180 protein-coding genes and 8 pseudogenes are annotated in these 212,326 nt (G+C 70.5%); 106 read left to right on the top strand and 82 right to left on the bottom strand.

Annotated elements, in window-relative coordinates:
• The first annotated feature begins 318 nt into the window (after nucleotides 1-318).
• From ACWCQS_RS32660 to ACWCQS_RS32635, 6 genes are all read left to right on the top strand, one after another.
• Nucleotides 319-1,980 carry an ATP-binding SpoIIE family protein phosphatase gene (locus ACWCQS_RS32660; protein ID WP_451007797.1) on the top strand — a complete coding sequence of 554 codons (1,662 nt, stop codon included), beginning with the start codon at nucleotides 319-321 and terminating at the stop codon, nucleotides 1,978-1,980.
• Nucleotides 1,981-2,085: 105 nt separating this feature from the next.
• Nucleotides 2,086-3,186: a PP2C family protein-serine/threonine phosphatase gene (locus ACWCQS_RS32655; RefSeq protein WP_451007796.1), complete on the top strand. Its 1,101-nt coding sequence runs from the start codon at nucleotides 2,086-2,088 to the stop codon at nucleotides 3,184-3,186.
• Nucleotides 3,187-3,316: 130 nt separating this feature from the next.
• Nucleotides 3,317-4,789 carry a catalase gene (locus tag ACWCQS_RS32650; protein ID WP_451007795.1) on the top strand — a complete coding sequence of 491 codons (1,473 nt, stop codon included), beginning with the start codon at nucleotides 3,317-3,319 and terminating at the stop codon, nucleotides 4,787-4,789.
• A gap of 59 nt (nucleotides 4,790-4,848) precedes the next feature.
• Entirely contained in the window at nucleotides 4,849-5,043 is a 195-nt protein-coding gene (locus ACWCQS_RS32645) for a DUF2180 family protein (protein ID WP_451007794.1), read from the top strand.
• 160 nt (nucleotides 5,044-5,203) lie between these two features.
• Nucleotides 5,204-6,505 carry an MFS transporter gene (locus ACWCQS_RS32640; protein WP_451007793.1) on the top strand — a complete coding sequence of 434 codons (1,302 nt, stop codon included), beginning with the start codon at nucleotides 5,204-5,206 and terminating at the stop codon, nucleotides 6,503-6,505.
• A 146-nt stretch (nucleotides 6,506-6,651) separates the two neighbouring features.
• Nucleotides 6,652-7,626 carry an aldo/keto reductase gene (locus tag ACWCQS_RS32635; RefSeq protein ID WP_451007792.1) on the top strand — a complete coding sequence of 325 codons (975 nt, stop codon included), beginning with the start codon at nucleotides 6,652-6,654 and terminating at the stop codon, nucleotides 7,624-7,626.
• 283 nt (nucleotides 7,627-7,909) lie between these two features.
• Here ACWCQS_RS32635 and ACWCQS_RS32630 read toward each other — a convergent pair whose 3' ends face one another.
• Nucleotides 7,910-9,232, bottom strand: coding sequence for a hypothetical protein (locus ACWCQS_RS32630; protein WP_451007791.1), 1,323 nt, complete (start codon nucleotides 9,230-9,232; stop codon nucleotides 7,910-7,912).
• A 735-nt stretch (nucleotides 9,233-9,967) separates the two neighbouring features.
• Here ACWCQS_RS32630 and ACWCQS_RS32625 point away from each other — a divergent pair.
• Nucleotides 9,968-10,318: a transposase gene (locus ACWCQS_RS32625; RefSeq protein WP_451007790.1), complete on the top strand. Its 351-nt coding sequence runs from the start codon at nucleotides 9,968-9,970 to the stop codon at nucleotides 10,316-10,318.
• Nucleotides 10,319-10,526: 208 nt separating this feature from the next.
• Here ACWCQS_RS32625 and ACWCQS_RS32620 read toward each other — a convergent pair whose 3' ends face one another.
• Nucleotides 10,527-10,874: a YidH family protein gene (locus ACWCQS_RS32620; protein ID WP_451007789.1), complete on the bottom strand. Its 348-nt coding sequence runs from the start codon at nucleotides 10,872-10,874 to the stop codon at nucleotides 10,527-10,529.
• Nucleotides 10,875-10,981: 107 nt separating this feature from the next.
• Here ACWCQS_RS32620 and ACWCQS_RS32615 point away from each other — a divergent pair, with 107 nt between their 5' ends.
• Nucleotides 10,982-12,067, top strand: a complete 1,086-nt coding sequence (locus tag ACWCQS_RS32615) for a sulfite oxidase (RefSeq protein WP_451007788.1) — start codon at nucleotides 10,982-10,984, stop codon at nucleotides 12,065-12,067.
• A 314-nt stretch (nucleotides 12,068-12,381) separates the two neighbouring features.
• On the opposite strand, the gene ACWCQS_RS32610 is transcribed toward ACWCQS_RS32615, so the two are convergent.
• The 7 genes from ACWCQS_RS32610 to ACWCQS_RS32580 all read right to left on the bottom strand — a co-directional run bounded on the left by ACWCQS_RS32610 (nucleotide 12,382) and on the right by ACWCQS_RS32580 (nucleotide 19,287).
• Nucleotides 12,382-13,320 (bottom strand): YVTN family beta-propeller repeat protein, encoded by a 939-nt coding sequence (locus tag ACWCQS_RS32610; protein WP_451007787.1) that lies wholly within the window; start codon nucleotides 13,318-13,320, stop codon nucleotides 12,382-12,384.
• Between the two features lie 153 nt (nucleotides 13,321-13,473).
• Nucleotides 13,474-14,778, bottom strand: a complete 1,305-nt coding sequence (locus tag ACWCQS_RS32605; protein WP_451007786.1) for a Dyp-type peroxidase — start codon at nucleotides 14,776-14,778, stop codon at nucleotides 13,474-13,476.
• Nucleotides 14,779-14,949: 171 nt separating this feature from the next.
• Nucleotides 14,950-16,443, bottom strand: coding sequence for an MFS transporter (locus ACWCQS_RS32600; protein WP_451007785.1), 1,494 nt, complete (start codon nucleotides 16,441-16,443; stop codon nucleotides 14,950-14,952).
• 31 nt (nucleotides 16,444-16,474) lie between these two features.
• A complete protein-coding gene (locus ACWCQS_RS32595) occupies nucleotides 16,475-17,380 on the bottom strand; it encodes an NAD(P)-dependent oxidoreductase (protein ID WP_451007784.1) in 906 nt (301 codons plus the stop codon).
• On the bottom strand, nucleotides 17,377-17,634 hold the full coding sequence (locus tag ACWCQS_RS32590; protein ID WP_451007783.1) for a hypothetical protein: 258 nt from the start codon (nucleotides 17,632-17,634) through the stop codon (nucleotides 17,377-17,379). Before ACWCQS_RS32590 ends, ACWCQS_RS32595 begins: the two co-directional genes overlap by 4 nt.
• Nucleotides 17,635-17,838, bottom strand: coding sequence for a hypothetical protein (locus ACWCQS_RS32585; RefSeq protein WP_451007782.1), 204 nt, complete (start codon nucleotides 17,836-17,838; stop codon nucleotides 17,635-17,637).
• Between the two features lie 438 nt (nucleotides 17,839-18,276).
• A complete protein-coding gene (locus ACWCQS_RS32580; RefSeq protein WP_451007781.1) occupies nucleotides 18,277-19,287 on the bottom strand; it encodes a LysR family transcriptional regulator in 1,011 nt (336 codons plus the stop codon).
• 190 nt (nucleotides 19,288-19,477) lie between these two features.
• Here ACWCQS_RS32580 and ACWCQS_RS32575 point away from each other — a divergent pair, with 190 nt between their 5' ends.
• Nucleotides 19,478-19,987 (top strand): hypothetical protein, encoded by a 510-nt coding sequence (locus tag ACWCQS_RS32575; RefSeq protein WP_451007780.1) that lies wholly within the window; start codon nucleotides 19,478-19,480, stop codon nucleotides 19,985-19,987.
• A gap of 21 nt (nucleotides 19,988-20,008) precedes the next feature.
• Here the strand turns inward: ACWCQS_RS32575 and ACWCQS_RS32570 are convergent, their stop codons facing one another.
• From ACWCQS_RS32570 to ACWCQS_RS32545, 6 genes and pseudogenes are all read right to left on the bottom strand, one after another.
• On the bottom strand, nucleotides 20,009-21,451 hold the full coding sequence (locus ACWCQS_RS32570; protein WP_451007779.1) for a multicopper oxidase family protein: 1,443 nt from the start codon (nucleotides 21,449-21,451) through the stop codon (nucleotides 20,009-20,011).
• Nucleotides 21,409-21,903 (bottom strand): transposase, encoded by a 495-nt coding sequence (locus tag ACWCQS_RS32565; protein WP_451007778.1) that lies wholly within the window; start codon nucleotides 21,901-21,903, stop codon nucleotides 21,409-21,411. Before ACWCQS_RS32565 ends, ACWCQS_RS32570 begins: the two co-directional genes overlap by 43 nt.
• A 105-nt stretch (nucleotides 21,904-22,008) precedes the next feature.
• Nucleotides 22,009-22,185, bottom strand: a pseudogene (locus tag ACWCQS_RS32560) (IS110 family transposase); the annotation flags it as partial.
• A gap of 46 nt (nucleotides 22,186-22,231) precedes the next feature.
• Complete coding sequence (locus ACWCQS_RS32555; RefSeq protein WP_451007777.1) at nucleotides 22,232-22,687, bottom strand: hypothetical protein; 456 nt, start codon at nucleotides 22,685-22,687, stop codon at nucleotides 22,232-22,234.
• The gene (locus ACWCQS_RS32550; protein WP_451007776.1) at nucleotides 22,684-23,562 is read right to left on the bottom strand and encodes a metallophosphoesterase family protein; all 879 of its coding nucleotides are present in this window, start codon (nucleotides 23,560-23,562) and stop codon (nucleotides 22,684-22,686) included. The genes ACWCQS_RS32555 and ACWCQS_RS32550 overlap by 4 nt, the downstream gene beginning before the upstream one ends.
• Before the next feature lie 119 nt (nucleotides 23,563-23,681).
• Nucleotides 23,682-23,978 (bottom strand): plastocyanin/azurin family copper-binding protein, encoded by a 297-nt coding sequence (locus tag ACWCQS_RS32545; RefSeq protein ID WP_451007775.1) that lies wholly within the window; start codon nucleotides 23,976-23,978, stop codon nucleotides 23,682-23,684.
• A 1,009-nt stretch (nucleotides 23,979-24,987) separates the two neighbouring features.
• Here ACWCQS_RS32545 and ACWCQS_RS32540 point away from each other — a divergent pair.
• The 5 genes and pseudogenes from ACWCQS_RS32540 to ACWCQS_RS32520 all read left to right on the top strand — a co-directional run.
• Nucleotides 24,988-25,590, top strand: coding sequence for a sigma-70 family RNA polymerase sigma factor (locus ACWCQS_RS32540; RefSeq protein ID WP_451007774.1), 603 nt, complete (start codon nucleotides 24,988-24,990; stop codon nucleotides 25,588-25,590).
• A 25-nt stretch (nucleotides 25,591-25,615) separates the two neighbouring features.
• Complete coding sequence (locus tag ACWCQS_RS32535) at nucleotides 25,616-26,407, top strand: anti-sigma factor family protein (protein WP_451007773.1); 792 nt, start codon at nucleotides 25,616-25,618, stop codon at nucleotides 26,405-26,407.
• Between the two features lie 1,402 nt (nucleotides 26,408-27,809).
• Nucleotides 27,810-28,232 (top strand): ATP-binding protein, encoded by a 423-nt coding sequence (locus ACWCQS_RS32530; RefSeq protein WP_451007772.1) that lies wholly within the window; start codon nucleotides 27,810-27,812, stop codon nucleotides 28,230-28,232.
• A 286-nt stretch (nucleotides 28,233-28,518) separates the two neighbouring features.
• On the top strand, nucleotides 28,519-30,153 hold the full coding sequence (locus ACWCQS_RS32525; RefSeq protein WP_451007771.1) for a vanadium-dependent haloperoxidase: 1,635 nt from the start codon (nucleotides 28,519-28,521) through the stop codon (nucleotides 30,151-30,153).
• 302 nt (nucleotides 30,154-30,455) lie between these two features.
• Nucleotides 30,456-30,866 (top strand): annotated as a pseudogene (locus ACWCQS_RS32520) (transposase); the annotation flags it as partial.
• Here the strand turns inward: ACWCQS_RS32520 and ACWCQS_RS32515 are convergent.
• Nucleotides 30,859-31,344 (bottom strand): hypothetical protein, encoded by a 486-nt coding sequence (locus tag ACWCQS_RS32515; protein ID WP_451007770.1) that lies wholly within the window; start codon nucleotides 31,342-31,344, stop codon nucleotides 30,859-30,861. The pseudogene ACWCQS_RS32520 and the gene ACWCQS_RS32515 overlap by 8 nt on opposite strands.
• Nucleotides 31,345-31,634: 290 nt before the next feature.
• Here ACWCQS_RS32515 and ACWCQS_RS32510 point away from each other — a divergent pair, with 290 nt between their 5' ends.
• The 7 genes from ACWCQS_RS32510 to ACWCQS_RS32480 all read left to right on the top strand — a co-directional run bounded on the left by ACWCQS_RS32510 (nucleotide 31,635) and on the right by ACWCQS_RS32480 (nucleotide 38,750).
• Nucleotides 31,635-32,375, top strand: coding sequence for an SDR family NAD(P)-dependent oxidoreductase (locus ACWCQS_RS32510; RefSeq protein WP_451007769.1), 741 nt, complete (start codon nucleotides 31,635-31,637; stop codon nucleotides 32,373-32,375).
• A gap of 600 nt (nucleotides 32,376-32,975) precedes the next feature.
• Nucleotides 32,976-34,202 (top strand): acyl-CoA dehydrogenase family protein, encoded by a 1,227-nt coding sequence (locus ACWCQS_RS32505; RefSeq protein ID WP_451007768.1) that lies wholly within the window; start codon nucleotides 32,976-32,978, stop codon nucleotides 34,200-34,202.
• Between the two features lie 5 nt (nucleotides 34,203-34,207).
• A complete protein-coding gene (locus ACWCQS_RS32500; RefSeq protein WP_451007767.1) occupies nucleotides 34,208-35,440 on the top strand; it encodes a CaiB/BaiF CoA transferase family protein in 1,233 nt (410 codons plus the stop codon).
• Nucleotides 35,437-36,219 carry a crotonase/enoyl-CoA hydratase family protein gene (locus tag ACWCQS_RS32495; protein ID WP_451007766.1) on the top strand — a complete coding sequence of 261 codons (783 nt, stop codon included), beginning with the start codon at nucleotides 35,437-35,439 and terminating at the stop codon, nucleotides 36,217-36,219. The genes ACWCQS_RS32500 and ACWCQS_RS32495 overlap by 4 nt, the downstream gene beginning before the upstream one ends.
• A gap of 59 nt (nucleotides 36,220-36,278) precedes the next feature.
• On the top strand, nucleotides 36,279-37,265 hold the full coding sequence (locus ACWCQS_RS32490; RefSeq protein ID WP_451007765.1) for a 3-hydroxyacyl-CoA dehydrogenase NAD-binding domain-containing protein: 987 nt from the start codon (nucleotides 36,279-36,281) through the stop codon (nucleotides 37,263-37,265).
• Complete coding sequence (locus ACWCQS_RS32485) at nucleotides 37,262-38,167, top strand: 3-hydroxyacyl-CoA dehydrogenase (RefSeq protein WP_451007764.1); 906 nt, start codon at nucleotides 37,262-37,264, stop codon at nucleotides 38,165-38,167. Before ACWCQS_RS32490 ends, ACWCQS_RS32485 begins: the two co-directional genes overlap by 4 nt.
• Before the next feature lie 79 nt (nucleotides 38,168-38,246).
• Nucleotides 38,247-38,750, top strand: a complete 504-nt coding sequence (locus ACWCQS_RS32480; protein WP_451007763.1) for a MarR family winged helix-turn-helix transcriptional regulator — start codon at nucleotides 38,247-38,249, stop codon at nucleotides 38,748-38,750.
• Nucleotides 38,751-38,849: 99 nt separating this feature from the next.
• On the opposite strand, the gene ACWCQS_RS32475 is transcribed toward ACWCQS_RS32480, so the two are convergent.
• From ACWCQS_RS32475 to ACWCQS_RS32455, 5 genes are all read right to left on the bottom strand, one after another.
• Nucleotides 38,850-39,269, bottom strand: a complete 420-nt coding sequence (locus ACWCQS_RS32475; protein WP_451007762.1) for a MarR family winged helix-turn-helix transcriptional regulator — start codon at nucleotides 39,267-39,269, stop codon at nucleotides 38,850-38,852.
• Nucleotides 39,270-39,421: 152 nt separating this feature from the next.
• Nucleotides 39,422-39,916, bottom strand: a complete 495-nt coding sequence (locus ACWCQS_RS32470; protein ID WP_451007761.1) for a DoxX family protein — start codon at nucleotides 39,914-39,916, stop codon at nucleotides 39,422-39,424.
• A gap of 59 nt (nucleotides 39,917-39,975) precedes the next feature.
• The gene (locus tag ACWCQS_RS32465) at nucleotides 39,976-41,865 is read right to left on the bottom strand and encodes an amidohydrolase (protein WP_451007760.1); all 1,890 of its coding nucleotides are present in this window, start codon (nucleotides 41,863-41,865) and stop codon (nucleotides 39,976-39,978) included.
• Between the two features lie 98 nt (nucleotides 41,866-41,963).
• Nucleotides 41,964-42,581, bottom strand: a complete 618-nt coding sequence (locus ACWCQS_RS32460) for a YoaK family protein (RefSeq protein ID WP_451007803.1) — start codon at nucleotides 42,579-42,581, stop codon at nucleotides 41,964-41,966.
• Between the two features lie 288 nt (nucleotides 42,582-42,869).
• Nucleotides 42,870-43,532: a hydrolase gene (locus ACWCQS_RS32455; RefSeq protein ID WP_228626459.1), complete on the bottom strand. Its 663-nt coding sequence runs from the start codon at nucleotides 43,530-43,532 to the stop codon at nucleotides 42,870-42,872.
• Between the two features lie 424 nt (nucleotides 43,533-43,956).
• On the opposite strand from ACWCQS_RS32455, the gene ACWCQS_RS32450 reads away from it, so the two are divergent.
• A complete protein-coding gene (locus ACWCQS_RS32450) occupies nucleotides 43,957-44,997 on the top strand; it encodes a PAS domain-containing protein (RefSeq protein WP_451007802.1) in 1,041 nt (346 codons plus the stop codon).
• A 38-nt stretch (nucleotides 44,998-45,035) separates the two neighbouring features.
• On the opposite strand, the gene ACWCQS_RS32445 is transcribed toward ACWCQS_RS32450, so the two are convergent.
• The 3 genes from ACWCQS_RS32445 to ACWCQS_RS32435 all read right to left on the bottom strand — a co-directional run bounded on the left by ACWCQS_RS32445 (nucleotide 45,036) and on the right by ACWCQS_RS32435 (nucleotide 49,307).
• A complete protein-coding gene (locus tag ACWCQS_RS32445) occupies nucleotides 45,036-46,511 on the bottom strand; it encodes an NAD-dependent succinate-semialdehyde dehydrogenase (RefSeq protein ID WP_451007759.1) in 1,476 nt (491 codons plus the stop codon).
• Between the two features lie 454 nt (nucleotides 46,512-46,965).
• Entirely contained in the window at nucleotides 46,966-48,210 is a 1,245-nt protein-coding gene (locus ACWCQS_RS32440) for a M24 family metallopeptidase (protein WP_399179887.1), read from the bottom strand.
• Between the two features lie 149 nt (nucleotides 48,211-48,359).
• Entirely contained in the window at nucleotides 48,360-49,307 is a 948-nt protein-coding gene (locus tag ACWCQS_RS32435; protein WP_451007758.1) for an NAD(P)-dependent oxidoreductase, read from the bottom strand.
• A gap of 352 nt (nucleotides 49,308-49,659) precedes the next feature.
• Between ACWCQS_RS32435 and ACWCQS_RS32430 the strand changes: the two genes are divergently transcribed.
• Complete coding sequence (locus ACWCQS_RS32430; protein WP_451007757.1) at nucleotides 49,660-50,718, top strand: LacI family DNA-binding transcriptional regulator; 1,059 nt, start codon at nucleotides 49,660-49,662, stop codon at nucleotides 50,716-50,718.
• A 140-nt stretch (nucleotides 50,719-50,858) separates the two neighbouring features.
• Here the strand turns inward: ACWCQS_RS32430 and ACWCQS_RS32425 are convergent, their stop codons facing one another.
• Together ACWCQS_RS32425 and ACWCQS_RS32420 are read right to left on the bottom strand one after the other, a co-directional pair.
• Nucleotides 50,859-51,536, bottom strand: a complete 678-nt coding sequence (locus ACWCQS_RS32425; protein ID WP_451007756.1) for a GntR family transcriptional regulator — start codon at nucleotides 51,534-51,536, stop codon at nucleotides 50,859-50,861.
• Entirely contained in the window at nucleotides 51,523-52,074 is a 552-nt protein-coding gene (locus tag ACWCQS_RS32420) for a VOC family protein (RefSeq protein WP_399179879.1), read from the bottom strand. Before ACWCQS_RS32420 ends, ACWCQS_RS32425 begins: the two co-directional genes overlap by 14 nt.
• Nucleotides 52,075-52,238: 164 nt before the next feature.
• Between ACWCQS_RS32420 and ACWCQS_RS32415 the strand changes: the two genes are divergently transcribed.
• From ACWCQS_RS32415 to ACWCQS_RS32385, 7 genes are all read left to right on the top strand, one after another.
• Nucleotides 52,239-54,425 (top strand): alpha-ketoacid dehydrogenase subunit alpha/beta, encoded by a 2,187-nt coding sequence (locus tag ACWCQS_RS32415; protein WP_451007755.1) that lies wholly within the window; start codon nucleotides 52,239-52,241, stop codon nucleotides 54,423-54,425.
• 42 nt (nucleotides 54,426-54,467) lie between these two features.
• Complete coding sequence (locus tag ACWCQS_RS32410) at nucleotides 54,468-55,814, top strand: dihydrolipoamide acetyltransferase family protein (RefSeq protein WP_451007754.1); 1,347 nt, start codon at nucleotides 54,468-54,470, stop codon at nucleotides 55,812-55,814.
• Nucleotides 55,815-56,607: 793 nt separating this feature from the next.
• A complete protein-coding gene (locus ACWCQS_RS32405) occupies nucleotides 56,608-57,843 on the top strand; it encodes an amino acid ABC transporter substrate-binding protein (RefSeq protein WP_399179873.1) in 1,236 nt (411 codons plus the stop codon).
• A gap of 8 nt (nucleotides 57,844-57,851) precedes the next feature.
• A complete protein-coding gene (locus ACWCQS_RS32400; RefSeq protein WP_399179871.1) occupies nucleotides 57,852-58,730 on the top strand; it encodes a branched-chain amino acid ABC transporter permease in 879 nt (292 codons plus the stop codon).
• Nucleotides 58,727-59,761: a branched-chain amino acid ABC transporter permease gene (locus ACWCQS_RS32395; RefSeq protein WP_451007753.1), complete on the top strand. Its 1,035-nt coding sequence runs from the start codon at nucleotides 58,727-58,729 to the stop codon at nucleotides 59,759-59,761. The genes ACWCQS_RS32400 and ACWCQS_RS32395 overlap by 4 nt, the downstream gene beginning before the upstream one ends.
• A complete protein-coding gene (locus ACWCQS_RS32390) occupies nucleotides 59,758-60,489 on the top strand; it encodes an ABC transporter ATP-binding protein (protein ID WP_351208767.1) in 732 nt (243 codons plus the stop codon). Before ACWCQS_RS32395 ends, ACWCQS_RS32390 begins: the two co-directional genes overlap by 4 nt.
• A gap of 2 nt (nucleotides 60,490-60,491) precedes the next feature.
• On the top strand, nucleotides 60,492-61,214 hold the full coding sequence (locus ACWCQS_RS32385) for an ABC transporter ATP-binding protein (protein ID WP_451007752.1): 723 nt from the start codon (nucleotides 60,492-60,494) through the stop codon (nucleotides 61,212-61,214).
• Between the two features lie 400 nt (nucleotides 61,215-61,614).
• Here ACWCQS_RS32385 and ACWCQS_RS32380 read toward each other — a convergent pair whose 3' ends face one another.
• Complete coding sequence (locus ACWCQS_RS32380; protein WP_451007751.1) at nucleotides 61,615-62,592, bottom strand: AsnC family transcriptional regulator; 978 nt, start codon at nucleotides 62,590-62,592, stop codon at nucleotides 61,615-61,617.
• A 114-nt stretch (nucleotides 62,593-62,706) separates the two neighbouring features.
• Here ACWCQS_RS32380 and ACWCQS_RS32375 point away from each other — a divergent pair, with 114 nt between their 5' ends.
• Together ACWCQS_RS32375 and ACWCQS_RS32370 are read left to right on the top strand one after the other, a co-directional pair.
• The gene (locus ACWCQS_RS32375) at nucleotides 62,707-64,161 is read left to right on the top strand and encodes a carboxylesterase/lipase family protein (RefSeq protein WP_451007750.1); all 1,455 of its coding nucleotides are present in this window, start codon (nucleotides 62,707-62,709) and stop codon (nucleotides 64,159-64,161) included.
• 14 nt (nucleotides 64,162-64,175) lie between these two features.
• Nucleotides 64,176-64,430, top strand: coding sequence for a hypothetical protein (locus ACWCQS_RS32370; RefSeq protein ID WP_451007749.1), 255 nt, complete (start codon nucleotides 64,176-64,178; stop codon nucleotides 64,428-64,430).
• Nucleotides 64,431-64,981: 551 nt separating this feature from the next.
• On the opposite strand, the gene ACWCQS_RS32365 is transcribed toward ACWCQS_RS32370, so the two are convergent.
• Nucleotides 64,982-67,309 carry a SpoIIE family protein phosphatase gene (locus ACWCQS_RS32365; protein WP_451007748.1) on the bottom strand — a complete coding sequence of 776 codons (2,328 nt, stop codon included), beginning with the start codon at nucleotides 67,307-67,309 and terminating at the stop codon, nucleotides 64,982-64,984.
• A gap of 219 nt (nucleotides 67,310-67,528) precedes the next feature.
• Complete coding sequence (locus ACWCQS_RS32360; protein ID WP_451007747.1) at nucleotides 67,529-69,997, bottom strand: SpoIIE family protein phosphatase; 2,469 nt, start codon at nucleotides 69,995-69,997, stop codon at nucleotides 67,529-67,531.
• A 209-nt stretch (nucleotides 69,998-70,206) separates the two neighbouring features.
• Between ACWCQS_RS32360 and ACWCQS_RS32355 the strand changes: the two genes are divergently transcribed.
• The 3 genes from ACWCQS_RS32355 (at nucleotide 70,207) to ACWCQS_RS32345 (ending at nucleotide 72,569) form a co-directional block, all read left to right on the top strand.
• On the top strand, nucleotides 70,207-70,842 hold the full coding sequence (locus ACWCQS_RS32355; RefSeq protein WP_451007801.1) for a TetR family transcriptional regulator: 636 nt from the start codon (nucleotides 70,207-70,209) through the stop codon (nucleotides 70,840-70,842).
• Between the two features lie 217 nt (nucleotides 70,843-71,059).
• Entirely contained in the window at nucleotides 71,060-72,298 is a 1,239-nt protein-coding gene (locus ACWCQS_RS32350) for a hypothetical protein (protein WP_451007746.1), read from the top strand.
• 133 nt (nucleotides 72,299-72,431) lie between these two features.
• Entirely contained in the window at nucleotides 72,432-72,569 is a 138-nt protein-coding gene (locus ACWCQS_RS32345) for a hypothetical protein (protein WP_451007745.1), read from the top strand.
• Between the two features lie 120 nt (nucleotides 72,570-72,689).
• Here ACWCQS_RS32345 and ACWCQS_RS32340 read toward each other — a convergent pair whose 3' ends face one another.
• Nucleotides 72,690-73,664 (bottom strand): helix-turn-helix domain-containing protein, encoded by a 975-nt coding sequence (locus ACWCQS_RS32340; protein WP_388633531.1) that lies wholly within the window; start codon nucleotides 73,662-73,664, stop codon nucleotides 72,690-72,692.
• 201 nt (nucleotides 73,665-73,865) lie between these two features.
• Between ACWCQS_RS32340 and ACWCQS_RS32335 the strand changes: the two genes are divergently transcribed.
• The 3 genes from ACWCQS_RS32335 (at nucleotide 73,866) to ACWCQS_RS32325 (ending at nucleotide 78,750) form a co-directional block, all read left to right on the top strand.
• Nucleotides 73,866-77,744, top strand: coding sequence for a hypothetical protein (locus ACWCQS_RS32335; RefSeq protein ID WP_451007744.1), 3,879 nt, complete (start codon nucleotides 73,866-73,868; stop codon nucleotides 77,742-77,744).
• Between the two features lie 6 nt (nucleotides 77,745-77,750).
• Entirely contained in the window at nucleotides 77,751-78,035 is a 285-nt protein-coding gene (locus ACWCQS_RS32330; RefSeq protein ID WP_451007743.1) for a hypothetical protein, read from the top strand.
• Between the two features lie 496 nt (nucleotides 78,036-78,531).
• A complete protein-coding gene (locus ACWCQS_RS32325) occupies nucleotides 78,532-78,750 on the top strand; it encodes an amidohydrolase family protein (protein WP_451007742.1) in 219 nt (72 codons plus the stop codon).
• A gap of 140 nt (nucleotides 78,751-78,890) precedes the next feature.
• On the opposite strand, the gene ACWCQS_RS32320 is transcribed toward ACWCQS_RS32325, so the two are convergent.
• Entirely contained in the window at nucleotides 78,891-79,526 is a 636-nt protein-coding gene (locus tag ACWCQS_RS32320) for a TetR/AcrR family transcriptional regulator (protein WP_451007741.1), read from the bottom strand.
• Nucleotides 79,527-79,663: 137 nt separating this feature from the next.
• Here ACWCQS_RS32320 and ACWCQS_RS32315 point away from each other — a divergent pair, with 137 nt between their 5' ends.
• The 11 genes from ACWCQS_RS32315 to ACWCQS_RS32265 all read left to right on the top strand — a co-directional run bounded on the left by ACWCQS_RS32315 (nucleotide 79,664) and on the right by ACWCQS_RS32265 (nucleotide 94,823).
• On the top strand, nucleotides 79,664-80,809 hold the full coding sequence (locus ACWCQS_RS32315; RefSeq protein ID WP_451007740.1) for a VOC family protein: 1,146 nt from the start codon (nucleotides 79,664-79,666) through the stop codon (nucleotides 80,807-80,809).
• On the top strand, nucleotides 80,806-81,744 hold the full coding sequence (locus ACWCQS_RS32310) for a fumarylacetoacetate hydrolase family protein (protein ID WP_451007739.1): 939 nt from the start codon (nucleotides 80,806-80,808) through the stop codon (nucleotides 81,742-81,744). The genes ACWCQS_RS32315 and ACWCQS_RS32310 overlap by 4 nt, the downstream gene beginning before the upstream one ends.
• A complete protein-coding gene (gene mhpA, locus ACWCQS_RS32305) occupies nucleotides 81,741-83,363 on the top strand; it encodes a bifunctional 3-(3-hydroxy-phenyl)propionate/3-hydroxycinnamic acid hydroxylase MhpA (RefSeq protein WP_451007738.1) in 1,623 nt (540 codons plus the stop codon). Before ACWCQS_RS32310 ends, mhpA begins: the two co-directional genes overlap by 4 nt.
• A complete protein-coding gene (locus tag ACWCQS_RS32300) occupies nucleotides 83,360-85,378 on the top strand; it encodes an acetoacetate--CoA ligase (RefSeq protein WP_451007737.1) in 2,019 nt (672 codons plus the stop codon). The genes mhpA and ACWCQS_RS32300 overlap by 4 nt, the downstream gene beginning before the upstream one ends.
• 82 nt (nucleotides 85,379-85,460) lie before the next feature.
• Nucleotides 85,461-85,673 (top strand): hypothetical protein, encoded by a 213-nt coding sequence (locus ACWCQS_RS32295; protein WP_451007736.1) that lies wholly within the window; start codon nucleotides 85,461-85,463, stop codon nucleotides 85,671-85,673.
• 473 nt (nucleotides 85,674-86,146) lie between these two features.
• Nucleotides 86,147-86,380: a hypothetical protein gene (locus ACWCQS_RS32290; protein WP_451007735.1), complete on the top strand. Its 234-nt coding sequence runs from the start codon at nucleotides 86,147-86,149 to the stop codon at nucleotides 86,378-86,380.
• A gap of 152 nt (nucleotides 86,381-86,532) precedes the next feature.
• Nucleotides 86,533-87,375, top strand: a complete 843-nt coding sequence (locus ACWCQS_RS32285; RefSeq protein ID WP_451007800.1) for an oxygenase MpaB family protein — start codon at nucleotides 86,533-86,535, stop codon at nucleotides 87,373-87,375.
• 116 nt (nucleotides 87,376-87,491) lie between these two features.
• Nucleotides 87,492-89,723 (top strand): tetratricopeptide repeat protein, encoded by a 2,232-nt coding sequence (locus ACWCQS_RS32280; RefSeq protein ID WP_451007734.1) that lies wholly within the window; start codon nucleotides 87,492-87,494, stop codon nucleotides 89,721-89,723.
• Nucleotides 89,724-90,515: 792 nt separating this feature from the next.
• Entirely contained in the window at nucleotides 90,516-92,084 is a 1,569-nt protein-coding gene (locus ACWCQS_RS32275) for a phytoene desaturase family protein (protein ID WP_451007733.1), read from the top strand.
• Nucleotides 92,085-92,163: 79 nt separating this feature from the next.
• Nucleotides 92,164-93,273, top strand: a complete 1,110-nt coding sequence (locus ACWCQS_RS32270) for an NAD(P)H-dependent flavin oxidoreductase (protein ID WP_451007732.1) — start codon at nucleotides 92,164-92,166, stop codon at nucleotides 93,271-93,273.
• Entirely contained in the window at nucleotides 93,270-94,823 is a 1,554-nt protein-coding gene (locus ACWCQS_RS32265) for an acyl-CoA synthetase (RefSeq protein ID WP_451007731.1), read from the top strand. Before ACWCQS_RS32270 ends, ACWCQS_RS32265 begins: the two co-directional genes overlap by 4 nt.
• 21 nt (nucleotides 94,824-94,844) lie before the next feature.
• On the opposite strand, the pseudogene ACWCQS_RS32260 reads toward ACWCQS_RS32265, so the two are convergent.
• The 3 genes and pseudogenes from ACWCQS_RS32260 to ACWCQS_RS32250 form a co-directional block, all read right to left on the bottom strand.
• Nucleotides 94,845-97,741: pseudogene (locus ACWCQS_RS32260) on the bottom strand (ATP-binding protein).
• Between the two features lie 143 nt (nucleotides 97,742-97,884).
• Nucleotides 97,885-98,901, bottom strand: a complete 1,017-nt coding sequence (locus ACWCQS_RS32255; RefSeq protein ID WP_451007730.1) for a (-)-alpha-amorphene synthase — start codon at nucleotides 98,899-98,901, stop codon at nucleotides 97,885-97,887.
• Nucleotides 98,876-100,303 carry a cytochrome P450 gene (locus ACWCQS_RS32250; protein WP_451007729.1) on the bottom strand — a complete coding sequence of 476 codons (1,428 nt, stop codon included), beginning with the start codon at nucleotides 100,301-100,303 and terminating at the stop codon, nucleotides 98,876-98,878. The genes ACWCQS_RS32255 and ACWCQS_RS32250 overlap by 26 nt, the downstream gene beginning before the upstream one ends.
• 210 nt (nucleotides 100,304-100,513) lie before the next feature.
• Between ACWCQS_RS32250 and ACWCQS_RS32245 the strand changes: the two genes are divergently transcribed.
• On the top strand, nucleotides 100,514-102,010 hold the full coding sequence (locus ACWCQS_RS32245) for an acyl-CoA synthetase (RefSeq protein WP_451007728.1): 1,497 nt from the start codon (nucleotides 100,514-100,516) through the stop codon (nucleotides 102,008-102,010).
• On the opposite strand, the gene ACWCQS_RS32240 is transcribed toward ACWCQS_RS32245, so the two are convergent.
• The 3 genes from ACWCQS_RS32240 to paaK form a co-directional block, all read right to left on the bottom strand.
• Entirely contained in the window at nucleotides 102,007-102,909 is a 903-nt protein-coding gene (locus ACWCQS_RS32240; RefSeq protein ID WP_451007727.1) for a TIGR03620 family F420-dependent LLM class oxidoreductase, read from the bottom strand. The genes ACWCQS_RS32245 and ACWCQS_RS32240 overlap by 4 nt on opposite strands.
• Nucleotides 102,910-103,094: 185 nt before the next feature.
• Nucleotides 103,095-103,427, bottom strand: a complete 333-nt coding sequence (locus ACWCQS_RS32235; RefSeq protein WP_451007726.1) for an ArsR/SmtB family transcription factor — start codon at nucleotides 103,425-103,427, stop codon at nucleotides 103,095-103,097.
• A gap of 81 nt (nucleotides 103,428-103,508) precedes the next feature.
• Nucleotides 103,509-104,828: a phenylacetate--CoA ligase PaaK gene (gene paaK, locus ACWCQS_RS32230; protein ID WP_451007725.1), complete on the bottom strand. Its 1,320-nt coding sequence runs from the start codon at nucleotides 104,826-104,828 to the stop codon at nucleotides 103,509-103,511.
• A gap of 214 nt (nucleotides 104,829-105,042) precedes the next feature.
• On the opposite strand from paaK, the gene ACWCQS_RS32225 reads away from it, so the two are divergent.
• Nucleotides 105,043-105,936, top strand: coding sequence for an alpha/beta fold hydrolase (locus ACWCQS_RS32225; RefSeq protein WP_451007724.1), 894 nt, complete (start codon nucleotides 105,043-105,045; stop codon nucleotides 105,934-105,936).
• A gap of 260 nt (nucleotides 105,937-106,196) precedes the next feature.
• Here ACWCQS_RS32225 and ACWCQS_RS32220 read toward each other — a convergent pair whose 3' ends face one another.
• Both ACWCQS_RS32220 and ACWCQS_RS32215 read right to left on the bottom strand, forming a co-directional pair.
• A complete protein-coding gene (locus tag ACWCQS_RS32220; protein ID WP_451007723.1) occupies nucleotides 106,197-108,053 on the bottom strand; it encodes a sulfatase in 1,857 nt (618 codons plus the stop codon).
• 157 nt (nucleotides 108,054-108,210) lie between these two features.
• Nucleotides 108,211-109,827 (bottom strand): acyl-CoA synthetase, encoded by a 1,617-nt coding sequence (locus ACWCQS_RS32215; protein WP_451007722.1) that lies wholly within the window; start codon nucleotides 109,825-109,827, stop codon nucleotides 108,211-108,213.
• Nucleotides 109,828-110,027: 200 nt separating this feature from the next.
• On the opposite strand from ACWCQS_RS32215, the gene ACWCQS_RS32210 reads away from it, so the two are divergent.
• Genes ACWCQS_RS32210 through ACWCQS_RS32200 form a run of 3 tightly spaced genes read left to right on the top strand, consistent with a single transcriptional unit; the run spans nucleotide 110,028 to nucleotide 112,836 of the window.
• The gene (locus tag ACWCQS_RS32210; RefSeq protein ID WP_450984137.1) at nucleotides 110,028-110,828 is read left to right on the top strand and encodes a crotonase/enoyl-CoA hydratase family protein; all 801 of its coding nucleotides are present in this window, start codon (nucleotides 110,028-110,030) and stop codon (nucleotides 110,826-110,828) included.
• A gap of 20 nt (nucleotides 110,829-110,848) precedes the next feature.
• The gene (locus ACWCQS_RS32205; protein WP_451007721.1) at nucleotides 110,849-111,790 is read left to right on the top strand and encodes a Zn-ribbon domain-containing OB-fold protein; all 942 of its coding nucleotides are present in this window, start codon (nucleotides 110,849-110,851) and stop codon (nucleotides 111,788-111,790) included.
• The gene (locus ACWCQS_RS32200) at nucleotides 111,787-112,836 is read left to right on the top strand and encodes a thiolase domain-containing protein (protein WP_451007720.1); all 1,050 of its coding nucleotides are present in this window, start codon (nucleotides 111,787-111,789) and stop codon (nucleotides 112,834-112,836) included. The genes ACWCQS_RS32205 and ACWCQS_RS32200 overlap by 4 nt, the downstream gene beginning before the upstream one ends.
• A gap of 32 nt (nucleotides 112,837-112,868) precedes the next feature.
• Here ACWCQS_RS32200 and ACWCQS_RS32195 read toward each other — a convergent pair whose 3' ends face one another.
• Nucleotides 112,869-114,065, bottom strand: a complete 1,197-nt coding sequence (locus ACWCQS_RS32195; RefSeq protein WP_451007719.1) for an RNA-guided endonuclease InsQ/TnpB family protein — start codon at nucleotides 114,063-114,065, stop codon at nucleotides 112,869-112,871.
• Nucleotides 114,066-114,221: 156 nt separating this feature from the next.
• On the opposite strand from ACWCQS_RS32195, the gene ACWCQS_RS32190 reads away from it, so the two are divergent.
• The 6 genes from ACWCQS_RS32190 (at nucleotide 114,222) to ACWCQS_RS32165 (ending at nucleotide 120,479) form a co-directional block, all read left to right on the top strand.
• Entirely contained in the window at nucleotides 114,222-115,388 is a 1,167-nt protein-coding gene (locus ACWCQS_RS32190) for a thiolase domain-containing protein (protein WP_451007718.1), read from the top strand.
• Nucleotides 115,389-115,470: 82 nt separating this feature from the next.
• On the top strand, nucleotides 115,471-115,713 hold the full coding sequence (locus ACWCQS_RS32185; RefSeq protein ID WP_451007717.1) for a DUF397 domain-containing protein: 243 nt from the start codon (nucleotides 115,471-115,473) through the stop codon (nucleotides 115,711-115,713).
• Between the two features lie 188 nt (nucleotides 115,714-115,901).
• A complete protein-coding gene (locus tag ACWCQS_RS32180; RefSeq protein ID WP_451007716.1) occupies nucleotides 115,902-116,831 on the top strand; it encodes a universal stress protein in 930 nt (309 codons plus the stop codon).
• A 174-nt stretch (nucleotides 116,832-117,005) separates the two neighbouring features.
• The gene (locus ACWCQS_RS32175; protein WP_451007715.1) at nucleotides 117,006-118,262 is read left to right on the top strand and encodes an extracellular catalytic domain type 1 short-chain-length polyhydroxyalkanoate depolymerase; all 1,257 of its coding nucleotides are present in this window, start codon (nucleotides 117,006-117,008) and stop codon (nucleotides 118,260-118,262) included.
• Between the two features lie 143 nt (nucleotides 118,263-118,405).
• Nucleotides 118,406-119,821 carry a 3-hydroxybutyrate oligomer hydrolase family protein gene (locus ACWCQS_RS32170; protein WP_451007714.1) on the top strand — a complete coding sequence of 472 codons (1,416 nt, stop codon included), beginning with the start codon at nucleotides 118,406-118,408 and terminating at the stop codon, nucleotides 119,819-119,821.
• A 160-nt stretch (nucleotides 119,822-119,981) separates the two neighbouring features.
• The gene (locus tag ACWCQS_RS32165) at nucleotides 119,982-120,479 is read left to right on the top strand and encodes a hypothetical protein (RefSeq protein ID WP_451007713.1); all 498 of its coding nucleotides are present in this window, start codon (nucleotides 119,982-119,984) and stop codon (nucleotides 120,477-120,479) included.
• A gap of 16 nt (nucleotides 120,480-120,495) precedes the next feature.
• Here the strand turns inward: ACWCQS_RS32165 and ACWCQS_RS32160 are convergent, their stop codons facing one another.
• Both ACWCQS_RS32160 and ACWCQS_RS32155 read right to left on the bottom strand, forming a co-directional pair.
• Nucleotides 120,496-122,466: an N-acetylmuramoyl-L-alanine amidase gene (locus tag ACWCQS_RS32160; RefSeq protein WP_451007712.1), complete on the bottom strand. Its 1,971-nt coding sequence runs from the start codon at nucleotides 122,464-122,466 to the stop codon at nucleotides 120,496-120,498.
• Between the two features lie 258 nt (nucleotides 122,467-122,724).
• Nucleotides 122,725-123,870: an aminoglycoside phosphotransferase family protein gene (locus tag ACWCQS_RS32155; protein WP_451007711.1), complete on the bottom strand. Its 1,146-nt coding sequence runs from the start codon at nucleotides 123,868-123,870 to the stop codon at nucleotides 122,725-122,727.
• A 331-nt stretch (nucleotides 123,871-124,201) separates the two neighbouring features.
• Between ACWCQS_RS32155 and ACWCQS_RS32150 the strand changes: the two genes are divergently transcribed.
• Nucleotides 124,202-125,695 carry a DNA-binding protein NsdB gene (locus tag ACWCQS_RS32150; RefSeq protein ID WP_451007710.1) on the top strand — a complete coding sequence of 498 codons (1,494 nt, stop codon included), beginning with the start codon at nucleotides 124,202-124,204 and terminating at the stop codon, nucleotides 125,693-125,695.
• 65 nt (nucleotides 125,696-125,760) lie between these two features.
• On the opposite strand, the gene ACWCQS_RS32145 is transcribed toward ACWCQS_RS32150, so the two are convergent.
• Nucleotides 125,761-127,191, bottom strand: coding sequence for a PP2C family protein-serine/threonine phosphatase (locus tag ACWCQS_RS32145; protein ID WP_451007709.1), 1,431 nt, complete (start codon nucleotides 127,189-127,191; stop codon nucleotides 125,761-125,763).
• A gap of 347 nt (nucleotides 127,192-127,538) precedes the next feature.
• Here ACWCQS_RS32145 and ACWCQS_RS32140 point away from each other — a divergent pair, with 347 nt between their 5' ends.
• Nucleotides 127,539-127,955, top strand: coding sequence for an SsgA family sporulation/cell division regulator (locus tag ACWCQS_RS32140; RefSeq protein ID WP_451007708.1), 417 nt, complete (start codon nucleotides 127,539-127,541; stop codon nucleotides 127,953-127,955).
• Nucleotides 127,956-128,087: 132 nt separating this feature from the next.
• The gene (locus ACWCQS_RS32135; RefSeq protein WP_451007707.1) at nucleotides 128,088-130,112 is read left to right on the top strand and encodes a phosphocholine-specific phospholipase C; all 2,025 of its coding nucleotides are present in this window, start codon (nucleotides 128,088-128,090) and stop codon (nucleotides 130,110-130,112) included.
• Here ACWCQS_RS32135 and ACWCQS_RS32130 read toward each other — a convergent pair.
• Both ACWCQS_RS32130 and ACWCQS_RS32125 read right to left on the bottom strand, forming a co-directional pair.
• On the bottom strand, nucleotides 130,102-131,136 hold the full coding sequence (locus ACWCQS_RS32130) for a Gfo/Idh/MocA family protein (RefSeq protein ID WP_451007706.1): 1,035 nt from the start codon (nucleotides 131,134-131,136) through the stop codon (nucleotides 130,102-130,104). The genes ACWCQS_RS32135 and ACWCQS_RS32130 overlap by 11 nt on opposite strands.
• 101 nt (nucleotides 131,137-131,237) lie before the next feature.
• On the bottom strand, nucleotides 131,238-132,332 hold the full coding sequence (locus ACWCQS_RS32125; protein ID WP_451007705.1) for a baeRF3 domain-containing protein: 1,095 nt from the start codon (nucleotides 132,330-132,332) through the stop codon (nucleotides 131,238-131,240).
• A gap of 157 nt (nucleotides 132,333-132,489) precedes the next feature.
• Here ACWCQS_RS32125 and ACWCQS_RS32120 point away from each other — a divergent pair, with 157 nt between their 5' ends.
• Both ACWCQS_RS32120 and asnB read left to right on the top strand, forming a co-directional pair.
• Complete coding sequence (locus ACWCQS_RS32120) at nucleotides 132,490-133,269, top strand: alpha/beta fold hydrolase (protein WP_451007704.1); 780 nt, start codon at nucleotides 132,490-132,492, stop codon at nucleotides 133,267-133,269.
• A 236-nt stretch (nucleotides 133,270-133,505) separates the two neighbouring features.
• Nucleotides 133,506-135,347 carry an asparagine synthase (glutamine-hydrolyzing) gene (asnB, locus tag ACWCQS_RS32115; RefSeq protein ID WP_451007703.1) on the top strand — a complete coding sequence of 614 codons (1,842 nt, stop codon included), beginning with the start codon at nucleotides 133,506-133,508 and terminating at the stop codon, nucleotides 135,345-135,347.
• Here the strand turns inward: asnB and ACWCQS_RS32110 are convergent.
• The gene (locus ACWCQS_RS32110; protein ID WP_451007702.1) at nucleotides 135,337-135,867 is read right to left on the bottom strand and encodes a DUF4232 domain-containing protein; all 531 of its coding nucleotides are present in this window, start codon (nucleotides 135,865-135,867) and stop codon (nucleotides 135,337-135,339) included. The genes asnB and ACWCQS_RS32110 overlap by 11 nt on opposite strands.
• 130 nt (nucleotides 135,868-135,997) lie before the next feature.
• Complete coding sequence (locus ACWCQS_RS32105) at nucleotides 135,998-137,596, bottom strand: alpha/beta hydrolase (RefSeq protein WP_451007701.1); 1,599 nt, start codon at nucleotides 137,594-137,596, stop codon at nucleotides 135,998-136,000.
• Nucleotides 137,597-137,877: 281 nt separating this feature from the next.
• Between ACWCQS_RS32105 and ACWCQS_RS32100 the strand changes: the two genes are divergently transcribed.
• From ACWCQS_RS32100 to ACWCQS_RS32085, 4 genes are all read left to right on the top strand, one after another.
• On the top strand, nucleotides 137,878-138,537 hold the full coding sequence (locus ACWCQS_RS32100; protein ID WP_451007700.1) for a chaplin: 660 nt from the start codon (nucleotides 137,878-137,880) through the stop codon (nucleotides 138,535-138,537).
• 94 nt (nucleotides 138,538-138,631) lie between these two features.
• A complete protein-coding gene (locus ACWCQS_RS32095) occupies nucleotides 138,632-139,069 on the top strand; it encodes a hypothetical protein (RefSeq protein ID WP_451007699.1) in 438 nt (145 codons plus the stop codon).
• 78 nt (nucleotides 139,070-139,147) lie between these two features.
• The gene (locus tag ACWCQS_RS32090) at nucleotides 139,148-140,002 is read left to right on the top strand and encodes a GNAT family N-acetyltransferase (protein WP_451007698.1); all 855 of its coding nucleotides are present in this window, start codon (nucleotides 139,148-139,150) and stop codon (nucleotides 140,000-140,002) included.
• Nucleotides 140,003-140,339: 337 nt separating this feature from the next.
• A complete protein-coding gene (locus tag ACWCQS_RS32085) occupies nucleotides 140,340-141,116 on the top strand; it encodes a GNAT family N-acetyltransferase (protein ID WP_451007799.1) in 777 nt (258 codons plus the stop codon).
• A 7-nt stretch (nucleotides 141,117-141,123) separates the two neighbouring features.
• Here the strand turns inward: ACWCQS_RS32085 and ACWCQS_RS32080 are convergent, their stop codons facing one another.
• Nucleotides 141,124-141,387, bottom strand: coding sequence for a GlsB/YeaQ/YmgE family stress response membrane protein (locus tag ACWCQS_RS32080; protein WP_451007697.1), 264 nt, complete (start codon nucleotides 141,385-141,387; stop codon nucleotides 141,124-141,126).
• A 211-nt stretch (nucleotides 141,388-141,598) separates the two neighbouring features.
• Here ACWCQS_RS32080 and ACWCQS_RS32075 point away from each other — a divergent pair, with 211 nt between their 5' ends.
• Entirely contained in the window at nucleotides 141,599-143,056 is a 1,458-nt protein-coding gene (locus tag ACWCQS_RS32075) for a hydrolase (protein WP_451007696.1), read from the top strand.
• Nucleotides 143,057-143,096: 40 nt separating this feature from the next.
• On the opposite strand, the gene ACWCQS_RS32070 is transcribed toward ACWCQS_RS32075, so the two are convergent.
• Together ACWCQS_RS32070 and ACWCQS_RS32065 are read right to left on the bottom strand one after the other, a co-directional pair.
• Nucleotides 143,097-145,817, bottom strand: a complete 2,721-nt coding sequence (locus tag ACWCQS_RS32070) for a glycoside hydrolase family 2 protein (protein ID WP_451007695.1) — start codon at nucleotides 145,815-145,817, stop codon at nucleotides 143,097-143,099.
• A 107-nt stretch (nucleotides 145,818-145,924) separates the two neighbouring features.
• Nucleotides 145,925-147,109 carry an ROK family protein gene (locus ACWCQS_RS32065; RefSeq protein ID WP_451007694.1) on the bottom strand — a complete coding sequence of 395 codons (1,185 nt, stop codon included), beginning with the start codon at nucleotides 147,107-147,109 and terminating at the stop codon, nucleotides 145,925-145,927.
• A gap of 118 nt (nucleotides 147,110-147,227) precedes the next feature.
• On the opposite strand from ACWCQS_RS32065, the gene ACWCQS_RS32060 reads away from it, so the two are divergent.
• From ACWCQS_RS32060 to ACWCQS_RS32050, 3 genes and pseudogenes are all read left to right on the top strand, one after another.
• Nucleotides 147,228-148,679, top strand: a complete 1,452-nt coding sequence (locus tag ACWCQS_RS32060) for an APC family permease (RefSeq protein WP_451007693.1) — start codon at nucleotides 147,228-147,230, stop codon at nucleotides 148,677-148,679.
• Nucleotides 148,680-148,766: 87 nt separating this feature from the next.
• Nucleotides 148,767-149,310 (top strand): annotated as a pseudogene (locus ACWCQS_RS32055) (GNAT family N-acetyltransferase).
• 55 nt (nucleotides 149,311-149,365) lie between these two features.
• Nucleotides 149,366-150,133 carry an ArsR/SmtB family transcription factor gene (locus ACWCQS_RS32050; RefSeq protein WP_451007692.1) on the top strand — a complete coding sequence of 256 codons (768 nt, stop codon included), beginning with the start codon at nucleotides 149,366-149,368 and terminating at the stop codon, nucleotides 150,131-150,133.
• 86 nt (nucleotides 150,134-150,219) lie between these two features.
• On the opposite strand, the gene ACWCQS_RS32045 is transcribed toward ACWCQS_RS32050, so the two are convergent.
• Nucleotides 150,220-150,654 (bottom strand): SPW repeat protein, encoded by a 435-nt coding sequence (locus ACWCQS_RS32045; RefSeq protein WP_451007691.1) that lies wholly within the window; start codon nucleotides 150,652-150,654, stop codon nucleotides 150,220-150,222.
• 198 nt (nucleotides 150,655-150,852) lie between these two features.
• Between ACWCQS_RS32045 and ACWCQS_RS32040 the strand changes: the two genes are divergently transcribed.
• Nucleotides 150,853-151,389: an HXXEE domain-containing protein gene (locus ACWCQS_RS32040; RefSeq protein ID WP_451007690.1), complete on the top strand. Its 537-nt coding sequence runs from the start codon at nucleotides 150,853-150,855 to the stop codon at nucleotides 151,387-151,389.
• A gap of 40 nt (nucleotides 151,390-151,429) precedes the next feature.
• Here ACWCQS_RS32040 and ACWCQS_RS32035 read toward each other — a convergent pair whose 3' ends face one another.
• On the bottom strand, nucleotides 151,430-152,467 hold the full coding sequence (locus ACWCQS_RS32035; protein ID WP_451007689.1) for an acyl-CoA dehydrogenase family protein: 1,038 nt from the start codon (nucleotides 152,465-152,467) through the stop codon (nucleotides 151,430-151,432).
• Between the two features lie 112 nt (nucleotides 152,468-152,579).
• On the opposite strand from ACWCQS_RS32035, the gene ACWCQS_RS32030 reads away from it, so the two are divergent.
• On the top strand, nucleotides 152,580-152,930 hold the full coding sequence (locus ACWCQS_RS32030) for a YciI family protein (protein ID WP_451007688.1): 351 nt from the start codon (nucleotides 152,580-152,582) through the stop codon (nucleotides 152,928-152,930).
• A 30-nt stretch (nucleotides 152,931-152,960) separates the two neighbouring features.
• Here the strand turns inward: ACWCQS_RS32030 and ACWCQS_RS32025 are convergent, their stop codons facing one another.
• Together ACWCQS_RS32025 and ACWCQS_RS32020 are read right to left on the bottom strand one after the other, a co-directional pair.
• Nucleotides 152,961-153,950: a metallophosphoesterase family protein gene (locus tag ACWCQS_RS32025; protein WP_451007687.1), complete on the bottom strand. Its 990-nt coding sequence runs from the start codon at nucleotides 153,948-153,950 to the stop codon at nucleotides 152,961-152,963.
• Nucleotides 153,947-154,429, bottom strand: a complete 483-nt coding sequence (locus ACWCQS_RS32020; protein WP_451007686.1) for a cupredoxin domain-containing protein — start codon at nucleotides 154,427-154,429, stop codon at nucleotides 153,947-153,949. The genes ACWCQS_RS32025 and ACWCQS_RS32020 overlap by 4 nt, the downstream gene beginning before the upstream one ends.
• A gap of 156 nt (nucleotides 154,430-154,585) precedes the next feature.
• Here ACWCQS_RS32020 and ACWCQS_RS32015 point away from each other — a divergent pair, with 156 nt between their 5' ends.
• From ACWCQS_RS32015 to ACWCQS_RS31970, 10 genes are all read left to right on the top strand, one after another.
• On the top strand, nucleotides 154,586-155,203 hold the full coding sequence (locus tag ACWCQS_RS32015) for a sigma-70 family RNA polymerase sigma factor (protein ID WP_451007685.1): 618 nt from the start codon (nucleotides 154,586-154,588) through the stop codon (nucleotides 155,201-155,203).
• A 25-nt stretch (nucleotides 155,204-155,228) separates the two neighbouring features.
• On the top strand, nucleotides 155,229-156,020 hold the full coding sequence (locus tag ACWCQS_RS32010) for an anti-sigma factor (RefSeq protein ID WP_451007684.1): 792 nt from the start codon (nucleotides 155,229-155,231) through the stop codon (nucleotides 156,018-156,020).
• 127 nt (nucleotides 156,021-156,147) lie between these two features.
• Nucleotides 156,148-156,576, top strand: a complete 429-nt coding sequence (locus ACWCQS_RS32005) for an ATP-binding protein (protein WP_451007683.1) — start codon at nucleotides 156,148-156,150, stop codon at nucleotides 156,574-156,576.
• Nucleotides 156,577-156,621: 45 nt separating this feature from the next.
• Nucleotides 156,622-157,824, top strand: coding sequence for an RNA polymerase sigma factor (locus ACWCQS_RS32000; RefSeq protein WP_451007682.1), 1,203 nt, complete (start codon nucleotides 156,622-156,624; stop codon nucleotides 157,822-157,824).
• 119 nt (nucleotides 157,825-157,943) lie between these two features.
• Nucleotides 157,944-159,266, top strand: coding sequence for an aldehyde dehydrogenase family protein (locus ACWCQS_RS31995; protein ID WP_451007681.1), 1,323 nt, complete (start codon nucleotides 157,944-157,946; stop codon nucleotides 159,264-159,266).
• A 41-nt stretch (nucleotides 159,267-159,307) separates the two neighbouring features.
• Nucleotides 159,308-160,213, top strand: coding sequence for an aldo/keto reductase (locus ACWCQS_RS31990; protein WP_451007680.1), 906 nt, complete (start codon nucleotides 159,308-159,310; stop codon nucleotides 160,211-160,213).
• 200 nt (nucleotides 160,214-160,413) lie between these two features.
• Nucleotides 160,414-160,794 (top strand): BlaI/MecI/CopY family transcriptional regulator, encoded by a 381-nt coding sequence (locus ACWCQS_RS31985; RefSeq protein WP_451007679.1) that lies wholly within the window; start codon nucleotides 160,414-160,416, stop codon nucleotides 160,792-160,794.
• Nucleotides 160,791-161,726 (top strand): M48 family metalloprotease, encoded by a 936-nt coding sequence (locus tag ACWCQS_RS31980; protein WP_451007678.1) that lies wholly within the window; start codon nucleotides 160,791-160,793, stop codon nucleotides 161,724-161,726. Before ACWCQS_RS31985 ends, ACWCQS_RS31980 begins: the two co-directional genes overlap by 4 nt.
• Nucleotides 161,727-161,855: 129 nt before the next feature.
• Entirely contained in the window at nucleotides 161,856-162,245 is a 390-nt protein-coding gene (locus ACWCQS_RS31975; RefSeq protein ID WP_451007677.1) for a VOC family protein, read from the top strand.
• Between the two features lie 36 nt (nucleotides 162,246-162,281).
• Nucleotides 162,282-163,361 (top strand): adenosine deaminase, encoded by a 1,080-nt coding sequence (locus ACWCQS_RS31970; protein ID WP_451007676.1) that lies wholly within the window; start codon nucleotides 162,282-162,284, stop codon nucleotides 163,359-163,361.
• On the opposite strand, the gene ACWCQS_RS31965 is transcribed toward ACWCQS_RS31970, so the two are convergent.
• The 4 genes from ACWCQS_RS31965 to ACWCQS_RS31950 all read right to left on the bottom strand — a co-directional run bounded on the left by ACWCQS_RS31965 (nucleotide 163,343) and on the right by ACWCQS_RS31950 (nucleotide 165,693).
• Nucleotides 163,343-163,858: a mycothiol transferase gene (locus ACWCQS_RS31965; protein WP_451007675.1), complete on the bottom strand. Its 516-nt coding sequence runs from the start codon at nucleotides 163,856-163,858 to the stop codon at nucleotides 163,343-163,345. The genes ACWCQS_RS31970 and ACWCQS_RS31965 overlap by 19 nt on opposite strands.
• 28 nt (nucleotides 163,859-163,886) lie before the next feature.
• Complete coding sequence (locus ACWCQS_RS31960; RefSeq protein WP_451007674.1) at nucleotides 163,887-164,264, bottom strand: carotenoid oxygenase family protein; 378 nt, start codon at nucleotides 164,262-164,264, stop codon at nucleotides 163,887-163,889.
• A complete protein-coding gene (locus ACWCQS_RS31955) occupies nucleotides 164,219-164,491 on the bottom strand; it encodes a hypothetical protein (protein ID WP_451007673.1) in 273 nt (90 codons plus the stop codon). The genes ACWCQS_RS31960 and ACWCQS_RS31955 overlap by 46 nt, the downstream gene beginning before the upstream one ends.
• A gap of 275 nt (nucleotides 164,492-164,766) precedes the next feature.
• Nucleotides 164,767-165,693: a LysR substrate-binding domain-containing protein gene (locus ACWCQS_RS31950; RefSeq protein ID WP_451007672.1), complete on the bottom strand. Its 927-nt coding sequence runs from the start codon at nucleotides 165,691-165,693 to the stop codon at nucleotides 164,767-164,769.
• Between the two features lie 111 nt (nucleotides 165,694-165,804).
• Here ACWCQS_RS31950 and mgrA point away from each other — a divergent pair, with 111 nt between their 5' ends.
• On the top strand, nucleotides 165,805-166,797 hold the full coding sequence (gene mgrA, locus ACWCQS_RS31945; RefSeq protein WP_451007671.1) for an L-glyceraldehyde 3-phosphate reductase: 993 nt from the start codon (nucleotides 165,805-165,807) through the stop codon (nucleotides 166,795-166,797).
• Nucleotides 166,798-166,867: 70 nt separating this feature from the next.
• Nucleotides 166,868-167,029, top strand: a complete 162-nt coding sequence (locus ACWCQS_RS31940; RefSeq protein WP_451007670.1) for a hypothetical protein — start codon at nucleotides 166,868-166,870, stop codon at nucleotides 167,027-167,029.
• Nucleotides 167,030-167,150: 121 nt separating this feature from the next.
• Here ACWCQS_RS31940 and ACWCQS_RS31935 read toward each other — a convergent pair whose 3' ends face one another.
• A complete protein-coding gene (locus ACWCQS_RS31935; protein WP_451007669.1) occupies nucleotides 167,151-167,534 on the bottom strand; it encodes a nuclear transport factor 2 family protein in 384 nt (127 codons plus the stop codon).
• A 326-nt stretch (nucleotides 167,535-167,860) separates the two neighbouring features.
• Here ACWCQS_RS31935 and ACWCQS_RS31930 point away from each other — a divergent pair, with 326 nt between their 5' ends.
• From ACWCQS_RS31930 to ACWCQS_RS31915, 4 genes are all read left to right on the top strand, one after another.
• A complete protein-coding gene (locus ACWCQS_RS31930) occupies nucleotides 167,861-168,271 on the top strand; it encodes a hypothetical protein (RefSeq protein WP_388634290.1) in 411 nt (136 codons plus the stop codon).
• A gap of 70 nt (nucleotides 168,272-168,341) precedes the next feature.
• A complete protein-coding gene (locus ACWCQS_RS31925) occupies nucleotides 168,342-170,681 on the top strand; it encodes an FHA domain-containing protein (protein WP_451007668.1) in 2,340 nt (779 codons plus the stop codon).
• A 38-nt stretch (nucleotides 170,682-170,719) separates the two neighbouring features.
• Nucleotides 170,720-171,271 (top strand): hypothetical protein, encoded by a 552-nt coding sequence (locus ACWCQS_RS31920; protein WP_451007667.1) that lies wholly within the window; start codon nucleotides 170,720-170,722, stop codon nucleotides 171,269-171,271.
• The gene (locus ACWCQS_RS31915; protein ID WP_451007666.1) at nucleotides 171,271-172,284 is read left to right on the top strand and encodes a serine/threonine-protein kinase; all 1,014 of its coding nucleotides are present in this window, start codon (nucleotides 171,271-171,273) and stop codon (nucleotides 172,282-172,284) included. Before ACWCQS_RS31920 ends, ACWCQS_RS31915 begins: the two co-directional genes overlap by 1 nt.
• 11 nt (nucleotides 172,285-172,295) lie before the next feature.
• Here the strand turns inward: ACWCQS_RS31915 and ACWCQS_RS31910 are convergent, their stop codons facing one another.
• Entirely contained in the window at nucleotides 172,296-173,564 is a 1,269-nt protein-coding gene (locus tag ACWCQS_RS31910; RefSeq protein WP_451007665.1) for a streptophobe family protein, read from the bottom strand.
• Nucleotides 173,565-173,765: 201 nt separating this feature from the next.
• Here ACWCQS_RS31910 and ACWCQS_RS31905 point away from each other — a divergent pair.
• Both ACWCQS_RS31905 and ACWCQS_RS31900 read left to right on the top strand, forming a co-directional pair.
• Nucleotides 173,766-174,974, top strand: a pseudogene (locus ACWCQS_RS31905) (DUF6777 domain-containing protein); the annotation flags it as partial.
• A 371-nt stretch (nucleotides 174,975-175,345) separates the two neighbouring features.
• Nucleotides 175,346-175,798, top strand: coding sequence for an ATP-binding protein (locus tag ACWCQS_RS31900; protein WP_451007664.1), 453 nt, complete (start codon nucleotides 175,346-175,348; stop codon nucleotides 175,796-175,798).
• Nucleotides 175,799-175,817: 19 nt separating this feature from the next.
• Here ACWCQS_RS31900 and ACWCQS_RS31895 read toward each other — a convergent pair whose 3' ends face one another.
• On the bottom strand, nucleotides 175,818-176,711 hold the full coding sequence (locus tag ACWCQS_RS31895) for an RNA polymerase sigma factor SigF (RefSeq protein WP_451007663.1): 894 nt from the start codon (nucleotides 176,709-176,711) through the stop codon (nucleotides 175,818-175,820).
• Nucleotides 176,712-177,285: 574 nt separating this feature from the next.
• Between ACWCQS_RS31895 and ACWCQS_RS31890 the strand changes: the two genes are divergently transcribed.
• Nucleotides 177,286-177,768, top strand: a complete 483-nt coding sequence (locus ACWCQS_RS31890; protein WP_451007662.1) for a VOC family protein — start codon at nucleotides 177,286-177,288, stop codon at nucleotides 177,766-177,768.
• A 23-nt stretch (nucleotides 177,769-177,791) separates the two neighbouring features.
• On the opposite strand, the gene ACWCQS_RS31885 is transcribed toward ACWCQS_RS31890, so the two are convergent.
• From ACWCQS_RS31885 to ACWCQS_RS31865, 5 genes are all read right to left on the bottom strand, one after another.
• Nucleotides 177,792-178,667, bottom strand: a complete 876-nt coding sequence (locus tag ACWCQS_RS31885) for an aminoglycoside phosphotransferase family protein (protein ID WP_451007661.1) — start codon at nucleotides 178,665-178,667, stop codon at nucleotides 177,792-177,794.
• Between the two features lie 88 nt (nucleotides 178,668-178,755).
• Nucleotides 178,756-179,634, bottom strand: a complete 879-nt coding sequence (locus ACWCQS_RS31880; RefSeq protein ID WP_451007660.1) for a geranyl diphosphate 2-C-methyltransferase — start codon at nucleotides 179,632-179,634, stop codon at nucleotides 178,756-178,758.
• Nucleotides 179,635-179,698: 64 nt separating this feature from the next.
• Nucleotides 179,699-180,769, bottom strand: coding sequence for a family 2 encapsulin nanocompartment cargo protein terpene cyclase (locus tag ACWCQS_RS31875; RefSeq protein WP_451007659.1), 1,071 nt, complete (start codon nucleotides 180,767-180,769; stop codon nucleotides 179,699-179,701).
• Nucleotides 180,766-182,208, bottom strand: coding sequence for a family 2B encapsulin nanocompartment shell protein (locus tag ACWCQS_RS31870; protein WP_451007658.1), 1,443 nt, complete (start codon nucleotides 182,206-182,208; stop codon nucleotides 180,766-180,768). Before ACWCQS_RS31870 ends, ACWCQS_RS31875 begins: the two co-directional genes overlap by 4 nt.
• 287 nt (nucleotides 182,209-182,495) lie before the next feature.
• Nucleotides 182,496-183,503: a zinc-binding alcohol dehydrogenase family protein gene (locus tag ACWCQS_RS31865; RefSeq protein ID WP_451007798.1), complete on the bottom strand. Its 1,008-nt coding sequence runs from the start codon at nucleotides 183,501-183,503 to the stop codon at nucleotides 182,496-182,498.
• A 164-nt stretch (nucleotides 183,504-183,667) separates the two neighbouring features.
• On the opposite strand from ACWCQS_RS31865, the gene ACWCQS_RS31860 reads away from it, so the two are divergent.
• Together ACWCQS_RS31860 and ACWCQS_RS31855 are read left to right on the top strand one after the other, a co-directional pair.
• On the top strand, nucleotides 183,668-184,462 hold the full coding sequence (locus ACWCQS_RS31860; protein WP_451007657.1) for a VOC family protein: 795 nt from the start codon (nucleotides 183,668-183,670) through the stop codon (nucleotides 184,460-184,462).
• Nucleotides 184,463-184,495: 33 nt separating this feature from the next.
• Complete coding sequence (locus ACWCQS_RS31855) at nucleotides 184,496-185,191, top strand: ribonuclease H family protein (protein WP_451007656.1); 696 nt, start codon at nucleotides 184,496-184,498, stop codon at nucleotides 185,189-185,191.
• Nucleotides 185,192-185,206: 15 nt separating this feature from the next.
• On the opposite strand, the gene melC2 is transcribed toward ACWCQS_RS31855, so the two are convergent.
• Nucleotides 185,207-186,028, bottom strand: a complete 822-nt coding sequence (gene melC2 / locus ACWCQS_RS31850; protein WP_451007655.1) for a tyrosinase MelC2 — start codon at nucleotides 186,026-186,028, stop codon at nucleotides 185,207-185,209.
• A gap of 36 nt (nucleotides 186,029-186,064) precedes the next feature.
• A complete protein-coding gene (gene melC1 / locus ACWCQS_RS31845; protein ID WP_451007654.1) occupies nucleotides 186,065-186,451 on the bottom strand; it encodes an apotyrosinase chaperone MelC1 in 387 nt (128 codons plus the stop codon).
• A 339-nt stretch (nucleotides 186,452-186,790) separates the two neighbouring features.
• Between melC1 and ACWCQS_RS31840 the strand changes: the two are divergent.
• Both ACWCQS_RS31840 and ACWCQS_RS31835 read left to right on the top strand, forming a co-directional pair.
• Nucleotides 186,791-187,466 (top strand): annotated as a pseudogene (locus tag ACWCQS_RS31840) (NAD(P)-binding protein); the annotation flags it as partial.
• A 122-nt stretch (nucleotides 187,467-187,588) separates the two neighbouring features.
• Nucleotides 187,589-188,410 carry a lipase family protein gene (locus ACWCQS_RS31835; protein ID WP_451007653.1) on the top strand — a complete coding sequence of 274 codons (822 nt, stop codon included), beginning with the start codon at nucleotides 187,589-187,591 and terminating at the stop codon, nucleotides 188,408-188,410.
• On the opposite strand, the gene ACWCQS_RS31830 is transcribed toward ACWCQS_RS31835, so the two are convergent.
• Nucleotides 188,367-189,296 (bottom strand): LysR substrate-binding domain-containing protein, encoded by a 930-nt coding sequence (locus ACWCQS_RS31830; protein WP_451007652.1) that lies wholly within the window; start codon nucleotides 189,294-189,296, stop codon nucleotides 188,367-188,369. The two genes, ACWCQS_RS31835 and ACWCQS_RS31830, sit on opposite strands and share 44 nt — an antisense overlap.
• Before the next feature lie 139 nt (nucleotides 189,297-189,435).
• On the opposite strand from ACWCQS_RS31830, the gene ACWCQS_RS31825 reads away from it, so the two are divergent.
• Nucleotides 189,436-190,323 (top strand): SDR family oxidoreductase, encoded by an 888-nt coding sequence (locus ACWCQS_RS31825; RefSeq protein ID WP_451007651.1) that lies wholly within the window; start codon nucleotides 189,436-189,438, stop codon nucleotides 190,321-190,323.
• Between the two features lie 99 nt (nucleotides 190,324-190,422).
• Here ACWCQS_RS31825 and ACWCQS_RS31820 read toward each other — a convergent pair.
• Nucleotides 190,423-190,658, bottom strand: a pseudogene (locus ACWCQS_RS31820) (cholesterol oxidase substrate-binding domain-containing protein); the annotation flags it as partial.
• A 597-nt stretch (nucleotides 190,659-191,255) separates the two neighbouring features.
• On the opposite strand from ACWCQS_RS31820, the gene ACWCQS_RS31815 reads away from it, so the two are divergent.
• Both ACWCQS_RS31815 and ACWCQS_RS31810 read left to right on the top strand, forming a co-directional pair.
• The gene (locus ACWCQS_RS31815) at nucleotides 191,256-192,239 is read left to right on the top strand and encodes an aldo/keto reductase (RefSeq protein WP_451007650.1); all 984 of its coding nucleotides are present in this window, start codon (nucleotides 191,256-191,258) and stop codon (nucleotides 192,237-192,239) included.
• Between the two features lie 53 nt (nucleotides 192,240-192,292).
• Entirely contained in the window at nucleotides 192,293-192,847 is a 555-nt protein-coding gene (locus ACWCQS_RS31810) for a DUF6328 family protein (protein WP_451007649.1), read from the top strand.
• 36 nt (nucleotides 192,848-192,883) lie between these two features.
• On the opposite strand, the pseudogene ACWCQS_RS31805 reads toward ACWCQS_RS31810, so the two are convergent.
• From ACWCQS_RS31805 to ACWCQS_RS31775, 7 genes and pseudogenes are all read right to left on the bottom strand, one after another.
• A pseudogene (locus ACWCQS_RS31805) lies at nucleotides 192,884-193,087 on the bottom strand (hypothetical protein); the annotation flags it as partial.
• A gap of 49 nt (nucleotides 193,088-193,136) precedes the next feature.
• A complete protein-coding gene (locus tag ACWCQS_RS31800) occupies nucleotides 193,137-194,108 on the bottom strand; it encodes an LLM class F420-dependent oxidoreductase (RefSeq protein WP_451007648.1) in 972 nt (323 codons plus the stop codon).
• Between the two features lie 50 nt (nucleotides 194,109-194,158).
• On the bottom strand, nucleotides 194,159-195,715 hold the full coding sequence (locus tag ACWCQS_RS31795; RefSeq protein WP_451007647.1) for a protein kinase domain-containing protein: 1,557 nt from the start codon (nucleotides 195,713-195,715) through the stop codon (nucleotides 194,159-194,161).
• Nucleotides 195,716-195,912: 197 nt separating this feature from the next.
• Nucleotides 195,913-196,875: a threonine/serine dehydratase gene (locus tag ACWCQS_RS31790; RefSeq protein WP_451007646.1), complete on the bottom strand. Its 963-nt coding sequence runs from the start codon at nucleotides 196,873-196,875 to the stop codon at nucleotides 195,913-195,915.
• A 215-nt stretch (nucleotides 196,876-197,090) separates the two neighbouring features.
• Nucleotides 197,091-198,110: a polyprenyl synthetase family protein gene (locus ACWCQS_RS31785; protein ID WP_451007645.1), complete on the bottom strand. Its 1,020-nt coding sequence runs from the start codon at nucleotides 198,108-198,110 to the stop codon at nucleotides 197,091-197,093.
• A complete protein-coding gene (locus tag ACWCQS_RS31780; RefSeq protein WP_451007644.1) occupies nucleotides 198,107-199,147 on the bottom strand; it encodes a tetratricopeptide repeat protein in 1,041 nt (346 codons plus the stop codon). Before ACWCQS_RS31780 ends, ACWCQS_RS31785 begins: the two co-directional genes overlap by 4 nt.
• Nucleotides 199,148-199,303: 156 nt before the next feature.
• Nucleotides 199,304-199,981, bottom strand: coding sequence for an AIM24 family protein (locus ACWCQS_RS31775; RefSeq protein ID WP_451007643.1), 678 nt, complete (start codon nucleotides 199,979-199,981; stop codon nucleotides 199,304-199,306).
• Between the two features lie 206 nt (nucleotides 199,982-200,187).
• On the opposite strand from ACWCQS_RS31775, the gene ACWCQS_RS31770 reads away from it, so the two are divergent.
• Both ACWCQS_RS31770 and ACWCQS_RS31765 read left to right on the top strand, forming a co-directional pair.
• Complete coding sequence (locus tag ACWCQS_RS31770; protein WP_451007642.1) at nucleotides 200,188-200,814, top strand: isochorismatase family cysteine hydrolase; 627 nt, start codon at nucleotides 200,188-200,190, stop codon at nucleotides 200,812-200,814.
• A gap of 19 nt (nucleotides 200,815-200,833) precedes the next feature.
• Nucleotides 200,834-201,520 carry an SDR family oxidoreductase gene (locus ACWCQS_RS31765; RefSeq protein ID WP_451007641.1) on the top strand — a complete coding sequence of 229 codons (687 nt, stop codon included), beginning with the start codon at nucleotides 200,834-200,836 and terminating at the stop codon, nucleotides 201,518-201,520.
• Between the two features lie 69 nt (nucleotides 201,521-201,589).
• On the opposite strand, the gene ACWCQS_RS31760 is transcribed toward ACWCQS_RS31765, so the two are convergent.
• Nucleotides 201,590-202,765, bottom strand: coding sequence for a serine hydrolase domain-containing protein (locus tag ACWCQS_RS31760; RefSeq protein ID WP_451007640.1), 1,176 nt, complete (start codon nucleotides 202,763-202,765; stop codon nucleotides 201,590-201,592).
• 318 nt (nucleotides 202,766-203,083) lie between these two features.
• On the opposite strand from ACWCQS_RS31760, the gene ACWCQS_RS31755 reads away from it, so the two are divergent.
• Nucleotides 203,084-204,871 carry a M4 family metallopeptidase gene (locus tag ACWCQS_RS31755; RefSeq protein ID WP_451007639.1) on the top strand — a complete coding sequence of 596 codons (1,788 nt, stop codon included), beginning with the start codon at nucleotides 203,084-203,086 and terminating at the stop codon, nucleotides 204,869-204,871.
• A gap of 210 nt (nucleotides 204,872-205,081) precedes the next feature.
• Complete coding sequence (locus ACWCQS_RS31750) at nucleotides 205,082-206,437, top strand: SGNH/GDSL hydrolase family protein (protein WP_451007638.1); 1,356 nt, start codon at nucleotides 205,082-205,084, stop codon at nucleotides 206,435-206,437.
• On the opposite strand, the gene ACWCQS_RS31745 is transcribed toward ACWCQS_RS31750, so the two are convergent.
• From ACWCQS_RS31745 to ACWCQS_RS31735, 3 genes are read right to left on the bottom strand one after another with little or no spacing between them, the layout of a single operon-like run.
• Nucleotides 206,358-206,711, bottom strand: coding sequence for a UBP-type zinc finger domain-containing protein (locus ACWCQS_RS31745; RefSeq protein ID WP_451007637.1), 354 nt, complete (start codon nucleotides 206,709-206,711; stop codon nucleotides 206,358-206,360). The two genes, ACWCQS_RS31750 and ACWCQS_RS31745, sit on opposite strands and share 80 nt — an antisense overlap.
• Nucleotides 206,708-208,168, bottom strand: coding sequence for an ATP-binding protein (locus ACWCQS_RS31740; RefSeq protein WP_451007636.1), 1,461 nt, complete (start codon nucleotides 208,166-208,168; stop codon nucleotides 206,708-206,710). The genes ACWCQS_RS31745 and ACWCQS_RS31740 overlap by 4 nt, the downstream gene beginning before the upstream one ends.
• A 16-nt stretch (nucleotides 208,169-208,184) precedes the next feature.
• Entirely contained in the window at nucleotides 208,185-209,861 is a 1,677-nt protein-coding gene (locus ACWCQS_RS31735) for an FAD-dependent oxidoreductase (RefSeq protein WP_451007635.1), read from the bottom strand.
• Between the two features lie 237 nt (nucleotides 209,862-210,098).
• Here ACWCQS_RS31735 and ACWCQS_RS31730 point away from each other — a divergent pair, with 237 nt between their 5' ends.
• Complete coding sequence (locus ACWCQS_RS31730; RefSeq protein ID WP_451007634.1) at nucleotides 210,099-210,965, top strand: universal stress protein; 867 nt, start codon at nucleotides 210,099-210,101, stop codon at nucleotides 210,963-210,965.
• Nucleotide 210,966: 1 nt separating this feature from the next.
• Here ACWCQS_RS31730 and ACWCQS_RS31725 read toward each other — a convergent pair whose 3' ends face one another.
• Nucleotides 210,967-212,202: a DUF4032 domain-containing protein gene (locus ACWCQS_RS31725; RefSeq protein ID WP_451007633.1), complete on the bottom strand. Its 1,236-nt coding sequence runs from the start codon at nucleotides 212,200-212,202 to the stop codon at nucleotides 210,967-210,969.
• Nucleotides 212,203-212,326: the final 124 nt, after the last annotated feature.

Here is a 212,326-nt window from a genome sequence, read left to right as displayed (position 1 = left end):
CTTCACCACCAAGCCAACCGAACCCGAACCACAGATCACCCCACAACCGGAACCGAAACAGCTGCCGTGACTACACCACCCCGCGGGACATGACCTTCTTACCTCTTTCCATTGTCTGGAGTCACTCCACAAAGTAGAGTGGAGCTCAAGAAGATCCGGGACCCCAGCACCGCAGAGTTCAGCGGTAGAGGAGGAACGGACCCCAGCAGCACCACTGCGCGGTCACACATCCACCAGCGGCGCATCGACGGCGTCCATGAGGTGGGTTCGCGCTCGGCGCCTCGCGAACCGGTGTCCATCCAACACAGGACGATCATCGTGGTTACCTGCATTTGCCGAGGGCCGGAGAGTCCCGCCCTCGGCACCAGCACAGACGTCTTCCACACCGCAAGCAAGCTCGCTCAGGCCGCGGTGGCCGAACTGGCCGACTTCGTCGCCATCGAGGTGTCGGAGCCGATACTGCACGGCGACGTGTCCATACCCCGCCCTCTGCGCAGCGGCACACCGTTTCGACGTGCTGCCTTCCAGTCCAAGCCGGGAACCGACGTCAGGCCCGCGTACGCGGTAGGTGACGTGTCCCGGATCCCGCGTGCGACCCCCTACCGGCAGGCCCTTGTCGATCTGCGCCCTCGCCTCATCGCCCACCTGGTCCGCGACGGGCGGTGGCCGGTGCATGATCCTGCCCGCGCACACTGCATCCGGGAGGCGCAGGCCCACTCCGCCATGGTGATCCCCCTGATCGTCAGGGACGCCGTTCTCGGCCTGGTGGCCCTGTATCGGCGGGCGGAGTCCGCTCCCTTCGACGTGGACGACCTCCAGGCGGCCGTCAGGTTCGCGGACCGGGCCGCGCAGTGTCTGGACGCGGTCCGTGACCGGATCCAGGGAGGTGTCCATGCCCGGCTCCTGCAGCGAAAGCTGCTTCCTGAGGCGCTTCCGTCCCTCGGAGCGATCGAGGCTGCCGAAGGGGAGCTTCCGGTGGAGGGCTCAGGAGGCGAGTGGTTCGACATCATCCCGCTGTCCGGTGCACGCGCGGCCCTGGTGGTGGGAGCCGCACGAGGTGGGGGCGTCGATGCCGCGGTCGGCATGAGCCAGTTGAGAGCGATGATCATCACGCTGGCCATGGAGGACCGGGCGCCGGACGAGATACTCGCGCGCCTGGACGACATGGCGACCCGCCTGGGGGAGCACCTGATGTCGGGCCTCCTGTCCGACGTGAAGTATGCGGGCGCCAGTTGCCTCTTGGTGGTGTACGACCCTGTCACCGGGCGCTGCACCTCGTCCCGGGCCGGCGGTTCGCAGTTGGTGATCATCCACCCCGACGGTGTTGTCGGCGCGCCGGGCTTGCCCTCCCATCCGGCTCTGGGTACCGATGGGCATCCTTACGAGAGCGCCGAGGTCGACGTACCCCCAGGTACCGTCCTGCTCCTCAAGAGCGGTGGCATCGACGATGCCCACCCCGACGGCGACGCGGCCACGGAACACCTCCATGAGGTGGTGAACCGGTCCGGCCTCGACGTGCGGAAGATCATCGAGAGCGTCCGTCGCGATGTGGCCCCGGGCCATGAGCCGGCCCTGCTCGTGGCTCGTGCACAGGCCTTGGACGCGAAGAACGTCGCAAGTCTCGCCGTACCGTCCGACCCCGCGGCCGTCGCCGCTGCCCGTGCCTGGACCCGCCGGCAGTTGGCGACATGGATGCTCGACGAACTCGCTTCCACCACCGCCTTGATCGTCAGTGAACTCGTGACCAATGCCCTCCGCTACGCGACCGGGCCGACAGAACTGCGCCTGATCAACGACGGTCACACACTCATCTGCGAAGTCTCCGACACCAACGGTGCCGTTCCCCGTCTGCACAAGGCCCGCCCGAGCGACGAGGGCGGCCGCGGCCTGTCCATCGTCTCCGAGCTCACACAGCACCAAGGGACGCGCCTCACCGCTCGCGGCAAGACCGTGTGGACCCAACAGTCGCACTCGACGTGAGGAGCTGAAGACATGGGTGTACAGACCGAAAGGCCCATCCCGTCCCGTTGGAACAAACTCCCATCGCTCGCACGGGTGATCATCCCGAAACGACTTCCTGAACGAATGCGGGAGAAGAGCGGCGCCTGCGAGTCCATGCTCGTCGCCCCTCTGCTGGTGATCGCGCTGGCCACGACGGCGGATCTGCTCACACCCAACCTGCAGTTCAACCGGTTGCTCGGCGTGGCGCCGGCGCTGGCCGCCGCCATGTGGCCCGTGGCCGGCACGCTGGTCATCGGACTGCTGGCCCTGATAGCCGGCATCGCCCTCGCCGCCACCCACCACGCTCTCGGTCAGACACCCAGTGTGTTCACCGTCGTGGCCATCACGGCCATCACGCTGGCCGCTGCATACGCCAGTCGGGTACGGCAGCACCGGGAGCGCACCCTCGCTGCGGTCCGCAGCGTGGCGGAAACCGCACAGCACGCACTGCGGCCCCCGATCCCACGCCACCTCGGGCACGTCGACATCGAGACCATCTACCAGGCCGCTGCCGCGCATGCCCGCATCGGCGGCGACTTCTACGAGGCGCGCCGGACCCCGCACGGCGTACGGCTGATCATCGGCGATGTGCGCGGCAAGGGACTTCCCGCCGTCGAAGCCGCGTCAACGATGCTCAGCTCCTTCCGGGCGCACGTGCGGGACGCGCCCGATCTTCCCTCCCTGGCACACATGTTGGAAACAAGCATGCACGAACACGTCGAAGAAGTCCTGCCCGAGGACGCGCTCGAGCGCTTCGTCACCGTCGTGCTCGCCGAGATCCCCGCGGACGAGCCCGTCGCCCGCCTGGTCAACTGCGGACATCCTCCGCCGCTGCTGCTCCACAACGGCGAGGCGTGCGAGGTGGAGCCCAGCGCACCCTCGCCGCCCATCAACATGGCTGCCCTTCTGGGCGACCACTACCAGCTCGACACCATCCCCTTCGGCCTGGGCGACCGCCTGCTGCTCTACACCGACGGCATCAGCGAAAGCCGCGACCTGACCGGCACCTTCTACCCCCTCGCCCAACGCATCCGCCGTTGGGCCTCGGCCCCACCCCGCCAACTCCTGCACCACCTCCACCACGACATCAACGCCTACGTTCCCGGCACCCGCGACGACGACGTCGCCGCGCTCGTCGCTCACCGCGTCACACCGGGCGAACGGCGACATCTTCGCCACGTCTGACCCGTTCGCACGGGCCCCCGGCGGCCGCGAAACCAGGCAGACACACCGACACCGCAAACGAAGCGGAAGGCAGAGGGCAGTCATGTCCGTTGCCGGTTTCCTCAACGATCCATGCCAGCGGAGGCACAAGGTGACCACACAAGACGGAGGGCGTCCCCTTCTCACCACCGAGACCGGTGCGCCCGTCGCGGACAATCAGAACTCCGAGACGGCCGGCCGCGGCGGGCCGCTGCTCCTGCAGGATCAGCAACTGTTCGAGAAGTTGGCGCGCTTCAACCGTGAGCGCATCCCGGAGCGGATCGTGCACGCGCGCGGCGCCGGTGCGTACGGCACATTCACCGTCACCTCCGACGTGACGACGTACACCCGGGCTGCGTTCCTCTCGGAGATCGGCAAGCGGACCGAGGTGTTCGTCCGCTTCTCGACGGTGGCGGGCAGCCTCGGCTCGGCGGACGCGGTCCGGGACCCGCGCGGCTTCGCGATCAAGTTCTACACCGAGGAGGGCAATTACGACCTCATCGGCAACAACACCCCGATCTTCTTCATCAAGGATCCGAGCAAGTTCCCGGACTTCATCCACACCCAGAAGCGCGACCCCCACACCGGCTCACAAGAGCCGGACAACGTATGGGACTTCTGGGGCCTGAGCCCGGAGTCCACCCACCAGGTCACCTGGCTCTTCGGCGACCGTGGCATCCCCGCCTCGTACCGCCACATGAACGGCTACAGCTCGCACACCTACCAGTGGAACAACCAGGCTGGCCAGGCGTTCTGGGTCAAGTACCACTTCAAGACCGACCAGGGCATCAAGAACCTCGACTCCGCCGAGGCCGAGATCCTCGCGGGGAAGGACCCCGACAGTCACCAGCGCGACCTGCGCGAGGCGATCGAGCGCGGCGAGTACCCGAGCTGGACGGTCCAGGTCCAGATCATGCCTGCGGCAGACGCGGCCGCCTACCGCTTCAACCCCTTCGACCTCACCAAGGTCTGGCCGCACGAGGACTACCCGCCCATCGAGATCGGCAGACTGGAGCTCAACCGCAATCCGCGGAACATCTTCGCCGAAGTCGAACAATCGGCCTTCTCACCCGCGCACTTCGTGCCGGGCATCGGTCCCTCCCCGGACAAGATGCTCCAGGGCCGCCTCTTCGCCTACGGCGACGCCCACCGCTACCGCGTCGGCATCAACGCCGACCAACTGCCGGTGAACCGCCCGCACGCCACCGAGGCTCGAACCTACGGCCGCGATGGGGTCTTGTACGACGGCCGGCACAGCGGCTCGAAGAACTACGAGCCGAACAGCTTCGACGGCCCGGTCCAGACCGACCTGCCGCTGTGGGCCGCCACCGGGGTCTCCGGGCTCACCGGCAACCACGCCGCACCGGCACACGCCCAGGACGACGACTTCGTCCAGGCGGGCAACCTCTACCGACTGATGCCGCAGGAGGAGAAGGAGCGCCTGATCAACAACCTGGCCATCGCCTTGGCCCGCGTCTCCGCCGACCGTGACGACATCGTCGAGCGGGCGATCGACAACTTCCGCCGTGCCGACTCCGACTTCGGCAGCCGCTTGGAAGCGGGTGTGAAGGAACGACGCCGATGAGCCGGCGTTCCCGAGCCCACTGCCACCGGAATCAGCTGAATCCCTCATAGGAGGCAGAAATGACGTGCTACGAGTGCACCCAAGCGGGGCGGGATGACAGCGCCGCCATCGGCATATGTTCCCTTTGCGGTCTGGCCGTGTGCGCCGACCATGTGACGATCACCCCGGCTCCAAGCAAGCGCGTGATCGGCCTCGTCGTCGTGACGCGCCGCCTTGCCTGCACGACATGTTGCGGGACGCAGTCGGTCGCCTGAGAGCCGGCTATCTCCTACGTCGATAACCGTCATCTCAGACTATCTCACTCCAATAGGAAACAACGGCTGCGTCCGCGCGTTGGCACGAACGGCGGTGAACGAGCGGTCGCCCCTGCTTCCCCCGCCGACGGAATCCACCGTCAAAGATCGGAGTGCTCTGATGTCAGTGACATCGGCCATGGGTCCGCACGCGAACCGTGTCTCCGCCCGACAGGCCCGCGCGCACGAGGAGACACACGCCGCTCGCAGGTACGGCGCAGGGTTCTGGACGGTCGCCGCGGTGTTCGTGACGGCGATGGCTTTCTCCACGGTTCCCACCCCGCTGTATCCCCTCTACCAGGCCCAAGACGGGTTCTCGACCTTCACGGTCACCGTCGTGTTCGCGGTCTACGCCATCGGGGTCCTGACCAGCCTGTTGCTCGCCGGGCACATCTCGGACTGGCTGGGCCGCAAGAAGGTCATGGCGTCTGCGCTGGCACTGGAACTGCTCGCCGCCGCGCTGTTCCTGGCCACGACGTCTCTGCCGGTGCTGATCGTCGCCCGGCTGGTCACCGGTCTCGGCGTCGGCATGCTGACGGCGACCGCCACCGCGTATCTGCAGGAGTTGCACAGCGCCCACCGGCCCGGCGCCTCGACGCGGCGGTTCGAGATCGTGTCGACCGTCGCCAACATCGGTGGCCTCGGGCTGGGACCCATCACCGCGGGAGTGCTGGCCCAGTACCTCGTCGAGCCGCTCCGACTGCCGTACGCGGTCTTCGTCGTACTGCTGCTGACCGGAGTGGCTGCCATCGCCCTGACCCCCGAGACCGTCCGCAGGCCCGCGGCCAGGCCGGCCTACCGGCCCCAACGGGTCCGGGCCGCCCACGGCGACCGTGGACATCTCGCCGCCGCCGCGGCCGGATTCACGTCCATGGCCGTGTTCGGGCTCTTCACGTCCGTGGTCCCAGGCTTCCTCGGCGGGGTCCTGCACCAGCCGTCCCGTGCGTTGGCCGGACTGGTGGTATTCGCGGTTTTCGGAGCCGCCGCGGCGGCCCAGACGGGTACCGGCCGGCTCGGCACCCGGACGCGCTGGTACCTCGGGCTGCTCGCCCAGGCGGTGGGCATGACCGTTCTCGCAGTCGGTATGCGCCTTGGGAGCCTGCCCGTGTTCCTGCTCGCGGGGACCATCGCCGGAGCCGGTGCCGGTGTGCTGTTCAAGTCCGCCGTCGGACACGTGGCCGCCATGGCCGCCCCGGCTCAGCGCGGCGAAGCCCTCGCCGGCCTGTTCCTCGCCTCGTACCTCGGCCTGGCCCTGCTGCCCGTCGGCCTGGGCGTCGCCAGCCGGTCCATGAGCCTGACCGATGCGACGACGTGGTTCACCGTCGTCGTGCTGACACTCCTCGCCGCCGTCGCCGTACGGACGAGCCGCCACGGTCCCGGCACGGCTGCCGAGACGCCGGGCACGTTGCGACGGCGATCATGAGGGATTACCCGGTGGGTGTCGGCGCCGTGGCCGCTGTCTTCGGTATCGGGCATGTGATCGCCACCAGAACCGGCTGACCGATGAACGGGCCTCCTGCCCCGAAGCATCAGAAACACCGAACGACCAATGACGCACGGAGGACAACCATGCGGAGCACCACACTGGGATCGACCGGCCTGCAGGTCTCCCGTATCGCCCTCGGCACCTGGCAGCTGGGGGGCGACTGGGGCGCCTTCGCCGAGGACGATGCCAAGGCCGCCATCCACCGGGCCCGCGAGCTCGGGGTGAACTTCTTCGACACCGCCCAGGCGTACGGATTCGGTGCCTCGGAAAGGCTGCTCGGTGCCGCGCTGCGGGGCGAACTGCGGCGTCGGCGCGACGAGTTGGTGATCGCCACCAAGGGTGGTCTGCGCAGGACCGCTACCGGCATCGCCCGGGATGCGAGTCCCGGGGCGCTGCGCGAGGGTGTCGACGCCAGTCTGACCGCGCTCGGCGTCGACCACATCGACCTCTACCAGGTCCACTGGCCGGACCCGAAGGTGCCGTTCGCCGAAACCGCAGGTGCACTGAAGGAACTGGTCGAGGCGGGCAAGATCCGGCATGTCGGCGTGTCCAACTACTCCGCCGAGCAGATGGCCGAGTTCTCCCGCACCCTTCCGGTGGAGACGCTGCAGCCGCCGTACCACCTCTTCCGCCGCGAGATCGAGGACACCGAGCTGCCCTATACCCGGCAGCACGGCATCGGTGTCCTGGTCTACGGGCCCCTTGCGCACGGCTTGCTATCGGGCATCCTCTCCAAGGAGACCGTCTTCCCTGCCGACGACTGGCGCGCGAAGAGCAGCGTCTTCCGAGGCGAGACCTATGGGCGCAACCTCGCTGTCGTACGCGAGCTCCAGGAGTTCGCCGCCTTCCGCGACATGACGGTGAGTCAACTGGCCGTCGCGTGGACCCTGGCTCAGCCGGGAGTGGACGTGGCGATCGTCGGTACGCGGCGCGCCCACCACGTCGAGGACAGCCTCGCGGCTGCAGACCTGTCGTTGGACGAGGACGACTCGAAGGAAATCGACTCGATCATGGCCGCGGCCGTCCCTGTCGCCGGCCCGTCCCCGGAGGGTGTGTGACGGCTGGGCGGGAGGGGAATGGGCAGACGACGGTCGCTGTCGTGGACACCACTGTCATGCGTGCCCCATCGCGCAGAATCTGACGCACGCCGGGTTCGATGTGTGGGCGCGGAACCGGACCCGGCAGAGGTCCGAGGCGCTGGCCGATGGCGGCGCGTACGTCGCCTCTCCCCCCGGCCGGGGCGGCTCAGGACACCGAGTGCCCGATCACCATGCTGACCGGTGGCCCCGTCACTGACACGCGCTGACCACACCGACTACGCTGCCATGCCCTCTTGGTCCGTCATGCCTGGGGCATTGCCGTGCTTGGCTCCCGCTCGCCGGACGGAGTTCCAGGCTTGAGGACGACGGAGGTGTAGTGGTTGGCGAAGAAGTACGAATAGGAGAGGGCTTCGTCGATGTTGCCGAACTGGTTGCTCATCATGGACATCAGTGCGGTCGTGCGGGTGCCGTCGCCGGCGTAGGCGGTGAACTGCCGGTTGGGTGGCAACCCGGTGGCCCCGATGGTGACTTCGTTGATGCCTGGGAGTTCCCGGATCAGGGCCGTGCCCTGGCCGGAGCTACCCGAGACGCGCAAGGCGAGGATCTGCGTGCGCATGCCCAGCCCTTGCCGACCCAGGTTGTGTGTGCTGGTGGCCGGAGTGCTGCGCGCCACGTACACCAGCGCCATGGGCGACTGGCCGATGTGAAGGATCTTGATCACCGAGTTCGTGTGTGTGTCGATGACATCGACCGCGTCGGAGTTCTGCAGGGCGACGTAGATCCTGGTGTTGTCGGGGCTCGGCCATATGCCGTGGGGACCGTGGCCATTGTTGTGGATGGTCTTCACCAGCGTGGGCGGCGCCCCGTTGCGCGATCGGCGGTAGACCAAGGTCTCGTTCAGTCCGCCCACGGTCTGGTAGGCGTAGTCGACACCGTCAACGGTGACGAAGTTGGGGTGGTTGGTGCGCGGCCCGGTGTGCAGCACCGCCTCCACGCGGTAGGTGGCCGCGTTGAGCACGGCAGTGGTCCGGCCGTTGGTGGGCATGCCGAGCCAGATGTCCCGGCCGTCGGGTGAGATGGCCTCGTCGGAAGACCCGCCCGCCTCCGCGGGGATCGGCACGCGCCGGATGATCCGGCGGGAGGCCACATCGATCACGTCCAGCACCAAGGCGCGCAGGTGGTTGACGTAGGCAAATTTGCCGTCGGGGCTGAAAACCACCTTCGACGGTCCGTCCTCGGTGGGAATCCGCTCGACCTCCTTGCCGGCCCGCCAGTCGATCACCGAGATGTAGTTCTGGCCGCGCACCGCCACCCACAGCCGGGTGCCGTCCGGAGAGAAGAACCCCTCGTGCGGCGACCGGCCGACGTACACGGTGCGCACCACCTCGTTGGTCCCGGTGTCGATGACGTGGACGGCGTTGGTGGTCACGTCGATCACGTTGAGCCACTTTCCGTCCCGGGAGAAGCCCAGGCCGTGCACGTCGATCTGCCCGTCGTACATGGCACCCAGCACGTCCGCGCTGGGGCTCAATCGCGGCTTGCCCAGGGCGATCGTGCCCAGCACCGTATTCGTCGCCGGGTTGATGACACTCACCGTGTTGGAGGCCTGGTCGGCGGTGTACACCCGGTCGTTCCCCGAAATCTGCTGCGCCCCGGGCAGCGCCGGAGACTGTATCGGCGTGCCATGCGCGGAGGGGCTGGCGTTTGACCCAACTATGAGGCCCTGCACCGGATCCAGGGGGGAGGACGCGGATTCCAGCGTCCCGGGCGTCACGCAGGCGGTGATTGACGCGTATACGACCATCACTATGAACGTGTGGGTGAAGGTTGTTCTTATACCCATGTTCACTCCTTGTGGTCACGTCGCCGGCGGATGACCCGCATGGCAAGCTGCCGTGGCGTTTGAGCCGTGAGGACGGCGCCGCGTGGCGTGAGAGGTTTCGCGGCAGGTCTGGTCGCCGTGTTCGGCAATGGCTGCCGGCGAGGGCAGTGCTTGTCATCGGGGCGCCGAGGTCACCTTGATGACGCCTGACGCTGGTCACCCGGACCGCCTCGAGCCATAAAGGAATCTAACGGACAATTTATACATACTCACCTTGGCCGGAGGCCTTCACTCGGATGGGTCATCTGTCGGCGAATGGCGAACGACTGCACGACCAATCAGGCTTTCGCGCGGTGTACGCCGAACGGGTTCACGATGGTTCGCGACGGGTCGACCGCGGCTGTGATCGCAGGTCAGACGGGGCAGTAGCCCGCGCCGGCCGGCTGAGCGGGTTTGGCCGGTGGCCTGTCCGGTCTGTCCTGGAAGTAGCAAATTCGCTACGCCGCCACGATATATCAGCCACCTACTGGGGCCGTCGTGTGCACCGCTCTCCCGGACGCCCTCGTGGTCGTCGACCACTTCCACGTCGTCCAGCTCGCCAGCAAGATGCTCTGCCTGGTGCGGCGCCGCACCACTGCCCAGGTCCGCGGGTGGCGCGGACGGGCCACCGATCCGGAGTGGAAGGCCAGACGATGCCTGCTACGCAACCGTAACGACCGCACCAACGAGCAGTTCGCATGGATGTGGAACCCCTTGTTCGACGAGGGGAAGATCGGGCAGATGCTCCTGAGCGCATGGATCGCCACGGAGAACCTGCGCACCCTCCTCGCCCTGGCCCGTACCGGCGCCGACAGCCACAAGTCGGCCGCACCTGCAGGAAGTTCCTGACCTGGCTCGTCGGACTCCGACAACCCCGAAGTCCGCACCCTCGCCGCCACCGTCGACCGCTGGTGGCCCGAGAGTGCCGCGTTCATTGACGCGGGTCACAGCAACGCCTAGAGCGAGGGCATCAATCGTGTGATCAAGCTCGTCGCTCGCAACGCGTTCGGATTCCGCAACGCCGACAGCCAGCGTCAACGGCCTGGCCGCGCTGACGTCACCAGAGCAGCAACAGGGCGGCAGCGAGTGCGACGGTCAGTACGGCGCCTGCAGTCAGTGGTCCTCCGGTTCGGCTGGCGGCGAGAAGTCGTTCGTGCCTGATATCGGCTGCGGCGTTCCGGTAGCGCACTGCGGAGTAAGCCAGCCCAGCCGCCCCGACAGCCATCAGTAGAGCGCCTGCGGCCAGTGAACGGGTACGGCTGTCCTCGACGAACTTGGCCACGGCCAGCCCTAGCGCCATCACGTTTGCGGATGTGCGCAGCCATGCGAGGTAGGTGCGCTCGTTCGCCAGATGATCTCGGGCGTGGGATGGATCTGTGTCGTCCCCGGGGCGTTCCTTACCCATGACTCGCTCTCCTACTGGAGGCCGCGGCGATGCGCATTCTGTCGCGGTCGCCGAAACCGAGCGGGATCGAAGGTGCCGCTTGGAAGAACTTCGAGCATAGTGGCGGTATGGGTATATGGGGCAAACGGGATGACATGATCGTGCACCAGACCGAGCCCTTCAATGCTGAACCACCTTGTGGTGCGCTCGTGGACCCGGTCACCCCTCTGGACACTTTCTATGGCCGCAACCATGCCCCGATCCCCCGCGTGGACGGGGCGAGCTGGCGGCTAGGGGTGGACGGCACGGTCGACCGCCCGCTGGAATTGTCGCTGGACGACCTGCGCCGTCGCTTCCCCGAACGGAAAGTGCTGGCCACTTTGCAGTGCGCGGGCAACCGCCGCGCCGACCTCATGGACTTCCGCGACATACCCGGTCAGGTCCCCTGGGGCCCCGGAGCCATCTCCACGGCATGGTGGACCGGTGTGAGCCTGGCGGATGTACTGGCAGAGGCAGGGCTGCACGCAGAAGCGGCCCACATCGCCTTCACCGGTGCTGACGTGTCACAGGACGCCGACCCACCACAGCCTTTTGGCGCCTCCATACCGGCGGTGAAGGCCACCTCCAGCGAGGTGCTCCTTGCCTGGGCGATGAATGATCAGGCTCTTCCCGTCGCGCACGGTGCCCCGCTGCGCGCCGTCGTCCCGGGCTACATCGGCGCCCGCAGCGTCAAATGGCTCCAGCGCATCACCGCACAGACCGAGCCGTCCGACAACTACTTCCAGTGGGAATACAGCCTGCTGCCTCCCGAGGCAGACCCCCACAAGGCAGGACCAGGCGACGGCATCACGCTCGGGCCGGTCGTCATTCACATCGCCATCCTGCGGCCCGGCAAGGGCGCCCAGCTGCCGTCCGGAGCTACCGAGGTCGCCGGCGTGGCCTTCGCCGGCGACGACCGCACGGTGACACGCGTGGACGTGTCCGCCGACGGCGGCACCACGTGGGTCCACGCCGATCTGAACGCACCGGACAACCCGTGGACGTGGCAGCACTGGCGCGCCACGCTCATGCTCCCGGCGGGGGAGACGGAAGTCCTCGCCCGCGCCTGGGACTCCGCCGCAGCCGTACAGCCCGAGTCACCAGCGACGGTCTGGAACCCAAAGGGCTACGCCAACAACGCCTGGGCCCGCCTCCACGTCACCTGCGACCGCTGAAAGCCGGGCGGCCAGGCCGCAGATCCCGTCGGCACGACGGTGAACCCGCGGACACCTCCGCACCGCTCACCTTTGAAGACCCGGCTTGACGGAGCGTGGCGCGCGAAGTCAGGTGCTCCAGCAGGGCAAGGCGACCTAGGTATGCAGCGGAGAGAGCCGCGAGGCACCGTTCGCCCTGGAGGAGTCAGCGGAGACGGTGCGTGATCCGCCCTCCAGCGGAGCGCGGACCGGGATCTGGCGCGACTTCCGCACGCGACTCCCCGTGAGCGGCGTGATACTCCCTGGGGCGAACCCGTTCGTCGTGATCGGCTGCCTCAGCGCACCGCCACCCCGTACGGCTGGGCGCCCACGGTGACCGTAGCCACGACCTTGTGGGACGCGGAATCGACGACGGCGAGGGTGCCCGCTCCCTGGTTGGTGACGTAGATGGCGGCGTCGGTGACCGCCAGGTTGAACGGGTCGGTGCCGGGCGGGCCGAGGGCGATGGTCGCCTTGACGTGTGTGCTGCCGGTGTCGATCACGGAGAGGTTGCCGGGGCCGAGGTTCGCGGAGTAGGCGTAGCGGCCGTCCGGGCCGATGGCCACGTCGAAGGGGCCCGTGCCGACGTTCACGGTGGTCGCCTTGCCGCTGTCGGTGGCGATGGCGAGGACGTGCGTCCCGACCTCGTCGGCGACGTAGGCCGCCTTGCCGTCCTTGGTGACGGCGACGGCCACCGGGGACCGTCCCGCGGAGAGCTGCCGGGTGACCTGGTGGCTGCGGGTGTCGATGACCGACAGGGTGCCCGATCCGGCGTTCGCGACGTACGCCTGGGCACCGTCGCGGCTGAGGGCCACGTTCACCGGGGACCTGCCGACGGGGATGGTGGCTGAGGCCCGCTGGGTATGGGTGTCGATCACGGAGACGGTGTTCGAGGTGCCGTTGGTGACGTAGAGGGAGCCGCCGTCCGGGCTCAGGGCGACTCCGGTGGGGCTCTTGCCGACAGGCACCGTGGCGACGGTCTTGTAGGTGTGGGTGTCGAGGACCGAGACTCGGGCCGAGCCGCTGTCGGCGACGTACAGGCGCCTGCCGTCCTTGGCGACGGCCACACCCTCGGGCGCCCTGCCGGCCGGTACGGTCGCGACCACCTTGTGGGTGTGGGCGTCGATCACCGAGACGGTGTTGTCCTGCTGGTTGGTGACGTAGACGAGGCTGTCCGTGCGGGCAGCCGCGGACGGCAGGTCCGCGGCCACCGTGTGCACGGAGGCGGTGGGCACACAGAGGACCACCAGCGCGGCAACGCCCGCCGCGAGGACCGGCCGTGGTGTCCCGCCGCGGCTTCGGCGGCTCGCTGCTGGGGTCCGCGCGGCAGACAACATCTCGCCTCCTGTGCGCAGTGCCGTGGTCCGGTCCGGTGGTTCGGCCCGGTATCAGGTCAGCAGCCCGCGGGCGTAGTAGTCACTTTTGTCCCGGACGCCCGGGAGCGCGAAGAAGTAGCCTCCCCCCCGAGGGCTGATGAAAGGCACGAGTGCTTCGTTCTGCAGCCGGGTCTGCATGGCGATGTAGGTGTTGAGTTCCTGCTGGAAGCAGTTGAACGCGTGTCCCATGTCGAGCTCGGGCAGGTTGGGGCTGCGGTCGTAGTCGAAGCTCCGGCGCAGGATGGTGCTGGTCGCCGCGGTCTCCGGGGTCTGGGGGTTGGCAAGCCGGATATGGCAGTTGAGCGGGGTGATGAGTCCCTGGGGGTCGTTCGTGTAGATGGGGTCGAACTTGTCGTTGTCGTTCTCGCCCAGCGCGTACAAGGGGGCGCCGCTCGCCTTGCGACGGCCGAAGATGCGCTCCTGCTGGGCGACGGGCACCTTCTGCCACGCCTCGATGAAGAAATGCACGATACGCACCACGTGATAGGTGCCACCCGCGGTCCAGGCCGGTTCGGCGCTCTTCGGCTGGACCCAGACCGCCTGGTCCATTTGGGAGGCGCTGGTGGTGTCAGGGTTGGAGATGCCGTCCTTGAAACCGAACCAGTCGCGCCGGACACCGACGGGGCGGTGCGGATTGCGCTGTCCGTCGATGCGCCAGCGCAGTTTCGCCGCCGACTTGGTGTGCATCAGGATGTCGAGCAGGGCGTTCACCGTCGTGTCCCGGTTGTCGGCGCATATCTGGAGTAGCAGATCCCCCTGGCTCAGCGCCGGATCCAGGTCGTCATGCTCGAATGCCTTCATCGTGACGAGCTGGACCGGCTTCCGGGCGCGCAGACCGTATCGGTCGTCGAAGAGAGAGGCGCCCACGCCTACGGTCACCGTGAGACCGTCTGCCACGACCGTGGGTCCCAGGATGCCCGAGCTTGACGGTGGCGCGGTGGGAGACGTTTCGGGCGGTCTTCCACCGGCCGTGAGGAAGCGGGCGCGCGCAGTCAGCGTGCGGAACAGCTCGGTGAGTTCCTTGCGGCCGGACGCGGTGACGTCGAGCGCGACAAAAATGGCGACCCGTTGTGGGTGAGGAGGAAGGGCGATGCCGGCCTGGTGGTAGCCGTGGAAGGGGATGGTCCGGGACGTGGGTTCTGTGTCGGCCTCGGGCGCCGTTGCGGCGGCCGCTGTACCGCCTCTGAGGGCGGCTCCAGCCGCCGTTCCGACAACGAGGCCGGCACCGGTGCCCTGCAGAAACGTCCGCCGCGCGAACGCCCCCATCGGGCATTCTGTCCCGCTCCAATCTCCGTCCGGAGCCGTGTTGTCGGTCATGATGTCCTCCATCGACCGAACATCCACCGAACCTCTGCTTCATACGCTATTTCGGACGCGTCAGTCCCACCACTGGGGAGCACGACGGCATGGCGAGGTCACGCCATGGAGATTCGGGCGAGCAGGCGTGCACGCGAAAGTGTCTCCGCCGCCAAGCTTCATTGACATGAGTCAGGCGACACCGTGCCGCGGTGCCCCGTGCCAGGTCTTCAGCGCCACGAGCGTGGCGAGTACGGCCGTCAATAGCCCGGCGAGCATGGCTGCGCGATCGCCGACTGCCATGGAGGTGTGCCTCGTTCGGTCGACCGCGTCGGCGATCGCGGGAAGCAGCGCCGCCCCCGTTGCGGCACCCAGTTGCCGACTGGTGTTGATCACTCCGCCGACCAGGCCCTGGTCACGGTCGGCGATTCCGGCGCTCGCGGTCACCATGCTGCCGAATGCCATGCCGGCGGTGCCGAATCCGACGAGCATCACCGCCGCGAGCGGCAGGTGGGAACCGCCGGCCATGGGGAGCTGGGTCAGGGCGGCGAAGCCGGCGGTGGCGGCTGTTCCGGCCACCACCAGCACGCGTTGAATGCCGAGGTGCCGGGTCAGCCGTGCGCCCAGTAGGCCGGTGGCCAGTCCGACCATCCCCTGCGGAGCGATGCTCAGCCCGGCAACGAGCGGCGACATGTGCAGAATTTGCTGGAGGTATCCGGAGAGCACGAGCATTTCACCGCCGTTCCACATGCCGAGCAGCAGCATGAGAGTGCTGGCGTTGCGCAAGCCGTAGGTGTGCAGCAGCGCCGGACGCACGAGCGGATCGGCGTGCCGGTGTTCGTTCGCCGCGAAGGCCGTGCCCGCCAGGATGGAGAGTGCGAGCGGGGCCAGCACGGGGACGGAGCCGATACCGGTGGTGGCGATCTGGGAGACAGCGAAAACCAGGGCGGCCACGGCCAGGGTGATCAGGACCGCACCCAAGGTGTCCAGCTTCCGACCGGCACGCGCCAGTCTCGACTCCCGCAGGACATGGGGGGCCAGCAGCAGGGCGGCCAGCCCCACCGGAACGTTCACCAGGAACACCGAACGCCAGCTGAGGAACTCCACCAGTACGCCGCCGAGCACCTGGCCGGCGACGAAACCGATGGACGCCGTCGCCCCGTACAGGCCCAGTGCTCTGGTCCGGCGCGGGCCTTCGGCGAAACCTGTGGTGATGAGTGACAGCGCGGCGGGCGCGACCATCGCGGCCCCGGTGCCTTGCACCACGCGTGCGACGATCAGCAGTACCGGGTCGCGGGCGAGCCCGCCGGCCAGGGATGCGGCCGTGAACACGCCGATCCCCGAGAGGAACAGACGCCGGCGCCCGTAGAGGTCGCCGGCTCGGCCGCCGAGGATGAGCAGGCCGCCGAAGGCGATGGCATAGGCCGTGACCACCCACTGGACCGAGGCTGCGAAGACGTGGAGTTCCCGCTGGATCGACGACAGGGCGACGTTCACGATGCTGAAGTCCAGGACCACCATGAAGGCGGCCACCAGGATGAGGGCCAGCCCCAGCCGTCCGTGCTCGCCCGGTCCGGTGGCCATGCCGGGGTGGTCGTGGTGGTCCGCCGTGCTCGTGCAGTCGTGGGACCGCGTCGTGGCGGCGTACGGCGAGGAGGGGCCGATGGGCCCGGCGTGTGTCCTCATGGCCGTGCAACCCTTCGTCGGGCCGGTTCGATCACGCGGTGATGTAGACCGCGGACAGGTCGTCGTCGGCGTGCTCGAGGGCGGTGTGCCGCCAGCGGGGCAGCAGCGCTTCGGTGAGCGGCAGGTGGGTGCCGAGGCCGTACGCGGCCTGTACGGCCAGTTCGGCGTCCTTGACCGCGTGCTTGAGCGCGAAGGCGGGGGTGAAGTCACCGGCGAGCATGGTGGTGGCCTTCTGTACCGCATACGGCGAACCGAGCGGGGTGGACTGCAGCAGTTCCACGATCGAGGCGGGGTCCAGGCCGAGCCGGCCGGCGAAGGACAGAGCCTCCGCGGTGGCTTCGACGAGGTCTACGAGCCAGCTGTTCAGCACCAGCTTCGCCCTGGTGCCGTCGCCGGCCGGTCCCAGCCAGACGGTGGCTCGGCCCAGTGCGCCGAACACCGGGTTGAGGACGTCACGCACCCGATCGGGACCGCTGGCCAGAATGATCAGCTGTCCGTCCTCGGCCGGTCCCTGGCTCCCGGAGACCGGGGCGTCCACGAAGGTCACCCCCTGCCGAGCGGCGGCCACGGCGAGCCGGGCCGACCAGCGGGCTCCGATGGTGGCCATCTGCACCCAGATCAGTCCGGGGCGTCGGGCCAGGAACCCGTCCGGGCCGTTCGCGGCCCGCTCGGTGGCCGGCCCGTCGGCGAGCATGGTGATGAGGATTCCGGCGTCCTGGACCGCTTCCGCAGGGGTGTGTGCGACGAACGCTCCGTGACCGGCCAGGGCGGCGGCACGACTGCTGGTTCGGTTCCACACCCGAAGCTGGAAGCCGCCCCGGGCCAGGTTCACGGCCATGGGACCGCCCATCCGCCCGGTGCCCAGGAAGGCGATGATGGGTGTCTTCGGCGCGCGGCCGCCGAGGGAGGCCGGCGATGTGGGCTGGGTGGTGGTCATGACATTGCCTCCAGGGTGGGATCGCCGAACGGGATCGTGGCGGTCATGGTGTGGTCGGTCTCGGCCAGGTCGGACCGGCTGAGGTGGCGGTGGCGTGCGCCGAGGCTCTGCGCCAGGTGGGCCGGGGTGCGGCCACCGACGATGGCGACCTGAACGGCGGGGCGGCCCGGCAGGTCTGATTCGGTGTCGCGGCGGATGAGGCGGTGGGGCGGCTGGACGATTTCCACCGGCACTGCGGTGGCGAAGTCGGCCATCTACGCCAGGGTGCGGTCGTGGACCGCCACGTGATGGATCAGGCCGTGCGCCACCAGTTCAGCGAGCGCAGCAGCTCCGGCCTCGACGCCCCTGCGCAGCCATGCCGGCCTGGCGTCGTGGACCATCTGGTCCCTGTCCCTGCGCAGGCCGCCCTTGACGGCGATCACGACCGACTCGCGGGCCGGGCCGAGTTCGTCTGCCACCGGCCACTTCGAGCGGCCGCTCGGAGCCGCCGAACCCGAACGCCTGGGCGGTGCCGAAGAAGTTGGTGCCCAGCGGCCTCGTGCATGCGATCCTCTGGAGCGCGGCGCGCTCGGCCATGGGTCCCGAGTCCCCGCCGTACTGCCATGTGCCGTACGCGACAGGCGTCCCCGCCAGACCGGATGCGCCCGGTGTCACCCTCTGCATGTCGACCCCCTTGGTGGGTGGAATCTCCTGCCTCGACGCTCACACCCACCGGAAGCCGCCGGTAGTGGCCCTGTGCTTGCCGGGATACAAACCGTTCCTGTAGCGGACAGGCGTCACAGTCTCCGAGGGCTGCCCAACGCTGCCCGATGGGGCGGTCGGCCGATGCCGGAGGCCGGGGACAGGCCGGCGACCGCAGACGCACGCAGAGAATGCGTGGTGCGGGTTCGGCGAGGTCAGGAGGCAGAACGGCGGGAGATGCCGGCGTCGGTGGCCGGCTCCGGGCCGAATGCGGGCCTGCGTGTCCGCCAAGGTTGATCGCGGCGGGTGATGTGAGCGATCAGGTCCCGTGCCACACCGCTCGGCGGGGTGGAGGCGCCGTCCCAGATGACGCGCAGAGTCCTGCGCAGGTCGAGCTCCGGTGTCCGCACCGTCACGAGCCGGCCTGTGGCCAGATCGTCCTCGACGGCCAGTTCGCTGATGACGGCTGGTGCGGTGCCGGCCAGTGCGGCCGCGCGCACGGCCGCCGTGGTGGGCAGCGCCAGCGCCGGGACGACCTGGGGGGCGCCAGGACCGAGCACCGCGGCCAGAGCAGCGGTGAGGGTGTCGAGGGTGCCGGAACCGACCTCGCGGCTGACCAGCGGTGTGGCGGCCAGCTCGGCGGCGCCGACCGGTCGGCGGCGGTGGGCCCAGGGGTGGCCCGGAGTGACGACCACGGCGAGCGTGTCGTGGCCTACGACCCTGCCATGGAGCCCGGCCGGCCGCTGAGGGCCCTCGGTGAAGCCGATGTCCGCCGTGCCCTCGGTGACGTGGGCGATCACCGTGGTGGTGTTGATCGCGGTCAGCAGGATCTCGGGCGCTGTGCTTCCCGGCCGCTGTGCCGCACGGAAGGACGACAGCCAGCCCGGCAGGAGCTGCTCCGCGATGGTCAGGCTGGCGCTGACCCTTAGCCGGTCACGGCGGTCGGCGCGCAGGGCGGCGATCCCGGCGTCCATCTCCGCAGCGACACCCAGCAGGCGGGCGGCCCACTCAGCGATCACGACACCTTCGGCGGTCAGTCTGGAGCCGCGCGGGCTCCGGTGCACCAGCGTGACGCCGGTCTGGGCCTCCATGGCCCTGATCCGCGCCGAGACCGCCTGCTGGCTCACCCCCACCGCCCGGGCGACGCTGTTCAGGCTGCCCTCCTGGGCCACACCCAGCAACAATTCCAGCGCGGCCAGGTCGGGAACATGCGTACTGAGAGCCATGAGCCGCCCTCCCAGCTGCAAGCCGGGGTTGTATGCCCTCAAGCCTACGGCCGCTACCGCAGCGGACGGGCCTCTGCGAGCTTCGAAGACACGGCCCGCTCTCCCCGCCCCGGGGAACAACGGCACTCGCTTGCTCCCCGCCCTCTCCCTCGAGTCCCTGACGGGGCAATGATCAGCCAGGAGACACACCATGACCGCCCCCACGGCAGTGAGCCAGTCCGAACACCAAGTCGAGCGATCGTTCCTCCTGCAGCGGGCGCAACCCGCCATGAACGGCCTGATCGACGGCTCGCTGTCCACGCTGGCCCCGATCTTCGCCGTAGCGTTTGCCACTCAGCAGCCGCGTTACGCGTTCTTCGCCGGACTGGCCACCGCCATCGGCGCCGGCGTCAGCATGGCCTTCTCCGAAGGCCTGTCCGACACAGGAGACCTGACCGGCCGCGGCAGCCCCTACCTACGCGGAGCCATCACCGGGGCGGGCACCTTCCTCGGCGGAGTGCTGCACACCCTGCCCTTCCTCATCCCTCAATACCGCCCCGCGCTGGCCGTGGCACTGATCACGATCACCCTCGAACTGGTGACCCTGGCTTGGATCCGCTGGCGCTTCTTCAAGACGGGCTTCCTTCGCTCGTTCGTCTCCATCGCGCTCGGCGGAGCGGTCATCGCCGGCGTCAGCGCCGCGCTCGGCGCCGCCGGCTGACCCCGCTCGCAGCGCTGTGGGTCACTTCTCGATGTCCAGCACCGCCATCATGCCCCGGTCCTCGTGGTTGAGGATGTGGCAGTGCAGGACGGTCTTGCCGGTGTAGTCCTTGAAACGGATCCGGATGACGAGCCGCCCGTGGGCGGAGACGTTCGCGACGTCCTGCAGGCCGTGGCTCTGGTGCGCATGGCCGTTGATGCTCATCAGCTGGAAGTGATTGGTGTGCACGTGGAAGGAGTGTTCCTCGTTGCTTTCGTTGACCACGGTCCACTCCTCGACCGTGTTCAGCTTGGCCCGCAGGTCCACCCGGTTGGGGTCGAACTGCTTGCCATTGATGTAGAACTTGGTGCCGGCCGCGTTCTCGGAGAACACGACGGTGCGCCGCACGGCGATCTTCTCGTGGGCCAGATCCACGGTCGGCGCGAAGGACGAGGTGGGCAGCGTCGCCGGTCGCGCGGAGGGCCCTGCGGAGACCAGGGTGGCCAAGGTCGCCTGCGGGAAGGAATTGCCGCCCGGTCCGGTCTGGTACGGGAGCGTCTCCAGCTCGGTGCGGCCGGCCGGACCGCCCTGTACCAGTACGTCGAAGCGGGCCCCGGCCGCAAGGAGCAGCGAGTCGGCCGTCCAGATGCGGTCGACGGGTGTCCCGTCGTGCGCGATCACATGGAACTTCTGGCCCCGCAGGCGGACCTTGTAGTAGATGTTGGCGCTGATGTTGGCCAGCCGCCACAACTGGGTCTCACCCGGGCGGATGCGGATGACCGGATTCAGCTGGCCGTTGACGGTGCGATGTGTGGGCGCACCGATGTGCAGACCCTGGGTCTTGATGGCATCGCCCTGGAGCTGGAAGTCCTTCAGCGCGATGACGTGCTCGGTGATGTGGTGCAGGTTCGCCGGAAGGTACTGCTGCAGGCCGTCGACGATGAGGATGCCCGACGTGCCACCGGCGACCTGCGGCGCGGAGGTGTGGTGGGGGTGCGGGTGGTACCAGTAGGTGCCGGCGCGCAGCGTCTTGGGGAACTGGTAGGAGTAGTGGAAGGTTTCGCCCGGATGGATGTGGAGGAAGATGTTGTCGGCGTCGCCGCTCGGTGACACATGGAGACCGTGCACATGCAGGTTGGTCTCCTCGCCGAGCGTGTTCTTGAAGGCCAACTCCATCTTGTCCCCCGGCCGGATCCGCAGGGTGGGCGGCATGTAGCTGCCGTTGTAGGTGAGCGCCCACAACGCGTGGCCGCCGAGGTTCACGCGCCGTCTCTCCACGACGAGATTCGCCCGCAGCAGCCCGTTGTGGCTGACCAGTTGCGCCGGTTCCCGCAGCGGAGCACCCTCGGCGAACGAGGGCGAGGGCGACGGCGACGACATCATTGACGACGACTGGGACGGGGCGCTGGTGCAGCCGCTCATCAGGGCGCCGACGGCAAGGATCAGCGCCATGGTGATGCGAGGCAGCGTGGATCGGGATCGCATGACGTCTCCAGTGATGGACATCCAGGGCTCGCGTAGCTCAACACCACGAAACCCCCGGGACCGGCCACCCGCGCCCTGGCTGGACCGTTCGAGCGATGCTCTGCACCCGATGCCACGAGGGATGCGATGAGACAGACCTCCGCAACAACGACGACCACGTTCGCCCCTTGTTTGCTCGCACCCGGCCCGGTCTCCTTCGGAGTCGCCCAAGACCGAGCCGGGGCACTCGGATCGCCCCCGATCCCCACGCAGGCGCCGTCGCGCTGCCGGCGGCGGAACAGTGCGTGGACCCGGTCCCAGGGTCCGTACCGCTCCGGAACATGGCGCCAGGAAACACTGGTCCGGGTCCGCCACCGCATGCCGTCTATCAGTAGCCGCCGTGTCCACAGCGGCGGACGGCCCGGCGTGATGCCCTGCGGCAACAACTGCTCCGTGGCCGGCGGTGAACTCATGGATGTTCGCGCTGTCTGGTGCCGCTCCCCGACAGTACTCGTCGTCAGGGCTGAGCAGGCGGGGACGGCCTCCTGCCCACCGAGACATCTCACGACACCAACGTGTCAAGCGGCAGCGGCCAGTTCAGAGGGGAACGTGAGGTGCTCGTCGAACGGTCCGCCGGTCTGGAGGCAGTGGTAGAGCTGCCCGATCAGGCGGTTGAACAGGCGTGGCTGGGCGTCTGCATGCCAGTCCCCTTGTTCGCGTCGACGACGGTAGTGGGCGTCGGCTCCTGGCGAGGATCACAGGGCTGAGAACGCCGCGGACGTGACCCGTCGTGGTGGTGGTTCAGGTGGGTGGTGTACGGGTGATGGATCGGTTCCGGATGGCTGTACTGACGGGCGGTCGGGCAGCGCGGCGTTGTCTGGTCGCGCTCACTTGCCAGATGGCGAGGAGCAGCAGCGTGCCGGTTTCGGCGAGGAGGCTGAGGACGGCTTGTGGTGCCGGTTGCAGACCGCGTTCGGTGAATCCGAACACGCCAACGGTGCGCGAGGCGGTGAAGCCGCCGAGGGCGCCGAGCGCGACGCCTGCCTCGGAGATCCTCAGCAGCGGGGGTGGTGTCCCGATCAGCAGCAGGGCAGCGAAGGCGAAGGATGCGCTGGCCTGGAGCAGGAACAGGGGGCCAATGATGTGGATGAAGCGGTACCCGTCGATGTACAGCTGGGCGTGGATGTATCCGCCCGCGGCGAGGGTTGCGGCGGTCGCCGCCCGCAGGGTGGGGACGAGAAATCTTTGGGTGTTCATGCCAGCCTCTGGTCCTTGATGGCCAGTTCGCGGTCGCCTTGGCGGTAGCCGACGCTGCGGATGCCGAGTGCATCCTTGAGCTGCCGGGCAGGGACGACCTGGGGCGTGGGGGCGGGGGCGCGGCCCGGTTTGGGCAGCGGATAGGCGGTGGTGGTGGCGGAGTGGAAGGTGATGTTGCCCTCTGTCTTGGTGAACAGTTGGTGGACATGCCCGTTGAGACAGGTGACGGAGGAGAAGCGGCGCAGGAGTGCGATGACCTTGAGGGCGTCGTCGGTGCTCCAGCCCCACTTCGGGTACATGGCGAACAGCGGGATGTGGCTGAAGACCACGACGGGGGTGTCGGATGGCAGTCCCGCCAGGTCCTTGCGTACGAAGTCGATCTGCGCGTTGCCGATGTGCCCGAGTTTCTCCAGGCTCAGAGTGTTGACCAGGGCGATGAAGTGCACGCCGTGGGTGTCGAAGCTGTACCAGCCGTCGCCGAGCGTGCCCATGCCGAAGGTCCGCCGGTAGGCGCGGCCTGCATCACCGATGGAGTCGTGTTCGCCCGGTACGGTGAAGACGCGGTCTGTCTTCATTCCGGTCATCATCTGCTTGACCTGGTCGAACTGCCCGGCCGTGGACAGGTGGGTCAGGTCGCCGCTGTGCATGACGAAGTCCGGTCTGAATCCGAGTGAGTTGACCTGGTTGATCGCTTCGTTGAATGAGCCGGCCACGTCCATGTTCGCCGGGCCCCGGAACCCGATATGGCTGTCGGAGACCTGCACGAACCGCAGCGCGCCGCTTCCCGCTGAGACGGCCCCGGCGGCAGCCCCGGCGTTGGTGTCCCGGGAGTCCGCGATGTGACTGATCACCTCTCCGCTGGCCACAGTCAGCACCACCGCTCCGCCGAACCACCCTGCGTGACGCATGAGTTGACGCCGAGTCATACCGTGTTCGGTTTCAGGCCGGCCGGCGTCGTCGGCCGGTGCTCCGTCGTGACGGTCGTAGTAGTCGGTCATCGGGTCACCTCCACGGTGGCGGTCATGAACGGATGGATGGTGCAGATGTAGGCGTAGGTGCCGGGCTTGGTGAACGTGTAGCTGTAGGCGGCGTGGGTGGCCAGGGCGGCCGAGTGCAGGGGGCCGCCCGTTCCGGCGCTGGTGACGGTGTGGGCGTCGGTATCCTGGTTCGTCCACGTCACCGTCGTGCCCGCTTTGACCTGCAGCGTGGCCGGAGAGAATGCGAAGTTCTTGATCGCGACGGCATTCCCGGTCACCGGCGCGGCCGCCGCGCCCGTGCTCGAGGTACTCATGGGCATGCTCATGCCGGGCATCGGGGAGGCGCCGGGAGCGGAGCCCGCCGTTTTCCCCGACCCCGTGGCCCCGGGCATTCCGGCCGCCTGGTGCTGACCCGGACCGGGCGTGATGGCGCCGACCCCGGCGGACGAGGAATGCGACGACGGGCCGCATGAGCTGAGGAGCCCCAGCGCACCGGCAGTGGCGATGGTGGCGACGGCCAGCCCGGCCGCAGCACGGGATCGCCGAGTGGGTGGGCGAAGGTTCACGTACATGGTGTGCGTTCCTCACTGATCAGGCGGAGACGGGAACTGCGCCGGCTCGGGCGCACGCAACCGCAGGGATGTGGTGGATGGCGCGTTCATGGGCACGCGTCCCTCACGGACCCAGCGAGCGAGCCTGGGTGCCGCCCCGTGCCGGCTGCCCGCCTCGAGGTGCTCCGCGCTGCGCATCCGCCCTGCCACGCCACGAAGATGAAGGCGGCACGCGGCAGTTCGCCCGAGCAGGCAGCCGCGAGCGACTCGGGGCAGGTCGGCGTCGCCCATACGGGTGATGCGCACACTGGCCGGATGGAGCTCTGCCCCGGTCGCCGCACAGCCGCCGATCACTGTGCGTAGCGCCATCGACGTGGTGTGTGCTGGACATCGGTCGGGGCTGCAGAGTGGCACCGGCTTCGATGCACGGGGGCAGGGGAGCGGGGCCGGGTGGCGAGAGCGCGTGCGTCGCCTGGTGCATTTCGGTCACCCCTGTTCCACCCCTTGCCGCAGGGGAAGCGATGAGGAGTTGCGCGTAAGCCGGTTCTTGTTCGCCTCCACGGACGGCATGGCTCCTGCGGTTCGATGGATACGCACCTTTTGTGGGACTTCGTGGGATCGCTGCAGGTCAGTCGGCCCCGGACTCGCGCATGCTTGATCATGGCGAGGTCGTAACACCGCAAGGGCGTACCACCTGCAGCACCCACAGCGCGTGACCGGCATCGAGCTGCTCGTACAGGACAAAGCGGCGCATATGCCTGATGATCGTGTTATGCCCTGGAGTTCCCGAAAACGTGGTCCAAGGACCGATCCGGATCGCTCCGCGCACCGTGTCTCTGGTAAAGGGACCCTTTCGACCGCGGATGAGGAACTGCTGCGCACGCTGTACGCGGAGCACTCAGGAGCCCTGTTCCACTACGTGCTGCGACTGACCTCAGGAGACTGGCAATGGGCAGAGGACGTGGTACAGGAGACACTGCTGCGAGCGTGGCAGCATCCCGCCGCGTTCGACCCCGCACGCGGCCCGGCCCGGGCATGGCTGTGTACGGTCGCTCGACACCTGGTCATCGACGCCCACCGGGCCCGGCAGTCCAGGCCGGCCGAGGCCGGTGGCGATGTGCTGGAGCGAGCCGCCGAGCAGAAGCCGGGCAAGGACGAGATCGAGCAGGCACTGCAGAGCTGGGCGGTTGCCGAAGCCGTCCGGTCACTGTCCCCGGACCACCGCGCCGTCCTGCTGGAGACCTACTACCGGGGCCGGACCATGGCGGAGGCCGCACAGGTGCTGGGCATCCCGCTGGGCACAGTGAAGTCGCGGACGTACTACGCCCTGCACGCCCTGCGGCTGGCGCTGCAGGAACGGGGGATCGAGCCATGACCGTGGCGGGCAGGAGGCGGCGACCATGAGTGCGGAGCATGACGCCCTCCGGCTGACGCTGGGAGGTTACGTCTTGGGCACGCTGCCCTCGGTGGAAATGGAACAGGTGCGCATCCACCTCGCGGCATGCACCGAATGCCGGGCCGAACACGCCCAGCTGGCGGGATTGCCTGCGCTGTTGGCGACGGTGACCGAAGCCGAAGCCTCGGGCCAGACGGTGCCGGCGGCCGAAACGGACCTGACTGACCGACTGATGGTACGGGCAGCCGAAAGCGCGGAGGGCTCCCCGCTGCCCGAACGGCCCGCCGCGCCCGCGGTGTCGAAGACCCCAGAGGGGGGTGTGCTGGAGAGGCTGCTCCAGCAGGCTGCGGCCAGGCGCCGCAGGTCTTGGCGTCTGCAACTGGCCGGCGCTGCAGTCTCGCTGACGTTCATCGCGGCAGCGGCCGGTGGCACATGGCTGGCGGCCATCGGATCCGTGGGCAGTCAGGCGAGGCCGCCCGGGCCGACCGCGCCGACCGTCTGGCGCACCTTCTCCGGGAGCGATCCCACCACCGGCGTCTCCGCCTCGGTGAAGGTCTCGCCCTCTGCCTGGGGCAGTGTTCTGCAGATCTCCGCAGGAGGGGCACCCGCCGGAATCACCTGTCGGCTGCAGGCGGTCGGGCCCGGCGGGGCCAGGACGGACGGCGCTACCTGGCGGGCAGGGGAGTACTCTCCCGGCACCACGATCCCAGGAGCGGTCGCCATGGCTCCGGGAGCCATCGAGCACTTCGAGATCCTCGCGGGCAACGGTCAGAAGCTGGTCACCATCCGAGCGTGAGGCCAGACCATGGCGGTCATGTCACTGGGCGGCCGGTCGACCAGTGGCATGACGGCAGCAGCAGGGCGTGAGGATTGGTGGCACAAGAGGCCAAGACGACGTCGCCTTCGAAAGGCCGGGCGCTCCGGGGAGCCGACTTGGGCGAGTGCGGCGAGGGACCCTGGACATTCGACAAGCACCGGGCCGCCCTCAAGACCGGTGGACCGAGCTGGAGGGGCGCGCACAGGACGTCCAGCTGATGGCCATGGAAGAGGTTTCTACCCGTGACACCGGCTGTACGGGCACGCTCGTGATCACCGTAGCCCCTCGATCCCGCCGCACCGCGTGGCTCCGGGATCGGCGGGACCGTCCGACAAGGGCTCGCGGCCGATGAGTGTGGCGGCCTCGGAGGCCGACACCGGCACCTGTATGGCCGAGGGGCTGAGCGGGAGCCAGCGCGCCGAGGCGGCTGATGGTCGGTCGGCCGCCGCCAGCCGGGAATGATCACCCCCGCCAGGTTGATCAAGGTGAAGGCCATCCGGGTACGCGACCAGCAGGTCGAGGGTCGAGGGGTGGGGTGAAGCAGCCATCCGATCGATCTGCCCGCGGTGGTGCCACGCATCGCTGGGCCGGTCAGCTGCGGCGGCTGCTTCCCCTGCACGACCTGTCTCGGGCGGCTGTGTCGGTACCGGGGCAGTTCTGGAGCTCGGTCGTGGGGCTCTGACCTGCTTCCGTCACGCGACCTCCCCAGGGGCCGGTCGGCCATCCCGCGCCGGGCCCCGCGGGTGCCGGCCGCGTACACGGGCGGGCACGGCTGTGCGAAAGGGGTGCGGCGGCATACATCTCCGCTTCCGCCGGAGGAGGCTAAAACCGACACCCTGGCCCCTCTCGCGACGCGCCGACGGTTTCCGGGCCCTGGTCACTCTCGCCCCGCTGCGTCGAACCGGCCCAGTCCGCAGCTGACTTCATGCATGAGCGGGCCGACGGGGCGCGCACGACTCTTCTTTTCCCGAAGTCCGTACAACCCGGAGAAGAGGATCCATCACGTCTGCATGCGGAGGACCGCGATCCAGCCGAAATGTAGGCACGGACGTCCGTCCCAGGTCTACGGCGCGACACTTCCACGGGGTCGTCCGGAAGGCCACCGGCGAGGGGATCGAACTGCCGGTGCCCAGTCCGGCCGCGCAACAGCCAGCTCTGGACAGAGGCAGCTGAGCCCCGACAGGCGCCGACATTGACATGACTCGCAGGAATCGGAACAAAAAGGGCAAATAGCTCGAACCATCCGGCATGTGTCGTCCGTGGAACTGATTGAGCGCGCCCACGCAGGATCAGGATCCGGCCTACCGACCACCCCCGAATTGCTTGCGGTCATCCCATTCCGGTCTCCGCACATCGACAGAAGAGCCAGAAGACCATGTTCGTGACCGATTCCCCCAGCCCGACTTCACTGCTCGGCCGGCCCTGCCGTCGCCATGCACTGCTCACCCTGCCGGCGCAGGAGGCGCACGTCTCCGCGGCTCGTCACTTCGCAGCCGATTTGCTGGAGACCTGGAGTGTGCCCGCGGGTGAGCGGGACTCCGCCATTCTCATCATCGACGAACTCGCCGCCAACGCTGCCCAGTACGGCCATGAGCGCATGACCCTGCTGCTCGCCCTCGACCACGAAACTCTGTACATCGTGGTCACCGACTCCGGCGCGGCCGTGGAGCGTCATCGCCCCGGCATCGCCTCCGACGAACACGGCCGTGGCACCGGCATCGTCCAGTTCCTTGCCCAGTCGACCGAGATTCGCCAGACACGCAGCGGCCGCGAAGTCCGCGCCTGCCTGAGGTGCTCGCCATGACCGGGCCGGACGCTCCGCACGAGCTGCGACCCACTGCCGGGGCCGGCACTGCAGCACAGCCACGGGCTACCGGGGGCGGCCGCGGCGAAAGGCCACCCGACACACCCGCCGAGTGGTCCTTCGCGACCCACAAGCCGTGTCCCATCGACGGCTGCCCGGGCCCGGCCCAGGTGCCCATGCGGTCCGCGGCCCACCCATCGGCGCTCGATCGCGGCGGCCCCCACCACGACACGGTGCTGTGTCAACGCTGCGGCGCCGGCCCCTGCGTACCGGCGGAGGTTTGAGCGTGGACGTCACCCCGAACAGCGGCGAGGGCATCGACGCCCCGCCCCCGCACGAGGCATATACGCATGCGCCAGATCTGCGCCGCGAGATGCACCAAGTGCTGGCCCCCGGAGCCGAACGTGCCTGGCTGCTACGCCGGAAGGCCCTCATGGACCGGAGGGCCCTGGACTACCTCGGCCCCGTCGCAGCTGCCGCGGAACCCGCCGAGCAACTCGTCCTCCACGACCGCCGCCATCTCGGCCTGGCTGTCGGCCCGCACCACCCCGACACCATCACGCTCGCGTGGCCGACACAGATGAGCCACGCGCATGACCGCCAGTTGTCACAGCCCGCCACCAGCGACAAGGAGCTACAGAACATGGGTGGAAAGCAGAAGACACTCGCCATACTCGCCGGAGCCGCGCTGGCAGCCGGACTCGCCGGCCCGGCCTTCGGGTCCACCACCGCTCACTCGCCGGCCCTGCGCACCGCCGCGACGGGGTCGGGGATGTCGGTCGTGGAGTGGAACCGCGAGCTCGTCACCATCCTCAGCAATCCGAAGGCGCAGCCGTCCACCGTCCAACCCACGCGCAGCTTCGCGCTTCTGCAGGCTGCCGAGTACGACGCGGTGGTATCGATCACCCGGGCCGGCCCCGCCTACGTGTTCTCGGTGACGGCGCCAAGAGGCGCTCGTGCGGACGCCGCAGCGGACCAGGCGGCCCACGATGTGCTGGTCGCCCTTTACCCGGCCAGGCGCGCAGGCTTGAACCAGCGGCTGAGCAGCCAATTGTCCGCGATATCCGGCGGCCCGGGCAAGCAGGCGGGTATTGGTGTGGGAGCGGAGGTCGCCCGCAGGCTGATCACCCTGCGGTCCAATGACGGATCCTCAGCCAAGCCACCGCGGTTCCGCCCCGGCGACAAGGCCGGGGACTACCGGCCCACCCCTCCCAATTTCCCGACACCGGTCTTCACCGACTGGGGCTCGGTCAAGCCGTTCGTACTGGCCGACGGACGGCAGTTCCGCCCGGCACCGCCGCCGGCCGTGAGCAGCGCCGCGTACGCCACCGCCTTGAACGAGGTCAAGAGCCTGGGGAGCAAGACCAGCACCACCCGCACTCCCGATCAGGCAGCAGCCGCGAAGTTCTGGGCGGCGGCACCCGTATGGAACGTCTGGAACCAGATCACGCAGAACCTCGTCACCTCCCAGAACGCGAACCTGGAGAAGGCGGTGAAGGTCTTCGCCCGGCTCGACCTGTCCCTCGCCGACACCGCGATCGCGATGTACGACGCCAAATATGTCTACCACGTCTGGCGGCCCGTGACGGCCATCCGACTCGGCGGTACGCACTACAACCCGAGCATCGTCGGGGATCCCAGCTGGACCCCTCTGCTGCCGACCGCACCGGATCCGTCCTATCCGGGCGCTCACGGCGCTCTCAGCCAGGCTGCGGCAACGACGCTCGCCGGACTCTACGGGGCGCGGCATCATTTTGCGGTGACCTCGAAGGGCGTCACTCGAACCTTCACCGGCTTCCAGGACGCCGCCACCGAAGCGTGGCTCAGCCGGATCTGGTCCGGCCAGCACACCTCCCTTGACAACCACGCAGGCCAGCAACTCGGCACCCAGGTGGCCGACTTCGTGGCAGGTCGGCTCTGACCGCACCGGCACGCTACAACCATGCACATGGTAGGGCCGAGAAGCCAGTGGTCCCGTCGCATCGGGTACCACTGGCTCGGGCCACGCTCAGAGGGCGGCCATCCTCCGTGCCGAGGGCCCGCAGCTGCTGGCCGGCAGGCAGGATGTCTGCCCGCAGGAAGTCCTGGCTTCCGGTCACCGCGACGCATTGACTCAATGACTGTCGTGGTCGGACCCACCCGGTCCAGGTCGCTGAGCGCGGGCCCGCCCATGTCACTGTCGGCGGACCCGCAGTCGGTGGCCTCGCTCGAGTCCCCGTAGGACTGCTGGAGAGTCACCCCTATTCAAAGGTCCTGACGTCCATGCCGGGGATCGGCGTCAGGACCGGAGCCAGGATCCTCATCGACGTCGGCGACGCCAGCAGCTTTCCCACTGCAGCTCACCTGGCCGCCTACGCAGGTCTCGCCCCAGCGACGAGGAGCTCAGGCTCCTCGATCCGCGGTGAGCAACCGTCCCGGCGGGGAAACAAGCAGCTCAAACGAGCCTTCTTCCTCTCCGCGTTCGCGTCGCTGGCCGACCCGGCCTCTAGGACCTACTACGACAAGAAGATCAGCCAGAGCAAACGCCACACCCAAGCCCTGCTCTGCCTCGCCGGACGACGAGCCGATGTGCTCTTCGGCATGCTCCGCGACGAAACCTTCTACGAACCGCAGACCACAACTGCCCTCACATAACCGGCGGTTCAGCCGGGCGCAAGACACGATCGGCTTCAGCATCGAACCCGAGTACCGGATGACCGTAATCGCCCTCCAAATCCATCAGTACCGGCTTTCCCAGCCGTCGACCGATGTCCCGCAGGAAACGGCCGAAGAGATCGAGTCGCTCCTGCCCCTGGAGCTCCCGCAGATCTACATCGAAGTCGATCTCCTCCACCGCATGGAAACGGAAGATCGCCAGCACCTCGGTTGACAGCCAGACCTCCAGCTCAGGGCACTCGGCGTCGGCCGGGCGGGAGAGCACTGCATCCGCGCTGGGCACCGGCAGCACCGTCTCGCCCTTGGAGTACTGGCACTTCCAGCCCCGCTCACCGACGAGATCAAGGAGCGCCTGCCAGTCCTCCACCGAGGCATCCGGGACACGCACGTCCGGCAGCGAACCCAGCAGATCAGGATCGAAAAAGTACGCAACGTCGTCCCACGGCAGATCAGACACCCCGCCATGCTGCCCGGCAGCCCATCACGACGCAGCCCGATTTCCTTGACGAACCACATAGGGGCACCACCCCGGCGGCAGTACGGCGCGTTCCAGTCGCCCGCCGACGTGATCAGCGAAGGCGAGCTCGCCGGCCTCCCAAGGCGGCGTGGCCACGGCCCCGGGCTGGACCATGATCAACGATCGGTCCGGCGTGGGTCCGTCGTCGCCATGGCATGAACCGTCAGGATCATCAGTACACGAGGAACAACCGACAGCATGTCGTTCCTCTCGGCTTGGAGGAACTTTCCATGGCTGCAGAACTGGACGGATCCACCGCTCTTGTCACCGGCGCCACCGCCGGCATCGGCCGGGCCGTGGCCCTTCGCCTGGCAGCGTCGGGGGCCTCGGTCATCGTTCACGGGCGGGACGAGCAGCGGGGTGCGGAGACCGTCAAAGAGATCGCTGCCGCAGGCGGGAAGGCTCGGTTCGTTGCTGCGGATCTGAGTAGCTCTGAAGATGTCCTGCGCCTTGCCGCTGAAGCGGGCGAGGTGGACGTTCTGATCAACAACGCCGGTATCTACCGGTTCGCCAGTACGCCGGACACCACCGCCGAGATGTTCGACACTCAGATGGCCGTCAACTCACGCGCGCCGATGCTCCTGGTCGGTGCCCTCGCTCCGGGAATGGCTGCGCGGGGGCGTGGCGTCATCGTGAATGTGAGTACAGCAGCGGCTACCACGCCGGTGCGGGAATCGGGCGCTTACGGGGCCTCCAAAGCTGCACTCGAACTTCTCACACGAGTATGGGCTGACGAGTTCGGCGCCCAGGGCGTCCGCGTGAACGCCGTGGCTCCGGGCCCTGTCCATACCCCCGGGACGGAGGAGATGGGAGGTGAAACCCTCCAGGCGATCGGGCGAACCACCGTACTGGGGCGGGTCGCAGACCCTGAAGAAATCGCGGAAGCGGTTCTGTTCCTTGTTTCGTCCCGCGCCAGCTACATCACCGGCGCGGTTCTCGAGGCACGCGGCGGACAGCTCGCGATCGGCTGACCCTGGGCAGACGAGAGAGCAGGTGACCGCGACGTGGCGGGTCAGGGTCGCGCAAGAAGCCGTTGCATCGCCATCAAGGCGGTGATCAGATCACATGACGGTGCCGCAGGGCGGACAGCCACAGCGGGCGAGCCGCAACCGCCCGAGTGGCTCGCCGGCGCCTTGCACTGGAACTTCTGCCGGGACGGGGCGCATCCCGACCACTGCCTCGAGACGCTTCTGCAGGCTTCCTGGGAGGAGCACCTGCTCCGGCACGGCGGCCGACTCACCGGCTCCCACCAGGCAGCCGAGGAAGAGACGCGGGCCGGGTCTGGCGCAGGCATTTCGCGAGGCCATGCCAGAAGCCGCCGCGGTGGGGCCTGGGCGGATCTTGTACAGACCCGATGGGCTGATGCTGCGCGCCCCGCGCCTCTGTCTCACCGGGCTGCGGCGGGCCACTGGGGTGATACGCGGTGGCAAAGGCACCCCGCAGCGGCGAGGGGCCGGGGAACCGGCCCCGGCTCCTCGTTCAATCGAGGCAGAGAACCGATTTGCCGCGCAGAAGTCGGCTCCAGGGCGCGGACCTGCGAGCCATGCCCACTGCGTTTGAGGGAGATTGCCATGAGCGGTACGACGACCTTGCCGACACCGTCCGGTCCCTACCTGGACGCAGGGCTGCTGCCCGCCGACTTCTACGCCTATGAGGAACTGCTGTCGGAGAAGGATCGGGGGAAGATCGCATCCCTGCGCGAATTCCTGCGCACGCAGGCCGCCCCGCTCGTCGACGACTACTGGGCCCGCGCCGAGTTCCCCTTCCAGCTGGTGGAGGGCTTCGGGAAGCTGGGCTTGATGGCATGGGCCGACCCCGACTCCCCGGAATCAAGGCCGAGCAACCTCTTCTCTGGCTTCACCGCGCTGGAGCTCGCACACTTCGACGCGTCCTTGGCGACGTTCTTCGGCGTGCACACAGGTCTGGCCATGGGCACCATCCTCGCCTGCGGCTCCGACGAGCAGAAGCGGCGCTGGCTGCCGGCGATGAGCCGCTTCGAGAAGATCGGCGCCTTCGGGCTGACCGAGCCGCACGGCGGATCCGACGTGGCGGGTGGCCTGCGGACGACCGCGCGACGTGACGGCGACGGATGGATCCTCGACGGAGCCAAGCGATGGATCGGCAACGCGACGTTCGCCGACCTGGTCGTCATCTGGGCCCGCGATGTCGAGACGCAGCACGTGCTGGGATTCGTCGTGGAGAAGGACACCCCCGGGTTCACCGCGACGAAGATCGAGAACAAGATGGCGCTGCGGATCGTGCAGAACGCCGACATCGTGCTCGACGGCTGCCGTGTCCCGGAGGCCAACCGGCTCCAGAACGCGAACTCCTTCAAGGACACCGCCAAGATCCTGCGCCAGACGCGCAGCGGCGTGGCGTGGCAGGCGGTGGGAGTGATGTTCGGCGCCTACGAGATCGCCCTGAGTTACGCGAAGGAGCGCGAGCAGTTCGGTCGCCCCATCGGAGGCTTCCAGCTCGTGCAGGACCTGCTGGTGAAGATGCTCGGCAACGCCACGGCATCCTGCGGGATGGTGACGCGACTGGCCCAGTTGCAGGACGCCGGGGTGTACCGGGACGAGCAGTCCGCGCTGGCGAAGGCCCAGTGCACCGTGCGGATGCGCGAGAACGTCGGGTGGGCGCGGGAGCTGATGGCCGGCAATGGGATCGTCCTCGACTACAAGATCGGCCGCTTCGTCGCCGACGCGGAGGCCATCTACTCGTACGAGGGCACACGGGAGATCCAGACCCTCATCGTCGGACGTGCCGTGACCGGCGGCCTGAGCGCCTTCGTGAGGTGACGACCATGACCACCGAATCCGTCTTCACCGGCTTGAAGGTCCTCGACGCGTCGAGCTTCATCGCGGGACCGGCCGCGGCCACCGTGCTCTCCGACTTCGGAGCGGACGTCATCAAGATCGAGCCACCGGGCAAGGGGGACCCCCAGCGGCGGCTGAGCTCCGTGCCGCCCAGCCCCCGGGCCGAGGCCAACTACAGCTGGCACCTCGCCAACCGCAACAAGCGGGGCATGGTGCTCGACCTGAAGTCCCCAGCGGCCACCGAGGTCCTCAAGCGGCTCGTCCAGTGGGCCGACGTGGTGATCACCAATTTCCCGCACGGCACGCGCGAGAAGCTGCACCTCGGCTACGAAGAGGTCTCGGGCTGGAACCCGAGAGTCGTCTACGCCGACATCACGGGCTTCGGGGATGCCGGTCCCGACGCCGGACTGCCGGGCTTCGACCTGACCGCTGCCTGGTCGCGCAGCGGGCTGCTGGCCTCCACCCGGGACGCGGGAGCGCCGCCGACGGTGCCGGTCTGGGGCAGCGGCGACTACATGTCGGCGATCGCGATCTACGCCGCGATCGTGACCGCCCTCTACCGCCGCGAGCGGACAGGACAAGGGGCCAGCGTCGGGACGTCGCTGCTCGCCGCAGGCGTATGGGCGACGGGAACACTCGTGGCCGGCGCGCTCGCCGGCGGCACGCCGTTCCAGCTGCACGACCGCAAGGCACCGGCGAACCCCCTGATCAATCCCTACCGAACCGCGGACGACGAGTGGTTCATGCTGGTCGCCTCACCCCCGCACTGGCCGGGACTCACACGGGCCATCGGGCATCCCGAGCTCCTCGAGGACCCCCGTTTCACCGGCATCGAGGGCTTCGTCAAGAACTCCGCCGCACTGACGGAACTGCTCGACGCCGAGTTCCGCTCACGCCCGTTCGCCCACTGGAAGGACGCCCTGACCCGGGAACGCGTCACCTACAGCCTCATCCAGACACCGGAAGAGGCAGCACAGGACCCGCAGCTGCGCGCGAACGACATCGTCGTGCCGCTGGCAGGGGTCAGCGGGCTGGAGTACACCATCAACAGCCCGGTCACTGTGCGAGGCGTCGAGAAAGTCCCGGCGAAGCGGGCCCCGGACCTTGGTGAGCACAACGACGGAATCCTCGCCGAGCTGGGATTCGGCCCTGCCGACATCGCCGAACTGCGCGCCCAGGGAGCGATTCCCGGCCCGACGCAAGCACAGGCGCCGCAATGAGCACGGCGCCCGAAGCGCCCGCCATGGTGCTGCACGAGCGCCGCGGCGGCGTGCTCACCCTCACCATCAACCGCCCGGCGCAGAAGAACGCCGTCGACCACGAGGTCGCGGTACAACTCGCGGCGGCCGTAGATCTGCTCGACGCGGACCCGGAACTCTCGGTCGGCGTCCTCACGGGCGCCGGCGGGGTGTTCAGCGCCGGCATGGACCTGAAAGCCTTCACCAGAGGGGAGCTACCGGTGCTCCCCGGCCGGGGATTCGGCGGGCTCACCCGCGCGGCGGTGCGCAAGCCGCTGATCGCCGCGGTCGAGGGCTGGGCGCTCGGCGGCGGCTTCGAGATGGTACTCGCCTGCGATCTGATCGTCGCCGCGGAGGACGCCCGGTTCGGGCTTCCCGAGACCACCCGCGGTCTCGTGGCGGCAGAGGGCGGACTGGTCCGGCTGCCGCGCCGCCTTCCGTACCACGTCGCCGCGCGCGTACTGCTCACCGGCGAGCCGCTGACCGCCGCAGAAGCCAAGCAGTACGGGCTCGTCAACGAACTGACCCCGCCTGGCACCGCGTTGACTGTGGCCCGGGAACTGGCGGAGCGCGTCGCGCGGAACGCACCGCTGGCGCTCGCAGCCGTCAAGGAGGTCCTGCGCGAAACCCAGGGCCTGAACGAGAGCGACGCGTTCACACGCCAGGACGAGATCACCAGCGGGCTGGCCACCAGCGAGGACGCCAGGGAAGGCGCGCGGGCGTTCGCCGAGAAGCGCGCACCCGTCTGGCACGGCCGCTGATGCCGGTCACATCAGCCCTAACCGCCCGCACCCGATTCTCTCAGGAGCAGTGACCAGTCATGAATGCGCACAGGCCTGTCCAGCGCGTGGCGATCGTCGGGACCGGCACGATCGGTGCGAGCTGGGCGACGCACTATCTCGTCCGCGGCTTCGACGTCACGGCGACCGATCCCGCCCCCACCGCGGAGACGGCTCTGCGGTCGTACGTGGAGGCGGCCTGGGACGCGGCTGCCTCGATCGGGCTCGCGCCCGGGGCTTCGCCCGACCGGCTGAGCTTTACCGCCGACCTGCGTCAGGCCGTCGCGGACGCCGACTTCGTCCAGGAGAACGCACCGGAGCGGCCGGAGCTCAAGGTGAAGCTGTTCGCCGACATCGACGAGGCCACGCCGCCGGACGCGATTCTCGCGTCGAGTTCATCGGGCATCACGATGAGCGTCATCCAGGCCGAGTGCCGGGGCCCGGAGCGGACCGTCATCGGGCATCCCTTCAACCCGCCGCACATCATCCCTCTGGTCGAGGTCGTCGGCGGCACGAGGACCGATCCGGACACGGTCCGGGACGTCATGGCGTTCTACGCCGCGATCGGCAAGAAGCCGGTCCACCTCAAGAAGGAACTTCCCGGGCACGTCGCCAACCGCATCCAGGCCGCCCTGTACCGCGAGGTGGTGTACCTGGTCCAGGAGGGCGTGCTCGATGTGGCCGACTCCGATGACGCGGTGTTCTGGGGCCCGGGGCTCAGATGGGGTGTCATGGGACCCCATCTGCTGTGGCATCTGGGCGGAGGCGAGGGCAGCATCCAGCACTTCATGGAGACGCTCATGCCGCGGATGGTGGCGTCCTGGCAGGACCTGGGCACCCCCGAGTTCACACCCGAGCTCCAGCAGACGATCGTGGACGGTGTCCTCGATGAGGCGAGCGGTCACTCGGTCGACGAGCTGGCCGACCGGCGCGACGCGATGCTCTCGGCCCTGCTGGCCGTGCGCGCCTGGTATGACTCCTCCGCCCCGGGGTCCACAGCCGACCCGGTGACAGAGGAGGGGGCATGACGCAGCGGCAGGAAAGGCTGTTCGTGCTCGAAGCCAGCGGTGGCGGCCGGCTGTTCTGCGTGCATCCCGACGGCTCGGGCAAGACGGTCCTCGTCACCGGGTGCAGGGTTCCTGACGGGGTGGCGGTCGATGTGGCGGCCGGGCACATCTACTGGACGAACATGGGTGTGCCGGAGGAGAACGACGGCTCGATCGAGCGTGTGGACCTGGACGGAGGCAACCGGACGACGATCGTGCCGAGCGGCGTCACGCACACCCCGAAGCAGCTCCACTTCGAGGCCGTGGGCCGGAAGCTGTACTGGGGTGATCGTGAGGGCATGCGCGTGATGCGCTGCGAACTCGACGGCTCGAACGTCGAGACACTCGTGCAGACGGGACAGGGAGCCGACGACCGCCAGGACGAGAGAAGGTGGTGCGTGGGAGTCGCCGTCGACCCGGCCCGCGGACATCTCTACTGGTCCCAGAAGGGCCCGAGCGACGCGGGGGAGGGGAAGATCCTGCGGGCCGGAATCGACCTGCCCGACGGACAGAGCGCGGCCGAACGCAGCGACATCGAAGTGCTCTTCGAAGGGCTGCCGGAGCCGATCGACCTCGAACTCGACCACGCGCAGTGCCTGTTGTACTGGACGGACCGCGGCGACCCGCCCCGGGGCAACACCGTGAACCGCGCACCCATGCACCCGCCGAACGCAGTACGTTCGCCCGAGATCCTCCTCACCCACCTGATGGAAGGCATCGGCATCACCCTCGACCCGGACGGCGGCCGTATGTACGTGACCGACCTGGGCGGCAGCATCTACACCGCCGGCCTCGACGGATCGGACCGCAAGGAGATCCTCGTCGCACAGGGCAACCTCACCGGAATCGCCCATGCCGTGCTGGTGACCGGAAAAGGCGTCTGACCAAGTGCGTACGTCACACTTCCCATTTGGTTCAACATTAAATTACACTGAGGGGTGTCGCAAAATTCAAGGAGTCCTTGTGGAGAGCATTGAATCGGCCGGCGTTGACGCGCAGCACTCTGTGCGCGTCTTCAGTAGTGCGGCACGGTGGCTGACTGAGCAGGTCGGGCAGGAAATTCGACGTGAGACCGGCATGTGGCAGATCCACTATGAGATGCTCTCTTGGCTGGCGGAAGCTCCTGAGGGGCAATTGGGCCTGACCAAGTTGGCCCGGCGGATGGGCATATCGACCAGCAGACTCTCTCATCTGGTGGACCGCACACGGGAGCACGGCTGGGTGGTGCGGGTACCGGATCCCGTCAGCCGCCGCATCGTCCTGGCGCGGTTGACCGGTGCGGGAAGAGATGCCTTGCGGGCCGCAGCCCCCCTTGAGCTCGCCTGCGTGCGCTCTCATTTCCTCGACCGTTTGACGCCTGCCCAGGTTGAGCAATTGCGTGAGATCAGTGAGGCACTTATCGGGCCGGTGGACCACCACGACGAAGGCGTCGGTGCGGATTCGGAATACTCGGAACGGTCAGCCTGACGTCGCCTTCCTCCACCGCAACTCGGTAATTGTGCTTCACGCATGAGGAAGTGCATTCGCAGACGACGTTTCTGTCCTCGGACGTCCCGCGTGCCGACGTCACTTCGCGGGATCGTCATTGGCGTCGCGCACCGCGCGCATGGCATCGGCGAGCTTGCCCACCCCGTCGCGGCCGAGAGGGGCGAGGACTCGATCGCGCAGAATCCCCGTAACCGCCTCGGAGATGGCCCGGGCCGTGTCCTTGCCCAGGTCCGTCAGTTCGAGGTAGATGAGGCGCCGGTCTTCCTCACAGGTCATACGCCGAGTCAGACCGGCCGCACAGAGCCGGTCGGCAAGCTTGGTGAACCCGCCACTGGACATGCGTGTCTCGTGTGCCAGGCGTGTCATCGGCATCCGGTTCTTGGGCGCGGTGAGCAAGCGCACCAGAACCTCGGCGGCGCCTTGGCGGAGGTTGAAGCGCTCGGCCAGTTCGCTCGCGAGAGAGTCCTGCGTGGCCTGGAAGCCCTGCATCACCAGCATCCACCCGTCGAGCAGCTCACGGTCAATGCTCTCGCCGCCACTACGGACGTCGCCACTGGCGGAGGGCGGCGTGGGCTCCGCCCTCCGCCGCCCTCTCGTCTCTCTCTTCATGACAGTGTCAACGCGCCGGCGGCGCAGATGTTCCTGATGACTCAGACGGGCAGGCCCGGCCGTGCCAGGACGGCGCGGGTCGTCAGCCCGCTGAGAATGCCGAGGCCGACGGCCGAGGCCGCCCACCAGGGGGCCCAGGGAAGGAGGCCGATGGCCTGGTCGACCGACCAGCGGCCGGGCCCGGTGAGCGTCAGCACGGTCGGCAGGACGGTCAGGACGAGTGGGTACTCGTAGCCGTCGTGCTGCACCCAGAGCCCGTTGCGGCACTTCACCGTGGCCGCGACCGTCATGACTCCCGCCGAGATGGTGGCCGCCAAAGGGGTGAGCGCTCCCGCGCTGAGCAGCAGACCTGCGGTGATCTGTCCGAGGCCCGCGGCGGCGGCGGTGAGCCGGCCGCCACGGAACCCGTCCGCTCGGAACTCCGCAGCTCCACCCTCGATCCCGTGTCCTCCCAGGCGGTGGCTGACCTTCTGGATCCCATGTCCGGCGAACAGCAGGCCGACGACCAGCCTCAGGATGAGCAGTCCGGTGTTCATCACACTCTCCTCGTGCGTGGGTGGTCAGCGCGGTGGCAGTAGGGGGCAGTTCCGTGCGGTCACAGCACGAAGCAGGTGTCGAAGATCTCGGTCGGAGCCTCCGGCGCGAAGCCGCGCTGGGCGCGCCAGTGCCGGTGCTGCTCGGACTCGGCGACGGCCTGGCCGAGCAGCTCCGCCTGTCGCGCGCCCGAGATACTGGGCTTGACGGTGGCCTGGTAGCCCCCGTAGTGGGCGACCGGACTCCAAGCCGGGCTGATCGCCGGTATCGCCTCGTCCAGGCCCTCGTACTCGGCGGCGGCGTACACAATGCGTCCGCCGGTGACGGTCAGGAGGGACTCGATGTGCGGGATGTCCTGCTCCGGGACGGTGAAGAAGTCGTCGGAGAGGACGGCGAGGTCGCCGTAGAAGCCAGGCTTGAGGATGCCCTTGACGTCCTGCTCACCGGTGAGCTTGGCGCCGGCCTGGGTGTACATGGTCAGTGCCGTCTCCCGGCTGACGCGGTTCTCCGGCGGGTAGATCGTCAGGTCGCCGATGGTCCGGCCGGAGACCAGCCAGTGCAGCGCGACCCACGGGTTGTAGGAGGACACCCGGGTGGCGTCCGTGCCGGCGCCGACGGTCAGGCCGCGCTCCAGCATGGCGCGCACCGGGGGTGCGTCCGCTGCGGCAGCGGCGCCGTAGCGGCGTACGAACGCCTCGCCCTGGAAGGACATGCGGTTCTGGACCGACATGGCGCCGCCCAGTGCCGCGACGCGGTCCAGGCTCTCGCCCGAGACGGTCTCCGCGTGGTCGAACAGCCAGCGGTTGCCGGCGGGGAAGAGGCCCTCGGCGGCGAGCTTCTCGAAGACCGCGAGGTCGCGGCGGATCGTCTCGTCGTAGGTGGCGTGCAGCCGGAAGCCCCAGCCGTTCTCCATCAGCAGCCGTACGGCCTTCTCGAAGTCGCCCTCGTAGCCCGCGGCCAGCTCAGGCCTGGGCTCGGTGAAGTTCTCGAAGTCGGCCGCCGACCAAGTCAGGTTCTCTCCGGCGCCGTTGAGCCGGAGCCATTCGTCGCCGTCTCCGGGCTTGACCATGTCGATCCAGCGCTTGAGGTCGTCGATCTCCTGGCCCGGGGTCTGCGGGAAGAGGTGGTAGGCGATGCGCAGCGAAAGCTGGCCGGCCTGGGCGAGGTCGATGACGGTGCCGTAGTTGTCGGGGAAGTTCTGGAAGCCGCCGGCCGCGTCGATGGCCGAGGTGAGACCGAATCGGTTCAGCTCGCGCAGGAAGTGGCGGGTGGAGGTCTTCAGGTCCTCGCCCTGCAGGGTCGGTGCCGCGGCGAGGGTGGAGTACAGGATCAGCGCGCTGGGGGCGGCCAGGAGCATGCCGGTCGGCTCCCCGTCACGGCCGCGCACGAGCTGGCCGCCCTTGGGGTCGGGCGTGGCCTTGGTGTATCCCGCCGCCTTCAGCGCCGCGCGGTTCATCAGGGCGGACTGGTACAGGTGCAGCACGAACACCGGTGTGTCCGGAGCGGCCGCGTTCAGCTCGGCCAGGGTCGGCAGGCGCTTCTCGGCGAACTGGTCCGCCGACCATCCGCCGACCACCCTGACCCACTGCCCCTTGGGGGTGCGGGCGGCCTGTTCGCGCAGCATCGCCAGGGCCTGGCGCAGCGTCGGTACGCCGTCCCAGCGCAGTTCCAGGACGTAGTTCAGGCCGCCGCGGATCACGTGCAGGTGGGAGTCGTTGAGGCCGGGCACGACCCGGCGGCCCAGCGCGTCGACCACTCGGGTCCGGCCGCTGATCAGTCGGGCGACGTCGTTGTCGTCACCGACCACGGTGACCTTGCCGTCCTTGATGGCGACGGCGCTGGCCTGGGGGTTTGTCGGGTCGCCGGTGTAGAGCTTGGCGTTGCGGATCACGAGGTCGGCGACGTGGTCGTCGCTGACAGGGGGGAGGCCAGCCACGGGCATAGTGGCCATGGAAATCATCTCCAATGAGCAAGCCCAAAAATGGGGGGTGTGGGGGGGTGAAGCGGTTGCTGGGGCCGCAGTGAGGGGGACTGACAGGCGGGCTTGAGTCAGCCCGCGGACGGGCCGCGTGGTACGGCCAGGACGGCGGCAGCGGTACCGAACGTGCTGGCCAGCAGAGGCCAGCCGAGCCCCGTGTGCTGCACGAGCAGGGCTCCGCCGAACGCGCCTGCCAGCATCGCCAGCACCGAGGCCAGCCGACGGCCGGCACGCGGATTGGTACCGCCTGCCAGGGTCGAGTCGGACGCGAGTCCGGTCAGCGTCAGGGTCAGCACCGTCGTGGTCACATCCGGAACGGCGAGTTTGCGGACCGTCCCGTTGCGCAGGCCCATGGCCAGCGCGATCAGGGCGATGAGCGCATGGACCGCATGGGTGGCGACAAAAGCGACCGTGGTGGCCGTGGCCAGCAGCACCGTTTCCAGCAGCAGGATGCAGCGCAGCCGGCTCGGCGACGTGCGGCCCAGCACGGTTCCCAGACGGCCGGCCGCTCCCGCTCCGACCAGGAAGGCGGCCAGCGACACCAGCGAGCCGAGCACCGAGAAGCCGGGGACGCCGGCGGCGGCGAAGCCGATGATGACCACGTTGCCGGTCATGTTCGCGGTGAAGACATGGCCCAGCCCCAGATAGCTGACCGCGTCGATGAGCCCGCTCACCGCCGTCACGGTCATCAGGGCCGGCAGCAGCGGCTCACGACCGCCCGGCGCGCCGGGCGCCGAGGAATGATTGAGGTTCACTGTCGTTTCCTTGGGTCACGGCCCATGCTGGGTTCGGATTGCTCGCGCACGAGAACATGGGCCGTCCATGGGCCGGCCGCTCGGTGGCAGGCCCGCTGCTTCTGGGACGCGGGATGACCTCTGCGCCGCTGCATCCCCGGGACGGCGGGTACTTCGAGGTCTTGGGCTGCGGGCCGGTGCCGGCCCAGGGGCGGGGTGCCCTCGGGCCGGCGACCCGGTGGATCAGCCCGCGGCGTGGGCGCCGATGACGGACTGGGCGTAGACGACGCCGAGACCGTAGGCGCCGCCGTGCTCCTTGACGATCTCCATGACAGGGAGGTAGGTCTCGGCACGGGCCCAGTCGCGCTGCAGCTCGAGCAGGACCTGGATCCAAGTCACCGGCACGGCACCGGCATTGACCATCCGCTCGATGGCGTGCTCATGAGCCTGCGGGGTGACACCGCCGGAGGCGTCGGCCACCACGTACACCTCGTAGCCCTGTCCGAGCGCGGACAGCACGGGGAGAACGATGCACACCTCGGTCCACAGGCCCGAGATGACGATCTTCCGGCGGCCGGTGGCCTTGATCGCCTCGACGACCGCGTTGTCCTCCCAGGCGTTCATCGTGGTGCGGTCGATGATCTCCTGACCGGGGAAGACCTCGGCCAGCTGGGGCAGGAGCGGGCCGGAGAAGGACTCGGCGGCCACGGTGGTCAGCACCGTCGGCACACCGAACGCCTTGGCCGCCTTCGCCAGGCCCACGGTGGCATTGACGATCGCGGTGCGGTCGCCGCTGGCGGTCCCGAAGAACATCTGCGGCTGGTGGTCGACGAACAGCATCACCGAGTTCTCAGGGGTCAGCAGATCCGGGCTGGGGGCGGCCTTGACATTGGCGATGTTGAACATGATGGGTTCCTCTTGTTCTGAAAGGAGCAGGGACACGCGTCCTGCGTGCCTGCCGGAGGGCCGGCCGAAGAAGCGGCCGATCCGCGCGAGCAGTCCCTGCGGTCGGTTCTCGGATGCCGGCATTGCGGCCTCCTCGGGTGTCTCGTGAGGACGGGATCCGTCCTCGGGTGGGACGCCCATATCAATCAATCTTCCAAGCCAGATATTTCTGCGCAAGAGGTTGAATGATGAACTAGTGAGGTGAGGTGTCTCACGTCGCCCACGTGCGCTCCTGAGCGTCACGCGTGTCTGACACGCGTGCAGACCGCGGCCGCGTGGGCGCTCGAGGTGCTCGGGATCTGTATGTGTGGATCCCCGGGCCCCCTGGCGTCGCGACGCTGTCGGTCGCGGCAATCGGCCCAGCCGTGTCGCTGTGTCGGCACGCATGCCCTCCCCTTTGACCGGTGCCGCATCACCCGATGGCGTTCCCGCTGCGTGTGCCCGACCGCTTCGCCACCGATCGGACGACCGCATCGAGCCCGCCGATCACGCCGACGAGTGCCGGGCTGGGTGTGGCGGCGATGGTGGTCGGTCTTCTCTGGCTCGCGAGCCTGGCTGTCGTTCTGGGCCGGCCGTGCGGCGGTCCATGCCGCCGGCGCGACAGGCTCGACGGTGGTCCCACCGGCCCTGGTGGCCGGGGTCCGGATCCTTGCCGCGTTCACCGAGGGCATCGAGGACCGTCCAGACGCCACCTTCGGGAACATCAAGGTGGATGTGCCGACTCTCTACGCTCCCGGCCTCCGGCCCACCGATTCCTCCCTCGGGCAGCATTCCGCGGGTCCGCTGCTTCCCGCCGCGCCAGCGAGGCCGCACCCTGGCGGACTGTGCGCTAAGCACAATGATCAGAATAAGTATGACTTTTTGGCCGATGTCTGCCTGGCCGCCCGTTCCTAGCGTGGTCGATGTGGGTTCGGCGTACTGCCCTACACGCCAGCTCTTCCGAACACCGACGCACCTGATGGGAACCACCGTGATGACTGACCTCGATCAGCCGGCACTCGCTCAGCCGCTGGACCTGCGCAAGGTATCCGACGCTGCGATAGCGATGATTGATGAGCATGGGACGGTGGTGGGATGGACGCAGGCCGCCCAGCGACTGGTCGACTACTCGGCCGGGGAGGTAGTTGGGCAATCTGCCGCCGCGCTGCTGGCGTCTCCCCAAGACGCAATGCAGGCATCAAGTTTCGCCGAGCAGCGCCGTGGGCCGCGCCACACCCACCTACCGTTAGTGCCGCAGCCGTGCCCAGCACACCGGGTCGACCGCGCAGCGGCTAAGGCAGGTCTTCACGGACGTGGCCGCCAGGGACCGGTGCGGGGCGGCCGGTCGTGGCGTACGAGCGGTGCGCCATGTAAGGGCTCGGTGCCCGGGCGATCCAGGCCGCCGCCGACCGGGATCGCCCGTGCACGGGCGTTGCCGTCAGCCTGACGTCGAAGCGTGTGATGTGTCCGGGTTACGGTATGCGGTCACCATGACAGGGCGATGTACTTGGACTCCGTGTAGTCGAGCAGCCCCTCATGACCACCCTCGCGTCCGATGCCGCTCTGCTTGGTACCGCCGAACGGCGCTGCCGGATCCGACACGACACCGCGGTTGAGCCCCACCATGCCGGAGTCCAGACGCTCACTCACCCGCAGGCCGCGGGCCAGGTCGGAGGTGTAGACGTAGGAGACCAGACCGTACTCCGTAGCGTTGGCCAGCTCGATCGCCTCGTCCTCGGTGGTGAAGCTGACGACAGGAGCGACCGGGCCGAAGATCTCCTCCTCCAGCACCGGCGCGCCCGGGGGCACGTCCTTGAGCACCGTCGGCGGGTAGTAGTGACCGGCGCCCTCGAGCGGCCGGCCGCCGGTCACCAGCGAGGCGCCGGCCTGCACGGTGCCCGTGACGAGTTCGGCCACCTTGTCCAGGGCTTCCGCGTTGACGAGCGGGCCGAGCTGCACTCCGTCGTCGAGGCCGGGGCCGACCTTCAGGGCGCCCATCGCCTCGGCCAGCCGACGGGTGAACTCGTCCGCGACCGATGCCTCGACGTAGAAGCGGTTCGCGGCCGTGCACGCCTCACCGCCGTTGCGCATCTTCGCCACCAGGGCGCCGGCCACCGCTTCGTCCAGGTCGGCGTCGGCGAAGACCAGGAACGGCGCATTGCCACCGAGCTCCATCGAGCAGTTGACCACGGTCTTGGACGCGGCAGCCAGCAGGACCCGGCCGACCTCGGTGGAACCCGTGAACGACAGCTTGCGTACCCGTGGGTCGTCCAGCATCGCGCCGACGACCGCCCCAGAGCGGCGAGAGGGCAGCACGTTCACCACACCGGCGGGCAAGCCCACCTCCTCGAAGAGGGCGGCGACGGCCAGCGCGGTCAGCGGTGTGTCACTGGCGGGCTTCAGGACCACGGTGCAGCCGGCCGCCAGTGCCGGACCGATCTTCCGGGTGGCCATCGCGGCGGGGAAGTTCCACGGTGTGACGAGGACCGAGACGCCGACCGGCTGGCGCAGCACGAGGATCTTGTTCGAGCCGGACGGCGCGGTCTGGACGCTGCCCAGGGTCCGCACGGCCTCCTCGGCGTACCAGCGGAAGAATTCTGCGGCGTAGGCCACCTCGCCGCGGGCGTCGGCGAGGGTCTTGCCGTTCTCCAGGACGATCAGCTCGGCGAATTCCTCCGCCCGTCGGGTCATCAGGTCAAAGGCGCGGCGGAGAAGCTCGGCTCGCTGCCGGGGTGGGGTGGCGGCCCAGCCGGGAAGGGCGGCATCGGCCGCGGTCACAGCAGCGAGGGCATCCTCGGTGGTCGCGCTGGCGACATCGGCAAGCTTTTCGCCGGTGGCCGGGTCCACGACATCGATACGGGAGCCGTCGCTCGACGGCTGCCAGTGGCCGCCGATGAACAGGTCGGTGGGGATCTTGTCGATACGGAGCCGGGCGGGGGAGCCCGAGTGGTGTGCACTCACTGATTCATCGCCTTCTGCACGTTCCGATGATGAGGTCCGCTGCGTGAGCGCCAGGTTGTCCGGCGTGGCAGCGGTGGGTGGTGCCATGAGCGTTGATGCGGACCGGTGCCGAGGGGGCGAGGCAGGGCTCCTCGGCGATCCTGGCCACCGGCTTGGTACTCCGGCGGCACGGCCGGAGGGTCCTCCGCGATCGTTCGACCGTTGCCACGACGGCTCCCGGGATATTCTCCGGTTGTCCGGGCGGCCGTCTCTCCCGTCACCGCCACGGGGCTGGGCGGGCCGCGCACCCGGCCGTCGCCACGGTTCGCTGCGAAAGGTGCTGCTGAGCGGTTTCATACGGCGGCCGGCCTCCAGGAGGCGAGGACGGCTCCGCTCACGGGGACATGAGCACCGCGTGTGCCGTGGCACGAGGCACGGGCCCGCCGCACGGGCCCGGGCCGTCGGGTGGGTCCCGTCAGTACGCGTTGGCGACGAAGAGCTCCTGCGCCGGGAACTTCGTGAGGATCTGTGGTCCGTCGGCGGTGACCACGACCTCCTCTTCTATGCGTGCCGCGGAGAAGCCGTCCGAGGCCGGGCAGTAGGTTTCCAGGGCGAAGACCATGCCCTCCTCGATCTCCACGGGGTTGTCCAGGCTGTTCAGCCGACTGATGATGGGCCGCTCGTGCAGACCGAGGCCCAGCCCATGGCCGAACTGCAGACCGAAGGCGGCCATCTCGTTGGCGAAACCGAACTCGGTCGCGGCCGGCCACACCCGAGCCACCTGGTCGGTGCCGACCCCTGGCTTCACCACGGCGATGGCGGCGTCCATCCACTCGCGGGCCCTGGTGTAGGCGTCACGCTGCGAGCTGGTGGCGCTGCCGACCGCGAAAGTGCGGTAGTAACAGGTGCGGTAGCCGTTATAGGACTGGATGATGTCGAAGAACGCCTGGTCCCCGGGGCGTATGAGTCGGTCGGAGAAGTTGTGCGGGTGCGGGTTGCAGCGCTCGCCGGAGACCGCGTTGATGGCCTCCACCTGGTCGGAGCCCATCTCGTACAGGCGCTTGTTGGCCAAGGCGACGATCTCGTTCTCCCGGATGCCGGGCCTGAGCACGTCGACGATGTCCTGATAGACCCCGTCCACCATGGCCGCGGCCATGGACAGCAGGGTGATTTCGTCCTGCGACTTGATGGTCCGGGCGTCGAGCATCATCTGCTGGGCGTCGACGACCTTCAGCCCCTGCCGCTGCATCTCGAACAGGAACGGCGGCTCGACGATGTCCACACCGACCGGCAGGTCCGCCACCCCCGCGTCCTCCAGCATGCCCTTGATCTCGCGCACCGCCGAGGCCATCAGGCCGGCGTCCGGAGCGATGGCGCCGCGCATGCCCAGCATGCCGGCACGGGAGTTCTCGGGCTTCAGCCATGGAGCGAACAACTGGTGATGTCTGGCGGCGGAACCGAAGTCCCACAGCACCGGGTCTCCTCCGCGGGTCAGCAGGGCGTAGCGGGTCATCTTGTCCCCGAGGGCACCGCCGATCCAGGTTTGCGTGGTGTAGCGGATGTTGTAGAAGTCGAACAGCAGGAAAGCGCCGCACTCGCTGGCGTCCAGCACGCCACGGGCGCGCTCCAGCCGGTAGGACCGCAGCCGGTCGTAGTCCACGCGTGTCTCGTAGTCGACTGCGCTGTGGCCGTGGGCCGGGATGGGGCGTGAGGCGCTCACGCTCGTCACTGTCATCGTGTGGTTCGTCCTTTGTCACGTTGCCCGGGAAACCGGCGAGGGGCCGTGCGGGCGGTCGGAGGAGGGGCGTTGTCGTCTCGTGGTGGGCTTGCCGAAGCCGTGCGGGCTCCTGGTGCCAGCTGGCCGAACGCTCAGGACCGGGGGGTGAGGCCGTCGTCCACCGTCACGTTCTCCGGTTCCAGCGTGATGCCGCAGCGGCGTGCCTGTTCGAGGATCAGAGTGGCGAAGTCCTCTTCGGTGTGCCCGGCGCCGATCGCCGCCTGGACGAACTGCGCGGTGGTCGAGGCCACGGGCATCGGAACTTCCAGTTCGCGGGCAGCGGCCAGTGCGAGGTCGAAGTCCTTGCGCAGCAGGATGTTGGTGAAGGTCGGCTTGAAATCAAGGTTGACCAACGCCGGCGACTTGTACTTGGTGAAAACAGAGCCCATCACCGAGTCGTTGAGGAACTCGAGGAACGCGGAGCGCTTGACGCCGCCCTTCTCCGCGAGCAGCGTGATCTCGGCCAGCGACTGGGTGACGACACCCAGAAAGACGTTGTGCGCGATCTTGACCAGGCGGGCCACCTCGTCCTCCCCGACGTAGGTCACACCGCGGCCCAGCAGGTTCAGCAGGGGCTCGACGGCATCGAACACCTCGCGTGGACCGGAGACCGCTACGGTCAGCTTGCCGGCCGTGATCACCTTCGGGTTGCCACTGACCGGCGCGGCCAGGAAGTCGGTGCCGCGCTTGGCGGCCGCTTCCCGTACGAGGGCGGAGACCTGGGTGGACACCGTGGAGCTGTCGATCAGTACGCCCGGTGCGACGTTCTTCGCGGTCAGCACGCCCCCGGGGCCGGTGGTGACCGTCTCCAGGTCCGCGGAGGCGGAGACCATCACGAACACGGCGTCCCGGTCGGCGAGTTCCTCGGGCCGGTCGACGATCGTCGCGCCCTTCTCGGACAGCGGCTCGGCCTTGGCCCGGGTCCGGTTGTAGACGGCGACATCGTGGCCGGCGTCGAGCAGACGGCCTGCCAGCTGGTACCCCATACGGCCGGTACCGATCCAGCCGATGCGGGGGCGGTCGGTGGCGACATACGTCATGGTCTTTCCTCACTCCTGGAAGACGGCGCAGCAGGGCCGGCATGCCGGCAGGCGGTAACCCCCGCCGTGGCGGAGAAGCCGACACGGGCTCGGTGACATGCGCTCGGTTGCTCTGAGAAAGCACCGGCCATGCCCAGCACGCGATGAGAAAGGGAGCACTTGATCTGTGGTGATGACACAACGTGTCCGCAGCGAGCGGGTCGGGCGCCGCTCGCCGTATGCGCTCTGCAATCGATTGCCACATTATGCTTGCGCCGCGCCTGTGGGCCTGTCAAGTGGGATGAAGCGGTGGTCGTTGCACCCCCGAGGCAATCGGTTGTGGTGACGCGGCGGACATCCCTAGACTGCGCCCGTGAGCACGCGCCCCACCCTGTCCGACGTCGCACGACTTGCCGGGGTTCACCAAGCCACGGCGTCCCGTGCCCTCAATCCCCGCACGAGCGGTCGAGTGAGCCCGGTGACGGCCAGGCGGGTCAGGGCCGCCGCGGAGGAGTTGGGGTTCACCCCCAACACCGCCGCCCGCAGCCTGCGGACGAACCGTTCGTTCACGGTCGGGGTCCTCATGCCGGACCTCACCAATCCGCTGTTCCCGCCCATGGCACGGGGCATCGAGGCGGCCCTTGCGCCTCGGGGCTACACCGCACTGCTGGCCAATACGGACAGCGATGAGGACAAGGAGCGCCACCAGTTCGACGTCCTGCTGGGGCGTCAGGTCGACGGGTTCATCGTCGCCACCGCGCGGCGCACACACCCGCTGCTGGACGAGGCGCGCAAGTCCGGAGTGCCCATCGTGCTCCTCAACCGTTGCACCGACCGGAAGCTCTTCCCGTTCGTCGCGGGCGATGACAGCGCCGGTGTGTCGCTCGCGGCCGAGCACCTGCTGGAGCGAGGGCACCGCTACGTCGCCCATGTGTCCGGCCCACAGGACATGTCCACCGGGATCACCCGAGCCCGGGCCTTTCGGCAAGCGATGGAGAGCGCAGGGATCGGCCCGGACCAGGCGCCGGTCATACCGGCCCGGGCGTACACGGTGGCGGCGGGAGAGCAGGCCACGGGCGAACTTCTCGACCGCCACCCGGCCACCACGGCGATCGTCGCCGGCAACGACCTGATCGCGCTCGGAGCGCTGCATGTGCTGCGCGCCAGGGGACTGCGCTGCCCGCAGGACGTCTCCCTGGTCGGGTTCAACGACATGCAGTTCGCGGATGAGTTCCAGCCGCCGCTGACCACCGTTCATGTGCCGCATCACGAACTCGGCGCGGAAGCCGCACACCTGCTGCTGGAGCTGCTGGACCGCTCGGAGCTGTCGCACGACACCGTGTCGGCGGCCAAGACAGTGCTGCTGCCCGTGCATCTGGTCATCCGGGAATCGACCGCGGACGCCGTGGACCGCAAGCCGACGCGCGACTGAGACACATCCCGCAAGACATGTACGAGGTCAGCTGCGGCCTGACCGCCGAAGACGCTCGCCGGCAGGCTGTGTGGGCACGATGCGCAGGCTCTGGCCAGGCGGGCTGTCCGGCCAGGACCCATGCCTGTGTGGCCGTGTCATCAGTGCTGCTCGCTGGAGAACACCTCGGGATGACGCAGAAGCTCGAGGCGGGTGCGCTTGATGTGGCCGATGAGCACGTGTTCGGCCGTTTCGACGTCTCGTCGCTGGATGGCCTCGATGAGCAGCCGATGCTCGGCGTTGATGACCCATGTGCGGTCAGGGCCGGCCAGCCGGGTGAAGGCGCGACGATAGTGCTGTGTCATGTCCCAGTATCGGTTGACCATGCTGTTGAGCTCGGTGACGGTGCATCCGCTGTAGGTGAGTGTGTGCAGCTCGCGGTCCAGGCGCAGAAAGTCCTCGACATCGTCGGAGGCCTCGATCTGTGCCTGGATCTCCTCGAGGCGGTCGATGGCGGCGTCGCTCAGCGCTGCGAGTGATTCGACCAGAGCCAGGGGCTCGACCCGTTCGCGGATCTTGTAGGCGATCTCGCAGTCGCGCTGCTCCATCGTGGCGACCCAGGCTCCGGTGCTGGAGCGCAGCGTCACCAGGCCAGAGGATTCCAGGATGCGCAGAGCCTCTCGAACGGGCAGGCGGCTCGCGCCGAACTGCTCGGCGATCTCGTCCTGGACGATGCGTTCACCAGGTGACAGCTGGCCGGCGAGGATCTGCTCGCGCAGGTGCTCCGCGATGCGCCTGCTGGCCACGCCCGCCCTGAGCGCTGCCTTAGTGCCCGCCACGTGCCCTCCGGTACTTTTGCATGGTTTGCGCTGGTGAGGGGAGCCTATCGAAGGCCTTACCGTCCGGGTACGAGACCAGTTCGAACTGCATGCCCCACGGTGCGAGGAAGTACACCCACCGCTGGCCTGCGCTGGGTCCCTTGCTCGTGGTCGGTTCGCCGAGCACCCGGACTCCGCGTTCGTGCAGGTATGCCACGGCCGCGTCGAGATCCTCGACGTACAGGGCGACGTGGTGACCGCCGACGTCGCTGTTCTGCGGCTGTTCGCGGCGCCGGTCCGTGGCCTCGTAGTCGAACACTTCGAAGATCGCCGCTCCGCCGCAGCGGAAGAAGTGCAGGCGGCGCATCACCGTGTCGGCCGCCACGTTGAGGTGATCGGCCATCCAGGTTCCGTCGTCCTGGTAAGGGCCGAGTGTGTACATGTACTCGCACCCCAGGACATCGACGAGGAAATGCCGTGCCTCGTCGAGGTCGGGGACCGTAAATCCGAAGTGATCGACCCCGGCCAGGCCGGGCAGTCCGGATGCTGACTCCCTCACGAATTCCTCCCATTGGATCCGATCGCTGTGTGCTTCAGCCTAGTGGGCCCTCGGTTTCAGGCATAGGCCTCGCCAGTTGCTCCACATCTTCAGTTCTCAGCCTTGTCGTTGGATCCAATGTGTGTCAGGGTCCGGCGTGTATCAAGCCACGTCGAGGAGGCTTCATGGCCACGCACCACCGGCTGCGCGCGGCGTCGAACTGGGTGGAACTGCGGGCCACCGACAGGGACTGGGACAACGTCGACGGCGATGACCTGCGCCGGATGCTCAGTCACCTGTTGTGGATCCGCTCCTTCGAGGAGTACGTACTGGAGCTCGCCGGCCAGGGGCTGATCCACGGCCCTGCGCATTCGAGCATCGGGCAGGAGGGAGGAGCCGTCGGCTCGGTGCTGCCTCTGCGCAGCAGTGACGTCATCAACGGCACCCACCGCGGCCACCACCAGTTCCTGGCCAAGGCGTTCGCGTATGTCGCCGATGCACCGTCCGGATCACTGGCGAAAATCACGCCGGGCGTGCGGACAGTTCTGGAGCGCACGCTGGCCGAGATCTGCGGTCTCGAACGGGGGTTCTGCCGGGGCCGCGGCGGATCCATGCACCTGCAGTGGCGCGAGGCCGGCGCGATGGGCACGAACGCCATCGTCGGCGGCGGTGTCCCGCAGGCCGCGGGCTTCGCCTGGGCCCACCAACGGGCCGGTACCGATGCCGTGTCGGTGACCTACTTCGGTGACGGCGCCGTGAACATCGGCTCGGTTCTGGAGACGTTCAACCTCGCGGCAGCATGGAAGCTGCCCGTCTGCTTCTTCATCGAGAACAACCAGTACGCGGTATCCACCCATGTGAGCGAGGCGACCGCCGAGCCGCGGCTGTCCGCCCGTGGCCTGGGCTTCAACATCCCCAGCTGGCGTGTGGACGGCATGGACCCCGTGGCTGTCCAACTGGCGATGCAAGAAGCCCTCGACGTCATGCGTTCCGGAGGCGGCCCGACGATCGTCGAGGCCGAGGTCTACCGGTTCTTCCACCAGAACGGCCCCTACCCCGGCAGTGCCTTCGGGTACCGGGACAGGGCCGAGGAGAAGAGCTGGCGCGAGCGCGACCCGCTCGAGATGCTCAAGCGGCAGCTGCTGCGCCGTGCGCTGGCAACCCGGGAAGAGATCGACCAGGCGGCCGTCGACATAGCCACCACCATGTCCGACATCGGCGACGAGCTGCTGGAACCGGTACCCGACGGCAAGCCCGGCCAGCGGCGGATCAAGGCTTCGGAGTGGCCCGAGTCGACCTTCGTCGACGTCGGCGTTCGCGGTGACCTCAGCGAGTTCGACGAGGGCGTGCGGTTCGAGGAAGCAGAGAGCTTCACCGGCGCCACAGACACCGTCAAGTTCATCGACGTGGTCAGCAAGGTCATGCAGCGGCGCATGGCGCAGGACGACTCCATCGTCGTCATGGGCGAGGACGTCCACAAGCTGAAGGGCGGCACGAACGGTGCCACCAAGAACCTCGCCGAGAACTTCCCCGGGCGGATTCTGGGTACGCCCATCAGCGAGAACGCATTCGTCGGCCTCAGCGGCGGCATCGCCCTCGACGGACGCTACCAGCCGGTCGCGGAACTGATGTACGCCGATTTCATGTGGGTGGCAGCCGACCAATTGTTCAACCAGGTCGCCAAGGCCCGGCACATGTTCGGCGGCGACAGCGACATGCCCTTCGTGCTGCGCAGCAAGATCGCCGCCGGCACGGGCTACGGCTCGCAGCACACCATGGACCCCGCCGGAGTGCTGGCCACCGCCCCAGGCCTGCGCATCGCGGCGCCGAGCACCCCCTTCGACTACGTGGGGATGATGAACGCAGCCCTGCGCTGCAAGGACCCCGTCGTCGTCCTGGAGCACGTCGACCTGTACAACTCGTCGGGCATCGGACCGGTCGACGACTTCGACTACTGCATCCCGGTCGGCAAGGCCGCGTTCAGGCGGCGCGGCCAGGACCTGACCGTCATTTCCTACCTGTCGATGGTGGACCGCTGCCTCGAGGCTCTGGACGCGGTCGAGACGGTCGACGCCGATGTCATCGACCTGCGGTGGCTCGACCGGGCCGGCGTCGACTGGGAGGCGATCGAGGAGAGCGTGAAGAAGACCAACAACGTTCTCATCGTCGAGCAGGGCGCCGTCGGCACGTCCTACGGTGGTTGGCTCGCCGACGAGATCCAGCGCCGCCTCTTCGACTGGCTGGACCAGCCGGTGCAGCGCGTGACAGGGGCTGAGTCGTCGCCGAGCATCAGCAAGGTCCTCGAACGCGCCGCCATCGCCGGCACCGAGGAGATCATCGCCCGGCTCCGTCAGATCCGCGACGCCGGCTGAGCTCGCCGCATTCCCGCAGCCGAGAGGACACAAGGAGAGGTCATGGCCAAGCTGCTGCACATGCCCGAGGTGGCGGCAGGATCGACCGAGGCGTTGCTGTCGCAGTGGCTCGTCAAGGAGCACGGCAGCTTCGGTGCCGGGGATCCCATCGCCGTCATCGAAACCGACAAGGCGATGGTCGAGCTGGAGGCGGAGCATGACGCGACGCTGGCCGGCATTCTCGCCGAGGCCGGCAGCACCGTGGAGGTCGGCTCACCCATCGCGGTACTAGTGGATCCAGGCGAGGACTTCACCGACCTGAACGCCGTGCTCGGCCGCCTGGGAATCGCCCGAGGTCCCTCCACGGACACCACCGCGCGGGCCGGCAGTACCCCCGCCCCGCTGCCGGAAGGACCGGACGCCGCACCGACTGCGACCGAGGAACATGAACGGATCTTCGCCAGCCCCCTTGCGAGGCGATTGCTGAAACAGGCCGGACTGTCGCTGGCCGACGTCCACGGCACCGGACCGCACGGGCGGATCGTCCGCAAGGACGTCGAACGGGCGATCGCGGCCCGAGTGGACGGTGGCGCGGCTGCGGCCAACGGCTCCGCCGCCCAGACCTCAGCGGCGGAACCGACCCATGTCAGCCGGACCCCGCCCGAGGCAGCCAGGCCACAGGCGCCGGCTTCGGAGGCCGGGAGGCAGGCCGCGGCGGCCCCGCCCGGCCTGGCTGAGATCATCCCGCACACGCGCCTGCGGCGTGCCGTTGCCGCCCGCCTGACCCGGAGCAAGCAGCAGGCCCCGCACTTCTATCTCAAAGGCAGTGCCCGCATCGACACGCTGTTGGCTCTGCGCAGTGAGGTCAACCAGGTCTCCGCCATCCGCGTCTCGGTCAACGACTTCGTCATCAAGGCGGCGGCGTACGCGCACCAGCAGGTACCGCAGATGAATGTCGTATGGCAGGACGAGACAATGCTCCGCTACGCCTCCGTCGACATCGGCGTTGCCATCGCCTCCCCCCGGGGCCTCGTCACCCCCGTCGTCAGGTCCGTGGACGCGCGACCTCTGGGCAGCGTGGCCCGCGAGGTCAAGGACTACGTCGAGCAGGCCGGCGCCGGACGGCTCGCCCAGAGCGACCTTGAGGGCGGAACCTTGACCATCACCAACCTCGGCATGTTCGGGGTGGAGGAATTCGCCGCCATCATCAACCCGCCCCAGGCGGCCATCCTCGCCGTCGGTGCAGGCCGCCGAGAGCCGGCGGTCAGCGACGACGGAACACTTACCACGGCGACCGTCATGCGCGTGGTGCTCTCCGTCGACCACCGGGCCGTCGACGGCGCCGACGCGGCGCGCTGGATGAGCGAGTTCACCAAAGCGGTCGAGCAGCCGATGCTCCTGCTCCTTTAGCCTCGCGCTTCCGCGTGCACAGCAGACTTGGAGGCCTTGATGACCTAGCTGTTCTTCGGCCGGAAGCCGGCTGTTGCCTGCCGATGGAAGTCCGGTCCGGGCAACTGCCCGGAGCCCCGGTGACAGATTGGCGGCGTCGGGGGGAAACGCCCGGCGTCGAGCCATCATCGAAAACCCTGCAGGGGGAGCGAAGCGGTCTGCCCTGCCTCCGCGGCGGGTGGACGGTGCACGGCTTGTGGGTCGCGTGCCACGGATGACCGCACGGCGGCTCCGCGGCAGGACCAGAAAGTCCGGGTCCGGGGAGCGGGCGTCGATCGAGATCGTCGCCCCTCGCCCGGCTGCACAGCCGGCACTCCAAGGAGATGCCCCCACCCGTTGCAATCGTTCGCATTGCGGATGGTCCGATGCGACGGCAAGACCATCCGACCCCTTGACACCATGTGGCGCACTCCACAATATGTGGGCAGCGTGCAATCGATTGCCAATCGTCTGGTCACAACTGCGGCCGCTGTGACGACCAGGCGACCCTTGTCCAGCCACTTGCCCTTCTCTCGATCGGTCGCAGCGCCTGGATCGGGCGGTGCCGCATCCGATTGCAAGGACCGGCCGGTGGGTGTGCCGTTCAAGTCGAAGCGGTGACGCTGCGCAACCCGGCCGAAGGGACGGCGCCGCGCAGCCCACATCCTCGCCACTGCTCCACCAGGTCCGCCCAACTCGGCGGCGGACCGGCCGACTCGGCCACCGGCCTGGTCGGTGCGACGACCTCACCACACGCCACTCACGAGGACCACCCATGAAACGCAACGCACGTCGCCGGAATGCCTTGACCGCGGTTGCCGCTGCCTGCGCGCTGGCCGCGACCGGCTGCGCCACCTCTGGCTCCGATGACGCCGGATCAGCCCACGGCCCGCTCGTCATCGGTGCCTCGGTGTCGCTCACCGGGGACTTCGCCGATTCCGGTCAGGCTGTCCAGCGCGGTTACCAGCTGTGGGCCGACTCCGTCAACGCCAAGGGCGGCCTGCTCGGCCGCAAGGTGCAGATCAAGATCGTCGACGACCTGTCCAGCCCCACCCAGGTCATCACCAACTACCAGAATCTCATCAACCAGGACCATGTCGACCTGGTGTTCGGCCCGTTCTCCAGCCTGCTGACCATACCGGCGGCACAGGTCGCCAAGCGGTACGGATACGCCTTCCTCGAGCCGGCCGGCGGTGGTCCGAAGGTCTTCGAACAGCACCTGAACAACCTCTTCTTCGTCCAGCCGGCGCCCTCCACTCGCTCCGGTGATGTGTTCGCCAACTGGATACTGTCGCTCCCGGCCGACAAGCGGCCGAAGACCGCCGCCTACGCGGAGCTGGACGACCCGTTCGCCGCCCCGGTCGCCGAAAGCGTCCGGGCCAGGTTCGAGGCCGCGGGCATCAAGACCGTGTACAAGCAGGTGTATCCGGCCGAGACCCAGGACCTCTCTCCGGTGATGTCCGGTGTTGCCGCAGCTCACCCGGACGTCCTGGTCGGTGGCACCCAGACCCAGGACGCCTACCAGCAGGTCAAGGCACTGGTACAGCTGCACTTCAACCCGAAGTTCATGTTCCAGTCGAACGGCGCGAACTCCCCGCAACAGTTCCCCGACAAGGTGGGTGCCGGCAACACCACGGGCGTCATGTCCTCCGGTGACTGGTATCCGGGGTCCACCGCACCGGGTAGCGCCGGATTCACCGCCGAGTACCTGAAGAAGTACGGCGGCACCCCGCAGAAGATCGACAACACGTCCGCCGAGGCCTACGCCTGCGGGCAGTTGCTGGAAGAGGTCGCCAAGAAGACCGGCAAGCTCGACAACGCCACGATCACCCAGTCCCTGCACTCGGGGAGCTGGCCCACTCTGCTCGGGAACATGGCTTGGAGGGCCGATGGCTCTCCGACCGGCGAGTTCTCCCTCGTCCAGTGGCAGGGCGGCAAGCTCGTGCCCGTCTACCCCGCGGGTGTCGCCCGGGTCGCCCCGGTCCACCCCAAGCCGAACTGGGGCGGGTGACACACGCCATGCACAGCCTCATCCAGGCGCTCATCCTCGGCCTCCTCACCGCCGGCGTCTATGCGCTCATGGCCTCCGGGCAGACCCTGATCTTCGGCATCATGAAGGTAGTCAACCTGGCGCAGGGAGCGATGGTCATCCTGGGCGCCTACCTGGCCTATCAACTGTTCACCTCCTTCGGCCTCGACCCGTTCCTGGCCATCCCGATCACCACGGTCGTTATGTTCGCGCTCGGGGTGGCGGTCGAGGTGTGCTTCCTGCGGCCGCTGAAGAGGGAGGACCGCTCCGAACTCAGCCTGCTCGTCACCTTCGCCGTCGCCCTGCTCGTCGAGGGCGTCATGAGCGTGGTGTGGAAGACCAACTACCGAAGCGTCAGCACCTCCTACAGCAACGCCAGCTGGTCCGTATTCGGCTACCAGATCACCCTGGTGCGGCTGTGGGGCTTCTTGCTCTCGCTCGTCGCCCTCGGCCTTCTGTATCTGCTGCTGAACCGGACGCGTTTCGGCCGGGCCGTGCGCGCCACCGTGCAGAACCCGGACGCCGCCCGCCTGCTCGGCGTCGAGGCCCAGCGCGTGTCCGCCCTCGGCTTCGGGCTCGGGTCGGCAACCGCGGCAGCAGCCGGCTCCGTCTACGGGCTGCTGTATCCGTTCAACTCCGGCAGTCACTACGACCTGATCTCGTTGCTGCTGTCCATCGTCCTGCTCGGTGGTCTGGGCAGCGTGGTCGGGGCCGTGATCGGTGCGGTGATCGTGTCGGTCTCCTCCGCCGTGGTCGCCTCGACACTCTCACCGTCCTGGTCCGGGATGACGTACTTCGTCATCATCCTCCTCATCCTTCTCCTGAGGCCGCGAGGCCTGTTCGGCACCGCGACCCGGGGGGCCATATGAAAGCGTTCCGTGGCGCAGCAATCGCCATCGTCTTCTTCGGGCTGCTGGCGGCCCTGCCGTCGTTCAATCTGGCGCACTGGGCGATCAACATGCTGATCTTCACCCTGATGTTCGCGGTGATGTCCAGTGCCTGGAACATCGTCGGCGGGTTCGCCGGCTATCCCTCCCTCGGCCACGCCGCCTTCTTCGGTATCGGCGCCTACGCGGAAGGGCTGTGGTTCGCCCACCACTCCGTCACCAGCGGCTACGAGCCGTTCTGGGCGCTACCGGCGATCGGCCTGCTCGGTGCCGTCCTGGGCCTGCCCATCGCCGCAGTGGCGATGCGCACTCGGGCCGATGTCTTCGCCATCGTCACCATCACGCTTCTGTTCGTCACCCAGACCCTTGCGTTCAACCTGCACGGCATCACTGGAGGCGCCCAGGGGCTGGCCCTGCCACAGCCGCCCTTCTCGGGAGCCGGATTCGACCGGCCCTTCTACTACGTCCTGCTGGTGCTGCTCGCGATGGTGATGGCAGTCACGTACGCGATCATGCGCACCAAGGTCGGACTGAGCCTGGTCGTGATACGCGCGGACGAGGACAAGGCTCGCGGCATCGGCGTTCGCACCACCGGAGTCAAACTACTGGCCTTCGCCCTCAGCGTCGGCTTCACGGCCATGGTGGGCGCGGTGTGGGGCTACTACGAGGGCTTCATCTACCCGCAGTTCGCCATCGACCCGCTGATCACGATCGCGATCGTCCTGATGACCTTCCTCGGAGGTCGTGCCACCTTGTGGGGCCCGGTCATCGGCGCCTTCATCCTGGAATCCGCCCAGCAGTACCTCGCCTACCAGCTCGGCGGCAGCCAGGTCTACCTCATCGCCTACGCCCTGGTGTTCCTGCTGATCATGCTGCTACTGCCGCGGGGCATCCTGCCCACCGTCCAGGACCGGATCCGGCGGCGGAGCCGGGCCAGAGTCGTCGCCGGCCTGTCCGCCCCGCGAACGGCCCCCGGCGCCCCCGTGCCGACGACAGAAGGAGGGCACTTGTGACCGCACTGCTCGAGGTGACCGACGCCACCAAGTCCTTCGGCGGAACGCGGGCGGTCGACTCCTGCTCGTTCGCCGTCCAGCGCGACACCGTCACCGCCCTCATCGGCCCCAACGGGTCGGGCAAGACCACCCTGTTCAATCTGATCACCGGATACCTGCGGCCCGACAGCGGCCAGGTACGGTTCAACGGGCGTGAGGTCACAGGCCTGGACGCCGGTACTCTCTACCGGCGCGGCCTGTCCCGCACCTTCCAGCAGGCCCGGGTCTTCCCGCAGCTGAGCGTCGAGGAGAACCTGGTGGTCGCCGGCGGCTACAGCTGGCGGCAGCTGCTGACCCGGCGGGTGAGCCGAGCCGACCGGCAGCGGGCGGGCCGACTGCTGGAGGAGTTCCGGCTGGCACCCGTCGCCGACCTGCTGGCCTCGGAGCTCTCCTACGGCCAGCGCAAGTTGCTGGAGTTCGCCGCAGTGCTGATGAGCGACCCGGAGCTGGTGCTCCTGGACGAGCCCACCGCGGGCGTCAACCCGGTCATGATCGAGACTATGGAACGCCACATCCGGCAACGGCACGCGGCTGGAGTCACGTTCCTCATCGTCGAGCACGACATGACCTTCGTCATGCGACTGTGTGACCCGGTCATCGTGCTCGACCAGGGAAAGCGGATCTTCACCGGCACACCGGACGAGGTCCAAACCAATTCTCTCGTCCTCGACGCCTACCTGGGGAGCTGACCATGGCCCCGATCCTCACCCTGGACGCCGTTGTGGCCGGATACGGTGCCGGCGACATTCTGAAGGGCGTGCACCTGACCGTCGAACCCGGCACGGTCACGTGCCTGATCGGCCCCAATGGTGCAGGGAAGTCAACCGTTTTGAAGACCATCAGCGGGCTGCTGCGGCCGAAAGGGGGCACCGTCGCCTTCCGCGGCAAACCCCTGGGCAGGCTCTCGCCCAGGGAACGGCTGGGGCTCGGAATCGTCCACGTTCCCCAAGACCGCAGCTTGTTCCCGGCGATGAGCGTGTGGGACAACCTCCTCATGGGCGGCTACACCCTCAAGGACCACAAGGTGGTGCAGACCCGCATCGAACGCGCCGTCGAGGCCTTTCCCATCTGCGCCAAACGGGCGCGGGAGCACGCCGGTTCCCTCTCCGGCGGCGAGCAGAAGCAGGTCGAACTCGCTCGGACTCTGATCCTCGACCCCGCACTCATCCTTCTCGACGAGCCGTCCATCGGCCTGGACCCCAAATCCCGGCAGCAGGTCTTCACCAGCATCCGGCAACTCGCCACCGACGGCCGCACCGTGCTCCTTGTCGAGCAGAACGCACGCTCCGGTCTGGCCGCCTCCGACGTCGGGGCCGTCCTCGAAGCAGGCCGGGTCCGCCTCGTCGCCAGTGGTGCCGAACTGCTGGACGATCCTGAGGTGGCACGCCTCTACCTGGGAGCCGCGCCGCGATAGGTGGCACGCCAACGGTTCCTTACCCGCAAGCCCTGCCCACGGACACCGACCGCGGGCAGGGCAGCGGCCGTGCCCGGGCAGCCACCCGTCCGGTGGCGGCCCGGCAGCTGCGCTCCCCTTGCTCTATTTGGCTTCCTCGCTCTTTTGGCGTTGCTGTCCTCGCCTGCCTTCACCAGTCCCCGACGTCCCCTCGCCGGGAAGCGCTTGGTGCTGGCAGGCGCGAGCAGCCCACCTGTTTCCTGTCGCTTTCCCCGTTTGCCAGGGCCCTGTTGTGCAGGAGTGCACAACAGCCGCCAGCCGGTTGTCCGCCAGTATGCGGCGGGCGTCAAATGGCCAGGGGTCGGAAACGCAGCCGCCGCTCGGGAGCGGCTTCCGCTGAGTCCCGGAACCTGTGATCGGGTCAGAGACTGCCTGGGCGGACCAGGCCGGTCCTCTTCACCCCGGTCAGGATGGGGGTGACCTCAAGGGTGGTGATGTGTTCGAGGGCGCCGATGGTCTCGCTCAGGAAGTGGTAGAGCGCGTCGAGGTCGGTTGCCGCGACGGCCACAAGGAGGTTGGCCGAGCCGGTGGTGGCGGAAGCGAAGCGTACCTGGGGGTGGCGGCTGAGCTGTTGTCCGGTCTCCTCCAGTCCGCCAGGTGCGACGGTGATCCACAGGAGTGCCTCGGTCCGGACGCCCAGCCGGGCGAGATCGACTTCGGTCGCGAGTCTGAGTACCTGGCCGCCCACCAGTGCCTCTACCCGGCGGCGAGCGGTCAGGGCGGTGGTGTTGGCGCGGCGCGCGAGGTCGGTGTAGGGGGCTCGGCCGTCCTCGATCAGTGCGGTGATCAGCTGGTGGTCGAGGGGCTGGAGGACGGGGCGGGTAGGTGCCGCGGACAGGTCGGGCCGCAGGCTGGTCAGTTCGGTCTGTGTCAGCAGGCCGCCGCTCCAGTCGAAGGCGGCGGGGAAGACCCGCAGGAGGACGTGCGAGGTCCACGACTGGACCGCGGGGGTGGCGGGCAGGTCGCGCAGCAGCAGGTTGTTGCGGGCGTCCGGTCCGTCCAGGAAGAGGATGGTGCAGATCTCGTCGCCGCCGCCGAGGACGTCGACCCAGATGGTGTCGGGGCGGCGGGCGAGGGTGGCGGCGATGGCGCTGATCCGGTTGGGCCGGCAGCGGATGCGCAGGGCAAGCGGAATCAGCTCGGGGAAATGCACGGGGTTGCGTACGGCCGTGGCCCGCAGCGTCCCGTCGCCGAACAGCGGTGCCGCCCGGCGTACGACAGTGCGCTCCGAGATGCCCAGGACACGGCCGACCGTGCGCCAGGAGGCACGCGGGGCGGCCAGCATCGCGGCGGCGATCCGACTGTCCGTTTCATTCAACAGATGGCGCACTCTCTCCATATATCGAGATCCTATGTCCTTTTTCTTCGATCTAGATGGTCATTTCTGGCTCAGATTCTCACATCGGCCTAGAAACGTCTCAGAGCAACCGAGACGAGAGAGCAGGTGAGCACGATGACCGGTATCGAGCACACGGTGGTGGACACCGACCGGGGCAAGGTCAGGGGAATCGCGGAGGGCGAGGCGGTCTCCTTCCGGGGAATCCCGTACGCGGCGTCACCGGTCGGCGAGCTGCGGTTCGCGCCGCCGCAGCCGCACCCGGGCTGGACGGACGTGCGGGACGCGGCCAAGGCCGGCCCCTCCGTTCCGCAGGCGGCCTCCCGGCTGGAGAAGGTGCAGGGGCAGCGCGTGCCGGACTGGAACGAGGACGGCAGCCTGACCGTCAACGTCTTCACTCCACGCCGGGCGCTGGCGGACGGTGCGGCCCGACCCGTCCTGCTCTGGTGGCACGGCGGCGGCTTCACCAGCGGCTCCGGCGGCTGGGACTGGTACGACGGCGGCCGCCTCGCCGCGCTGGGCGACATCGTGGTCGTTACCGCCAACTACCGGGTGGGACCGCTGGGTTACCTCTACCTGCCGCAGATCGGCGCAGCCAACCTCGGCCCCCAGGACCAGGCCGCCGTGCTGCGCTGGCTGCAGAACAACATCGCCTCCTTCGGCGGCGACCCGCGCGCGGTCACCGTCGGCGGGCAGTCCGCCGGAGCGTACTCGGCCCTGTCGCTTGCGCTCGACCCCGAGACGAGCGGGTCCATCACCCGGGTGCTGCTGCAGAGCGGCCCCTTCGGCCTGAACCCACAGGATCCGCACCAGGCCGCCGAGAACGCCGACGCCTACCTGCGCCTGCTGGACATCCCAGTCGGCACTGATGCCGCGAAGGCCCTGCGTGCCCTGCCGGCCGAGCAGCTGCTGGACGCCTACGGCCGCCTCTCCGTCCAGCTCGCGGCTCCGGGTAACGCGGCTCCGCCGATGTACCCGGTCCTCGGTGCCCCCGGCATGCCCCGCACCCGGCAACAGGCGCTCACTGACGGCGCTTTGGAGGGCAAGACCCTGCTGATCGGCACCACCCGCGACGAGGCGACGGCCTTCTTCGCCTTCGACCCCCGCATCCAGAACCTCACCACCGACACCGCCCTGGACGTGCTCACCGCCCAGGTCGGCCGACAGGCCGCCCTGGACGTCTACCAGCAGCACGCCGCCCGCCTCCCGCAGGCGGCACCGGCGCAGATCTTCACCTCGGTGCAGACCGACGGCCTCTTCCGCGACGGCTCGCTGGAGATCGCCGACCATCACGCGGCCGGCGGCAACACCACCTACGTCTACCAGTTCGACTACGCCCCCGCCGAGGACCCGTACGCCCTGGGGGCCACCCACTGCGCCGAACTGCCCTTCCTCTTCGACACCTTCGACGCCTACCCCGGCAGCCCCGTCCTCGCCGGCGCCGGTGACGCCGAGCGCACCCTGAGCCTCGAATTCGCAACCGCCGTCGCCGAATTCGTCACCACTGGAACGACCAGCAACTGGCTGCCCTACGCGCCCGCGACCGCAGCCCGCATCCGCCACTTCGGCTGAGAGAGGAGACCGTCATGATGCACATCTTCCGCACGCCGACCATGCCTCACTGGGCCGAGTTCCTCACCTTGCTGGTCACCATCTACTTCTCGGGCCGGCTGTACTCGCTTACCATCGCCGACCGGTTCGCGAACTGGAACCAGTGGGTGCGCCCGCTCCCCTTCACCCTGGCCTCCATCGCGCTCCTCGTCTTCTTCGTGATGCCGGGCGCCGGCAGGCTCTGGAAGACCCTGTACGCGAAGGCCCTGCACACGGCCGCCGCCCACTGAACCCCGCCGATGGCCGGCGTCCCGCACCCGTGGGACGCCGGCCATCGCGTCTTCACGGCGGTGAGAACCCAGGCGTCTATGTGTGACGGGCGTCACATGTCGGGATTCGAACTTTCCTGCCCGCCCCGCATCCAGTCTGCGTCGGCCACGTTCGTTTCGGCTCACCAAGGAAGGCACAAGGGGTTATCTGCGCGGATTCATCCCCTGGATCGTCGCCGGCTTCGTGTCGGGCTTCGTCGACTGGCGACGCACCCCAACGGCGGTTGCGGAGTGTGGCCTGCCACAGGAGCAGCGATGCCGATCTTGAGCTGCCTCTGGGTGGCTCGGCGTCGACTTGCTCAGCGCAGGAAGCCGGCTCCGTCGCCCTGACGGTAGGCCCTGGAGCAGCGGGAAGCGTTGGTGAGCCGCCTGGAGACTCGCAGGTCAGCGTCTTGCTGGCGCAGGCCGAGCGCGGCTACGTGATCACTCACCCGGTGCTCAGAGCCACACGCGTAGATGGCTCACAGCGTCGTCCCCTGCCGTAAGAACTCACAGTTACGAACTGGCTTCCGTTAGCACGAGCGCTCGATGGACTGCTCGGACCAGATCGTTTTGCGGTTCCGGCCATGGCGGCAGCCCCAGCGTCCGGCGAGTTGGGCGACGAGGAACAGGCCCCGGCCTCCCTCGTCCGTGGTCTGGGCGCGGCGCATGCGAGGCTGGGTGCTGCTGGAGTCGGTGACCTCGCAGACCAGAACGTTGTGGCGGATCAGCCGCAGCTCCGCCGGTGCACGGCCGTAGCGAATCGCGTTGGTGACCAGTTCGCTCACGATGACTTCGGTGGTGAAGAGCAGGTCGTCCAGCCCCCACGTGGTGAGTTGGCGGGCCGTCCATTCCCGCGCCTTGGACACGGCGGCAGGATCGGCCGGGATCTCCCAGTGAGCGATGTCCTCCACAGGCACGGCGCGCGTGCGTGCCAGCAGCAGGGTCGCGTCGTCACGCCGCACCCGATCTGTCAGGCCGGCAAGGACGGCCGTACCGGTCTCAGTCAGAGCGCGGTCCGGACGGCAGGATGCGGCGAGGGTGTCCGTCAGGTGCCGCAGGCCTTGGTCGATGTCGTGGTCGCCGCCTTCGACCAGACCGTCGGTGTAGAGAGCGAGGACGCTGCCCGGGTCGAGGTCGATCGTGGTGGTCTCGTACGGCATACCGCTGAGGGTCAGGGGCGGTCCCGGGGAGACGTCGACGGTTTCCGTTGTTCCGTCGGGCCGGGCGAGGACAGGTGGCGGGTGCCCGGCGCTGGCCATGGCGCAACGCTGGGTGACCGGGTCGTAGACCGCGTACAGGCAGGTGGCGCCGACGATGTCGCCGTCGCCGGGAGTGGTCTCGGCCGCAAGGCGCTGGACCAGGTCAGCGATCCGGGTGAGCAACTCGTCCGGCTCCAGTTCGAGGTCCGCGAGCGTCTGGATGACGGCACGCAGGCGGCCCATGGTGGCGCTCGCGGGCATGCCGTGACCGATCACGTCTCCGGCGACAAGGGCCACCCGGAGAGAGGGCAGGGCAATGGCGTCGTACCAGTCGCCGCTGATCTCCGCCCCATCGCATGCGGGCAGGTAGACGCCGGCGGTCTCGGCTGCCGGAGTGTCGGTCGTGGCAGGAGGAAGGAGGCGCTGCTGCAGCGCCACGGCCGCCCGGTGCTCGCGTGTGTAACGGCGGGCATTGTCGATGGCGAGCGCCCCCCGCGAGGCGATCTGCCTCATGAGACCCACCTCGTCCTCTGTGAATGCGCCGGATCGGCCGCAGCGCCATACCGATATGGCGCCGAGAGTGAGACCGCGGGCGTGCAACGGTGCCACCATCACGGCATGGGCGTCCATCGGGACGAGATACTCGACCAGCTGCGGGTCGGCGACCACGGCAATGAAGTCGTCAAGGTCGAGGGCAACTGTCTTGCCCTCTCGGAAGCTGTGCAGGAAGGGGTGATCGGGGAGGGACGGGATGGGGTCGCCCCGGTTGATGCCCGCCGGCCATGCTGCGGCGACCGGCGCCAGGGCCGCGTTGCGCATGTCTCCAACACTCAGGTGCTTCGCGGGTTCCTCTCCGTCGAACACCGAGTGCGCAAGGTCGACCGCGGCGAGATCCCCCAGGCCCGGTACGAGGACGTCCGCGAGGTCCTGCGTGGTGCGCATGACGTCCAGCGAGCCTCCCACCTGCTCGGCCACCTTGCGGGCGAGATCCAGATGACGGCGAGCATGCAGCCCGTCGGTGCTGTCGATGTACAGGGCCGCGACCCCAGTGGGGCGTCCTCGGGCATCCTCCAGACGGAAGGCGGACAGGGACAGCGCGTGACGCCGCGCTGGATCGTGCCGCCAGGTCACGTGCTGTTCCCTGCGTACCACCGGTGCCCCGGTCTCGAGCACCTGGAGGAGCACTGCCTCGAGCTCCTCGGCGTCCTCGGCGCACAGAACGTCGTACAGCCGAGTGCCGGGCTGTACGTGACCGCCGTCGGGAGTGTCCGGTATCGCGTTCGTCTGCAACGTGGTCAGTTCCGTGTCATGCAGAGCGATCGTGATCCGGTGCTGCAAGGACAGCGCGCGCAGTAGCGCCGCGCCGTGCTCGTGGGCGGCCACGTCGTCTGCAGGGGCTGCCAGGACGAGGAACTCCGTAGCGGCTTCCACTGCCGAGATCCGGAAGGTGCCGTCGACGGTGTCGCCGGACCGGCGCCGCAGCCGTACCTGGCCGGAGGTCGGCCACTCCGCGACGCTGCGCAGCTCGCCCGGGAGGCCGGCCACCAGCTCCTGCACCGCGCGGCCGCAGACCTCTTCGGCGGCGAACCCGGTCAGGTCCCTGGCCGTTCCGGTCCACCGCAGCACCGCGCCCCGATCATCGAGCACGGCGGCTGCCACGCCGTCGAACACGTGCGGTGTGCCGACGGGGCCCGTAGGGAAAAGGCGTGCTGTCCTTCGCTGGTTGCCTTCTGAGGCATCGAAAGCTTCGTGGCTCATCTCTCATTCGCACTTTCATTGTCGGGGCTGCGGTGACCGGGGAGGCGCCATGCGCGTGTAGCTCTGCTCAGTGGCTCAGTGATCACGGCTTGGTGGTCTCGGAAGGCCGAGCCCCGCTCCTCACCGGGCAACGGCCTTGGGGAGCAGATCCTGTTCGGCCCAGACGACCTTGCCGTCCGTCGCGGAGCGGGAGCCCCACCTGCGGGACAGCTGCGCGACCAGATAGAGGCCGCGGCCGTTCTCGTCGAGGGTGCGGGGATGACGGGGACGTGGGTGGCCGGTGTTGGTATCGAAGACTTCGCAGGTCAGGACCTGGTGCTGGATGAGCCGCAGGCGGCTCGGGCCGTCGCCGTGGTGGATGGCGTTGGTGACCAGTTCACTGACGATCTGCTCCGCCGGCATCACGAGATGCTCCAGTCCCCATTCCCTGAGCTGACGGGTGGCCAGGTGCCGGGCAGTGCATACGGCGGCCGGTTCGTTCGGCAGTTCCCAGGAGGCGATCTGGGCCGGTTCGAGTGCACGAGTGCGCGCCACGAGCAAGGTGACATCGTCGGGCTGTGCCTGCGTCGGCAAGGTCTCGATCACCTGTGAGCAGAGCTCTTCGAGCGATGAACCGGGGTGTGCCAGGGCAGCGCCCAGGCGGTTCATGCCGACGTCGAGGTCGTGGTCGCGGGACTCGACCAGGCCGTCGGAGTAGAGCGCGAGCAGACTTCCCTCGGGCAGTTGGACTTCCACGGCTTCGAAGGGCACGAGACCGAGGCCGAGGCCGAGTGGGGCTCCGGCGGGCAGGTCGGGCATGGTGACCCGGCCCGTCGGGTCGACGATCAGGGGCGGTGGGTGTCCTGCCCGGGCCATGGTGCACCGCCGGGTTACGGGGTCGTAGACGGCGTACAGACAGGTGGCGCCCACCACCTCGGGGACCTCGTCAAAGACGTCATCGTCTTCGTCGTTCAGCCGCCGGACCGTGTCGTCGAGGTGCGCCAGCAGTTCGTCGGGGGGCAGGTCCAGGTCCGCGAGCGTGCGCACGGCGGTGCGGAGCCTGCCCATGGTCGCCGCGGCTTTGATGCCGTGTCCGACCACGTCACCGACGACGAGGGCGACCCGCGCGCCGGACAGCTCGATCACGTCGAACCAGTCTCCTCCCACGCCATGATCCATGTCGGCCGGGACGTAGCGCGAGGCGACCTCGACGGCGACCCCGCCTCGCACCCGGTGGGGGAGGAGGTCGCGTTGCAGCGTGAGGGCGGCGGAGCGCTCGCGCGCGTACTGCAGCGCGTTGTCCAGACTGAGCGCGGCCCGGGTGACGAGTTCCTCGGCCAGGAGAAGGTCGTCCTCCTGGAAGGGCGCCTGTTCCCCGGAGCGGCCGAACAGCGCCAGTCCCAGCACGCAGCGTCGCGCGCGGATGGGTACGACCATCAAGGAATGGACGCCGCTGTCACGCACCTTCTGCGCCCGCGCCGGGTCGTGGTGGACCCACGGGCCGAGATGGGCCTCCATGTCCAGTACCGGTACCAGGTGGGACCTTCCCGTGCGCAGCACGTCGGCGAAGGGCGAGGCCGGGTGGACGTGGATCAACTCCTCGCGCACCCAGGGAAGTTCCAGGACACCCAGCTCGACAGAGGCCAGACCGGCACGGCGCAGCGCAGGAAGGCGGCCGTTCCCCGTGCCGATCCGTGCCGAGGGCTCCAGGGCGAACGGAACCGACTCCACCAGGTCGACGAGGGCGTGGTCGGCCAGCAGGGGCACGGTGAGGTCGGCCAGTTCCTGCCCGGTCTGCATGACGTCGAGGGTGCTGCCGATGCGCGTGCTGGCTTCGCTCAGGATGGCAAGGCGCTCGCGTGCCCGTCGGTTGCCGGTGACGTCCACGCTGATGGAGCACACCCCCAGTGGCTCGCCGTCTGCGCCCTGGAGGCAGAAGTACGAGGCCGAGAACACGTGCTCCCGGCGCTGAGCGGTCGGCGGCCACGCCCGGTACTCGTGGACCATGGTGGTGCCGCTCTCCAGCACCTGCTGCATCACCGCCTCGAGCGCTGCGGCCTCGAAACCGGGCAGCGAATCCCTCAGGCGGGAACCGAACCGTCGGTCAGGGGGAACCCCGTCGCAGAGCTCCATGGCGTCGTTCACCCAGGTGCAGCGCAGCTGCGGGTCACGGACGACGATGCCGATCGGCGTGTGGGCAAGGAGCGATTCCCGCAACGGCCCATGGGTCATCTCCGAGGACAGGGTGCCGATGTCGGTCACGGACACCAGCCACCGAGTGCCGGCGTCCTGTCCCCGCAGCAGCGAGACACGCAGAGTCATCTTGAGCACGTGACCGTCGCGGTGGCGGACGGCCACGGGCCCGGACCAGCCGCCCCGGGCCCGGCACTGCTCGCCGTGCACCTGAGCGCACACGCCGTCCTCGGCCGACGCCAGCACCTGTGCGGCGGACCGGCCCACCACCTCGCGGGCCGAGTACCCCACGAGCTGCTCGGCGGCCTGCGTCCATCCGACCACCGTTCCGATGGCATCGATCATCGCTATGGCAGCGTCGTGTGTCTCCCGGGACCTCACCTGCTCGGCGAGCGGCGTGTGGTCAATGTTCGTCATGTGGTTCCTCCCGTCGGGGACCCGTTGCCGGCGGAGCGGGCCGTCGACGCGACATGTCTGGTTCGGACTATGTGCCCATTTCTGATGAAATAATCAGACATAAGGGGCTGCTCGTCAAGGCTTGGTCAGTAGTGATGAATCGATCAGTTGCGTTCAGCCGAGGGCGTGGAATGATGGATTCATCAGAACTGTCGGAGTTATCGTGGTGCATCCAGATGTCAGCCTCACTCACGAACCGATTCGAACGCCGTCGGGCTGAGACCCGGCAGGCACTCGTCCGCGCCGCGCGGGAGATCCTGGCCGAATCCGGTGACACCGGCGCCAGCATTCGGGCCATCGCCGAGCGCGCGGACGTCGGCTTCGGCTCCTTCTCCAACCACTTCACGTGCAAGCCGGACCTGTTCGCCGCGGCCGTGGCCGATGCGCTGGAGGAGTACGGCCAGGCCATCGACGCAAGCCTGCACGGCGTCGCCGATCCCGCCGAGCGCCTCGCCGGCGGCTTGCGGCTCAGTGCACGCCTGGCCGACTCGCACTCGGAAATCATGCGGATCCTGTGTCACAGCGAGCTCGGCCGCATAGGCACCGGCCATGGGCTGGCCCCGCGCGCGAGGCGCGACATGGAGCAGGGTATGACGTCGGGCCGCTTCGCCGTGGTCGATCCGGTCATCGCCCTGACGGTGCTCAACGGCAGCCTGATGGCGCTCCTGGAGCTCTGGTTCAACCGGCCCGAGGCCGATATCCACCAGGCCGCGGACACGATGGCGCAGATGCTCCTGCACATGCTCGGTCTGCCACCGGACGAGGCCTGCGAGGTCGCCCGACGTCCTCTGCCCGCTGCGGCCTGAATCCCGGACTCTGCGCCGACATCGTCGTGCGACAGGCCGGGCGGGGATGCCGCTGCCGGCACACCCGCACGTAAAGTTTCTGCACGCGTCACAGAAAGCCGACCCGACGCCTCACGCCGCCGCTGCGGACACCACAGGCCGATCCGCTGAGTACGCCGCCGACACCTCCGACGACGGCGCGCCGCGCTACCGGATACAGCTGCTCACCGAGGCGGACGTGCGCCCCGCAATCGTCTCCGAGCAGGCCTACCCGCTGACCGTCGTCGCCAACGAGGAACTGGTCAGTGACCCGACCGGTCTGTGGGACTTCAGCATCGAGCCGCCGCGGCCGGCCGCGAAGTCCATCACCGTCGAGCTGCCGGAGGGTGTCAGCTACGACACCGGCAACCACCTGGCGGTCTTCGCCAAGAACGACCCCGCCCTGGTCTACCGGGCGCTGGCACGGCTCGGCGTCGACTACGACCAGGTACTCCGGTTCGACCAGCCCGGCGGCGGCCGGACACACCTGCCGGTCGGCGTCCCTGTCACCGCCGGCCTGCTGCTCACCGAGTTCCTGGAACTCCAGGATGTGGCCACCCGCGCCCAGCTGCGGATCCTGGCCGAGCACACCCCGTGCCCGTGGACCAGGCCGCAGCTGGAGGCGTACACGGCCGACACCGAGGAGGCCGAGGAGCGGTACCAGAAGGAGATACTCGGCAAGCGGGTCTCGGTGCTGAATCTGCTGGAGCGCTTCCCGGCAGTCGAACTGCCGCTGGCGGTCTTCCTGGAGATGATGGGACCGATCCGTCCTCGCTTCTACTCCATCTCCTCCGCCCCGCCGGCCAACCCGCGTCATGTACGCCTGACCGTCGGGCTCCTCGAAGGCCCCGCCCTTTCCGGCAGCGGCCAGTACCGCGGCCTGTGCTCGTCGTACATCGCGGGCCTGAAGCCGGGAGACGTCTTCTACGGCTACGTGCGCGTTCCTTCCCCCACGTTCGCTCCGCCGGCCGACCCCGCCACGCCGCTGATCCTCATCGGCCCCGGCACCGGCATCGCGCCGCTGCGCGGCTTCTTGGAGGAGCGCGCATGGCAGCAGGAGAGCGGCACGAAGGTGGGCCTGTCCCAGGTCTTCGTCGGCTGCCGGCACCCGGAGCACGACTACTTCTACCGGCAGGAGATGCAGGACTGGGAGCAGGCTGGGATCGCCCAGGTGCACACCGCCTACTCCGCGGTGACCGGCCACCCGGCCCGATTCGTGCAGGACGCCATCGCGGGTGCCGCCGACACCGTGTGGCAGGCCATCCAGGACGGGGCGTACATCTACGTCTGCGCCGACGGCCGCCGCATGGCACCCGCCGTGCGCGAGGCACTCGCCGTCATTTACCGGAAGCACACCGGCAGCGACGACGAGGCCGCCCAGCAGTGGCTCGCCCAGCTCGAAGCGGACGGGCGCTACCAGCAGGACGTCTTCGCCTGACCCCAGACGCCGCGAGGCGCGCGGTGTACCTGTCCCTCCGCGCGCCTCCCGGCCCCCGCCGCAACGGTTCCTTTACCTGCAGAAGCCGGCTCACGGGCACTCCTGCGCCACGCCGGAGGGCGTCGTCGAACTGGTGCAGCTTGCCTCCAGCGGCCGACTCGACCTGGACCCCTTCATCACCGACCACACCCCGCTCACGGACGCCCCTGAGGCGGCCATCCGTCTGGAGATTGAGATCCGGGATCCGATCCGTCTCATCCTTGCCCCCTGATACCTCGACACCAATTCAACAGACCACCTCTGGGCAGGGGTGAGTGGGCGCCGGTGCCCGAGGGCGCACCGGCGCCCACGGTCGTTCGGCCCCCGCTATGGGGCAAAGCGCCCGGGGGGATCAGATCCAGCCGCGGCGAACGGCCTGTGCACCCGCCTGGAACCGGCTCGTCGCCCCGAGGCGGGCGGTGAGGTCGGCGATGCGCCGACGCAACGTGCGTTCGCTCAGGCCCACTTGGCGCGCTATGGTCTCGTCCTTCAGCCCGGCATGGAGCAGATGGATCAGATTGCGGTCGCTTTCGCTGAGCTCAGGATGGGCTTCCGTCTGCCGGGCCTCGCTGCCGAAAACCGGGGTGGCCTGCTGCCAGCTCGCCTCGAAGAGGTCGACGAGGGCGTCGCACAGCGGTGACCGGTGGACCAGGGCGGCCGTGGTGCGCAGGCCGTCGGCGCCTGCGGTGAGCGGAACCAGGGCATCGCGGCGGTCGAAGACCAGCAGCTTCAACGGCACATGGGGCAAGACCCGGGCCTGCTCTCCGAGCGACACGAGGTGCTGGAGCAGTTCCGCGCGCTCGGGGACGGCCAGCACCTGGCTCGAATAGACAGCCCGCGCCCGCACGCCTCGGGCCAGCAGGTCCTCCTCGAACTGCAACGCACTTGCGTCAGCGGACAGATAGGGCGGGGTGTCGAAGCACAGCACCTCGTGCTCGGCGCCCGCCATCAGCTCGGTCAGCCAGTCGTTGATCGCTGTCGGCCCCTCGATGATCTCCACCAGTCGACTCGGGTCGGAGCTCAGTTTGCGCTCGTTGAACTCGGCGCCGTAGGCGTCCAGCGCGGCCTCCGCGCGCTCCAGTTCCAGACGGCGCGCACGGATCAGGGCGGCCAGACCGATCCGCGGATCCAGCGGGGCGTAGCGGGTGGGCCGGCTCGCCGAGGGCACCGCGAGGCCCGCTGCGACCAGGTCGTCCAGCATGCGACGGGCCTGTGCGGTGCTGCAGGACTGGTGCCTGGCCAGCTCCGTCGCGGTCACCGGCGGAGAAGCCAACAAGTGGCGATAGGTGCGCTCAGTCGGATCGTCCAGACCCAGGGACTCCAGCACCGGCTCGCCTCCCTCCTGTGTTCGGCCGAGGCGGGGCGTGGCCGCTTTCGGCTGCTGACCGGTAGCGGCCAGTCGTACGTCGCCCGCGGGGACGTGTGCGCTGGAACAGTACTGCCATCCCCTGCAGGGCGGTTCACCAGCGCATCCGTCGACGCAAGCCGCTCTTCCTCCAGACGAGACATCCGAAAGGTGCGTGATCAGTTGAGCATGCATATGAAGGGCATACGCGTCGGCATGGTCGCCACCGTGCTGGGGCTGGCCGCCGGCCTGCTGGCGGCACCGCCGGTTGCGGCAGACCCTCCGCACGGCGCGAAAGGCATCCGGCTGACTGCCGGCGCCCTGGAAAAGCTCAGCAAGCGTTACCAACCTCGGATCGACGGCACCCCCGGGCAGGTCGCCGCCCAGGAGGGCCCCGCCGCTGCCACCCCGCCGCTGCCCGGCACGAAGCCGAGCCTGACGTCGGCCTCGGGCGAGCACATGCGCGCCTCGTCCGCCGTCCCGGGCTTCAAGCGGACCGGCCAGTGGGAGACCGCTCGAGGCTTCGCCGAACCCGTGGTGCTCGGCGGCACCAAGGACTGGGTGGGCGTCTTCAGCGGCGGCACCGTCGCTCGATACGACGCCGAGGGCAAGCAGGTGTGGAGCCGCGGAGCGACCTCGCTGTACAACGACTGGCAGGTGACTGCCAAGAACTGGTTCCAGCCCTACCCGTACCTGCCGAATCTCTACGCCGGGTACAACCCGTACCAGATGTCGGCCACCGGTAGGCATCCGTACGTGACGGGCGACTTCAACGGGGACGGTGTGCGGGACGTCGCCGTCGCCTACGCGGTGGGCGACTGGCCGTTCCGGCCGTTCTCCTCGCCCGATTCGAAGGTGGACTACGGCACCTTCGTCACCATTCTGGACGGCCGTACCGGGAACACCGCGTGGAGCAAGCTGATTCCCGGCTATGTCGGCAACATGCTGGTCCAGGACGGCAAGCTGATCGTCGCCGACACCGTCGGTCCGGACTGGTCCGGCGACCCGGTGGCCGAACAGGGCGACAGCCGCAGCAACCTGACCGCCTACAGCTTCAGCCGCGCCGCTCGCGGCGGGCTCACCGGGACCGCCGACTGGACCTACTCGACGCACGCGCCGTGGGCGTACTGGGGCGATCTGACGTCGATGGGCGCCGACCGGATCGCCGCGTCCTGGTCCGACACCCCCATGGACCTGGGCAGCCCGAGGCCCGCCGACGGCAACGTGCTGGTGATCGACACCTCCGACGGCGGTGTCGCGGCACGTACCAAGACCCCCGGCTACCCGCGCATGCTGGTCAAGGACCCGGACGCGGACCGCGTCCTGGTGGTCGAGCAGACCGACCCCTTCGACACAGTGCGCTGGGACCTGACCGCGATGGACGCGCACAGTGGCGAGCGAACGGTCATCACCTCGCGCGAGGGCACCGTGCCGGAGGCCTTCCACGTCCTGCCGGACGCGCACGCCGGGCAGCCCCGGTTCGCGGTCGCGGAGCAAGGCATCAACGCCGACATGTCGGGCGGCCAGAGCACCATCTCCGGCTGGAACGCCCAGGGCCGCACTCTGTGGTCCGCCACCACTGCCTCCACGGTCGGCGGGCAGAACGCCCTGACCATGGAGCTGTCCTCGGATGCGAAGGGCAGGGAGGTGTTCGCCTCGCTCTCCGACCCGACCACGGGCACCGCCGCCACCCCCGCGGGTCCCGAGCACACCCAGTTCATCGGGCTGAACGCCGCGACCGGTCACCGCGACTGGCGGCAGGAGGGCGCCATCTCCGGCGACACTCTCACCCAGTACCAGGGCGGACTCCTCACCGTCGGCTATGACGACACCGCCTACACGGTCAATCCCCGCAGCGGCACGCTGCAGGCCATGCCCCTGGCCGGCGACCCCTACGCGGCCGTCGCCACGGACGTGAACGGCGACGGGGTCAAGGACCTGATCACCGGCGGTCAGAGCCGCGGGATCTTCGCGCTGGACGGCAGGACCCTGAGGAAGGGGACGCCGACCGTTCTGTGGCGGGCCACGGTCGACAGTTCGGTGCACACCTTGGGTCTGCTGCCGAAGCCTGGCAAGGACGCGGCCGGCGACTGCGTGGTGGCCGCGACCGACCACGGCTTCGCCGTGCTGGACACGCACACCGGGAAGGTACGCGCGAACGTGCACACCGGCGGCTACGTCGCCTCGCTCACGGTCGTGGGCGACGGCCACGGCGGCTCCGAGATCGTCGTCCCGGGTAGCAGCCTGACCGCCTACACAGCGCAGGGCAAGACGCTGTGGACGTACCAGCCGAAGGGCACGGCGGGCAAGAGCCTGGTGTTCTCCAGCGTCACCACGGACGGTGCCGGACACCTGTTCTTCGAGTACGGCGGGACACACCAGGGTGGCCTGCCCACGCAGGCCACCGACCCGGCGCCGACGGCGGTCAGCCTGGACGCCGCCACCGGCGCCCCGAACTGGACCGAGACCCCCTCCGATTCCGGTGCCGTCGCGATCGTGCCGACCAACCCTGCCCTGGCCGATCCGACCATTCCGAGCGCGGACGGGCATGGTGTCGCCTTCGCGTACACCGGCGATTTCCACACCTACCAGCACCTGGTACAGATCCTCGACTCCCGCACCGGCGCGGTGCTCAAGAACTATGAAGGCCCTGGGATGTCGCAGGGCTTCGTCGCGTCCAAGAAGACCGGCATGGTCGAGATGCGCGAGTTCAACGACTATGTGTACCCGGCGGACGGTGGGGCGCCCTACGACGTGCCCACGTTCTTCGGCTTCCACTCCGGGGTGTTCGCCAAGTCCGCCGGCGGTACCGAAGCGTTCGTCGGCGCCTACCAGGCCCTGTGGTCCTACGACACCCCCTTTGCGGCCAACGACGGGTTCCTGCGCGAGAGCGCCACGGACTCCGCCCTGGGGGCGAGCCAGGTCCAGACCGTGCAACTGGGCGACGGGCCGGGTGACGACATGATCGGTCTCGCGCTCGACTGGCGGGCCCTCAACATCTCGGCCCAGGCGATCGGCGACGGCGTCAACGACATCGACTACTTCCCGCACGGCCTGACCACGTACAAGCTCTCCGAGGACGAGCCCACCCGGGTCCCGAGCCCTCCGAGCGGCGGCACATCGGCCGCGGCCCCCAAGGCCGCCGCCAAGGCCACTCAGTTCCACGGCGACCAGATCCGCAGCGCGAGCCCGCTGAAGGACCTCGGCATGCCGCTCGGCACCGCCTCGGACCCGATCAAGATTCAGACGAGGACTCCGGCAGCCAAGAAGCTGAGCATGGGCGCGGACAACGCGAAGGAGGTCGTCCCCGGCTACACCCCGCAGCAGATCCAGGCACGCCTGGGGCTGAAGGGTGACGGCACCGGCCAGACCATCGCGATCGTCGACGCCTACCACTACCCGACGGCGAAGGACGACCTGAACCACTTCTCCGCACACTTCAACCTGCCGAAGACGTGCGACACGGTGAGCGCGGGGGCGGACTGCTTCGACTTCCAGCAGGTCTCTGCGGACGGCACCCAGCCCGAGGCGGACACCGGCTGGAACGAGGAGGAGGCACTGGACATCGAGTGGGCGCACTCGGTCGCCCCGCACGCCAAGATTGTCCTGGTCGAGGCCGAGGACCCGACCATGGCCGCGCTGTCCCGGGCCGATGACGCCGCCGCGGCACTGCACCCGTCCGCCGTCAGCAACAGCTGGGGTGCAGGCGAGTTCTCCGAGGAGGGCTTCTACGACGGCCACTGCAAGTTGGCCGACTCGGTCTGCGTCCAGTCCACCGGGGACGCCGGCCACCCCGCCGGCTACTCCGCCACCAACCCCTACGTGCTGGCCATCGGAGGCACCAACCTCCAACTGGACGCAAACGGCAACACCGTGAGCGAGACGGCGTGGAACTCCACCGGCGGCGGCTTGAGCTACTTCGAGCCGCGCCCGGCCTACCAGGACGGCGTGCAGTCCTCGCCGTTGCGGGCCACACCGGACGTCAGTTTCGTGGCCGACCCCGTCACCGGCGTGCCGGTGTACCTGACGATGACCTACGGCGGCACCACCCATTCGGTGTGACTGAAGGTGGGCGGCACGAGCCTGTCCGCCCCGATCTGGGGTGCGATCATCGCATCGGCGGACCAGCTCCGGGCCACCGCCGGCAAGCCCCACCTGGCCTCGAACGGCCGGGACGGGGACACGGCACACACCGACGTATATGCCCTCGGAAGCACCTACCTGCGGGACGTCACCTCCGGCTCCAACGGCGGCTGCGGAACGGAATGCACAGCCGGCCCCGGCTATGACACCGTCACCGGCCTCGGATCGCCCGCTGCGGGTGTCGACGCGGCCCTGGCGGCCATGAAGTAGCAACGTCCAGGCGCGGCACGTCGCCCCACCGCTGTGCGGGGGGCGACGTGCTGTCAGTGGCGTCAACAGGGGCCTCTCGACACTCGACGTTCACGGGCACTTCGTGACGCCCGCCTATTGGCAGGCGGCTGAGGGAGCCGAGATCCTGTAACCCGACGGCATGCGGGGCTTTCCGACGCACGTACGTTGACCCGCAAGGTCAACGAGTTCGCGGCCTACGTGATGCGCACTCATCTGGACCGCTTCGGACACTTCGCCCCTCTTCCCCCCGCTGTGGAGGAGGCTCGACAGCGGGGAGAGCGTGGACTTCGTCCACTCGACCTCTCCGCCCTGCCACGAGGCGGTGTCATGGGCCGGCCGCGGCCGATGCTGAGTTCCTCCTCGACTCCACCAGAGCGGGTCGCGACATGGTGTTCACCGGAATTCTTCCGCCTTCGACAGCGGTGCCCGCAACGGCCCCACGGTCCAGGAACAGCTGCGGCGTCTGTGGTTCGACATGGCCGGAACCCCGTTTCCGCACCAGGTCCCCGCCCTCGTCCGGGCGTTCGGCAGCGACCGGCTGCTGTACGGGAGCGACTACTGCTGGACCCCGGCCGCCGGCGCCGCCGCGCAGATCGCCTCCGTGGATGCCGCGGAGCAGCCAGCCGACACCACCTGGCGGCGAATCACCGATAAGAACGCCGCCAAGCTGCTTCCGGGACTTCGTGGCGTGTAACCGGCCAGGCGCACCCTGGCCCTGGCGTTCGTCTGCGCTGACGCCCCCGGATGGCACCCACCGCCCCAGTGCATTGAAGGCGCGCAGCCGCTTCCACGACTACGACAAGGGTTCCCGAAGACGTAGTGTCTGCTCAGCCGTCAGTCGAGGTCCGGCAGCGGGCGCCGGGTGACCTCACGGGCGTCGTCCGCGGGGACGCCGAGCATGCGCAAGACCATTTCGGCCAGGTCTGAGGCGGCCTCGTCGCCGTCGAGGTCGGGGCGGGCCAGCCGGAGCGCCACGAGGGACATGAGGGTGCCGCCCACGGCGGACAGGGCGGTGGTCGCGTTGGCGCAGTCGAAGCGACCCGAGGCGATGCCGATCTCCAGGTCGCGCAGCGCTCGCGGGGCCAGGCCGCGGTCGGAGTGGATGTAGGCCAGACCGCGATCACGCAGGATCCGCGTGAGCTCGGGGTGGGAGTCCGCCATCCTCGCGGTGAGCCGGAAGCCGGCGGCGACCAGCTCGGCCGGGTCGTGGATCCCTTCTACCCGCTCGTCAATGAGCTGACCGAACTCCTCCAGGGCGTCGGTCACCGCGGCGTCGAACAGCTCCGTCTTGGACTCGAAGTGGTTGTAGAAGGAGCCGAAACCCACATCCGCGCGCTCGGCGATGGCTTGGATGCTGGCGCTGGTGTCCCCGGTCTCAGCGAGGATCTGTCGGGCCGCACGGACGAGCGCCTGACGGGTTTCGGCACGGCGCCGCTCGAAGCGGTTCTTGGGCGGGGCTGACGTCGGCATACGGCGAGTGTAACCACCGTCGCGATGAGTGTGCCATTACTGATGAGATCCTCAATTATTTGACCGCGCCCTATTGACGATGAGAGTTGGCAAAGTTGATGATTTCCTCATTACAGCAGTGTTGCTTGGAGGACACCATGTCCCACATCTCCGTTAACAGGGCTGATCCGCCGACGCCCCATCAAGACCTCCACAGCGAGCAGGGGGCTCTACGCGGCGAACATCCCGGCCGGTCCCAGAACCCCGTGATCAAGGTGGCGGACCTGGCCTGGTTGGAGTTCGAGAAGCCGGACCTGGACCGGGCCGAGGTGTTCGCGCGCGACTTCGGGTTCGCGATCGCCGCACGCACCGAGGAGGCACTCTGGCTGCGCGGTACCTTCGCGGGCCCACCCTGCATGGTCATCCGGCGTGGGCATGCGTCCCGCTTCGTCGGGCCGGCGTTCCGGGCGGCCGAGCGCGCCGACCTGGATCGGCTGGCCGCAGCCACCGGCAACACCGTCCGGGACATCAACGTACCGGGGGGAGGAAAGTCGATCTCCCTGCTCGACCCCTCCGGCCTACCGGTCCGCGTCGTGTACTGCGGCGAGCAGTTGCCCGCGCTGCCCGAGCAGGAGCCGCTGATCCTGAACTTCGGCGCGGACCACCGTCGTACGAACGCCACCCAGCGGCCCCCGCGCGAGCCGTCGCGCATTCAACGCCTCGGTCATGTGGTGCTGGAGACCAGGTCGTTCATTCGCACCCTGGACTGGTACTTGGACACCCTCGGCATGATCGTGTCCGACTTCCTGTTCCTCGACGGGCAGCGCGGTCGCGGGCCGACCATGGCATTCATCCGCTGTGACCAGGGCAGCTTGGCGGTCGACCACCACACACTGGCCCTGCACCTGGGGCCCGGCACCGGATACGTCCACTCCGCCTACCAGGTCACCGACCTCGACTCGATCGCCGCTGGCGGCGAGTACCTCGCCGAGCGCGGATACAAGCGCAGCTGGGGGATCGGCCGGCACATCCAGGGCAGCCAGCTCTTCGACTACTGGCGCGACCCCGACCACTTCATGCTGGAGCACTTCGCCGACGGCGACCTGTTCTCCTGCGACCTCGAACCAGGGTGGGCGCCGATGTCGGCGAGCGGACTGGCCCAGTGGGGCCCGCCGGTCACGCGTGACTTCCTGGGCGCGAGCCCGTCCCCGGCCAAGCTGCGCGAGGTCATGACCGCCCTGCGCGACGACAACGAACTCGACCCCGCACGCCTGCTGGGCCTGATGAAAGCGATGAGCTCATGAGCACCAACGTGCTGCGCACCTCCGACGGCTGGTGGGTCGTCCGCGACGAGCGCGCCGTCCGCATCGACACCAAGGCCGTCACCACCGCGGAACTGCTCGCCGACCGGGACGCGGTCCGTGAAGCCGCCGCCTCCACCGACAGCGGCACGCCCGTCGTCGACCTGGTCGCACTGCCCCCGGTCACCACCCCCTGCAGGGTGGTCGCCCAGATGGTCAACTACCGCAGCCACGCCAAGGATTCCGGTTTCACCGGCGACATCCCGCCCACCTTCTTCCGCAAGGCCTCCGGCTCGGTCAGCGGTGCTCACGACACCATCGTCCGCCCGTCGCACGTGAAGTTCCTCGACTACGAGGTGGAACTCGGCCTCGTCATGGGCGCACCCCTGCCGGTGGGCACCGTCGTCGAGGAGCAGGACCTCCCGCGCTACGTCGCCGGCCTGGTCCTGACCAACGACGTCAGCGCCCGCGACGTCCAGTTGACCAAGACCCAGTTCTACGAGAGCAAGTCGTACCCGACCTTCACGCCGACGGGTCCGTACCTGGCGCTGCTGGAGCCCGAGGACTTCGCCCATCTGCTGAAGCTGCGGCTGCGGCTGAACGTCAACGGCGTACCGCGTCAGGACCGCACGCTCGCCGACATGATCGTACGGCCCGCGCAGGCGCTCACCCTGCTCTCCCGTTTCCAGACCCTCGACCCGGGTGATCTGCTGCTGACCGGCACCCCCGGCGGCACCGCCCTGAAGGCCCCGCCCGCGCCGGTCGCGAAGATCAGTGCGCTGCTTCCGCCCGCGGCGAGGTGGAAGGCGTTCTTCAAGGGCCAGGCCAAGAACCCGCGTTACCTGCGCGACGGTGACCTCATCACCGCCACGATCGCCACCCCGGACGGGCGGATCGACCTCGGTGAGCAGCGGACCGCTGTGGCGGACGCGAGGTGAGCGCAGCAACCCGGAGACCGGTAGTGATCATCGGCGCGGGACCGGTCGGGGTCACGGCCGCCCTCCTGCTCGCCCGGCACGGGGTGCGCAGCCTGCTCCTCGAACGCCACCGGGACATCTACCCCCTGCCACGCGCCGTCGTCGCGGACGACGAGATCTGCCGGATCCTGCAGAACGTCGGCATCCACGAGGAGTTCGCAGCCGTCTCGCGCCCGGCACCGGGCTTGCGGCTCCTGGATCCCCGGCGCCGCCTGATCACCGAGTTCCCGCGCTCCCTGCAGGGCCACCACGGCTTCGCGCAGACCAACATGTTCGACCAGCCCGAGCTGGAGCGCCTGCTGAGGGGCGCTCTGGCGCGCCGCCCCGAGTGCGAGCTGTGGGGCGGCGTGGAGGTCGTGTCCGTCACGCAGCCCGCCGACGGGACGGCTCCGGTGCGGGTGACCTTCCGCCGCGACGGCAGCGACGAGGAGGAGCACCTCTGGGCCGACGCCGTCCTCGGCTGCGACGGTGCGGGCAGCCTCACCCGCGATGCCATCGGCGCCGTCTGGGAGGACCTGCACTTCGAGGAGAGCTGGCGGGTCATCGACGTGCGCACCAGCCGCCGGGTGAACAGCTGGGAGGGAGCCGAGCAGATCTGCTGCGCCATCCGCCCGGCCACCTACATGCGGGTCGGCGAGGACCGCTACCGCTGGGAGTTCCGGCTGGACGACGACGAGCGCCTGGACGGCCCACAGGGGCGGGAGCGTCTACGCGAGCTGGTCGCCCCCTGGGTGGATCTGCCGTCCGACGGGCCGGAGGGCGACGACTTCGAGGTGATCCGGCAGGCCCAGTACACCTTCCGGGCCCGCCTCGCCGACCGCTGGCGCCAGGGCCGGGTCTTTCTGCTGGGCGACGCCGCTCACCTCACTCCTCCCTTCGTCGGGCAGGGCCTGTGCGCCGGCCTGCGCGATGCCTACAACCTCACCTGGAAACTCGCCCGCGTCCTCCAACAGGGCGCACACGACGGACTGCTGGACACCTATGAGCGCGAACGCAAGCCGCACGCACGCCACCTGATCCGTGTCGCGGTCGCAGTGGGCTGGGCCATGACCGGCGGCCAGGGCCGCGGTGCGGCATTCCGTCGGGCCGTCGTGGGAACGGCCTGCCGCATCCCCGGCGTGACCGCGGCAGTGAGCCGTGACCTCAGCCCCGCCCTGACCGCCGGCCCACTCGTACGGCGCCGCCCCCGGCTTGCCGGCCGCGCACTGGCCGGAACCTTCTGCCCGCAGCCCTGGGTACGACACGACGGCAGGCGAGTGCGCCTGGACGACGTCCTCGGGGACTCCTTCGCGGTCCTGACCGCTGTACCGCCGACACCGCGGATGACGGCCATGGCCTCTGCACTGGGCGCCCCCGCGATCCGCGTGGGCGACCTGGGGGACGACGGCACCCTGGCCGCCTGGCTCGCACGCGGCAGATCGGACGCCGTCCTGCTGCGCCCCGACCGTGTCGTGATGGACACCGTCCCGACCGGCACCGGTGACTTCACGGGCACCACCACCTGGGCCCCACTGCTGCACACGGCCCGCCGCACCGCCGAAGCCCGGCCCGACCCCCTGCCGAGGAGCACCGCACCATGACCACCCCGCACCTCGCGCCGTACCCGGATCCCTTCTTCACTCCCGACCCGGAGACGGCCGCCCGCAGCCGCATCGCGGACTTCGCCCGCTGGGCCGTCCGACACCGGGACGCCCTGGGCGGCGAAGCCCCGACCGACTACAAGGCCTTGTACCAGTGGTCGGTCACCGACCTGGAAGGGTTCTGGGCGGCGGTGTGGGAGTACTTCGACGTCGACGCGACGACTCCGTACGAGCGTGTGCTGGCCGATGAGACCATGCCCGGTGCGCGCTGGTTCCCGGGCGCCTCCCTCAACTACACCCACCACGCGCTGCGCAACCTGGACCCGGACGCGCCCGCGATCACCGCACTGGACGAGACCGGAGCCGGCTACGAGATCACGGGCCGGCAGCTGCGCGCCCAGGTCGCCTCCGTCGCAGCCACTCTGCGCGATCTGGGCGTCGGCCAGGGCGACCGGGTGGTGGGCTACCTGCCCAACACCCCGCATGCTGTCATCGCCTTCCTCGCCACCGCCAGCCTGGGCGCGGTGTGGTCGGTGTGCGGCCAGGACTACGCCCCCAAGGCCGCCGCCGACCGCTTCGCCCAGCTCGAACCGACGGTCCTCATCACCGCGGACGGCTACCTCTTCAACGGCACCACGCACGACCGCCGGGCCGCATCGCTCGACCTGGCCGCCGCCCTGCCGACGCTGAAGGCCACGGTGCTTGTGGACCACGTGGACCTCGACTGGCCCGAGAACGGGCACACAAGGCTGAGTGTCCCGTGGGAGGAAGCGGCCTCCCGTACTGAGTACCTCACCATCGACCCAGTGCCGTTCGACCACCCGCTGTGGGTCGTGTTCTCCTCCGGTACCACGGGCCTGCCCAAAGGCATCGTCCACGGGCACGGCGGCGTCCTGTTGGAGCACCTCAAGACCCTGGGACTGCACTGCGACCTGGGCGTCGGGGACCGCTTGCTGTGGTACACCACGACCCACTGGATGATGTGGAACCTGGCCGTATCCACCCTGCTGACCGGTGCCACCATCTGCACCTACGACGGCAGTCCCGCGCCGCTCGCTCATCCGGACATCCTGTGGGAGCTGGCGGCCCGCCACAAGGTCACCGTCTTCGGCACCAGTCCCCAGTACCTGCTGGCCATGGCCAAGCTCGGCGTCGACCCCGCCGTGCACGACCTGTCGGCGATCCGCGTCATCGGATGCACCGGCTCCGCCCTGCCCGCCTCCGCCTACCCCTGGGTCCGCGACCACGTCGGCGCAGGCGTCCAGCTGGCCTCAACCAGCGGGGGTACCGATGTCGTTTCCGGCTTCGCCGGCAGCGCCCCCACGACCCCCGTCTGGGCGGGAGAGCTGTCCGCCCCCAACCTGGGGGTGGCACTGGCCGCCTACGACGAGGAAGGCTTTCCCGTCACCGACCGGGTGGGTGAACTGGTCGTCACCCGGCCCATGCCGTCGATGCCGCTGTACTTCTGGAACGACCCCGACGGCAGCCGCTACCGCGGCGCCTACTTCGGCGCCTACCCGGGCGTATGGCGGCACGGCGACTGGATCACCCTCACCTCCCACGGCTCGGTGATCGTGCACGGACGCTCCGACGCCACCCTCAACCGCAACGGCGTGCGCATGGGCAGCGCCGACATCCACGACATCGTCGAGCACCTCCCCGAAATCACCGAGGCGCTCGTCATCGGCGCAGAAGAACCCGATGGCGGCTACTGGATGCCGCTCTTCGTGGTCCTCGCCGACGGGATCGAGCTGGACGATTCCCTGCGCGACCGGATTCGCGATGCGATCCGCACCGGCGCCTCCCCCCGCCACGTCCCCGACGAGATCTTCGCCGTGCCGGCCATCCCGCACACGAAGACCGGCAAGAAGCTCGAGGTCCCGGTCAAGCGCCTCCTTCAGGGCGCCCCCGCCGAGCAGGTCCTCAACCCCGCGGCGGTCGACAATCCCGAACTGGTCGCCTACTTCGCCCGGTTGGGCGCAGAGCGAACCAAGCGGTCAGCACACGACATGTGACCGACGACCAAAGGCTCGGCCCCAACAGAGCCTGCCCCGACGCGTGGTAAGAGTCGGCCACCGCAAGGGGTGGCGCCCGCTTTTGACCTTCACGCTGAGGGCCGCGAACATCATCGATCCGAAGCGGTACACCGTCTACAGCAATGCGCCTGTTGTGCTGACGAAAGAGGACCGGCAGAAGGCGGACGCCGCCCTTCTGGAGTTGCTGACCGAGTCCCAGGATGTTTCCGCTTCGGACGAGAGGGAGCAGCGGGACACCTCCAACGGCGAGGGGAGTGCCAGCGGGAACCCCTAGAGCGGCAGGAGGGCCGGCGAACGTTGAAGGTGCCGCGAAGTGCCGCAGGGGTGACGGCGGAGGAGAGGATGTACGCGGCTACGCTGAGGGAGAAGGCAGACCTGAACGGGACCTTCCTCCGGGACCGTGTCGTCCAAGCGACCGCGGCTGAATTCGTAGGGGCGATCCAAGAGGCGTACCGCTTCAGGCCGGGCATCGATGACGCGACTGCCAATGGGTGGCTGTCCCCAGCCGTCTCGCGGGAGCTCGGCGGGTGGCTCAAGCGGAAGCGGGAAGTGTTGTTCCCGCGGTCATGGACCGACAGACGCATACTGGCGCGAGCGGTACGGCTTGCCGTCCAGAGCAGCTTCTCGCCTCGCAGGAACACGGCGATGTGGCTGCCGCGTTCATATCAAGGCTGTCGCCGCCGAAGATCTCCGGCCCCGCTATGGCGACACACGCCTCATGACCTGCGCTGTACCAAAGTGCCAACCATGTCGCTGATTCTGCCGCTCCGGCCGCTGAAGCCGCTTGGCATCAGTGCAGGTCGTGAACGTGGCCTGGTGCCAACTAGACTCGCGAGCTCGGTCACAGCCGAAGTCGCGGCCCGGGACGCCGGCGCGGCAAGCGTGGCGCTCACCTTCTCCTGGTCCATGGTGTGCACGCTCGTGGTTTGTGTCCAAGCCCCGGCAGCAGTCGCCGCCGGAGAGGACTTGGCCCGGCTGTGAATGATCCGCTGTCAACCTGGGCAGTGACGGGTGGCGGAGCCGTGCTTCGAGACGCGTGATCGGTGTCGTCGGTGCTGGACTGGCGCGCGCAGCACCGTCGGCCGGACAGCGACAAGAGGTGACAACCAGTGGCTGTGGTGACACCTGCGGACATGGGCGACCCCGGGCTGTTCACGCCGAGCTCGGTGACCTGGCAGATGCACGGCGACCCCATGATGTGGATCGCCGGGATCCGCGCGCTCTATCTCCAGGCCCTGCACCCGCGCGCGGTGCGCGGCGTCATGCAGAACTCCGACTTCCGGCGCGACGCCTGGGGCCGGCTGATGCGCACCGCGAACTTCGTCGGTACGACGACCTACGGCACGACCGAGGCCGCCGAGCGCGCCGGCGCCCGCGTACGCAAGATCCACAGCATGCTGACCGCGACCGACCCGGAGACCGGAGAGCGGTACGGCGTCGATGAACCCGAGCTGCTGCTGTGGGTGCACTGCGCGGAGATCGACTCCTATCTGCACGTGCTGCGCCGCTCCGGCTTCCCGCTCACCGACGCCCAGGCCGACCGGTACACGGCCGAACACCGGGTCAGCGCGCGCCTGGTGGGACTCGATCCGAAGACCGTACCCGCGAGCCGGGCCCAACTCGCCGCGTACTTCGAGACGGTACGGCCCGAGCTGGCGGCGGGATCCGAGGCACGCGAGGTGGACGAGTTCCTGCTCCGACCGCCGACGCATCCCCTTCTCGTCCCGGCGCGCGAGGTGTTGTGGCGGCGCGTGGCCCAACTGGCCTACGCCTCCCTGCCGCCGTACGCCCATCAGCTGTACGGCAGAGCGGCCCCCGCACCCGCCGTCGTCACCCGTCGGCTGCGGGCCACGGGCGCGCTGCTGCGGTGCGTTCCCGCACGTGTGCGCTGGCAACTGCCGCCCAAACACATCCTGCGGGCCATGGCGCGGCTCGGACCGGGGGCGCGTCCGGCACCATACAAAGTCGGGCGATAGGCCGCCATACTGGACGAGCAGGGGGGTGTGGCGCGGATCGGGCCGACGTGGCGCGGCGCGGTGCCGAGCAGGTCCCCTGGCGGTGGGGCGGACGGCGACGGGGGCGGCGGATCGCTATGGGCGAGAACAGGCTGGTTCAGGGCCGGTACCGGCTGCTCGACCTGATCGGGCGGGGCGGGATGGGCGAGGTGTGGCGGGCCCGGGACGAGTCCCTGGGCCGGCTGGTCGCCGTGAAGTGCCTCAAGCCGCTCGGCCCGTACCACGATCCGTCCCTCGTGGGGGTCCTGCGCGAGCGCTTCCGCCGTGAGGCCCGGGTGGCCGCCGGCCTCTCGCACCGCGGGGTGACCGTCGTCCACGACTTCGGCGAGTCCGACGGGGTCCCGTTTCTGGTGATGGAACTGCTGGAGGGCCGCGATCTGAGCCGGCTGCTGCAGGACAACAAGGGCCATCCGCTGCCGGTGGAGGACGTGCAGGACATCGCCGCACAGGTCGCCGCCGCCCTCGCCTACACCCATCAACAGGGGATCATACACCGTGACTTGAAACCGGCCAACGTTGTCCAGCTGACCGACGGGACCGTGAAGATCTGCGACTTCGGCATTGCCCGGCTCGGCCGTGACATCGGCTTCACCGCCCGGCTGACCGGCACCGGCGTCGCGCTGGGCACCCCGCACTACATGTCCCCGGAACAGATCGGCGGCGACGCGGTGGACCGGCGCAGCGACCTGTACTCGCTGGGCTGCGTGCTGTACGAAATCGCCACAGGGGCACCGCCGTTCGACCTGGAGGACGCCTGGGCGATCCTCATCGGCCACCGCGACACCCCACCCCGGCCCCCACGCGAACACCGCCCGGAGCTTCCCGGTCACCTCGAGCGGATCATCCTCGACCTGCTGGCCAAACGGCCCCAGGAACGGCCGAACGACGCGGGGGAGCTGGTCCGTCGACTCGGGGGCCGGCGCGCAACAGGCGCTTTCCCCGAGGCCGTCGGGTCCGCGCTGCCGGACGCCGGGGGCAGGAGCCGGTCGCCGGCCTGGACCCACGGCATGACCACCGGCCCCAAGGCGCTCGGCACCGGCCTCGGCGCGCTGCCGCCGGCCTCGGGGGCGATGCTGTCGTGCCGGTGGGCTGCAGCGCCGCAACAGGGCGCGGGGAACTCCGCGACCGGCCACAACGGCCCCGCGGGCGCTGGACGGCCCGTGCCGGCACCCCCCGTGGAGCGCAGCGCACGGCACCGCGAGGCCGTCCGGCTCGCCGGGCTCGGCCGGTGGGCCGAGGCGGGCGAGGCGCACCGGGCGGTGGCCGCCGAACGGGCCGCGCTCCTCGGTCCCGACCACCCCGAGACCCTGGCCAGCCGCTACGAGGCGGCCTTCGCCCTCGTCCGGGCCGACCGGGTCGCCGAGGCGCTGGCCGCCTACACGGACCTCGCCGAGGCCAGAGCGCGCGTCCTCGGCGCGGACCATCCCGACACCCTGGCCGCCCGCCAGGAGACGGCCTATGCGCTCGGCCGACTGGGCCGCCACTTCGAGGCCCACCAGGTGTACGCGGAGGTACTGGCCGCCCGGGTGCGCACGATGGGCCCCGACCACCCCGACACCCTGCGCTGCCGCCACAACCTCGCCTGCACCCTCGGTCGGCTCGGCCGCCTGGACGAAGCCGGCCGTACGGCCCTGGAGGTGGCCGCCGCCCGGGCCCGGGTGCTCGGTGCCGAGCATCCCGACACCCTGGTCTCGCGCTGCGAAGTCGCCTACGCCCAGGGACAGTCGGGGCGCTGGGAGGAAGCGCTGGGCATCTACCGCGAGGTCGCCGGGGCCAGAGCACGCGTCCTCGGCGCCGACCACCCGGACACTCTCGCCGCCCGCTACGAGGCCGCCCTCAGCCTCGGCCGCCTCGGCCGCAGCGCGGACGCCCTGCGCCTGTACCGCGAGCTGATCGTGGACCGTACCCGCGTCCAGGGCCCCACCCACCCCGAGACCCTGCGTGCCCGGCACGGCCTCGGGGTCAACCTCGGCCGGCTCGGCCGCTGGGAGGACGCCCTGACCGAGGCCCGCGACGTCTGTCTGCTCCGGGAGCAGATCCTCGGACCCGCCCATCCCGACACGCTCGTCAGCCGCCGCGAGATCGCGGTCGCGCTCGGCTGGCTGGGTCGCTGGGCGGAGGCCCTCACCGAGTACCGGCGGGTCGCCGCCACCCGCGAGCAGATCCTCGGCCCGGACCACCCCGACACCCTCGCCGCGCGCGGCGACGAGGCCCACTGCCTGGAGCGGCTCGGCCGGAACACCGAGGCCGGCGAGCTGTACCGCAGGGTCGCGGTGATCCACCGCCGGCATGCGCCGGGCGGAGCCTGAGGAAACTCTCCTGCCGCGGTCACCTGATCCGGGCGGTGTGAGCGGGTGCCGGGGTCGGGGTTGCTGGTCCGGGCGTGTGACCGGGGGCCGAAGTTGGGCGTGTGGGTGGTGGCCGAAGTTGGGGTTGCTGGTCCGGGGCGCTGATCCTGGGCCTGTTAGTGGGTGTCGGGTTGGAGGCCCTGGTCCGGGCGTGTGACCGGGGTGCCGGGCGCAAGAGGCTGCTCAGGGGCGCGTGAGGGACCGCCCGCCATCGGTCGCCTGATCAAGTCCGCGCGTCGGAGGCCGCCTGCCCCGGCCGCCCGGCTGCTGCTCCGGCCACCCCCGGCCGCCCGGCTGCTGCTCTCCGGCCCCGTCGGACGCTACCCTCCCGCTGGCTGCTGCCGCCCGCTCGCCCGGCCGATGCCCCCAGGCCCTCGGCCGCCGGCTCCGGCCCCGGCCGACGCCACCCTGCCCCGGGCTGCTGCCACCCGCCCCCCTGCGGATCCCCCCAGCCCGCCGGACGCCGCCCGCCCGCCGGACGCCGCCCGCTCGCCCGGCCGATTGCCCCGGGCCCCCGGCCGCCCGGTTGCTGCTCCCCGGCGCCGCCGCCCGCAGGCCGCTGCCGCCGGCCCGCCCGTGCGATGCCCCCCGGCCCTCGGCCGACGTCACCCTGCCCCGGGCTGCTGCCACCCGCCCCCCGGCCGATCCGCCCGGCCCCCGCCGGGCGCTACTCGCCTCGCAGGTGATGCCACCCGTCCCCCCGCCCGAGGCACACCCCTGGCCGCAATGGATCACCACGTGTTACGAAGAACCATGCCTGCCAACGAGCACACCCGCACCTACGACGCCGTCATCGTCGGCGGTGGCCACAACGGCCTGGTCGCCGCCGCCTACCTTGCCCGCGCCGGCCGTTCGGTGCTGGTGCTGGAGCGGCTGGACCATACCGGCGGCGCCGCGATCTCCACCCGCCCCTTCGCCGGTGTGGACGCCCGGCTGTCGCGCTACTCCTACCTGATCAGCCTGCTGCCGCAGAAGATCGTGCGCGATCTCGGACTCGACTTCGAGGTGCGCGCCCGCACCATCTCCTCGTACACCCCGGCGGAGCGGGACGGCCGGCCCACCGGACTCCTCGTCGGCGGCGGTGAACAGCGCACCCGGGAGGCCTTCGCCCGGCTGACCGGCGGCGAGCGCGAGTACCAGGCCTGGCAGCGCTTCTACGGCATGACCACGCGCGTCGCCGAACGCGTCTTCCCAACCCTCACCGAGCCTCTGCCCGCCCGTGACGAACTGCGCCGCCGCATCGACGACGAGACCGCCTGGCGGGCCCTGTTCGAGGAGCCGATCGGCGTCGCCGTCGAGGAGAACTTCACGGACGACCTGGTCCGGGGCGTGGTCCTCACCGACGCCCTGATCGGCACCTTCGCCGACGCCCACGACCCCTCCCTCGCCCAGAACCGCTGCTTCCTCTACCACGTCATCGGCGGCGGCACCGGCGCCTGGGACGTGCCCGTCGGCGGCATGGGCGCGCTCACCGACGCCCTGGCCGCCGCGGCCCGTTCGGCGGGCGCGGTCCTCGCCACCGGGCACGAGGCGGTCCGGATCGCCACCGACGGGCACTCCGCCGAGGTCACCTACCGCACGGCCGACGGCGAGGGCGTCGCCGCCGCCCGGCACGTCCTGGTGAACGCCTCCCCGCAGGAACTGGCCGCCCTCACCGGCGACCCGTCACCCGAGCCCGCCGAGGGCGCGCAGCTCAAGGTCAACATGCTGCTCACCCGGCTGCCCGCGCTGCGCGACCCGGCGGTCGACCCGAGGGAGGCCTTCGCCGGCACCTTCCACATCGCCGAGGGCTACCGGCAGCTCGCCACCGCCCACGCCCAGGCCGCCGCCGGCGAACTCCCCGCCGTGCCGCCCTCGGAGATCTACTGCCACTCCCTGACCGACCCCACCATCCTCGGCCCGGACCTCGCCGAGCGCGGCTACCAGACCCTCACCCTGTTCGGCCTGCACACCCCGGCCCGCCTCTTCGACCGGGACAACGACGCCGTGCGCGAGGAACTGCTGAAGGCCACCCTCGCCCAGCTCGACACCCACCTCGCCGAACCCCTCACCGACTGCCTGGCCACCGACGCCGACGGCCGTCCCTGCATCGAGGCCAAGACCCCGCTGGACCTGGAGCGGGACCTCCGGCTGCCCGGCGGCAACATCTTCCACCGCGCCCTGTCCTGGCCCTATGCCCAGGAGGGGACCGGCCGCTGGGGAGTGGAGACCCGGCACCCGAACGTCCTGCTGTGCGGCGCGGGCGCCGTGCGCGGGGGAGGGGTGAGCGGCGTACCGGGACACAACGCGGCGATGGCGGTGCTGGAGGCCACCACTGCGTAAGGCGCCGCTCGGCAAAACAATCTGACGGAACGTCAGAAAGGCTCTTCCGTCGTCCGGCCCGCTGCGGCATCCTGCGCCCATGCAGACGGAGCTGAGCAGGAAACTCGGAGTCGAGCACGCCGTCTTCGGCTTCACGCCGTTCCCCGCCGTCGCCGCGGCCATCAGCCGGGCCGGCGGCTTCGGCGTGCTCGGCGCGGTCCGCTACACCGCCCCCGACGACCTCAAACGCGACCTCGACTGGCTCGCCGCGCACACCGGCGGCCGCCCCTACGGGCTCGATGTCGTCATGCCCGCGAAGAAGGTCGAGGGCGTGACCGAAGCCGACGTCGAGGCGATGATCCCGCAGGAGCACCGGCAGTTCGTGCGGGACACCCTCGCCAAGTACGGCGTCCCCGAGCTGGCCGAGGGGGAGGCGTCCGGGTGGCGTATCACCGGCTGGATGGAGCAGGTCGCCCGCACCCAGCTCGACGTCGCCTTCGACTACCCGATCAAGCTGCTCGCCAACGCCCTCGGCTCCCCGCCCGCCGACGTCGTGGCCCGCGCCCACGACCGGGGCGTGCAGGTCGCCGCGCTCGCGGGCAGCGCCCGGCACGCCCGCAAGCACCAGGAGGCCGGCATCGACATCGTCGTCGCCCAGGGCTACGAGGCCGGCGGCCACACCGGCGAGATCGCCACCATGGTGCTCACCCCCGAGATCGTGGAAGCCGTCGACCCGCTGCCCGTCCTCGCCGCCGGCGGCATCGGCAGCGGACAGCAGGTGGCGGCCGCACTCACACTCGGCGCGCAGGGCGTGTGGCTGGGCTCTATATGGCTGACCACCACAGAAGCGGACCTCCACTCGCCCGCCCTGACCCGCAAGCTGCTCGCCGCCGGGTCCGGCGACACCGTCCGCTCCCGTGCCCTCACGGGCAAGCCCGCACGCCAGCTCCGTACCGAATGGACCGAAGCCTGGGCGGACCCGGCCGGACCCGGCACCCTGCCGATGCCGCTGCAGGGCCTGCTGGTGGCCGAGGCGGTCTCCCGGATCCAGAAGTACGAGGTCGAACCGCTGCTCGGCACGCCGGTCGGGCAGATCGTCGGCCGGATGAGCAGCGAACGCAGCGTCCAGGCCGTCTTCGACGACCTCACCCGCGGCTTCGAGAAGGCCGTGGACCGCATCAACCGCATCGCAGGAAGGAGCGGCAAGTGACCAGCACGCCCCCCGCCGGATTCTGGGCCCAGGCCGCCCGGCAGCCCGGCCGCACGGTCCTCGTCGCCCCCGACGGCGAGGAGTGGACCGCCGGACGACTGCACGGCGCCGCCAACCGGCTCGTCCACGGGCTGCGCGCGGCCGGTCTGGAACGCGGCGACGCCTTCGCCGTCGTCCTGCCGAACGGTGTCGAGCTCGTCACCGCCTACCTGGCCGCCACCCAGGCAGGCCTCTATCTGGTCCCGGTCAACCACCATCTCGTCGGCGCCGAGATCGCCTGGATCGTCGCCGACTCCGGCGCCAAGGCGCTCATCGCCCACGAGCGGTTCGCATCCGCCGCGCGGTCCGCCGCAGACGAGGCGGGACTGCCCGCCACCCACCGGTACGCGGTCGGCGAGGTCGCCGGCTTCCGGCCGTACGGCCAACTCCTCGACGGACTACCGGAGTCCGCTCCCGGGGGCCGGGAACTCGGCTGGGTCATGAACTACACCTCGGGTACGACCGGACGCCCGCGCGGCATCCGCCGTCCGCTGCCCGGCAAGGCACCGGAGGAGGCCTACCTGGGCGGCTTCCTCGGGATCTTCGGCATCAAGCCGTTCGACGACAACGTGCACCTCGTCTGCTCACCGCTGTACCACACGGCCGTCCTGCAGTTCGCCGGTGCGTCCCTGCACCTGGGCCACCGCCTGGTCCTGATGGACAAGTGGACGCCCGAGCAGATGCTGCGCCTCATCGACAGCCACAAGTGCACCCACACCCACATGGTCCCCACCCAGTTCCATCGCCTGCTGGCCCTCCCGGACGAGGTGAAGGCCCGCTACGACGTCTCGTCCATGCGGCACGCCATCCACGGCGCCGCCCCCTGCCCGGACCATGTGAAACGGGCCATGATCGACTGGTGGGGACACTGTGTGGAGGAGTACTACGCGGCCAGCGAGGGCGGCGGCGCCTTCGCCACCGCCGAGGACTGGCTGAAGAAGCCCGGCACGGTCGGCAAGGCCTGGTCCATCAGCGAACTCGCGGTCTTCGACGACGACGGCAACCGGCTCCCGCCCGGTGAACTCGGCACCGTCTACATGAAGATGAGCACCGGCGGCTTCTCGTACCACAAGGACGAGGCTAAGACCCGCAAGAACCGCATCGGTGACTTCTTCACCGTCGGCGACCTCGGCTACCTCGACGAGGACGGCTACCTCTTCCTCCGCGACCGCAAGATCGACATGATCATCTCCGGCGGGGTCAACATCTACCCCGCCGAGATCGAGTCCGTGCTGCTGTCCCACCCCGCCGTCGCCGACGCGGCCGCCTTCGGCATCCCGCACGACGACTGGGGCGAGGAGGTCAAGGCCGTCGTCGAAGCGGCCCCCGGCCACGAGCCGGGCCCGGCCCTCGCCGCCGCCCTCCTCGACCACTGCGCCGAGCGACTCGCCGGATACAAGCGGCCCAAGAGCGTCGACTTCATCGCCGAGCTGCCCCGCGACCCCAACGGCAAGCTGTACAAGCGGCGGCTGCGGGACCCGTACTGGGCGGGGCGGACGCGGCCGGTGTGACCACGGCCCCGGCCGTCGGACTCATGGGTGACTCTCCAGGAACCCGGCGAGGCCCGCGGCGTCGGTGCCGGCCTTGCGGTAGACGCTGGACAGCAACTGCCGCACGCCCTGCTCGGTGAGCCGCAGTTGCTTGGCGACCACCGCCACCGGGTGTCCCTGGGCGGACAGTTCGGCAGTGCGGCGTTCCCGGGCGGTCAGCGTGTCCGGCTGCGCGTACCGCAGCGGCAGCGGACGCATTCCCGCCGCCGAGAGCTCTGCCCTGGCCCGGGCGGCCAGTGCCTCCGCCCCGCAGTGAACGGCGCCTTCCAGGCCTTGGTAGAGCCGATCGGCGGCCTCCTGCAGCCGCCCGTCGCGGGACAGCGCGGCGCCGTGGCCGACCTGGGCGCGGGCGAGCTCGTAGGCGGCGGGGGACTGCTCCAGGTGAGCGACGGCCTCCGCGTACAGGGGGAGCGCCGCAGGACCGCCGGTCACCTCGGCCAGCGTGTGCAGGGCCTGACCGATGGTGGAGGCGGCACCGAACTTCCGGGCGCGCCGCACGGCGTCCCGGGCGTGGCCCACCGCCTGCTCCGGGGCAGTGGGGGCGAGCGCGGAGGCCAGGTGCAGCTGCCACGGACACCAGGCCGGGTTCCGCCAGGCCCGCCCGTCCAGCCAGTCCCCGACCGACGACAACAGCGGCGCTGCTTCGGCGTGCCGTCCCTCCGCCAGGAGCAGCTCGGCGTACACGGTGCGCGGATCGGGATAGATGACAGCGTTCGGGGTCGTCTCACCGAAGCGGTGCGCGTCGGCCAGTGCGCGCGCCTCGGCGACGCGTCCCCGGGCGAGCAGGGTCTGGATGAGAATGCTGACGCCGAACAACTGGGCGGCCACGACCCTTCCACCTTGTCGGCGATGCGCAGCCCTTCCCGTACGAGGTCCTCGGCTTCGGCGAGACAGCCGCGGCGGTAGCGGACGTAGCCGGCGATGGTCTGGCCGAAGGCGAGGTGAGAGCCGTGCCAGCCCTTGGCCACGCATTCGGCGATGCCCTTGCTGAACAACTCCTCGGCCCGGCGCGGCTGGTCGCCGTACACGAACACCAGGGCGACCGAGAGCGGCACCTCGAAACCCCGCGTTTCGTCCGTCCAGCTCATGCCGCCGCGCAGGGCCTTCTCGGCATACGCGAGGGTGGTCTGCCGGGGTTCGCCGCGCTTGACGGCGTCCCAGGCCCGCAGCCCCAGGATGTAGCGCTCCTCCAGGCTGCGACCGGGCAACTGCTCGGCCAGACGAGCCAGTGTCCGGGAGCGGGCGGGTGAGTCGGGGTCGTCCGTGCGGACCATGCTCCAGACGAACTGATCGGCCTGCATGCGCAGCCGGACCCGCGGACTCGTGGCCTGCTTCGCCTCCTCGGCGGCCACGGTCACGGCCTCGGCCAGCTGATCGGTGTGGGCCAGAGCCGTCGTCAGCCGATAGACGACGGAGGCGCGCAGATCGGGGTCGATGTCCGGCTCCGCCAGCGCCTGGCGGAGATGGCGCACCGTCGCCGTGGGCTCGATCAAGAAGGTGGCGCAGGCGAGTTCATGAAGGACCGCGGCACGGTCCTCGGGCAGGGGCGGCTCCTGGAGCGCGCGGCTGAGCAGCCGCCGGGCGGCCTCGGTCGCTCCGGCGCGCAGGTACTCGCGGGCGGCCTCGCGCAGACACGCGACCGCCTCGGGACTGCCCTCGCAGGGGACCTCCAGCAGATGCCGGGCGGCGGCGGTGGGCCCGTATCCCGCCGCGAGGACGGCCTGTGCGGCGGTGTTGTGCAGGGCGGCCCGGAACGCCGTGCCGATGGACCGGTAGATCGTCGTGGCGATCAGCGGGTGGACGAACTCGAGCTCACCCTCGGGGCCGTGGCCGTGGGCCAGGATCCGGGCCGCGCGCAGCTTCTCGGTCGCCTCGGCCGCGGCTTCCTCGCCGAGCACCGCGATGGTCGCGGCGAGCCGCGGTGAGAAGGGCGAACCCAGTACGGCCGCGATGTGCGCGAAGCGGACGGTCGCCGTGTCGAGCCGTTCCAGACGATCGATCAGCCCGGGCCCCTTGATCGCGGCGGCGAGCTCCCGCATCGCCGGCAGGTCGTCCTCGGTGCCCTTCAGTTTCCGCTCGGCGAGTCCGATGGCCAGCTCCACCGCCTCGAAGGGGCTGCCGCCGGTGGCCGACCAGCATTCCCTGCAGAACCGGTCCTCGGCCGTTTCCCCGAGTTCGTTCCTGACGATCTGCGCCACGCCGTCCGCGGTGAGCAGCGCCAGGTCCTGGGGGCGGACTCCGTGGTGTCCCACGAGCGTGCGGAGCTTGCGCGCGTCGGACGGCAGTTCGTCGGGCCGGTAGGCGACCACGATGAGCAGCGGAAGGTCCTCGACGCGTGCCGCGAAGGAGTCGAGCCAGCCGAGGGACTCCGCGTCGGCCCAGTGCAGATCGTCCAGGAGCAGGACGACCGGCGCCTTCCGCATCGCCAGGCGTGTCATGACCCAGTCGAGTCCCTCGCTGACCCCTGTCCTGTCCGGCGCAGGACCGGGGCCCCTCGCCTCGAGACCGAGCACGGCGGCGACGATGTCGTACCAGCTTCCCAGGAAGGCGCGGAGCTCCGCCTCGTCCATCCGCGCCAGCGACGGCTGCACCAACTGGCGTACCACGCGGAAGGCCGAGCCCTGTTCCTTCTCCCCGCCCCTGCCTGACAACACGTTGAATCCATGGGCCGCGGCTCGGGCACGTGCTTCCGTGATGAGTGCCGTCTTGCCCAGTCCGGCCGGCCCGGTGAAGGCGAGCAGTCCCCTGCGCCTCGCTCGCGGCAAGCCGTCGGCGGAGCGCCGCAGCTCCTGGAAGGCGGCATCGAGGGCCTGAAGTTCCCGTCGGCGCTCGATCAACGTGCCTTGCGCCGTGATCGGTTGCCGCGGCTTCGTCGCCATGTGCCGTACCGCCTTCTGTCGTTCGGCCCGAGAGCCGAGCGTACGCCTCGTCGAGGTGGGCCCGGATGGCTTGGCCTCCATAGGATGAATCATCGGCCGGGGGTGTGACAGCGCCCGCCCGTCGGGTAAGGGACCTGATCGGGCTACGGCGCGGCGGGCACCGACACCACGTCCGCGTAGCGAGGCACGGTGCGGGACCAGTGGTAACACCCCCGGATCCAGCCGATCATGCCCTCCACATAGCCGACGGCGGCATGGCTCAACTCCGGTTCGATCTCCCCGTGGAGCCTCTGGAACTCCTCGATCGTTGCGTTGATCTCTTGGACGGTGAGGAGGACGGCGGTCTGCAGAGAGCACCGGTGCTCACGCCGGCGGGCCAGGGCCAGATTGATCATTTCCCCCGCCCGCTGTTCTTTCACGGCCGAGAACAGGTCCGCCGTCCACACCGCCGCGTCGGCCGACAGCCGGGCCAGTCGCCGCAGCACGGGGTCGTGGAGTTCGGCAGGGGACAGCTCGACCGGCTGGGCGGCCTCGTACAGGGGGTAGAACGGCTCGACGCCCGCGGTCAGCGACCGTATCGAGGTGCAGTCGCCGGTGCGCAACAGGAGGGGCTGTGCCTGAGCCACCGCCTCGTACAACAGGCCGTGCACGTATTCACAGCTGTGCCAGGCCCATCGTGCGGCCTGCGCGGGAGTGCAGCGTGCCCGGACCCGTCGGTGCAGATCGGCCAGGGCCGCTCCCAGCGGAGTGCTGGGCGGCCGGCCGTCCCGCAGAATCGCGATGCTCTCGCACAGCATGGGCAGCAACCTGCCCGGTGAGCGGCGACCCGTGTCCTCCGCACGGTCGTCGAAGACGAACTGATAGGCGATCTGATCGGCCACGATCTGGAGCAGACCGGAATCCACGGTGGGACTGGTGAAGGAAGCGAGTTCGGCGGGTCGGGTGCGGACGATCATCGCCGCCACCCCTGGCTCGTCGGTCAGCCCCCACGCACTCAGCCATGCGTCGACGCCGGCTGCGGCCTCGGATTCATGGGGGCTGCGCCGGAACGGGTAGGGCATGTGGAGGTGGCCGTCGATCAGGTCCCTGAGGGTGGGGACCGCAGTTCCGTCCGGTACGGCGACCGCGATTCCCTCATGCGTTGCCGACAACGTGGTCACCTGCCGTCCGGGAGGCCGATGCGCCCGCAGGCATGGGTGAACGGGCTTCGCAGGCCATGACCAGCGCCCGCGGGCCCAGCGTGATCGCGGGGCGCGGCGTCCGTTCGACGTACCCGGGCAGATGGCGCAGGCGCCGCCGGCCGGCGAGGGTCGCCAGTGCCAGCGTGGCCTCCACCATGGCGAACTCGTCACCGAGGCATTTGCGGTTGCCCGCGGAGAACGGCAGCAGCGCGCGGCGCTGTGCGGCGGTGGGCCGCCCCGGAGACCAGCGGCCGGGGTCGAAGTGTTCGGGGTCGGGGAACGACGAGGGATCGTGGTGCAGGAGGTAAGGGCTGTACAGCACGGTCGCTCCCGCGGGCAGACGGCACCCGGCGAGTTCCGTCTCCCTGGTGGCGACGCGGGTGAAGAGCCAGCCGGGGGACGAGTGGCGCAGCGTCTCGGAGACGACGCACCGGGTGTAGGCGAGGCGCGGCAGGTCCTCGGGGCCGGGCCGGCGGCCTCCGGGGAGGACGGCGTCGAGTTCGGCGTGCAGCCGGCGCTCCGCCTCCGGATGGCGGGCCAGCAGGCTGAAGGCGTCGGTCAGGCACAGCGCCGGGGCCTCGACGCCCGTGAGCAGCAGGGTGATCAGGTGGTCGTGGACCTCCTGGTCGGTGATCGCCGGCTGCTCGCCGTCGCCGCGCGCGGCCGCCAGCAGGGTTCCCAGTACATCGTCGCGGTGGGGGCCCCGGCGGCGCTCCGCGATCGCCGCGTCGATGATCGCGTGCAGGCGCGACAGCGCGTGCCGGTAGCGGCGGTTGGCGGGCGTGGGCAGCCGGAACAGGGCGTCGATCGGTACGACCGTGCGCACGAACAGGCCACGGACGACGTCCGTGAGACAGTCCCGCACCTCGGCGGTCTTCGTGTCGTCCAGTGAGTCGGAGAGGAGGACCCGGCTGATCACACGGGTCGTGAGGGTCATCATCGCCTCGGTGACGGGAACCGCCCGCCCCACCGGCCACGCCCGGCACACCGACTCGGCCTCCTCGGTGACGAGGTCCGAGTAGTGGGCGGCGCAGGAGGGACGGAAGCCGGGTTGCAGCAGCCTGCGTTTGCTCCGGTGCGTCGGCTGGCGGCAGGTGACGAGGCCGTCCCCCATCAGCTTGCCGAGCCTGTCGTACAGCGGCCCGCCCTTGTCGAAGGTGTGCGGATCCATGAGCACCTCGTGGGTCAGCTCCGGGTGGCACACCATCCAGGCGCGCTGGGGGCCCAGCCGTATCTCGACCAGATCCCCGTGCGCGGGCAAAGAATTCAGAAACGCCAGCGGCCGGCGGTACAGGGCGATACCGTGCCCGAGGACCGGGAATATGCCGGGAGCAGTACCTGTCCTCCAGGCTCGTTTCTGTTCGGGCACAGCACGGCTCATGGATGCCTCCGCCCAACGTGAGACGTGAATTGTGTGAACTGCTGCGGACTTGGTGTTCCGAGACATGTCCTGCCCACGCTCAGCGCTGATCGGCTTTCCGAATCCTTTCTCCGAAGGGGCGCACAGAGGCACGCGGAAGCAAAAGTGCATTCGGAATGCGCCTCCAAAGTCCTTGACCTGTCTCCGCGGCTGGACCCAGGATCATGAGCCATGACGCAGGGACACGGCAGCACGGTCGACGGGGTGCTTCGCCGCAGCGCCCGGCGTACCCCGGCCCGCCGCGCGGTGGAGTACGGCGAGCGCCGCTGGACGTACGAGGAACTCGACGACGCCGTCTCCCGTGCGGCCTCGGTGCTGCTCGCCGAGGGCCTCGCACCCGGCGACCGGGTCGGCGCCTACGGCCACAACTCCGACGCCTACCTGATCGGCTTCCTGGCCTGCGCCCGTGCGGGCCTGGTCCATGTGCCGGTCAACCAGAACCTGACCGGGGACGACCTGGCGTACCTCGTCGGCCAGTCCGGCAGCAACCTCGTCCTCGCCGACCCGGACCTGGCCGACCGACTCCCGGACGGCGTACGGGTGTTGCCGCTCAGGGACACCGAGGGCTCATTGCTCGCCCGGCTGGCCGACACACCGCCGTACGCCGGGCCCGAACCCCGCATCGAGGACCTGGTGCAGCTGCTGTACACCTCCGGTACGACCGCCCTGCCCAAGGGCGCGATGATGACTCACCGGGCCCTCGTGCACGAGTACCTGAGCGCGATCACCGCCCTGGACCTGAGCGCCGGTGACCGTCCGGTGCACGCGCTGCCGCTGTACCACTCGGCCCAGATGCATGTGTTCCTGCTGCCGTACCTCGCCGTCGGCGCGACCAACATCATCCTGGACGCGCCCGACGGCGACCGCCTGCTCGACCTGATCGAGGCCGGCCGCGTGGACAGCCTGTTCGCGCCGCCCACGGTGTGGATCGGCCTGGCGGGCCGGCCCGACTTCGCCACCCGCGGTCTCGGCGGCCTGCGCAAGGCCTACTACGGCGCGTCGATCATGCCGGTCCCGGTGCTTCAGCGGCTGCGCGAGCGCCTGCCGCGGCTCGCCTTCTACAACTGCTTCGGGCAGAGCGAGATCGGCCCACTGGCCACCGTCCTCGGCCCCGACGAGCACGAGGGCCGGCTGGACTCCTGCGGGCGGACCGTGCTGTTCGTGGACGCGCGGGTCGTGGACGACCAGGGCAAGGACGTGCCCGTCGGCACGCCCGGCGAGATCGTCTACCGCTCACCGCAGTTGTGCGAGGGTTACTGGGACAAGCCCGAGGAGACCGCCGAGGCCTTCCGGGACGGCTGGTTCCACTCCGGGGACCTCGCGGTGCGCGACGCCGACGGCTACTTCACGATCGTGGACCGGGTGAAGGACGTCATCAACTCCGGTGGTGTCCTCGTGGCTTCACGCCAGGTCGAGGACGCCCTGTACACCCACGAGGCGGTGGCCGAGGCCGCCGTGATCGGCCTGCCCGACGAGCAGTGGATCGAGGCCGTCACGGCGATCGTCGTCCTGCGCGGCGAGGCGACGGAGGATCAGCTCATCGCGCATGTGAAGGGGAAGCTCGCGCCCTTCAAGGCGCCCAAACGGGTGCTGTTCGTGGACGAGTTGCCGCGCAACGCCAGCGGCAAGATCCTCAAGCGCGAACTGCGGGACCGCTTCGGCGGCTAGCCGAGGCCGCCGGCGGTCTTCGACGGCAGCAGGGCCTCGGCCAGCAACCGCCAGTGCGGAAGCGCCGATTCGCCCGGAGCCACGCCAATCACCTGCACGGCGACGTGATCGGCACCGGCCTCCACATGCCCGTGCAGCTTCCGTACGACCGTGTCCGGGTCGCCCCAGAACACCAGGTCGTCGACGAGCCGGTCGCTGCCGCCGCCGGAGAGGTCGTCGTCGGTGTATCCGAGCCGACGGAACTTGGCGATGTTGTAAGGGGTTTCGAGGTAGCCGCGCAGGTGCTCGCGCGCGAGAGCGCGGGCTCGGTCGGGGTCGGTCTCGAACAGCACGGCGTGCTCGACGGCCAGGAAGGCGTCCGGCCCGAGGATCTCCCGCGCCTGCTCGGTGTGGGCCGTGTTCACGTGGTAGGTCTGCGCCCCCTCGGCGCGGTCGCGGGCCAGCTCCAGCATCTTGGGGCCGTAGGCGGCCAGCAGGCGCCGGACGGGCTGGGCCGGGCGGGGGTTGGGCGTCCGCAGGGCGTCCAGCTCGTCGAGGTACCCGGCCATCGCGGCCAGGGGCTTGACCCCCGGGCGCGGCTGCCCGCCGAAGCCCAGGCCGAGCACGTGCCGCCCCGGGTAGGCGTCCGCCAGCAGCAAGGCGGCGCCGTGCGCCCAGGTCGCCTCCCGGGACCAGATCCGGGCGATGCCGTTCACGACCCCGAGCCGCCGCGTCGAAGCGAGCAGAAACCCGGCGTGCGTGAACGCGTCCCGCCCGAGCGCCTCCGGGATCCAGACGGCCCGCCAGCCCAGATCCTCCAGCTCCTGGACCGAGTCCCGGACCCGCGCGGCCGGCTGGTGCTCGAAGTCGAAGGTGTAGATCCCGAACCTGCCGAGGTCCAGGCCGTTCTTCTCCGTCATCGTCTGTCTCCCTGCGCGTCGGCTCGGTGCGATGATTCGAAATATCGCAGATTCTCGATATGAATCGCAAGGCGTGGCCGACACCGGTGATCAAGGTGCGGCTGACGGCCGACGATGCCGGGCGGGGTCGCGCAGGGCTGGGCCGGGCGGGGCGAGCTGGGCCGATCCGGGAGGGGCCGGGTCGGCTAGAGTGACCGCCCCAGCTCGGCGACCAGCTCGGCTATGCGTTCTTCATCCCGTTTGTAGTGGGTCCACTTGCCCACGCGGGTGGCCCGGACCAGGCCCGCGCGCTGGAGTTCGGCCATATAGGCCGACACCGTCGACTGGGCCAGGCCCGCCTTGGCCTGGATGTGGCTCACGCACACACCGACCTCGGCCGGATCGGCGATGGCCGTCTCCATGGGGAAGTGCCGCTCGGGCTCGCGCAGCCAGCGCAGCATCTGCAGCCGCATGGGATTGGACAGCGCCCGCAGCGCGTTGACCAGGTCGGGGTCCGGGGTGGGAGCGCTGTCCGTCATGGGTTCGGAGTATAGGGCCGCACCGATGTTTCGGGGTACGTCGATATGATCCCCGTACGTCCGTCGGCCAGGGTCGAGGTCCTACCCGGCAGCTTTCGGCCCGGCAGTCTTCGGCCGCAGGTCCACGATCCGGCGGATCTTGCCGACCGAGCGCTCCAGGGACTCCGGCTCCACGATCTCCACGTCGACGGTCACCCCGATCCCGTCCTTCACGGCTGCGCAGATGGAGACGGCCGCCGCGTCCCTCGCCTCCGGGCCGGCGTCCGGACGGGCCTCGGCCCGGACGGTCAGCCGGTCCAGCCGGCCCTCCCGGGTCAGCCGGAGCTGGAAGTGGGGCGCCACGCCGGGCGTGCGGAGCACGATCTCCTCGATCTGGGTCGGGAAGAGGTTGACCCCGCGCAGGATCACCATGTCGTCACTGCGGCCGGTGATCTTCTCCATCCGCCGGAACACCCGGGCCGTCCCGGGCAGCAGCCGGGTGAGATCCCGGGTGCGGTAGCGGACGATCGGCATGGCCTCCTTGGTCAGCGAGGTGAACACCAGCTCGCCCCGCTCGCCGTCCGGCAGCACCTCACCCGTGATCGGGTCGACCACCTCCGGATAGAAGTGGTCCTCCCAGATCGTCAGGCCGTCCTTGGTCTCCACGCACTCCTGCGCCACGCCCGGGCCGATCACCTCGGACAGCCCGTAGATGTCCACGGCGTCGATGGCGAACCGCTCCTCGATCTCGCGCCGCATCTGCTCGGTCCAGGGCTCGGCCCCGAACACACCCACGCGCAGTGAGGTGCCGCGCGGGTCCACGCCCTGCCGCTCGAACTCGTCCAGCAGGGTGAGCATGTAGGACGGGGTCACCATGATGACGGCCGGCTGAAAGTCCTGGATCAGCTGTACCTGCCGGGCCGTCATGCCGCCGGAGGCCGGGACGACCGTACAGCCCAGGCGCTCGGCACCGTAGTGGGCGCCCAGACCACCGGTGAAGAGCCCATATCCGTAGGCCACATGCACGATGTCACCGGGTCGTCCCCCGGCCGCCCGTATCGACCGCGCCACCATGTCGGCCCACATGGAGAGGTCGTTGTCCGTGTAGCCGACCACCGTGGGGCGCCCGGTGGTGCCGCTGGAGGCGTGCAGCCGGCGGATCCGCTCGCGCGGCACGGCGAACATCCCGTACGGGTAGTTCTCCCTGAGGTCCGCCTTGGTCGTGAAGGGGAAACGCGCCAGATCGGCAAGGGATCGGCAGTCCTCGGGGCGGAGGCCGGCCTTGTCGAAGGACTCGCGGTAGAACGGCACGTTGTCGTAGGCGTGCCGCAGCGAGGCGCGCAGCCGCTCCAGCTGGAGCTCGCGCAACTCCTCGGGTCCGAGCCGTTCGCCCGCGTCGAACAGGTCCGTCGCTTCCGCCATCGAGTCGTCTCCCTCGCCGCACTCGCATACCGGACGACCGATCATTCGGTCGATTCCTTCCGGGCCAGTAATTCAGGCCATGCGGCTCCAGGCAAGAGGGCTGCGAAGATTTTCCGCGCCGGTGCGGGCCGGAGAACGGGGAGGTGGAGCCCGCCGACCACCCCACGTGGTGAAGCGTTGCACCGCGCCGGGTCCGACCGACATGATCACGGCCATGCCGACCTGCACCGCACCCGACGCCACCCGGCTCGCCTACCACCTGCGGGGTGACGGCGAGCCCCTCGTCGTCCTGCCCGGCGGCCCCATGCGTGCCTCCGCCTACCTCGGAGACCTCGGCGGGCTGACCGCGCACCGCCGCCTGGCCCTGCTGGACCTACGAGGCACCGGGGACTCCGCCCTGCCGGCGGACCCGGCGACATACCGCTGCGACCACATGGTCGAGGACGTCGAGGCATGGCGCGCACACATGGGTCTCGAGCACATGGATCTGCTCGCCCACTCGGCGGGCGCGGCCCTGGCCACGCTCTACGCGGCCCGCCACCCGCAGCGAATACGGCGACTGCTGCTGATCACACCCAACCCGTCCGCCTTGGGCCTGCGGGCGACGCCCGAGGACCGGCTGGCCGCGGCCCGGCTGCGCGCTGACGAGCCGTGGTTCGCGCAGGCGTTCCCCGCCCTCCGGGCCTGGCTGGCGGGCGAGGCGGACTTCGACGACGTGTTCCTGCCGTTCTTCTACGGCCGCTGGGACGACGCCGCCCGGGCCCACACCGACGCCGAACCGGAGCAGACGAACGAGAAGGCGGGGGAGCGCTACTTCGCCGACGGCGCCTTCACACCGGACGCGACCCGGACCGCCCTCGCCGCGCTGACCGCGCCGGTCCTCGTGCTCGCCGGGGAACTGGACGGCGGCCCCCGCCCGGAGCTCGCCCGCCGGGCCGCCGAGGCCTTCCCGAACGCCGAGGTCGCCGTCCAGCCCGGAGCCGGTCACTACCCCTGGCTGGACGACCCGGAGTGGTTCCTGCAACGCACTCTCGCCTTCCTCGACGCGCCGGCCGGGGCCGCTCTGCCCCGGGCAGAGCAGCCGGCCGGGCCCGGATCGCCCGGCTAGCGTGCCCGGACTGGACGCACATCGCCGAGCGGCTCGCGGCACCCACGCGCCCGTGCCGCTCGAGCGGCCCCGGCCGCTCGCCGAACGGCCCGCGGAAGAGCTGCCGTTCGACTGGGTGACGGTGCGGGCCACCGATGAGCAGCGCAACGCGCCCGATCCCGTGTGGTGGGACCACATAGGCCCGATCACCAAGCCGACGCCGGTCATCGGGGGTGGTCCCACCAGACTCCTCCCGCAGGTGAGCACGGTCACCCACGGGTTCAGCCCGGTTGCGGCCCGAATGCCTTCAGGAACCGGTCGCGGAAGCTGTCCATCCCCCAGACGGGAGCGTTCGCGGCGGGCTTCAGGCCCTCCGTCCAGCCCCAGCCGGAGATCCGGTCCAGCACTTTGGGGTCACGGGCGACGACGGTGACCGGCACCTCCTTGCGGGGGCTGTTCCCGGTGACCGTCGGCACGGGCTGGTGGTCGCCCAGGAAGACCACGACCGTGTTCTCGTTGCCGTAACGCCGCAGGAACCCGACGAGGCTGTTCAGCGAGTACTCGACGGAGGCGCGGTATTCCGTACGCACGCTCTCCGGGTCCCTCCAGACCTCCTGCTGGGACTTGCCCTCGCGCCTGATCTGCTGGAAGACCGACCCGTCGCCCAGCTTCGCCCAGTCGACCATGCGGGGCAGCGGCGCCCACGGATAGTGGCTCGAGGTGAGGATGATCTCGGCCATGATCGGGCCCCGGCCCCGCTTGCCGAACTCCCGCCGCTGGAACGTCTGCAGGGTGAACTGGTCCGGCACCTGCGACCAGCCGAAGTCCGGGCCGTGGTAGTCGAGGTGATGGCCGTCGTAGATGTGGTCCAGGCCGAAGAACCGGCCCTCCGGCCAGGCCACCAGCACCCCCGGAACCACCCCGACCGTGCGCCAGGCCCCGGTCCTGCGGAACGCCCCTGTGAGGGTGGTCCGGTCGCTGGAGGTGAGGCTGCGGAACCGCTGCTGGTTGCTGATCCACAGGCCGGACAGGAAGGTCGAGTGGGCCAGCCAGCTGCCGCCACCGGTCACCGGCGAGCGCAGCCAGCCGCTGCGCGCCCGGAATCCTGCGGCCTTGAGGGCGTCGTCGCTCTCCTTGAGGACCTTGCCGATCCGCGGGGCCATCGCCGGGTCCTCGATCGCCGAACGGCCGTAGCTCTCGATGAACGTGAACAGCACGTCCTTGCCGCGCAGGCCGGTCAGCAACTGGTCGGGCGGCGTATGGGCGAAGGCGTCGTGAGCGGCCTGACGCCGGAAGAGACGGGCGTCCGCGAGGGAGACGCGGACCTGCTTGGCCCGGTCGCCGAGGAGGTCCGCGTCGAGCGTCGAGGCGACGGGCACGCCGCCTCTCTGCACACCGAGCACGACGCAGGTGATCCAGGCCGTGCTCAGCACCAGCACGACGCGGACGGACCGGGCGCGGTGCCGGGCCAGCACGGTGCTGAGACGGACCGTGGCGCCCGCGGTCAGGACGAGGACGACGACCGCAAGGAGCAGGGCGCCGGCGATGGCGACCAGTTCACCGGTGCGGCCGGAGGTGTCCCGCAGATAGTCCGCCGCATTGCCCAGCAGACCCCAGTCCAGCACCAGGTCGAAGGGGCGGTAGAGCACCGAGTAGAAGCCGATGTCGAGGCACTTCAGGAGCGTGACCAGCCCGATCAGCACGCCGATGGCCGCCGCCGCGGCCCGCCTCGCCCGGGACGGCAGCACGAGCAGCACGACGGCGAGCAGGATCCCCTCGGCCGGCAGATGCTCGACGGCGGCCGGGGTCAGCCGGTCGGGCCGGTTCGGCAGCAGCAGCGCCGCCAGCAGGACGCCGACGGCAAGGACGCTCGAGCCCACGGCCGCGTACCGCGCGATACGGGCCCGCCTGCCGGGCGGGCCGGCCAGTGCGGCCAAGCCCCGCGCGAGGCGACTGTGCCCGCCGAGCAGGCCGGTCCGTGCGGCGAGGCTCCGTACGACACGCGCGCGTCTGCCGAGCCGGCCGGGTGCCGCGGCCGGCTTCGCCTCCCCGGCCCTCGTGGGATCCCCGGTTCCCGCCGGGCCGCTGTCCGTCTCGTCTGCGCCACCCGGCAGGTGACTAGGCGTGTGGTGAGACACCCGGAGATCCTTCCGTGCGCGGCCCGGTGCCGGTGCGGGAGGCCGGGACCGGCACGACTCGACCGACTGGCAGTCACCCAAAGTAGCCGAATGGGTGTCGATCGTGCGCACAGAGTAGTGCTACCGGGTGGTGGGGGCGGTGGGACACCCCGGCGTGTCAGCGCCGGTCGGCCGCCACCGCCACCTCACGTGCCCACCGATAGTCGGCCTTGCCGCTCGGGCTCCGCCGGATGGTGTCGGTGATCACCAGCTGGCGGGGGATCTTGTAGCCGGCCAGCCGGGTACGGCAGTGGTTCTGGATGTCGGCCAGCGAGGGGTGCGAGGCTCCCGTGCGCAGCTGCACCACGGCGGCCACATGGTTGCCCCAGGTGGCGTCCGGGACCCCGGCGACCAGCGCGTCGTACACGTCCGGATGCGCCTTGAGCGCCTGCTCGACCTCCTCCGGATAGACCTTCTCGCCGCCGGTGTTGATGCACTGCGAGCCCCGGCCCAGCACGGTGACCACGCCGTCCTCGTCGACCGTCGCCATGTCGCCGAGCAGGACCCAGCGCTGCCCGTCCTTCGCGAAGAACGTCTCGGCGGTCTTGCGCGGGTCGTTGTAGTAGCCGAGCGGGACATGGCCGCACTGGGCGACCCGGCCGATCTCGCCCGCGGCCACCGGTTCGTGGGTCGCCGGATCCACCACGCGGGTACGGGAGTTGACTCGCAGGCGGAAACCGCGCTCGGGGCCCGAGTCCTCCGTCGCCGTACCGTTGAAGCCGGACTCGGAGGAGCCGAAGTTGTTGAGCAGCATGGCGTTCGGCACCAGCTCCCGGAACTGCCGGCGCACCGTCTCCGACATGACGGCGCCCGACGAGGAGACGCTGAACAGGGCCGAACAGTCCGTGCCCTTCAGGGGGCCGCTCAGCGCGTCGATCAGCGGCCGGAGCATCGCGTCGCCGACCAGCGACATGCTGGTGACCTTCTCCTTCTCGACGGTCCGCAGCACCTCCTCCGGCACGAACTTGCGGTGCACGACGACGCGTTGGCCGAAGTTGAAGCCGATGAACGCCGTCAGGGTGGAGGTGCCGTGCATCAGCGGGGGAGTGGGGAAGAAGGTGATCCCGGCGCCCCCGGCGGCAACCCGCTCGGCCAGTTCCTCCGGTGTCTTCACCGGCTCCCCGGTCGGCGCCCCGCCGCCGAGCCCGGCGAAGAACAGGTCCTCCTGGCGCCACATGACGCCCTTGGGCATGCCGGTCGTGCCGCCGGTGTAGATGATGAACTGGTCGTCCGCGGAACGGGCCGGGAAGCCCCGGGCCGGCGATCCGGACGCCTCCGCGTCGCCGAACGGCACCGCCCCGGGCACCTCGGCCGTCTCGGGGCCCACCCGCAGCAGATGCCGCAGCATCGGCGCCCGCGGCAGCGCCGCCGCCACCCGGTCCGCGAACTCCGCGTCGAAGACCAGCGCGACCAGATCGGCGTCCCGGTAGAGGTACACCAACTCCTCTTCGACATAGCGGTAGTTGACGTTGACCGGGACGATCCGCGCCTTCAGGCAGGCCAGCACCGTCTGCAGGTACTCGACGCCGTTGTACAGGTGGAGGCCGAGGTGTTCCCCGGGCTGTATCCCGCTGTCGATCAGGTGGTGGGCGATGCGGTTGGCGGCCGCGTCCAGTTCCGCGTAGGTCAGGCGGCGCTCCGCGCCGGTGCCGGGATGGTCGACGTACACGAGCGCCTCGCGGTCCGGGACCACGTCGACGACCGACTCGAACAGGTCGGCAAGGTTGTACTCCACCGCTCCTCCTGACCCCGGCAGTGCTGGTGAACAAAGGCGCATCGGTCGGTACGCCGGTCATCAGAGCAAAGCCCACGACAACTGTGAAGGGCCCGCGCCCAAATAATCTGACTGTCTGTCAGAAAACCATGGAAGCTCCCTTGAAGTGCCTCCCCGCCTACTGCAACCTGTTCTCGTTCTCACCGAGGGGAGACAAGTCCATGGGCGGGACGGAACACCTCACCGTGCGGCGCGAGGGCGCCACGCTGGTGCTCACGCTCAACAGGCCCGACGCCAGGAACGCGCTCTCGCTTCCCATGCTCGTCGGCCTGTACGACGGCTGGCTGGCGGCCGACGCGGACGACGGGATCCGCTCGATCGTCCTCACCGGGGCCGGCGGCTCCTTCTGCGCCGGCATGGACCTCAAGGCCCTGGCCGGCAAGGGGATGGAAGGCGAGCGGTATCGCGACCGGCTCAAGGCCGACCCCGACCTGCACTGGAAGGCGATGCTGCGCCACCATCGGCCACGCAAACCGGTCGTCGCCGCCGTCGAGGGGTACTGCGTCGCGGGCGGCACCGAGATCCTCCAGGGCACCGACATCCGGGTCGCGGGCGAGTCCGCGACCTTCGGCCTGTTCGAGGTCCGGCGCGGCCTGTTCCCGATCGGCGGCTCCACCGTCCGGCTGCAACGCCAGATCCCGCGCACCCACGCCCTGGAGATGCTGCTCACCGGACGGCCGTACAGCGCCCGGGAGGCCGCGGACATCGGACTCATCGGCCATGTCGTCCCCGACGGCTCCGCGCTGGGCAAGGCCCTGGAGATCGCCGAGCAGATCAACGCCTGCGGCCCGCTCGCCGTCGAGGCCGTCAAGGCGTCGGTGTACGAGACCGCGGAGATGACGGAGACCGACGGACTCGCGGCCGAACTCGCGCGCGGCTGGCCGGTCTTCGACACCGCCGACGCCAAGGAAGGCGCCCGCGCCTTCGCGGAGAAGCGGCCCCCCGTCTACAAGCGCGCCTGAACCGCCGAAGGAGCCCCCGGATGCCCGAAGTCCTCAAAGCCCCCCTCGTCGTCGAGTTCCCCTTCACCCGCTCCCTCGGCCCCGTCCAGAGCGCCTTCCTCACCGGCCTGCGCGAACGCGTCGTCCTCGGCGTGAGAACGACCGACGGACGCACCCTCGTCCCACCGGTCGAGTACGACCCCGTCACCGCCGAGGAACTCCGCGACCTGGTGGAGGTCGCCCCCACGGGCACGGTCACCACCTGGGCGTGGAACCACGCGCCGCGCCGCGGGCAGCCCCTCGGCACCCCCTTCGCCTGGACCCTGGTCCGGCTCGACGGCGCCGACACCGCCCTGCTGCACGCCCTCGACGCCCCCGGTCCCGACTCCGTGCACACCGGAATGCGGGTCCGCATCCGCTGGGCCGCAGAACGCACCGGCGCCATCACCGACATCGCCTGCTTCGAGCCGTACGACGGAGCAACCGCACAACTTGGTGACCACTCCGGCGAGTTCGACGACCGGATCACCGGGATCGTCGCCCCGGCCCGCCTGGACTACACCTACTCACCCGGCCGCGCCCAGTCCGACTACATCAACGCCCTCTCGGAACGGCGGACCGTCGGCGAACGCTGCCCCTCCTGCCGCAAGGTGTACGTCCCCCCGAGGGGTGCGTGCCCCACATGTGGTGTGGCCACAGTGGAACAGGTCGAAGTGGGTCCCCGCGGCACAGTCACCACCTACTGCATCGTCAACATCAAGGCGAAGAACCTCGACATCGAAGTGCCCTACGTCTATGCGCACATCGCCCTCGACGGCGCCGACCTCGCCCTGCACGCCCGGATCGGCGGCATCCCCTACGACCAGGTGCGCATGGGCCTGCGCGTGGAGCCCGTGTGGACCGAGGGCGGCCGCTACCCCGACCACTACCGGCCCACCGGCGAGCCCGACGCCGACTACGACACCTACAAGGAGCTGCTGTGACCCGGGAGATCGCGGTCGTCGCCTTCGCCCAGACCGACCACCGCCGCTCCACCGAGGAGTCCTCCGAGGTCGAGATGCTGATGCCGGTCCTGCACGAGGTGCTGGCACAGACCGGCCTCAGGGCCGCCGACATCGGCTTCACCTGCTCCGGCTCCAGCGACTACCTCGCCGGCCGCGCCTTCTCCTTCACCCTCGCCCTCGACGGCGTCGGTGCCTGGCCGCCGATCTCCGAGTCGCACGTCGAGATGGACGGCGCCTGGGCGCTGTACGAGGCCTGGACCAAGCTGCTCACCGGCGACGCCGACACCGCGCTCGTCTACGCCTACGGCAAGTCCTCGCCCGGGTCCCTGCGCGACGTCCTCACCCGCCAGCTCGACCCGTACTACCTCGCCCCCCTGTGGCCCGACTCCATAGCCCTCGCCGCCCTCCAGGCACAGGCCCTCATGGACGCCGGCCACACCGACGAACCCGCGCTCGCCGCCGTCGCCGCCCGCAGCCGCGCGGATGCGGAAGCCAACCCGCACGCCCAGCTCAAGGGGCAGGTGCCGCACGGCGACTACGTCGTACGACCGCTGCGCACCGGCGACTGCCCGCCCGTCGGCGACGGCGCCGCCGCCGTGATCCTCGCGGCGGGCGAGCGGGCCCGCCGGCTGTGCCCGCGGCCCGCCTGGATCCGTGGCGTCGACCACCGCATCGAGGCCCACGCCCTTGGCCTGCGCGACCTCACCGACTCGCCGTCGACCCGGCTCGCCGCCGAGCGGGCCGGCGCCTTCGAACGGCCCGTCGACACCGCCGAGTTGCACGCTCCGTTCACCGCCCAGGAGGTGATCCTGCGCAGGGCGCTCCGGCTCGGTGACGACGTGCGCGTCAACCCCTCCGGCGGTGCGCTCGCCGCCAACCCCGTCATGGCCGCCGGACTGATCCGCATCGGCGAGGCCGCCGCCCGCATCCACCGCGGCGCGTCCGACCGCGCCCTCGCCCACGCCACCTCCGGCCCCTGCCTGCAGCAGAACCTGGTCGCCGTACTCGAAGGGGATCCGCGTTGACTTCCTCCCCTCTCCTGAAGGAGGGGGGATTCCTACGGCTCGCGCCGTAGAGGTTTCTGCTTCGTCGCCGACTGCCCGCCCGGAGTTCTCCGTTGAGGTCTTACGCCAGCTCCACAGACAGACACGGCCAGCCCGGCCGCCAGGATGTTCTTCGCCGCGTTCACGTCCCGATCGTGGGTCGTGCCGCAGCCGCACGTCCAGGAACGGACATTCAACGCCATCGCGCCCTGCAAACTACCGCAGGCAGAACACAGCCTGGAGGAGGGGAACCAGCGGTCGACCGCGATCAGTTCCCGGCCGTACCAGCGGGCCTTGTACTCCAGCATGCTCCGGAACTCGCTCCACGCCGCGTCGCTGATGGCGCGGGCGAGCTTGCCGTTCTTCACCATGTTGCGCACAGCCAGGTCCTCGATCACGATCGTTTGGTTCTCACGAACGAGCCGAGTGGTGATCTTGTGCAGGTGGTCGCGTCGCCGGTCGGCGATGCGGGCATAGACCTTGGCGACCTTCCACCGGGCCTTGGCCCGGTTCGCTCCGTCACCCTTGGCCTTGCGGGCAAGCTGCCGCTGGGCCCTGGCAAGGCGGGCGCGTTCTCGCCGCTCGTGCCGGGGGTTGGCGATCTTCTCCCCGGTGGAGAGGGTCAGGAGATGGTCGAGGCCGGCGTCTATGCCGATCGCCGTGTCAGTTGCCGGAAGTGGCTGGACGGAGGGGTCTTCGCACAGCAGGGACACATACCAGCGTCCGGCCGTGTCCTGGGAGACGGTCACCGTGGACGGCGAAGCGTCTTCGGGGAGCGGACGGGACCACACGATGTCCAGCGGCTCCGCCATCTTCGCCAGCGTCAGCTTCCCGTCCCGGAACCGGAACGCGCTGGTGGTGTACTCCGCCGACTTCCGCGACTTCTTCCGCGACTTGAAACGAGGGTACTTCGCGCGCTTGGCGAAGAAGTTGGTGAACGCCGTCTGCAGGTGGCGAAGTGCCTGCTGGAGCGGGACGGAGGAGACGTCGTTGAGGTACGCCAGTTCCTCGGTCTGCTCCCAGGCCGTCAGCATCGCAGACGTCTGGTTGTAGTTCACCCGCTCCTGTCGCACCCACGCCTCGGTGCGCGCCGCAAGGGCCAGGTTGTAGACCTTCCGCACGCAACCGAACGTGCGCGACAGTTCGGCTGCCTGCGCATCGGTCGGATAGAAGCGGTACTTGAACGCCCGCTTCACGCCGGTGGCCCTCACGGCTCACACACTAGCCCATCAGTCTGTGAACGGGTAAGGGTAGTTGGAGGCAGACGCCGGTCCACCCTGGCGGCGAACCGGCTTTCCTTGCCCTGCTCCGCAGGGGTTCGATTCACCCCCGGCCCTGAAGGACGGGGTTTCCTCGAAGGAGATCTGATGAGCAAGGAGCCCGTGGCCGTCGTAGGCATCGGCCAGACCAAGCACGTCGCCGCCCGCCGGGACGTCTCGATCGCCGGACTGGTCCGCGAGGCCGCCCAAAGGGCGCTCGAGGACGCCGAGTTGACCTGGTCCGACATCCACGCCGTGGTGATCGGCAAGGCGCCGGACTTCTTCGAGGGCGTGATGATGCCCGAGCTGTACCTGGCCGACGCGCTCGGCGCCGTCGGCAAGCCCATGCTCCGGGTGCACACCGCGGGCTCCGTCGGCGGATCCACCGCGCTGGTGGCCGCGAACCTGGTGGCCGCCCGTGTCCACGGCACCGTCCTCACCCTCGCCTTCGAGAAGCAGTCCGAATCGAACGCGATGTGGGGCCTGTCCCTGCCGATCCCCTTCCAGCAGCCGCTGCTCGCCGGCGCCGGCGGCTTCTTCGCCCCCCATGTGCGCGCCTACATGCGGCGCAGCGGCGCCCCCGACACCATCGGCTCCCTCGTCGCCTACAAGGACCGGCGCAACGCCCTGAAGAACCCCTACGCCCACCTCCACGAGCACGACATCACCCTGGAGAAGGTCCAGGCCTCGCCCATGCTGTGGGACCCCATCCGCTACTCCGAGACCTGCCCCTCCTCCGACGGCGCCTGCGCGATGATCCTCACCGACCGCGCCGGAGCCGCCCGCGCGCCCCGGCCGCCCGCCTGGATGCTCGGCGGCGCCATGCGCAGCGAGCCGACCCTGTTCGCGGGCAAGGACTTCGTCTCCCCGCAGGCCGGCAAGGACTGCGCCGCCGACGTCTACCGGCAGGCCGGCATCGCCGACCCGCGCCGGGACATCGACGCCGTCGAGATGTACGTGCCGTTCTCCTGGTACGAGCCCATGTGGCTGGAGAACCTGGGCTTCGCGGAGGAGGGCGAGGGCTGGAAGCTCACCGAGTCCGGGGTGACGGAACTCGACGGAGACCTGCCCGTCAACATGTCGGGCGGAGTGCTCTCCACCAACCCGATCGGCGCCTCCGGCATGATCCGCTTCGCCGAGGCCGCCCTCCAGGTGCGCGGCCAGGCCGGAGAACACCAGGTGGACGGCGCCCGCAGGGTGCTCGGACACGCCTACGGCGGCGGCTCGCAGTTCTTCTCCATGTGGCTCGTGGGAGCGCGGCCACCGCAGACCTGAAAGTCCTCCCCACGTGGCCTGTTGGGCATCGTGAGCGGTCGCTAGGCTGAGCCGCGGACGACGAACCGGGAGGAGCACGGACGTGGCCGAGACCACCACCCAGCAGAAGCCGCTCGTGGGCTGGGACAAGCCGGAGCTGGACCTCAGCAAGGCCGAGTGGCAGTCCAGCAGCCGAGGTCTGGGCGATGTCCAGATCGCCTTTGTCGAGGGCTTCATCGCGATGCGCAACAGCGGCCGTCCGGAGAGCCCATCCCTGATCTTCACGCCGGCGGAATGGGGTGCCTTCGTCTCCGGAGCCCGGGAAGGCGAGTTCGACCTCACCTGAGCCGGTCCCGACGGCCGGACCGGCACCACCACCCGGACCGAATGGGCGCCGCGCGTACACCGGCAGCCGAACCGGGGGTGTTCCGCGCCGATTTCCGGACACGCGACCGGCAGGACCCCGCTGGGACCCACGCCTGAGTCAGGCTGAGACCAGCAAGGGCAAGGTCGTGTTCCGAAAGGTGAGGGACGATGAGCACTGCGCCGGTCATCGCCGCGGTCGACGGCTCCGACGACAGCCTGCGCGCGCTGGAGTGGGCCGTCGACGCCGCCCGCCGCCACGCCGCCCCGCTGCGCGTGGTGCACGTGCGGCAGTACGCCGCCTGGGGCCAGGCCGATGTGCTGGTCGCCGCGGAGCCCGGGGCGGAGGGCGATCCGGTGCTGGACGACGTGCGCAACCGGCTCGCGGAGCGCGGCGCGGGGTCCGCCGTCGAGTACGTCGCCCTGGAGGGCGTACCGGGCGCCGTGCTGCCGGAACTCGGCGCCGACGCCCAGTTGTTGGTTCTCGGCTCCCGGGGCCGCGGTGGCTTCGCCAGCCTGCTGCTCGGCTCCAACGGGCTCGCCGCCGCCCGGGACGCCGAGTGCCCGGTGGTCGTCGTACCCCGGCCCGGCCGGCAGGTGCACGGCGACGGTCCGGCCGACCCGGGGCCCCGGGTGGTCGTCGGCCTGCACGCCGACAGCCCCGACGAGGCCACCCTCGCCTTCGCCTTCACCGAGGCCGCCCTGCGCGGCGCCCGCCTGCAGGTGATCGCCGCTTACCCGTGGCCGGTGCAGACCTGGTCCGCCCCCGGTCAGCTGGTGCCGCCCCAGATCGACCAGGGCGCCGTCGAGACCGAGACCCGTGCCCTCGCCGAGGGCTTCCTCGCCCCGCACCGCGAGCGGCACCCCGAGGTCCGCGCCGACGCCGAGGCACTGCCCGGTGACGCGGCCGGCCATCTCGTCGCCGCCTCCAAGGACGCCGAGCTGGTCGTCGTCGGCCGGCACCGGCGGCGTCTGCTCGCACCGGCCCGCATGATGGGCTCGGTCACCCAGGCCGTCCTGCTGCACGCGGCGAGCCCGATCGCGGTGGTGCCCCCCGGACCGCCGGAGGACTCCGGGCAGGGCGCGGCCGGATCGGCGTAGCAGACGGCACGGCGGCCCGCAATCGGGCGGGTGCCGACCGGCACGGACACGGCTGTGGTGTCCGGGCCCATGGTGGCGACCCACACGCCTTCGTACGGTGCGGCCACGCCCGGCGCCGTGCGCACAGCCCCGTGCACGAGCGGCCGGGACACGTGTCCCGCAAAGGAGCCGCCCATGCCACCGCCCCCGTTCGGAAGGCCCGCCGGAGCGCCGTCCCGTGCCCGCCGCCTGCCCGGTTTCCTGGCCCGTTTCCTCGCCGTCGTCGCCGTCGTCCTCGGTACCGCGCTCGCCGGTCCGCTGCCCGCCGCCCGGGCCTCCGTGACGCTCACCCAGGTGAGCGACTTCGGATCCAACCCCGGCGCCCTCACCATGTACGTGTACCGGCCCGCGTCCCTGCCCGCGCACCCGCCCGTCGTCGTGGCCCTGCACGGCTGCACCCAGAACGCACAGGTCTACGCCGACAACTCGGGGCTGCCCGGGCTCGCCGACCGCGACGGCTTTCTGCTGGTGCTCGCGCAGACCAGCTCGGCCAACAACCCGAGCCAGTGCTTCAACTGGTTCCAGACCTCGGACAACCGGCGCGGACAGGGCGAGGCGCTGTCCATCCGGCAGATGGTGAGCCAGGCCGAGACCGCCTACGGCGCCGACCCCCAGCGTGTCTACGTCACCGGTATGTCCGCCGGCGGCGCCATGACCGCCGTCATGCTCGCCACCTACCCCGACGTCTTCTCCGCCGGAGCGGTCGTCGCGGGTCTGCCCTACGACTGCACCAAGGACAACAGCCCGTACACCTGCATGAACCCAGGTGTCGACCTGAGCCCGGACGAGTGGGCCCAGCGGGTGCGGGACGCCTATCCGTCGTACACCGGGCCATGGCCGCGTACGGCCGTCTGGTACGGCGACCAGGACACCACGGTCGTCCCGCGCAACGCCACGGAACTGCGCGACCAATGGACGGCCCTGCACGGCCTCTCCCAGACCCCTGGCCGCACCACGACCATCGGGCCCGACGCCACCCGGCAGGACCAGTACCTGGCCGCCGACGGCACGGTCGCCGTCGAGGTCGACCAAGTCCCCGGCATCGGCCACGGCACCCCGGTCGACCCGGGCACCGGCACCCAGCAGTGCGGCAGCGCCGGCGCGCCCTACTTCGCCGCCTCCATCTGTTCCAGCTACTGGATCGCCCGGTTCTTCGGCCTGGACACCTCCGATCCGGGCGGCGGCGGCACCGGCGGTGGCGGCAGCGAGGCCGCCTGCTGGACGGCGAGCAACTACGCCCAGGTGCAGGCGGGACGGGCCACCACCAGTGGCGGCTACACCTATGCCAAGGGATCCCAGCAGAACATGGGCCTCTACAACACGTTCGTCACCCACACCCTGAAGGAGTCACCCACGGGTTACTACACCATCGCCGACAACGGCTGCCCCTGACATCGAGTCAGCCAGGTCAGTCACGGTCGGTCATGGTGGCCGACGACGCTACCGGGGCCGTCTTCATGGCGGCCCCACACATGTCCGGCGCACCCCCCCGCCCCTAGCCTCCAGCGCGTCCACCCACAGCCGGAGGTACCCGTATGCCGATCACACCGCACAGACGGCCCACCCGCCGAGCCGTTCTCCCTGCCCTCTCGCTCGCCGCGGCCTGTCTGCTCCTGGCCACCCCGGCCACCGCGGCACCCACCGGCACACCGGACGGCCACTGTGCCGGCCGCATCCACCTCCAGGTGCCCGGCGCGGCCTACCAGCAGGCCGACTGCCTGGACGAGCTGACCACCGCCGGCACCGTGGCCTCCGGCCACACCGACCCGGCCGACTACGCGGGACTCACCCCCAAGGACCTGCCCACGCCCAGCGGCGTGCCCGGCATCCAGATCGACGGCTACTTCCCCGACAGCTCCACCACCGACACGAACCACGGCTGGAACCACGACTCCCAGTTCGTCATGCGCCTGCCCGACCACTGGAACGGCGGCCTGGTCGTCGCCGGGACGCCCGGCAACCGCGAGCAGTACGCGAACGACAGGGCCATCTCCGACTGGGTGCTCGCCCGTGGCTACGCCTACGCCGCCACCGACAAGGGCAACACCGGCACCGCCTTCTACCGCGACGGACTGCGGCCCGGCGACGCCATCGCCGAATGGAACACCCGCCTCACCCAGCTCACCCGCGCGGCCCGCGCCGTGATCGCCCAGCGCTACCACCGGCCCCCCGCCCGCACCATCGCCACCGGCCTGTCCAACGGCGGCTACCTCGTCCGCTGGCAGCTGGAGAACCACCCCGAGCTCTACGACGGCGGAGTCGACTGGGAAGGCACCCTCTGGCGCACCGACGGCCCCAACCTGCTCACCTTCCTGCCGCAGGCCCTGCGCCACTACCCCGCGTACGCCGCCGGCGGCCCCGGCGCCGCGGCGGCCGAGGACGCGCTGCACCGGGCCGGCTTCCCGGCCGGCTCGGAGTTCCTGTGGCCGTACCACTACCGGGTCTACTGGGACCTCACCCAGCGCATCTACCGGGAGGAACTCGACCCCGGCTACGACGGCGCCACCGAGGCCGGCACCCCGTTCTGCGCCTCCGGCACACCGGGCTGCGACGCCGACTACGACTACGCGGCCCGGCCCCCGGCCGTCCACCGCGCCGTCGACCGGATCGCCCTCACCGGACACATCGGCAAACCGCTGATCACCATCCAGGGCACCCTCGACGTGCTACTGCCGATCAGCCAGGACTCCGACGTCTACGCGCGCATGGTCCACGCAGCCGGGCGCGGCGCCCTGCTGCGCTACTACCGCATCGAGGACGGCACCCACACCGACTCCCTGGTCGACGCCTTCCCGGACCGACTCCGCCCGATGGTCCCCTGCCACCACTCGGCCTTCGAGGCCCTGGAGGCCTGGATCACCGGCACGACCCTCCCACCCGCCGACCGCACGGTCCCACGCCCGCCCGGCGCCCCCGCATCCACCCTGCTCACCAGCTGCCCCCTGAGCTGACCGGCGGCGGCCCCGAAGAGGCGCGGGGCCGTGTCCGACACGCGGCTCCGCCGCGGGGCGCGACACGCCACGAAGAACCCGCAGCCGACCGACGACCCCATTACGGCCGATCCGGCGGAGCCGCTCCGCACATCCGGCGCACCCCACGTACCATGGCCGCATGTCGTTCCTCCGCCGCCGCAGCGCCACCCCCGCCGGACCCGAATTCGACGTGCTGGCCATGGACCCGGGCGACTGGCCGGGCAACCTCGGCGCGGGCCTGCTGCCCGCGCCCGACGGCACCTGCCAGGGAGTCTTCCTGCGCTATGACCTCTTCGGCGGCCGCGGCCCCGCCATGATCATCGGCAACCTCCCCGAGGGCTCCCCGGCCCGCGATGTCGCCGAGGGCGAGATCCCCTTCGAGGTGGGCCAGCTGCTGCTCGCGCTGGAGAACGACGAGGAGGTCACCGTCGTCGGCGTCGAGGACACCCCGGTCCTCCAGGGCGACAACCTCCTCATCGTGCGGCGGCTGAAGCTGTCCGAGTCCCGGATCTCCTGCGTCCAGTTCGACCGCAGCGACGGCGTCCTCGTCACCATCGCGGCCTGGGACCGTCCCATCACCGACGACCTGTACGCCCTGCTGAAGCCGCTCCCGGCGGAGCTTTTCCAGCAGGGCTGAGGCCGCGCGGCCCTGCCTAGCCGGCCGAGCCTTCCAGGGTCACGTCCGCGGCGCGGACGAATTCGACCCGGTGGCCGTACTGGATCTCGTAGTACAGATCCTTGCCCACCACGACCCGGTGTGAGTCGGTGGTGAAGGTGACCGAGTAGTAGTACTCGCCCGGCACCTCGTCACCGACCACGTACTTCTGTCCGGCCGGGATCGTGTACGGCAGCGGGACGACCGACTGGGCCGGGACACCCGCCGGGTACGCGTCCTTCTCCGGGTAGGCCCTGCCGTACACCGGAATGCTCGCCAGGCCGTCCTTCGGGGTGATCACGAGTCCCTTGGCGGGCACCGCCGTCGGAGCCTTGACCGGGTTCTGGAACCAGGCCTTCTGGCCCAGGTACCAGATCGCGGTCCAGTCGCCCCAGCGGTCCGCGACCGCGTACTGCTGTCCGGTGGAGACCCGCGAGGACAGGTCGTTCACGTCCTCGGTCGGGTCCTGCTTCAGCCCGATGTCCTTGATCAGCGGTGCGTTCACGTCGTGGTCCGAGTACAGCCGCACCTCGCTGGAGCCGTGCGCCGTGCACGCCTCGCCGCTGGTGGTGCAGCCCGTGTAGGCCGGCTGGTTCGCGGAGTAGTCGGGCAGGATGGTGACCAGCCCGCTCCGCTTGCCGCCCGCGCGCTTGAAGGGGTGGCCCAGCAGCTGGAAGTAGTGCCGCCAGTCCCAGTACGGACCCGGGTCCGTGTGCATACCGGGAATCGTGGACGTGGTCGGGCCGGGCACGTTGTCGTGGCCCAGGATGTGCTGCCGGTCCAGCGGGATGCCGTACTTGGCGGCCAGGTACCTCACCAGCCGGGCCGAGGAGCGGTACATCGCCTCCGTGTACCAGGCGTCCGGGTTGGCGAGGAAACCTTCGTGCTCGATGCCGATGGACTTGGCGTTGACGTACCAGTTGCCGGCGTGCCAGGCCACGTCCTTCGCCTTGACGTGCTGGGCGATCAGGCCGTCCGTGGAGCGGATCGTGTAGTTCCACGACACATAGGTCGGGTCCTGGATCAGGTTCAGCACCCCGTCCCAGGCGCCTTCCGTGTCATGGATGATGATGTACTTGATGCTCTGCGACACCGGACGGTCGCCGAGATCGTGGTTGCCGTAGTCGTTGTTCCCGAACTGCGCGTACGGCGCCCAGACCGCCTCGCAGGACACCGACTTCGGGCACTCGACGCCGTCCGTGGGCAGTGTGCCCAGCCCGGTCCGCCCCAGCTGCGCGGTGTCCGCGGTCAGTCCGGGCTGTGCGGCGAGCGCGACGAGCTGGCCGTCGTCCGTGACGCGTTCCTCGCCGGTGTGCAGGACGTCGTACACGTCGTCGGCGTACGCGGCCGCGGTCGTCGTGTCGTCGGCGCCGGAGAAGCGGGCCACCGCGCCGTACCAGTCGGCCGGGTCGGCGCTCAGCGGCTCGCCGAGCTCCTTCTGCGCCGCGGCGAGCAGGGCGGCGCCGCCGGCCACGTTCGCCGCCGGGTCGGTGCGCAGCTCCTCGGCCGGCAGCCCGGTCAGCTGGGCCGCCTTCGGCAGCGTCTTCAGGCGGGCCGGGAGCGCGGAATCGGCCGGCGCCTTGATGTCCGGGTGCACGGCCGCGCGGGCGGCGTCGCCGCGGGCGTCCTCGGCGCCCTCGGCGTAGTGCTCCGTGGTGGCGATGGCGGTGCGGGCGTCCGTGAGGTGCATCGGACCGTAACCGCCGGACACGCTGGGCGCGCCGGCGTGCCAGTCCCAGCGGGACTGGAGGTAGGAGACGGCCAGCAGGACGCTCTGCGGCACGTGGTACTCGGTCGCCGCGGTGGCGAACGCCTGCTGCAGCCGGCCGGCGGAGGTGTCGGTGTTGCTCTGGGCGGGGGCCGCGCCGAGCAGTGGCAGCAGCAGGGCCGCCGACGCCAGCGGGACGGCGGCCCTGCGCAGATTTCTGTGGCCGGGTGTGGACGTGGAATCGGTGGCGGAACCTCGCAATGCGGCCTCCTGTGACGGGCGGGCGTGGCGGGGCGTGCGGCGCGGAGCTGGGTCAGTGGTACCGGCTTGCCGACGATCCGTCAATCATGCCTTCGCCATGGCGATTTCCCACGTCACGGAGGTTTTCGGCGAGTTTCGCCGCGGCGGCGCGCGGGCCTGCGGGGCGTCACTGGCGTACACCAGTGGCCATGGGAGCCCGGACATACGAAGGCCCGCGGTGCGCCGCCGCTCTGGCGCACCGCGGAACCGTCGTCCCCGTCAGCGAGTACCGACCGCCGCTCGGACGGCCTTGCGGGCCATCTGGCAGTCGTCGTGCAGCCGCCTGAGCAGCAGCCGCTGTTCCTCGCCGGACGGCGCAGCACCCGGGTGGGCCATGCCCGGTGCCGCCGGGGCCACCTCGTGCATCGAACGCTGCACGGCGGTCTCGTAGGTACGGATCTCCCGGGTCAGCACCAGCATCAGGTTCACCAGGAAGGCGTCCCTCGAGGCCGGGCCCGCCGCCTGGGCGATCTGGCTGATCTGCCGCCGGGCCACCGGCGCGTCCCCGAGCACCAGCCACAGCGTCGCCAGGTCGTACCCCGGCAGATACCAGCCGGCATGCTCCCAGTCCACCAGCACTGGACCGGCCGGTGACAGCAGGATGTTCGACAGCTGGGCGTCGCCGTGGCTGAACTGGAGCATGCCGTGCCGGCCCACCTGGTGGGCGATGCCGTGCAGCAGCTTCTGGAGGTCGCCGAGGTCCCGGTCGGTGAGCAGGCCCAGCTCGTGGTACCGGGAGATCCGGGCACCGTAGTCCAGCGGCATGTCGAAGGTGCCCGCCGGTGGCCGCCAGGCGTTCAGCCGGCAGATCGCGCCCAGCGCGGCCCGGATGTCCGGGCGGGGCGGCACCTCCACCGGATGGCGCTGCAGCGCCGCCACCCGGCCCGGCGCCCGCTCGATGACCAGGGTGCAGTTGTCCGGGTCCGCCGCGATCAGCCGGGGCACACGGACCGGTGGCCGGTGCCGGACGAACGAGCGGTATGCGGCTATTTCGTGGCGGATCCGCTCGGCCCAGGCGGGCGAGTGGTCCAGCAGACACTTGGCCACGGCCGTGCCGCGCCCCGCCGTCCCGACGAGGAGGACGGACCGTCCGCTGCGCCGCAGCACCTGCACCGGAGTGAACTCCGGGCAGATCCGGTGCACCGATGCGATCGCGGTGCGCAGTTGCGCGCCCTGGGGGCCGGACAAGTCGAGTCTCCCGCTGAGCGGTTGGGTACCGGCCTGGCCCGGCACCCGCCGGAGTCGGCCCGCGACCGGCACGGGGCCGCCCGGACGTGCCGCCGGGTCCAGGTACGGCCCGCCACCCGCGGGGCGGGAGCGCAGCGGCCGGGGCGGGGCGGACACGGAGGACGATGCTGCGTACATGGGAGATACAGATCCCTTCGTGTGCCTGCGGTGCCTGCCTGTGGTGCGTGCTCGGGGCACATGCGCGGGGCCGGAGCTCGGGGGAGCCCGTACTCCGTTCGCATGCACTGCGAGCGAGCGCCTGCCCGGCCCGGTCGCCCGGGTGCACCCTGGGGAATGCACCCGTCGGCTCGGCGAGCCGAGCGGCGACCGGGTCGGGGTGGCGCGTTCCTACTCGACACCCGATGCCCAGTGGCACACCATCTGGCGGGCCCTGGCGAACCCTGGCGAATAGTCACCCGGCAACCTGCACCGGGCTACTGTCAACTCAGCCGAGAACCTGGGGGCTTACGTGAGCGGACAACCCAACACCCGCCTTGCGGACCTGTTCGGCCTGGCCGGCTGGTCCAAGGGGGAACTCGCGAGGCTGGTCAACAAGCAGGCGGCGGCCATGGGCCACCCCCAGCTGTCGACCGACACCTCCCGGGTCCGTCGGTGGATCGACATGGGAGAGATCCCGCGCGATCCGGTACCGCGGGTGCTGGCGGCCCTGTTCACCGAGCGTCTCGGCCGTGTCGTGACCATCGAGGACCTCGGTCTGGTACGGCACGGGCGTGCGGGGAAACGGCAGGGCGACGGGATCGAGGAACATCCCGACGGCGTGCCGTGGGCGCCCGAACGTACCGCCGCGGTCCTCACCGAATTCACGGGAATGGACCTCATGCTCAACCGACGCGGCTTGGTGGGCGCGGGTGCCGCGCTCGCCGCGGGATCCGCACTCAGCAGCGCCATGTACGACTGGCTGCACACCGACCCGGCCATGAAGGCCGACGCCCCCGTCCTCGACGACCCCCTGCACGCCGACCCCGCTGGGTTCGACCGCTATGAGGCCGCCCCCATCGGGTCGCAGGAGATCGAGGAACTGGAGCGCTCGGTCGAGGTGTTCCGAGCCTGGGACGCGGCCCGTGGCGGCGGGCTTCAGCGCAAGGCGGTCGTGGGCCAGCTCAACGAGGTGGGCGGCATGCTCGCCTACCACCATCCACCCCATCTCCAGCGGCGCCTGTGGGGCGTCGCCGCCAACCTCGCCGTCCTCGCGGGCTGGATGTCTCACGACGTCGGCCTGGAGCCCACGGCGCAGAAGTACTTCGTCATCGCCGCCCATGCCGCCCGCGAGGGCGGAGACCGGCCGCGCGCCGGTGAGGCCCTGTCCCGGGCGGCCCGGCAGATGGTGCACCTGGGCCGGCCCGACGACGCACTGAACCTGATGAAACTCGCCCAGTCCGGCGCCGGCGACCGCCTGCAGCCGCGTACGAAGGCGATGTTCCACACCATCGAGGCCTGGGCGCAGGCCTCGATGGGCAAGGGCCAGGCGATGCGCCGCACCCTGGGTCAGGCGGAGGACATGTTCGTCGCCGATCGGGGCGACGGGGAGCCACTGGACTGGATGCAGACCTTCAAGGACGAGGATCTGTACGGCATGCAGGCCCTGGCCTACCGCACGCTGGCCGAGTTCGACCCGAGCGCGGCCGCGCACGCCCAGCACTACGCGGAGAAGGCCCTGTCCCTGCGCGTCGACGGACGGGAGCGCTCGAAGATCTTCGACCATCTGTCCATGGCATCGGCCTGCTTCATCGCCGACGACCCCGAACAGGCCGACCGCTACGCCCGGCTGGCCCTGATGTCGATGGGCTCGAACTCCTCCCGTCGCACCTGGGACCGGCTGCGGCAGATGTACCGGCTGACCGCGGAGTACTCCGGCTATCCGAAGATCCACGAACTGCGGGAGGAGATCCGGCTCGCCCTGCCCAAGCCGAGGGCCAAGGGCTCGGGCAGCGCACAGGCGTGAGCGCACAGGCACAGGGCCTGTGCGCCGGATTCCGTCGGTGATCTCAACTCATCGGCGACGTTCACTCATGCGGTGACCTTGGCGACGAGCACACAGGCGTCGTCCTCGCGTCCGGCTCCGTCGAACTCCTCGACCAGCGTGCGCACGCAGTCCTGCGCGGTGCGCGCCGCGCCGAACCGCGGGGCGAGGTCGAGCAGGCGGTCCACGGCCGAGCTCGAGCTGTGCCCCGGCACCAGTCCGTCGGTGTGCAGCAGCAGGAGGTCGCCCGGCCTGAGGGTCTCCTCGGATTGCCCGTAGACGGCGCCCGAGGTGGCGCCGAGCAGGACGCCGTCCGGTGCGTTCAGCAGGCGCCCCGTCCCGTCGCGGTACAGCAGCGGGGCGGGGTGTCCTGCCTGGGCCCAGACCAGGGTGCGGGTCTCGGGCCGGTAGCGGCAGCAGACGGCGCTGCCCAGGGCGGGCTGCACGGTGGCGTCCAGTAACTGGTTGAGCATGCCGAGCAGTTCACCGGGCCGGCTGCCCGCCAGCGCCATTCCGCGTACGGCACCGAGCAGCATCGCCATCCCGGAGGCGACGGCCACTCCGTGCCCGGTGAGGTCGCCGACGCTCAGCAGGGTCTCGCCGTCGGACAGTTCCAGCGCGTCGTACCAGTCGCCGCCCAGCGGTGTGCTCGTCGCCGCGGGGAGGCGGCGAGCGGCGAGGTCGAGGGTGCGTGGCCCCTGGTGCGGGAGCCGCAGGGAGCCGCGCCATGGCGGTAGCACGGCTTCCTGCAGCTCGGCCGCGATCCGGTGCTCGGTCTGCTCCTCCCGGCGGTGACGCCGCAACGAGTCACGGGTCTCGCGCTCCGTCGTCCGGCAGCGGCGCAGTTCGCTGACGTCGCGCAGCACGGCCCACATCGAGGCCGTGCTGCCGTCGGCGCCGAGCACGGGTTCGCCCATCATGTGCACCACCCGCACGGAGCCATCGGGCCGCAGGACGCGGAACTCGCCGTCGATGGGTTTGCCGTCGACCAGGCAGTCCGTCACCATCGCGGTCAGTTTCGGCCGGTCCTCCTCCAGGACCAGCGAGGGCAGCTCGTCCAGGGTGAGGGCGGGGGCGTCCGGGTCCAGGCCAAGGATCTGGTACAGCTCCCCGGACCAGGTGGCCTCGTCCGTCAGCAGGTTCCACTCCGCGCTGCCGACACGGCTGAGCAGCGATCCGCTCGGGGCGGCGGCGGTCGAGGGCCGAAGGGCGGGCGCCTCGGCCGGTCCGGCAGGCTCGGCCGCCGGTCCGTCCCGGAGCTGGGCCAAGTGGGCGTCCACGTCCTCGAGTTGGTGCAGGGCGAGGTCGTACAGGGCGCGCTGCCAGCGCTCCTCCGGGTCCGCACCGTCGCTCCGGGTGTCCCGCCGTACCGCGTCCACTTCGCCCTTGAGCCGCCGCGTCTGCTTTATCAACGCCTCGACCGAGCCGGGTCCGGGTGGCTGGGCGGCTGGACGGTCCGCGGAGACTTGGGACGGCATGACGCACTCCGTTGTGGGACGAGACGGCCGGGGAGGACGGGGGGACCGCTACGACTCTCGCACAGCCCGCGACGCCCCGTAAGGGATTTGGCAACACACGATACGGTGGTGCTTCCGGCATATGCCAGAGTCTTCCCGGAGTGATCCGCGCACACGAATGACGTACGCGCGTAGCCGTCCAAGTCGTAGGAAAACTACGAGTGTTGTCCCGTCCGGACCGCATTTCCCCGGCGCTCACGCGGGTGTTCGTCGCATCTGCGTTCCAGTGTGCGGGAAGCGTCCTGTACCTGTCGAACTCTGACCGGATTTCGCGGCATGCGAGAGGCCTTCGCGGACTCCATTAAGGCATGGACGCCATCACTGTCGCACAGCCCGCCCAGGCCCGGCTCATCACCGCCGAGGACCAGGAGATCCCAGTGTCCGCCACGCTGCGCTATACAACGGACGACCCATTGGCCGTCTTCGTGGACTTCCCGGCCGAGGCCGCGCTGGACGGCGAGGAGGTCACCTGGATCTTCGCGCGCTCCCTGCTCGACGAGGGGCTGCGGGCCCCGGCCGGCCACGGAGACGTCCAGATCTGGCCGTACGACCGCACCCGGACGGTTCTGGAGTTCCACTCGCCCCACGGCCTGGCCCTGCTGCAGTTCCCCGCTTCGGCCCTGCGCCGCTTCCTGCTGCGCACGTACGGGGTGGTGGCGGCCGGGCAGGAGGACCTGGCCGGAGTCGTGGAGCGGGGGCTGGGCGCCCTGTTCGGCGGGGTATGAGACGGCCCCCTGGGCGACTTTGACTTCTGTTCACCTTTGCCTCACCGCCCCGGTATGGACCCTGACGATCGCCGCGGGCACCCTGGCGCGCGGCGTGCCGCAGGGGCACCGAAGGCGACAAGGACGGGGCGAATGACACCGATCAGCCGAAGAGGCTTCGTGGGGCTCGGCGCATCCGTGGCGGCGGGTGTGGCGCTGGGCGGCGCAGGCGTGCGCACGGCAGCGGCGGCCACCACGGCGACCGGCACGATCAAGGACGTCCAGCACGTGGTGATCCTCATGCAGGAGAACCGCAGCTTCGACCACTACTTCGGCCGGCTGAAGGGCGTGCGCGGTTTCGGCGACCGCAGCGGCATCACCCTCAGCGGCGGCCACCCGGTCTTCGACCAGCCGAACGGAACGGGCCGTCAGTACCCGTGGAAGCTCAGCGCCACCCCGTCCGCCGGCGGCAAGGACGGCGAGACCATGGCCCAGTGCAACGGCGACCTGCCCCACTCCTGGTCCTCGCAGCACTCCGCCTGGAACAAGGGCCGCATGGACAACTGGGTCGCGGGCGTCGGCAACGTCCGCTCGCTCGGCTACCTGGACCGCTCCGACATCCCCTTCCACTACGCGCTCGCCGACAACTACACCATCTGCGACGCCTACTTCTGCTCCACGCTCAGCGCCACCGGCCCCAACCGCACCTATCTGTGGAGCGGCAAGGTCGACTCCTCCAGCTACGACGGCGGCGACGAGTCCGGCCTGACCTGGCAGAACTACGCCGAGGCGCTGCAGGCCGCCGGAGTGACGTGGAAGGTCTACCAGAACGCCGCGGACAACTACGGCGACAACGGCTGCGCCTACTTCAAGAACTTCGCGAACGCCAAGCCGGGCGACCCCTTGTACGACCGCGGCATGTCCTCGGTGCCCAAGGTGACCGGCTCCACCCCCGACGACATCGCCGCCGCCATCAAGGCCGACGTGCTCGCGGGCACCCTCCCGCAGGTCTCCTGGGTCGTCCCCAACCAGGCCTTCTCCGAGCACCCCTACGCCCCGCCCGGCGACGGCGCCCACTTCGTCAACCTCGTCTACCAGGCCCTGGCGGCCGACCAGGACGTCTTCGACTCCACCGTCCTGTTCCTCAACTACGATGAGAACGACGGCTACTTCGACCATGTGCCCCCGCCGGCACCGCCCGCCGGAACGGCCGGGGAGTTCCTCAACGGAGTGCCGTACGGCTTCGGCTTCCGCGTCCCGATGCTCGTCGTATCGCCATGGACGCGCGGCGGCTGGGTCTCCTCCGAGGTCTTCGAGCACACCTCGGTGCTGCGCTTCCTGGAGACCTGGACGTCCGCCCTGGGCAAGCCCGCCAAGTGCCCCAACATCAGCGACTGGCGGCGCACGGTCAGCGGGGACCTCACTGGCGTCTTCGACTTCGCCAACCCGGTCTACGGCACGGTCTCCCTGCCCGCGACCAGCGTCATCGGCATCGACACCTGCGGACCGCTGCCCAACCCGGTGCCGACCGACAACGCCCTGCCCACGCAGGAGTCCGGCACCCGCCCGGCCCGCGCCCTGCCGTACCAGCCGAACGGCTACCTGGACCACCTGGAGTTCGACGCGGTCGGCAAGATCCTGGCCTGGTTCACGATGACCAACCAGGGCGCCCCGGCGTCCCGCGCGGCCCACTTCTCCATCCACCCGAACGCCTACCGCGACACCACGCCCTGGCAGTACACGGTCGACGCGGGCGGCACCGCCTCCGACTACTTCAACGTCGGCACCGGCTTCGGCGGCGGCAAGTACGACTTCACCATGATCGGCCCCAACCGCTTCCTGCGCCGCTTCCAGGGCGACGCGACCAAGGCGGGCAAGTCGGCGGAGGTGAACACCCGTTACGCGGTCGAGCCGGGCACGGGCAGGCTGGCGATCTACTTCAAGATGGCCAACTCGGGTTCCACGCCTGTGAAGTTCACCATCACCTCCAACCACTACCGCAGCGACGGCCCCTGGACCTACCCCGTCGCCGCGGGCGCCTCGACGGAGGACTACTTCAACGCCGTCGCCTACCAGAACGGCTGGTACGACTTCACGGTGACCGTCGACTCCGACGCGACCTGGTCGCGCCGGTTCACCGGGCACCTGGAGACGGGCGCGGCGAGCGTCAGCGGCTGACCCCGGCGCAGGGGCCGTACAGGTCCGGGCGCGGGGCAAGGTCGACGGCCACCCGGCCGCCGGTCTCCAGCGCCCGGACCCCCGCCTCGGCGACGACGGACGCGGCGTAACCGTCCCAGGCGCTCGGACCGGTGACCCAGCCGCGCCGGGTGGCATCCACCCAGGCCTGCACCTCGCGGTCGTAGGCGTCGGCGAACCGGACGAGGTAGTCCTGCGCGACCTCCTCGCGGGCGCCGCCCGCCGTGGTGACCACCATGGTGTGCTCGTCGCCGATCCGCGCGCTGCCCCGCTCGCACACGGCCTCGCAGCGCACCTGGTAGCCGAAGCCGCAGTTGACGAAGACCTCAACGTCGACCAGCGCGCCCCCGTCCGTCTCGAACAGCACGAACTGCGGATCCAGCAGCCCCTCGGGGGCGTCCGCGGACGGCCTGGGACGCAGCACGGTCACCGCCGTCAGCTCCTGCCCGAGCAGCCAGCGGGCCGCGTCGATCTCGTGCGAGACGGAGCTGTTGATCAGCATGGCGCTGGTGAAGTGGCCGGGGGAGGAGACGTTGCGGTGGGTGCAGTGCAGCATCAAGGGGCGGCCCAGACCGCCGCCGTCCAGCAGCGACTTGAGCCGGCCGTACTCGGTGTCATAGCGGCGCATGAAGCCGATCTGCGCCAGCCGGCGGCCAAGTCGTGCCTCGGCCTCCACCACCCGCAGCGCACCCGTGGAGTCGGGCACCATGGGCTTCTCGCACAGGACCGGCAGCCCACGGGCGAAGGCGGCGAGGAGGGCCTCCTCATGGGCGGGCCCGGGAGAGGCGATCAGCACGGCCGCCACGCCGGGAGCGTCGAGCGCGGCCACGGGGTCCTTGTGCACGGTCATTCCGTCGAGGCCGGCCGCGGCTGTCCCGGCCCGCTCGACATCGGGGTCGGCCACCGCCGCGACCCTGGCTCCGCTGACCACTTGGTCGAGGCGTCGTATGTGGTCGGCCCCCATGTGTCCGGCACCCAGTACGGCCACTCCCAGCAGGTCACCCATGTGCGCGCTCCCTTACGCCGACGATCACGCCGTAGCGTACGCCGGGCAGGGAGCGCTGCCGGGGTGCCTCAGACCTGGGGTGTCCCAGACCCGGGGGCGCCTCAGTACCGCAGCACGCCGGCGATCCCGTTCGCGTCGCCCAGCGTGCCGTCTGGCACGAAGCGGACCTCGGCGCCGGTCTCCAGACACTGCTCGACGATCTCGTCCACGATGTCCTCGCGGGCGTCCAGGTCGCCGGGCTCGGCGGGCACCAGGTGCTCGCCCAGGTCACTGACCGTCGCCCGGAAGTTCTCCTCCACGGCGAGCAGCCGGATCCGGCCGTCGCGGGCGCTCTGCCACAGCTCGTCCAGACCGGCCGCGTAGGTCTTGTGGCCGCGCGCCGAGGTCAGCTCACGGACCACGGCCGTGGTGTCCTTGCGGGCCTCCTCCTCCAGCACCGGCCGCAGCGCCTGCCACACCGCTTCGGGACCGGCGTGCGCGAGGCCGCCGCGCGGGACCAGGGTGGCCTCCTTGGCCGCGCTGCCGACCTCCTCCAGCAGGGACAGCGCCGCCTGCTCGCCGGTGATGTACAGCGGCCGGGGCTGGTCGCGCAGGAGCGCGGCCATGGCGGTGTCCGCCTCGCGCAGGAAATGGCGCGTGCCCTCGTCGCGGAAGGCGCTCGGCTGGTCGCCGATCTGCATCTGACGCTCCGCGTCGAAGTTCTCCTGCCGGCGCTCCAGCGGGAAACCGCCGGACGACTCCGCCACGACACGGCCCTCGCCGCCGCTCCACAGGGTGACGCGGTCCGCAGAGACCGACAGCGCCCAGAAGGGCCGTTCGGAGGCCTGCGCGGCGACCAGGTTGCGGGTGAGGAAGGTGTCCGAGAGCACCACCCGCTCGGGGACGGTGCGGGCCAGGGACCACACCTGGTGCTCGCCCGGGGCGGCGAAGATCACCAGGCCGTCCTCGGCGTGTGTCAGATCCACCTCGGCCAGCGCCCGGTCGAGCTGCGCCACGACTTCGTTGCGCCGCTCACGGGTGACGGCAGGGTCGGACTCCAGGCGTTTTCGTGCCTCGGTGACGACATTGCGCAGCCGGACGGGATCCTGCTCGTTGTCCGGTTCCCGGCGGTGTGTCGGGGTCAGCACGGACACCGCCGGGTAAGGGCGCGGGCGCCGCAGTTCGGCCAGCGTTGCGGGACTCAGTGCGTGCTCCATGACAGCACGATAGGGCGGATTCACCCGTACGGCATTCGGGGTGTCCCGGCCCCGGTTTCCGCAGTGAATTCCCCCGTGGAACCGGTGACGCGATGCCCCGCGGACGGCTACCGTACCGGCCAGTAACCGGACCGCAGTGCACCCCAGGAGGCCTGACATGCCGCAGCTCGAAGTCGACGGAGCGGCCCTGACGTACGACGACGAGGGCCCCCGTGACGCACCGGAGGTGCCGCTGGTGTTCGTGCACGGATGGACCGCGAACCGGCGCCGCTGGGACCACCAGATCGCGCACTTCTCCGCAAGACGCCGGGTGATCCGGCTGGACCTGCGCGGTCACGGGGACAGCACCGGCGCCGGCGTGCGCACGATCGCGGAGCTGGCGCGGGACGTCCTGGCCCTGCTTGACCACCTTCAGGTCGAACGGTTCGCGCTGGTCGGCCACTCGATGGGCGGCATGATCGCGCAGACCATCGCCCTGGCCCACCCCGAGCGGGTGGAGCGGATGGTGCTGGTGGGCTCGATCGGCCGGATGACGTACAGCCGTGGGCGGGGCCTGCTCATGGCCGCCTCCACCCTGGTGCCGTACCGGCTGTTCGTGGCGGCCAACATCCAGCGCGCCTTCGCGCCCGGCTATCCGCGCGAGGAGATCCGCGCGCACATCCGCGCCTCCGCCGCGACCCCGCGCGAGGTCGTGATGACGCTCTACGGCGCGATGCGCGCCTTCGACGTCCTCGACCGGGCCGGGGAGATCCGCACGCCCACGCTGATGGTGCACGGCTATCACGACGTCCAACTGCCGGTGCGGCAGATGCTGCGGATGGCCAAGGCCTATCCGGACGCGGTCGTCCGCATCCTCGACGCGGGCCATGAGCTGCCGCTGGAGAAGCCGGCCGAGCTGACCGAGGCGCTCGACGCGTTTCTGGCCGCGAAGGAGTGACGCCCGAGCTGTTTGGCCAAGTTTTTGCCCGTGGCCGGTTCGCTGCCCTGTCGGCCCGCAGTCCCCGCGATCTGGAGATTTCGCGAAGGCAAAACCCGGCCGAAACAATGGAGGAGTGCGGGGCATTCGTGTTACGGCCGCGTTGACCGCGTCGAACACCTGACGGACGCTCGTCATATAGGTGCTCGATACAACTGGTTTGCTCCCTGGTGCGAGCCGGAGGCAGGAGGCAGCGCATGTGCGGCATCACAGGATGGGTTTCCTTCGACCGCGACCTGACCGCAGAGGCCACCACATTGCGTGCGATGACCGAGACGATGGCCTGCCGCGGCCCGGACGACCGCGGCGTCTGGACCGAGGGCCCGGCCGCCCTGGGCCACCGCCGGCTCGCGATCATCGACCTCCCCGGCGGCCGTCAGCCGATGTCCGTGGCGACCCAGGAGGGAACCGTCGCCATGGTGTACTCCGGGGAGGCCTACAACTTCACCGAACTGCGCCGTGAACTGGAAGGCCGCGGCCACCGGTTCACCACCGACTCCGACACCGAGGTCGTCCTGCACGGTTACCTCGAATGGGGTGACGGGGTCGCCGAACGGCTCAACGGGATGTACGCGTTCGCGGTCTGGGACGGCCGCCACGACAAGCTCGTGATGATCCGCGACCGCATGGGCATCAAGCCGTTCTACTACCACCCCACCTCCGACGGCGTCCTGTTCGGCTCCGAGCCCAAGGCGATCCTCGCCAACCCGCTGGTCCGCCGCCGGGTGACGCTGGACGGGCTGCGGGAGCTGTTCGTCATGGTCAAGACGCCCGGACACGCGATCTGGGACGGCATGCGCGAGGTGGAACCCGGCACGGTCGTCACCGTCGACCGCTCCGGCCTGTCCACCCGTGTCTACTGGCACCTTCAGACCCGGCCGCACACCGACGACCGCGACACCACCATCGTGACCGTGCGCTCGCTGCTCGACGACATCGTGCGCCGCCAGCTGGTCGCCGACGTCCCCCGCTGCACCCTGCTCTCCGGCGGCCTCGACTCCTCCGCGATGACCGCGATCGCCGCCCGGCAACTCGCCCGGCAGGGCGAGAAGGTGCGCAGCTTCGCCGTCGACTTCGTCGGCCAGACCGACAACTTCGTCGCCGACGAGCTGCGCGGCACCCCCGACACGCCGTTCGTGCACGACGTGGCCGAGCTCGCGGGCACCGACCACCAGGACATCGTGCTCGACGCGCAGTCCCTCGCCGACCCCGCCGTGCGCGAACAGGTGATCCGCGCCCGCGATCTGCCGGCCGGCTTCGGCGACATGGACGCCTCGCTCCTGCTGCTCTTCCGCGCCATCCGCGAGAAGTCCACGGTGGCCCTGTCCGGCGAGTCCGCCGACGAAGTCTTCGGCGGCTACCTGCAGTTCTTCGACGAGGAGGCGCGCCGTGCCGACACCTTCCCGTGGCTGACGACCATGGGGCGCCACTTCGGCGAGGACGCCGACGTGCTGCGCGCCGACCTCACCAAGACCCTGGACCTGGAGAGTTACGTCTCCGACGGCTACCGCACGGCCGTCGCAGGCATCGAACGGCTCGACGGCGAGAGCGACTTCGAGTACCGGATGCGGCAGATGAGCCATCTGCACCTGACCCGCTTCGTGCGCGCCCTGCTCGACCGCAAGGACCGGATGAGCATGGCCGTCGGCCTGGAGGTCCGGGTGCCGTTCTGCGACCACCGCCTGGTCGAGTACGTCTACAACGCCCCGTGGGCGCTGAAGTCCTTCGACGGCCGGGAGAAGAGCCTGCTGCGGGAGGCGGCCGCGGACGTCCTGCCGCGCTCGGTGTACGAGCGGGTCAAGAGCCCGTACCCGTCCACGCAGGACCCGCAGTACGCCCTCGCCCTCCAGGAGCAGGCCAAGGAACTGCTCTCCCGGCCCTCGCACCAGGTCTTCGACCTCGTCGACCGCGACCGGCTCCGCCGGGCCGCCGAGCGCGAGGCGCCGGTGAGCACCCAGGCGGCCCGGCGCGGCCTGGAGCGCGCCCTTGACCTCGCGCGATGGCTGGAGGTCTACACGCCCGAGGTGATCACCGGCTGAGGCCGATGGCCCGGTCCGCGGCCGCCCGCGTGGGCTGCCACCACGTCGTCACCGGCTCCCGCACCAGGACGTGCTCGCCGGTGCCGAGCCGGGCTGCGGTGAAGGAGCGGCCCCAGTGGGCGGCCGAGGCGGCCACGGTCACGGTGCCCACCCGGCGGGCCTCGGGGTCCGCCGGGTCGCCGATGGTGCGGACGTCGGCGTAGGCGGTCTGCCCGGCCGCGAGGCGGAAGCCGCCGGTGCCGCCCTCGGGCGTCGGCAGCGCGGCGCCGTCCAGGTCCCCGAAGGTCACCGTGGGCACCCGGTCGACGACGCACGCGCGGGCGCCGTGGTGGGTGACGCCGATCCGCAGCACGGTCGGATCGGCGGGTGCGGCCTTGGCCCGGACCGTCAGCGACTTCTCCGCGCAGCGGACGGGCCGGGCGGGGTCCGCCGTGGCGGCCTGGCTCTGCGGCGCGGTGAGCAGCAGGCCCGCGACGGCGGCCGAGGCGGCGGGTACGGCGATGGTGGCGCGGATGCGCATGACGGTGTCCCCCTGTCGCGGTCAGGTACGGGATGCGGCGGCTGCCGAAGCACGCCCGGCCAGTGTGACGGCCGGGAGGAGCGGGAGGTTGCACCTGATTCGCGCCTGTTACCCGGTTGCGCACCCACTGTCACCAGTTGGTGGCGTTCGTGGTGGCGCTCCAGTCGTTGCCGTCCGCCGGGCAGGAGCTGCCGTTCGGCGGCAGGGAGCCGTACAGCAGGTAGTCGTCGATCTTCTGGTGCACGCACTTGGAGGAGGTGTAACCGGTGTGGCCGTCCCCCTTGTTGTCGAGCACCACCGCCGACGAACCGAGCCGTGCGGCCGTCTCCACCGTCCATCGGTACGGCGTCGCCGGGTCGCCGCGCGTGCCCACGAGCAGCATCCTCGCCGAGTGGACGTCCTTGACCCGGTCGCGGATGAAGTCGGTGCCCTTGGGGCGGCCGTAGCACATGAGCAGTTCGGTCAGCCGGTAGCGGCCGAACACCGGCGAGGCCTGCTCGTACTCGGCCCGCAGGTGCTTCAGGTCCTTGCTGATCTGCGCCGCGTCGGGCCGGTCGGGGTCGTCGGCGCAGTTGATCGCCATCAGCGCGGCCTGCAGGTTGTCCGCCGGCACGTTCTGCGGATCGACCAGACCGCCGTTGCGGTGGCCGCCCACGGGCAGTCCGGAGCCTGAGGTGGCGAAGTTCTGCACGCCCCGGGTGTCGCCGTCCTGGACGAGCGAGGCCAGGGCGCGCTCCAGGGAGGGCCACAGCCGCTTGCTGTAGAGGGCCTGCCCGATGGCGCCGACCAGGTCCTGTCCGGAGAACGAGCCGCCGAAGTCCGACGGGACCGGGTTCTGGTCGAGCGAGTGCACGAGGGTGACCACCTGGTCCCCGGCCGCGCGCCGGTCCTGCCCGAACGGACAGGCGACGTCCGTCATACACCAGTCCAGGAAATCGTCCAGCGCGGTCTGCTGCCCCTGGGCGCCGGCCACCCCCTGCTCGGACAGCGGCTCGGTCAGGGTGTCCACGCCGTCGAGGGCGAGCCGGCGTACCTTGTGCGGGAACTGTGCCGCGTACACCGCGCCGAGCCGCGTTCCATAGGAGAAACCGAGGTAGTTGAGCTTCTTGTCGCCGAGGGCCTGGCGGATGACGTCCAGGTCGCGGGAGGCGTTCACGGTGCCTATGCGGGGCAGCACCGGGCCGGAGTTCCGGGCGCATTCGTCGGCGGCCTTGCGCAACTTCGTGAGCAGTGTCCGCGGATGGTCGAGGCCGGTCTCGTCGTCCAGCGCGGACGAGGCCTCGTCGCTGCCGTCGCCGCAGCTGACGGGAGAGGAGCGGCCGACGCCCCGCGGGTCGAAGCCGACCACGTCGTAGCCGTTGGTCAGGTCCATGAACTGCTTGCCGTCGGACGCGAGTTCAGGGATGCCCGCACCGCCCGGGCCGCCGAAGTTCAGCAGCACCGAGCCCTGTTTCTTCCCGGTCGCCTGATAGCGGGCGAGGGCCAGATCGAGCGTGCCCGCACGGGGCCGTGTGTAGTCGATCGGGACGGTGACCGTCCCGCACTGGAGGTCCTTCGGCATGTCGGGACCCTTGCAGGCCGCCCAGGTCACCTTCTGCCGATAGAAGCGGGACAGGTCGGGCTGTGGCCGGTCGGTCGCGGGCAGTCCGGCGCCGAGCAGCGCCAGGGCGAGGGCTCCGGTACCCGCGCAGCGCCGGACGGCGGGCCGTGTGGACAGCTTGACCAGCATCGACAGCCTCCCGGGACTCCTGTCGCGGACCGGAGGACGGCGCCCTCGGATCACCATAAGCGGGCCGCGGACGGCCCGCCTCCCGGCGAGCGGGACGGCGCCTCGTACCGTATTCTCCGCACCTCCGTGCCCGTTATCGATCACTGAGCGTCTTTGCGTGCAGTTCGATAACACTGTCGCTCGACGGGGTGAAAGACCGATAAGCCATAACTCGGATGGGTGGCCTGCGTTTTACGGGGTGCGGGTGAGTGCCCGCGACGAAGTCTGGAAGGCAGGAACCTATGAGACGGGCTACCCGTAACGGTGTGATCGCCGTCGTCGCCGCCTCCGGAGCGATGGCCGTGACGCTGCCGGTGTCGGCCGCCTTCGCCGCCGACGGTGCCACCGCCGACGGCTCCGCGGCCGGCTCGCCCGGGCTGATCTCCGGCAACGGCGTCCAGCTCCCGGTGCATGTGCCGGTGAACGTGTGCGGCAACACCGTGAACGTGGTGGGGCTGCTCGACCCAGCCACCGGCAACGCCTGCGCGAACCGCTCCGGCCAGGGCGCCGCAACGGGCGGGTCGGCGACGTCCGGCGGCGCCTCTGCCCACGGCCGCGCGCAGGGCTCGCCCGGCCTGCTCTCCGGCAACGGCGTCCAGCTCCCCGTCGACCTGCCGGTGAACGTCAGCGGCAACAGCGTCGACGTGGTCGGGGTGGGCAACCCGGCCGAGGGCAACCGGTCGGTCAACGGCCCCGGTGACCATCCCCGTACCCCCCGGAGCCCGGCCCCGAAGCCTCCCGCCCCCACCAGGCACCAGCCCCGCCCGCACACCCCGCCGACGGCGTCCGCGCTGGCCCACACCGGGACGGACGGCACCGCGCCCACCGTCGCCGGCAGCGCCGCGCTGCTCCTCACCGGCGCCGTCCTCTACCGCCGCTTCCGCCCCGGGCGTACCGACTGACCCACCCCCTCCCATGGCCCCACCGGACGCCGGCCCGGTGGGGCCTCGTTCGGGTGAGACCGGGCGGTGCCCCACGGTGCAGTAGCTTGATCGAGTGACGGACGGTGTACGAGAGCGATTACGAGCGCTGCCGCGCCGGGCGCGCTGGACCCTCGTGGTGTACGCGGGCGGATTCCTGGAGGGGACCTGCGCCCATGTCCTCGACCTGGTGCGCGGCGGACTTCACGCCTATGCCGGCTTCGGCTCCCTTCCGCTGCAGGTGTTCTTCGTCGCCCTGGTGGTCTTCGACCCCCTGGTCGCCGTCCTGGCGCTGCGGGTGCGGCCCCTGGGCATCCGGCTGGCGGGTGTCGTGATGACGCTGGACGTCCTCGCCAACTGGTACGTCAACTGGCCCTGGGTGAAAGAGGATCCGGCAGGCCTGCTGCGGCCCGTGGGGCTGCTGCCCATCACCCTCTTCGGGGCGTTCGTCCTCGCGTCGCTGCTTCCCCTGCTGCGCGCCCTGGCCGGTGGCCGGGTCCTGCGCAACGGCTGATCTCCCCGTGGCGCCGCCCTCGTTGATCCGGAAGGATGCGGCACGGCAGTCCGGTCCCGACGGAAATGGAGCGCATCGATGACCCCTGCGGCCCCCCACGACCTCGTCGTCACCCAGGCCACCCTCGCCGACTGGCCGGTGATCGCCGGATGGGCGGCGGCGGAGGGCTGGAATCCGGGACTGTCCGACGGGCCCGCGTTCTTCGCGCAGGATCCGGACGGGTTCTTCCTCGGCCGTATCGACGGGGAGCCGGTGTCGGCCATCTCCGTGGTGAACCACGGAGAGGAGTACGCCTTCCTGGGCTGCTATCTGGTCCGCCCCGACCTGCGCGGCCATGGCCACGGCCTCACCACCTGGAAGACCGCCCTCGCCCATGCCGGCAACCGCACCGTCGGCCTGGACGGCGTCGTCGCCCAGCAGGACAACTACCGCCAGTCGGGGTTCGAACTGGCCTACCGCACCATCCGGTTCACCGGGACGGCCCCGCAGGGCGGGACGCCCGCCGGGGTCCGTCCGGCGGGCCCCGCCGACCTCGCCGCGATCACCGCCTACGACAGCTCCTGCCACCCGGCCGACCGGCCGCGCTTCCTCGCCGAGTGGCTCACCGGCCCCGGACACCGGGCCTTCGTCCGCCACGACGGCGCCCGGCTCACCGGCTACGGCGTGCTCCGTCCCGGACACGACACCCTGCGCGTCGGCCCCCTCTTCGCGGACACCGCCGACGACGCCCGCGCCCTGTTCGCCGCCCTCACGGCCGAGGCCGCGGGAGACCAGGTCGCCATCGACGTGCCCGAGCCGAACGCGGCCGGTGTCGCACTCGCCGAAGCGGCCGGATTCCAGGCCTCGTTCGAGACAGCCCGCATGTACACCGGGCCGGTGCGTGAGTACGCCCGGCACCGCGTGTTCGGCGTCACCACGCTCGAACTCGGCTGAGATACGGGTGCGTTGTGCCCGGAAGCGGCTGTGCAACTCCCGCACCTGTGGCGCCGGCTCCGACTCCGGCCCCTAGACAGCCACACTGGGCGCGACCTCCTGGACCGGCAGCGACCGCATTGGCGCTTCCGGGACCGGGCGAGTTGCACCCGCCCGCCGAGTGCGTGACCCTCGAGACGGCCGCCCTGCTCCAGGGGCACTCGACCGCATCCAGTCCCGCATCGACTGCCCGGCCCGCTACTGCGACCGGCTCAGCGCCCACCTGGCCGCCGTACGCCCGGAGGCCGGTGCGGAAATCCCGTTGCCCCGGGCCGGTCCGGCATGGTCGAGTCGGGGCATGGATCACTCGGCGGTGCTCGCCCTCTACGACCGGGACATGCGCGAGAACGCGACTCCCGACGGCCCTGGTGCCCGTATCGAACGGACCGGCGCGGTGGTGCGTCATGTCGCGGACGCGCAGGGATGGAACGGTGTGCTCTGGTCCGGTCTGGACGCAGCCGACGCGGACCGGGCGATCCACGACCAGATCGCCTACTTCACCGGCCTCGGCCGCGACTTCGAGTGGAAGCACTACGGCCACGACCGGCCGGACGACCTCGGCGCCCGGCTCCTCGCCGCCGGATTCCGGGCCGAGCCCGAGGAGACGCTGATGGCCGCCGAGACCGGCCGGCTCGCCATGGACGCCGAACCTCCCGAGGGCATCCGTCTCGTGCAGGCCACCGACGCGGCCGGCGTCGACCTCGTGGTGGAGGTCCACGAGAAGGCGTTCGGCACCGACGGCAGCCGGCTGCGGCACCGGCTGCTCGCCGGCCTGGCCGCCGACCCCTGCATGGTCGTGGCCGTGGTCGCGCTGGCCGGGGACGAACCCGTGAGCGCCGCCCGGATGGAGCTGGTGCCCGGCACCCGGTTCGCCGGGCTGTGGGGCGGCGGCACCGTCGAGGCCTGGCGGGGCCGGGGCGTCTACCGCGCCCTGGTCGCCCACCGCGCCCGCGTCGCCGCCGCCCACGGCTACCGCTACCTCCAGGTCGACGCCTCGCCCATGAGCCGCCCGATCCTGGAACGCCTCGGCTTCCATGCGCTGAGCACCACCACCCCGTATCTGTACGGGCGCTGACTTCGCGTCAGCGACGGACGCGGGCCCGGTCCAGTGCCGCGATCCCGACCGCGGCCAGGGCGATCTGGATGAACCACTCGATCCAGTCGGGCCCCTTGGTGTCTGCGACCCCGAACCCGGCGGCGATCGCCGAGCCCAGCAGCGCGGCCACGATGCCGACGACGATGGTCCACAGGATGCCGATGTGCTGTCGTCCGGGGACGACCAGACGCCCCAGGGCGCCGATGACGAGTCCGATGACAATGGCGCTGATGATGCCCGAGATATGCATGTCCACCCCTTTTGGTCGAGCCTCCCGCTCACCGTCTGCCCGCTGAGAGCGGCGGTAGTCCGCTCCGGTCATTGCCGGGACTTTCTGTTCATCGGGCCTTCATGCCATGTACCTTTCAACCACTCGACGCGTGTAGAACCCTCAAGCGGGCTCTACGCGCGCAGACTTGGCGCCGCACCGCCTCTCCCCACCCCTCATGGAGGTTCGCCGGATGCTTGGATCCAGGAGATCCCGCCGCAGACTCACCACCGCCCTGGCCGGTTTCGGGCTGCTCCTCACCGGAGCAGCCGTCCAGGTCGGCAGCGGCACCGCCGCCCACGCGGCGACCACGCACCGCATCCTGTTCGACAACGCCCACGCCGAGACGGCGGGCAACGCCGACTGGATCATCTCCACCAGCCAGCCCGACCCGCTCGGCGAGAACCCCTCCCCGTCCGCCGAGACCGACTGGACCGGCGCCCTGTCCTCCTGGGGCGTGGCGCTGCAGAAGACCGGCGACTACAGCCTGAAGACGCTGCCCTCGGGCTCCAGCCTCAGCTACGGCGGCTCGTCGTCGACCGACCTGTCGAACTTCGACACGCTGGTACTGCCGGAACCCAACACGCTGTTCACGAGCGCCGAGAAGACGGCGATCATGAACTTCGTGAAGAACGGCGGCGGTCTGTTCATGATCTCCGACCACACCGGAGCCGACCGCAACAACGACGGCTACGACGCGGTCAAGATCCTCAACGACCTGATGACGAACAACAGCGTCGACTCCACCGACCCGTTCGGCTTCTCGATCGACTCGCTCAACATCAGCTCCGACCACCCGGCGGCGATCAGCGACAGCACCGACCCGGTGCTGCACGGTTCCTTCGGCACGGTCACCAAGAGCCTGATCGCCAACGGCACCACCGCCACCCTCAAGCCCGCCGACAACTCCGCCGTCAAGGGCCTGCTCTACCGCACCGGTTACTCCGGCAACACCGGCGCCTTCTTCCTCACCAGCACCTTCGGCAGCGGCCGCGTCGCCTTCTGGGGCGACAGCTCCCCGATCGACGACGGCACCGGCCAGTCGGGCAACACCCTGTACGACGGCTGGAACGACACCAGCGCCACCAACGCGGCCCTCGCCCTCAACGCCACCGCCTGGCTGGCCGGTTCGGGCACCAGCAGCGGCGGTGGAGGCGGCGGTGGCGGCACCGGCACCTGCACCGCCGCCCAGCTCCTCGGCAACAGCGGCTTCGAGTCCGGCAACACCACGTGGAGCGCGTCCAGCGGGGTCATCACCAACTCGACCGGTGAGTCGGCTCATTCCGGCTCCTACTACGCCTGGCTCGACGGCTACGGCACCGCCACCACCGACACCCTGTCCCAGTCGGTGACCATCCCGTCCGGCTGCTCGACGGCCACGCTCAGCTTCTATCTGCACATCGACACGGCCGAGACCTCGACCAGCACGGCCTACGACACCCTCAAGGTCCAGGTCCTGGGCAGCTCGGGCACGGTCCTCGGCACCCTGGCGACGTACTCGAACCTCAACGCCGCCTCCGGTTACACCCAGCGCAGCTTCGACCTCAGCAGCTACGCCGGGCAGACCGTCACGCTGAAGTTCACCGGCACCGAGGGCTCCCAGTACCAGACGTCGTTCGTCGTCGACGACACCGCGCTCAACGTCAGCTGAACCGGCCGGGGGTGGGCCGCACCGGTCCACCCCCGTTCCGTCAGAGCGCCGGCACCGTCCGCTCCGGAGTGTTCCAGCCGGAGATCCGCACCCACGGCGCCGAGCCGTGCAGATCGCCCGTCCGGCAGGTGGCGGTCAGCGTCACCGACTCGCCCGGCCACAGGCTCACCTCGTTGTCCGACCAGCGAACCGGCAGCACCGGCTTTCCCTGCGCGTCCACGAGGTGGACGTCCGTCAGCAGCGCCGGGGTCTTCCCGCTCCCGGTGTTCCGCAGGGTCACGGTGGTGGTCGACGTGCCGTCCGAGGACTCCGTGGCCGCCGTAGCCGACACCGGCACCTGCGCCATCGAGGCGAGCCCCTTGAGATCGGCGTAACTCGTCGTCGGCGTGTAGTACCAGGTGGTGCCGGACCAGTCGAGGGTGTCGGGCCGGGTGGAGAGCCAGTACACGTTCCGGTTCACCTCCTTGCCGTCCGCGTCCGTCAGGACCAGGCGGAGCAGATACGTCGACGACAGTCCGCCCACGGAGGACGGCAGGGTGAGGGCGGTGCCGTGCGCCCCGTCGCCGTTCACCGTCAGACCGGTCACGGTCTTGTCGTACCTCTGTGTGCCGTCGGGGTCGAACAGCGTGGCCCGGGCGGTGAGTCCGGTCCCGGAGCCGTGGTGATGGTTGACGACCACGACCGAGCGGTTGTCGTACGAGTACTGGATGTGCAACGGCTCGTCGGCCTTCTTCGCGCCGAAGTAGGCCCCGCCCTGATCCAGATAACGGTCCGTCAGTTGCCAGTGCAGGGATGTCCAGCCGCTGTTGAACATCCAGTGGATCACTCCGGTGGAGGGCTTCGAGGAGTCCGTGGCATTGCGCTGGTACGCCTCGTACTGGGCGCGCACGGCCTCGTACTGGGCCAGCTGGGCCTTGCGCACATAGTCGGCGAGGCTCTTCGGGGCGCCGTAGCGGCCGGTGAGGGCGGCGTCGTAGATCTTGAGGGTGCCGAAGACCGGGGACGGCGAGCGATGGTACTGCCGCGCGTCCGGGTCCTTCCAGAGGGTGTCCAGTTCGGCCGGGGTCAGCATGCGGCGCAGCGTGTCGAGGGTGGGGATGCTGGGGCCGGCGCTGGTCTCGGAGTTGAAGCCGGTGGCCCCGCCCTCGCGCTTCGCGTACCAGTAGCCGGGGGGCACCCAGTCGTACGGCCCGGTCATCTTCATGCCCGAACTGCCGAGCTGCGGTGAGGAGTTGTCGGAGGCCGCGGAGACCACCGGATCGGGCCAGTCGGCGGACTTCAGGGCGTCCAGGTAGGTCTTCTCGATCCTCGCGTCGGGCGCGAAGTCGCTGCCGATCAGGAAGGAGATCACGCTCGGATGGTCGCGCAGCCGGGCGGCCTCGGCGGCCATGGAGGCCTGCGCCACCGGATAGTCGGCCTCGGTCCACGGCTCGCCGGTCTCGCTGCCGTTGACGTTGCCCTCCCACTTGTCGCAGCACTCCCAGCCCGGCAGCGTGAGGATGCCGTAGCGGTCGGCCAGGTCGAAGAACTCGTCGGGCTCCAGGTGCCCTTCCAGGCGGATCGTGTTCAGGCCCAGGTCGAGGGCGTACTTCAGCCGGTCCTCGACATAAGTGGTGTCCCAGCGCAGGAACTCGTCCGGGGACCAGCCGCCGCCCTTGATCAGCAGGTTCCGGCCGTTGATCCGGTACTGACGCGCGCCGTCCGCGTTCAGCGGCGCCTGGACGTCGCGGATGCCGAAGCTCTCGTGCGCGGTGTCCGAGGCCGTCCCGGCGACGGACGCGGTGAGGGCGAGGTCGTACAACGGCTGTCCGCCCATCCCGGCCGGCCACCACACCTTGGGCGAGGTGAGACGCAGGCTCGGGGTGTCGGCGGGGGAGAAGGTGACGGTCTTCGTCTCGTGGGCGGCGAGCGGGACCTGCCGGGTGAAGGCGGTCGCGCCGATGCGTCCGGTGACCTCGGCGGTGACGGCGGAGCCGGTGTCGTTGCGGGCCTGTGCCTTCACCGTCAGGTCGGCGGAGGCGAGCGACGGCACGGCGAGCCTGGTGATCACGTGTGCGTCGCGCAGCGCCACGGGGCCGCCCCGGCGCACCCGGACGTCCCGGACGATGCCCATGTTCCGGTCGGACGGCGGCTGGAGCCAGTCGATCCAGCCCATGGTGAGGTCCGTGTTCGGATCGTTGGGCTGGACGCGGAAAGCGACCGTGTTGGTGCCGGACCCGACCAGTGCGGTGATGTCCAGCTCGTGGTGCGTGTAGGCGCCGGTGACGTCGGCGGCCCTGGCCACCTGCCGGCCGTTCACATAGACGTCGGCCGCCGAGATCACCCCGCTGAAGTCGAGGAAGGTGCGCCGCGCGGTGTCGTCGACGGTGAAGTCCGAGCGGTACCACCAGGGGACCTGGAAGTCGGCCTTCGGGATCTTCTGCTGGTTGGTGGAGAAGAACGGATCCGCGTACACGCCGTCGGCGAGCAGCGCGGCCAGGACCGTCGAGCGGGGGCCCGCCGGATACCAGCCCCGCGCCGGATAGCCCGGGGAGGAGACGGCGGCCGGGGTGTCGCTCACCTTCGCCGAAGACTGGATGGCGTAACCGGCGAGCGGTGTGTCGGTGCCGGCCGCCGAGGGCACGCGGGTGGTCCGTGCGGGCTCGTGCGGTGGTGCCGGTTGCCGGGCGCCGGCCCAGGCGCCGCCGGTCAGAGAGCCGAGCAGGCCGAGGAGCAGCGCGGTGACGGCGTACCGGCGTCCGAGGGCGGGGCGAGGGAACATGCAGAGGCTCCGGGCTCGTAAAGTTAGGAAACTTTACTAACCTGGCTCAAGCTAGGGGGCCTCGCGGGCCGTGTCAACGAGCGTGGCCGCAGTGGCCGTTGGCGGGGTCAGGTTCCGGCCGTCCTGCGTTCGAACACCAGGTCCCGCGCCGTGTCCAGGGCCGTTGCCACCGCACCGAGGAGCACCGCGTCCTCACCGAGCCGGCTCGGTGCGATCCGCGGCCGCAGCGGGGTGAGGGCACGCACCTGCTCCTGGACCGGGCGCAGCAGCAGATCGATGCTGTGCCCGACACCGCCGCCGAGCACCACCAGATCCGGATCGAGCACGGCGGCGGCCGCCGCCACGGTGTGCGCGATCCGCTCGGCCTCCAGCTCCACCGCCCGCACAGCGGCCGGATCGCCCTGGCGGGCCGCGTCGAAGACCGCCTTCGCCGTGAGCTGCCCGCTCATCCCGAAGCCCCGGGCGGCCTCCACCACGGCCACCCCGGACACCGCGTCCTCCAGCCGCTCCGGCTTCTGCCGGCCCGGCCAGGGCAGGAAGCCGATCTCGCCCGCCAGCCCGTGCGCCCCCGTGAACAGGCGTCCCTCGCCCACGACGCCCATGCCGAGGCCGGTGCCGATCAGGATGTACGCGAACAGTCGACTGCCCGTTCCCACGCCGTACGTGTACTCGCCGAGAGCGGCCAGGTTGGCGTCGTTGTGCACCTCCAGCGGTACGCCCAACTCCTCGCGCATCCGGTCGACGAGCCCGGCGCGCCCCCAGCCCGGCAGGTGCATCGCGTACCGGACCCGCCGCTGCTTCTCGTCGTAGACACCCGGCGTGCCCACCACTCCGTGCACCACCTCGGCCGGGTCCACCCCCGAGCTCGCGATCACCTGCCGGGCGGTGCCCACGACCAGATCGGCCAGTGCGGCGGAGGCGCGGGTCCGGTTGCGTACGTCGGCGCGGGCGACGACGGTGCCGTCCAGGTCGACCACCGCCACCCGCAGCCAGCCGCGGCCGATGTCCACGCCGAGCGCGTACCCGGCGGCCGGGTCGGGGGCGTAGAGCACGGCGGTGCGCCCGCGCTCCGGGGCCTGGGTGCCGACCTCGTGCACCAGGCCCGCCGTCTCCAGGGAGGCCAGCGCACTGGAGACCGTCGGCTTCGACAGTCCGGTCTCCCGGGCCAGTTGGGCACGCGACGCCGCGCCGAGGGCGCGCAGCCGGTCCAGCAGCAGCCGCTCGTTGGTGCTGCGCAGCCGTCGGCGGCTCCAGGGCTGTTCCTGCTGCTCTTCGGCGTCACTGACGGTCATCGGACCATTCTCATGTATTCGCGGCGCATACTTGACGCCTCTAGTAAGGCTCCTTAACTTTATCGCCCAGTCAGCCCGCCGGGTGCCGTCGAGTGCGCCCGTGGCGTCAGGAGTCCCCATGTCCGGTAGTCCGCCACCCTCGGGTGGTTTCGTCCGCCGTGTAGGCCTGTTCCAGGCCACGGCCATCAATATGAGCCAGATGTGCGGCATCGGGCCGTTCGTGACGATTCCGCTCATGGTCACCGCCTTCGGCGGCCCGCAGGCGGTCATCGGCTTCGTCGCGGGCGCCGTGCTCGCGCTGTGCGACGGACTGGTCTGGGCCGAGCTGGGCGCCTCGATGCCCGGCTCCGGCGGCAGTTACGTCTATCTGCGCCAGGCCTTCCAGTACCGCACGGGCCGGCTGATGCCGTTCCTCTTCGTGTGGACGGCGATGCTCTTCATCCCGCTGATCATGTCCACGGGAGTCGTCGGCTTCGTCCAGTACCTGGGCTATCTGGCCCCCGATCTCGGGCAGACGGCGGGCGATCTGATCGGCCTCGGCATCATCGTCCTGGTCGTGCTCCTGCTCTGGCGCGGTATCGAGCACATCGCCCGGATCACCGCCGTGATGTGGGCGGTGATGATCGCCTCGGTGCTGCTGGTGATCGTCGCCGCGGCGACCGACTTCAGCCCGCACCTCGCCTTCACCTACCCGTCGGGCGCCTTCGACCTGACGAGCAACCACTTCTGGCTCGGCTTCGCCGCGGGCCTGACCATCGGCATCTACGACTACCTCGGCTACAACACCACCGCGTACATGGGAGCCGAGATCAAGGACCCGGGCCGTATTCTCCCGCGTTCGATCCTCTTCTCCATCCTCGGCATCATGGCGATCTACCTGCTCCTGCAGATCGGCACCCTCGGTGTCATCGACTGGCACCGGATGGCCGACCCGCACGACATCGCCTCGACCTCGGTCGCCTCGGCGGTGCTGGAGAAGACCTGGGGCAAGGGCGCCGCCGACACCGTGACCGTGCTGATCCTCGTCACCGCGTTCGCCTCGGTCTTCACCGGGCTGCTGGGCGGTTCCCGGGTGCCCTACGACGCCGCCCGCGACCGCGTCTTCTTCCGGCCGTACGAGAAGCTGCACCCCAAGCACCGCTTTCCCGTGCTCGGCCTCGCGACGATGGGCGTGATCACGGCGGTCGGCTTCCTGATCGGCCGGCACACCGACCTTGCGACTCTGATCCAGTTGCTCACGACGGTCATGGTGATCGTGCAGGCGCTCGCCCAGATCGTCGCCCTGACCGTGCTGCGCAGACGCCAGCCGGGCCTGCGCCGCCCGTACCGGATGTGGCTCTACCCCCTGCCCAGCCTCGTCGCCTTCGCCGGCTGGTGCGTGATCTACGGGTACGCGGACAAGAACTCGCCGGGCCGCCACCCCATCGAATGGTCCCTGGCCTGGCTGGCCCTCGGCTGTGTGGCCTTCGTCGTGTGGGCGCGGCTGGAGAAGGTGTGGCCGTTCGGGGAGCGGGAGATCAGCGAGGAGTACCTGGCGGGCACGGACCCGGACGTCGCCCCCGCGGCATGACCAACTGGCCTGCTACGGGATAGAGTTACGGCAGTCTTCGCAAGCCTCCCCGGCCCGGACCCGAGTCCGCCGGGGAGGCTTTCGTTCATGACCGAAACCGCGCTTGCCCATGTCGCCGTCCGCCCGGCGACCGCCGAGGACCGGCCCACCGTGGACCGGCTGTGGCTGATGTTCCGCCATGACCTCTCTGCCTTCCGGGGCGTCCTGCCCGCCCGCGACGGCACCTTTAGCGACCGAACGGGTCGAGAGCGCCTTCACCCGTCCCGGCTGGGCGCCCTACCTGTTCGAGTGCGGCACACACCCGGCCGGCTTCGCGTTCGTCCGCGGACTCGACGGCCCGGTGCGGGTGCTGAACAGCTTCTTCGTGGTGCGCGGGGCGCGGCGCAGGGGCGTCGGGCTGCGGGCCGTACGCGCGGTATTCACCCGGCATCCGGGGCCGTGGGAGATCGCCTTTCAGCAGGACAACCCGTCCGCCGTGGCCTTCTGGCACCGGGTCGCCGCGGACCTCGCCCAGGACGCCTGGACCCGCGAACTCCGGCCGGTGCCGGGGCGCCCCGAACTGCCCCCGGACGTGTGGCTGTCCTTCCGCGTCGAGGCGGCCGTACCACCGCTCGGGCCTGCCCACCCTTGACATGCAAGTGATTGCCTGCATAACGTTGAGTGTGCAATCAGGAGACGACACAGGGATGGACAAGGTCTTCAAGGCGCTGGCCGACGACACGCGCAGGCGCCTGCTGGACCGGCTCCATGAGAACAACGGCCAGACCCTGGGCGAACTGTGCGAGCGCATCGCCATGACGCGCCAGTCGGTCACCCAGCATCTGGCGGTCCTGGAGGCCGCCAACCTGATCAGCACGGTGCGGCGGGGGCGGGAGAAGCTGCACTACCTCAACCCCGTGCCGCTCCATGAGATCCAGGAGCGGTGGATCGACAAGTTCGAGCGCCCGCGCCTGAGCGCGCTCGGCGCCCTGAAGCGACGAGCTGAGGAAGCCATGACCGACAAGCCGAGTTTCGTGTACGTCACCTACATCGCGAGCACCCCGGAGAAGGTGTGGGAGGCGCTCACCGACGCCGACCTGACGGCCGCCTACTGGGGTCACCGCAACGAGTCCGACTGGCGCCCCGGCTCCCGCTGGGCGCATGTGCGCACCGACGGTTCCGGCATCGCCGACGTGGTCGGAAAGGTGGTGGAGAGCGAGCCGCCCACCCGGCTGGTCACCACGTGGGCCGCGCCCGACCAGGAGGGTCAGGAGGACCGGCACTCCCGTGTCACCTTCGAGATCCGCCCGTACGAGGACATCGTCCGGCTGACGGTCGTCCACGAAGACCTGGGCGACGAGGGCGAGCGCTCGGACGTCGCCTCCGGCTGGCCGGCCGTGCTGTCCAACCTCAAGTCGCTGCTGGAGACGGGCCGGACCCTGCCGCAGGAGCCCTGGCTGGTGCCGGGCCGCTGAGCGGACGCGAGCGGGGCCGGTCCGCCTGTGCGGACCGGCCCCGGGTACTCCCGTACTTCCGGTTCTTCCTTTCGGTGCGTCTCCTGTCACGGCCTGGGCGTGCTCCGCGCCGCCGTACCGGCACAGACCAGGCCGAGCACGAGCGCGAGTGCGCCGATGATGACGTTGTTGATGATCACGCCCTTGTCCGGGCCACTGCCCACGATCCAGGGGGCGATGATCAGCCAGATGCCCATGGCGCACATGGCCCAGCTGAGGCCGTACATCCGCTCGGGGGCCCGGGTGAATCCCAGTGCCAGCAGCCCTATCGCTACGCCTATGATCAGGTTGTGCGTCATGAGCGCGGGCTGGCTCGTCGTGTAGTGCACGATCCACGGAGATGCCGCGCAGTAGAGCCCGAGCAGGAACACCGGCCCGTCCACGAGCGCCACATCACGACCGCCGAGCATGCGGGCGTAGCGTGCCCGCATTTCGGAGACATCGGGGTGGGTCGATATGTCACCCCTGTGCAGGTTGGCCATGACTCGTCTCCTTTGACTTGCAGGCCAGACCATGTCTGGTGCGGTGTGCGTTTACCACCGTGTTCCCAGTTTGCTCTTATTTTTTCTTTATGAGTAGGCCCTGTGCGCATACCCGGATGTCAGTCCGCCGTCAGCCGGCTGCCTCGGCCCGGGTGCCGTTCGCGTCCTGACCAACCGGCCCTGGCACACTGCGGGTTCATGACACGAGAACCGAACGAGGTCACCGGGGCCGTCACCTGGGGTCTGCTGGCCGCATGGGCCGCGCACGACACCGAGGAAGTGGTCATGGTGCCGCGGTGGGTGCGCACCCAGGTGCCGGAGCTGCGCAAGAGGTTCCCCCGGATGCCGGAGACGGTGTGGCGGCGGCTGGAGTCCGTCGACGGGCGGGAGTTCACCACCGCCGTCGGCGCGATGGCGGTGGTGCTGGCCGCCGCGTGTGCCGACGGCCACCGGACCGGGGGCCGGTCCGCCGTCTACCAGACCGCGCTCAACGCCTTCGGGGTGCACGGCCTGGTCCATTTGGCCCAGGCTGCGGCGATACGCGGCTACACCCCGGGCTCCGCGACCACGCCCCTCGTGGTGCTCCCGTTCACCCTGTGGGCCCGCGGCCGGCTCCGCCGCTCCGGTGCCCTGCGCCCCACCCGCGCACGGCATCTGGCCGAGGGCCTGGCCTTCGCGGCGGCGGCCACGGTCGTCACCCACACAGTGGCCCAGGGCGTGCTGCGCCGGCGGTGACGGCAGTACTCCCGGCCGGCGGTGATGCCGAGGTCCCGGCTCAGGTGCCGCCCAGCGCCCGCAGATGCGCCGACCGCGTCTCCGCCGTCTGCCCCTGCACCAGCAGGAACAACGCCTCCCGGGCGAGGCGCTGGGCCCGGCTCGTCAGGGCCATCGACCGTCCGCCCCCGGCGACCACCGCCGCCGTGGTCGCCGTACGCAGCACCTCGTACGCCTCCGCGCGCACCGCCAGCCGCTCCGCGACCCGCTCCAGCGGCGCCGGATGGTCGGCCAGGGCGTAGGCGCGCCGGCGCACGTCGGCCAGGCGAGCGCGCAGTGGCGCGGCCGTGTCCTCGTCCGGCAGGCAGAGAGCGGCCTCCGCGACGCCGAAGACGGCAGGGTTGGCGTTCAGCGTTCTGGCCCGGTCCCCGGGCGCCCACCGCTCGTACGGCGTATGCAGGGCCACCGCCTCCTCCGGCAGCCACAGGCCGGTCAGCTCCAGGGAGACCGTGCGCGAGGCGGTGAGCGCCGCGAGGCGCATCGGCTCCGAGGCCCGCAGCCCCGGCTGGTCGCGGGCTTCGGCGAACGCGAACAGAACCTCGCCCGCTTCGGTCGTCCCCGCGAGCAGCATCACGTCGTTCAGGCCCCACCCGGTGTACCAGGGCACGGTTCCGTCGAACCGCCAGCCGTCGCCCTCCCGGCGGACCCGCACCGGCACGCGCGGATACGACCGCAGATGCGCGTACGCCACCCCGGACAGCAGCTCCCCACGCGCCAGCGGCCCCAGCAACCGCTCGCGAACGGGCAGGTCGCTCTGGGCCAAGGTCTGCACCGGTGTGTGGTGCTGGGTCTGCACGAACCAGGTCGCACAGCACGCCCCGGACAGGATCTCCGCGATCCGGCGGACCACGTCCGGCGGCGCGCCCGAGCCGCCGTACCCGACCGGAGCGCCCGCTCCGAGCAGCCCCGACCGTTTGACCGCCTCGATGTGGCTCGCCGGCACGCCTTCCCGGTCGACCCGCTCGGCCTCGGGAATCAGCAGGTCCGAGGCGAGCCGGTGGGCGCGGTCGAGGAGCGGATGCGCGGTGGAGGCTGTCATACGGAAGATTCTTTCGAAGATTTCTTCCGGCGCCGTGTCGATCCGGAGGCGGGCCGTTCGTGTAGGAGGTGACACAGACCCGAGAGACCCTTGAGTCACCGAGGAGGACGTCATGAAGCACTACCTGCTCAGCGTGGTCCAGCCGGCCGGCGGGACCCCGCCGCCCACCGAGGCCCTCGCCGAGATCATGCGCAACGTCGAGGCCTTCAACGACGAGCTGCGCGCCGCCGGGGCCTGGGTCTTCGCAGGCGGCCTGCACGGCCCGGAGACCGCCACCATGCTGCGCCCCAAGGACGGCGAGGTGCTCATCACCGACGGCCCCTATGCCGAGGGCAAGGAGTACCTGGGCGGCCTCTGCCTGATCAGGGCCGCCGATCTCGACGAGGCGCTGGAGTGGGGCCGCAAGGCCGCCCTCGCGACCACGCTGCCCATCGAGGTGCGGCCCTTCGTGGACCAGCACTAGCGTCTCCGCCGAACACCTCGGGAGGCTGGTTCATGCCAGCCTCTCGTCCTTGATCGCCAGTTGCTGGTCTCCCCGCCGGTAGCCCACGGTGCGGATGCCGAGCGCGTCCTTCAGCTGTCGGGCGGGCACGACCTGGGGAGCGGGGGCGGGTGCCTGCCCCGGCTTGGGCAGCGGGTAGGCGGTGGTGGTGGCGGAGTGGAAGGTGATGTTGCCCTCCGTCTTGGTGAACAGCTGGTGGACGTGCCCATTGAGACAGGTGACCGAGGAGAAGCGGCGCAGCAGCGAGATCACCTTCAACGCGTCGTCGGTGCTCCAGCCCCACTTCGGGTACATGGCGAACAGCGGGATGTGGCTGAAGACCACGACGGGGGTGTCCGACGGCAGACCCGCGAGGTCCTTGCGGACGAAATCGATCTGCTCGGTGCCGAGGTGACCCAGCTTCTCCAGGCTCAGGGTGTTGACCAGGGCGACGAAGTGCACACCGTGGGTGTCGAAGCTGTACCAGCCGTCGCCGAGCGTGCCCTTGCCGAAGGCCTGCCGGTAGGCGCGGCCCGCGTCGCCGATGGAGTCGTGCTCGCCCGGCACGGTGAAGACACGATCCGTCCGCAGTCCGGCCAGCATCTGCCTGACCTGGTCGAACTGTCCCGCCGTGGACAGGTGGGTCAGGTCGCCGCTGTGCATGACGAAGTCGGGCCTGTACCCGAGCCCGTTGACCCGATGGATCGCTTCGGTGAACGAGCCGACCACGTCCGTGTTGGCCGGGCCCTGGAAGCCGATGTGGCTGTCGGAGACCTGCACGAACCGCAGGGCACCGTTCGGTGCCGCGGCCGCCAGGGCGGTGCCGCCCCCGGAGTCGGCGACATGGCTGATCACCTCTCCACCGGCCACGGTGAGCACGACGGCTCCGCCGAACCATCCGGCGTGCCACATGAGCTGACGCCGTGTCATGCCGTGTTCGGAAGAGGGTTCTTCGGCGCCGCCGACCGGTGCCGCGCTCGGCTGGTCGTCGTATGCGGTCATGAGGTCACCTCCACGGTGCCGGTCATGAACGGATGGATGGTGCAGAGGTAGGCGTAGCTGCCGGGCTTGGTGAACGTGTAGGTGTACGCGCCGTGCTGGGCGAGGGAGGACGAGTGCAGCGGGCCGCCCGAGCCGGCGCTCGTGACGGTGTGGGCGTCGGTGTCCTGATTGGTCCAGGTCACCGTCGTGCCCGCCCTGACCTTCAGCGTGGCCGGGGAGAACGCGAAGTTCTTGATCGTCACGGTGTTCGCGGTCACCGGTGTGGCGGCCGTACCGCTGCTCGGAGAGGACATGGGCATGGGCATGCCGGGTGTGCCGGCCAGTTGATGCTGACCCGGGCCGGGCGTGAGGGAGCCGGGGTCCGAGGCGCGGGGCGAGTGACCGCACGCGCTCAGGAGTCCCAGTACACCCGCGGTGGCGACGGCCAGCCCGGCCGCACCGCGCGATCGTCGGCCCAGGGGGCGGAAGTTGACGTACATGATGTGCATTCCCCACTGATCAGGTGATGCCGTGTGCGACGGCTCATGCCTGGTTTCACGGGCGGCGATGTCGCGTGGTTCGGTCGATACGCATCTTTTTCTCGCTTATCGCTGCTTCACGGCAGTAACTCGGCATGGCACGACAAATGCACGGATATGCGTGATGATCGGCCTATGCCATGGAGTGCCCGAAAACGTGGTGAAGCGGCCGATCCGAAGCGCTCCGGGCGCCGTGTCTCGGGTAACGGGACCATTTCGACCACGGACGAGGAACTGCTCCGGGCTCTGTATGCCGAGCACGCAGGCCCTCTGTTCCACTACGTACTGCGACTGACGTCAGGAGACCGGCAGTGGGCCGAGGATGTCGTGCAGGAGACCTTGCTGCGGGCATGGCAGCACCCCGCCGCGTTCGACCCCGCGCGCGGCCCGGCCCGGGCCTGGCTGTGCACGGTCGCCCGGCACCTGGTCATCGACACGCACCGGGCCCGGCAGGCGAGGCCGGTGGAGGTGGGCGGCGAGGCCCTGGAGCGGGCCGCGCAGACGGCGGGCGAGGACCGGATCGAGCAGGCGTTGCAGAGCTGGGCCGTGGCCGACGCCCTCCGGACGCTGTCCGCGGAACACCGCGCCGTACTGCTGGAGACGTACTACCGGGGCCGGACCGTGGCGGAGGCCGCGCGGGTGCTGGGCATCCCGCCGGGCACCGTCAAGTCGCGCACGTACTACGCCCTGCACGCCCTGAAGCTGGCACTGCGGGAACGGGGCATCGAGCCATGACCACGGCATGGAGGAGGTGCCGGCCATGAACGCGGACCACGAGGCCCTCCGGCTGGCGCTCGGAGCATACGTCCTGGGCGCGCTGGCCCCGGCGGAGGCGGAACGGGTGCGTGCGCACCTCGCTGAATGCGACGGGTGCCGGGCGGAACACGCCGAGCTGGCCGGACTTCCGGCGCTGCTCGCGACGGTCACCGCGGCGGAGGCCGAGGGCCGGCCCGTGCCCGCCGGCGACGAGGACCCTGCCGATCGGCTGGTACGGCGGGCGGCGGAGAGCACCGGGGGCTCACCCCAGCCGCCGCCCGGCACATCCACGGCGCCTCGGGCCCCCGAGGCGGGACTGCTCGACCGGATGCTCCAGCAAGCCGCCGCCAGGCGCCGCAGGTCCTGGCGGCGGCAACTGGCCGGTGCGGTCGCGTCGCTGACGCTGGTCGCCGGGGCCGCGGTCGGCGGCACCTGGCTGGCGATCGGCGGAACCGTGACCGGTCAGGCGACACGACCCGCACCGGTCACGCCGGCACCGTCGCGCGTCTTCTCCGGAAGCGACCCCGGCACCGGCGTCACCGCTTCGGTGCGGGTCTCCCCCTCGGCGTGGGGCAGTGTGCTGCAGATCTCCGCCCATGGGGCACCCGCGGGCATCACCTGCCGGTTGCAGGCGGTCGGGCCCGGGGGAACCAGGTCGGAGGGCGCCACCTGGCGTGCGGGGACGTATCCGCCCGGCACCACCGTCCCCGGGGCGGTCCCCCTGTCCCCGGCGGCCATCGAGCACTTCGAGATCGTCGCGGGCAACGGCCAGAAGCTGGTCACGATCCGGGCGTGAACCGATCCGGGGATGAGTCAAAGAAGTTGGACAAAAAGGGCGAACAGCTCGAACCATATGCGCTCGTCGTCCGTAGAACTGAATGAGTTCTCACATTCGGGTTCCTACGCAGAAGAGCCGGAAGACCATGTTCGTGACCGATTCCGCCCGTGCCGGCTCACCCCCCGCACGGTCCTGCCGCCACCAGGCGGTCCTCACGCTACCCGCGCAGGAGGCGCATGTCCCCGCCGCCCGTCATCTCGCGGCGGAGCTGCTGGAGTGCTGGTGCGTGCCCGAGAGCGAGCGGGACTCCGCCGTCCTCATCGTCGACGAACTCGCCGCCAACGCCGCCCAGTACGGCCGCGAACGCATGACGCTGCTGCTCGCCCTCGACGGTGGCACCCTGCACATCGTGGTCAGTGACTCCGGAACGGCGGTCGAGCGCGTCCGCCATGACGTGGCCCCGGACGAGCACGGCCGCGGCACCGGCATCGTCGACTCCCTCGCCCAGTCGACCGAGGTGCACCACACGCGCGGTGGCCGAGAGGTCCGCGCCTGTCTGCGCTGTTCGGCATGATCGAGCCCGTACGCTTCCGGCGATCGCAGAAGGGCACGGGCGCGCATGGCGCACACCGTCGATGTCGAGGCCGTCTTCCGCGCCGAGTACGGGCGTGCGGTCTCCGTCCTCGTCCGATTCCTCGGCGACATCGATCTCGCCGAGGAAGCGGTGCAGGACGCCTTCACCACCGCCGTACGCACCTGGCCGGAGTCCGGCGTGCCGCCGAGCCCGGCGGGCTGGATCATCACCACCGCACGCAACCGGGCCATCGACCGGCTCCGCCGCGAGTCCTCCCGGGACGCCCGGCACGCCGAGTCCGCCCGGCTGTACGCGCCCGACGCGCCGGCTGAGGAGGGCCCCGTGCGGGACGACCGGCTCCGCCTGATCTTCACCTGCTGCCACCCCGCGCTCGCCCTCCAGGCCCGGGTCGCCCTCACCCTGCGCCTGCTCGGCGGCCTGAGCACCGGCCAGATCGCCCGCGCCTTCCTGGTGCCGGAGCCGACTCTGGCCCAGCGGCTGGTCAGGGCCAAGGCCAAGATCCGGGACGCGGGCATCCCGTACCGCGTGCCCAGCGACGCCGATCTGCCCGAACGGCTCGGCGGTGTCCTCGCCGTCGTCTACCTGATCTTCAACGAGGGCTACACCGGCGACCCGGCCCTGGGCGCGGAGGCGCTCCGGCTCGGCCGGCTGCTCGCCGCGCTGATGCCGGAAGAGCCCGAGGTGACCGGCCTGCTCGCGCTGATGCTGCTGACCGAGTCCCGGCGGCCGGCCCGGCAGGGCGCGGACGGCGTCCTCGTCCCGCTGCCCGAGCAGGACCGCACACTGTGGGAGCGCGAGCTGATCGCCGAGGGCCAGGACCTGGTCCGGCACTGCCTGCGCCGCGGCAGGCCCGGGCCGTACCAGATCCAGGCCGCGATCAACGCCGTGCACAGCGACGCGCCCACCGCCGAGGCCACCGACTGGGACCAGATCCTGCGCCTGTACGACCAGCTCATGGCCGTGGCGCCGTCCCCGGTTGTCGCCCTGAACCGTGCGGTCGCCGTGGCCGAGGCTGAGGGGCCGGCCAGGGCGCTCGGCCTCGTCGACTCCCTCGACCTCGGCCGGTATCACGTGCTGCACGCCGTCCGTGCCGACCTGCTGCGCCGCCTGGGCCGCACCGCCGAGGCCGCCGCGGAGTACGGCCTGGCCGCCGAACTGGCCGGCAGCGAGGCCGAGCGGGGCTACCTGGAGCGGCGCCGCCGGGAGACGCACCCCGACACGACGTGACCCGCGTCACCATGATCGGCCGGAATGAACTTGAGGACGTGAAAGGTTGGCAAATACACCCAACCCGACGACCCGCGCCCGGGCCGCAACCGCCCGTGCACCACCAGCGAGGCACACCTGTGAACCGTCCCGCCATCGAGCAGCCCGCCGACATCGTGGCCCGGCTGCGCGCCACCTTCGCCACCGGCCGCACCAAGCCCGTCGAGTGGCGCACCGGCCGGCTGCGTCAACTGCGCGCGATGCTCATCGAGGGCGGCGCCGACCTCGCCGCCGCCCTCCGCGCCGACCTCGGCAAGAGCAGCACCGAGGCGTACCGCACCGAGATCGACTTCACCATCCGCGAGATCGACCACACCTTGGAGCACCTGGCGGACTGGCTGCGCCCGGAGCCGGCGCCCGTCCCGGCCCACCTCGGCGCCGACGCGACGGCCTGGACGCAGTACGACCCCCTCGGCGTCGTCCTGGTCATCGCCCCCTGGAACTACCCGGCGCAGCTGCTGCTCGCCCCCATGGTGGGCGCCCTGGCCTCCGGCAACGCGGTCGTTGCCAAGCCGAGCGAGCTGGCCCCGGCCACCTCGGCCGCCCTCGCCGAGCTGATCCCGGCCTACCTGGACACCGACGCGGTCGCCGTGGTCGAGGGCGGGGTCCCGGAGACCACGGCCCTGCTGGCCGAGCGCTTCGACCACATCTTCTACACCGGCAACGGCGCCGTCGGCCGGATCGTGATGCGCGCCGCCGCCGAGCACCTCACCCCGGTCACCCTCGAACTGGGCGGCAAGTCCCCGGTGTTCGTGGACCGCGGCACCGACCTGGACGTGGTCGCGGACCGGCTGGCCCGCGGCAAGTTCCTCAACGCCGGGCAGACGTGTGTCGCGCCGGACTACGTCCTGACCGACCCGGAGACGGCCGCCGCCCTGGAGGCCGCGCTGGCGCGCGCGGTGGAGGCGCTGTTCGGCGCCGACCCGGCCGAGTCGCCGGAGTACGGCCGGATCGTCAACGAACGGCACTTCGACCGGCTCTCCGGCCTGCTCGGCTCCGGGCGGATCGCGGTCGGCGGCGAGAGCGACCGCATGGCGAAGTACATCGCGCCGACCGTCCTCGCGGACGTCGACCCCACGTCGCCCGTCATGCAGGAGGAGATCTTCGGCCCGATCCTGCCCCTCGTCACGGTGTCCGGCCTGGACGAGGCGATCGCCTTCATCAACGACCGGGACAAGCCGCTCGCCCTCTACGTCTTCAGCGAGTCCGAGCGGACCCGTGCGCGCATCGCCGCCGAGACCTCGTCCGGCGGCCTCGGCCACGGCCTTCCCCTCGCCCATCTCACCGTCTCCGACCTGCCGTTCGGCGGGGTGGGGGAGAGCGGCACGGGCAGCTACCACGGGCGCTACTCCATCGAGACGTTCAGCCACCGCAAGGCGGTCCTGCACAAGCCGCTGGGCTGAATTCCCTTGCACGGCAGGCCGGGTGTGCGAAACTCCGCCGAATGACCGTTCAAACGATCACCGCGGAAGCCTCCGGCACCTTCGAACTCGGTGACCTGCCCGTCCACCGCATCGGCTTCGGAGCGATGCGGCTGACGGGCAGCGCCGCGTTCCACCTCGGCACGCCCAGCGACCGCGCCCGCTCGATCGCCGTGCTGCGCCGGGCCGTCGAACTGGGCGTGAACCACATCGACACCGCAGCCTTCTACTTCTCCGCCACGCGCTCGGCCAACGAACTGATCAACACCGCCGTCGCCCCGTATCCCGAGGACCTGGTCATCACCACCAAGGTCGGCCCCTTCCGCGACTACCACGGCGAGTGGGGGGACCCGGCGCGCCCCGACCAGCTGCGCGGCCATGTGGAGGAGAACCTGCGCCAGCTCGGGCGCGACCACCTCGACGTCGTCAACTTCCGCCGGCAGGAGCAGGATTCGATCGCCGAGCACTTCGGCGCGCTCGCCGAACTGCGTGAGGCCGGCCTGATACGCCACCTGGGCATCTCGGGTGTCGGGCCGCGCCACCTCGCCGAGGCACTGGAGATCGCCCCGGTGGTGTGCGTGCAGAACCGGTACGCCCTGGACCGGCCCGATCCCCTCGACGACGAGATGCTGCGCCTGTGCGGCGAACACGGCATCGCGTTCGTCCCCTTCTTCGCCGTCGCGGGCCAGGCCGGACCGCGGGCGGCGGCCGACACCCATGACGACACCGTGCGCGACATCGCCCGCGCCCACGGAGTGAGCCCCGCGCAGCTCCGCATCGCCTGGACCCTGCACCAGGGTCCCCACGTCCTCGCCATACCCGGCACCGGCAACCCGGACCACGTCGCCGAGAACGTCGCGGCGGGCGCGCTGCGCCTCACAGCGGACGAACTGGCCCGGCTCGACGCCCTGCACACCCCGGCGAGCTGACGCTCCCGGCCGCCGCCCGGGGACCTTCTCCTGGAAGGCGGCCCCGCCGGGCATCGGGTCCCCTGTCGCCCGGACGGCGGCCCCGTACGATCGGCCCTCCCACAATGGGTGCGGGGGCACAGCCGTACGAAGACTCGATTGACTACCATCGTGTAGACGGTCGCCCGGGCCGCACACGAAGACGGGGTGAGGGACGTTCCATGACCGAGGCGAAGGACGAGCGCCGGCCGGCCGGCGAGCTCGAGGCGAGCGTCATGGCCGCACTCTGGGCCGCGGGCGGACCGCAGACGCCCGGCCAGGTCCAGCGGAGCCTCGGCGCGGACCTGGCCCGTACGACGGTGACCACGATCCTCACCCGCCTGCACGAGAAGGGCGTCGTCGAGCGGCACCGCCAGGGCCGCGGCTACGCCTACCTCCCGGTCCGGGACGTCCAGGACGCCCACGGCCTCACCGCCCGCCGGATGCACAGCGAACTCGACCGGGACAGCGACCGCCAGACCGTCCTCGCCCGCTTCGTCGCCCAGCTCAGCCCCGACGACGAACGGATCCTGCGGGACCTGCTCGAACCCGACGAACGATGACCGCGCTCCTGCTGCTGCCCCTGCTGCTGCCGTTCGCCCTGCCGGCCCTGGCCCGCCGGGCCCTGGACCGGCTGGCCCCGGCCGCCGCACTGTGGGCCGTCACCGGCTGTGCGGTGGTCCTCGCCGGTTGCTCGCTGGCCGCGCTCGGCTCGTTCGTGCTCATCGGGCTGCTCAAGGTCCCGCTCTTCGCCGCGCTCGGCGAGCTGATACACCCGCTGCGCACCGCCTCCGACCTCGTCGTGCTGCCGGCCGCCGCGACCTCCGTCGGCGCGCTCGCCGTCTGCGGCTGGACCCTCGTGCGCTCGGTGCTGCACCAGTCCCGCGCCTTCCGCGCGGCCCGCACGGAGGCCGGGCACGGCCCCTCGGCCGGCGATCTGTGCGTGGTGGACTCGCCGCGCCCGGACGCCTACGCGCTGCCCGGCCGCCCGCACCGCATCGTCGTGACCACCGCGATGCTGCGCAGCCTGGACGGCCCCGAGCGGGAGGCGCTGTTCGCCCACGAACGGGCGCACAACGACGGCCATCACCACTACTTCCTCGCCGCCGCCGAACTCGCCGCGCACTGTCATCCGGCGCTCCGCCCGGTCCGCGGGACCATCCGCCTCGCCGCCGAGCGCGCCGCCGACGAGGCCGCCGCCGCGAGCGTCGGCGACCGGCGCCTGACCGCCCGGGCCATCGCCCGCGCGGCCCTCGCCGGACAGGCGGCCCGCTCAGCCCACTCCGAGCGCCCCGACTTCGCGCCCGCCGCGACCACCGGCCCCGTCCCGCAGCGCGTCCAGGCCCTGCTGGCCGCACCTCTGGTGCCCCGGGCCGGCCGTGCGATCGCCGCCCTGCTCATCGCCTGCACAGCCGTCTCCTGTGCCGCCTCGGTCGCCGGCATGGCCGACTTCCACCACCGGGTGGAGATCGCCCAGGGCGACGAACGGCCCTGACGCGCCACACCCGAGAACGGCCGCGGCAACCTTTCGGCAACCCTGGCGCAACGCGCGTAGACCAAGACTGGCGCCAGTGGAGTTTTACGTATAACCTCACCCGCTAACCACCCCCGTCGGAAGGTCCCGATGCGACGCGTCGCCCTGGTCACCCTCGTCGTCGACGACTACGACGAGGCCATCCGCTTCTACACCGAGGCCCTCGGCTTCCGGCTCGCCGAGGACGCCCCGCGCCCCGATGGCTCCCGCTGGGTCGTCGTGGAGCCGGGCGGCCCCGGCACCGGGCTGCTGCTGGCCCGCGCCAAGGGCGAGGCCCAGCGGGCCCGCGTCGGCGACCAGACCGGCGGACGCGTCGGGTTCTTCCTGCACACCGACGACTTCGCCCGCGACCACGCCCGGATGACCGCGGCCGGCGTGACCTTCCTGGAGGAGCCGCGGCACGAGCCCTACGGCACCGTCGCCGTCTTCCAGGACCTGTACGGCAACCGCTGGGACCTGCTCCAGCCCGCCACCCACTGATCACCACCGCACCACCTGCCGAGGAACGAAAACGCCATGACCGCGCCCCGCATCGACACCGAGACTCTCCGTCGGCTCCCCAAGGCCGTGCTGCACGACCACCTCGACGGCGGCCTGCGCCCCGCCACCGTCGTCGAACTCGCGGCGGAGATCGGTCACACCCTGCCCACCACCGACCCCGGCGAGCTGGCCGCCTGGTACTTCGAGGCCGCCAACTCCGGCGACCTGGTCCGCTACATAGCCACCTTCGAGCACACCCTCGCCGTCATGCAGACCCGCGAGGGCCTGCTGCGCACCGCCGAGGAGTACGTGCTGGACCTCGCCGCCGACGGTGTCGTCTACGCCGAGGTGCGCTACGCCCCCGAGCTGAACACCCAGGGCGGGCTGTCGATGCGCGAGGTCGTGGAGACCGTGCAGGAGGGCCTCGCCGCCGGCATGGCCAAGGCGGCCGCCGCCGGCACCCCCGTGCGGGTCGGCACCCTGTTGTGCGGCATGCGGATGTTCGACCGGGTCCGCGAGGCCGCCGACCTGGCCGTGGCCTACCGCGACGCCGGTGTCGTCGGCTTCGACATCGCCGGCGCCGAGGACGGCTTTCCGCCCGCCGACCACCTCGCGGCCTTCGAGCACCTGCGCCGCGAGAGCGTGCCCTTCACCATCCACGCCGGCGAGGCGCACGGCCTGCCCAGCATCCACCAGGCCCTGCAGGTGTGCGGCGCCCAGCGCATCGGCCACGGCGTGCGCCTCACCGAGGACATCCCCGACCTCGCGGCCGGCAAGCTCGGCCGGCTCGCCTCCTGGGTGCGCGACCGCCGGATCGCCCTGGAGATGTGCCCCACCTCCAACCTGCAGACCGGCTGCGCCACCTCGATCGCCGAACACCCGATCACGGCCCTGAAGGACCTCGGCTTCCGGGTCACCCTCAACACCGACAACCGACTGGTGTCGGGCACGACGATGACCCGGGAGATGTCGCTGCTGGTCGAGGAGGCCGGCTGGACCGTCGAGGACCTGCGCACGGTCACGGTGAACGCCCTCAAGAGCGCCTTCATCCCGTTCGACGAGCGCACGGCCCTCATCGAGGACGTGGTCCTGCCGGGTTACGCGGCCGCGCTCTGAACGAGCCCCCTGAGGTAGGCGGCCTGTCCGATGTGCTGAAGGTCGTCGGACAGGACGCTCATCAGGCGGACACCCAGGCTGACCGGGGGATCCCAGCGCTCGTCCACGATCCGTTCCAGATCCTTGGCGGCGAGGCCGCGCAGCGCGCCGAGCGTCTGCTCGTGCACCGCGTCGTAGTACCCGGTGAGCAGGCCGGCGGACTCGACCCGCACCTTCGCGACCTTGGCCGGGCTGTGCCCGTATCCGGTGTCGTGGCGGGGCAGGTCGAGGCCGAAGCGCTTCTCCCAGTCCTGGGAGAGCCACACCTGGTCGAGGTCGAAGGCGTCGGCGATGTGGTCGTCCTGCACCCGGGTGAGATGCCAGACGAGCCAGGCGACGGAGTTGGCGTCGGGGGCCGGGCGGTGGTGCAGCTCGTCCGGTCCGAGGCCGTCGAGGGCGGCATGGACTTCTTCCTGGATGCGGCCGTAGCCGTCGATGAGGATGTCCTTTGCATGCATACCGTCCACCATCCCAAACAGCGGGCGTTCACGCGTCCGGAATCCCGTGGAAGCCGAGCGGCACCCGGCCGGGCAGGTGCACGCGCGCCACGGGCTCGCCGGTGAAGTCCTGAGCGGCGAGGATCACCAGGTCGGCGGCACCACGGTCCGGGTTGTGGAGGTACGCGATCGCGTATCCGTCGTCCTCGGCCGCCCGGTGGTCGGCCGCGTCCCTCGCGACGAACACCGCCTCACCGGCCGCCGCGCCCTTCGGCAGCCGGTGCACCTGCGTTGCACCGCGCAGCAGGTCGTGTTCGACGAGCGCGTTGGAGAAGGCGTCGTCGGGCGGGGTGCCTCCGTACGGTGTCAGATAGGCGGCCGTCAGGCGCTCCAGTTTGAAGGTGACCGGCACGTCGATGACGACCACGTGCTTCCGGTGAGCGCCAAGTCGTGCACCATCGGCGCGTCGGGCATCGGGATCCGGGTGGTGCGGCCGACGCGTCCGGAGGGGCCCACCATCAGGTGCCGGATGTGGTCGCAGGCCGGGTAGTAGGCGATCGCGTGCAGCTCACCGGCGTGCGCCTCGCCGTCGAGTTCGTACGGCGGCGGGCCGTTCTCCTGGAGCGCGAGGATCCGCCCCCGATACGGGATCACACCCAGCGGTTGCGGTACCACTCGGTCCGTCCGTCGCGCAGCCGGACGCGGCCCGTCACCGGCAGGTCGGAGGCCGTCAGTTCCTCGGTGAGAGGGGCGAACGCCCCTCCGGGAAAGGATGGTGACGATCCGTCATCTTCCTGCGGGATGTGCCGCCGCCCGGTCCGGCCGTCCCGCGCAGTACGGTCCGCCGGGGGTGTTCCGCCATGACATGTCCTCCTGACCGTCGTCGTCCTGGCCGACGGTTCCGAGTCTGCGGTGGCGGGCGGCCGTGATCAGGAGGGCTGGGACCCCTCCTCGGAGGGGTCCAGGCCCCCTGTTCCGCCGCCGGTCTCCAGCAGCGTGACGAGCGCCCGGGCGGCGGGACTGGTGGCGCGGTCCGGCGGCAGCAGCGCCACGGTCTCGTACTCCGTCTCGCCCGTGCCCTTCAGTGGCAGCGCGGTGAGCGAGGGCCGCTTGTGCCGGAAGTGCCGGGGTACGACCGCGATCCCCAGGTTCTCGTCCACCAGGTCCAGCAGGCTGTGCACGTCGTTGACCTCCAGTGCGACCGTGCGCCGGACACCGGCCGCGGCGAACGCGGCGTCGGTGGTGCGGCGCGGGCCCCAGTCCGGGTGGAAGTCCACGAAGACCTCACCGGTCAGGTCCTCGGGGGTCAGCACCGCGCCGGCCGAGGCCAGCCGGTGGCCGGGATGGCACAGCACGGTCATCGGCTCGCTCGTCAGCGACACCGAACGCAGCTGGTCGCTGTCCGCCTGGGTGCGGTAGGCGAAGGCCAGGTCGAGCCGGCCTGCCGCCACCTCCTCGGCCAGCGCGCCCGAACCGGCCTGCCGCAGCCGGATCTCCACGTCCGGATGCCGGCCCCGGAACGCGGCCAGCAGCCGTGCCACCTGCACCCCGGCGATGCACTGCTCGGTGCCCAGCGCCAGCGTGCCGCGCAGCACGCCCTGCACCGCCGCGACCGCCTCGTGCGCCGCACGGACCTGCGCCAGGATACGTTCGGCCTCCACCAGCAGCGCCCGCCCCGCCTCGGTGAGCGTCACCCGCCTGGTGGTACGCACGAACAGCGGCGCCCGCAGCTCCCGCTCCAGCGCCCGGATGGACGCCGACAACCCCGACTGGGACACCATCAGGCGTTCGGCGGCCCGGGTGAAATGCTGGTCCTCGGCGACGGCGACGAAGTGCTGGAGATGGCGCAGTTCCATGATTGAGAAGCCTAGCCGCTGAATTCCATCGGATTCTTCTGTTGGACCGCTGCCCGGGCCCCGGGGAAGAGTGGAACCGGTAGATCGTGTGCCAACCCCTCTGGAGTCGCGTTGTACACCGCACACCCCGACCGTTACGCCGACATGCCCTACCGGCGCACCGGACGCAGCGGGCTGAAGCTCCCCGCGCTGTCCCTCGGCCTGTGGCACAACTTCGGCCCGGACCGGCCCGCCGAGACCCAGCGGGCCATCCTGCGCCGCGCCTTCGACCTGGGCGTCACCCACTTCGACCTCGCCAACAACTACGGCCCGCCGCCCGGCGCCGCCGAGTCCGCGCTCGGCGAGGCCCTGCAGGCCGACTTCGGGCCGTACCGCGACGAGCTGATCATCTCCACCAAGGCCGGCTATCTGATGTGGCCCGGCCCCTACGGCGAATGGGGTTCGCGCAAGTACCTGCTGTCCTCGCTCGACCAGAGCCTGAAGCGCATGGGCCTCGACCACGTCGACATCTTCTACTCGCACCGCCCCGACCCGGACACTCCGCTGGAGGAGACGATGGGTGCGCTGCACTCTGCGGTGCAGCAGGGCAAGGCGCTGTACGTCGGCGTCTCCAACTACTCGCCGGAGCAGACCCGGGAGGCCGCCCGCATCCTCGCCGACCTCGGCACCCCCCTGCTCATCCATCAGCCGCGCTACTCGATGCTCGACCGCCGGCCCGAACAGCAGGACCTCCTCACCACCCTGGACGAGCTGCGGATCGGCTCCATCGCCTACTCACCGCTGGAGCAGGGCCTGCTCACCGGCCGCTACCTCGACGGCATTCCCGAGGACTCGCGGGCCGCGAGCGACAGCCCCTTCCTGAACTCGGACGCGGTCACCGAGGACCTCGTGGCCCGCCTGCGCTCCCTCGACGAGGTCGCCAAGTCCCGCGGCCAGACCCTGGCCCAGCTGGCCCTGGCCTGGGTGCTGCGCGGCGGCCGGGTCACCTCCGCGCTGGTCGGCGCGAGCAGCCCGCAGCAACTCGAGGACAGCGTCGGCACCATCCGCAACCTGGACTTCGACGCCGAGGAACTGGCCAGGATCGACGCGATCGTGCAGGGCTGAGCTCCACCCCCCCGTTTCGGGGCACATCGACCTCAGCCGGGGGAGCGGGGGATCTGCCGCGGCACAGCTGATGCGGGAGACGGCCGGCGGCCGGGCCGGTTCCGCCTGCTTCTCCGGCCGCCTCGCCCCGTCGATGTTCCCGCAGGTGCTGCGGTACTGCCTCGGCGAGGCCGACGGGCTGCCGCCCGGCCGGCTGCCGGCGGGGCGGACGAGCGCCTGGCCCCGGCCCTGAGAGCGCCCTCAGTGACGCCTTCAAGCACTGCGGGTGCCGAGCGCGGCCGGACCACATGGGTCCGGCCGCCGCTTCGCGGGCGGACCGCCGTGCGCGGCGGACTCACCGCGGCCGGGCGGTTTCAGGCACCGGCCGGCACCCGGTCCAGAAAGCCCAGTACCTGCCGGATCCGGCCCTCGTCGTCCAGCGTGACGACGTCGAACCCGGCCACCGGCGCCGAGCCGTCGGCCTCGTTCACCAGCTCCCAGCCGAAGCGCGCCGTGTCGTGGTGTCCGTCCACCGCACCGAGCGGGCGGAAGACGAACCCGGGGAACTGCTCGTGCGCCGCCTCGATCACGGCCGCGATGCCCTCGTGGCCGCGGACGTCGGCGAGGGGGTCGGTGTAGCCGCCGTCGGTGGTCCACGCGGCGGCGACCGCCTTCTTCAGTGCCTCCGGCTCGGCGGCGTTCCAGGCCTCGAAGTAACGGGCGGCGGCGCTCTCGTAACGGTCGGTGTTCACGGACATGGTGCATCAGCCTCCATCGAGGTCGCATCTGCTGCTACGTGCTGGTCAAAGCCGGATCCGGGGCTTCGCCGATCCGGTGTGACCACCATGCCGGAGCACCGAGGGGCGGGTCGATTACCTGCCGGGTAATGCCCCGGGGTGCGAACGCGCCGGTGCGTTCCGGCCAGAACCGGCGGTGAATATGCCAGGAGACTGGCCGGAAAGTCGTGGTGACAGTGTTTCGGGAGTGGCGATACTCGAACATCAGGGGCACTTCACCGCACAGGAGCCGCACGGAGAGCGAGGCCGGGTCGGGCGCAACCAGCGAGGCGACGGGGGAGTGAGACGTGCACGACGAATTCCTGTGCCATGTCACGGCGTACGGCATGTGCGACGGTCGGCGCATCGGGGTACCGCTCGGCACGTATCGCGCGCCCACGCTGGCCCTGGCCCTGTGGTGGCTGCGCGACCGCGCGTCCTGGATCGCCGAGCGTCTGGACCCGAGTCCGGAGGACCCCGCCTTCCCGGTGGGCGCGCTGGTGCCGGTCGCGGACACGGTGGCGGACGTGCCCGCGCTGCTGCGCGCCTGGTGCGCCGACGGCGTCCGGCAGGAGCTGGTGGCCGACGAGCTGGCCGGCGGACGGCTGGTGCGGATCGCCGCCAGCGACGACACCACCGAGTACGAACTGCTCGCCGAGTCCGTCGACGCACTGCGCATGCAGCGCACCCTGCCGGCGCTCGTCGTACCCGTCGCCTGACTCGTGTCCGTGGCCGGTGCCGCACTCCGACTCCAGGCGCAGATGTGGACGAATCGGTAGAATTCTGGCCATGGCCGAGCGGCCGATCGCCCCGACGGCGCCCGAACTCGTCCTGGAGACCGATACGGGCTCCACGGTCATGAGCCCGGGCCACGACTACCACGTCGGGCGCGACCCGTTGAGCGACATCGTCATCGACGATGCCCGGGTCTCGTGGCACCACGCCGTGCTGCGCTGCGACCAGGACTGCTGGACCCTCACGGACCGGCACAGCACCAACGGCACCTACGCCGACGGCCGCAGGATCAGCGAATGGGGTGTGCGCCCCGGCAGCGTGATCCGCTTCGGCAACCCCACCGACGGCCCCCGCGCGGTCCTCGCCGGCGCCCCGCGGCCCGCCCCCGACCGCCCCTCCGCGGTGTCCCTGCCCCAGCTGACCGGCACCTTCCGCCGGCCCAGCAGTGTCCGCCCGCTGCCCGCGCGCTCGGTCCGCATCGGCCGGGCAGCCGACAACGACTTCGTGGTGAACGACCTGGTCGTCTCCCGCCGCCATGCCGAACTGCGCGCCCACAGCGACGGCACGTACGAGATCGTCGACCTGGGCAGCCACAACGGCACCTACCTCAATGGCCGGCCCGTCACCCGCGCACCCATGGGGCCCGGTGACATCGTCGGCATCGGGCACTCCGCGTTCTGCCTGGTCGGCGACGAACTCCAGGAGTACGTCGACACCGGTGAGATCTCCCTGGACGTGCAGGACCTCACCGTCGCCGTGGACGGCGGACGCAAGGTGCTCCTCGACCACGTGTCCTTCCCGGTGGGCGAGAAGTCCCTGCTCGCGGTGGTCGGACCGAGCGGCGCCGGCAAGTCCACGCTGCTGAACGCCCTGACCGGGCAGCGTCCGGCCGACCGAGGCACCGTCCTGTACGACGGCCGCGACCTCTACCGCGACTTCGCCGAACTGCGCCAGCGCATCGGCCTGGTCCCGCAGGACGACATCCTGCACCCCCAGCTCACCGTGCGCGCCGCCCTGACCTACGCCGCCGAACTGCGCTTCCCCGAGGACACCGCCGCGGCCGAGCGGCGGGCCCGGGTGGACGAGGTCATCCGGGAACTCGGCCTCGAAAAGCGCGCCGACCAGCCCGTGCACAGCCTCTCCGGCGGGCAGCGCAAGCGGGTCAGCGTGGCCCTGGAGCTGCTCACCAAGCCCTCGCTGCTCTTCCTGGACGAGCCGACCTCCGGCCTCGATCCCGGCATGGACCGGTCGGTGATGAACATGCTGCGCGGCCTCGCCGACGACGGCCGCACCGTCATCGTGGTCACCCACAGCGTCCTCAGCCTCGGCGTCTGCGACCGGCTCCTGGTGCTCGCCCCCGGCGGCAAGGTGGCCTACTACGGGCCGCCCGACGACGCCCTCGCCTTCTTCGGCTTCGAACAGTGGCCGGAGGCCTTCGAGGCCTTCGACCGCGACCCCGACCGCGACTGGGCCAGGGAGTACCGCGAGTCGCCGTTCCACCGGCACTACGTCGCCGAGGCCACCACCCAGCCCCACCACCCGGGCCCGGCCCCCGTCTCCCCGGCACCGCCGCCCCGCCCACGCGGCTGGGGCGCCCAACTCGGCACGCTGATTCGCCGCTACGCGGCCGTCCTCGCCTCCGACCGCACCTTCCTGCTCGTCATGATCGCCCTGCCGTTCGTCATGGGCGCCATGGCCCGCGCCCTGGCCGGCGGCCGGCTCGCCCGGGACACCGCGATGAACGCGCTGCTCATCCTGTGCGTCGGCGCCGTGCTGACCGGCGCCGCCAACGCGGTGCGCGAACTTGTCAAGGAACGCGTCGTCTACCAGCGCGAACGCGCCGTCGGCCTGCCCCGTTCGGCCTATCTGGTGTCCAAGATCGTGGTACTCGGCACGATCAGCGTCGTCCAGGCCGTCGTCCTCACCCTGGTCGCCCTCCTCGGCGTCGACCTGAACACCCCCGGCGGCCGGGGCGTCCTGCTCCCGCCCCTCGCCGAGATCGCTCTGGCCACCGCCCTGCTCGCGTTCACCGCGATGATGCTCGGCCTGCTGGTCTCCGCGCTGGTACGCAAGGAGGAGGTGACGATGCCGCTGCTGGTGCTGCTCGCCATCGTCCAGGTCGTCTTCTGCGGAGCCCTGCTCCCGCTCAACGGTGTGCCGGGCCTGGAGCAGCTGTCCTGGCTCGTGCCCTCCCGCTGGGCGCTCGGCGCCATGGCCGGCACGGTCGGGCTGTCCCGGATCGTCCCGGGCAACCTGACCGCCGACCCCCTCTTCCGGCACTCGACAGGCGTCTGGCTGCTCGATCTGGCCATGCTGGTGGTGCTCTCCGTCCTCTACGGACTCGTGGTCGCGCGGCTGCTGCGCCGGCACGAGCCCGCCGTGATGCGGAAGTAGGCGAACGCGATGGCACACACCCGGAAGCAGGCGCCCCGATGAGCAGAGCGGCAAGTCCCGGATTCCAGCCCACGCACGTCGTGCCGCGGCACGGCATGCCCGCCTGGGAGGCCCCCGACCCGGCCCGGCCCACCGTGCCCCTCGACCCGCTGCTGCCGGTGGAGCTCGTGGAGCGGCGCGGAGACTGGGGGCACATCCGCTGTGCCAACGGCTGGGGCGCCTGGGTCGACGGCCGGCGGCTCATCGCCGTACCCGAGGACCCGCCCGCCGCCGACGGCCCGGCCGGCACCGCCGATCCGCGGCCCCTGCTGGCCCACGTCGAACAGGCCCTGGCGGACTACCGGTCCGCGGTGGAGGAACTGGCCGCCGGCACCCTGGACGGCGAGGAGTTCGAGGACCGCACCCGGGGCCTCAGGCTCGGGATCGTCGTCGACGGGGAGGCCATGTGGCTGTACGACCCCGAGGAGGGCCGCTGGGTGTACGGCGACGGACGGCGGCTGACCACCTACGCCACCGACCGGGAGGTCACCGGCGAGGACGCCGCCGGGCACGCCCCGACCCGGCTGGTAGCACCCGAAGGTGAGCGCTGATGGCGGGCGAGACCAGCCTGTTCTCCGGTCGGCCCTCGGAACTCATCGGCCGGCAGATCGCGAGCTACCGCATCGAGAGCGAGATCGGGCGCGGCGGCATGGCCGTCGTCTACCGCGCCCGCGACCTGCGCCTGGACCGGACGGTCGCCCTGAAGCTGCTCGCCCCCGAACTCGCCCGCAACGACACCTTCCGCAAGCGGTTCACCCATGAGTCCCAGGTGGCCGCGGCGATCGACCACCCGCACATCGTGCCGGTCTTCGAGGCCGGCGAGACCGACGGGGTGCTCTACATCGCCATGCGGCACGTCTCCGGCAGCGATCTGCGCCGCGTCCTCGACCTGCGGGGACCGCTGCCGTTGCCGGATGCCGTGCGGATCGCCGCGCAGGTGGCGTCCGCCCTCGACGCCGCCCACGAGCACGGCCTCGTGCACCGGGACGTCAAACCCGGCAACATCCTGGTCGCCGAGGGCATCGACACCGACCACCCCGAGCACGTCTACCTCACCGACTTCGGGCTCACCAAGAAGTCGCTGTCCCTCACCGGCTTCACCAGCGTCGGCCAGTTCGTCGGCACCCTCGACTACGTGGCCCCCGAGCAGATCTCCGGCCGCCCGGTCGACGGCCGCTGCGACGTCTACGGTCTGGCCTGCGTCGTCTACGAGAGCCTCGCCGGCCGGCCCCCGTTCCTGCGCGACGACGACATGGCGCTGCTCTGGGCGCACCAGTACGACGATCCGCCCCCGCCGAGCGAGGCCCGCCCCGGCCTCGACCCGGCGCTGGACCCGGTCTTCGCCAAGGCCCTGGCCAAGAGCCCCGACGGCCGCTACGACACCTGTCTCGCCTTCGTCGCCGCCCTGCGCGCCACCATGGCGACCCCCGCCGGCCCGGCCGACGTCCGCCCGGCGCAGGAGCCCGACACGGAGACGCACCACAGGGCGACCGACCCGCCGAGCCCCCCGCACTGGGCGGACCCGGTGTACCGGGCCGGCGCAACCGCGCGAAACCCCGCCTGAAATCAATACAGCTAAGGCCCGCCCACCTCGCCCCGCCGGTGCACCCGGCGGGCCAGCAGGCCGCCCAGGAATCCGGCGGCCAGTCCCCACAGCGCGCCCAGGCCCACCGCCTGCCACAGCCCGGGCCGGAGGAACAGTTCTCCGGACAGGCCGCCGCCCAGGTTGCCGATGCCGAGCAGGGAGAGTCCGTAGTGCGCGGAGACACGGCACGTCAGACAGATCATCAGCACCGTCAGCGCCAGCGCCACGGCCAGGTGGACGGCGTGCTGCCACAGGCGGATCCGGGCCGGTGAGGTCGCTGCCGTCCAGAAGCCCACGGCCAGCAGCAGCACCGCGTCCATGACCATCAGCCACCACCACCGGCCGTCGTAGTCGGTGAGCGAGCCGAGATTCAGCGCGGAGACGTCCGGGGTGCGCAGGATCGCGTCCAGGACATGCGGCATGGGCAGGCCGAACGGGCCGTGCACCCGGCCGTTCCAGGTCGCTCCCAGGCCGATGGTGAGGGCCAGCCAGGCCAGATTGGGCAGGCCGAGCAGGATCAGCGCGAAGGTCGCCGGGGCGTGACCCCGGGTGGCCGCCGTGATCAGCGCGGCGACCAGGCCGATGACCACGTACGCGAGGAGCAGCACCACCATGGCCTGCGCCGCCGGGCGCACCGACTCCTGGAAACGCAGCAGCCGCCCCGGCACCGGCGCCCCGCGCGCCACCAGCAGCGCCAGCGCCAGCACCCCGGCCAGCCACAGCAGGCCGAACAGCACCGTCAGCGGAACGTCCGCGCTGAAGCCGACCCGGGGCGCGGCATTGAACAGGCCGGTCAGGTCGCTGAGGGTGCCGCTGCCGACGTCCACGGCGAAGGTCTGCCGGGCGCCCAGGGCCAGGCAGATCAGCGCGAGCAGCCACAGCACCGCGATCCGGGCGGCCCAGCCGGCCAGTTCGCCGGCCGAGGCGACCGCCCGGTGCCGCAGCGGGCGCAGAAAGCCCCCGCCGATCACCAGCGCGCCGACAAGCGTCACCGACAGCGGGATCACGGTGACCCCGGCCCGGGTCTGCGCCAGCACGCCCGCGTTCCCGGAGAGTTCCACACTGCCGCCGACCGCCGTGACCAGGGTCGCGGCCACCACCCTCGGGAAGGCGTCGTCCGGCAGGTCACCCGCGCCGGCCGCCCACAGTCCCAGCGCCGCCACCAGCACCATGACGGCGAGCCCGGTCAGCACCGCGGCCACGGCCTGCGCCCAGCCATGACGGGCGGCGGGCCGCGGGGAAACGGTGGGAACGCTCACGATTGACACGCTAGGCAGCGGTCGCGCACCCCGCCCGCCGGGTGGGCCGTTCGCGTCGGCTTGCGAGCCTCGCCGCCCTGCGACACACAATGGGATCAAAGCGCAGCCAAATGCACGAAAAGCAATTTGACTGAGAAAAGCCGCGTATCGCTCCGCGTGTCGCATCGCGTATCGCGACGATCGCGACGGGAAGAAGTGCTCGTGAGCGCCGATCCTCCGTCCTCCGGCCGCCCGACCGGGCCGCCCTCCGGCCCGCTGTCGGGCTCCTCGCGGCCCCCGTCCGGACCACCGCCCTCCCAACCGCCGGGTGGCGGTGGCGGAGCCCAGGGTCCCCATGGGCCGTGGTGGAAGTCCGTGCCACGGGTGGCAGCCATCAGCGCCGCCGTCGTCGCCGCCGTAGTCCTCGCGGTGGTCTTCACCCGGCCGGGTGGCGGATCCGCCAAGGGCGGCGAGGTCTTCCTGCAGTCCGCGAACAGCACCGGCCAGGACCCGTTCACGGAGTCCACCGCGAGGCAGAGTTCCGCCCCGCCCCCGCCCTCCACCGCGCCCTCCGGCACGACCAACGCGGTCCAGGGAGTCGACGGCGGAGCGCCCGGGCTGTACGGCGGCACCCAGCGCACTCCCGCCTGCGACGTCGAGAAGCAGGTCAAGTTCCTCCAGGCCGACCAGGGAAAGGAGAAGGCCTTCGCCTCTGTGGTCGGCGTCCAGCCCTCCGGCGTGCCCGCCTATCTGCGCTCGCTGACCCCGGTTCAGCTGCGCGTCGACACCCGGGTCACCAACCACGGGTACCGCGACGGGGCCGCCACCAGCTACCAGTCGGTGCTCCAGGCGGGCACCGCCGTGCTGGTGGACAGCCACGGCGTCCCCCGCGTGCGCTGCGCCTGCGGCAACCCGCTGAACGCGCCGGTCGCCCAGAAGAGCACGCCGAAGCTGGTGGGCCCGCGCTGGCCCTCGTACCGGCCCTCCAACGTGATCGTGGTGACGCCCGCGCCGCAGGTCGTCAACGTCTTCGTGCTCTACGACAACCGCCACCAGGACTGGATCCACCGTCAGCGCGGTGACCAGTACGGCCGGCACGACGAGCACGCCAGGCCGCCGGCGTTCCCGCACCCCTGGAACTCGCCCCGGCCCCCCTCCCCGTCGACGTCGTCCTCGTCGAGCGCGTCGCCGTCCCCGTCGAAGTCCTCCCCGTCCTCTTCGCCCTCGTCTTCCTCTTCCTCGTCCTCGCCGTCGTCGTCGAGTTCGTCGCCGTCGTCCTCCTCCTCGTCCCCGTCGTCGTCCGCTTCGTCCTCCAAGTCCTCGTCTTCGTCGTCGTCCTCACCGTCAGGATCGAAGTCGTCGGAATCGAAGTCACCGTCGGAGTCGAAGTCGTCGGCATCGCAGTCGTCCGGGTCCAAGTCGTCCTCGACCCAGTCGTCCTCGACCCAGCCGTCCTCCGCCGGGCCGGCGTCGCCGTCCGCGGGCTCTCCCTCGGCCCAGACCTCCAGCGCCGGCGAGAAGTCGTCGCAGCAGCAGACGACCGGCTCCGTTCAGCAGTCCTCTGTGAATTCCGTGCCGGCCCCGCCGACCCCGGGGACGCCCGGCGAGTCGGGCGCGATCACGCCCCCACAGCAGGCACCGCAGGGCTCGCCTTCGCAGTGAGCGGTCGCCGCTCCGGGCGGCGTGACCATCGCCACTGTGCGCGGTGGGCGACCGTCCGGGGGGACTGCCGAGCCCGGCACGGGGTACGAGGACAGGTGCAACAGGCGACCGGCCGGGCCGGGCTTTCCGAGAGAGACAGCATGACCAACCACCTTGGCGAGGCAGTGATAGCGACTGGCTTTGACGTACCCGTGGAGCCGCTGTGGCGCGCGGCGCACTACACCGGCGAACCCGGTTGCATCGCCCAGGCACGCGCCTTCGCCTCCCGGTTCCTGGAGCAACTGCGCACCGAGTGGTGCGCCATCGCCGACCGCCGCGCCTACGGTGAGCTGCTCCTCGTCGTGAGCGAACTCGTCACCAACGCCGACCGGCACAGCAACGGCCCGTACATCCTGGAACTGGAAGGCACGGACAGTGCCGTCACGGTGTGCGTCTACGACAGCAGCTCCGCCCTTCCCCGCCGCTTCCCCAGGGACCCCGAACGCGTCGGACGCCACGGCATGGAGATCGTGCACGCCCTGGCCTCGGATGTCACCGCGGAGCGCGTGCCCGTGGGCAAGCGGGTGCGCGCCCGCTTCGAACTGAACCGCTGAACCGAACCGGGGCGCCGTCTCAGGCGCGGTCGAGTTCGCCGAGCATCCCCTCGCGCAGCCGGGCGATGATCCGCTTGATCAGCCGGGACACATGCATCTGGGAGCAGCCGAGCCGTTCCCCGATCTCCGCCTGGGTGGCCTCCTCGACGAACCGCAGATGGATGATCCGCCGGTCCCGCTCGCTCAGTTCCGCCATCAGCGGCGCGAGCGCCTGGAAGTCCTCGACGAGCCGCAGCCCCTCCTCCTCCACGCCGATGAAGTCGGCGAGCACCGCCTCGCCGTCCTCCGTCCCGTCACCGGTGAGTGCGGCGTCCAGGGAGGCGGAGTTGTACCCGTTGGAGGCGAGCTGAGCCTCGACCACCTGGTCCTCGGGGATGTTCATCAGGGTCGCCAGCTCGGCCACCGTCGGGTCCCGGTCCAGCCGGCTGGACAGCTCCTCGCGCGCCTTGGCCAATTCCACCCGCAGCTCCTGGAGCCGGCGCGGCACGTGCACCGCCCAGGTGGTGTCCCGGAAGAACCGCTTGATCTCGCCGACGATGTACGGCAGCGCGAAGGAGGTGAACTCCACCTCGCGGGCCAGCTCGAACCGGTCGATGGCCTTGATCAGGCCGATCATGCCGGTCTGGACGATGTCCTCCATGTCGTCGCCGCGGTTCCGGAAGCGTCCGGCCGCGAACCGCACCAGCGACATGTTCATCTCGATGAGGGTGTTGCGCGCGTACTGGTACTCGTGCGTGCCCTCCTCCAGTTCGGTAAGCCGGCGGAAGAACTGCCGGGACAGCTCCCGTGCGTCACGTGGTGCGACGGACGCCGGGTCCGCTATGCCGGGCAGTGCCTCCGGTACCTCGCCCGGCCTGTCCTGCGCGGTCCTCTCGGCGACCTCTGCTTCCGGCTGGATCCCGGCGGTGTTCATGTGCCTCTCCCACGAAAGTCCTGGTCCTGTGTCTGCCTAGGCGGCTTCAGTGTGTCCGTTCTTTTCCGTTCGTCCGCTTTACCCATCACTCGGTGTTTCACACGTACCAGCGGATGCCGCTGACCGGGCGAGTACCCCCGGTCACGCCGCGCATGCACCCGCGGCCGCCAGGCCGGGGAATCGGCCGACGCCGGTCCGGCCGGCACAGCCCGGGCCCGAGCGACGGCGGAGAAGGAGCGGCTGTGGCGCGACCTGGTCGGCGGGGTACTGCGCCGTGAGCGGCGGGCACAGGACCGCGCCCCGAAGGACGTGGCCGACGCGGCCAGGATCTCGCTGCCCTGCCCTGCCCTTTCCTGCCTCGCCGAGATCGAGCGCGGCCGCACGTCGGCCTCCTCGGAGGTCTTCGCGGCCGCGGCGCACGCCCTCGGCGACCTGCTCTCACTGGCCCACGACGGGCTGACCAGGCGCACGGGCGCGCAGCACCGGACCATATGGTTCGGCGGCCCGGCCGATGAGTTTCGCCGCGAGGATCGGTCGACACTGGTGACCGCGTTCCCTCGCCAAGGAGGTACTCATGACCACCGACGGATTCTTCACCTGTCTCTGGTTCGACGGCCAGGCCGAGGAGGCCGCCGAGTTCTACGTGTCGGTCTTCAAGAACTCCAGCCTCGGCCGGGTCAGCCGCTACACCGACTCCGCTCCCGGTGAGACCGGCTCCGTGCTGACCGTCGAGTTCACGGCCAACGGCCAGAAGTTCGTCGCGCTCAACGGCGGCCCCCAGTTCAAGTTCAACGAGGCCATCTCCTTCCAGATCCTGTGCGCCGACCAGGCGGAGATCGACCACTACTGGACCAAGCTCACCGAGAACGGCGGCGAGGGCGGGCCCTGCGGCTGGCTGAAGGACAGGTTCGGCGTCTCCTGGCAGGTCGTCTACGACCGGATCCCCGAGATCCTCCACGACCCCGACCCGGAGAAGGTCGACCGCGCCATGAAGGCCGTGATGGGCATGGGCAAGCTGGACGTCGCCGCGCTGGAGAAGGCGTACGCGGGGGAGTAGCGGACCCCGTCAGTGCGCGACCGTCACCCGGCCTCGGCGAGGATCTCGGTGATCACATGCCGGGAGTTCTCCGCCAGGGCCGGGTTCGTGTCCCAGTAGTACGGCAGCTGGATCAGCGAGATCGACAGCGCCCAGCCCCGGCCCCGCGCCCACTGAGCGTCGTCGGCGCCGACGGCCTTGCGGAAGGTGTCCCGGACGGACGCGGGCAGCAGGTTCCAGGCCACGATCAGATCCACGGCCGGGTCACCCGCTCCCGCGCAGCCGAAGTCGAGTACCGCGCTCAGCCCGCCCTCGTCGACCAGCACGTTCCCGGGGGAGAGGTCCCCGTGGGCCCACACCGGCGGCCCCGTGTGCTCCGGCGCCCGCAGGGACTCCTCCCACAGGGCTGTGACCGCGCCGGCGTCGACCCTCGGGTCCAGCTCGGCGACGGCCGCCCGGGTGGAGTCGTCCCGGTCTCGCAGCGGACCGCCCCGGTAGCCGGACGGTGCGTCCTGTGGCGCGATCCGGCGCAGCGCGCGCACGAACGCCGCGAGGTCCTCGGCGAGCCGTTCCGGCTCCCGCACGGCCCCGGCCACCGGATTGTGCCCCTGCAGCCAGCGGTAGACCGACCAGGGCCACGGATAACCCTCGTCCGGCTCGCCGATGGCCACCGGTTCGGGCACGGCGACCGGCAGCAGCGGCCCGAGCCGGGGCAGCCAGCGCTGCTCCAGCGCCAGGTCCCCTACGGCGCCGGGCCGCCGGGGCAGCCGTACCAGCAGGTCGGTGCCCAGCCGGAACATGGCGTTCTCGGTCCCGGCGGACGGCAGCCGGCGCACCGGCAGCGCCGCCCACTGCGGGAACCGGCGGGCGATCAGGCGCTGGACGAGCGGGGCGTCGAGGTCGATCTCGTCCGCGTGCATTCTCGGCGGAGTCTGGCTGTCGTGGGCACTCATCGGGGCCCATCCCAGCGCCTCGGCGCCCTCGCCGTCCAATGGATTTCCGTCTTCCTCAGACCCGGTCGGCCGCGATCAGCAGGTACTGGAAGCTGCGGTTGCGGTAGGCGTCCAGGAACGTGTCCTCGATGCCCGTGACCAGGTGGTCGGCCTCCCTGCGCAGTTCCCAGTAGGGGATCGTCGCCGCGGTCAGGTCCTCGACGTGCACCGGCACCAGGCGGTTGCGGGCCATCGCCTTGAAGTACTCCGAGCGCGGGTGGATGTCGCAGATGTAGTGGGCGTTGATGAGCGACACCTCGCGCGAGGCCTGCCCGTAGGTGTCGTTGTAGCAGCCGGTGATCACCACATAGCGTCCGCCACGGCGCAGCAGCCGGGCGTGCTCGGCGAACAGCAGGTCCAGCTCGACGTACATGGTGGACTCGTTGTTCCACGAGGCCGCGTACGCGCCGGTCTCGAAGCCGGTGTCGAGCATGTTGCGGTGGTGGTAGCGCACCTTGTCGTCGATGTCCCGGGCGCGGGCCTGCTCGTTCGCGAACTCGGCCTGTTTGGCGGAGATGGTGACGCCGTCGGCGTGGCAGCCGTACCGCAGATGCGCCACGACACTACCGCCGCCCCGGCCGCAGCCGGCGTCGAAGACCCGGTCGGCGGGGGTCAGCGGGCCGAGATGCGCGGCGAGCAGCTCGGCCTGGGCGTGCTCCAGGCGGTGCAGTTCGGCGGTGACGCGGGCCCGGCGCCGGTCCGGATCGGGCTCGTCGAGCACCGACCGGTCGGCCTCTCCGATGCCGTAGTGATGGTGGTACAGGTCGTCGATCTTGCCGAGTTCGAGGTTGACCGGATTCTCCTCGGCGTTCCAGTAGTCCGCGACCCGGTTCTGGTAGACGGACTGGGTCGGGATCGCAGCGGGCGTGGTCCGGGCGACGGGGGCGGTGGTCAAAGGTGGCTCCTCGCGCATGTGGCGGCGTTCGTCGTGCATGTGACGGTGTTTCGGGAGAGGGCGGTCACCAGTAGTCGGGCAGGTGGTAGCGGTGGGTGTTGGTGGCGTGCCACTCGTGGTTGCCGGACACCCAGGCGGCGAGCCCCCGGGCGTAGCGCTCCACCAGCGGCGAGGTGGCCGACAGCAGGGCCGACTCCTCCTCGAAGGCCGCCATGATCCGGTTGTGGATCTCGACGGACTTCAGATAGGCGGCCTTCAGCCCGCGCCGCTCGTTGGCGGCGACGACCTGCGGCAGGTTGAGATGGTCGGGGTCGCCGGCCAGTTCCTTGGTGAAGGAGTACAGGTCGTTGACGATCGTGGTGGCGTTGCAGGCGAGGGCCGTGATCCGCTGGATCTCGGGACGGGCGTAGATCTGCTCGGGCAGCTCGTAGCCGTCCACGGCGTCGACGATCGACAGACAGGGGCGGAAGTTGTTGAACTGCCGCATCACCAGGTACTCCCAGATCCGCGGCTTGTACCGCGTCTCCGCCCAGGCGGCCTCCGCGAGGTAGCCCAGGTGCAGCCGGGCGATGTCGTGCACGAACCGGTCGGTCTGGCTGGGCGTGGCGAAGCCGGCGAAGTCCTCCAGGGCGAAGTGGTACGAGCGCAGCGGACCGTCGGCCCGTACGCCCTGGCGCCACTCCTCCTCCAGCTCCGGGACGCCGTGGTAGGGGTCGAGCGCGGACTGGGCAAGGATCAGCCGGCCCCCGAGGCCGCGGCGCGCCGCGCCCCGGCCCTCGTCCTCCTCGCAGTAGCAGGAGTCGACGATGTTCTCGGCGAGCAGCAGCTTCCCGGCGGCCGTGAGGCGGTCCAGGTCCAGCGCGCCCGGATGCTGCAGGACGACGGCCCGGCCGAACTGGAAGCCGGAGAAGTCCCCCTTCCAGGCCTCCGGGAACAGATCCAGGCCACGGGCCCACGTCTCCAGCCTGCGGTCCACCTCGGCGGCCTGCACCGGGTCGGCGGGTACGGCCGGCTGGTGGTGCAGTCCGGGGACGGCTCCGGTGCGGCGGGGTCTGCGCAGGCTCGCGGCGATGTCAGGCGGCCCCGGCAGTGTGTAGGAGGGAGCGGGCGTGCCCGTGGTCTGCTCGGACGTCATTCGGGGAACCGGCCGATCTGGACGTTCTCCAGCATCCCGGCCGCGTCGGGCACCAGGATGGCCATCGAGTAGTAGGCGGTCACGAGGTAGCTGATGATCGCGGCCGAGTCGATGCCCATGAACCGGACGTTCAGCCCCGGCTGGAACTCCTCCGGGATGCCGGTCTGGTAGAGGCCGACCACCCCCTGGTCCGCCTCGCCGGTGCGCAGCGCGATGATGCTGGTGGTGTGGTCGTCGCTGATCGGGATCTTGCTGCACGGGAAGATCGGCACCCCGCGCCACGCCGGCACCTCGTGTCCGTCGACGCTCGCCGTGCCGGGCACCAGACCACGCCGGTTGCACTGCCGGAAGAACGCCGCGATCGCCTTGGGGTGGGCGAGGAACACCTTGGTCTTGCGCCGCATCGACAGCAGCTCGTCCAGGTCGTCCGGCACCGGCGGCCCGGTGAAGGTGCTGATCCGCTGGCCGTAGTCGACGTTGTGCAGCAGCCCGAACTCCCGGTTGTTGACCAGTTCCCACTCCTGGCGCTCGCGGATCTCCTCGACCGTGAGCCTCAGCTGCTGCTGGGTCTGGTCCATGGGGTGGTTGTAGAGGTCGGCGACCCGGGTGTGCACCCGCAGCACGGTCTGGGTGAGGGACAACTCGTATTCGCGCGGGGCGAGTTCGTAGTCCACGAAGCCGCCGGGCAGTGTGGGCTCGCCGACATGGCCGGCCTGCACCGGCACCTCGGCCTCGCCCTTGCGGTTCATCGGCCGCTGCTGCCGCTCCACATAGGCCCGCAGGTGCGCGCCGAGGGACGGGACGCGTTCGGTGAACTCCTGCACGACGGCCCAGGGCAGCGCGAGCACCACCCCCGACGTCTCCGCCCGCACCGAGGTCAGCCACAGCGGATCGGACTGCCCGACCGCCTCGTCGCCCATCTGGTCGCCGTCGGTGACGACCCCGGTGATCTCCTCGTCGCCGTACTTGCCGGCGGTGTAGCGAGTGAACCGGCCGTGGACGACCAGATAGGCCTCCGTCACGGGCTGACCCGCCTCGAACAGCACCTGCCCGGCGCGCACCTCCCGGGACTGGAAGCGGCCGGCGATCTCCCGCAGCACCTCGCCGTCCGGATAGCCGCGCAGGATCGGCAGCTCGGTCAGCGTCTGAGGGATGACCCGGATGTCGTCGGCGCCGTTCTGCTCGAAGTGCACCCGGCCGCGGCCCGTGCTCAGGGTCAGGCGGCGGTTGACCCGGTAGGTGCCACCCCTGACGTCCACCCACGGCAGGGTCTTCAGGAGCCATCGCGAGGTGATGGCCTGCATCTGCGGTTCGGACTTGGTGGTCGTGGTGAGCTGGCGTGCCGCCCGGGTGCTCAGGCTGGTGAGCTGCCCGTCGGCCGCGGGGTCGGGGGCGGGTTCGTCGACGGCGGAACCGGTGGCGCTGTCCGGTGTGGTCACATTCCCTCCAGCGGAGCTGCGTGCGAACAGGGGTGGCCGGATCGCCGGGTGGTGAGCGTGGTGATCCAGCACCCGGGCCAAGCCAAACAGTCCTCGTGAGGCGCCCGATACAGCGCGAAGGGGGCTGATCATGACACTCGGGTGTGTAAACCTTCCGATCGGGGCACGACCGGCAAACGGTGTGATCGGGCGCCGGTGCACTGTGCCCCCGGCCGGTGTCTGCGCGCGCCGGTGTGGTGCGCCCCCGGGCGCTCGGGAGAGGCCGTCGACCAGGGCGCAGGACAGGTTCAGGTCAGGTCGTCGACCAGGACGGCCGCCCCGTCGAACCGGCCGGCCTTGAGGTCGGCGAGCGCCTGTGGGGCGCGGGAGAGCGGATAGGCGTGCGTGGTCGCGCGCACGCCGTGCCGGGCGGCCAGGGCGAGAAACTCCCGGCCGTCCGCACGGGTGTTGGAGGTGACGCTGCGCAGTTCCTTCTCGTAGAACAACTCGGTCGCGTAGTGCAGCGGGGGCACGTCGGTCAGGTGGATGCCGGCGAGGGCCAGCACGCCGCCCCGGTCGAGGGCGCGCAGCGCCACCGGGACCAGGTCGCCGACCGGGGCGAACAGGATCGCCGCGTCCAGCGGCTCCGGCGGCGCCTCGTGCAGGTCCCGCGCGGAGGCCGCGCCCAGCTCCAGGGCCAGCCTGCGGGCGGCGGGCTCCCGGGTGATCACATGCACGGTGGCACCCTCCGCGAGCGCCACCTGCGCGCACAGATGGGCACTGCCCCCGAACCCGTACAGGCCGAGCCGGCCGCCCTTGGGCAGCCCGGTCCGGCGCAGCGCACGGAATCCGATGATCCCCGCGCACAGCAGCGGCGCCGCAGCCACATCGTCCAGGGCGCCGGGCAGCGGGTAGGCGAAGCCGGCCGGCACGGTCGTGTACTCTGCGTATCCGCCGTCGGCGTCCCAGCCGGTGTACTCCGAGTACGGGCACAGGTTCTCGGCGCCCCGCGCGCAGTACGCGCACACCCCGTCGGTGCGCCGCAGCCAGGCCACGCCGACCCGGTCGCCCGGCGCGAAGTCCCGCACCGCGGCCCCGGCCCCCACGACCTCGCCGACCGCCTCGTGGCCGGGGGTGACCCCTTGCCGGTGCACCGGCAGATCGCCCTCGGTGACATGCAGATCGGTCCGGCACACCCCACAGGCCCGCACCCGCACCAGCAGCTCGTCCGCCCCCGGCACCGGCACGGGCCGCTCCACCAGCCGCAGCGGATGGTCGTCGACCGGCCCCGGCAGCACCACCGACCACGCCCGCATCGTGCTCGTCGTCATCGCACCGTCGCCTCCACTCCCATTGTCCGGGCGGTTCCCCGGTTCGGCGCGCGGGCCGACGGCCGGATGGCTAGCGTGAGCTTCGGGACGCAAGCCTCACAGGTGGGGGGACCATCCGTACGGGACCGAAGACCAGGAGGGCCGCGAGCATGGCCGTGCAACCCGAGGGAACGCCCTGTTGGGCCGATGCGATGTTCAGCGACGTCGAGGGAGCCAAGCGGTTCTACGGCGACGTCCTCGGCTGGACCTTCGGCGAGTCGTCGTCGGAGTACGGCAACTACACGCAGGCCTACGCGGAGGGCAAGGCGGTGGCGGCCGTGGTCCCGCCCATGCCCGGCCAGGAGGGCCAGTCGCAGTGGTGCCTGTACTTCGCCTCGCCGGACGCCGCCGCCACGGCGGAGAAGATCCGGGAGAACGGCGGCGAGGTGCTGATGGAGCCGATGCAGGTCGGGGACTTCGGCACGATGTGCCTGGCCCGCGAGCCCAGCGGGGCCGTCTTCGGCGTCTGGCAGGCCGGCAGCCACGAGGGCTTCGAGGCGACGGCGACCCCGGGCGCGTACTGCTGGGCCGAGGTCTTCACCCGTGAGCCCGAGAAGGCCGACGCCTTCCTCTCCGCCGTCTTCCCGTACCGGATGCAGGACATCGTGGACGACGCGGTGGACTTCCGGATGTTCGACATCGGCGACGACACCGTCCTCGGCCGGATGCGGATGACCGACGACTTCCCGCCCGAGGTGCCCTCGTACATCAACGTCTACTTCACCGTCGACGACTGCGACGAGGCCGTGGCCCGCGCCACCAAGCTCGGCGGTGTCCTCCGCTTCGGGCCGATGAGCAGCCCCTTCGGCCGGTTCGCGGCGCTCAGCGACCCGCAGGGCGCGAACTTCTCCGTGATCGACATCACGACCACGGAGGGGGAGATGCCCAAGGTCAAGGCGGTCTGACCGGCCCGTCACGGCGTCCCGCGCGGCCGTGGCATGATCGTGCGTATGCGTGAACGTGTGGTGGCCGCGTGCGACGGGGCTTCGAAGGGAAACCCCGGACCGGCCGGATGGGCGTGGGTGGTCTCGGACGGCGACGAGCGGACCCCCGCCCGCTGGGAGGCGGGCCCGCTCGGCCGGGCCACCAACAACGTCGCGGAACTCACCGCCCTGGAGCGGCTGCTCACGGCCGTCGAGCCGGATGTGCCGCTGGAGATCCGCATGGACTCCCAGTACGCGATGAAGGCCGTCACCACCTGGCTGCCCGGCTGGAAGCGCAACGGCTGGAAGACCGCGGCCGGCAAGCCCGTCGCCAACCAGGAGCTGGTCGTCCGCATCGACGCGCTCCTCGACGGCCGCACGGTCGAGTTCCGCTACGTTCCGGCCCACCAGGTCGACGGCGACCCGCTGAACGACTTCGCCGACCGCGCCGCCAGCCAGGCCGCCTCCGTCCAGGAAGCGGCCGGCAGCGCGCTCGGCTCCCCGGAGCCGCCGCCCTCGCCCGGCACCCCGAAGGCGGCCGCCGCGCGCGGGAAGGCGCCCCGCCGCACCGGCGGCGCGGCCTCCTCCCGCACCATCAAGGCGAAGTTCCCCGGCCGCTGCCTGTGCGGCCGCGGCTACGCGGCCGGCGAGTCCATCGCCAAGAACGCGCAGGGCTGGGGCCACCCGGAGTGCCGCACCGCCGAGGCCTGAGCACAACGGGTCCGATCAGCTGTCGAAGGTGTAGTACCGCGTGTGGTCCAGCAGGTCGGCCGGACGCACGTCGTTCCACGGCTTCATCGTCTCGTTCAGGTCGACGACGTCGGGCGTGCCGTCCGTGGGCAGGTAGCCCGCGTCCGGATGCCGCCGCTGCCACTCCGCCCACAGCTTGTCCACGAAGGCGTGGTGCAGCCAGAACACCGGGTCGTTGGGGGAGACCCCGGTGCCCATCTGCCCGCCGACCCAGACATGGACCCGGTTGTGCAGATTGACCCCGCGCCATCCCTCCAGGTTGTTGCGGAAGCCGTCCGAGGCGCTGTTGTACGGCGCCATGTCGTACGTCGGTATCGACAGCACCGACTCCACCTCCGCGCGCGTCGGCAGCTCGCGCACGGCCGTGCCGAGCGAGCGGCGCAGGAACGTACGGCCGTCCACCCGTATGTTCATCGGCCAGTTGCCGGCCGACGCGGCGAACGGCCCGTCCATCACCCGGCCGTCCGTGCTGCGCCCGGTGCCGCCGAGGAAGTCCGGCGCCCACAGCGAGGCACGCACCGTGCGGTCGGTGCTCCAGTCCCAGTACGGCAGCGCGACTGAGGAGTCCACCGACTGCAGCGCCTGCTCGAAGTCGAGCAGGAATCTGCGGTGCCAGGGCAGGAACGACGGTGAGCGGTGGCCGGTCCGCTCGCCGGTGTCGGTGTCCGACATGATGAACTCGTTGTGCGTGCGGACGAACTCGTCGTAGCGCCCGGTGCGCTTGAGTTCGAGGACGGCGGACACGAACCGCTTCTTCTCGTCGGCGGTCAGGGTGGCCTGGTTCTTGCGTACGGTCATGGTGCGCGATGCTCCGGTGAGTCCTTGCGGGGGCGGTCAGTTGGCGGGGAAGGGCAGCAGCGGGGCGCCCTGCAGTTCGTCCACCGCGGCCCGGGCGGCGGCGCGCGGGGTGGACACCGGGTCGTAGTGGCTGACGACGCTGATCCAGCTGCCGTCTGCGTTGCGCATCACATGCAGCTGTACGCCGTCGATCAACACCTCGTAGCCACCGTGGTGTTCGTGGTGGTGACCGCCGGAGCCCGGCGTCATCGGCCGGCCCTGTATCCGGCGGCCCTTGTAGACCTCGTCGAAGGTCTGCGGCATCGGCATGGGGTGGTCGTGGCCGGCGGCCGAGGCGGTGGGGGCCGCGAGGGTGGTCACGGCGGCCGTCGCGGCGAGCGCCGCGGTCGCGGTGAGCGCGCGGCGCCGGGTGATGTGGGGCATACGGGTCCTCCTGGAGGCTGTTCCGGTGGTGACGACGTATGCCTATCGGCGGCTGTGAGGCGGGCGGAAATCGCCCGGAACCGGTTGGCTGCGATCAGGACAATTGGCCACATGTCGTATAGCGTTGAACCAAGATGATCTTGCTGTGGGCGGCGGTTGGCGCACCCCGGAACAGGGAATTCCTTGCCCCGCTCGCCCCGTTTCCGGTGGTCCTTCTCGGCTGCCGTCCGTCCGAGTGGCCCGGCTCACCACGCCAAACTGACGCGATCGGGCGGCCCGACCGCCCTGCTACCCTGCGAATCCGACCGACCGCATCGGGTGACTGTCTGGGGCGTGCACGTGAAGGTCGTCTGTGTCGGAGGCGGGCCCGCCGGCCTGTACCTCGCCGTCCTCCTCAAGCGGCAGAACCCGTCCCATGACATCACCGTCCACGAGCGCAACCCCGAGGGCTCGGCCTGCGGCCGGGGCGCGACGTACCGGCACGGTCTTCTCGACCGGCTGCACGAGTACGATCCCGCCTCGGCGCGGGCGATCGGGCACGCCTCCGTCGGCTGGAGCGACGGCATCGAGCACATGCCCGGCCTGACGACCCGTCACCAAGGCGGCCAGGGCTTCGGCATCGGCCGGCACCGGCTGCTCGACCTGCTCGCCGACCGGGCCCGCACGCTCGGCGTCCGGCTGGAGTTCGAGAGCGAGATCACCGAACCGCCGCAAGGCGTGGACCTCGCCGTCTCGGCGGACGGGATGCACAGCGCCCTGCGCGGCGGCGGGCACAGCACCTGCGTCGCCGAGTGCTCCCCGGAGACCTTCACCGGGCTCGGCCTGGACCTGCTGGAGCGGCTCTTCGCGGACGTCCTCGACGGCCACCCGCTCATCGGCCGCCCTAGCGGCCGGCTCACCAACCTGGCACCACGGCAACCTGGTACAGCGCGGCGACGCCGCCCACACCACCCACTACTCCTGGGGAGCCGACACCACCCTCGCCCTGGAAGACGCCATGTGCCTCGCCCGCGCCCGGCACGCCTGGTCGTCGGTCCACCGCGGCTTGTTCCCCGCCCGTTCCCGCCGCCGGCCCACACCGGTTTCCCCCACCCGACTCCGGTTTCTCCCATCCCCCCACACCGAGGAGTTCCGTCCATGGCCGTACCCGTCTCGTTCGATCAGACCTCGACCGGCTACAGCCTGCAACGCGCCTACTGGCTGGCCCGCGCCGCCGACCTGGCCTACAAGGACCGCGCCGTCATCGAGGACCAGGCCGCCCAGTGGGGCTTCGACCACGTGCGCCACCACGAGACCCGCTTCACCCCGCCGTTCCCGCTGCAGGACACCCAGGCGTACACCGTGGCCAGCGACCGGATGATCGTCACCGCGTTCCGCGGCACCGAACCCGACCAGATCAAGGACTGGCTCACCGACGCCACCACCCCGCCGAGGCCCGGCCCCGGGGGCAACGGATACGTCCACCACGGATTCGCCGAGGCCCTGGAATCGGTGTATCCGGCCGTCCACCACACCCTCGCCGAGCTGCGCACCGACGGCCAGACCGTGTACTTCACCGGGCACAGCCTCGGCGGCGCCCTCGCGATGCTGGCCGGCGCCCGGATGTATCTGGAGGACCCGCACCTGGCCGCCGACGGCGTGTACACCTACGGCCAGCCGCGCACCTGCGACCGGCTGCTCGCCGAGGCGTTCCACAAGGGGTTCGGCGGCCGTATGTACCGCTTCGTCAACAACAACGACATCGTTCCCCAGTTGCCGCCCGAGCCCGTCTTCACCCATGTCCGTGCCCTGCGCTACATCGACTCCCACGGCCGGCTGCACGAGAGCATGCCCATGCTGTCGGCGCTCACCGACCGCGCGACCGGACTGACCGCCGACGCCTTCGCGCCCGCCTCCGACGGCATCCGCGACCACTTCATGCACAACTATCTGACGGCTCTGGAGAAGAACCTCGACTGAGGGCCGCCCCGAGCAGGGCCCGTGCCGACTTGCAGAAGGCCGCGAGCAGTCGGCCGTTGTCACCGGCGCGGGTCGCCAGCGCGACCTGGCTCGGCTCGACGCCGTGCAGGGGGATCGCCGTCAGGCCGGGGCGGAGAGGGATGCCCGGAACACCCGCCGTGATCACCAGCGCCTGGCCCGAGGCGACGAGTTCGAACTTGTCCTCGAAGTCGTTGACGTACGGGCCGTCGGGAGCCGGGCACCCGTCGGGGCGCGGGTCGATGCGCCAGAACGCGTCCCTGAGCCGGTCCCCGACCCGGGGGAGCGGCTCCCCGGCGATGTCGTCCACGGTGACCGACTCCTGGCCGGCCAGCCGGTGGTGGACGGGAAGGACGACGACGCGCGGCTCGTCGTACAGCACCGTGACCCGCAGGCCCTCCGTCGCGAACGGCAGCCGGGCCACGAGCGCGTCCACGCGGTGATCGAGCAGCGCCTGGCGCGCCTCCGTCCCGCGCAGGTGCGTGGTCCGCACCTCGGCGTCCGGAAACCTGCGCCGCAGATCGCGCACGGCCGCGGTGACGTAGACGCCGGTGGTGTACCCGATGGTGATCCGGCTGGGCTCGGCGGCGGCCCGGGCCACCGCGGCCGCCTCCGCAGCGGTGCGCAGCAGGGCCTTCGCGCGCGGCAGAAAGGCCTCGCCCGCGTCGGTGAGCCGGGTGCCCTGCGGAGTGCGGTCGAGCAGCCGGGCGCCGAGCACCTGCTCCAGCCGCCGCACCTGACGGCTGAGGGACGGCTGGGAGATGTGCAGAGCGGTGGCGGCACGCCCGAAGTGCCGGTGCTCGGCCACGACGGTGAAGTACCGCACCAGCCTCAGGTCCAGGTCCGGCGCAGCCGCGGGGACGTCCATGGCGCCAGCGTATGCCTACGGCCCGACAAGGGGTCATGCCCGAACCGTATTGCGCGGTGCGAAAGAGGCTTTGGACGCGGCCGGCCCGGCGGACGAACGATGGAAGCACGTCCACCCAGCAGCCGAGGAGCGCCTCTTCATGCGTGTTTTCGTCACCGGTGCCACCGGGTTCATCGGTTCCGCCGTCGTCCCCGAACTGATCGGCGCGGGCCACGAGGTCGTCGGCCTGGCCCGCTCGGCCGACGGTGCCACGGCTCTGCGGGCGGCCGGGGCCGAGGTCCACCGGGGCAGCCTGGACGACCCCGCGGACCTGGCCCGCGCGGCGGCCGAGGCCGACGGCGTCATCCACCTCGCCGCCGTGTTCGGCACCGCCGACGTCCGCGCCGCCGGCGCCGTCCAGCTGAGCGCCATCGAGGCGATCGGCGCCGCCCTGACGGGCTCCGAGCGTGCCTTCGTGGTCACCTCGGGCACGCTGATCGCCCCGGCGGGCCGTCTGTTCACCGAGGAGGACGCAGCCGCTCCGGGCACCCACCGGACCCCCTCCGAGGAGGCGGCCCTCGCCCTGGCCGGACGCGGCGTGCGGAGCTCACTGGTCCGGCTCGCGCCCTCCGTGCACGGCCGCGGAGACCAGGGCTATGTGCCGCGCCTGATCGCGATCGCGAAAAAGAAGGGCGTGGCGGCGTACGTCGGTGACGGCGCCAACCGCTGGCCCGGCGTCCACCGTCTCGACGCAGCCCGGTTGTTCCGGCTGGCCTTGGAGAAGGCCCCGGCGGGCACCCGGCTGCACGGCACGGACGAGGAAGGGGTGCCGTTCCGCGCCATCGCCGAGGTCATCGGGCGGCATCTGGACGTCCCGGTCACCGGGATCCCGCCCGAGGAGGCCGACGGGCACTTCGGCCTCCTGGGCCGGTGGGCCGGGGCCGACAACCCCACGTCGAGCGCGCTGACCCGCGAGCTGCTCGGCTGGGAGCCACGCGAGACGGGACTGCTCGCGGACCTGGACGAGGGCCACTACTTCCAGGTCTAGCCGGCCGTCGTCTCCCGAAGGTGGCGGGTACGGCCGTCCCCGGTCCGCGGTCGGCCGCAGCGCCGACAGCAGCGGGGCCTGCGCGCCGGGGACGCCGGTCTCGGCGGGGTCGTCGAGACCGGTCACCCGGATCTCCACCGAACCGTTGACCGGGAACCGGCCCCGTGCCGCGTACGCGGCCAGCCGCTCCCCGTAGAACCGCGTGAACGGGAGGTGTGTACGGCGTACCTGTTCGCGGTCACCCGCAGGGTGGTCGGCCGGAGATACAGCAGCGTCTTCTTCGGCGGCGCCCACAGGTCGGCGGAGTCCGTGGCCGCGGGCCCCAGCGAGGCCACGGGTGAGCTGCCTGAAGGGGCACGGTCTGGGGGAACACCCGGCGCCGGGAAGCATGTACGGCTCGCTCAGCAATCGCGTCCTGGAGCTGACGACGGTCTGTCCCCACGCATCCCCTCGGTGATCGTGAGCGGCGACCAGCCGTGGGAAGAGCCCCGCGCGCGGACCCACCAGCCGCTGCGCCAGGCCCAGTAGACGACGGCGAGCACCTGCTCGGGCCCGGTCGGCGCGCAGGCCCACAGCCCGTCGGCGGCGATCTCACCCGGTCAGTTGCGATACTCCGAGCGGTGGAGCGCCACCTGCGCCGGAGGCTCGGGGAGTTCGGGCGCGGCCGCCGCCGGGTCGGCCGCGATCAGCGCCGGTACGGCGGCCAGTGCAAGCGGCGCCGCGCAGCAGACCGCGCCGGCTGACCGCGCCCGAACCGCCGCCCGGAGAAGGAAAGTTGTCCATCGAACGTTCGATCACATGGTCATGCCAGGGACCGCTGTACGTCTTTCAGCGTTCCGTCGACCCATCTCACCCATGTGAGCAAAGTGCACAGCCCGCCCGTCGGAGCGGCTCGTTCCGCGCGTCCCGGTGCCGGATGACACACTGGCGCCATGGACGAACGCGTAATGGGCAGGTCGGGTCAGTGGGCGTCGGTGATCGGTCTCGGCACATGGCAGCTGGGCGCCGACTGGGGCGACGTGGACGACAAGGAGGCGCTGTCCGTCCTCGAGGCCGCCGCCGAGGCGGGCGTCACCTTCTTCGACACGGCCGACGTGTACGGCGACGGACGCAGCGAGGAGACCATCGCCTCGTTCCTGCGCGGCCGGCCCGATCTGCATGTCCTGGTGGCGACCAAGATGGGCCGCCGGGTCGAGCAGATCCCCGAGAACTACGTCCTGGACAACTTCCGTGCCTGGAACGACCGCTCCCGCCGCAACCTCGGCGTCGACCGCATCGACCTGGTCCAGCTGCACTGTCCGCCGACGCCCGTCTACTCCTCCGACGCGGTGTTCGACGCCCTGGACACCTTGGTCGAGGAGGAGCGCGTCGCGGCGTACGGGGTGAGCGTGGAGACCTGCGCCGAGGCGCTTACCGCGATCGCCCGGCCGAACGTGGCGAGCGTGCAGATCATCCTGAACCCGTTCCGCATGAAACCCCTGCGGGAGGTGCTCCCCGCCGCCCGTGCGGCCGGCGTCGGCATCATCGCGCGTGTGCCCCTCGCCTCCGGCCTGCTGTCCGGCAAGTACACCAAGGACACCGTGTTCGCCGCCAACGACCACCGCACCTTCAACCGGCACGGCGAGGCCTTCGACCAGGGCGAGACCTTCTCCGGCGTCGACTACGAGACCGGTGTCGAGGCCGCCGCCGAGTTCGCCGCGCTGGCCCCCGAGGGTTACACCCCGGCCCAGTTGGCGCTGCGCTGGATCACCGAGCAGGACGGCGTGACCACGGTCATCCCGGGCGCCCGCAACCCGGAGCAGGCCCGGGCGAACGCGGCCGCCGCCAAGTTGCCGCCGCTGCCCGAGGAGACGTTCACGGCGATCCGTGAGCTGTACGACCGGCGGATCAAGGACCAGGTCGAGCACCGCTGGTAGTCGCTGTGTCACCCGTCGTTTGAACGGACGTCCGGGCGGTTACACGCAAGCGCATGAACGAGGAAGGACCGCGCAGGGGGCGGCACGAGACCGAGGAGGAGCGGGCCGACCGAATGTGGGTCGAGCTCATCCAGGAGGTCCGCGTCGCCCAGACGGGCGTGCAGATTCTGTTCGGCTTCCTGCTGACCGTCGTCTTCCAGCCGAAGTACGCGACGCTGTCCCACGCCGACCAGGTCATCTACATCGTGACCGTCGTCCTGGGCGCCTGCGCGACCGGCGCCCTCATCGGCCCGGTGTCCCTGCACCGGCTGGTGTCGGGCCGCCGGATCAAGCCGCAGACCGTGCGGCTGGCGGCCCGGATGACCTTCGTGGGCCTGGTCCTGCTCCTCGCGACGATGGCGTCCGCCCTGCTGCTGATCCTCCGGGTGGCCACGCAGGGCGGCTATGTGCCGTATCTGCTGGCGGCCGTCGTCGTCTGGTACCTGGTCTGCTGGTACGGCCTGCCGCTGTGGGCCCGCCACCGGCACACGACTGCATCGGCCACCGACCGCCTCGGGCGGGGGCAGTCCCCTCCAGCACCCGGAGCTGACGGCCGTGGCGGCGGCTGAGCAGCAGCACGGAATCTCCGCGGCGGGGCGGCGTGGTCACGGGAGAGACGGGTTCCCGCCGGCTCCGCGCAGCGCGGCCAGGCAGCTGCCGATGGCCTGCTGGAGTTCCTCCAGGCCCCGGACCATGTCGTCCTCGAAGAAGTCCTGGGCGTCGTCGAAGGTCAGCTCCTCGAACGCCCTCCTCGCCTTCTGCAGGCTGTTGTAGAACTTCGCCCGCCGCTCCTGCACGCGCAGTCCGGGACGCATTGGCCATGTTTGGGCGAACTCGTTTCGGCGCCGCCAGCGCGCGTCAGCCGAAGGCCTCCCGCAGCGCGGGCAGCAGCGTCTTCGCCGACCAGTCCAGATACTCCGCCTGCGCGTCGCCGCCGATCTGCACGAGCGCGATCTCCCCGAACCCGGCGTCGGCGTAGGGCCGTACGGCCGCCACGAAGGCGTCCGGGTCGTCGCCGCACGGGATGGAGGCGGCGACGTCGTCCTCGTCCACGAACTGCGTCGCGGACTCGAAGGAGTCGGGGTGCGGCAGTTCGGCGTTCACCTTCCAGCCGAGCCCGAACCAGCGGAACTGGGAGTGGGCGCGCTTGACCGCCGTGTCCCGGTCGGGGTCGTAGCACACCGGCAACTGGCCGACCCGGGGTTTGCCGCTGCCGCCGTGCCGGTCGAAGGCCTCCAGCAGTCCCGGTTTCGGCTCGGTCGCGATGACCAGGTCGGCGAGGTGCCCGGCGAGTGCGCAGGACTGGTCGCCGGAGACGGCGATGCCGATCGGCGGGGGCTGGTCCGGCAGATCCCACAGCCGGGCCGACTCCACGTCGTAGTGCGGCCCATGGTGGGTGACATGGCCGCCCTCGAACAGGGCGCGAATGATCCCCACGGCCTCCTCGAGCATCTCGTGGCGCACGTCCACCGGGGGCCAGCCGCCGCCCACCACATGCTCGTTCAGGTTCTCGCCGGCGCCCAGCCCGAGCCGGAACCTGCCCTGGGACAGCAGTTGCACGGTGGCCGCCTGCTGCGCCACGATCGCCGGGTGGTAGCGGAGGATGGGGCAGGTCACATAGGTCATCAGCGGAATCCGCGAGGTGGCCTGGGCGGCGGCCCCGAGCACGCTCCACGCGTACGGGGAGTGGCCCTGCGAGGGCAGCCACGGAGAGTAGTGGTCGGAGATCACTGAGAAGTCGAACCCGGTCTCCTCGGCCCGGACGACGTGGTCCACGAGGTCCCGGGGGCCTGCCTGCTCGGTCATCATCGTGTATCCGATTTGCACCATACCTGGCGAGTCCCCGGGGCGGCGGCTCGAAAACGAGCCACGGGTGCCGGTCAGTGCCGCGGCACCCGGAACGTCTGCAGGAACGTCCTCAGCGCCAGCCGGTTCGCGGCGTCGCCCCAGGTCGCGGCGGGGGTCGTGAAGCGCAGCGAGAAGCTGTCGCCGCCGCCCGTCAGAAAGCCCCGCCCGAAGGTGTGCACCCGCGCGTCCCCCGTCCCCGCCAGCCACTCCAGGTCGGCGGCCCGGTACCTCTGGTACGTGGTGGCCCGGACGGTGCCGACGCCCTGGTAGCCGGGGAGCCGCTCAAGACCTGGCTCGACGTCGTCCCGCCATACGGCCACGGGATCCGGGCCGACGTGCTCGCTGTGCGTGACGGCGAGGGTGGGGGAGGTACCGCCCCGGCCGAAGGTGACGCGGTAGGCGCCGGTGACGCGGGTGGTGGTCAGCCGCTGCCAGCCGTCCGGCAGGGCGACGGAGAAGCCCTCCGGTGCGGTGTAGCGGTGATAGCCGGACGGCAGGGCGGGCGAGGCGCTCGGCGCCGGGGCCGGTGAGGAGGGCGCGGTGCCCGCGGTGCGCCGGCCGGCCGAGATGGTGGGCTGGGCCGGTGCCTGCGCGCTGCCGACGCCCGGCGACCTGTGGGTCGCGACCAGGACGGCGGCCGCCACGGTGACCACGGCCAGCACGGTACCGGCCGCCAGCAGCCCTCTGCCCCGCTCCCGCCCGGCGAGGCGGACACCCGCGTACGCGGCGCGCAGCCGGGGCACGGGGGCCGGCTCCCGGTCGGCGTCGGCGTCCTCGTCGAGGGTCCGGACCAGGGCCTCCCGGACCACCGGCCGGGTCAGCCGCTCCCGCGAGTTCTTCCGCAGCAGCCCCTGCACGGCCTGGGTGAGCGGGCCCGTGCGCAGCGGGGTGCGCAGCGGCAGCCGGTCCACGGCCTTCAGAGTGGCGTCGGGCCGGCCGCGGTCGCGGAACGGCGGCCGGCCCTCCGCCATCGTGTACAGCAGCGCCCCCAGCGCCCACAGGTCGGCGGCCGGTCCGATCCGCTCGTCGCGGGCCTGCTCGGGCGAGGCGTACGACGGTGCCGTGAGCCGTGGCACCAGCGTCGCGCCGGCCAGCCCGAACCCGGTGACGACGACCGGCCCGCTGTCCCGCACGAAGACCTGGCCGGGACTCAACTCGCCGTGGGTGATGCCCTCCTCGTGCGCGGCCTGCAGCACATCGAGCAGTTCCACGCCGATCCGGGCCGCCCGCGCGACATTGAACGCGCCCTCGCGATCGAGGAGTTCGACGAGAGGCGTGCCATCGATCCACTCGGTGACCGTCCACAGGGTGCCGGCCTCCACCACGGCGTCCACGACCGTGGCGACCTGGCCCGGGCACAGCAGCCGCATGGTCTCGGAGGTCCGGATGACCCGGGCCGTGACCCGGCGCGCGGTGTCGTCGGCGGAGAGTTCCGGCAGGGTGGTCTGGGACACCAGCCGGGGCTGCTCCGCCGGCACGTCCTCGGCGTACCACCACAGGCGGTTCGTCTCGCGGGCGAAGACCTCCAGGAGCCGGTACCGTCCGGCGGCCAACTGGTGTGCGGAGACGTGCGCCTTGGTCATGGTCATCCCTCGCTGAAACCCCTGTTGTGTGTCTCACAGAGGTACGCGGGGCGTGCGGGGGTGCGTTCAAAGAATCCGCGAGTCCGGTGCCGTTCCTGCCTTTCATTCAATTCTTCGAAAGGGCTTGCGAGTTTGGGATGGCCGCACCCGGGGGGTGTTCGACCTGCGGGTAACCGAGGGTAAATTCCCGGGTGCGCCCTGGCTCACAGCAGCCCGAACCGCTCGGCCCAGCCGGTCAGTTCCCGTGGTGTCGAATTGCCGCCGCACACCACGAGTCCGATCCGGGCGCCGTCGCCGACCCGGGCCACGACCTGGCGCACCGCCGGCAGCAGACAGCCCGCGGCCGGCTCGGCCCACACCTTGGCGTGCTCGGCCAGGTCCAGCGAGCCCCGCACCGCGTCCCGGTCCGGCACCACCAGCACCTCCTCCACCAGCGCCGACGCATGGTCGTACGTCAGCTGGGACACGGAGGGCGCGCTGAGCGTGGTGACCAGCGACGACAGGGGCACCGGCAGCGGTCCGCCCGCCTTCAGCGCGCCGGACATGGCCTCGGCGCCCTCGGTCTCCACGCCCCAGACGCGGACCCCGGGGCGCCGGGCGGCGAGGGCCGCCGCGACCCCGGCGATCAGCCCACCGCCGCCGATGCTGACCAGGACGTCCGTCAGGCCGTCCGCCGCGTCCTCGGCCAACTCCAGTCCGACCGTGCCCTGTCCGGCGATCACCACTGGGTCGTCGAACGGGTGGACCAGGGTCAGCCCCTCGTCCCTGAGCCGCGTCACCAGCGCGAAGGCGCTGTCCATGCCGTCGGTCAGCCGCACCTGCGCGCCCGCCTGCCCGGCGAGCGCGACGGAACGCTCCGGCGCGGTACGGGGCATGACCACGGTCGCCTTCACATCGAGGGCCGCGGCCATCACCGCGAGGGCGATCCCGTGGTTGCCGCCGCTGACCGCGACCACGCCCGCCGCCCGCTCGGCCGCGCTCAGCGTCAGCAGCTTCGCCGTCGCCCCGCGCGCCTTGAACGAGCCGGTGCGCTGCAGCAGTTCGAGCTTGGCGGTGACCGGGACGCCGAGCAGCTCGGTCAGACCCGGACTCGGCACGGTCGGCGTCCGCACGACGTGTCCGGCGATCCGCTCCGCCGCGGCTTCGATCTCCGTGATGCCGATCAAGGTGCTTCACCCTTCCGGCGCGGGGTGAGGGCCGCGCCGATCGCACCCTGACCCGCGCGGACCGTCGAGGTCAACACGGATTCACCGGCCAGCCGTGATCGCAGCTGACGGCCCACCAGGTGATCGAGGAGCGACAGGAGCCGCCCTGCGGTACCTTTGCGATCAGCGCCTGGGCGGCGTTGTGCCGCCCGCGGGTCGCGGACGGTTGCGTGGGGTCATAGCCGGCGGTCCATCAGGTGATCGAGGAGCTGGACGAGTTGTCCGGCCGCTTCGGTGGCCAGGGGTGCGGCCGAGAGCAGTGCCCGGGCGGTGGCGGTGTGTGCACGGGCCTGGGCGAGCGCCGCCGTACGGCCGCCCGCCGCGTGGATCAGTGCGGCGGCCTCCGCCTCCCGTCCCGGTGCGTCGAGGAGCTCGGGCAACCCGCGGGCCGCCGGGGAATCGAGTGCGGCCAGCACCGGGTACGTCTTCTTGCGCTGCCGCAGATCGCCGCCCACGGGCTTGCCGGTGACGGCCGGATCGCCCCAGATGCCCAGCACGTCGTCGACCAGCTGGAAGGCGATGCCGAGATGCCGTCCGGCCCTGTCCAGCGCGTCGGCCGTGGCCTCGCCCGCCCCGCCGAGCACGGCGCCCAGCGCGGCGGCGCAGCCCAGCAGCGCGCCGGTCTTCCCCTCCGCCATCGACCGGTACTCCTCGGGCGTGACCCGCTCCGGCCCGGTCCAGGGCCGGGTGGCGAACAGCAGGTCGTCGGCCTGCCCACGCACCAGGTCGGCGAGGGCCGCCGACAGCAGCCGTACGGCGCCGGCGCCCTGCGGCGCGGTCGCGAGGGTCTCCACCGCCAGCGCGAACAGGGCGTCCCCGGCCAGTACCGCGGGGCCGGTGCCGTACGCCTTCCACACGGCGGGGCGGCGGCGCCGGGTCGCGTCGCCGTCCATGATGTCGTCGTGCAGCAGCGAGAAGGCGTGCACCAGCTCCACCGCGACCGCGGCCGGCACGCCGGCAGCTCCGTCGGCGCCCGCCGCCTCGGCACCGAGCACCGAAAGCGCCTGCCGTACCCCCTTGCCGCCCGGAGCGGCGGCGGGCGCCCCGCCGACCTCGCACCAGCCGAAGGAGTACCCGGCCATCTCGGCCACCCACGGATGCAGCCGCCCAACCGCCTCCCGAAGCGCCGGCTGCACCAACTCCCGGCAGCGACCGAGGACTTCGGGAGCGGAAGGCGGAGCCTGTACGGCGGTCACCGGGCACCCTCCGCGTCGAGAGCGAACTCCTCCTGGGCCCGGGCCACCATCTTTCGGGCGTGTTTGAGTCCGCTCCGCTCCAACGTCTCTGCCAGTTCGGCGAGTTCGGCCGCCGTCACGGACCGGTCACGGCCCAGCTGCGCCAGCGACTTGACCAGGCCCAGCCGGGCCAGCGCCTCGCCGCGCGGCTCGCTCATCGCACGGAACTCCGCCAGGGCCAGCTCGTACAGATCCCGCGCCTCGCCGTAACGCCCGGCGCGGTACAGGACGTTGCCGCGCATCTTGTGGTTGTAGGCGAGCGCGCTGGAGAGGTTCATCGCCCGGCAGGAGGCCTCGGCACGGGACAGCAGCTCCAGTGCCCGTTCGGTGTCCTTGTCGCGCAACGAGAGGATGTCGGCGAGTCCGCGCAGCGCCCAGGCGTGCCCGCGCCGGTCCTCCGCCCGCTCGGCTATCTGCGCGGCCTCCTCGAACAGCGCGTACGCCCGGTCGTGGTCCCCGGTGTTGCGGTGCATCTGTGCGATGCCCTCCAGCGCCCACACCGTGTGCCGGGCCTCCCCGCGCCGGCGCGCCTCGGCCAGCAGTTGCTCGTGCAGCCGGCGGACGGCCCCGTAGTCGCCCTGGATGCGACCGGTCTCCGCGAGGCCGGCCAGCGAGTAGCCGCGGACAACGATGTCGCCGCCCCGCTCGCCGAGTTCGGCCGCGAGCCCCAGCAGCCGCCAGGCCAGCGGGAAGGCCCCGCGCTGCCGGGCGAGGGTGCCGCCGCTCCACAGCGCCCACGCCATCGCGGCGGTGTCGCCGGCCGCGCGGGCGGCGCGGTAACTCGCCTTCCAGGCCCGGTCCGCGTCCGCCGTGTGGCCGAGCCGCCGGTGCGCCTCGGCGACGGCGAGCCCGCAGCGGGCCGCCTCGGCGGGGCACCCGGACCGCTCGGCCTCGCGCAGCTTCTCGGTGCCCTCCGCCAGCACATCGACGAGCGAGGAGTTCACGGACAGGGTGGTCAGGGCGCCCTGGTACTCCGGGGCGAATGCCTTGCCGTACATGCGTGCCTTTCTATACACGACGTGTATACATCACGTGTATAGGGTCTCGGAAAATTGCCCCGGCCGAGGAGACCGGGGCATGTCGGTCTGTTGCCGATCAAGACGCGGGTACGGCGACGGGGGTTGCCCGTGCGATGTGGATCACCCTGTGAAGGTTCAGTGCTGCTGGGCCTTCTGCGGGGTCAGCTCGCTCGGGCGCACCACGACGAAGCCCTCGCCCTGGAGCATTAGCTGCACGGCTTCACCGGAACCGCCGCGCAGCATCGAGCCGATGGACTGGGAGCGGTGCAGCGAGGTCTCCAGATGCGCGGTCCAGCCGACCACGGCGTCCGTGTCGACGTACACCGGGGACTGCGCGGAGACCGGGATGACCAGCGGGTTGCCCTCGCACACCAGACCGAGCCGGCCCTGCCCGCTGAACACGCTGTTGAACAGTCCGCCGCCGGCGATGCCCGACCCCTTCACCGTCCTGATGTCGTACGACAGCGAGGCGTCGAAACACAGCACATTGCGACCGTTGACCGTGAACTGGTCGCCGGGCTCCACCTCGACGATGAAACAGTTCTGCGCCTCGTGCGCGAACCAGGCCTCGCCCTGCCCGCGCACCGCCATGAGAGGCAGCCCCTCACCGGTGACGGCACGCTTCAGCATGCCGCCGACGCCCTGGCCCTTGCGCTCGAACTTGAGGCTGCCGCGATAGGCGACCATCGCGCCCTGGCGGGCGTACATCTCACCGTTGACGGCGTACCTGATGCACTTGGCGTTCTCGACGGACATGCCCGGCTCCACGGCCGGCTGCACCACATGCGCACTGGAAAAGAGATCACCCTTCATGCGGGGCATGGTGTCCCGGAGGGTGCCCTTCCGCCAAGATCACGGAAAGTGCCTGCTCCACCACGCGAACGACCAGGTGCGACCGCACAGCCGAGGCCCGATTTGCGGGGTCTGATGGGGCGGCGCAGCATGGGCTGCACGGGCGGAGGCCGGCCCGGCGACATGACCCCGCCTCAGGAATGCGTCCGCAACCGGTGAGGACCACCATGCCCGGAACCTATGACCTCGCCCGCACCGCGATCCTCCTGGTCGACCCCTACAACGACTTCCTCTCCGAGAACGGGAAGGTCTGGCCCGCAGTACGGCATGTGGCTCTTGAGGTCGGGCTCCTCGACCATCTGCGCGCCGTCGGCGCCGCCGGCCGGGAGAGCAACCTGCGGATCTTCTTCGTACCGCACCGCCGCTGGGAGCCGGGCGACTACGACGGCTGGGACCACCCGAACCCCTCGCAGCGCAAGATCCAGGAGGGGCACCACTTCGCCAGGGGTTCCTGGGGCGGGGAGTTCCACCCCGACTTCCAGCCACAACCGGGTGACGTCATCGCCCACGAGCACTGGGGGTCGAGCGGGTTCGCCAACACCGACCTGGACCTGCTGCTCAAGCAGCATGGCATCACCCACGTGGTGGTCGTCGGCCTGCTGGCCAACACCTGTATCGAGGCCACCGCCCGCTTCGCCATGGAGCTGGGCTACCGCGTGACACTGGTCCGTGACGCCACCGCGGCCTTCAAGCCCGAGATGATGCACGCCGCCCATGAACTCAACGGGCCGACCTACGCGCACCGCATCACCACGACCGAGGAACTCCTCCAAGGGCTGAAGAACTCCGGGTAGCCGGCCGGGAGGAGGCACGATGGAACTCGAAGGATCGATCGCCCTGGTGACAGGAGCCAATCGCGGCATCGGCCGAGCGTTGGCTCGTGCGCTGATCGACCGCGGGGCCGGGAAGGTCTACGCCGCCGTCCGCGACCCGGCGAGCGTGACGGACCAGGACCTCACTCCGCTGCGTCTGGACGTCACCGAGCCCGATGACATCGTCGCGGCGGCTGCCGTCGCGGGCGACGTCACCATCGTGGTCAACAACGCTGGTGTGGGCGGATTCGACACCAAGCTCCTGACGGGCTCTCTCGACGGTGCGCGCCGGGCGATGGAGACGAACTACTTCGGCACCTGGGCCGTCTCCCGGGCCTTCGCTCCCGTCCTGGCACGCAATGGTGGTGGTGCCCTGGTCAACATCCTGTCGGCCGCCTCCTGGGCCTCGCGGCCGGACTACCCCGGGTATGCCGCCTCCAAGGCAGCCCAGTGGTCGTTGACGGGTGCGCTGCGCGAAGGCCTGCGGGAACAGGGGACGCTCGTGGTCGGTGTCCATGCCAGTTTCGTGGAGACGGACCTCAGCGACTTCACCGACGCACCGAAGATCAGCGCGGCCGACGTGGCGGAGCAGACCATGGAGGCCCTGGCGAACGACCGGGTCGAGGTTCTCACCGACGAGCGGACCCGACAGGTCAAGCACGCGCTGTCGCAGCCGCCCGAAGGGTGAGCGGACGCCGTTCCCGCGGAAGGCTCCTGGGCGCCTCCCGGATGGGCGGCACCGGTGCACTGCCGGCCCCTACCCCTTGGCAGCCTTCTTCCCGCAGAACGCCGAATCCAACGCCCCGGCCAACGCATCGGAGACCCTCCCGTTGTTGGACGTGTTGGCGGCGGCCGTGAGACTCCGCCTGCCGTCCTTCGTGGCGAAGGCGTACGTGGAGTACCCCTGCACCACCCCCGTGTGCCCGTACACCGAGATCCCGCACGACAGATCGCGCCGCCGTAGCCCCAGCCCGTACGCCGTGGTGCCGTTGACCGGAGTGAAGCGTTCCATCTCCGCCAGCCGTGCCGAGGACAGCAGCCTGCCCCCGAGCAGCGCGCTGTAGAACGCGTTCAGATCCCGCGCACCGGAGATGATCGCCCCCGCGCTCTGCGCCCATGACATCGTCTGCTCGGTGGAGTCCACCAGCGGGTCGCCGGCCTTGTCCGGGGTGAGGTATCCGCGGGCGTACCGGCCCGGGATGCCCGTCTCGGGATGCACGTAGAAGGTGTCCCGCAGGCGCAGCGGCTTGAAGACGCGGTCCTCGTACTCGGTCCGCACCGAGTGCCCGGTGAGCTTCTCGATGAGCATGCCCGCCACCACGAAATTGGTGTTGGAGTAGGAGTACGCGGCGCCCGGTGCGTTGGTGCGGGGCTTCTTCAAGGCGAGGCCGACCAGCTGACGGTAGGTGAAGACCTTGTTCCGCACCGCCTCGAAGCCGGACACGCTGTCGGCGAACAGGTCGTCGGTGTAGTCGTACAGGCCGCTGCGATGACCGAGCAGTTGGCGGACCGTGATGCGGTCGTCCGGCAGCAGCTTGGGCAGATAGCGGTTGACCGGCGCGTCGAGGTCCAGCCGGTGTTCGTCGGCGAGCTGGAGCAGGACGACGGCCGAGAAGGTCTTGGTGACGCTGCCGACACGGAAGCGGTCGTCGGCGCTGATGGCCCGTCGCGTGCTCCGGTCGGCGACTCCGCTCGTCACCTCGTACGTCCGGCCGTGGTCGTCGATGCGGGCCAGGGCGCCCGGCGCGCCCCGGCTCACCGCGGACCGCACCACCGCGGCGAGGCCGGCGGTGTCGGGTGCCGGCAGGGCCGGCCGGGGCCTCAAGGCCGCCCGGGCGGCCGGCTCTCCTGTCGCGGCCCGCGCCGGGAGTGCGAGAAGCGACAGCGCGACGGCTCCGAGGACCGCGCCTCGCCGCACCATTGCCGTGACCATCCGTCACCCGCTTTCAGCGATACGAACCGGTACGAGGTGTGATGCGACATCGGTCACATTCCGGCTTTGGAACCTAGGGGATTCAGCACACATCTCCACAGCCGACACACAGTTGGTCAGGCAGTGATCACTCTGTGGCGCGCATTCGTAAAGGATTGCCATAGAAGGTCGCGAAATCGATCATTCCGCCTTTACGTGGACATGACTGATCCGTAAGGGTTACGCCTTGGGGCCCGACCAGCCCCCGTGACGCGAACCGCGTCATGTCTCAAGGCGGTTGGTGATCCCCGCTGCCTTCGAACGAAGGAACCCTGATCCTTGCGTAGACCGCACATACGCAGCGTTGCCGTCGCCATCGCGGTGACGACCGCTGCCACGGGCCTGGCCGGTACGGCTTTCGCGGGTCCCTCCACGGGGGTGGAGCGGTCCTCGGCGTCCGCCATCACGAACGCCACGGTGGTGGTCGAGGCGGCGCGCACCGCGGCCTTCGCCCACGCCACGGCGACCGGCGTCTCCCAGGGCGACGAACTGCACGCGCAGGACGTGATGATCGACCCCGAGGGCGCCCGGCACGTCCGGTTCGTCCGCACGCACGACGGCATGCCCGTGCTCGGCGGCGACCTCATCGTCCACCTCGACCACAAGCTGGCGTACGCCGGCGTGACCCGCGCCGCCGGTCACGCCGTCGAGCCGGCCACCACCAAGGCCAAGCTGACCGCGGACCAGGCCGCCGCCAAGGCCGCCCAGGCCGCCAAGGGCGACGCGGGCACCGCCCAGCTGGTCGTCGACGCGCGCGGCGGCTCCTCCGCCCTCGCCTACCAGGTGACCGTCACCGACCAGAACGGCACCAACACCGTCGTCGTCGACGCCGTCACCGGCAAGGTGCGCAGCAACACGCCCGACAGCGACGAGTTCCTCTCGCCGAAGCTGCTGGAGAGCCTGCGCAAGCACGGCGAGACCATCGACCCGGCCGCCGGCATCGGCTCCGCCTCCCCGCAGACCGGCCTGCTCGGTTCCGTCGCCTCGGGCGCCACGACCTACCCGTCGCCCGCCAGGGGCACCGGCAAGACCCTCTTCGTGGGCAGCGTCGGCCTGACCACCACGGCGACCTCGCGCGGCCACTACCAGCTCAAGGACCCGAGCCGGTACGGCACCGAGACGCGGGACGCCAAGGGCTCGTACACGGAGAAGTTCAGCGCCGGCGCGAAGTTCACCAGCACGACCAACGTGTGGGGCAACGGCACGACCAGCAACCGTGCCAGCGCCGCCGCCGACGCCCAGTACGGCATCACCCAGACCCTGGACTTCTACAAGAAGACCTTCGGCCGCAAGGGCATAGCCAACAACAGCAAGGCCGCCCAGGGCATGGTCCACTGGGGCAAGAAGGTCGCCAACGCCTTCTGGGACCCGACCTGCAACTGCATGCTGTACGGCGACGGCGACGGCCAGACCTTCAAGAAGCCGCTCGTCGTCCTCGACGTCACCGGCCACGAGCTGACCCACGGTGTGGTGGACGCGACCGCGAAGCTGGAGCCGACGTACGTCGACTCCGACGGCAACCAGTACGGTGAGCCCGGCGCGCTGAACGAGTCGCTCGCGGATATCTTCGGCTCCAACGTCGAGTTCTTCAGCAACAACAAGAACGACACGCCGGACTACCTGATCGGCGAGAAGCTGGGCCTCGCGCAGAAGTTCCTGCGCCGTCTCGACCACCCGTCGCTCGACAAGCTCGAGGGCACGATCGACTACTGGTCGCCGGACACCTACTACACCGAGGTGCACGCCGGTTCCGGTGTCTCCTCGCACGCCTACTACCTCCTGGCGGAGGGCAGCGGCAGCAAGACGATCAACGGGGTCAAGTACTACTCGCCGACCTACGACAACTCGACGGTCACGGGCATCGGCCGCACCAAGGCCACCGCGATCTTCTACCGTGCGCTCACCCGCTACATGGTCTCCACGACGTCCTTCCACGACGCGCGCGTCGCGACGCTGAAGGCGGCCAAGGACCTGTACGGCGCGAACAGCACCGAGTACAAGACGGTGGACAAGGCGTGGGCCGCGGTCAACGTCACCGCCGCCAACACGCCGGCCGCCCGTCACTGACACGGCCGCAGCAGCACCGGATGCCCCGCCTCGCGCGGGGCATCCGCATGTCCGGGGTGCGCGCGCACCGCCTCCGGCCGCAGGCCCGGATGCCCCCGAGGTGCGCATCCGCGGCGGCGGCGGGACCATGACCTGCGTGGGATACGCAGGCCCGTCCCGGACGGTCCGCATGCGACCCGGCGGGTCCGTCACACTCCGGGACCTCGCGCGATGACCGGCCGGTTCGGACGCGTCCGCCGCGTCGCCGCCGTCCTGCTCACGGCCGTCGTCTGCCAGTCCGCGCCCGGCCGGGCGGCCGCTCTGCCCGCGTCCGCCGAGCACGCCTCGGGGGTCGTCACCTGGGCGGCGAGCGCCGATCGCCTGGGCGAAGGCACCGCCGGACAGGACTACCGGCTGATCGTGCACACCAGCGTCGGCGGCGACGATCTGCGCGTCCGCCTGAGCAACGCCTTCGGTGACCGGCCGCTGACCGTGGACGGCGTCTACGCCGGAGTGCGCAGCGAGGGAGCCGCCCTGCGGCCGGGCAGCAACCGCCGGCTGACCTTCGGCGGCGCCCGTACGGTCGTCGTCCCGTCCGGTGCCACCGCCTGGAGCGACCCGCGGCCAGGCCGGCTGCGCCCCGGCACCGATCTGGTGGTCAGCCTGCACACCCCGGCCGCGGCAGGACCGGCGACCGGCCACTGGCTGGCGATGCAGACCTCCTACACCGGCCAGGGCGACCACACCGCCGAGGAGAGCGCGACCAACTGGACGCAGACCACCGGATCCTGGTGGTACCTCGACGCCGTGTCCGTACGTCCGTCCCGCGGCGCCGGCCGGGCCGTGGTCGCGCTCGGCGACTCCCTCACCGACGGCTGGCACTCCACCGCGGACCTGGACCGCCGCTGGCCCGACTACCTGGCGCGGCGCCTGAACACCGCCCACGCGGCCGTCCGGGGCGTCGCCGACGAAGGCATCTCGGGCAACCAGGTGCTCGCCGACGACGCCGGGCAGAGCGCGCTGCACCGGCTGGACCGGGACGTGCTGTCCCTGCCCGGAGTGCGCACCGTCTTCCTCTTCGAGGGGGTGAACGACCTCAAGGCGCACACCGGCGTCACCGCGCAGGACCTGATCGCCGGGTACCGGAAGATCGCCGAGCGGGTGCACGCGGCGGGGAAGTGCGTGGTGGCCGCGACCATCGGCCCCTTCGGGGGCTGGCCCGAATGGGACCCGGCCGCCGAGGCCGTACGCCGGGAAGTGAACCGGTTCATCCGCACCAGCGGGGTGTTCGACGCGGTCACCGACTTCGACCGCGCCCTGCGCGGCCCCCACGACTCCGCACGGCTGCTGCCGTTCCTCGACGGCGGTGACCACCTCCACCCCGACGACAAGGGCATGCGGGCGCTGGCCGACGCCGTCGACCCCGGCAGCCTCGACTGCACCCGCTCACCGGCGCTCCGGCCGGCTCACCCCGCCCGACTGGAACGCCCCGAGGGGGCGGGGGCACTCAACCCCGCAGTATCTCCGCCCAGTTCTTCGGCACCCGCCCGGCAGGTCCCGGCACCGGCTGTTCGGCGGGGTGACTGACGGGCGGGGCCAGCTGCGGACCCGAGGCGTACATCTCGTCCGTCGCGTAGTCCCAGAACCATTCCTCGCCCGGCTCGAAGCTCCGGATCACCGGATGCCCCGTGGCGTGGTAGTGCGCGGTGGCATGCTTCGCGGGGGAGTCGTCGCAGCAGCCGATGTGCCCGCACTGCGCGCACCGGCGCAGATGGAACCACCAGCCGCCGGCCTCCTCGCACTCCACGCATCCCGGACCGCTGGGCGGGACGCCCGGGTCTACTGAGTCGACAGTGGTCATGCGATTTCCTCCACTTCCTCCGCCGCCGTCTCGGCGGTCAGCGGCAGCAGCACCTGGAAGCGGGTGTCGCCGGGCACCGACTCCACGCGCAGGCTGCCGTGGTGCTTGTTGACGACGATCCGCCAGGAGATGTCCAGGCCCAGCCCGGTTCCCTCGCCGACCGGTTTGGTGGTGAAGAACGGGTCGAAGATCCGGTCCTTGATCTCGGGCGGGACACCTGGCCCGGTGTCCCGGAACTCCACCAGCAGCCTCTCGTGGTCGAGCGCGGTCCGCACGGTCAACCTGCCCGTGCCGCCCGCGCTGTTGATGGCCGACACCGCGTTGTCGATCAGGTTGGTCCACACCTGGTTCAGCTCCGCCGGATAGGCGGGCACCGGCGGGAGCGTGCGGTCGTACTCCTTCACGACCTCGATACCGGGGCCGATCTTGCCGGACAGCATCAGCAGGGTGCTGTCGAGGAGTTCGTGCACGTCCACCACGCGGTAGGGCGCCCGGTCCAGCTGCGAGTACTGCTTGGCCGCGTCGACGAGGTGCGAGATCCGGGTGGTGGAGTCCTCGATCTCGTTCATCAGCAGTTCGGTCTCGATGGTGTAGTTGAGCCAGCCGATCGCACCGGCCAGGATCTCCTCGTCCACGGCCGCCGCGACCTGCTCCAGCCAGTCGACGTCGAGGCCCGCCTGCACGAAGGTGGGCGCCACCTGCCAGCCGGAGTCGATGCCGTGGTCGTCCAGCCAGTCGCTGAGCAGGTCCTCCCGGTCGGCGGTCTCCATCGGACTGAGCACGGGGGCCTTGGCGACCCGTTCGGCGGTGCGCTCCTGGATCTCGATCAGGCTCGCCAACGCGTCACGGGAGAAGGGGCCTTCGGCGATCACGGCGAGCTTGCGGCGCATCTTCGCCACCCGTTCGCGGAGCGTGGCCGTCGCGCGTACGGCCGCCGCCGCGGGGTTGTTCAGCTCGTGCGTGAGCCCCGCCGACAGCGAACCCAGCGCCAGCAGCCGCTCCTGCTGCCCGACCGCCGCCTGGGTGCGCTTCGCCCCGAAGAACAGGCCCTCCAGCAGATGCACGGCCATCGGGAACCACTCGGTCATGACGTCCGCGAAGATGTCCGCCGGCAGCACGAAGAACCGCGACGGCTCCGTCACCCGCATCGAGTTGTTGTAGGCCTGCCGCACCCGGTCGCCGAGGTAGGCCTGCATCGCGCCCGCGTACACCCCGCGCTGCGAGGTGCGGCTGACCTCCACATCGTCGCCACCGACCCGGCGGGAGAGCACGGCCGTGCCCTCGATCATCACGAAGAAGCAGGTGGCCGGGTCGCCTTCGGTGTAGACCGGGCCGGGCTGGAACAACTCGATCCGCCCCTCGGCGCACAACCGGCCCAGCTGTTCGGGACTCAGCTTCTCGAAGAGGAACAGCGAGCCGATCTCATTGGGATTGCACGGCATGATCTGCCCGCTCATGTCTGCTCCAGATCGTTCATGACTGTTCCAGATACCGGTGGACGAGCATCACGGCCATGGCTCCCTCGCCGACGGCGGACGCGACCCGCTTGGCGGACTCGGCACGGGCGTCACCCGCCACGAACACGCCGGGCACGCTGGTCTCCAGGTGGTACGGCGGCCGGTCCAGCTCCCAGCCGGCCGGCGGCCGCCCGTCGGCGGTCAGATCGGGCCCGGCCAGGATGAACCCGCGCTCGTCGCGCAGCACCGCGTCGCCCAGCCAGTCGGTCAGCGGGGCGGCACCGATGAACACGAACATCCAGTGCGCGTCGACCCGTTCGGTCTCCCCGGTCACGGTGTCACGCAGCGTCAGCTGCTCCAGGCGGTCCACGCCGTGCGCCGCGTCCACCACGGTGTGCGGGCGCACCGAGATGTTCGGCGCCTCGTTGATCTGCTGGATCAGGTAGTGCGACATCGAGGCCGACAGGTCGGGTCCCCGTACCAGCAGCGTCACCGACTTCGCGCCCCGGGACAGATACATCGCGGCCTGGCCCGCCGAGTTGGCGCCGCCGACGATGTAGATGTCCTGCCCCTGGCAGGAGGCGGCCTCGGTCAGCGCCGAACCGTAGAACACCCCGCAGCCGGTCAGGTCGAGGCAGCCGACGGCCTCCAGCTGCCGGTACTGGACGCCGGTCGCGAGGATCACACTGTGCGCGGCGATCGCCGTGCCGTCCGCGAACCGTACGACCCGGGCGGCGCCGTTGACCTCCAGTCCGGTCACCTCGCGGGTGGTGAGGATCTCCGCGCCGAACTTGGCCGCCTGCCGGCGCGCCCGCTCGGTGAGCTGGGCGCCGGAGACGCCGTCGGGGAAGCCCAGATAGTTCTCGATCCGGGAGCTCTGCCCGGCCTGCCCGCCGGTCGCCGACCGCTCCACCAGCACGGTCCTGAGCCCCTCGGAGGCTCCGTACACGGCCGCACCGAGCCCGGCCGGCCCGCCGCCGATCACGATCAGGTCGTAGAAGTCGGCCGTCGGCGTGGTCGCCAGCCCCACCCGCGCGGCCAGTTCCGGCGCCTCCGGCTCGACCAGCGTGGTGCCGTCCGGCGTGATCACCAGCGGCAGCCGCCGCCCGTCCTGCCCGGCGGCCGCCAGCAGCCGCTGCCCCTCGGGTTCCTCCACCGAGTACCAGCGGTACGGCACCTGGTTGCGGGCGAGGAACTCGCGTACGTCCGACGACCGCGCCGACCAGCGGTGCCCGACGACCTTGGTGCTGGGCACGGGCCGGTAGGCGCTGGTGCGCCAGGCCTGCAGCAGGTCGTCCAGGACCGGGTAGAGCTTCTCCTCCGGCGGGTCCCAGGGCTTGAGGAGATAGTGGTCCAGATCGACCACGTTGATCGCGTCGATCGCCGCGTTGGTGTCCGCGTACGCGGTCAGCAGCACCCGGCGCGCACCCGGGTACACGTCCAGCGCCAGTTCCAGGAACTCGATGCCGTTCATCTGCGGCATGCGGTAGTCGGCCAGGATCACCGCCACCAGGTCGCCGCGCAGCTTCAGCTCGCGCAGGGCCTGGAGCGCGGACTCGCCGGACTCCGCGCGCACGATCCGGTACGACTCGCCGTAGCGCCGCCGCAGATCGCGGGCGACGGCGCGGGAGACCCCCGGGTCGTCGTCCACGGTCAGGATGACGGTCCGCGCTGCCTCGGCGGCCTGTGCCATACGTCTCCCCACCCCGGGCGTCGTTTCCACGGCTCGGTGTCGTGGGGACCACCGCACCGGTTCGCAGCCATCGTATGTTCGATCCCGCCGGTTCGCCCTGGGATACGTCGGGCAGTGCGTGCCGAGACCGGCCCGGGGGATCGCCGACGGGTCGTGGGGGAGATCGCCGTGCGCGTGCGCGACCGTGCCCGATAGTGGGCACCAGCACCACGAGAGCGGCGACGAGGAGGCCCACGCATGACACGCCCGATCACGGCAGGGGTGGACGGCACCGAGGAGAGCCTGGCCGCGCTGGACTGGGCGGGCCGGGAGGCCGTACGCCGTGGGCTGCCGCTGCGCGTGGTGCACGCCTGGCGGTACGCCGAGTCGCTCGCCACCGCCGACCGGAACACCCAGCACGGATGGGTGTCGAGAGGGGTGGCGGAGGCCGTGCGGGCCGTCGCCGAGCGGCATCCGGAGCTGGACGTGACCGTCGACGTGGTCGAGGGCGAGCCCGTGCACGCGCTGGCCCGTGCCGCGGCGGACGCGGAGATGCTGGTGCTGGGCTCGCGCGGGCAGGGGCCCGTCCTCGGTTTCCTGCTGGGCTCGGTCGGCCAGCAGGTGATCGCCGGGGCGAGCCGGCCGGTGGTCCTGGTGCGCGCCGGGGACCGGCCGGCGGCCGAGGCCGCCGGGCGGGACGTCGTCGTCGGCCAGCACGGCAACCCGCAGGACAGCGCGGCCACCCTGCGGTTCGCGTTCGAGACGGCGGCGGCCCGCGGCGCGGCCGTCCGGGCCGTCCGCGCGTGGACAATGCCACCGGTCTTCGCCTACAGCCCCGGCTCGCTCAAGCTCCTCGACGACGCGGGCGGCCTCGAGCCCTACGAGAAGCAGGCGCTGACGGAGGCGCTCGGGCCGTGGCGGGAGCGGTTCCCCGAGGTGCCCGTGGCCGAGCAGCTCGAGATGGGCAGCGCGGGCCAGGTGCTGCTGTCGGTGGCAGACCGGGCCCAGCTGATGGTCGTCGGGCGCCGGGCGCACCGTACGGCCGTCGGCGCCCGGATCGGCTCGGTCGCGCACGGGATGCTGCACCACGCCGAGTGCCCGGTCGCCGTGGTCCCGCACGAGTGAGCTACTCGGCCTCGGTCGGCTCCAGACCGGCCCGCGCCGTGGGCAGGACGTTCTCGATGTAGTCCTTGACGGCCGTGTCGAGGCCTATGTCGTGCTGGGCGCGCTCGGACAGGTACCAGCGGTGTTCGAGGAGTTCGTGGTAGATCTCGGCCGGGTCCATCGAGCCGCGCAGCTGAAGCGGTACGGCCCGCACGGTGGGCCGGAACACGTCCCGCACCCAGCGGTGGGCCAGCACCTCCGGGCGGGCGGCGAGGGGGTCGCCCGGGGCGTAGTCGTCCTGGGTGGCCATCCAGCTCTCCAGGTCGTTCAGCAGGCGCCGCGCCTGGTTCTCCTCCGTGTCCAGGCCGGTCAGCCGCAACAGCTGCCGTTGGTGGTGTCCGGCGTCGACGACCTTCGGCACGAAGGTGACCGTGTCGCCGTTCGAGGAGTGCTCGATCTGCATCTCGGCCACGTCGAAACCGAGGTCGTTCAGCCGGCGGATCCTGCGTTCGATGTAGTGGTACTTGCCCGCCGGGTACACCGAGGTGCGGGTCAGCTCCTGCCACAGGCCCTGGTACCGGGTGCAGATCTCGTGCCCGAACTCCACCGGGTCCACGGACGGGTGCAGCGCACCGGACGCCTCCAGGTCCAGCAGCTCCCCGCTGATGTTCACGCGGGCCAGATCCAGGTCGTACTCCCGCTGCCCGGGGCTCAGCCGCGGCTGCAGGTCGCCGGTCTCGGCGTCGACCAGATACGCGGCGTAGGCGCCCGCGTCCCGCCGGAAGAGGGTGTTGGACAGCGAGCAGTCGCCCCAGGCGAACCCGGCCAGGTGCAGCCGGACCAGCAGCACGGCGAGGGCGTCCATCAGGCGGTGCATGGTCGCCGGGCGCATGGTCGTCTCGAACATCGAGCGGTACGGCATCGAGCCGCGCAGATGCCGGGTGATCAGCACCGGCTCCAGCGGGGCGCCCGAGCGGTCGGTGCGGCCGGTGACCACGGCGAGGGGGTCGACGGCGGGGATGCCGAGCCGGTCCAGGTCGCGCAGCAGCTGGTACTCGCGCAGCGCGGGGCGCTCGGCGAGCTCCTTGACGGCGATCACCTCGTCGCCGGCGTGCGCGTACCGCACGACGTGCCGGGAGATGCCCCTCGGGAGCGGCACGAGATACTCCTCGGGCCACTCCTCCAGGGGCACGTCCCAGGGCAGGGCGAGCAGGAGCGCGGGGTGCTCCGGGTTCGTGGCGCTGATCTGCAAGGCCATGGCACGAACCCTAAGGCCCCGCCCGTGTTCTAGGCCCTGTCGTCAAATTCCCGCCTGCTCGGCGACGCCTGGCACGCACGCTCGCCGCGTTGCCGAACCGCCCACGTGGCTCCGCCACGAGGGC

Source organism: Streptomyces sp. NPDC002076, assembly GCF_053593835.1.
The sequence above is the reverse complement of the archived record's forward strand: the minus strand, read 5'-3'. Positions and strand labels throughout refer to the sequence as shown.

Excerpts from the sequence above, each read along its gene's own strand:
- ACWCQS_RS32035 (WP_451007689.1), bottom strand. The coding sequence starts at position 152,467 with ATGACAGCCTCCACCGCGCATCCGCTCCTCGACCGCGCCCACCGGCTC.
- ACWCQS_RS32640 (WP_451007793.1), top strand. The coding sequence starts at position 5,204 with ATGTCAGTGACATCGGCCATGGGTCCGCACGCGAACCGTGTCTCCGCC.
- ACWCQS_RS31830 (WP_451007652.1), bottom strand. The coding sequence starts at position 189,296 with ATGGACGTCCCCGCGGCTGCGCCGGACCTGGACCTGAGGCTGGTGCGG.
- ACWCQS_RS32290 (WP_451007735.1), top strand. The coding sequence starts at position 86,147 with ATGTCGCTGATTCTGCCGCTCCGGCCGCTGAAGCCGCTTGGCATCAGT.
- ACWCQS_RS32000 (WP_451007682.1), top strand. The coding sequence starts at position 156,622 with ATGGCGCACACCGTCGATGTCGAGGCCGTCTTCCGCGCCGAGTACGGG.
- ACWCQS_RS31915 (WP_451007666.1), top strand. The coding sequence starts at position 171,271 with ATGGCGGGCGAGACCAGCCTGTTCTCCGGTCGGCCCTCGGAACTCATC.
- ACWCQS_RS32210 (WP_450984137.1), top strand. The coding sequence starts at position 110,028 with ATGGGCGGGACGGAACACCTCACCGTGCGGCGCGAGGGCGCCACGCTG.
- ACWCQS_RS31890 (WP_451007662.1), top strand. The coding sequence starts at position 177,286 with ATGACCACCGACGGATTCTTCACCTGTCTCTGGTTCGACGGCCAGGCC.
- ACWCQS_RS32325 (WP_451007742.1), top strand. The coding sequence starts at position 78,532 with ATGGCCGGAACCCCGTTTCCGCACCAGGTCCCCGCCCTCGTCCGGGCG.
- ACWCQS_RS32085 (WP_451007799.1), top strand. The coding sequence starts at position 140,340 with ATGGATCACTCGGCGGTGCTCGCCCTCTACGACCGGGACATGCGCGAG.
- ACWCQS_RS31875 (WP_451007659.1), bottom strand. The coding sequence starts at position 180,769 with ATGACGTCCGAGCAGACCACGGGCACGCCCGCTCCCTCCTACACACTG.
- ACWCQS_RS32070 (WP_451007695.1), bottom strand. The coding sequence starts at position 145,817 with ATGTTCCCTCGCCCCGCCCTCGGACGCCGGTACGCCGTCACCGCGCTG.
- ACWCQS_RS32205 (WP_451007721.1), top strand. The coding sequence starts at position 110,849 with ATGCCCGAAGTCCTCAAAGCCCCCCTCGTCGTCGAGTTCCCCTTCACC.
- ACWCQS_RS31815 (WP_451007650.1), top strand. The coding sequence starts at position 191,256 with ATGGACGAACGCGTAATGGGCAGGTCGGGTCAGTGGGCGTCGGTGATC.
- ACWCQS_RS32280 (WP_451007734.1), top strand. The coding sequence starts at position 87,492 with ATGGGCGAGAACAGGCTGGTTCAGGGCCGGTACCGGCTGCTCGACCTG.
- ACWCQS_RS32010 (WP_451007684.1), top strand. The coding sequence starts at position 155,229 with ATGAACGCGGACCACGAGGCCCTCCGGCTGGCGCTCGGAGCATACGTC.
- ACWCQS_RS32495 (WP_451007766.1), top strand. The coding sequence starts at position 35,437 with ATGAGCACGGCGCCCGAAGCGCCCGCCATGGTGCTGCACGAGCGCCGC.
- ACWCQS_RS32415 (WP_451007755.1), top strand. The coding sequence starts at position 52,239 with ATGGCCACGCACCACCGGCTGCGCGCGGCGTCGAACTGGGTGGAACTG.
- ACWCQS_RS31885 (WP_451007661.1), bottom strand. The coding sequence starts at position 178,667 with ATGCACGCGGACGAGATCGACCTCGACGCCCCGCTCGTCCAGCGCCTG.
- ACWCQS_RS32140 (WP_451007708.1), top strand. The coding sequence starts at position 127,539 with ATGGACGCCATCACTGTCGCACAGCCCGCCCAGGCCCGGCTCATCACC.
- ACWCQS_RS32385 (WP_451007752.1), top strand. The coding sequence starts at position 60,492 with ATGGCCCCGATCCTCACCCTGGACGCCGTTGTGGCCGGATACGGTGCC.
- ACWCQS_RS32040 (WP_451007690.1), top strand. The coding sequence starts at position 150,853 with ATGACACGAGAACCGAACGAGGTCACCGGGGCCGTCACCTGGGGTCTG.
- ACWCQS_RS31825 (WP_451007651.1), top strand. The coding sequence starts at position 189,436 with ATGCGTGTTTTCGTCACCGGTGCCACCGGGTTCATCGGTTCCGCCGTC.
- ACWCQS_RS31835 (WP_451007653.1), top strand. The coding sequence starts at position 187,589 with ATGGCCGTACCCGTCTCGTTCGATCAGACCTCGACCGGCTACAGCCTG.
- ACWCQS_RS32285 (WP_451007800.1), top strand. The coding sequence starts at position 86,533 with ATGGGCGACCCCGGGCTGTTCACGCCGAGCTCGGTGACCTGGCAGATG.
- ACWCQS_RS32470 (WP_451007761.1), bottom strand. The coding sequence starts at position 39,916 with ATGAACACCGGACTGCTCATCCTGAGGCTGGTCGTCGGCCTGCTGTTC.
- ACWCQS_RS31990 (WP_451007680.1), top strand. The coding sequence starts at position 159,308 with ATGACCGTTCAAACGATCACCGCGGAAGCCTCCGGCACCTTCGAACTC.
- ACWCQS_RS32240 (WP_451007727.1), bottom strand. The coding sequence starts at position 102,909 with ATGACGGAGAAGAACGGCCTGGACCTCGGCAGGTTCGGGATCTACACC.
- ACWCQS_RS31730 (WP_451007634.1), top strand. The coding sequence starts at position 210,099 with ATGACACGCCCGATCACGGCAGGGGTGGACGGCACCGAGGAGAGCCTG.
- ACWCQS_RS31865 (WP_451007798.1), bottom strand. The coding sequence starts at position 183,503 with ATGCGGGCGTGGTCGGTGGTGCTGCCGGGGCCGGTCGACGACCATCCG.
- ACWCQS_RS32110 (WP_451007702.1), bottom strand. The coding sequence starts at position 135,867 with ATGCGCATCCGCGCCACCATCGCCGTACCCGCCGCCTCGGCCGCCGTC.
- ACWCQS_RS32065 (WP_451007694.1), bottom strand. The coding sequence starts at position 147,109 with ATGACCGTCAGTGACGCCGAAGAGCAGCAGGAACAGCCCTGGAGCCGC.
- ACWCQS_RS32535 (WP_451007773.1), top strand. The coding sequence starts at position 25,616 with ATGAGTGCGGAGCATGACGCCCTCCGGCTGACGCTGGGAGGTTACGTC.
- ACWCQS_RS32655 (WP_451007796.1), top strand. The coding sequence starts at position 2,086 with ATGCGGGAGAAGAGCGGCGCCTGCGAGTCCATGCTCGTCGCCCCTCTG.
- ACWCQS_RS32510 (WP_451007769.1), top strand. The coding sequence starts at position 31,635 with ATGGCTGCAGAACTGGACGGATCCACCGCTCTTGTCACCGGCGCCACC.
- melC1 (WP_451007654.1), bottom strand. The coding sequence starts at position 186,451 with ATGCCCCACATCACCCGGCGCCGCGCGCTCACCGCGACCGCGGCGCTC.
- ACWCQS_RS31965 (WP_451007675.1), bottom strand. The coding sequence starts at position 163,858 with ATGCATGCAAAGGACATCCTCATCGACGGCTACGGCCGCATCCAGGAA.
- ACWCQS_RS32460 (WP_451007803.1), bottom strand. The coding sequence starts at position 42,581 with ATGACCGTGACGGCGGTGAGCGGGCTCATCGACGCGGTCAGCTATCTG.
- ACWCQS_RS31920 (WP_451007667.1), top strand. The coding sequence starts at position 170,720 with ATGAGCAGAGCGGCAAGTCCCGGATTCCAGCCCACGCACGTCGTGCCG.
- ACWCQS_RS32375 (WP_451007750.1), top strand. The coding sequence starts at position 62,707 with ATGACCGGTATCGAGCACACGGTGGTGGACACCGACCGGGGCAAGGTC.
- ACWCQS_RS31745 (WP_451007637.1), bottom strand. The coding sequence starts at position 206,711 with ATGACCACTGTCGACTCAGTAGACCCGGGCGTCCCGCCCAGCGGTCCG.
- asnB (WP_451007703.1), top strand. The coding sequence starts at position 133,506 with ATGTGCGGCATCACAGGATGGGTTTCCTTCGACCGCGACCTGACCGCA.
- ACWCQS_RS31970 (WP_451007676.1), top strand. The coding sequence starts at position 162,282 with ATGACCGCGCCCCGCATCGACACCGAGACTCTCCGTCGGCTCCCCAAG.
- ACWCQS_RS32565 (WP_451007778.1), bottom strand. The coding sequence starts at position 21,903 with ATGAGTTCACCGCCGGCCACGGAGCAGTTGTTGCCGCAGGGCATCACG.
- ACWCQS_RS32130 (WP_451007706.1), bottom strand. The coding sequence starts at position 131,136 with ATGGGTGACCTGCTGGGAGTGGCCGTACTGGGTGCCGGACACATGGGG.
- ACWCQS_RS32605 (WP_451007786.1), bottom strand. The coding sequence starts at position 14,778 with ATGACCGACAACACGGCTCCGGACGGAGATTGGAGCGGGACAGAATGC.
- ACWCQS_RS32500 (WP_451007767.1), top strand. The coding sequence starts at position 34,208 with ATGACCACCGAATCCGTCTTCACCGGCTTGAAGGTCCTCGACGCGTCG.
- ACWCQS_RS32395 (WP_451007753.1), top strand. The coding sequence starts at position 58,727 with ATGAAAGCGTTCCGTGGCGCAGCAATCGCCATCGTCTTCTTCGGGCTG.
- ACWCQS_RS31725 (WP_451007633.1), bottom strand. The coding sequence starts at position 212,202 with ATGGCCTTGCAGATCAGCGCCACGAACCCGGAGCACCCCGCGCTCCTG.
- ACWCQS_RS32145 (WP_451007709.1), bottom strand. The coding sequence starts at position 127,191 with ATGCCGTCCCAAGTCTCCGCGGACCGTCCAGCCGCCCAGCCACCCGGA.
- ACWCQS_RS32645 (WP_451007794.1), top strand. The coding sequence starts at position 4,849 with ATGACGTGCTACGAGTGCACCCAAGCGGGGCGGGATGACAGCGCCGCC.
- ACWCQS_RS31935 (WP_451007669.1), bottom strand. The coding sequence starts at position 167,534 with ATGTCCGTGAACACCGACCGTTACGAGAGCGCCGCCGCCCGTTACTTC.
- ACWCQS_RS32360 (WP_451007747.1), bottom strand. The coding sequence starts at position 69,997 with ATGACGAACATTGACCACACGCCGCTCGCCGAGCAGGTGAGGTCCCGG.
- ACWCQS_RS32450 (WP_451007802.1), top strand. The coding sequence starts at position 43,957 with ATGCCCTCCCCTTTGACCGGTGCCGCATCACCCGATGGCGTTCCCGCT.
- ACWCQS_RS32490 (WP_451007765.1), top strand. The coding sequence starts at position 36,279 with ATGAATGCGCACAGGCCTGTCCAGCGCGTGGCGATCGTCGGGACCGGC.
- ACWCQS_RS32225 (WP_451007724.1), top strand. The coding sequence starts at position 105,043 with ATGCCGACCTGCACCGCACCCGACGCCACCCGGCTCGCCTACCACCTG.
- ACWCQS_RS32475 (WP_451007762.1), bottom strand. The coding sequence starts at position 39,269 with ATGCTGGTGATGCAGGGCTTCCAGGCCACGCAGGACTCTCTCGCGAGC.
- ACWCQS_RS32380 (WP_451007751.1), bottom strand. The coding sequence starts at position 62,592 with ATGGAGAGAGTGCGCCATCTGTTGAATGAAACGGACAGTCGGATCGCC.
- paaK (WP_451007725.1), bottom strand. The coding sequence starts at position 104,828 with ATGGCGGAAGCGACGGACCTGTTCGACGCGGGCGAACGGCTCGGACCC.
- ACWCQS_RS32180 (WP_451007716.1), top strand. The coding sequence starts at position 115,902 with ATGAGCACTGCGCCGGTCATCGCCGCGGTCGACGGCTCCGACGACAGC.
- ACWCQS_RS32275 (WP_451007733.1), top strand. The coding sequence starts at position 90,516 with ATGCCTGCCAACGAGCACACCCGCACCTACGACGCCGTCATCGTCGGC.
- ACWCQS_RS32315 (WP_451007740.1), top strand. The coding sequence starts at position 79,664 with ATGTCCCACATCTCCGTTAACAGGGCTGATCCGCCGACGCCCCATCAA.
- ACWCQS_RS31940 (WP_451007670.1), top strand. The coding sequence starts at position 166,868 with ATGCGGGAGACGGCCGGCGGCCGGGCCGGTTCCGCCTGCTTCTCCGGC.
- ACWCQS_RS32435 (WP_451007758.1), bottom strand. The coding sequence starts at position 49,307 with ATGACGTATGTCGCCACCGACCGCCCCCGCATCGGCTGGATCGGTACC.
- ACWCQS_RS32600 (WP_451007785.1), bottom strand. The coding sequence starts at position 16,443 with ATGAGGACACACGCCGGGCCCATCGGCCCCTCCTCGCCGTACGCCGCC.
- ACWCQS_RS32310 (WP_451007739.1), top strand. The coding sequence starts at position 80,806 with ATGAGCACCAACGTGCTGCGCACCTCCGACGGCTGGTGGGTCGTCCGC.
- ACWCQS_RS32320 (WP_451007741.1), bottom strand. The coding sequence starts at position 79,526 with ATGCCGACGTCAGCCCCGCCCAAGAACCGCTTCGAGCGGCGCCGTGCC.
- ACWCQS_RS31980 (WP_451007678.1), top strand. The coding sequence starts at position 160,791 with ATGACCGCGCTCCTGCTGCTGCCCCTGCTGCTGCCGTTCGCCCTGCCG.
- ACWCQS_RS31895 (WP_451007663.1), bottom strand. The coding sequence starts at position 176,711 with ATGAACACCGCCGGGATCCAGCCGGAAGCAGAGGTCGCCGAGAGGACC.
- ACWCQS_RS32155 (WP_451007711.1), bottom strand. The coding sequence starts at position 123,870 with ATGTACGCAGCATCGTCCTCCGTGTCCGCCCCGCCCCGGCCGCTGCGC.
- ACWCQS_RS32190 (WP_451007718.1), top strand. The coding sequence starts at position 114,222 with ATGAGCAAGGAGCCCGTGGCCGTCGTAGGCATCGGCCAGACCAAGCAC.
- ACWCQS_RS31765 (WP_451007641.1), top strand. The coding sequence starts at position 200,834 with ATGGAACTCGAAGGATCGATCGCCCTGGTGACAGGAGCCAATCGCGGC.
- ACWCQS_RS32405 (WP_399179873.1), top strand. The coding sequence starts at position 56,608 with ATGAAACGCAACGCACGTCGCCGGAATGCCTTGACCGCGGTTGCCGCT.
- ACWCQS_RS32105 (WP_451007701.1), bottom strand. The coding sequence starts at position 137,596 with ATGCTGGTCAAGCTGTCCACACGGCCCGCCGTCCGGCGCTGCGCGGGT.
- ACWCQS_RS31855 (WP_451007656.1), top strand. The coding sequence starts at position 184,496 with ATGATCGTGCGTATGCGTGAACGTGTGGTGGCCGCGTGCGACGGGGCT.
- ACWCQS_RS32590 (WP_451007783.1), bottom strand. The coding sequence starts at position 17,634 with ATGGCCGACTTCGCCACCGCAGTGCCGGTGGAAATCGTCCAGCCGCCC.
- ACWCQS_RS31735 (WP_451007635.1), bottom strand. The coding sequence starts at position 209,861 with ATGGCACAGGCCGCCGAGGCAGCGCGGACCGTCATCCTGACCGTGGAC.
- melC2 (WP_451007655.1), bottom strand. The coding sequence starts at position 186,028 with ATGACCGTACGCAAGAACCAGGCCACCCTGACCGCCGACGAGAAGAAG.
- ACWCQS_RS32505 (WP_451007768.1), top strand. The coding sequence starts at position 32,976 with ATGAGCGGTACGACGACCTTGCCGACACCGTCCGGTCCCTACCTGGAC.
- ACWCQS_RS31950 (WP_451007672.1), bottom strand. The coding sequence starts at position 165,693 with ATGGAACTGCGCCATCTCCAGCACTTCGTCGCCGTCGCCGAGGACCAG.
- ACWCQS_RS32125 (WP_451007705.1), bottom strand. The coding sequence starts at position 132,332 with ATGGAGCACGCACTGAGTCCCGCAACGCTGGCCGAACTGCGGCGCCCG.
- ACWCQS_RS32245 (WP_451007728.1), top strand. The coding sequence starts at position 100,514 with ATGACGCAGGGACACGGCAGCACGGTCGACGGGGTGCTTCGCCGCAGC.
- ACWCQS_RS32485 (WP_451007764.1), top strand. The coding sequence starts at position 37,262 with ATGACGCAGCGGCAGGAAAGGCTGTTCGTGCTCGAAGCCAGCGGTGGC.
- ACWCQS_RS32135 (WP_451007707.1), top strand. The coding sequence starts at position 128,088 with ATGACACCGATCAGCCGAAGAGGCTTCGTGGGGCTCGGCGCATCCGTG.
- ACWCQS_RS32030 (WP_451007688.1), top strand. The coding sequence starts at position 152,580 with ATGAAGCACTACCTGCTCAGCGTGGTCCAGCCGGCCGGCGGGACCCCG.
- ACWCQS_RS31750 (WP_451007638.1), top strand. The coding sequence starts at position 205,082 with ATGACCGGCCGGTTCGGACGCGTCCGCCGCGTCGCCGCCGTCCTGCTC.
- ACWCQS_RS31775 (WP_451007643.1), bottom strand. The coding sequence starts at position 199,981 with ATGAAGGGTGATCTCTTTTCCAGTGCGCATGTGGTGCAGCCGGCCGTG.
- ACWCQS_RS32595 (WP_451007784.1), bottom strand. The coding sequence starts at position 17,380 with ATGACCACCACCCAGCCCACATCGCCGGCCTCCCTCGGCGGCCGCGCG.
- ACWCQS_RS31810 (WP_451007649.1), top strand. The coding sequence starts at position 192,293 with ATGAACGAGGAAGGACCGCGCAGGGGGCGGCACGAGACCGAGGAGGAG.
- ACWCQS_RS31985 (WP_451007679.1), top strand. The coding sequence starts at position 160,414 with ATGACCGAGGCGAAGGACGAGCGCCGGCCGGCCGGCGAGCTCGAGGCG.
- ACWCQS_RS32050 (WP_451007692.1), top strand. The coding sequence starts at position 149,366 with ATGGACAAGGTCTTCAAGGCGCTGGCCGACGACACGCGCAGGCGCCTG.
- ACWCQS_RS31740 (WP_451007636.1), bottom strand. The coding sequence starts at position 208,168 with ATGAGCGGGCAGATCATGCCGTGCAATCCCAATGAGATCGGCTCGCTG.
- ACWCQS_RS32555 (WP_451007777.1), bottom strand. The coding sequence starts at position 22,687 with ATGAACACCCAAAGATTTCTCGTCCCCACCCTGCGGGCGGCGACCGCC.
- ACWCQS_RS32580 (WP_451007781.1), bottom strand. The coding sequence starts at position 19,287 with ATGGCTCTCAGTACGCATGTTCCCGACCTGGCCGCGCTGGAATTGTTG.
- ACWCQS_RS32545 (WP_451007775.1), bottom strand. The coding sequence starts at position 23,978 with ATGAGTACCTCGAGCACGGGCGCGGCGGCCGCGCCGGTGACCGGGAAT.
- ACWCQS_RS31760 (WP_451007640.1), bottom strand. The coding sequence starts at position 202,765 with ATGGTCACGGCAATGGTGCGGCGAGGCGCGGTCCTCGGAGCCGTCGCG.
- ACWCQS_RS31780 (WP_451007644.1), bottom strand. The coding sequence starts at position 199,147 with ATGTACGGCAAGGCATTCGCCCCGGAGTACCAGGGCGCCCTGACCACC.
- ACWCQS_RS32540 (WP_451007774.1), top strand. The coding sequence starts at position 24,988 with ATGCCCTGGAGTTCCCGAAAACGTGGTCCAAGGACCGATCCGGATCGC.
- ACWCQS_RS32165 (WP_451007713.1), top strand. The coding sequence starts at position 119,982 with ATGTCGTTCCTCCGCCGCCGCAGCGCCACCCCCGCCGGACCCGAATTC.
- ACWCQS_RS32615 (WP_451007788.1), top strand. The coding sequence starts at position 10,982 with ATGGGTATATGGGGCAAACGGGATGACATGATCGTGCACCAGACCGAG.
- ACWCQS_RS32120 (WP_451007704.1), top strand. The coding sequence starts at position 132,490 with ATGCCGCAGCTCGAAGTCGACGGAGCGGCCCTGACGTACGACGACGAG.
- ACWCQS_RS32170 (WP_451007714.1), top strand. The coding sequence starts at position 118,406 with ATGCCGATCACACCGCACAGACGGCCCACCCGCCGAGCCGTTCTCCCT.
- ACWCQS_RS31975 (WP_451007677.1), top strand. The coding sequence starts at position 161,856 with ATGCGACGCGTCGCCCTGGTCACCCTCGTCGTCGACGACTACGACGAG.
- ACWCQS_RS32465 (WP_451007760.1), bottom strand. The coding sequence starts at position 41,865 with ATGGCCACTATGCCCGTGGCTGGCCTCCCCCCTGTCAGCGACGACCAC.
- ACWCQS_RS32060 (WP_451007693.1), top strand. The coding sequence starts at position 147,228 with ATGTCCGGTAGTCCGCCACCCTCGGGTGGTTTCGTCCGCCGTGTAGGC.
- ACWCQS_RS32570 (WP_451007779.1), bottom strand. The coding sequence starts at position 21,451 with ATGCGATCCCGATCCACGCTGCCTCGCATCACCATGGCGCTGATCCTT.
- ACWCQS_RS32175 (WP_451007715.1), top strand. The coding sequence starts at position 117,006 with ATGCCACCGCCCCCGTTCGGAAGGCCCGCCGGAGCGCCGTCCCGTGCC.
- ACWCQS_RS32370 (WP_451007749.1), top strand. The coding sequence starts at position 64,176 with ATGATGCACATCTTCCGCACGCCGACCATGCCTCACTGGGCCGAGTTC.
- ACWCQS_RS32300 (WP_451007737.1), top strand. The coding sequence starts at position 83,360 with ATGACCACCCCGCACCTCGCGCCGTACCCGGATCCCTTCTTCACTCCC.
- ACWCQS_RS32410 (WP_451007754.1), top strand. The coding sequence starts at position 54,468 with ATGGCCAAGCTGCTGCACATGCCCGAGGTGGCGGCAGGATCGACCGAG.
- ACWCQS_RS32100 (WP_451007700.1), top strand. The coding sequence starts at position 137,878 with ATGAGACGGGCTACCCGTAACGGTGTGATCGCCGTCGTCGCCGCCTCC.
- ACWCQS_RS32575 (WP_451007780.1), top strand. The coding sequence starts at position 19,478 with ATGACCGCCCCCACGGCAGTGAGCCAGTCCGAACACCAAGTCGAGCGA.
- ACWCQS_RS32620 (WP_451007789.1), bottom strand. The coding sequence starts at position 10,874 with ATGGGTAAGGAACGCCCCGGGGACGACACAGATCCATCCCACGCCCGA.
- ACWCQS_RS32090 (WP_451007698.1), top strand. The coding sequence starts at position 139,148 with ATGACCCCTGCGGCCCCCCACGACCTCGTCGTCACCCAGGCCACCCTC.
- ACWCQS_RS31800 (WP_451007648.1), bottom strand. The coding sequence starts at position 194,108 with ATGGTGCAAATCGGATACACGATGATGACCGAGCAGGCAGGCCCCCGG.
- ACWCQS_RS31860 (WP_451007657.1), top strand. The coding sequence starts at position 183,668 with ATGGCCGTGCAACCCGAGGGAACGCCCTGTTGGGCCGATGCGATGTTC.
- ACWCQS_RS32400 (WP_399179871.1), top strand. The coding sequence starts at position 57,852 with ATGCACAGCCTCATCCAGGCGCTCATCCTCGGCCTCCTCACCGCCGGC.
- ACWCQS_RS32080 (WP_451007697.1), bottom strand. The coding sequence starts at position 141,387 with ATGCATATCTCGGGCATCATCAGCGCCATTGTCATCGGACTCGTCATC.
- ACWCQS_RS31900 (WP_451007664.1), top strand. The coding sequence starts at position 175,346 with ATGACCAACCACCTTGGCGAGGCAGTGATAGCGACTGGCTTTGACGTA.
- ACWCQS_RS31770 (WP_451007642.1), top strand. The coding sequence starts at position 200,188 with ATGCCCGGAACCTATGACCTCGCCCGCACCGCGATCCTCCTGGTCGAC.
- ACWCQS_RS32455 (WP_228626459.1), bottom strand. The coding sequence starts at position 43,532 with ATGTTCAACATCGCCAATGTCAAGGCCGCCCCCAGCCCGGATCTGCTG.
- ACWCQS_RS32235 (WP_451007726.1), bottom strand. The coding sequence starts at position 103,427 with ATGACGGACAGCGCTCCCACCCCGGACCCCGACCTGGTCAACGCGCTG.
- ACWCQS_RS32635 (WP_451007792.1), top strand. The coding sequence starts at position 6,652 with ATGCGGAGCACCACACTGGGATCGACCGGCCTGCAGGTCTCCCGTATC.
- ACWCQS_RS32025 (WP_451007687.1), bottom strand. The coding sequence starts at position 153,950 with ATGACCGCATACGACGACCAGCCGAGCGCGGCACCGGTCGGCGGCGCC.
- ACWCQS_RS32005 (WP_451007683.1), top strand. The coding sequence starts at position 156,148 with ATGTTCGTGACCGATTCCGCCCGTGCCGGCTCACCCCCCGCACGGTCC.
- ACWCQS_RS32015 (WP_451007685.1), top strand. The coding sequence starts at position 154,586 with ATGCGTGATGATCGGCCTATGCCATGGAGTGCCCGAAAACGTGGTGAA.
- ACWCQS_RS31925 (WP_451007668.1), top strand. The coding sequence starts at position 168,342 with ATGGCCGAGCGGCCGATCGCCCCGACGGCGCCCGAACTCGTCCTGGAG.
- ACWCQS_RS32020 (WP_451007686.1), bottom strand. The coding sequence starts at position 154,429 with ATGTACGTCAACTTCCGCCCCCTGGGCCGACGATCGCGCGGTGCGGCC.
- ACWCQS_RS32250 (WP_451007729.1), bottom strand. The coding sequence starts at position 100,303 with ATGAGCCGTGCTGTGCCCGAACAGAAACGAGCCTGGAGGACAGGTACT.
- ACWCQS_RS32270 (WP_451007732.1), top strand. The coding sequence starts at position 92,164 with ATGCAGACGGAGCTGAGCAGGAAACTCGGAGTCGAGCACGCCGTCTTC.
- ACWCQS_RS32045 (WP_451007691.1), bottom strand. The coding sequence starts at position 150,654 with ATGGCCAACCTGCACAGGGGTGACATATCGACCCACCCCGATGTCTCC.
- ACWCQS_RS31795 (WP_451007647.1), bottom strand. The coding sequence starts at position 195,715 with ATGACCATGACCAAGGCGCACGTCTCCGCACACCAGTTGGCCGCCGGA.
- ACWCQS_RS32075 (WP_451007696.1), top strand. The coding sequence starts at position 141,599 with ATGCTTGGATCCAGGAGATCCCGCCGCAGACTCACCACCGCCCTGGCC.